Genomic DNA, 193,184 nt, shown 5'->3' with positions numbered 1-193,184 from the left:
GATTTTGATTGCAAACCTTTTATCAGCTTGTGCATTAGCACCAAAGCTCAAACAACCCAATGATAGGAACCGTGTGCCTATTAATAAAACAATCCCTGCCGAAATTAAGCGAGGAGACAGATGAAAACAAAACAAGCAAAACCAGTGAAAGCCGAACAACTTAGCAGTTATTACGAAGAAAGTCGTGGTCTAGAACGGGATCTTATAAGCGAATTTATAAGGTCGCGCAGAACGGCGTGGCGTGTAGCAAGTGCTGTTGGTCTTTTTGGCTTATTCGGTATGATATGTGGCGTCATTGGATTTTCCCAACCAGCGCCTACACCTTTAGTGTTACGCGTTGATAACACAACAGGTGCTGTTGATGTTATTTCAATTATGCGCGAGCACGAAGAAAGCTATGGTGAAGTTGTAGATAGATATTGGCTCAACCAATATGTACTTAACCGCGAAACTTATGACTATGATACTATTCAACTGAATTATGATACAACAGCACTTTTAAGTGCAGCTGCTGTTCAGCAAGAATATTATAAAATCTATGATGGGGAAAATGCACGAGATAAAGTGCTTTCCAACAAAGCACGTATCACTGTTAAAATACGATCAATCCAGCCTAATGGCCTTGGTCAAGCAACTGTACGTTTTACGACTCAACAACTTGACAGCAGCGGTGCTGCTACTGGACCAAAACAGCACCAGATTGCAACAATTGGTTATACCTATGTCGGTGCACCCATGAAATCATCTGATCGATTGCTTAACCCTCTTGGTTTTCAAGTAACAAGTTACCGTTCTGACCCAGAAATACTGTTGAATGATTAAGGAATTGATTGTTATGAAAAAACTTGCATTTGTTGTTCTATTGTCTTCGTTTTCTTCTCTTTATACAGTACCTGTGCAGGCACTCAAAAGTCCATCAAATTCACAATATGATCACCGCATTCGCTATATAACATATAACGAAGCCGATGTGGTTCAAATTGAAACAGTTCTGGGAGTAGCAACACATATTATTCTTGAAGAAGGTGAACAGTATATCACTCATGCCTTTGGCGATTCAGAAGCCTATGCCTTTGCGCATAAAGGGCGGCATATTTTTATTAAACCAAAAGCAGAACTTGCCAATACCAATCTCATCGTTGTAACTGACAAACGGAGTTACAAATTTCGACTGCAATTTCGAAATGACCGTGCGGGATCAACCTATGAATTGGCTTTCCATTATCCCGATTCAACCGATGAAAAGTCAGAAGAAAACAACCGACGCCTTGCGATTGAACGTGGTTTTCACCAAAGCGTGAAGGGCTATAATCTCAGTTACACCATGAGCGGTCATCAAGATATTGCTCCCATCAATGCTTGGGACAATGGGCGTATTACTTACTTTAAGTTTCCTGCTAACATGGATATGCCATCGATTTATGTCGTAGATGCTGAAGGGAATGAAAGCTTAATACCGCGCACCGTCATCGGTAGTTCGAATGATATTATCGCCGTTCATAAGGTCAATCCTAAATGGATCATACGACTTGGTAAACGCGCTCTCGCTGTTTTTAATGAAGCCTATGACCCCCATGGTATACCAAACACAACTGGAACAGTATCTTCGGTGGTTTATCGTATCAATAAAGGAGGAAAATAATGTTTGACAATAAGGAAGGAGATGAAAAAGGTAGGAAACTGGACAATATAGAGCAAAAACATATTGAAGATGCCTATGGGAGCTCTGAACTAGGTTCAGATCGCCGTCCGACAATTCCAGGGACCCGTGCATTGTTAATTGTAGGACTTATTGTCATAGTAGCGGTGCCAATTGCTCTAACTTGGAAGGCTTTAAAAATGGGTAGTACCGTGGAAGTAGAGGAAGAAAAAACACAACAAACGGTACAGCAAATTATACCGAGCTATATCCCCCGGGTTATAGAAGAGCCCAAACCTGTAGAAGAAGAAAAACCAACACAGACTGAAGATTCAAGCCTAGATATTTCACCAGCCTTAGCTAAACTTCTTCAAACAACCGTTCCCCCACATATGCTCCAAGATTCTGAAGAATTAGCGCGTAAACGTATGCTTAGTTCTAGTCTTAACAATGGTGGGAGCGAAGGATCTACAGAAACTAAAACATCGAATGATGACAGTGGTGCATTAAATCTCCAACCTGTACGTTTAGGTCGATCACATGCGGCGCAACTTCGTAACCGTGATCTTTTGATTACACAAGGAACGCAAATAGATTGTACATTGGAAACAAAAATCATCACGTCACAACCTGGAATGACGACATGTCATTTGACACGGGATATTTATTCTACAAGTGGTCGTGTTGTCTTGCTTGACCGTGGTTCTAAAGTCGTTGGTTTTTACCAAAGTGGCTTACAGCAAGGACAAACACGTGTGTTTGTACAATGGTTACGCATTGAAACCCCTTCTGGAGTTATTGTCAATCTTGACTCACCTGGTACAGGTCCTCTTGGTGAATCAGGTATTGGTGGCTGGGTTGATAGACACTTTTGGGAGCGTTTTAGTGGCGCAATTATGGTGAGTATTATCGGTGATTTAGGAGAATGGGTAAGAGGTAAAATCAATAAAAGTAGCAAAGAGGATAAAGAGAACCCACAACCTCAAGGGGCTCATAATGCTGAATCAGTAGTAAGCGATGTTCTTCAAAATTCGATCAATATAGCACCAACTCTTTATAAAAACCAAGGCGAACGAATAAATATTTTCGTTGCTCGTGATCTGGATTTCAGCGATGTCTACAGTCTCGTCACACGTTAACCCGATACAAAAAGATCAAGCAGTTTCTCAGCTTTTGCAACCGCTTGATCGTTTCTTAGAAGATCCTAAGATCACTGAATTATCGATCTGCCGCCCCTGTGAAGTATGGACAAAAAGCTTCAACGGGTGGCAGGTTCATAGCGTGCCAGAGCTAACAACAGCTTTTTTGCAAACGCTTATTACAGCGATTATCGTTTATAACGGCATGGCTCCTAAAAGTATTAATTACGTGCTCTTGCCTGGTGGACAACGTGGTACAATTATCCAAACGCCAGCTGTCATTGATGGCACTCTTTCTTTTGTGATTCGTAAACATTCTCTTATCGTTAAGACGTTAGAAGAACTCAAAGAAGAAGGAGCATTTGATGATTTTTCCGATGTAAGTTTTAACAAGCCTTCAGCAAAAGAAGCCAATAACTTGTTATCAAAGCAGGACTTCACGCGGTTAGAACCATTTGAAGTTCAGCTCTTACAACGTAAACGTGAGGGAAAAATTCTTGAATTTTTGGAAGAATGCGTCCTTCACAAACGCAACATCATCATTGCTGGCAAGACAGGATCGGGGAAAACAACATTTGCCCGCTCGCTCATTGAAAAAGTCCCTGTAGAAGAGCGTATCATCACGATTGAAGATGTTCATGAGCTTTTTCTACCCAATCATCCTAATCACGTAAATATGATTTATGGTAACAATGTGGGTCGTGTTTCAGCTGAAGAATGTCTAGATGCCTGTATGCGTCAATCGCCTGACCGAATTTTTCTTGCTGAATTACGAGGCAATGAAGCATGGGAATATCTTAATTCACTCAACACAGGTCATCCTGGATCGATTACAACGACGCATGCCAACAGTGCTTTGCAGACCTTTGAGCGCTGTGCCACCTTGATTAAAAGATCAGAAGTTGGCCGTCAACTCGAGATAGAAATGATAAAGATTGTTCTTTACACAACAGTTGATGTCATATTGTTCTTTAAAGATAGAAAACTTTCTGAAGTTTTTTACGACCCGATTTTTGCTAAATCAAAAATCGCTTAAATAAGGCTTGCTCTCTCAATGAAAGCACACAGACGAAAAAAGCCGTAACCAATTGTTACGGCTTTTTCATTGAACACCATCTCTTCTCTTAGCCTCTCCAATGTATTTTTTACACGCTTCATGAACAAAAAAAGAAAAAAGTGAATAGAAAAAAAATCGCATATGAGATTCTATCGATCATTCTCTCTATTTATCTTTGGAAAATGTATATTTGATGTAAAAGAGAAAAGAATAAATTTTGATTTGCCTATCAATAAGAGCTTCGTGAAACAGATACCGATCATCACCAATAATTATCGTCATCAAGACAAAAGCTTATTTTCAGTGATCAATAAGTATGTTTTTTACCCAAACAATCTTCAGATACGAAGAACCCAATATAAGTATAGTATCATTCTGATTGAGCATCTATAACTCACATTTCATTCGGGAATAAAAAGTACAGTGACATACCGATATTCCTTGAGAGAAGAAAGATTCTTATTCCATACCAACTTGTCAACAATCAAATTTCTCTAAAGAAAGCTTTACTAACCATATCACGTGGGACACATATCCCCACCTCAAAGGATTAAACTTCTCAACCCAAACTGATCTTTCAACTCTCTGTCTCCTTGCCTAGCAGAGTGAACTTTTAACCACTTTAAGCACACATCGCAAATGACGGTATTTTATAGCACAACCAAATAAATACACAAAGAATAACGGATCATATCATTAATACTTTGTAGAGCTCTCTTTTATATTAAGAAATATATTTTACACTGAAAAATAAAGATTAAACCTATATAAATTTGATATTTCCTCAAAAGCCTTTTTGGGCTCTCTAATAAATTCAAATCGTTTGACGTTATAATAGTTTTAAACTCCTACCCCCTTCATTATATAATCTATCAGAATAATAGAGAGTGATTTTATGCTCTCCGATTTTGAGAACTATAAATTTTGTTTTTTTTAATGTACTTAACAATCGAATGCCTAAAACAAAATATGACCTTTAAATATATGGGATGATGATATCAAAAGCCTTCAATCACTGCATATCAACAATATTTTCGATATTATAATAAACGTATCATAAAATTACGAACTATCGTCACTCATTTGTATTTCATTTGAATGATTTACATACGTTATAATGTTTGTATTATTCTTTGTTTTTTATGCTCTATTGTAAGATAAGCTTTTTATAAAAAACGATTAAGTGAATCATACATTAAAGTGAGAGTTTTGATACAGATTTAATGAAAATAAAAACACATAGCATATTGTTTTTACATAACATGCTGTTTTAAGTATTCATTTTACCCGAAAGACTCATGTCTTTTTAAAGTAATAATAATTATGTTGACCATCTTATGGAAGCCAATGGGCTCTTAGAGATTAAATCTCCAAAGGCCATACTATTTCGAGCCTGAACCTTTACTTTCATGAAGGCGTCATTTTTTAAAGGCGGCGTTCAACCATGAGTTTTTTAATTTCAGCAATCGCTTTTGCTGGATTTAATCCCTTTGGACAAGTTTGCGCACAGTTCATAATCGTATGACAGCGATAAAGGCGAAAAGGATCTTCTAAATTATCCAGACGTTCACCACACATCTCATCACGTGAATCTGCAATCCAGCGATAAGCTTGGAGCAAAACAGCGGGACCCAAATAACGATCACCATTCCACCAATAACTTGGACATGATGTTTGGCAACAGGCGCATAAGATACATTCATAAAGACCATCAATTTTTTGGCGGTCGGAGTGACTTTGTAACCATTCTTTTGCAGGCTCTGGCGAAACAGTTTGCAACCAAGGTTCAATGACTCGATGTTGAGCATAAAAGCGCTTTAAATCAGGAACCAAATCTTTCACAACCGGCATGGAGGGCAAAGGATAGACCTTAATGGGGTGCTTTACATCATCCATACCTTTGGTACAAGCCAATGTATTGGTTCCATCAATATTCATCGCACAGGAACCACAGATGCCTTCACGGCAAGATCGGCGAAGTGTCAAAGTCGGATCAATATGGTTTTTAATAAATAAAAGCCCATCAAGAATCATAGGGCCACAAGCAGAACGATCCACATAATAGGTATCCAGATGGGGATTTTCCTCATCATCAGGCGACCAACGATACACGTGAAATTCTGTCAGTTTTGTCGCACCTTCAGGTTTAGGCCAAACCTTTCCCGGTTTTACTTGAGAATTTTTGGGAAGCTTAATTTGTACCATATTTCATTCTACCCTTAATAAACCCGTTTTTTAGGTGCAATGCGCTTTAAATCGATTCCACCATCAGCTTCAGATGTTAATGGGTCCACATGGACAGGTCGATATGATAACGTCACCTTACCTTCTTTTGACAAATGTGAAAGCGTATGTTTTCGCCAATTTTTATCATCACGCTCTGGATAATCTTCACGGGCGTGAGCACCACGGCTTTCTAAACGTGCTGCTGCAGAATGAACAGTCATGATTGCATTTGCCATGAGATTTTGAAGCTCTAAGGTTTCAACCAAATCAGAATTCCATATCATGGAACGATCTGTGACTTTAAGATCAGACAATTCCTCCCAGATTTTATTCATCCGCTGGCATCCCTGTTGCAAAGAATCTTCTGTACGGAAGACTGCTGCATCTTCTTGCATCGTGCGTTGCATTTTTTCACGCAATAGAGCTGTTGGTATTGCTCCTTGTGCAAAGCGTAAACGATCAAAACGCGCTATAATTTCGTCAATAGCTTCTTCATTCAAAGGCGGAATTTCTGCATTCCGATCAATAACTTCACCTGCACGAATGGCAGCAGCACGCCCAAACACCACAAGATCAATCAATGAATTTGATCCCAAGCGGTTAGCACCATGAACAGAAGCACATCCCGCTTCACCTACCGCCATCAGTCCTGGTTGAATACGATCAGGCGAATCAGCCGTTGGATTGAGAACTTCCCCATAATAGTTGGTAGGAATCCCCCCCATATTATAATGAACCGTTGGCAAGATAGGAATCGGTTCTTTTGTAACATCCACCCCTGCAAAGATTCGGGCGGATTCAGAAATCCCTGGTAAACGCTCATGTAAGATTGCAGGATCAATATGATTGAGAACCAAATGGATATGATCCTTCTTTGGTCCAACGCCACGCCCTTCACGAATTTCAAGAGTGATACAACGTGAAACCAAATCGCGTGAAGCTAAATCCTTAAAGGAAGGCGCATAGCGCTCCATAAAGCGTTCACCTTCAGAATTGATTAAATAGCCCCCTTCCCCACGAGCGCCCTCTGTAATGAGACAGCCAGAACCATAAATGCCTGTAGGATGGAATTGCACAAATTCCATATCTTGGAGGGGTAATCCAGCCCGTGTGATCATTCCACCCCCATCACCCGTACAGGTATGTGCTGATGTTGCAGAAAAATAAGCACGCCCATAACCACCGGTTGCAAGAACAACCATTTTAGCAGAAAAACGGTGTATTGTACCATCATCGAGATTCCACGCCACAACCCCCGTACAAACCCCATCGGTCATGATAAGATCGAGTGCAAAATATTCAATAAAAAATTGCGCATTATGCTTTAAGCTTTGTCCATAAAGCGTATGCAAAATGGCATGGCCTGTACGATCTGCTGCAGCACAAGTCCGTTGAACAGGGGGACCTTCACCAAATTGTGTCGTATGTCCACCAAAGGGACGTTGATAAATTTTTCCTTCTTGCGTTCGAGAAAAAGGAACGCCATAATGCTCTAATTCATATACAGCAGCTGGGGCATTACGCACCAAATATTCCATTGCATCGGTATCGCCCAACCAATCAGAACCTTTCACGGTATCATATAAATGCCACTGCCAATTGTCAGGTCCCATATTTGAAAGTGATGCGGCAATTCCCCCTTGTGCTGCAACCGTGTGCGAGCGCGTTGGAAACACCTTCGTGATACAAGCTGTCTTTAATCCTTGTTCTGCCATACCCAGTGTTGCACGTAATCCTGCCCCCCCTGCCCCAACAACAACAACATCAAATTTATGATCTACAGTGCGATAAGGGGCGTTACCTGCTTTAGCGCCCAAAGATGATCTTGTACCCGCCATATTTGTTTAACCCCCTAATGCAATTTTTAAAAGAGAAAAAATAATGACACCGCCCATGAAAAAACAAAATAAAATATTTAAAGTCAAAAAGAATAACCGGAAACCTTCTCGTGGAATATAATCTTCAATCACCACCTGCATAGCAAGTTTCATATGGTAAAGAACTGAAAGAGTCATCAATCCCATCAAAATAGCCACAATAGGATGTGCAAACCTTGCACGCACAATACTATAGTCCTTGCCCACAAGCGAAAGAACAAGAACAATAAAAAAGATCAAAAGTGGTAGATTGATAAACCCTGTCAAACGTTCTCGCCAAAAATGCTCTGTTCCTTCATGTGCACTCCCACGCCCCCGTACTTTTCCAAGTTCCGTTCGAAAATCTTTTTTCATGTCTCTTTTCACCCCCAGCTAAACAACGGTATATCCAATAATCCAAATTGCAAAAGTAACAATAAGAGAAATAAACACTGTCGCCCAAGCAGTAACTGTTGCCTTTTCTTTTGCTAAAAGGCAAGGCTTCAGATCCCAAACAATGTGGCGAACACCCCCAACCATGTGATGAACCCCTGCCAAAGTATAAAGAAACAAAATACACAATCCAAACCAAGAACTATAAATCTCGTGAACTGTTCTAAATGCCTCCTCGCCACACGCAATAGCAATTAACCAAACAGCAAGAAAGACCACTCCAACATAAAGGGCCATACCCGTAATGCGGTGTGCAATGGACATGGCCATGGTAATTGTCCAACGATAAATACTGATATGAGGGGAACGAGGGCGCTCTTTTATCCTAGTTGTCTCTGTCATAAAATATCCTGACCTGGTTTTTGCAACCGCAATGAACGAGAAGGTTCACATAAAATGACCAAATATACTCTCTCGTTTTTACTTGTTTGGCATCTCAAGATACCGATTACAGGTCGGTTGTCTCAAATAACGGATTAAAGGTCACGCATAAAAAAACCGATTACTCCACGGATATGATCCGCAAAACTTGCCTTAATCTAATACACTTTTATCTTAACGTCAAAAGCCTAACATCTTTTATCAAATATAAACAGACATTTTTTCAAACTATACTTATTCCGTTTGAGTATCCACGACATGTGCAATGATACCCTGCACTTTACCCATTCATGTAAGAATAAAAAAGAGACAAAATTTGGATAGGTTAAACATTTTTGTGTCTCCTCCAAGCCTTTTAAATGACAAAACGAATCACTAAAAACACAAATAAGCGGCATAAAAGCCGCTTTTGCATAAAGTTTAACCGATATAATTTTTACTCAGCAACGTGCATTTCAACATCTGCGCTTACAGGGGATGTTCCTACTTTTTCAGCTTTTTTTCGATAATCTCTCTTTTCAGCAATACGGGCAGCTTTACCTCTCAGACCACGAAGATAATAAAGTTTTGCTCGACGCACTTTACCACGACGCACCAGCTCAACCGCTTCAATCAAAGGAGAATAAACAGGAAAGACACGTTCGACCCCTTCCCCATAAGAAATCTTGCGGACTGTAAAAGTCTCATTCAATCCACCGCCCGAACGCGCAATACACACGCCTTCATAAGCCTGAACACGCGTCCGCGTACCTTCCGTCACACGCACCATGACACGAACTGTATCTCCTGGTTTAAAGGCTGGAAATTGGCGCTTTTCTTCAATTTTTGCACATTGTTCAGCTTCAAGCTGTGCGATAATATTCATTTTTTTATCCTTCACGTTCTTTATCGAACAGTCAGAGCGCTCAACTCTTACCCAAAAAGCCTCGTACTACGAAAAGATGCTCTTTAGGCTATGCCTTACACAGGAGCGAATACACCGTTCCTTCATTTTACTTTAGGAACTATAGAAAACCTTTTATTTAAAATTCTCTCAAAAAGAGAGCCATGCAATACACCACCTTATCCTATGAATCAAGTTTTCTGACGATTTTTATCATAACGCGCATAAAGATCAGGACGACGCTGACGTGTTAACAATTCGGCTTGGCTTTGACGCCAATCCGCAATTGCTTTGTGATGCCCTGAGTTTAACACAGACGGAATCGCTCGTCCTTCGAAAAGAGAAGGGCGCGTGTATTGGGGATGTTCCAGCAAACCATTTTCAAAACTTTCACACTTTGCAGAAGCTTTGTTTCCCATCACGCCAGGGAGAAGACGGATAATAGCATCTAAGATAACCAGTGCGGCAGTTTCACCGCCTGAAAGAATATAATCACCAATAGAAACTTCTTCTAATTCCCGTGCTTCTATGACTCGCTCATCAACACCTTCAAAACGTCCACAAACCAATGTTATACCCGAATTACCAGCCAAACGACGCGCATAAGCTTGATCAAAAGGGCGCCCACGAGGACTCATCAATAATCTTGGCGAATCCTGTGGACAATGATCAATCGCAGCCGCCAAGACATCCGCCCGCATTACCATACCAGCCCCCCCTCCAGCGGGTGTATCATCAACGCTATGGTGTTTATCCAAAGCAAAATCTCTAATCTGCACTGTCTCCAGTGACCAAATTCCGCGCTCTAAAGCTTGCGCTGCTAAAGAATATCCTAAAAAACCAGGAAACATTTCAGGATAAAGAGTTAAAACGCGCGCCTGAAATTTCATTTTTATTTTTTCATCCTCATTTTATTCAACAAACTCTTTTAAAATCAAAATCACACAAACCAAATCGATATAACGCTATAGCGTTATTGGGAATCTTCTTGATCTGCGTTCTATTCAACAGGAACATCTCAAGATAACAAGATAAAATGCTACAATATCTGCTCAAAAGTGCATTCTTAATCTTTGCATACTTTTCACTTTTTATTGACAAAATGCACCGGTTATTTTTTATCTTCACCTTTATTTTTTTTAAATTTCAGCCATCTCCTTATTGATCATTTTCTCCCTCACTGCTCAGGCCAGCAGCCATGGGGTTAACAATAAGGAAACCAGAATCCATACAAATTTGTGGTACCGCCACCTTACTAAAGGGAATAAGCACTCTTTTGCCTGTATTCAAACGTATTTCAAGCAAATCACCAGCCCCAAAATTATAAAAACCACACACTTCCCCTAAGATTTTCCCCCCATATTCTTGAACATGCAAGCCTATTAAATCGACTTGATAAAATTCATCCTCCTCCAAATCATCACTCAATTGATCACGCATCACATAAAGGTGAATCCCTTTTAAAGACTCGGCATCATTACGATTATCGACCCCTTTAAAACGTACAATCGCGTTATTTTTTTGTGTGCGAAGCGTTACAATTTCATAAGAACGCCCCATATCATCATAAAGAGTCCCGTAAGATTTGAAACGCTGTGGCTCAGCACTTAAAATTTTAACAAAAACTTCCCCTCTTATACCGTGAGGCATACCAATAATGGCAAGATAGACTTTATTTTTAAGCTTTTCTTTATTATACTTCATGCAAAAACATTATCTCTTAGAAATGAACCCTCAATCTTAATCATTTTTATTTCAATCTTGTTGCCATATGAGACAATCTTCCCAAAAGACCTTTCTTGGTGACAAAAACAAATTACAAAGGAGAAAGTCTTATGGCAAATATTATGCTATTTTACAAAGATATCACGCCAATCAATAAAGTTTCCCATAAAAATCTAAAATTTGCGCCACCAAGTGATATGTCTTTTGCCAAAGATACGCACTGGGTCCCTTTAGCAAGTACTGAATATTTTCAAGCCGCCCTAGACTATCCTATTTTATTTATGTGCGCTGAAGATGAACAAAAAAAACGGCACTATACATCGGCTGCTCTTGTTGGTCTTTCTAACGACGAAAATGACTATATCGCCTCTGATAAGAGTTGGAAAACCAATACTTATGTTCCGGCTTTTGTTCGTCGTTATCCTTTTGTTTTAGCACAAATTAGCAATGAAAAAGAACTTTCTGTTTGCTTTGATCAACAGTCTGGGATGTTTAATGAAGTCGCAGGAACAGAACTTTTTAATTCTGATGGCTCTATTTCTCCTTTTATGGAAGAACGTATTCGTTTTCTTGAAAGTTTTAAAATCGCGATGGAGAAAACCTCTGAATTTATTGATGCTCTTGTGGAAATGGATCTTCTCAGTCAAAAATCAATCAATGTGAAAAACGATCAAGGTCTCTCAGCACAATTAGAAAATTTTTGGGTTGTTGACGAAGAAAAATTAAATAAATTATCGGCAAGCCAACTTGCCAAGCTTCATAAAAATGGCTTTTTAGGATTAATTTTTGCACATTTGATGTCAACGCATAATCTTTTAAAAATACTCTCTCTCAAAGGTGAAAAGCAACTTATCAATCGTGAAGAACAACCTGAAAAGAAAAATGGTCACGTCAACGATGAAAAATCTACAAAGAAAGAGACCCTCAACTAGATAATGCCTATAAAAAACGACAAGAGAAAAGATGAAAATAGTTCTCTCATTCCAGCCGACCATGCGGTTTTAACCGCAAGGAAAAACTGGTTAGAGCATCTCGTAAAAACACGTCGTATGTCCGCACAAACAGCGCAAGCCTACGAACGTGATACACGGCAATTTTTATCTTTTCTCTGTCAACATTTAAGCCAAGCACCAACTTTCACAGATCTTGCTCATTTACGCGTCAGTGACTTGCGTGCTTATCTTGCTTATCGGCGTACAAACAATATCAGTGCACGCTCTTTAAGCCGTGGGGTAGCAGGCATCCGTTCTTTTTTCAAATACCTATCTCGCGAAGGAATCGTCAATATTCCCGCTGCTCAACTTATCCGAAGCCCCAAACATCCAAAATCTTTGCCAAAACCTTTAGCAATACAATCAGCTCTTCACGTCGTCAAACAAGAAAATCAGCTAGAAAACGAACCTTGGATTATTGCTCGTAATGCTGCTGTCCTTATGCTTCTCTATGGCTGTGGAATGCGAATATCAGAAGCCTTAAGCCTCACACCAGAACAATTTTCTGATCCTGAAAAAATAAGTTTATACATAACAGGAAAAGGAGGCAAAACACGCCTTGTCCCTCTCATCAAAATTGTTTACGAAGCTGTCCAAAATTATCTCAAATGCTGCCCATATCCTTTAAAAGATAACCAACCCATGTTTCGCGGTGCGCGAGGTGGTGCCCTACAGCCTGCTATCATTCAGAAAACTGTACGCAACTTACGCGCAAGTCTCGGGTTACCAGAAACGGCCACCCCCCATACACTACGCCATTCTTTTGCCACCCATCTTTTATCACGGGGAGGAGATTTGCGAATGATTCAAGAACTTCTTGGGCATGCGAGTCTTTCTACCACACAAACCTATACCCATGTTGATACAGACCATTTGTTGGAAATTTATCAAAAGGCCCATCCTCGTTCTTAAAAAAGCTTCATCACAAAAATTAAAATGCTTCAACCTCAAGTGCCAAGGCATGGACACAAGTTGCTAACTCTTCTTGTAAAACTTGATAAATCGCTCGATGGATTTCTACGCGCGTCATCTTAGAAAAAGAAGAAGATAAAATTTTCACGCGAAAATGTGTTTCTCCTTTACCATCAAAAGCATGTTCATTATGGGGATGCCCCTCATGAAGATGACTCTCGTTAATCACTTCAAGTTTCTGCGGATGAAAAGCATCCTGAAGCTTTGTCTTGATTATTGTTTCTATAGACATTTTCCATTCCTTAACAAAATGAAAGGACAAAAATACACCCGTTTCATAATCAAATAAGTGTGAAAACAAATTTTTCAAAAGTCAATTCTTGTAAAATTAATCAATTTTGCATAAAACCAAGAATATGACGATAACATCTAAATTATTCGATTCAATTCGCATAAGCTCAAATAAAAAACAAAAAGCTGAGCCAGAAGCGCAACAGTGTCAGTGGGAAGGCTGTGAAAAGACAGGGACCCATAAAGCACCAGCAGGTCGAAATCACGAAGGGCAATATCTACATTTTTGTATTGAGCACGTGCGTGCCTATAACAAAAATTTTAATTACTTCTCAGGTCTTAGCAATCAAGATATTGCAAAATTCCAAAAGGATGCTCTCACAGGGCATCGTCCAACATGGCCGACAGATCTTAGCAATGGTACATCGAAAAAAACAGCGGCCAATTATGCAAAGATTCGCTCTGGGACAGCAGCCTATCAAAATCGTATGCGCGATCCCTTCACGCTTTTTACTGAGCGGCGTTCAAGCAATAATTTCTCACGAAAATTAAAGCCCTTAGAAGCAAAAGCTTTTGATACACTGGGGCTACAAGCAAACGCTTCAGCAGAAGATATCAAAATGAAATATAAAGAGTTGGTAAAAAAGCACCATCCTGATTCCAATGGTGGTAATCGTGCTTCAGAAGAGCGCTTTCGCGATGTTTTGCATGCTTATAATTTGCTCAAAAAGTCTGGTTTGTGCTAAAAAATACACACTTATATGACCCCATTCTCATTGAGACCATCACTCTTTACATAAAACATTCTTATCTTCACAAAACATTATAGAATACGTGAAAACGATCTTCCTTCATCTCTAAGGCTCTCGTTATAGAGCATTGCATAAATGCTCTAACTCTTGTATCGTTTTCTCATGAAATAAATAGCGTCCTTTCCCTGCCAGAAACATCATGACAAATCTTAACCTTGAAAATACACCCGATATTACAGTTTGTGCTCGTGATCTATTTCATATTAAAACAGATATGAAAATCCCTGCTTTTAGCACAAAAAGCCCCCATGTTCCGGATATCGATCCCGATTATCTTTTTGACCCGCAAACAACTTTAGCGATTCTCGCAGGTTTTACTTTTAACCGTCGTGTCATGGTTTCGGGCTATCACGGAACAGGGAAATCAACGCATATTGAACAAGTTGCTGCCCGTCTCAACTGGCCTTGTCTTCGCATTAATCTCGACAGCCATGTAAGTCGTATCGATCTTGTAGGAAAAGACGCTATTGTTTTAAAAGATGGCTTACAAGTCACTGAATTTAAAGAGGGCATTTTGCCATGGGCTTATCAAAATAATATTGCTCTTGTTTTCGACGAATATGATGCAGGGCGCCCTGATGTTATGTTTGTCATCCAACGTGTTCTTGAAACCTCTGGCAAACTCAGCTTACTTGATCAAAGCCGCGTTATCTCTCCTCACCCAGCATTTCGCCTTTTTGCAACAGCCAATACCATTGGTCTTGGCGATACAACGGGGCTTTATCATGGTACCCAACAAATCAATCAAGCCCAAATGGACCGCTGGTCTATTGTAACGATACTTAATTATTTACCCCATGATAAAGAGGTTGATATTGTTTGTTCAAAGGTCAGACCTTTTCAAACGGCTGAGGGAAAAAAGACAATTTCACAAATGGTTCACGTTGCTGATATGGTCCGCCAAGCTTTTATTAATGGGGATCTTTCAACAGTCATGAGCCCACGCACCGTCATTACTTGGGCAGAAAATACCACAATTTTTCAAGATATCGGTCTTGCCTTCCGCTTAACCTTTCTCAATAAATGTGATGAACTTGAACGTGCCACTGTCGCAGAGTTTTATCAACGCGCTTTTGGACAAGAGCTTCCCGAATCACTCATGCAGGGTGTCTTGTCTTAAAGGAATATGTCAATTATGGCGATCGCCCCTGACGACAACAGCAAAAATCAAACAAACAATCCTCCCCTAAATACGCTTGATAATGGAGCATTTAAGAAAGCTCTTTCCAATTGTATGCGTGCCATTGCCGGTACATCCCACCTCGAAGTTTCCTTTAGTCATAACCGTCCATCTTTGAGCGAAAATTGTGCACGTTTACCAGAATTACCACAACATGCTACGGATAAAGATATCACAATTACCCGCGGATTAGGTGATTCCATGGCTCTGCGCAAAGCATGGCATGATAACCGCATTCACATGCAATTTTCTCCACTAGAATCAGAGGCACAGACTATCTTTGATGCCCTTGAACAAACACGTGTTGAAGCAATTGGTACTTTAGCCATGGAGGGGCTTGCAAAAAACCTTGATGCCATGCTCGCCGATAAATACAAAAGAGCCCATTATGAAAAGATTAGTAACCAAAGTGAAGCCCCTATCCAAGAAGCATTAGCCCTTTTATTGCGCGAAAAAATAACAAAGCGCGCAGCCCCAAAAGAAGCAGGCCCCGTCTTAGAATTATGGCGCCAAGAACTTGAACAAAAAGTTGCAGCAGAACTCAATGAGCTCACGCATCATATTTACAATCAACAAGCTTTTGCACAGATCGTTCGCCAAATGCTTGCTACACTCAAAATGACAATGCAACAAGCTGAAGCTTCTGACAGCCAAAACGATAAAAAATTAAAAAACGAATGTGAACCTCAAAACAAAACAGAAGAAGAAAATAACAACAAAAAGCACACTCAAAGTGAAGAACAAACCAGCACTGAACAAGAAAGTGATGGACAAAACGAAGGAAAAACACAAGCAACACAAACAAACGACAATGATCAAGCTGACGGCGAGAAAAAAAATGGCCCTTGGCAAGAAAAGTCGAGCAAACCCAAACGTCTTTTTTCCGATTCAAAACAAATGGAAAAACTTGGCAATTATAAAATCTTCACCCGTCAATTTGATGAAATTTTGGAAGCAACCGATTTTTGTTCTGAAAATGAGTTAGATCACTTACGCCGTTGTCTTGATAAGCAAATCGATCACCTTCAAAACATTGTTGGACGTTTAGCCAATCGTCTCCAACGCCGCCTTATGGCACAACAAAATCGCAACTGGAACTTTAACCTTGAAGAAGGCTATCTCGATACAGCACGGCTTCCACGCCTGATTATTGATCCCATGCAGCCCCTTTCTTTTAAAATGGAAAGTAACACCCAATTTCGGGATACGGTTGTTTCACTCCTCATTGATAATTCTGGTTCAATGCGCGGACGCCCCATTAGCGTTGCCGCAAGTTGTGCTGATATTTTGGCACAAACGCTTGAACGTTGTGATGTCAAAGTGGAAATTTTAGGGTTTACCACCAAAACTTGGAAAGGGGGAAAATCACGTGAAAAATGGCTAAAGCAACATAAACCTCATCATCCTGGACGCCTGAATGATTTGTGTCACATCATCTATAAAAGTGCTGACACTCCGTGGCGTCGCGCACGCCGCAATCTAGGTTTGATGATGCAAGAAGGATTACTCAAAGAAAATATTGACGGAGAAGCTTTAATTTGGGCGCATCAACGCCTTTTATCACGGCGTGAACAACGTCGCATTCTTATGGTCATTTCTGATGGTGCCCCTGTTGACGACTCAACACTATCGGTCAACGCCAGCAATTATCTGGAAAAACATTTACGCGCAGTGATTCAAGAAATTCAAACCCATTCCCCCATCGAGCTCATTGCCATTGGAATTGGTCATGACGTCACCCGTTATTATCAACGTGCTGTAACAATTATGAATGCCGAAGAGCTTGCAGGTGCCATAACAACACAACTAGAGGCACTTTTTAGTGATAAAACACCTCAACTTTATAAGAAATAAACCTGCCTTAAATCAGCAACAGGTACATTTTAAAAAACCAGTTCTATCATTAAACCACCGGAATTTGATGGCTAACAACCTGAGAAGATAATCCCACAAATTGAATATCAAACTTTAAGGACGCTTCTACTTTACTAGATGCATTATGTATTCTAAAAGAAATACTCCATCCATCTTCAAAAATTATAATAAGTTTGTTTTTACTTTCTGGTTTTATTGAAACTGATAAAATTTTGCTTGGAATTCTCCATTTACGACCATATCCTAGAGTACCATTCAAATTAAAAGACTGAATAATCACCCGTTTTTGTTTAGATCTTGTATCTATCATAATCTTATAAAAATCATAAGAACCTATAACATACTGAAACAATAGCTTAACAAATTTATCTTGATAATCTAAACAAAGCCTTTGAAGTTCTTTAGAGAAAGATTCTAAAATTGGTAGATAAATTCTACTTTCTTTATCACCTATGTCTCTAAAAAACATTTTCTTATCTCTAAGCTCTATTAAATAATCAAAAATAGGCCTAATTTCATTAAAGTAAATGCTGCTACAAGGATAACCTGTCCATTCTTTACCAAAATCTATTTTACTGGAAAGGCGAGGATGTTTGATAGCGCTATGATTATGTTTTGCAGAAATACCAATAGGATTTTCAGGAACTTTTAAAATAATATCACGGACATCTCCTTTGATCCCAACAGAATCTTCTTGAAGAACAATAGTTTTCGTATTTCTAATATTTTTATCATGTAACTGTAAGAAAACAGCTGCTTCAATAGAAGCAAGATTTAAAAGTCTTTTGTCAGTGTCATTAAATAAATTATAAAAAGATTCCGCTACTTGAAAGGATGAATTAAATTCTATAGGAGCCTTTGTTGCTTTTTTAAACCCCATGGCCAAAGCATATTCAAAGGCTTTTCCATTTTCTACCTGATTCATGCGATTTCCTAAAGATCTTTACTCAAAATTACAAGTTCATTTGATTTTTTATTGTTTCCCATACCGTAAGTCCATTCAGGATTAAGTATTTTATGTCCTTTATAAAGTTCTCTAACTTCTACACAATCATTATAAGATAAAACCCATCCCTGACGCTTTCTTAAAAGTTCAGCAAGAGCTTGATGATCAAAAGAATTATGTTTATCGCCTTTTTGACCGTAAAGCTTTTGATTAATAAGATATGGAGGATCGCAATAAAGAAAATCATTAAAGTGTTTAGGAATACTTTCTGTAAAATCTCTGTGTTCCACTGTAAAATTCTCAATCTTAAAATCTTTAAGCCGTTCAATAGAACGATAATTGAATCGAGGATGTCCTGGAGACATACCGCCAGAAAGTGTTGTTCCAGAAAAAGAAGAACGATTAAGAGCAAAAAAAACCGCAGCAATTTCTAATTGATTTTTAATACTCCCAAAAGTTTTTTGGAGATTATAAAACATTGCAGGAGTCATATCTTCATATTCTCTCACTTTCTCTGCAAGAGCTGAAGCATCTTTCAAAAGCATCTGCCAAAAAATAACAAGCGGCTTAAAAGCATCATAAGCATAAACCTTTGTTCCTATTTTTGCTAAGGTTAATTCAATTGAACCGCCTCCTACAAAAGGAGAACATAAAGTTTTTTGTTTTCTTATGTAGTTATTAATAATCATAGGAACAGCACGACTCTTCCCTCCAGGATAACGAAGAGGTGATTTTACAATAGGTAGCTCAATAGGCTTTTTTTGTTTTTTCAAAGAAGTTAATATAAAATTGTCAAATAAAGCCTCTCTATGATCTCTTTGATTTATCATTTTGTTCATACTATCAGCTCCAAGTATCACATTTTCTAACTCACAATATATCTGAAATAAACACTCGAAGCATTTGCCAAATTTTACAGAGAGCGCATTACAACGACTTGTAAATCACTAGCATATCTGCGCAAACATTTGCTACTAAAAATAATGATAAATACCAGTATAGCCACACTTTAAAACTGCCAAAATTTGATCCATTGGTATTTAATTTTCTATTTATATACTACTCAAGTATGTATCAAACTGCTTTTATCCTTATAAGAATTAAGCTTCTTATAGCTCAAATAACCATCTGTAAGAAAATAAAACTCCTAACAAGATATTTCTTAGCTTTTATAAGAGCTTTACTATCGTTTTTAATACTGATGAGATACTCTTATCTGACATTGGATCAGTCAAAGCCATTTCCTTACACATCATAAGCAGAAATTATGTATAAATGAATATCATTTGACAAAAGAAGCAAAATACCTCTTATAAATCTTAAAAGGCAACCATTACAGAATATAATGTATAATCGTCTTTCCTTTAGGAAAACAAAAAACAAAGGTTATTATTTGTTACAAGCAAAAGAGGAATCGTCCTTTGCATGACTTTGGTAAAGAGGAAGTTTTACAATGTTAAGAATTGTCCCATAAGGTATCAACATCAACAGACTCATAACAATTTTTACGGAAAAATCGCCAAAAGCAAGCGAGAGCCAAACTGGCATGCCGATCCCTCCCAAAACAGTATTCTCCACCAATGAACTGTCAGCATACCCTGTTATCTTATCAAGAACGGCAAAAGAACTCGAAAAAGCAAGAGAAAAAAACAACACCGTATCCAACGCCGACCCAACCAACGCTGCTGCTAAAGGCGCTTTCCACCATGTTTTCCGTCGCAAAGGCGTAAAAACAACAATATCAAGGAGTTGCCCAAATAAAAATGCCAAACTAGAGGCAAGAGCAAGCCGCGGTGTTGCCAATATCCAAGAAACAAAAAAACCGGCAAAAAAACCAGCATAAACCACACACCGCGCAGCAGATGGACCATAAAAACGATTGGTCAAATCATTGATGAGAAAAGCAAATGGATAGGTAAAAGCCCCATAAGTCAAAAGCTCATTTAAATCAAACCAATAGACGGGATATTGAACCAAAATATTAGAAGCAGTGACCGCAAGACACATTGCTAAAATAGAAAAAACAACATATCTTCTCTTTTGCTGTTCTAATAAAAGATCGCTTGAAAACATTTTTTTTAACCTGGGGTATGGAACCAATAAAATAATAGAGCGATCAAAGAGAGAAAAGCCCAAAATGCGCACTTTTAGAACAAAGATCCGCGATTAGAGCATCAATCCACCAAAGATAATGATACGAACAATCACGCTGCTTGCTCAGCTTTTTGCTCGCTTTCTTGCTCAGCTTTTTTCTTAATGATTTGGCGTTTTAACAAACGCGCACGTTGCGACAATTCTTTATCGTCTGCCTTGACCAAAAAGCTATCAAGACCACCGCGATGCTCAACAGAACGCAACGCACTCGCTGAAATACGCAAACGATAACTTTGCTGCAACACTTCTGAAATCAATGTCACATTGCAAAGATTTGGCAAAAAACGACGCCGAGTCTTATTATTCGCATGGCTGACATTATTACCATACAGAACCGTTTTCCCTGTCAATTCACATGCACGAGACATAAACTTCACCCTTAAACTCTTAAGAAACTTTCAAATCCCTATACCCAAAGAACACAATAGCACGCACAACGCAGCCTTGAACGGGCATCATTGGGAAGTCTCTCTCTAATAGGGGCTCGACAACAAAAGGTCAAGTCTTTTATCAAACCTTTTTCATCTCTTGCTGGCTCAATCTTCATCTTTTTCCAAAATCAAGGCGTGCAAATTCCACCCAAAAGCGTACAAAATACTTTTTTTAAAGGCATACCGTGTTAGAATAAAAATCTATTGTTCTGAAAGGAAGCATAAATCATGAACAAAAAAGAGCCCCCCATGACAAAGCTTCAGGGAAATTCTTGCCGTTTTTCTTCTCTTTTGTTTGGAACTTTATGTATTTGTTTTTTTCTTCTCTTCAGTGCATTAGGCATATGGCAGGTGCAACGGTTAAACTGGAAAACAAATCTTATCACCAGTGCCAATCAGCGCGTTCACTTAGCCCCCATAAATGCCCCTAAAAAAGATCAATGGGCTGATGTTACTTTTGAAAAAAGTGAATATCAACCTGTTGTTATCACAGGAAAATTTTTAAAAAATAAAAATATTTTGGTCACTGCTGCTGCTCAAAACACTACGGGTTACTGGGTTTTGACTCCTTTACAAACCGCTGACAACACACTGACTTTTATCAACCGTGGCTTTATTCCCATGGACGAACGAAATAATTTTCAACACTCAGAGCAATCCCATACAAATGCCTCATCTCAGCAAGATTCTACCATAAACACAGAACAAACAACAATTATCGGTTTATTACGCATGAGTGAAAAAAATGGTTTTTTCCCACGCAAAAATAATCCTGACAAAAATGTGTGGTATACGCGTGATCTTCCCACTATGGCAGAAAAACTTGGGTTATCCACTGTTGCCCCTTATTTTATTGATGCCAGAAAAACATCTCCACAAGCAAATCTTCCCATCGCTGGTCTTACGATTATCCATTTTCGAAATAATCATCTTGTTTACGCAATCACGTGGTTTATTTTAGCTGCTGGAGTATTAGGCGCTTTTCTTTTTCTGCTACGGCAAAAAAACTAAAAAATAACAATTAAAATATCCATCCCCAATATAGTCATTAAACAGTTTGGCCTTTTCATAATAAAAAAGATCTTAATGCTGTCATATTGAGCCTTTACACAGCACAAAATTTTTAAGAAGCAATGTGTTTGATTTATAACAATAATTCTATCTTTTATAACTTAAGATTAAGAGCTCAAATATCCGTAAGACTCTCTTTTGCTTCAAATCTTCTGACCAAAGCCAGCAAAATCATTCTCGTGCTCCCTCCACAAGCAAAGAGAACCGTATAGATAAAATTATTGAAAATAAGAAGATCAATACTTCCTTCTTCTCAAATGCCAAGTATTGTTAAAGTAAGCATTATTAAAGTATAAAGAGAATGGGTGCCTCAACCTCGCACTTTGTAATTACAGATCATGGGTCTAATGGATTTGCTATACTATTCACGAAGGATTTACACGACATTCTTCACAAGACAACCATAAAATGAAAGTTGATTCATTGAAAAATGCTTACTTTAAAATAAACGCGCGTGAATGCACACTGTAATAGCATTTTATTTTGCATAAAAAGCGTAATCTCATTAAAAAGGCAATGCCCAAAAATGTAGGGTAATACGTCATTTCCACTCTTAAAAAAACATTATCATAAATGCTTTTACAAAAACATATGGAAACGTTTTGTATTTCAAACCGGCTATGAAGATAAAAATTGAATTAAAAGAGACTGTTATCCCTATCACCACACCTCCAATGACGGTATTTTACAGTATAAGAAAAAAGGAGAGTCATCGTATATTTTAAAAAGACAGTTTATCCTTTCAGTGTATTTTGCTAAAGGCTTGTGCTACAAGCGTATAAGCTTGTTTTGCTGAAATTTTAACTCTTTCATTTTTAAGGCTTCTGTTATGGGTGTTGTTGCCAAAAATTTTCCCATACCTGATCTTCATCGGGTGCGTCGTGTTCTTTTTTCTGTGTCTGATAAAACGGGTGTGGTTGCCTTTGCAAAAGCCCTTCATACGACTTACAATGTTGAATTGATTTCAACAGGAGGAACAGCCAAAACCCTCATAGCTGCTGGTTTACCTGTAAAAGATGTTGCTAAAGTTACAGGATTTCCTGAAATAATGGATGGGCGTGTAAAAACACTTCATCCTTTGATTCATGGTGCTTTGTTAGGGGTAAGAGAAGATCCTAGCCATAGGGAAGCTATGGAAAAGAACGGCATTCATGGAATTGATCTCTTGGTGGTAAATCTTTATCCTTTTGAAGAGACAATCCAATCAGGAGCCGATGGACAAACGATTCTTGAAAATATTGATATCGGTGGACCGGCGATGATTCGCGCTGCAGCAAAAAATTATGCTTATACCGGTGTCGTAACAGCGATAAATGACTATGATTCGATTCTCGCCGAATTAAAACAGCATAATGGATGTTTAAGCTTATCCATGCGTCATCAGTTAGCAATGCGTGCGTACGCGCACACTGCTGCTTATGACACGGCAATAGCAGCATGGTTTGCACGAGATTTAAAAATTAAAACACCATCATGGCAGAGTTTTTCTGGTCATCTTGAAAGTGTTATGCGCTATGGAGAAAATCCCCATCAACAGGCAGCATTTTATCGTAATAATGAAAAACGTTTTGGCGTTGCAACAGCAAAACTTTTACAAGGCAAAGCACTCTCTTATAACAATCTGAATGATACAGATGCAGCCTTTGAGCTCGTAGCAGAATTTGATCCGCAAAAAACCGCTGCTGTTGCTCTTATTAAACATGCCAATCCTTGTGGTGTTGCAGAAGGGAAAAATTTGAAAGAAGCTTATTTGAAAGCTCTTATGTGTGATAATGTATCAGCATTTGGTGGAATTGTTGCTTTAAATCAAACTCTTGATGAGGAATGTGCGGAAGAGATCGTTAAAATTTTCACAGAAGTGATTATTGCGCCTGACGCGACAATGGCGGCACGTGAAATTATTGCTAGTAAAAAAAATCTTCGTTTGCTCATTACAGGTGGCGTTCCTGATCCTCGTTGTGGAGGACTTCTTGCAAAAACACTTGCGGGAGGCATTTTAGTGCAATCACGTGATAATGTGGTAGTTGATGATCTTAAATTGCAAGTGGTAACCAAGCGAGCACCAACTCAAGATGAAATGCGTGATCTTCAATTTGCTTTTCGTGTAGCAAAACACGTTAAATCAAATGCTATTGTATACGCGAAAAATAGTGCAACAGTTGGTATTGGGGCTGGACAAATGAGCCGCATTGATTCAGCAAAAATTGCTGCAAGTAAAGCAGCAGAAAGTGCAAGGAGAGCAGGCTTAACAGAAACTCTCACAAAAGGATCAGTGGTTGCATCCGATGCATTTTTTCCTTTTGCAGATGGTTTATTAGCAGCAGCTGAAGCCGGTGCGACTGCCGTCATTCAACCAGGAGGCTCCCTGCGTGATGAAGAAGTTATCACGGCTGCGGATGCACAAGGTTTAGCGATGGTTTTTACAGGAATACGACACTTCCGCCATTAACAGCACTTTTGCTATCAATATTAGCAACATGAATAGTGTCGGTGATTTTCTCTTCTATATAAGACAGACGTTTGAAAGAGTTTTTCATAGATCGTATGTCGATTGATAACCATTGAAGTAGGAGAAGTTATTCAATCGAAAGAATCTAGGCATAATAAAGAAGTTATCACCACAGAAAATGCGCATAATTTAGCCATTGTTTTAGGAATAAGATATCATCGTTATGAGTGCCTTTAAAAGTTGCCTTTTTACGTGGGATACGTGTTAAAGGGCGTTTGTTGTGTGTAGATGCATACCTGTTATGACATTATAGCACAACTATTTTTAGTAATATGCTCTATTCTTAAACTAAAGAGTGTAACAAAGTTTGAGTACAGGATATGAATATTCTACGTTCTTATAGTAATTGGCGCCGTTATCGCCGAACCGTTAATGCGTTGAGTCGTCTTTCAACATATGAACTCAATGACCTTGGCATTTGTCGAGGCGATATTGATTCAGTTGCGCGGCGCTATTCGCGTAAATCTTTCTAAGATTTGAAGAATATTTGAGAGCATACTTTGCTATAAAGAAACGGACATTTTGAGGCTTTGTATTATGGCTTCGTTTTTAGTATAATAATACTTTGATAATAACACAAAGCAGAAGGGATTTTCCCTGAGTACCTTGCTGTAATGTCGTTTCTTAAATTCTCAATGTTTCTATGAGGAACGGCTTTTGATTCATGAAGGATGTTCATTATTTTGCGTGTTTGATGAAAGACTCTACTGGGAGAGTGTCTTATTCTAAGTCTATCTATATTGGATCAACTATAATCCTGTCTCTTGCACGTTATCAAGCGAGTAGCGCGCGGTGTATGGAATAAAACTGTACAAAAAGGAATTAAAAAGAACCGTCTCAAACGCCAAGAGAGTGTCGCAACATTAAAAAGCAACCTTAGGTGTGTGATGATGCCAGCGTATTACTCTATAAGCAGCCATAATGTGATCAAAACAAAAAATATTGATCACGATAATACACTCAAAAATTTTTGAAAGATAAGTAACCGTTTAATTTTCCTCTTAACACCTTTAAAGAATGAAGATTCTTAAAACCAGTACCGATCTGTCAATAATGGTCCGTCAACAATCTCACTTGCGCTAAAGCCCCCCTCTTAGCATTACCTCATAAGATTCTATAAGCAAACTTTGCTTAAAAATATCTATCCCATACACTTACAAAAAATACTTTCGTGTAAAAATTTACACAGTCCTTCAATAGGATATATCCCCAATAAACGATGATATTTTAGGACATAAAAATAAAACGCGATAGACCATAAGAACAATGTTTTGATTTTTTATCAAACGGCTTTACGAATAAAACGCCAGCGAACCTTTTCCTGAAATGCAGGGCGAAAATATAAAACGATCTGCTGTGTCCGTTGTGGACCTACTAATTCCGCAAAATCCACCGAATCTTCAAGACAAATATCGGCATCAGGCGAAATAAAATACCATACTTGCTCGCCCGCTACGTGCCCATTCTTTACCGCTAAACACACACGCTCACCATCATAGTTAACGTCAACTTGTGGATGAAGATGAAACCGAACAGCAACATGATCTTGTTCACTTTGCGCTCTCCTATGTCTCTTTCCCTCTTTATTGGGCATAAAAAAGCGATCAAAGCCTTCGATCATATCCCCACTCGTCGCCAAAATAAGACCACGCTCATGAATAAGATTAAAAGGGCGCACATAACCATTATGGCTCGCAATAAAACCTGTTTTATCGGAATCCTCTATACGGTGCACTTGAACATCGGTCGGTCCATTAAACAAAAGGGAAGCGCCATTTTTCTTTTTTTTGTAAAAAACGCCTACCGAACAATCATTAAGCGTCGCTGTTGAATGGGCTGCAGTAACACGCCCTAAATGTCGATAGTCTTCCCGCCCATCAGGGTTAACACCGGTATTGATAATAAAACGGTGTCCTTGTGAAGACATTTCAAAAGACAGACATCCCGAACAAGCCTGCTGTGCTACAAAGCGTGGTGGGAATTTTCCTGTATCGGCAAGAATTGTTGTTTGATTGGCTTTTAAGCGCTGAAATCCTGAATAACGGGCATAACTAAAAGGATGGCCTCCTGTTTCATCAAGCTCCAAAAGTGTCGATAACCGTTCCGACACGAGGGGACCAACCCCATTAAAATGCGCCAATGTTTGATCCTCATGGATAAAGAATCGCAAAGCGGGCAACATGCGCTCAACAGAATCAATCAAAATACGGGGTGCTGTTTCATTGCTCCGCATAAAAAGGTAACGTAAAGATAATAAATCTGATAATAAATTAAGCAAAATGATAGGACTACGGGAAATATGCCCACCATCAACCAAGATCTGAAGCGAAAGCTCTTCTATAAGCGTGGTTTGTACCTTTTTTTTCACGGCTGCAGAAACAGGCAAAGCAAGAGATGCAAACGTCAAAGCTGTTGCTGCTTGCAAACGTTGATCATTGTGTTCCATACTGCAAATTATTACGCGCAAATAACGAAATTGCAAACCAAGTGCCCGTAAAAAGCGTTTTTCAAACCGCTCGCTTGCCCCTTCTAACAACATTTTTGAGTGACAAATCCACGAGATCAAACGCCGCGCGACAACAGGACCACTCCAAGCAAGCCCTTTTACCTTTTTGCCAGCATGGTCCAGCCAATCTTCTAAAAGAGAGCGCGCATGCGCTGCAGCTAAATCACTTTCTGCTGCTTCCATATGGCGCAACCAATGAAAATCATGCAGAGCCGCTTCCCATTCGGGCGTTGGTGAAACCAATGAAAAGGGTGAAACAGCACCAGAATGAACAATATGACCAGCAAAAGCAAAACGACCGTGATAAAATTCATGCGCCATTATCGGATCAGCCACATGCAAATCAATGGGATACGCTAAAATTTTATGAGGACGAAACCCTGAAAACCGCCAACGAAACAATGGCCCAACCCATAAACGCCGCATAACATGCTGTAGCGTATCGATACAGGCTGCTATTTTTACCTGAGGAGCTTTTACCGCAACCGCCAAATTTCATCTCCATCTATGCTGAATCAGATACAATTTCGACCATTTTTGTAAATGAAGCGTTAATTAAGCAATTTTTCGTAAGCGCGCAGCAAAAAAACCATCCATTCCTAAAAATGCGTTTTTTTCATCATCAAAATTTTTATGACAAAAATCTGCCGGCGTCGTGCGCAACATCCCCTCACAAAGCAAATGAGTGAGCTCCCCCATTTCTTCTGGATCGATAGGGTCTAAAACAATATCATTGCGTATTGATAAAATTTTCTCAATAAGATCTTCACCTTCTTCTCTTGCCAATGAACAATTGGAAAAAACAATCCGCCCTCCCACCTTTACCAAGGCAATGGCAGCGATAAGCAAATCATATTGTAACGTCGCTAACTTGACGACATCATCCCTCGATTTCGTCCATAAAATATCGGGATGACGACGGATCGTTCCTGTAGAGGAACAAGGAGCATCAAGAAGAACCGCATCAAAAAGCTGTGTGGGATGGAAATTTCTCACATCTCCCTGCCAAATGTGAACGGAAAAATGGAGCCGTTCCATATTTTCTTTTAAACGCTTGACGCGGTTAGCAGAAAGCTCAATGGCTGTCACCTCTGCCCCCTGCAAAGCCAATTGTGCTGTTTTCCCCCCAGGGCTCGCACAAAGGTCAGCAATACTTTTCCCCCGAAGCTCTCCTAATAAACAAGCAGGCAACGCTGCGGCAAAATCTTGAACCCACCACGCCCCCTCACGATAGCCTGGTAAATCAGAAACAGAACATGCCAAACGATTCAATCGAACAGAACCATTGGGCAATACCACACCGCCAAGCCTCTCTGCCCATCCAACACAATCAGACTTTACTGTCAAATCAAGCGGAGGCTCCACACTTTGAATTTCTATAATTTGACGCGCCCTTTCTCTTCCATAAGCTGATACTAAAAGCTCTCCAAACCACGCTGGAACATCTTTAATGGTAGGAATCAGTTGGCGTAAAGACGCCGCCTCACGCGCAACATTGCGCAAAAGAGCATTTACCACTCCTGAAAAACGGCGCATACGAGGATCAAATTTTGCCACACGCACAGCTAAATCAATAGCCGCATGATCAGGAATATCAAGATAAAGAATTTGCGCCACACTGATATGCAAAAGATGCTGAAGTGAAAATGCTTGTGAAGGCAAAGGACGCGCTAAAAAGCGTGAGAGAGCCGCCGCAATTGACCCTCGATAACGCAATGACGTTGTCAAAATAGCCCGACACAATAAACGATCTCGTTGTGAAAGTTTTAAATATTGTGGGTGTCCGTGTTCATTATCTGTCAAACCAGAAAGAGGCGTATCCTTATCAACGACCGCCCCTAAAAGACGCACACACACCTGCCGAACAGCCAATCCTGGAACATCTTTTTCAGACACATGCACATGCCCCGCTTTTTTGTGCTTCAAAATAACACCTTTATACTACTGCTTCCTCAAGTATACTACTGCTTCCTCAAGAGGTCTCCCAGAAATCTCCTCAAAAATTTTATGAACGAGAATTTTTTGAATTTTCATAACGAAGCCAAGAAGGACGTTTTGTGACTCGCTGAAAAGTGCTATCTTCTTTCTTACCTGATGCATGAGTCTGACTGCTAAAATCTTCATAATTTCTCTCGTTGCTTTTTTTATCTATAGCGTCTTCTCTATTCCACCCACCACTTTCAGCAAGAATCCCTTTCATCTCTTCTGCTTGCCGATAAAGAGCAGCAATACGATTTGCCGTTGCTGGATGTGTTGAAAAAAGACTATCCGCTCCCTCACCGCTCAAAGGATTGATAATAAATAGATGCGCGGTTGCTGGATTATGCTCTGCTTCTTCATTGTAAACCCCATGCCCCCCATCAGCAATTTTACGCAATGCTGAAGCCAACCATAAAGGATTACCACATATTTCAGCTCCCCTTCGATCCGCAGCATATTCACGCGTACGGCTAATGGCCATTTGTACGAGCATTGCAGCAAAAGGTGCCACGAGCAGTGCAATAAATCCTCCAATTGCCCCCGCACCATGAGAATCTTCCGAAGAGCTACGCTGTCCTCCCATAAAAAAAGCAAAATTACCAAGCATTGAAATTGCCCCTGCAATCGTTGCTGTTAGAGTCATGGTTAAGGTATCACGATGCTCAATATGAGCAAGCTCATGCGCCATAACGCCAGCAATTTCTTCTGCACTTAACCGCTCTAACAAGCCGCGGCTGGCAGCCACAGCGGCATTTTGAGGATTACGTCCTGTTGCAAAAGCATTCGGCTGCGCGCTATCGAGCACATAAACTTTTGGTTGAGGAAGAGAAGCTTTTTTCGCTAAATCGCTTACGATTTTATAATAAACGGGTGCGGAATGATGATCAACCTCACGCGCCCCGTACATACGTAAAACGATTTTATCTGAATTCCAATAAGAAAAAAAATTTAAACCACTCGCCATTAAAAGAGCAATGATCATGCCACTGCCCCCTCCAACAAGATAACCAACCCCCATAAAGAGAGCCGTTAAAAAAGCCAAAAGCATGGCTGTACGCATTATGTTCATTACTCAAAAACTCCATGATAAAAGTCTACCAATACTATATGATGGTGTTTTCTTTCTGCTTCTTCAATGGAATAGGTGTAAAATGAATAAAAAAGATGAAAAAACAAGCCAAAAAAATTCAACTGCCGTTCAACAGCAATCTCTTCCTCCCGCAGCGCAACGCGCCCTTAAAGAAGCTGAAGAAAGGCGAAAAGACAAAACAACAAAAGAACAACCGTTGGAAAACGGTGGACGCGGCGGCAAAGACCCTTCCCGCTATGGAGACTGGGAAATTAAAGGCCGCGCCATCGACTTTTAAAGCCATAGATTTTCAAAATTGAACTTAAAAAAACCAACACCGTTTTAAATAAACACCCTTTTAAAGAAGATCCGTTTTTGATTAGCAAAAACGGATAATATTTATTCTTCTAGAATTTTTTTAAAGCGTTGATTAAGCAATCATGCTTCTTATTCTGAAGCAGATTCTGCTTCAGCCGCAGCGGCTGCTTCCTCTGCTGCTTGCTTTGCTGCTGCTATACGTTCTTGTGCTTTTTTACCCGGTTCACCTTTATGTGGATTATTGCGGGTTGGACGTTTTTTTAAGCCAGCCGCATCTAAAAACCGTAAAACGCGATCTGTTGGTTGAGCTCCTTGCCCAAGCCAATATTGGATACGCTCTTCATTAAGTTTCACCCTCGATCCATCTTTAGGCAACATTGGATCCCATGCACCAACACGTTCAAGAAATCGCCCATCGCGCGGACTACGAACATCCGCAACAACGATATGATAATAAGGACGTTTCTTTGAACCTCCACGGGACAAACGAATTTTCAATGCCATATTTTTCTCCTATTGTCAGCTCTGGCTTTCGTTTAAATTGACTTTTTTTATTTTTTGCTCTTCAGCAATAATTTCATGGTGACGCACAACTTCTTTAATAATAAATTTTAAAAATCTTTCAGCAAAATCAGGATCAAGATGACTTTCCATAGCCAATTGTCGCAAACGCGCGATCTGATGTTGCTCACGCAGAGGATCTACTTTAGGCAAATCATAACGGGCTTTTAAGCGCCCAACAGCCTTCGTACAACGAAAACGCTCTGCTAAAATATGAATCAACGTTGCATCAAAGTTGTCAATAGATGCTCGTAAATGTGCTAATTCGTTTAATACTGTTTCCTGCATCATATTCCTTTCCCTCTTTACATCTTATTTTTTCTTAAGATGCTGAGGAAGTTTTCCCCTATCGGCAATGCCATTGGAAAGACCAGGAAATGTAGAATCACGTCCGGGAAGTCCGGGCAAGACCCTTCCTCCATGCCCATTTTCAATCTGCTTTTGAAGCGTTGAGAGTTGCTTCAGATCCAATCCCGATAAATCAGGCACAGCTGAAGAATCTGCGCCTCCCATCCCACCAAAACCCATTTTGGACCCAAGTCCTCCTAACATTTTTCCCATAAAGCCACTTTTTCCTTTACCACCCATAGCTTTCATCATATCAGCCATTTGGCGATACATCTTCAAAAGTTTATTAATATCAGCCGCTGTTGTTCCAGACCCCTTAGCAATTCGTTGTTTTCGACTATGTTTTAAAAGCTCAGGATTCGCACGCTCTTGCGGTGTCATGGATGAAATAATAGCCAATTGACGATTAAACAAACGATCATCAAGACCCGCCGCCGCAATCTGTTCTTTGACCTTCCCCAATCCTGGCAACATACCCATAATACCGCCCATTCCACCCAGTTTTTTCATTTTCTGCAACTGTTCTGCAAGATCATTTAGATCAAATTTTCCGGCTTGCATTTTTTTTGCAAAAGCGGCAGCTTTTTCATGATCCATTGTTTCCGCAGCTTTTTCAACCAAAGAAACAATATCTCCCATTCCGAGAATACGATCAGCAATACGACTGGGATGAAACTCTTCCAAAGCCTCTATTTTTTCACCGGTTCCAATTGCTTTAATTGGCTTGCCCGTCACAGCACGCATAGAAAGAGCAGCCCCCCCACGCCCATCACTATCCATCCGTGTTAAAACAATCCCTGTAATCCCTACACGCTCATCAAAAGAACGCGCAAGATGAACAGCATCTTGTCCCGTCAAACTATCCGCCACCAACATAATCTCATGAGGAAAAGAACATGCTTTAATTTCAGCCAATTCCAGCATCAAAGCTTCATCAATATGATTACGTCCTGCCGTATCAAGAAGAAGCACATCATAACCGCCCAATTTAGCAGCTTGCACAGCACGTGATGCAATATCAACAGGCAATTGTCCGGCAATAATAGGCAAACTTGCAAGTTTTGCTTGTTCTCCCAACTGACGCAATTGCTCTTGCGCAGCGGGACGACGTGTATCTAACGACGCCATAAGAACTTTTTTATTGTGCTTATCAGTGAAACGTTTTGCAAGCTTCGCTGTTGTGGTGGTTTTTCCCGAACCTTGCAAACCAATCATCATGATAACAACTGGCGCTGGTGCATTCAAATCACTCAGAACGCTTTCATTTCCAAGAATATGAACCAATTCATCATGAACAATTTTAACCACCATTTGGCCTGGTTTAATTGATTTAACAATTTCAGCCCCAACCGCTTTTTCCCGAACCCTATCAGTAAAAGAACGAACAACATCAAGAGCAACATCAGCTTCCAATAAAGCGCGACGAATTTCACGCAGCGCCTCTGCAACATCCTGATCTGACAAAGCGCCACGCCCGGTCAAATGAGACAGGATAGAACCAAGTCGCTCTTGCAAGGATTCAAACATTATTTACCTCATCATCGCCTAACAAAGTTGCAGAACAAACAAACCAAAAGAGCACCCGAGAACGCATCGCGCCGTCGAATGTTGACCTCTGAGATCTCTTCATACCCTTGCATTGGGGTCTCAGTCGGTGGCTCCTAGTTAATTTTGTCACTGAAAGCTTGCTCCTTCAAACAATAAAACCCCAGCTTTGTCAAGTTTTATCATAAAATGTCTTTTTATACGAAGAAATAAAAACGGCAAATACTACACTTCAAAACTTTCAACTTCAACACACATAAAACACCCTGTTTCCTGTTCTATATTCCATAATTTCCCGCTAGAGATATCAAACCAAACCCCATGCAATGTTAAAATACCTTGATCTTTGCGAAACTTTATCCACGGAAACGTCTCTAAGTTTCTCAACGAATGGCGAATAGAAAGCTGCTCTAAAGCTGTTTGTTTTTCCGGCCAAGACAGTGACTTATTATTCAAAACGATTTCTGCGGCTGGCGCTAAAAGACTAATCCATTGGCCAATAAAATCATTTGACGATAAAGATTTACACGTCTCCTTAAGAGCTGTAAGAACGCCTCCACAATGGGCATGACCAAAAACAACAATATGTTTCACCTCAAGCAATTGCACGGCATATTCAAGAGCCGCTGATGTTGCATGATATTGATTATCAGGAGAAAAAGGAGGAACCACGTTTGCCACGTTGCGCAGGGTGAAAATTTCCCCTGGTTTAGCATCAAAAATCATTTCTGGGATAGCACGCGAATCACAACAAGCAATAACCAAAACTTCAGGTTTTTGCCCCTCAATTGCCAATTGCTGATAATGTGCAGTTTTATATGAAAAATGATTATTTATAAAGTTTTGATAACCACTTAAAAGTCTTTCTGGTAAACGAGTCATTCTCTCTTTACTTCTAATTCTCTCTTTACTTTCATTTCGTATATTTAGAAAAACAAACTATTACCATACAAAAATACTAAAAAGGCCTTTTCGTTGATGCAAAACATTTCTTTAAAGTGCAAATTATTACTAAAAACGAGCAAAAAAGAAGTCATTCTTTTCAAATAAAGAGCTATTTTCTTTAAGAAGAAAGTGTTACAGTATAAAAAATATAATGGCCTTCTCTTAATATGAAGAGAAGAAAAGACCTCTAAGAGCAAAAAAGGGAGAGTAAATGTGTTACAACAAAAAACAATAGAAACAAAAAACACACCAGACAAAATAGAAAAAATCCTTTTTGCTCAAACTGATAAAGAAGATATCGCTTATTACGAAAATAAAGAACTTCAAAAAGCCGCCGCCATTGCAGTAAAAGCTTTTAATCTCCATCAAGCAGGAAAAAATACTATCTGCTTTGAACAGAATTTAACCCGCAATAACAGACCTATAACTGTTATTACCCTTGTCAATGATAACAAACCCTTTCTTCTTGATTCTATCTTAAATCTCGTCAATCAACACAAAAACCATATTTATTTGATTGCACACCCCATTCTTGATTGTCCTTCCGGAAAACGCATCAGTCTGATGCAAATTCACATCGAGTCATTAAACAAACAGCAGACACAAAAACTTGAAAATGAACTCACCTTAGTTCTTGAACAGGTTAATGCTGCTGTACGAGACTGGAAACCTATGCTTGAAGAAGTTGAAAAGCATATTCATGCCTATCAAACAAGCCTTCCCTCACATTATAAACAAGAAGGCGAAAAGGCTATTGAATTTCTTCACTGGCTCACAGATGATAATTTCATCTTCCTTGGCATGCGCACTTACAACTTCATCAAAGATCAGAGACCTCTAAAATCTTTCACAGCGAGTAACGTTGAACTTGGTATACTCGCGGATGCTTCCATTCATATTGTTGACGATGAAAGTATGAAAGAACCACCCCAAGAAGTCTTATCCTTTATGGAAAGTGATAACCTGTTTATTGTGACAAAAGCAAACAGCCGCTCCAAAATTCACCGTTCTGTTTGGCTCGATTATATTGGTCTTAAAATCTTTGATAAAGAAAACCAGCTCTGTGGAGAATTACGCATTGTAGGGCTTTTTACCTCTTCAGCTTATACGCGCTCTATTTTGCAAATTCCTTTCTTAAAAGAAAAAGCCCAAACTATTATTCAACGCCTTGGATACAATCGTGCTGACTATTCAGGAAAAGCCCTTATCAGTGTTTTAGAAACCTATCCAAGAGATGAAATGTTTCGTGTTGATGTTGACACACTAACGGAAAATGCCAAACTTATCCTGCAATTAGACGAACGTCCACGTTTGCGCGTGCTTGTCCACACTGATTCTTTTGGACGCTTTGTTTCTGTCCTTGTCTATGTACCACGTGACCATTACAGCAGCAGCCTGCGTGAAAAAGTTGGCGAACATTTTGTTGAACTTTACAAAGGCGACTTTTTTGAATCCTATCCGCTATTTCTGGAAAGCACTCTTATCCGTGTCTATTATATTATCCATCGCAAAGTGAGCGAAACTGTTCCACTTCACGAGCGCACCACACTTGAACAACATGTCCGTTCAATCGCACGAAGTTGGGAAGATAGCGTTCAAGCCATCTCTCTTACCCACAAAACAACAGAACCACAAACCCGCCTAGCCAGTGAATTTCCCAACAGCTATCGTGATTTATTCTCAACAGAAGATGCCATTAAAGACGCCGGACATATTCTCAGTCTTCATGATGATAACCCCCTTTTCGTGACCTTTTATCACGCGCAAAACAAAGAAAAACAGAACATTTCTCTTCGTCTCTTTCACCGCCATGAAGCACTTGCTCTTTCCAAACGTGTTCCACTGCTTGAAAATATGGGGTTTCGTGTTATTGCTGAACAAACCCTTGAATTACCAGATGGCAATGGGCAATCTGTATATCTTCACGATATGCAACTAGAGAGTACTTTCCAGCTCAGTCTCGATTTTGAAAAAGACGGTCAAAAACTTGCCGAAACTTTTGAAGCCATTTGGGCACAAAATGCTGATAATGATGCCTTTAATGCCCTCACCCAAACAGCTGAGCTTGATTGGCATGAAATTGCTATTCTGCGCCATTACGGGCGCTATCTCCAACAAGCTGGAATTCCTTACTCGCAAGACCGCGTCGCCCAAACTTTAAATGCTTATCCTGACATTACCAAAGAGCTTTATGCTTTATTTCATTTAAAATTTCATCAAAGCCATACAGAAAAAGAACGAGAGAAAAACCAACAGATTATTCAAAAACGCATTGAAGAAAAATTACAGAAAGTCTCTGGTTTAGATGATGATCTTATCTTACGCCGGTATAGTAACCTTATCGATGCGAGTTTACGAACAAATGCCTTTACACCTCTTAGCGATGGAAATCCACGGCGTATTTTAGCCATCAAATTAAATCCGCGCCAAATTGAAGGTTTGCCTGAACCACGTCCTTATCGGGAAATTTTTGTTTATGGACCAGAAGTTGAAGGAGTCCATTTGCGTTTTGGATCTATTGCTCGTGGCGGAATTCGGTGGTCTGACCGCGCACTCGATTATCGCACCGAAGTGCTTAGCTTAGTCAAAGCCCAACAAGTTAAAAATGCAGTTATCGTTCCTGCAGGAGCAAAAGGTGGATTCTATCCCCATCGCCTTCCTCAAACAAGTGATCGTGCTGTCATCATAGAAGCAGCACGACAAGCTTATACGGACTTTATAACAGCTTTGCTCTCCATCACAGACAATCTCATTCACGGCAAAATAACTGCGCCCCACAATGTCATCTGTCATGATGACCCTGACCCCTATTTTGTTGTCGCAGCCGACAAAGGAACAGCAACCTTTTCTGACACAGCCAATGCCATCAGCCAAGCAAACCATTTTTGGCTCGATGATGCTTTTGCCTCTGGTGGCTCAGCAGGGTATGACCACAAAGAAATTGGAATTACAGCGAAAGGTGCATGGGAAGCCGTCAAAAGACATTTCCGAGAATCCTTTAATCAGGATATTCAAACAATGCCCTTCACCTGTGTCGGTGTTGGCGATATGTCTGGTGATGTCTTTGGCAATGGCATGCTCCTTTCAAAACAAACAAAATTGATTGCCGCTTTTGATCACCGCGATATCTTTATTGATCCAGATCCAAACATAGAGGAAAGCTATGCAGAGCGTGCGCGTCTCTTCAAACTACCTCGCTCAAGCTGGCAGGATTACGACCAAAGCAAATTATCAAAGGGCGGAGGTATTTTCTCACGAAAAGAAAAAACCATTACGCTCTCCCCTGAAGCAGCAGGAGCCATCGGTTTCGAAAAACAAACAGGAACCCCCTTTGAAATTATCTCTGCTCTTCTCAAAGCCCCTGTTGATCTTTTATGGTTTGGTGGCATTGGGACTTACATCCGCGCCACAACAGAAAGTGATGCCCAAGTAGGTGATCGTGCAAATGATGCCATACGCATTACCGGAGAACAAGTGCGTGCAAAAATTATTGGTGAAGGGGCTAATCTTGGCGTTACACAACGTGGACGGATTGAATATGTTTCAAATGGTGGTCGTTGCAATACGGATGCCATTGACAATTCTGCCGGTGTGAATTGTTCTGACATTGAAGTCAATCTCAAAATTGTTCTTGCATCAGCACTTCGTGCTAAAACACTCACCCGCGAAGAACGCAATAAACTCTTGAAAAAAATGACTCCTCAAGTCGAACAACTCGTCTTGCGCAACAATTATCTACAACCTCTTGCTCTTTCTTTAGCAGAAAGCCAAAGCACAGCTGATTTACCCTATCAAATACGTTTTATGCATGATTTGGAACAAAAAAAGCTTCTAGATCGTAGAGTTGAAGTGCTCCCTGATGAGCAAGTTTTACGGCAAAGAATAACCCAAGGAAAAGGTCTTATCCGTCCAGAACTCGCCGTTATTTTTGCCTATGCTAAATTAACACTCAAAGAAGAAATTGCTCATAGCCCCATTGTTGATGATCATTATTTCAACACAGCCTTGCTGAATTATTTTCCAACCCAAATTCAAGAAAATTTTGAGAAGGAAGTCATTAACCATCAACTGCGTCGTAATATTATTGCAACGCTGATTGCCAACGATATTGTCAATCGTGGAGGTCCTACTTTTGTTAAACAACTCCACGATGCAACAGAACAAAAGGCTGAAAATATTATTCGCGTTTTCATTGCCATCCGTGATGGTTTTGAAATTCCCCAATTGTCTGATCAAATTGATAAGCTTGATAATAAAATCCCCGGTCTTGTCCAAAACAAACTCTACGCAGTAATGACCCCAATGCTCTTTGAAACAACCAATTGGGGTTTACACAACATGGATCTCTCACGTCCATTAGAAGAAATTGTAAAAACAATAAAACAAGCCCGTAATGTTATTGAAAAAGAGCTTATGCATTCTCACGATAACGATATTAAGCAAAAGATTGAAGAAAAAGCACAACACTACAGTGAAGAAGGAGCACCAAAAACATTAGCAAAACAACTAGCTCTTTTGGAAGCTGCTCCAACAATTTGTGATATTTCTTTAATTGCAAAACAAAGCAACAGCGATCTTATTAAAACTGCAGGGATCTATTTCTCACTTGCGCAAATCATTCGCATAAACCGAATTAACGAAGCGAGTCGCACAATTCCTATCCTAGATTACTATGATAGTATGGCTTTAAGCCAAGCCAAAGAAAGTATTTTCGAAAGTTTGCGGCAAATCGTTATAAAAATCCTCAAAAGTTATGGAAAAAAAGAAGATCCTTTTACCACTTGGAAAAAAACAGAAGAAGATGATATTCACAATATTACAAACCGTATTAGTGCCCTTATTGAAAATGATCTCAATATTTCTCGTTTTACTTTTGCAGCAGGGTTGATTTCTCAACTGCAAAATACTGGCTTTCAAACTTAAAATGAATATAAAACGATCTAGTTAAAAACTGCCGTTCTATCCTACCACAACGAACCAACAAAGGTAGAGCGGGAATTTTTGTTTTGGAGATGCAGCATCCAAAATAAAAGCCTCGCTCCTTATCACAACAGAATTGCTTGTAACCATTTCAAAACGACAACAGGACAGGAATGGATTTTAACAATTGATTTCTCAACGTAAAAACATCAACTTTCAGATTTAAAAGCAGTACGTTTGAGACAAATATTAAGAAGATTCAGTACTTTACGAGATGCCTCATCTTTTATATACTAAATTGGAGCGGAAAAATTGTGTGTCTCGGTTTATGTAATCTCTAAAACAATAGACAATCTCATTTAGGGAAAACATGAAGTTTTAAAGGTATAAACCTGTTCCCATTCTCACCATCATTTTTTAATTCAGTTTTACGGATTTCAAAGGCATTTAGAGCAATGTCTTTTAAAATAATGGAGAATTTTGATTGCCTCACGCTTTTGTGTATCACGTTCTTTAAGAGAGTTACGACTTTCATATAAAACAAAGCGCCCCAAATAAAATACACTGCATTGCATATTCATCGGCATGTTTTAAAGCGACATCTCTCAAAGCGCACCCAAGCACATTTCACGGCGCCTACCATGAATAGTATAATGATAAAGCCCCCAAGAATAATATAAAATTTATAGAGCACCACCATTTTTATACTTGTGAAGAAGTAAGCCGGCACCATCACACACTTTTCCAGCCCCTAATATGGCGATACCTTTGAACCGTTGAGACGGTTTATAAGAAGCATTTTTAGCCTCTTCTTAATAAATGATCCACACGGCTTTCCCATTCACAACATACAAGGAGGAAGGTTTTTGTTTGATGCAATATAAACAAGATTGAAATGAAAAGAGAATCTTACGATCTTCAAGACTCTCATTCAACATGTAAAACAGTGAACACTTTTTATAAAGCAATACCTAGCCATACAGACGCTCTTACTAATTTCTTCTCAAACCTAAAGTGGAGCAAGACGACCAAGTTCTAAAAATCCTAGTTTTACCCAGCCATGTCTAATAGTCAAAGAAAGAACGGGGGCGCCATCTGCATTTTTAGGCAGTGTACTCAAAATAAAAAGTGACGCTTGAAAATCATCCGTTTCTTCAGGAAAAAAATGTTGCAAAGCTTCAAGGAACTTCACGTGCTGTATACAAACAAGTTCAAATGTTGCTGACAAATATCCTTCATCATCAAAAGAAAAAGGTCCACTAATATGCACCCCGCCGCCTATATGAAAAGCCAATTCACCATGCTTTAAAATGCCACTTTTCCCGTACAGATTTTGTTTCCAATTTTTTCCTTCATTATCAGACAGAAGAGAGGCATCATTTAAAATCCATTCCAAATTGCCATCAATTTTCGGAATTTCAACAGAAGAAGATATAAAAATTGGAGAAACATCCAAACCATCAAAAGTCATATTTCCTGAGAAATGATTCTTTTCACGTTTAAGATCAAGACGCAAAAATTCTGTCGTTATTTTTTGAGAGACATCTTTTGGCTCTAATGGCTGTGAAACCCCATCAGGAGTATCTTGCAACAATGCCGGATTTTCAACATTTTGTTGTGTTGTTTTTTTGTCTGTCGCTTTTGATCCCAATGCTTCTTGAAGCTTTTGATTCTCAAGAGAAGAGGAAAGAGGGGAAAGTTCAAGCCCTTCAGCGATAACCTTCAATGTCTGACTTGTTTTCCAATAAGGCTCTGTTTCAATCACCAACTTACGCCAATGAGATACGGTGGAAGTTTTCCCAGAGAAAACAATTGATGCAGGAGAATCAACATTAAACTCGACCAAATGAGGGGCATAAATTGGTGCACCAGCTGTCAAACGCCCCGTCGATAAAGAAACCCCGTATAAAGGCCAAGAAAATTGAAATTTGTCACAAACAACACCAATCCGTAAAGGATAACCATTCTTGCGCACATTCTCACACACCGCCGCCATATTACCGGAAGATGCTTTTGCAGATATATCAGAAACATAGTTTTCTATTTTACGTGAAAAAAAAACCAGAAAGCGCTATAAATGAGGATCAGAGCAAGACAAAACAGCCCACACAATAAATAGCGCAAAGAAAAACTTTTTTGTGATGATGGTATTTGAGAGGATGTAGACAACTTTAAAACTTTCTTTATCTTTTGATTTTAACCCCACCCTAAAAAGGATAAAGTTTCTTAAACATTCACCAAGTTTACAAACAATCCAGCTTCTTAATCTCGCTGGCTTTATCTGCTGATCATATCATGGAGGTCATAATTCACCGCCCTAAAGTACAGCATCTCACACGCCCAAGAAGCAAGAATTCCTTAAGAAAACCCTTTACACCTTTTAACAAAAAATACCTTATATGTAAAGTTTTACATGCGCTGTTTATCTTTAGCCTTAAACGACATTATTTTACAATACAATAAGAATAACAATGGCAAGGTATTGATTTACAATGATAACTTACTGTTTTGCATATTGAATTGAGAGACCCGAATATCGTAAGATTCTCTCATTTAAAACCTGTTCTAGATTGAATTAATCAAAACCATTTCCTTACACGTCAAAAGCGAAGCTGACGTAGAGGTAAAAACTGTACAAGAAAGGACAAAATGCCTTTTCATGAATCATCGAGAAATGCCAAAGGCTGTCGCAATATTAAGAGCGGACAGAGTGTGTGATGATGCCGGCTTACTCTTTCACAAGTATAAAGATTGCAGTGCTCTATAGATTTTATATTATGGGAGCTTTATCATTATACTATTCATGGTTGGCACCGTAAAATATGTTTAAATACGCTTTGAGAAATGTCTCTTTAAAACAAGCCTTTAACGATGCAACCAAATGACGCTCTGTTTTACATGAAGGTCGTGAGCTCACTAAAAATAAGCATACCCTCACATAAGTGCTGGCGGTGTACAAAAGATCTGCCGTAATGCACCTTCAAACCATTGGCTTAAAGCTCGATCATAGATTAAACGCCCTTTCAAATGTGCACAAGCAGGTTGAGCACCTTTTTCAGTCAATTTATGTGCCGAACGTACAACCAAACGCCGCATCATAGCGCGCGTAAATTCAGCATGAAACTGCAAACCCCATGCATTGTTCCCATAACGGAAAGCTTGTGTAGGATATGTATGCCCTGTTGCCAAAAGCATTGCCTCTTTTGGTAAATCATAAATACCTTCATCATGAAAATGATAGACCATTTCTGGCCAATTCATCAATTCCTTTCCTTGTGGGGTCACTTCGAGTGGATACCAACCCACTTCAACAGTCCCATCACTTCTTGTACCAACGCGCGCCCCTAAATTTCGTGCTAACATTTGTGCTCCAAGACAAATACCCAAAAAAGGCTTATTTTCCTTTAATGATAACGAAATCCAATCAATTTCCTCACCAATATAAGCTTCGCTGTCATTCACACTCATTGGTCCCCCTAAAATAACAACACCGGCATAATGCTCTAATGTATCAGGGAGTTTTTGTCCAAAAATAGGACGATAAACATCAAGAACAAAACCATTTTGTTGTAAAAATTTTCCCAAACGCCCCGTATAGGGAGACCGCCGATGAATAACGACAGCAATCCTTGGTTTGCTATTTTTTTGCTTTTTATCAAGACATCTCTGATTTAAAAACATTTTTTAATCAATCACTTCTGCAACCGAGCAGAACTTCATTTTTAAAGCATAAGAGAATAATTTTATTGGACAAGATTAACGATATTGTTTCTTCTACATTCATTGTTTCTTCTGAGAAAACCCTCAAATTACCCTGTTGACACAATTTAAAATAAACGAAATTTTTTTCTCGATAAAGACGTGTCCTCTTCTTCTGTTTTAACTCCTGGATCATCAACGTTTAAATGAATTTGGCTGAATGTTTTTGCATCTTGTTCTTTTATATATTGTCTTTCCACCTGCATATTATGCAAAAAAGAATCGTCTATAGGCGTTAATTTTTCAAGCTTCTTATCTTCAACACCCTCATTTTCTTCTACAACGTCCTCTTTATCTTGCTTTTTTGGCGCAATATTGACTGCCTCTAATGTAAGAGAAGGGACACAGGGAGGCGCTTTCCATTCAAAACAGCCTAAACGTCCACTGATTGGAGAAACAGCTGACCAAGAAGAAAAAATAGACCCCTCACACATCCATACTGGATCACGTTCAGCACGAAGGGCTAAGGAAAGCCATTGCCGCACAGCACCTTGATTGTTTCCCTTAGCCTCTTCAATATCTGCCAATAATAAATAAACACTTTCCCGTGGATGATACTGCAATGCTTTTTGTGCCTGCTCTCTTGCTAATGTCGTTTCACCAGCATCCAAAGCAGCTTTGGCAATAAGAAAAACCGACTCAAATGTATCTTCATTATAAGAAGCAAGTGTCTTAGCCCTTTTTAACCGCTCAACAGCTCCTTCTTCTTTTTCAAGATAAAGCATCCCCAAATCAGGATGAGGTTCCTTCTGCCAAGCAGCTATAATCATTTTATCCGCTTTACGCGTTTCATTTAATTTATAGAGAATATCAGCCGCTATAATTGTTATTGGAACAAAATCAGGCGCCAATTTATGGGCTTTCAAAATAGCTTCACGTGCTTGTACAGGATGTGTATCAAACAGATGAAGAGCCTGCCCACTTAACAGTAAAACCTCGATATGCTGCCGCTCTGGAGTTGCGCGAACAGAACGCGGGAGAGCTTTTTGCGCTCTTTCAAAAACAGTAAGTGCCTTATCCCATTTACCCTCAGCACCCAACCGATCAAGCACCGCCTGATGCGCCCACAAAAGTGCTGGTGATAAAGACAGCGCCTCTTCTGCATATTGTTGTGCTGCCTCATAAGCTTTACTCTTCATCGCTTCACGAAACAAACCATAAAGTCCAACCAGTTTTGTTGGATCTTCCTTTCTCATCTCCTCAAAAAGACCGATAGCGCGAACAGAGTTATTTTGTAAAGACAAAGTTTGTGCTTGTAAAAGCTTTACCAATGGCTCTTGTTTTCCTGCAAGATATTTATCAACCTGTGCTTCCATTTTTTGCGCAACCATACCATCACCAGCAAAAGTTGCAAGAATTCCCTTTGAGAGAGCTTCATAACCGCGCTTTCGATGGCGTTTATAAAAATAATTGGAAAGAGCACTCGGTATAGAAAAAAAGAAAGACAATAACCACCATAAAAGCACTAGCGCTACAAACAGCAAAGTCAGCACACTTAACACTGTAAGCAATGAAGTAGAAAATCTAAAGTGCAAAAATGTAAGGACAAAAACACCATTGTGATTAGCAACCCACCCAAAAGCTAATCCAAGAACACAAACAACAAAAATATAAATAAAAACACGTATCATCTGGAGCCTATTTACATCTTTGTTGCCTTAAAAGACCCTTGTTGCACAGACAACAGCAATTGCTGCAGCAACTGTTGAACAGCAATATGTCTTTCAAGCTGCTGAACAAAATCTCTTGAAATATCTTTTGCATTTTGGGGTAATGATTGCCATTCACTCAAAGCCTTTTCATAATCACCCGCTTGAAGAGCAACTTCCATGCGCGCTGTAATAGCCCCAAGCGTCATCCCTTCAACATTTCCAATCGGTCGCGAAACAACAAGCCCTTTTATCCACGCTAAAATTCGATCAAAAAAACCAGCATCTGACGTAACAATATTTTGTGTACCAACAATTGCATCGGCAACATGAGCAAAATCAACTGAAAGTTGTGCTGAACTTGGAAGACCTACAGTAGCTGTCTTTTGCAACACATCAAGTCCATCAATCGAGGGCGATAACTGCTGTAATAGCTTTAATTCATTGTTATAAGATCCTCCCCGCTCTACAGCATTTTTTAACGAACTGATCGCTGTAAAAAGTGCCGTATTTATTTCTTTTTTCTCACTATTTTTAACAGTAATTTCTTGCTGTAGTGATTCTAACTGTTTTTTTAACGAAGCAAGATCATTCGCATTGCTCTGCCCGACAGACAAAGCTGTTTCTATCCCTTTTGACTCTCCAACAAAAGTTTGTACAACCTCTTCAAGCGTTTTTACTTTTTCCCCTAAATTCGCAAAAGCTTCTCTACTTTCTTTTTGCAAGAGTTCATCGTTTTTCATTTTTTGAAACTGTTGTGATGAAAAAGAAGAAAACGCTGTTTTTAACGCATCGATCTCTTGAAGCAGCCGCTCCAATTGTTCTCTTGTTTCTTCACCTTGGCCTTTTGCAGCTTCAGCGATCTGTAAAACTTTTTTCCCTTCAGCAGAATTGCTCACAAAAGGAGAAGAAAACAACCCCACCCATTGAAGCCCCACAAAAATTCCCAAAGAAATAAGTCCCCCTAAACCCCCTGAAAGGGGCAACAAAAACCAAGCTGTACGAGAAGTACTTTGATCCTGATTTTGCATATTCTGTTTTTCTTGGACATGAGATTCTACAGAATTGTGTATTTTTTCCTCTGAATCATGGGAAACAGCTTCATGTTCAATGACTGGTTTCTTACGACGCGTACCAGCATAATGTGATTTAACTTTTGGTTTTGAAGAATCGACCATTTTTGTCACTTTTCGTGCACACTTTTTTTAATGATAAAACAATAAAATGAAAAAAGTTTTAAAAATGAAGCTTTTCTCAAATATTTTCGTTTGCTTTACACTCTTTTTATAAAGCGTATAACTTTATAGAAATTTTCTAAATCGCATTTTTATCAAGAATATTTACAATGATAAACTTTAATAGACAAGTTTTTAAAAACACATCTGAATTTTATACTCAAAAATACATCTTCATTTTTTAATCCACAATGTCGTGAAATTCAAAAAAATGCCAAACAAAATCATTCTTTCATAGAAAAATCAATTTTTAAGAGAAATACTTTGCATCTTTTTCTGTTCATGATACGCACGTAGGCAAGAAGCTTAAAAATAAGGTTTTGCTTAAAATGCGTCTGTTGGGAATAGAAACAAGTTGTGATGAAACGGCAGCGGCTGTCATTGAATACAACAATGAATCAAACAGCCGAATTCTTTCCAATATTGTTTGGAGTCAAATTGACCATCATGCACCCTACGGCGGTGTTGTTCCCGAAATTGCTGCCCGTGCTCATGTTGAAATCCTTGATCATTTAATTCTGCAAGCCCTCACAGAAGCAAACACAAAATTAAAAGATATTGATGGTATTGCAGCCACCAGTGGACCAGGCTTGATAGGAGGGCTATTGGTAGGTGTTATGAGCGCAAAAGCACTCTCTCTTGCCACTGGAAAACCATTTATTGCCGTAAATCACTTAGAGGGACATGCTTTAACAGCTGTGTTAACGCACAATGTCAAGTTTCCTTATTTATTACTTTTAGTTTCAGGGGGTCATACACAAACAATCCTTGTTCATGGAGTAGGCAACTATCAACGTTTAGGAACCACCATTGATGATGCATTAGGAGAAGCCTTTGATAAAACAGCAAAACTTTTAGGTCTTCCTTATCCTGGTGGACCAGCACTTGAAAAAGCAGCTTTATTGGGCGATAAAAATCGCATCCCTCTTCCACGACCTTTAAAAGGTGAAAAACGGTTAGATTTTTCTTTTTCAGGTCTCAAAACAGCTGTTCGACAAGCTGCAACAGCCATAGCTCCTCTTACAGAAAATGATATTGCTGACATTGCAGCAAGTTTTCAAGCCGCCGTGACCGATACGGTGTGTGATCGCGTTTGCCTAGCTCTACAACACTTTACCAACCAATACCCTCTCTCTCGTAATCAAAAAAAGCATTCTCCTGCTCTAGTTGTTGCAGGCGGCGTTGCAGCAAACCAAGCACTTCGCTTGACATTACAAGAACTTGCACATCAACATGGTTTCGAATTTATCGCACCTCCTCTTTCCTTGTGTACGGATAATGCAGCCATGATTGCTTTTGCCGGTGCACAAAAACTCACACGTGGAGAAACAAGTTCGCTTGATATCGCCCCTCGCTCACGCTGGCCCTTAGATGAAAAAGCCTCCCCCTTAATCGGGACGGGACGCCGCGGAACAAAAGCATAAAAAAATTGCTTTCCCTCACCTTTCAAAGAACAAAGATTTTCACTCAATCCGGTCTGTAATCTAGATAGTTATTGAATCAATTTCCCACCTGTAAACGATTCCATCTGCTTCTCATTTCACACGATTCACTTAACTCAAAGCTTGATACGCAAACTTAAATATTCACCACATATTCTAAAAACACTTCATATTTCAAGGAAACTGCCTTATATCACCATATTTCAAATAACTGAGAAACTTTAAGTCTATTTTTCGATACATTGATATATTTTGCTGCTAAAAGATAAAAAAAGAGCAAAATACTTTGAAATATCAATGGAGAGCGTTCCTCCACGATACATTATTTCGAAACAAAAAACAGATAATGCTCGTTCTTTACACCATTTTAAAAATCATCATTGATGATGTTACCAATATACTTATAAAAATGTATATGAATATATAACAGTCTATGAAAAGGTAAATGCATGGCTTATTGGCTTTTTAAATCTGAACCCCATAAATGGTCATGGGAGATGCAAAAGAAAAAAGGAGTTGATGGCGAACAATGGGATGGTGTGCGCAATTATCAAGCCCGTAATAATATGCGCACCATGAAATATGGCGAGAAAGGTTTTTTTTATCACTCAAATAAAGGTTTAGAAATTGTAGGCATTGTAGAAATATGTGCTGAAGCACACTCTGATTCTACAACCTCAGATCCACGCTGGGAATGTGTGGATATCCGCGCACTTTGTGACATGCCAACACCTGTTTCATTAAAACAAATTAAAGCCAATCCCAAACTAGCCAATATGGTGCTGGTTAATGCCAGCCGCTTATCAGTACAACCCGTGACGGAAGATGAATGGAAAGAAGTGTGTTTAATGGGTAACCTTAAAAAGGAAATTCTTTGATTCTAAAATAATAATTTTTTATTCATTAATTCATATGGAAAAGTGCTTTATAACGTAGAAGAATAAGCACAACGCATTCCTTACGCGTTTTCATTCTAATATACTCTCCCTTGTTATTTTTTATTCTGCACCCTTTCTCGATACAGCCCTCCCCAAATTGCACAAACACTCTCTTCACGACGTATCTTTTCAGCATAGCTCAAGGGAAGGCTTACTCAACAATTATAATGGACAACGCCACGAATACTACACCGACCTCTTCGCATACAAATGCGCCGAAAAAACTAAACCAAACGTAGATAAAAACATGCCTCTTATGAAGAATCTAAAATAGCAACGGTATAGCAACATTGGAAGTAGGCTCAAATATATGATGATACCAGCTTGTTGCTCTATGAGAGTAAAGATTGTGGTCTCCCCTAGCAAAAACACACCCCAAAATATAAAAAACTTCTAATCAATGTATAAATATTCTGCACATGAAAGATACATCTTCTTTTCGTCAAGCAACCATAGAAATTATAAAGGTTAATTTGTTTAAGACTTTCTTTTTTAACTTTCCTCTTTTCATTTTTCTTGCATGAAAGCTCATTTTTCATAAAACTGCTCTTTACCAATCAGTGCATCAACATGTCTATAAGGAAAAATATGAACAACTATACTCTTTTAATCGTTGAAGATGATGATCTACGCCCCATTTTGGTAGAGCAATTGCAAATGCATCAAGAGTTTGAAATTTTCCAAGCAAAAACAGTTGAAGGGGGAATGAAAGTAATCCAAGACGCAAATATTGATCTTGCTATTTTGGGACTTGAACTTCCTGATCTGGATAGTCGCAAAGCCGTTAAACAATTACGCACCCAAGGATTTCGTGCCCCCATTATCATGATAACGAATGATGATACAGACTGCGAGACTATCTTAGATCTTGAAACAGGTGCCAATGATTATGTGACTAAACCCTTTCGCTTTGCAGTGTTATTAGCGCGAATTCGAGCACAGTTGCACCAATATGAACAAAATGAAGACACAACCTTCCATATTGGCCCCTATACTTTTAAACTAAGACAAAAGCTCCTTCTTGATCAGAACAACAATAAAATCTATCTCACAGAAAAAGAAGCAGCAATTCTTAAATGCCTCTATTACGCCAATGATAAAATTGTCAGCCGTGAAACATTGTTAGAACAAGTTTGGGGTTATAATGAAAATGTTATCACCCATACTTTAGAAACCCATATCTATCGTTTACGACAAAAAATCGAAAATAATCCCTCTAATGTACAAATTCTCATAACCGATCAAAATGGGTATCGTTTAAACCTCTAATTTGATATAAAAAAATACCGCTCTGCTCACTGCTTTAACTTACATTTATGAGCCTAAATTGAGAGATATTTTTTTTCCATCTCTTAATTTATCTCCTCTTAAGAGACAGGATAATTCATTATAAGAATGCTAAATGTTTATCCTAACGATAAAGAGAGCCATTAAACACCACCATCTTTACACTTAATAAAAGACGTAAGCGAGCACCAATCACACATTTGAGCCTGCTCTAAAATGTTGTGACAGCCCGACTTACAACCTTTAAGGTGGTCCATAAAACTCATAAGAAGCATGTTCTTTCTTATATAATTTTAACCTACATGACCCACCCATTTATAACGTACAAGAAAATAATTTTGTTTGATTCAATATGTAGAAAATTTGCAATAAGTAAAAGCCTCATCCATTTGCTGTTCTTATACCAATAGCAAAATGATTAATGATCTTTATAAATTAAAATATTTCTTGTCTGTGGGGATAAAGCAGGAATAAAAACACGTCGCGATTGACGACGTTGTACGAGCAACCCCTGATAAACACGTTTTTGCGCCTGACACATTAAGAGCCCACCAAAATAGGGAAAAAGATGGCGTGTAAAGGGCTCATAAAAAAATGAGAACAATCGCGAAACATAACCTGTAGAGGGCATATAATGGACAACTTCCTGTATTGGTCCAGAAACAAAATTTGTTTTTTCAAACAAACGAATAATCTGTTGCCGAGTATAAGGTTCGCCATAACCAAAGGGAGTGGTCGTATTGCGCGCCCAAAAACCAGAGCGATTAGGAACAATAACAATCAAGTGACCATTGGGAGCTAAAACACGCCATATTTCATTCAACGTTTCAAATGAATTTTCTGTATATTCTAAGGCATGGACCAATAAAATACAATCAACCGATGCATCAGAAAGCGGCAAGTCTTCTTCAAAAACAAGGGCTGTAGCAACTTGCTCAGCACAAGGCCAAGGCGAAGCACCTTGCCTAGCTGGCATAAAAGCAAAACATTGTTGAGTACGTTCATGCAATGCAGAAAGATAAGGAAGTGCATAGCCCAACCCCATCACCCGTTTATCGCCAAGATCGGGCCACAATAAATTCAATTGGTCACACAGCGTTTTTTGCACACGCAGCCCAAGTGCAGAAGCATAAAAATTTTTCAGTGTAACGATATCCAACTCAATATACCATGTAGAAATAAATTTCAAATATTACAGGTTTTCATATATTCAACCTATATGGATTTCTGCGTTTTCTCCGCAATAGTGAACATTTTAATATTTCACATTTTAAACTTAAATGACCCCAAAAAACCGTACAACAGGATAATGATTGCACCACAAGAACTTTAATCATTTTCTTTTGAGATGAACTCGATAGAAGTTTCTCATACGTTGTTTCTGACATCAATTAAGAAAAAAGCCAACAATTTGTTAATTAAAATGCAGCAACCTTTCAAGATAGTTTTTTTCTACTTCTGGAAGATGTTCCTTGCCCAAACGTTTGCGAATTTCATCCAAGATTTGCCGCGTACGCATTTGATCACTTTCTTTTGGGAGTGCCTCACCTTCTTGTCCTTTATCTGTTTTTGAAGAAAGTGGACGCCCTAACGGATCTTTCGGACCAGAATCAGTGTTTTGATCATTTCCTGTTTCTTTGAGTGTTTCACGCATTTTTTTCAAAACACTTTGGGCACCTTGCCGCAAAGATTCTAAAGCATCAGACTGATTTTGTATAGATGCCTGATGATTTCCATGATCAAGAGCATCTTCTGCAAAATTCATTTTTTCTTCCGCTTTTTTCAATGCACCACCTGTTTCAAATCCCTGTTCTGATAATTCTTTTTCTAATGTTGATAATTCAGACTGCAATTCAACTTGGCGTTTTTTTAAAGATTTTTTTTGTGTCTCCGGTACACTTTCCCCCCGTTTTTGTTCCATCTCTAACTGATGTGTTTCATTGAGAATTTCCTGCTGACGACGCATTAAATCACCAAGTTTATCCATCTTTTCTTTCATTTGTGCAGATTGGCTTTTGTCTCCCTCATTTTGATTGCCTTTTTGCACATGCAAATGGTCAAGCGTCTGTTCAATTTCCGCCAAGAGCTGTTCCGCTGCTAAAGAAGAGCCCGTTTTAGCCATTTCTTCAATGAGATTCAGCTTTTCTTGTAATGTATCTTCAGAAAGGTTAGGACTTTTCAAGCTTTTAGAATTTTTAGAAACTTGACCATCTGGTGCTTTTTCAGCCAAAGCCTGAATATACGCATCCATAGCTTGACGTAAATCTGCCATAAGCCGTTCGATTTCTGCCGCTGGAGCACCATATCGCAGCGCATCCCGTAAAGCAGCTTGTGCTTGTTTTAAATTTTTCTGCACGGATTCAAGCTGATACCCTTCAATACCTAAAGCAATCTGCCATAAATAATCCACCACACCACGCAAATCCTCTTCTGTTTGTGCCAAAGAAAGCCTTGTCCACGCACTTTGTAGAACGAGAAAATGCGCTGCATTTTGAAGCCCCTTTTCTGGACGCACAAACAAAGCAGAAAGCATATCCAATACGTGCTCTCTCGCAGAAGCATCAAGAGCAAGTAAACGACGCAATTCACTGACAGCACGCGCAACAGGATTTGAAAAAACACGCTGCGGTAATGTCATAACAAAAGTTTTGCTACGCCCTTTCTGCCCCGCACCATCTTCTGCCACCAAAGTAATTTTGACTTGCGAACCCGCCCATGGATGCGCTGAGACATCCTGTACTGTCCGCATTTTACCCTTTCCACCCCGTGGAAGAAGAAGTTTCATTTCCGGTGCTTTGTAAAGAGAAGAAGCATTTTTATTCTGAAAGAGAGGCTCTATTTTAACAAAAGCCTTTGTCACACCATAATCATCATCCAACACATACCGCAACTCTAGCGACCCCGTTAAAATCCGCCCTGGTTTTTCCAGCCAATCAATTGTTGGAAACGCATCCTTAATCATCTGCAAATGCCATTGTTGTTTTTTATGACGTGATGAGATAAACAAATCCATTGAATGCTCTAAATGGGTTTCAAAATGAACAATTGGATCATTGAAAGCTGTTTGTTCCGTTTTCTCTGAAAACGAAACTTTTTGCCCATCTTCTACAGTTTTTGCTTTGACTGTAACACCAGCCCCATTGACAACACGCACAACCACATCACTCCCTTCAGGAATTGCCAGTTGTGCTTTTTCATCTTTTGTCAAATAAATCGGTGCCACACCGGTATAAGCAGGTGGTGTTACCCAAGCATCAATCCGCATGAACTTTTCATCAACAACAGGACGAAAATCAAAAGCATCAGCCAAACGTCCCCCACGTGAACCAAAAGAAAAACTAAAGGCACACACAAAAAGAAGAACACACAAAGCCCTCAAAGCCAAAGGATCATAAGCCGCACTATTAAGAGAGATAAATCCAGTTTTTAAATGATATAATTGCTCCGCCATTCGGCGTTGATGCTCACGCCAAATAACAGCACTAAAATCCTCTTCATTTTCAGAACATACATGATCTGTCTGAATATTCAAAGGCTGGTGTTTAAGATCATTAACGCGTTCAAGACGATGATCCACTTCCCGCATTGTGGGAAACCGAAAACCAATAAGCAAAAATAAACTGACCCCAGCACAAACAAGCAACACCCCAAGTAAGAGCCAATGGGACCAATAGCCTAGAACGCCAAAAACCCCCAACCAACTAAGCGAACAAAAGAGACTAAGAACAAGGAAAAATGGCAACAACCGTATCCATACCCGTTCAAATGAAAGGATCCCCCACATAAAAATGCGTACACACAAAAGCTTTATTTCAAAGCTCTTGATGTTTTTATTTTTCATAAACAAGCATTTTTCCCCTTTTACCGTGATGTATTAAGATCATAAAACCCATACAAGACAATTTCCAGAAAATAAATTATTTCATCAAAGTTTAGTAAAAATAAGACCAAAAAACATTTAAGAATGCTCGACCCAATCAGGAATATGATCACATTCCATCAATTGCGCATAATCAAGACGCGGACGAATAACCGCATAACGCGTATCTTGGACAAGAACTTCAGGGATCAAAAGTCGACTATTATAAGTACTCGCCATCACAGCACCATAAGCCCCAGCTTGCGTAATTGCCAAAAGATCACCGGGTGCCAAAATCGGCAAGCAGCGATCTAATGCTAAATAATCACCAGTTTCACAAACGGAACCCACAATATCTGCATGAATAAGGGGGGCACCTTTTACTGCTTTTTTCACAAGGACAACGTCCTGCCAAGCATCATAAAGCGTTGGGCGCATCAGATCATTCATCGCCGCATCCACAATAACAAAATTCCGCCCTTGTCCCTTTTTTAAATAAAGAACAGAGGTTACCAACACACCAGCTTGGCCCACAATGCTACGTCCCGGCTCCACCACAATATTAATCCCTAAAGGAGCAATATGCTTCTTTACCAGCGCGGCATAATCAAAAGGAGAGGGTACAGTGTGTTGTTCACAACCATAGGCAATACCAAGCCCACCACCAATATCGATATGCGTTATTGCATAACCATCGCTCCACAATTGACGCACACAATCTGCAATAAGAAGGAAAGCCTCTTCAAACGGCTTTAAATCACAAATTTGACTGCCAATATGCATATCGATACCGCAAACCTGCAATCCAGGTAAAGAAGCAGCTTTTTTATAAGCCTCTCTTGCCAACACCAATGGAATACCAAACTTATTTTCAGATTTTCCTGTTGTAATTTTCTTATGAGTTTTTGCGTCAACATCTGGATTAATGCGTAATGAAACACGGGCTATCTTTGAAAGCGCAACAGCACGTTGCGACAACTGTTCAAGCTCCGGTTCTGATTCAACATTAAAACAATAAATATTCTGAGAAAGAGCAAAATCTATTTCTCTCATGGTTTTACCAACACCAGAATAAACAATACGATGTACCGGAATACCAACAGCAAGGGCGCGCCGTAATTCACCTTCTGAGACCACATCAGCACCCGCCCCATTTGCCGCTAAAAGCCGTAAAATTGCTTGATTAGAATTAGCTTTAACCGCATAAGCAATCAGACTGGGCATCCCTTGAAATGCCTTTTGATAATCCTTAAAACGTGTGACCAATGCATTAGCCGAATAACAATAAAAAGGCGTCTCCACCTCTTGGGCAAGAGCAGCAAGTGAACACCCTTCAGCATGAAGCATACCTTGATGGTAGGGAAAAAAATTCATATTTTCCTCCTACTTTATCAAACGATCAAGAATAAAAGGTTGATCATCTTCACTTTTAGCAGCAGATGGCCCCTTCACAGACTTTTCCACACTTACAGGAGGCATCTCTAATGACCCTTTACGCCCACACCCAGCGACAACGACACCCAAGCCCCCCAAAAGGACAATCACCAACCCCTTTACTATAATTTTCATCTGCCCTCTTTCTTCATCTCGATCTCTTTTCACCTTTAAAGCACAATCATTCAAGTGTTCACAAGACGCTTTTTTCAATATGCAATTTGCCAAAGAACTTTTGAAGATGCCGCCCCCAAAAGCTTTTACGATTTTCAACAGACTTTTCAATGGTCACAACATCAAAAAGCGTCGCATTAATATCAGAACAAATTGCTTGAAATTCATCTAATGATAAATCCTGAAGGCGATACTGTTTTTTCTGCCAATGCTACAGCACACTCTGCCATATGATGTGCCTTATGAAAAGGAATCCCTAATTCCCAAACAAAACAATCAGCAAAATCTGTAGCTGTCACATACCTTAAATCCGCTGCTTGTTTCATGGCTTTTTTATTCACTTTCAAATCAGCAATCATTCCTGTCATCGCTGTTAATAGATAAATCCAAACTCAAAGTTCTATCAAACACATATTCTTTATTTTCTTGTACATCCTTTGAATAAGCAAGCGGTAATCCTTTTATCACCGTTAACAATCCCATAAGCGCGTCATTTTATCGACCTACTTTTGCCCTTACCAGCTTTGCTGCATCAGGTTTTCTCTTTTTTGGCATAATCGATGAACGCAGTGAAAAAATATCTGACAAACGAATAAAACAAAACTGTTCACTTAACCAAAGAATGATTTCTTCTGCTAAACGCGAAAGATGTATTGCACAACGAACACCAGCACTTAAAAATTTCAATGCAAAGTTACGGTCAAAAACACAATCAATTGCATTGCCTATAGATTTTCGGGAACCCAGCTCTTTTGCTATCATAAAGCAATCCATAGGAAAATTTGTTCCTGCCAAAACCGCAGGTCCCAAAGACGATTCATTCATTCGCTCAATGGCATCCATGCATCCGCGATAAATCGCGACCAAACATTTCAACATAAGCCATTCTATAATGATAATGACCCAATGTTACGGGTTGAACCAATTGTAAATGCGTAAAGCTTAGCAAAAAGGTCTTAACATGTTTTTCTACAAGAGCAAGCAATTGCTTTATAAACTCCTTTAAGGCTTGTGCTACTTTCTGCACTGCTTCACGAATACATAACCTAAAATCAACAGCCACTTGATCATTGCGTGAATGCGCCATATGTAAATGCCTCACAACAGAACCAACCAACGTGCTTAGCCACATTTCAATATTCATATGAATATCTTCAAGCTTTTGTGAAAAAACAAATGTATCTTCTTCAATTTTTTTTGCGAATAATTTTCAAATCATGAGAAATTTTTTCATAATCAGACTGTAAAATAATCTCTGTTTGCGTTAACATAACAGCATGAGAGAGCAAACCTTCGATATTTTTGCCGATAGAGCTTTTAATCAACATCAATTGAGGCGTTCATTTCTTCCATAACGGCAGCGGATCCTGCGATAAACCGCCACACACATTTGGTTCTTTACCTTCTCATCGATCATATTTTTAAAACATCCATAAAAAGGATAAAATCATGATTTCTCAAAGTTTTAATAGCTCAAAGAAGAAAAACAAAAAGAAGATAATCTTTATCGCATCCTTTTTTGTTGCCATTATTTTGGTTGGTGTCAGTTTATACGCAATAAAAAATCATCATGACAAGACGGTCTCTTCTTTTGCCATCGCTCTTTCAAAAGAAAAAACAGAAAAAAAACAAGACAAAAAAATGATGACAATCCAAAAAGCCGCAACAGGCTTTTTTGCTCATATGCGATTTATGGATAAACCCTTAGATATGAATACCTTCTCTTTTAAGGATATTCATGGAAAAGACCACACACTCGCTGAATTTAACGGAAAACCGTTACTCATCAATTTATGGGCTATCTGGTGCGTTCCCTGCCGCACAGAAATGCCGGAACTGGCGCAATTAAAACGCGAATTAGGTGGAGAAAATTTCGACGTCATAGCAATTAACATCGATAAAACGGCTTCTGTGAAAAAAATTCAGAAATTTTTACAAGATATTCATGCGGATAATTTAGTCTACTATCGCGATGAAACCATGAATATCTTCAACGACATGAGAAAACAAGGGCTTGCTTTAGGACTCCCCATCACATTTCTCATTGATAAAAAGGGATATCTCATTGCTTCCTATAATGGGGCAGCGCCATGGGCCAATGATGAAGCCAAAGCACTTATCAAAGCTGTCATGAAAGAAGCACAATAATCTAATAACCACGTCTTTTTAAACGTTGGATTGTCAAATCCAATGCTGACAAAAAAGCAGAACGATCTTTACCACAAAAAGGACGTGGTCCTCCTGTGACATGCCCCTGCTCTCGCAAATCCTCCATTAAATTGCGCATGGCTAAGGCTTGACCAATTGAATTTGCATCAAAAATACGCCCCGTTGGCGAAAGACAAAGTCCTCCAGACCGTACAACACGTTCTGCTAAAAGGATATCACTAGTAATAACAATACTCGCCTCATGCACATGGTCGACAATCCAATCATCAGCCCTATCAAGCCCATCAGAAACAACGATTCTTTTAATGAGTTCTTCTTGGGGAAGAGAAAGAAAACGGTTTGCGACAATAAATGTTTTAAGCTGATAACGATTCATAACACGATAAATTTCAGCTTTTACAGGACAGGCATCTGCATCAACCAATAAATTAATAGCTGGTCTTATTCCTTGCCCCCATCTTTTGTCTTTCATAGGATCTACAGGTTTTTTCATTCACCGAGACGATTGCCAATAATTGCGATAAAACATTATTGCAGCGTTTATTTCACCCCCCAAAATAAAAATTGCACTTAATATATAAAGAAAGATAATGGCAACCATAATAGATGCTAACCCCGCATAGGTTGAAATATAATCAAACATCGTTAAATATTGTGCAAAAGCAAGAGAAGCCATAAACCATACAAACATTGTCACCACGATTCCTGGCAAAATATCTATAAATTTCCGCTGCCCTGCTGGAAGCCATTTATGAACAATCAAAAGACTCATAAACAAAATAACGACAGCAATTGTATAACGCCATAAACGAATAATACCAATATATTCAGTCATAAGAAAAGAATGATTTTGCATAGTTTTGATCAACAAAGGCGCTAAAATCAATAAAAAGCTCATCACAACAAGACCAAAAGCGCCAAGGATCACAAAAAACAAACTTTGAAAACGACAAAACAACAAACTCCGTTGATCCGTCACACGGTAAGCTTTATTCAAAGCCGTACGCAAAGCTTCTATTCCATTGGAAGCAAAATAAGCCGCTCCAATAACAGAAAGCGTCAACACACCCCCTTGATGGAGGGTTAAAACATTGACAATTTCCTGCGATAAAGGTTCAGCAATGACATCAGGCAATAACTGTATGAGCGCTTTAATTTTTTGCGGTGTATAGGTAAAAGCCCCGAGAAAACGAGCAAAAGATGTTCCAAAAATAAAAAAAGGGAAAAATGCTAAAAGACCTGACAGCGCAACATGGCTTGCGAAAGCACTCCCACTATCACGCCAATAATGACTTATTGCGTCACCAAAAATACGATAGCCATACCAAAAGATATTTCTTAACAAACCTCAATACTTTCTGGTAATATCTTTTTTTCAGTTATCTCATGCTTTATAAAAACCATCAAGACTTTAAAAACAAACATTTTTTAGTATAAAGGGCAATAATCCATGTGGTCAAGCCTCCTCCTATTCAAAAACTGAAAAGCCAATAAATTTTACCAATCAAATATCTTCTGTCTAGAGCGTTTTATTTTACACGAGAGCCACCCTCCATTACAGGCAGTACCATATATCGTCGCACAAAATATCGTTGGACAAACGACTGAGAACAGTGCCGTATCTTCATCACAACGAACAATTTAAAAGAACAGATATCCTAAGATGCATGATAAGAATAAGCAAAATAACAGCACAAAATTCAAAGATGTCTTAATTTTACATTTCCTCTTTAGAAACGCTATGACGACCAAAATCAGGGGCATCAATTTCCTGACCCGCCGCAATGATATTACGGCGCACAGCACGCGTACAGGTAAAAAAATTAAACAGTGTTTCACCATCACCTATACGAATTGCCTGTTCTAAAAAAGCAAGTCCTTCACTAAAACGGCTCAACATTTCTAAAATAGCCTCTTTATTGTGCAAACAAATATCCCTCCACATAACGGGATCAGAAGATGCCAAACGCGTAAAATCACGAAAACCGGAAGCAGAATAAGCAATAACTTCTGAATTGGTTACCTTTTCTAAATCACTCGCTGTCCCAACAGTATTATACGCAATCAAATGTGGCAAATGCGAAACAATCGCTAAAACAAGATCATGATGCTTCGGCTCCATCTTTTCGACACGCGCCCCACAAGCTTCCCAAAACGCTGTCAATCGTGCAACAGCTGTCGCATCACTATCTGCAAAAGGTGTTAAAATACACCAGCGATTTATAAACAAATCAGCAAAACCAGCATCTGGGCCCGAATATTCCGTTCCAGCAATAGGATGTCCCGGAATAAAATGAACCGTTTTTGGCAATAAAGGCGCCATTTCTGTAATAACCAATTCTTTTGTAGAACCAACATCACTCACAATCGCCCCTGGCTTTAAATGATTATGAATGTTTTTTGCCACCTCTGCACTCGCTCCAACAGGAACAGAAATAATAACGAGATCAGCACCTTCAACAGCCTTTGCATTATCCGTTGTGTAAAAATCTCCAAGTTCCAATTCGCGGGCTCTTTCCAGTGTTTCTTGACGACGTGTTGCAATAGAAACCTGAGCTGAAAGATTTTTCTTTTTAATCACTCTTGCTAAAGAAGATCCAATCAGACCAATCCCAACAAGCGCTATTTTTTCAAATTGAATAGGGGGCATCTTTCACCTTTAAAAATTCTTTGCAAACAGCAACAAAGACAGTTGTAACAATCATAATTTTTCTGTTTGTTCGTCTAAGAGTTATGCGCAAAATATTAAAAAACTACAACGAGAGAATAATACAGTTTACCCTGCGTAAATAAACAACAGATCATTTTTATCTATAAAACATACGAAAAATGGAACACTAAACTTTAAAATTCTCAATTCATTGCTTACAAGCATACAACGCATTGATTCATAAAGATAATGACATTATTTATTATATTGAAAAAGATCCCTTAAAATACCGCAGAATTATTTTATTTTAAATCTTCTTATGTTGAGTTTAATCAAAATCATGTCTTTTGCACCTTACAATAAGAACTTCTTCTCCACATGCCTTTTTACGACTGTCTAAAACAGCAGTCTGAATTCTTTCCATTGCGTAAGAAATCTGTTCTAAGTTCCAATATTTTAAAGCTTGTTCAACAATTTTTTCCGTTGAAAAAATGAATGAACGCGCTTGAGAAACCACTGTAAAAGCTGATTTCCCTTCAACCTCTACCTAGTAACGTAAGAGCTGTAATTGCTGAAAATACCTCTATGCTATACTCAAAATAAAAAATCATCATATTTTAAACATATTTTAAATATGTTAAGCTGCCATTTGCCGTCGTGCGATAATTGTGAGCCCTAACAAAGCTTGACGAATAATGGCTTCACCCAAAAGTGGATTTTTACGGCTTTCTAAAACAGCCCTCTGAATTCTTTCCATTGCGTAAGAAATTTGTTCTAAGTTCCAATACTTTAAAGCTTGTTCAACAATTTTTTTCCGTTGAAAAAAAATGGGGGGACGCGCTTGAGAAACCACCGTAAAAGATGATTTTCCTTCAACCTCTACCTGATAACGCAAGAGCTGTAATTGCTGAAAATGCCTTTGTGCTGTATTTAAAATAAAAAAAAGCGCCCCCTGCAATGCTGCATGTCGATTAAAATGCGCTTCAAAGCTTGATATATCACCCAATAAAAGAGCATCAATGACTTCATCTTGAGAAAAAGCACTGACATCACTTACAACAGCTTTCACATCTTCAAGAGTAATATGAACATTTGAAGCATAAAGACAAAGCTTCTCTAATTCACCTCGTGATACAAGACGATCGGCCCCTAAATTTTCATGCAACCATCTCCGTGCATCCAAAGAAAGAGTCTTCTTAAACTGCCCTAAAACCTCATCAATCAAACTGTCAAGAGAACGCATATCATCAGCAAAACAGGGCAAAGCCATTGCATTTGCTGCCGTTTCAATAACATTACGCAACCCTATTCCTTTTTTTAAATCCCCTGCCTCAATGAGAATAAAACTTTTTTCTGGTGGTTTATCAATCAAAAGCTTCAAGGCTGCAAGAAAACCTTTTTGGTTAGCAGCATTAGAAATCCATATTAAACGGTCTCCCCCAAAAAGCGATAAAGTCCGCGCTTCATTTTCCAAACGTGCAGGATCTTTATCAATTTCAGCAGCATCCAAACGAATTGTCGAAAATGGATCTTCTATTGCTATCTTTGTAAGCTTGGCAAAACGTTGAGCACGTTCGCAAATAAGACCACGATCTGGACCATAAATGAGAACAATAGGAAAAGCACGTGAGAAACGCGTTAGAAATTGATCAACCTCATGTGCTTTTTTTTGAGCCACACTCTTAATCCATTAACAGTTCATCATTATCAAGAACTTCCCCGCGAACTTTCTGAAACATGTGAATTAAATCACTAACATCCAAGCCCTTACGCTCTTCATGACAGACATCCAAAATCACTTTTCCACCATGCAACATCAATGTGCGATCGCCATAATCAAGAGCCTGACGCATAGAATGGGTGACCATAATAGTCGTTAATTTTTTCTCTTCAACGATTTTTTCCGTCAACCGCATCACAAAATCAGCCATTCCAGGATCAAGTGCTGAGGTATGTTCATCCAGCAATAAAACATCTGCATGTGCTAACGTTGCCATCACAAGACAAACGGCTTGGCGTTGTCCACCAGATAAACTATCCATAGGATTTTGAATATAGGCTTCAAGACCAATGCCTAATTGAGCAATTTTCTCTCGAAAAAATTGTCTTTTTTCATGGTTTAAAGCTGAACGCAAACTACGGCGATTTCCTCGAAGAGCAGCAAGAGCCAAATTTTCTTCAATTGTTAAAGAACCACAACTTCCCTTTAACGAATCTTGAAAAACACATGCCACCTTTCCAGCACGTTCGCTGACTGATTGCCTAGAAACATTTTGTCCATTGATAACCACTTTTCCTGTCGAGGGAAGCATTTCCCCCGCCAAAACACTGAGCAATGTTGATTTACCGGCACCATTCGAACCGATAACCGTAACAAAGCTACCCTGATCAATTTTGAGGTTAATATCAATTAACGCCTGTTTTTCCAAAGGTGTTTGCGGTTTAAATGTTACCCCAACATGAAACAACTCAATCACGTTTATGCCTCCTCCAATAGCGTGGCACAATAAGAGTTAACACAACCAACAGTGAAGTAATCAACTGAAGATCTGTCGACGTATCAATACCAATTCCATTGGCTTCAAATGCAAATTGCACCGCCACACGATACAACACAGACCCCACAATACAACTGACTATAATCCAAAAAATATTGCGCGTACGAAAGAGAGTTTCGCCAATAATCACAGCAGCCAATCCAAAAACAATTGTACCAATTCCACCGGTAATATCCGTTGCAATTGCAGTTTGAATATAAAGAGAGCCACCAAGTGCAACACAGGCATTTGAAAGCCCCATACCAAAATAAATCAATGCAGATGTATGAACCCCTTGCGCCGTCGCCATGCGTGGATTAGCGCCCATTGCACGCATAGCAAGACCTATTTCACTTTCCAAAAAGCGCCAAATAAAAAATGCCACAACCAGCAATACAGTACCAACAAAAAGAGGGCGCACAAAGATATCGGACAACCCAAACAGATTATAAAAAGGTGTTAAGGCTGTATCAGCAAGCGCTAAATTAACATTAGACCCTCCCATAATTCCCATAATACGAAGGTTAACCGTATAGAGCGCCGACATCGTTAAAATAGAAGCCAAAAGATTCAAAATGCCAAAACGCAAATTTAACATGGCTGTTAATAAGCCAGCAGCCATACCTGCACAAAAAGCGCATGCCATAGCTGTCCATGCATTAAAACCTAAAAGAATCAAGACGCCACAAACGCAGGACCCAAGAAGAAATGAGCCATCAACTGTCAAATCCGGAAAGTCCAAAACGCGAAATGAGAGATAAACCCCTATAGCCACAAACGCATAAATAAGACCTAATTCCACAGCGCCAGAAAAGGCAAATATATTCATGTAAAGACAATCCCCATGAAAACTTAACGTACTTTTATTGTATCAATACTCTCTCAACAAAAGTTATTGAATCACTTTTGTTGCGCGGACAATAACAGTCTGCGGGATAACGATTCCTGCCTTTTTTGCTGCTTTCAGATCAATTCGAATGTCATTATTAGCTGCCTGCACAACATCAATATCACCAGGCTTTTCACCCTTTAGAATACGCACAACCAACTTCCCAGCATCAACCCCAACATCGTAGAAATTCACACCTTGCGTCATAAAAGGGCCACGTCCTATCGTATTCGCATCAACAGTAAACACAGGCATATTGGCTTCCTGTGTGACCTTTATTGCGCCCTCTAAAACAGACAGAATCGTGTTATCAGCAGGAACAAAAATAACATCGACCTTCCCGATTAAAGCGCGTGTTGCTGCCTGAACATCTGAAGGTTTTGGTGCCGATGAAGGAATGATTTCAATTCCAGCTTTTTTTGCGACATCCTTTAAGGTCTTAAGGGTTGAAACAGAATTTGCCTCAGAAGCATTATAAAGATAACCAATTTTTTTCAAATCTGGTTTTACTTCTTGCAAAAGTTTAACACTTTCAGCAACATCGATACGATCAGAACTCCCCGTCATATTGCCGCCAGGCTTGGTCAGCGAAGAAACGATTCTAGCTCCGATAGGATCAGAAATCGCTGCAAAGACGATAGGTATTGTTTTTGTTGCCGCAAGCATTGTTTGTGCTGAAGGCGTGGTAATCGCTACAATAACATCGGGATTATCACCAACAAATTTACGTGCAATTTGCGTTGCTGTTGAAATATTGCCCTGTGCTGATAAAAAAGTCAGTTGAAAATTCTCACCTTGCTTATAACCATTTTCTGCAAGAACATCTTCCACCCCTTTACGCACAGCATCCGCTGCAGGATGGATCATAATTTGTGTTAAAGCAACTTTAACGTGTTTAACTTGGTCATCGGCTTTTGCAACGCTGTTCATCATAAAAACAGCTGCGATGACAATCCCTAATATATTTATTCTCTTCAACATTATACTCCACCCCTCTCCATGCAAAAATTAAAAAAGGAACAATTCATTACTGAAAAATTTTCTAAAATCAATCTTTATTTCATTTTATCGAAACATAGACAAAATAAATCAAACTGAGATGATATTTTTTTGTTGCAATTCATAGAAGCCTACGCCATACAGGCAAAGTATATATCGAATCGGTGAGCGGGTGTAGCTCAGGGGTAGAGCACAACCTTGCCAAGGTTGGGGTCGTGGGTTCGAATCCCATCGCCCGCTCCATTTGAAGTTTGATTTATTGTAGCTTGTTGCCCAACAGTATTTTGCCCAACAGTATTTTGCATTGTCTCCTTGCCATCGCGAGGGTAATTTTTTTCTAATATTGGCGGCAGATCTTTTGCGACCCTTCATGTTATAAAAACTTATGTAAAAGAATTTGGGATCACCTTTGAATTAACGAATTTTTACGGCCCTCAGTATTAAAAGATCAATGAGAAATGGTAAGGAAAACAAATGTTAAACAAAACAAAAATTAACTTATCATTAGAAAATAATTTTTGTTCAAAGGTCCGTTTTTTACCAAAATTATGTCCCCAAATGCAGGTTATTGATCTTTCAAATGGTGTATCTTCGATTCATTCAACATTTTCTTCAAACACATTCAACATTATCTCTGCTAAAAATTTACAAGAAACGATACCTGCAAACCAAGCAAAATCCATAATTGATTCCTTTAATGCACAAAAACTCCCTTTGGCTTGGTGGGTTGGACCTCATTCGTCTCATTACAACGTTGATGAAATTCTTTTATCGATTGGCTTAGAGCATGTTGAAACAGAGGTAGGAATGGCGGCTTTAGCGCAAGATATAGATTCACATCTGACTTCTACGCCAGATAACTTCAAAATAAAAGAAGTTGAATCACTTCAAAATTTTAGAGATTATGGAAATGTTATGGCATCAGTCTTCGAGCCTTTTGATAAAGAGGCGGTCATATTTTATGAAACGATAGGAGGCTTTTATAAAAAAGATCCTAATGTAGATCTGTTCGTTGGTTATATAAATAACAATCCTGTAGCGATATGTTTTTGTATAAAAGCGGATGGCATTGGTGGAGTGTATGATATTGTAACCAATCCAGATTTTCAGAAAAGAGGTATTGGGACATTCATAACAAAAATTGCTATTAAGCATTTAAAAAGAAAGAAATGTCATGTTATTGGTCTGCAAGCATCTCACGAGGGAATTAGAATTTATAAAAAATTGGGTTTTATAAATTTTGGTGAATTTAAAGTTTATTCCAATAAACACATGGTCATTTAGCGAAAAACTCTTTTTTTCCTCTTCATTTAAGAAAATTTATTATTTTCAGCAGAACGCAAATATAACCAACCAATCGATCAACAGCGAATATGATGGGATGAACGAGCTTTAATATCGCTTTGTAAAAAGTCTTTCCCTCTATCCTTTTTACCATCAAATTTTGACTTATAAGAGTCTCTTGGCTTTCTATTTTTTCACTTAAAATTGCTTCTGAATAGAATATATTAATTATAAAAATATATATAAAAGCAATAAATTATAACTTTTTTCTCTCTCATTTTTTTAAATACAAAACAACTGTTAAGCGACAATGTGCTAACATTTATCCGTGATAAGTCCCAAATGGCATATAATGACGAAAAAAATTCATAGAGTGAAAATTTTTTACAATAAATTGTTGTCTCAATCTTTCCACAATGCATAAAAATGGTGAAGTGGACCTCGTCCTTTCCCTACTTTTAAAGCATTTGAAGCCGTTAAAGCGCCATGTAAATAGTTCTTTGCTTGTTTCACAGCGCAGTCTAAAGGTTGTGTAGGCAATAAAGCTGCAATGGCAGCAGAAATGGTACACCCTGTCCCGTGATCATGCGTGGTTGAAAGACGAGAAGCTTCAAGCATAACCAGATTTTCATGATCACAATAAAGATCTGGACTAGAGCAATCGTAATTTTCTGTACTACTTCTGGTAAGCGTATTCAAATGTCCGCCTTTTAACAAAACCGCATGACACCCTAATGCCAACAATCGTGGAGCATATTGATACATAGTTTCTAAAGACCATTGTACTTCACATCCCAATAACAGTGCAGCTTCAGGCAAATTTGGCGTGATCAAAGTTGACATCGGTACAAGAACATCACGCATAATTTCAATGGCATCAGACTTTAAAAGAACATCACCGCTTTTTGCAACCATAACTGGGTCAAAAACAATGAAACGCACTTTATGATAAGCAAGACGTTCTGCAATAACCTGTGCAATTTGAGCATTTGCAACCATACCAATTTTAACGGCATCAACGTGGATATCCTCAAAAACAGAATCAATCTGATCTGCAACAAAAGAAGCATCTAATGCCTGAAAAGAACGCACACCCTGAGTATTTTGTGCAACAACAGCTGTAACCACACTCATACCATAAGTTTTCATAGCTGAAAAAACCTTCAAATCCGCCTGCATTCCAGCGCCACCAGAAGGATCTGTTCCCGCAATAGATAAAATCCGTGGAATAAAAAATTCATCTTTTTCTAATTCCATCAACCTCTTTCCTTCTGTTTTTAAATATCAGAAAATGAATTAGCTAAAAAATAGATGCTTGAAAAAACATAAAGAAGATGTTTTCTCATGTGAATTATATTATATGAAGTTTTCTTATAGATATAAAATGGAAAATATAGTGCTTATCCTTCGTTCTATTCTTTTTACATTCGCTTTTTATACCACAACTTTCATACAAATGATTCTTTACGCTCCCATTTATTTTCTCATGCCCCGAAAAAAAGCGTGGATTGTTCCTAAAACATGGGCGCGCGTTACACTCTTTTTGCAAAAATACATCGCAGGCACACGTTATGAAATTGAAGGATTAGAAAATCTCCCACAAGGGGCCTATATCATTGCTCCAAAACATCAATCTGCATGGGAAACTTTTAGCCTTGTTCCCTATTTTGATGATCCCACTCTCATTTTAAAACGTGAATTGATGTGGATTCCCTTGTTTGGCTGGTATATGGCAAAAACACAAATTATCCCCATTAACCGCACAACGCCCATCAAAGCCTTAAAAATAATTATACAAAAAGCAAAAGAGAAAGTAAAACAAGGACGCCAAATCCTTATTTTTCCCGAAGGAACACGCCGACAACCTGGTCAAGAACCAGATTATAAGTCAGGAATTGTCGCACTCTATAATGAATTAGGACTTCAAGTTGTCCCTATTGCACACAATGCGGGTTTATATTGGCCACGAGGTAATTTCCGTCGCTATCCCGGAACAATTCGTGTTCGTATTCTCCCCCCGATAGAAGCAGGTTTAAGCAAACGTGATTTTCTAAATCAACTGATCCAAAAAACTGAAGAAGCCTGTGATGAACTACTTCTTTTAGCCGCTCAAGATTCTACTCCTCCTCCTATGCCACCATCTGCTGTTCAGAAACTTCAAAAACTGAAGCATCATGAAACACTATTTTGATTGATAAAAGGCATCATTATGAAAAACAGTGAATAATCATTACAAACCAATATTTATATAATAAAATAACAGGCAAAATGTATGGTTATACGAGCTTGTTCCTTCCTAAAAAACATCAATCTCTTCAAGAACCTGAAATTTTTTAAAATCTTCATTATTTAAAAAGTATTTCTTGAGAGACTTCAATCATCAAACAAAATTCAAGGGGAAAATAAAATGAGTGTTGGTTTTTATCCACGTTAATATAGCAATTAACCATCTTTCCTCTCTATCCTAGACTTAAAAGCTTTGTGTGCTACATTAAAACAATTCTAAATAACGAATGAGAAGGAACTGGATTTAAATTCATGCAACGTCTCTTCTACAATTTATTTTTTTATTTCATTTTGAGTTTGTCGAGCACTTTTGCTTTAGCACAGCCTTTTATTTCTGTTGATGTTACAACGGGACATATCTTAAAACATAATCAAGCTTTTGAGCGGTGGTATCCAGCTTCCTTAACAAAATTAATGACTGCTTATGTTATTTTTCGCGCCATGAGCCGAGGGGAAGTTTCCCCCAACAAACCTATCACCATCAGCGAATACGCAGCAAAAGCTCCCGCGTATCGTTCAGGTTATAAAGCTGGTTCTGTTCTCACACTTGATACGGCCTTAAGTATCACCATGGTTAAATCAACCAATGATTTGGCCATTGCCATGAGTGAAGCCGTTGCTGGTTCACAGAAAGCTTTTGTACATAAAATGAATAGTGAAGCTAAACGTTTAGGCATGTTTGGCACCCATTTTGCAAACGCAAGTGGTTTACCAGATCCTCAAAACTATTCCACCGCACGTGATATTGCTCTTTTAGCTGTCCAAATACGTCGGGAGTTTCCACAATATGCTCATTATTTTTCTATTCCAGCCATTGATTTTGGTAATAACCGAAAAATCCAGCATAACTCAAACAACCTCATTGGTCGTTTTTATGGAATAGACGGTATGAAAACAGGCTTTATTTGCGCCTCTGGTTTTAATCTTGTTGCCTCAGCCACCCGCAATAAACGTACAATTATTGCTGTCATTCTAGGGGCAAACAACATCAGTGAAAGGGAAGAAAAAGCAGCACAACTTCTTGAAATAGGTTTTTTGCATCAAGGAAGCCCCCAATTAACACTCGCAACATTAAAACCTTATGGGAGCAACATAACGCAATCCAACAATATGAGACAACAAACATGCACGCCTGAAGCCATAAAAATGCATGCCAATTCATATGATGATCAAGGAAATATTATTCTCACCTCACCTTTTATCACTGCTCCACCTTCTTTTTCTCATCCTTTAGTAGTACATCTCATTCGTAGTCCACAGACGCCTAAAATAACAGTAAAACCACTAAAAAAACCCCATAGTCCATATAAAAGACGTGCAAACTATTCTATAAAAAAGCCGTAAGCCACAATTCACAATTTATGATTAATTATTTTGCCCCATTTTTCCAAAACTACAAATATCGTAAAATTCTCTCATTTCAAATCCATCGCTATTGAATCAATTAAAATCAGTCTCTTTCAGTTCACAAGGTGGATGAGCATAATAGATAAAATAATCAAAGTAAGGAATTAAAACTCTTCCTATAAGACCTTTCAAGTGCAAAGAATTATCATAAACATGAGCACTAAAAAGTAACATGATTGCACCCGCATTCACCTTTATAAACTTAAAAGTAGTGATAAAATGAATTTCGTAGGCAACTATCCATCACATACCCCTCACGCCCCATTATAAATGGAGTTGACGTCATAAGGTATGTTTCTTTAAAATAAAACCATGGTTGATGATTAAAATGAAAATAAAGCGCATTCCTCTCACGCTTATTACTGGTTTTTTAGGCTCTGGCAAAACAACTTTGCTCAACCGTATGCTACAAGACCCTCTCTTAACGGAATGTGCTGTTATCATCAATGAATTCGGTGAAATCGGTATAGACCACCTTCTGGTTGAAAAGACAACAGAAGGAATTATTGAGCTTGCCAATGGTTGCTTATGCTGCAATTTACGCAGTGATCTCATTGATACATTAATAGATTTAATCAATCGCATCCAGACAGGACAGATCAAACAACTCAATCACATTATTATTGAAACAACAGGGATGGCTGATCCCGCCCCTATTTTACAAATACTTTTAAGCCACCCACTGTTTATTCAAACACTGTCCGTAAATGCTGTTCTTGCAACATTTGATACATTAAGCACACTTTCCATATGCGAGCGCTATCCTGAAATATATAAACAATTAATTCTTGCTGATAAAATTATTCTCACCAAAACAGATCTTACGGGTCCACAATCCCTTTCAAATACGCTCCTTAACACACTCAAAAGAATGAATCCTACAGCACAAATCAGTGATGTCCACTCTGAAGATTTCTGTTCAAATCTATTAATAAATCGCACATTATGGAATGAAACAGGAGAAAATACACACCTTAAGCAAAATCTTACGACGGCTCTCCATGATCACCCCCCCCATAAAACCATTCGTACCTTTTCACTAGACTGTGAAGATCTTGTTGATTATGCCACAATTGAAACTTTTTTAGATCTCCTACAAGACCGTTATGGTGCAAAATTACTCCGTATTAAAGCAATTATCGCATTGCGTGATGATCCTTATCGCCCCCTTGTACTACATGGCGTACAAACATTTTTCCACCCCCCCATAAGATTGCCAGAATGGCCAAAAGGAATAAAACAAACACGTTTTGTCATCATTGCCGATGGTGTTGAAAAAGAAGCGATACAAAAACTTCTCAATGCTTTTTTTAATAAACCAGCCATAGATACTGCAGACAAAACAGCTCTCTTAGAAAATCCTCTAATCATTCCAGGAATAAAATTTTAATTCTCCCTTATAACGTTAAATGCATTGAGCCATAACCTCTTTACGCTTTTAAAGAAGCAAAACAGCTTCTCCATAGATTTTGCCAGCCCCCCAAATGTTTGGTAGCTCTCGGCACGTGAGACGATTCATTAGAGGCATTTTTATTGTACAATTTTATCCATATGCAGCGCTTTCCGCTTGTAACGTGCACGCGAATGATTTTGATTGATTCAAGATAAATAGATTTTCAGATAAAAGATCTTATGACATTCAGGCTCCTATTCAAACTGAATAATTATAAAATCAAAGTGTTATGATGAAATTTTTTAATGTCCATCAATCTGTAATCAGGTTATTTTCTCTCAAAATACACTTCTTTTGCGAACCACTTCATGTGATTCATTTCAAAATCCCATGAGATAAATTGTTGGTTTTAAATATTCTGCTTAACTCTATATTTCCCTAGCTTATTGAAACAAAACCTCTTAAGTTTAGACAAAAAACTAAAATCAACAGAGGTGATAACGTATTCTTAGATGTATATATGTATCTTATAGACCAGCACGATAAGACAATATTCTACAGCATAAAAGAATAAAAAGAGAGATGCATTTTATGTTTATTGGCTCTCCACTAAAAAACCAAGATTACTCCTCATATTGGTCTGCGAACAACTTAACTTTTCTGAACCAATTCTTCTTGCTCCTCCCATTTCAGCTGATTTATTTACATAAAGCTCTATGAAAAAACTCGGCGCTTTAACATATTGATTACTCACTCAAAACACTTCATGCGTAAAGTTTTTGTATATCCTGTATCGCCATCATCATACGCAATGTGTTTCACGATGTAGTAGGATAAAATAACACTCACTGCATAAGGGAAACTGAGGTTTTATCAATATCGCGATTAAAAATATAACGTTTTCCATACACTTCAACGGTTGGAGGTTGGCGATTTTCTTCAAAAAAATCATAACCTTTCTTAAGCATAACCCAAAATGGGTAATGAGGATCATTGCTATGACGTAACATATTATCCTTGGTCATACGGAAAGGAAAAGCCTGCAACTGGAATGCTCTTTGTCCTCCTTTAAAAGCATCCCGTGCAAACGCATAAATTTGAGCCATATTCTTATCACTCATAGAATAACAACCAGCAGAAAAGCAAGAACCATGTACCATAAGATTGCTTCCTGTCCGACCATTTTCCTGATCATAAAGGTTAGGAAATCCTATATTAAAAGAAAGATAATATTTTGAGTAAGGATTCATTTGGTTTGCTGTAATCGTATAAAAACCTTCAGGTGTCTGAAGATCCCCTTCTTTATATTTAGGTCCAAGCTTACCAGACCATTTACAAATACCATAGCGAGCAACCAAGATAAAAGGACCGGAACGAGATTGCTTCCAAACTTCGGCAACATTTTCTTCCTTGAAAAAGCGCATTACAATTGGTGCATAAGGATCAATATCATACAAAGCCATTCTATTCTGGATTTCTTGCGGAAGAGGCTGCTCAACTTTAGCACGAATAGAAGCTGGCAATCTTCCCTCACAGGCCGTCAATATTCCCATTATAAACAACACACACACAGTAAGGAATCTGTTAAATGTCATCGAAAAAAACTCCAATCCAACACCCCTCATAAAAAACAACTTATGTTAATGACCGACCAATTTGAAGATACTTTTCCCTTCGCTCTTGTTTGAGAACTTCACCATCTTTTCCAGCCATAGCTTTTAAAGCCTCTGAAATAATCTCACCCGTTTCATCAATGGCAATCTCTTTATCACGATGCGCTCCTCCTAAAGGCTCTGAAATAATGCCATCAATAATCTTTAAGCGAAGCAAATCTTGAGCGGTAATACGCATATTCATTGCAGCATCTTTTGCACGCGCTGGATCACGCCATAAAATAGAAGCTGCTCCTTCTGGAGAAATAACCGAGTAAATCGCATGTTCCAACATATACACTTTATTGGCAGCGGCAATTGCTATCGCCCCCCCAGAACCACCTTCTCCAATCACAACGGATACAACAGGAACCTTTAGACGCAAAGTTGCAGCTGTTGATTGAGCAATTGCTTCTGCTTGTCCACGTTCTTCAGCGCTCACACCAGGATAAGCACCTGCCGTATCGACAAAAGTAAGAAGTGGCAAACCAAAGCGGTCAGCCATTTCCATAATACGGACAGCTTTACGATATCCTTCTGGACGTGCAGAACCAAAATTATAACGCAAACGTGTTTGCGTATCGTGACCTTTCTCTTGACCGATGTAAGCAACTGCTTCTCCCTTAAAGCGTGCGAATCCAGCTTGAATAGCCTCATCTTCAGCAAACTTTCGATCTCCAGCCAAAGGTGTCACATCACTCAATAGGCGCTTAGAATAGTCCATAAAATGCGGACGATCAGGATGACGAGCAACTTGTGTTTTTTGCCACGGTGACAATTTTTTATAAAGATCGCGCAATGCCGTTTTTGAACGTGCTTCAAGACGCGCAATCTCGTCACTCATATCAAGACCGCCTTTTTCCTGAGAAATTTTTTTTAATTCAAGAATTTTCCCATCGAGATCAGCAACTGGTTTTTCAAAATCAAGATAATTATACATTTGTACCAACTCATTCAGTGTCACTTATACACTTATAATTTGTTTTATAAAGTCTTTTTCAAAAACATCACCTCATTCTTTAACGAGCCTTTTACGCATCGGCAAGTGGATGATGCTCATTAACGAGACGATAAAGTCCCTCTTCCAACACATGGGTATAAATCTGAGTGGTAGAAATATCAGAATGACCTAACAAATGTTGAACGGCACGCAAATCAGCACCATTTTGCAAAAGATGGCTAGCAAAAGCATGGCGCAACACATGGGGAGAAAAGCTTTCACTTTTTATCCCAGCCCTTTTAGCAAGATTTTTCAATTCCCTCGCAACAACTTGACGCGCAATATAGCCTGTTTCTGAACGCGCCGGAAAAAGATAAAGGCTTTTCGCATCTTTCCCTTGATCACGCAAATCCAACCACTGCAAAAGAATTTGATGGGCTTTTTTTGATAACAGCACCATTCGTTCTTTTTTTCCCTTACCGCGAACCAAAATACTGTATGCTTTCCCTCGCACAGCCTGCACAGGCAGACTCACCAACTCACTAATGCGTAAACCTGTTGCATAAAGCATTTCGCTCAACAGCTGAAGACGCAATGCGCGCAGATAATCCTTAGATCCATAATCTGCTTGATTAACCTCCAACTGCGCCAAATCAAGAAATTTTGTCACCGAATCTTCACTGATAATTTTGGGCAAAGGACGCCCTTGGCGAGGAGCATCAATATCATTGGAAGGATCATCTGCTCTTAATCCTTCTGCATAAAGAAACTGATAGAATTGACGCAATGTTGATAAACGGCGCGCTTGTGACGTTGCAGCAAAACCAAATGTATGCATGAGCGACAAAAGACCAATGAGATCCTCCTTTTGTGCTGAAAGGAGTGAAACAGAATGCGAAGACAATTCCTCTTGTGCCCACTGTAAATCATGCTGATAAGCCACAAGCGTATGGGCAGAAGCGCCTCGTTCAGCACTCATCATTTCAAGAAAACGCTCTATCACAATGTTACTTTTCATTGATTCATTCTCAAAGAAAGAACTAGCGAATCCAAAGGGACATCAACAGACATATCCACAGTTATAGGTTCAACAAAAACGACAAGAATGATCATTATACTAAAAAGAATAGCAAGCAAAATGAAAAGAATCATCAAAAGTCTGGTTAGTGTTGGCATAAAATAATAAACTTTCCAAAATACTCTATCTCTTATTCTATCTTATAAAGATTAACAGGAATTGACTTTAAAGCAGATAAATGCCGAAATAAGCTATGAAAAGTAATCGACCCCAACATCCGCCTCTGTCACAAATAAAAAGACAAATCTTATCATCTCTCGATAATCAAGTGCTTGTGTTTATTGGTCTTATGGGTGCAGGAAAATCAGTTATCGGAAAACGTGTGGCCACCATGCTTGATTTACCCTTTTATGATTCTGATCAAGAAATTGAAAAAGCAGCGCAAATATCTATCACTGAAATCTTTAAAATCTATGGTGAAGCGGAATTTCGTTCCCTTGAGCAGCGTGTTATTCTCAACCTGATAAAAAAACGTCCCCTTGTCTTAGCAACCGGTGGCGGTGCTTATATCAATCAAGATACACGAAAAGCTATTCAGCAAAATGGAATATCTATCTGGCTCAAAGCAGATCTTGATATCCTGATGCAACGTGTTTCAAAGCGTCCAACACGACCACTTCTTCAAACAGTAAATCCTAAAGAAACGATGCAAAAACTCATGGAACAGCGTTATCCTCTCTATGCAAAAGCAAACGTAACAATTAACAGTCATAAAGAAAGCCCCTATAGTGTAGCAAAAAATGTCATACGATCTCTACAACATTACCTCTATACAAAAAAATAACGATAGAAAGAATAAGCATGCAAGCCAAAACCGTCACCATAAAATTAGACAAGCACTGTTACGATATCATCATTGGTCCAGATCTTATTACGCAAGCTGCTTTACAAATTAAGCATTCTCTTCAGAAAAAAAATTTTCATCAAACGCGTTTAGCAATTGTTACCGATACAAATGTAGCACCTCTCCATTTAGATCCATTACAAGCAGAGTTAACAAAAAATAAAATCCACACTGTCCCTATCATTGTAGAAGCAGGAGAACAATCAAAATCATTTTCAACCTTGCAAACTATCATAGACCAAATTCTTGCCGCACGCTTAGAAAGAGGTGACTGTGTGATTGCTTTTGGTGGCGGTGTCATCGGAGATCTAGCAGGATTTGCAGCAAGTATGATCCGCCGCGGAATGAACTTCATTCAGATGCCCACAACGCTTCTTGCACAAATTGATTCCTCTGTTGGTGGAAAAACAGGCATCAACAGCCGTTATGGTAAAAATCTTATTGGTGCTTTTTATCAACCGCAATGCGTTATTGCTGATACATCTGTTCTTGATACGCTCCCACCACGTGAATTTCGTGCAGGTTATGCGGAAATGGTTAAATATGGACTCATTAACCAGCCTGATTTCTTTGAATGGCTTGAAAAAAACGGGCAAGAAATTTTTTCTAATGGCGCGATAAGAATAGAAGCCATTGTTCGCTCATGCCAATTTAAAGCTGCCATAGTCGCCCGTGACGAATACGAAACAAGAGAGCGTGCACTCTTAAATCTTGGTCATACCTTTGGACACATGCTTGAAACAGCAACCGCTTATGATTCCAAGCGTTTAATTCACGGTGAAGCTGTAGCAATTGGGATGATTCTCGCCCATCAATTCTCTGCACAACTGAATCTATGTGACCCCACACTCCTACATCGCATCGAAACACACCTTAAAGCTGTAGGTTTACCTACGCAATTAAAGGATATTCCAGGACGTCTACCAGATGCTGAAACATTAATGACTCTCCTTGCTCAAGATAAAAAAGTGTCACAAAATAATTTGACTTTTATTTTGACACGCGGACTTGGCCAATCATTTATTGCAAAAAATGTTTCACCAGATGCAGTTTTATCCTTTTTGGAACAAAAATTAACAGAAATTCGTTAATTCATATTGAATATAATTGATTCGTTTTTATACTTCTATTAAAGGAATAGCTATGATGATGTCTGCGTAGCTCAGTAGGATAGAGCACAGGATTCCTAAAGAAATTGGGCGCTTTTAGGAGAAATCCTTAAAGTGGATCTGCTCAAATTCGGGGAAAGCTTCATGGGCAAAACGATATGCCAATCCCGAGCCAAGCCTCTCTTCACATGAGAGGAAGGTGTAGAGACTGAACGGGCAGCACCTAAAAGGCGCAAGCTTCAAGGTGAAGAGACAGTCCAGACCACAAACAGCCGATATAAGGTTGGCGGTGAAAACCGAAGTGGTATGAATCCTGGGGTCGCAGGTTCGAATCCTGCCGTAGACACCATCTTATTAAGACAAATTACTTTTCATATAGGGAAGCATTATGAAAAAAACTCTACAAATTTTAGGATTTTTTTCCTTTTCATTATTTTTCAATGTCAGCAGTAGCTTAGCTGCTGCTTTAGTCATTGAAGTGTCAGGTAATCCAGAAACGCAAACCATAACCTATCAATGTGATATGGGAACAAATAAAGAACGCATTGAAGCAACTTATCACAACGCTGACGATATTTCATTGGTTGATTTCAAATGGAAAGACGATCGTATTATTGCTGCAAATGTTATTGCCGCTTCTGGAGCAAAATATGTGGGGGAGCATTATATCTGGTGGGAGAAAAATAAAGAAGTAACACTTTATGATATTCTTAAAGACCCAGAAGAAAAAAACCCCATCCTCTGTAAGGATGAATCACTGTTATTATTTTAAATAACTGAGGAAATATTCATGAAAAAAATTGCTTTTATTGTAGGATTTTTCGCTGCTTTAAGCCTACCGCTATTCGGTTCACTCAATGCTTTTGCCGGCTCTTTAGTTATTGAAGTCCCAGATGATCCAGAGCCAACAACAGAATCCGCTACCTATCAATGCGATACAGGAACAAGTAAAGAGCGTGTTGAAGTAACCTATCTCAATGCTGGAAACATTTCGCTTGCTGATTTCAAATGGCAAGGAAAGCGCATCATCGCTTCCCGTAGTATCAATGCTTCTGGAGCAAAATATATGGGAGGACCCTATATATGGTGGACAAAAGGAAACGAAGCCATACTTTCTGATCTCATTAATGATCCAGAAGAAAAAAATCTTATTCAATGTGTAGAAGAACAAAAAACAGAATAAAAAACCTTATTGTATCTTAAAAATCGCTCTGGCTCGTATCACCTGATATTTCTTCTGAAGCGGATGTTTGTTTTTCCATCTGACGTGATAAAAGGGCCAGCGGTTTTTTTAATTTATTTTCTGAATAGTGTCGATAAGCCGCTGCCTGTGATACCAACATAGAAGCAACCGGTATTGTTACAAATAAAAAAGTCATTAACAAAAATTCATGAAAAACAAAATGATGATCTACAAAAGTTGAATAAAGAAACGACGCAATAAGAATACTACCAGCACCCCAGCTTGTACTCAACGAAAGCATATGTAAACGCTTATAAAACGTGGGGAGACGCACGAGCCCTATCGTTCCAATCAGTGTGAGACCAGATCCTAAGATTAAAAAAACCGTAACAGCAAGTGCAACAACAAGCGATACATCATCCTTCATTCAATAATCTCCCCCCGCATGAGAAATTTTGCCAATGCAATACTTGATACAGGACCCAATAGGCCAATAATAAGAGCTGCCACAAAATAAATGGTTGTTCCTGAACGAATATCAAAGGTCAGAAACAAAAGAATAGTAATTATATAAAGGGCATCCAATCCGACAATCCGATCTTGTGCTCGTGGACCACGAATCAATCGAAACAGTGCGAAAATCATTGCTAAACTTAAAAAAAACTGCGAGAGATAAAGCCCCCAATAAAGGATCACCATACTCATTAAAAAATCTCCAAAAGTAATTGCTCATAGCGTTTTTTGATCAATTTTTGGTAATCATATCCATTTTTAAAATTTAAGACATGAAGCAAAAGTTCACTATTCTTTCTATTATAGGCAATCCAAACAGTCCCTGGAGTTGCTGAAAGAATACATGCCAAAACAGCTAAAGCTGTGCGACTTTCAAGCGAAATAGGTACCACAATAAAACCAGACTGCTGTTTTCGAGATCTTTTGGTTAAAACGAAGCAAGCCACAGCAATATTTGAAATGATAGAATCAATAAACACACGAAAAGACAGCTGAAAAACGGCACGCCAACTTTTAATAGTTATTTTTTCCGGCTCAAGAAGCCGCATCATCCAGCCCCCAAACAAAGCAATGATAACGCCTAAAAGCAACTGACCAAAATTAAAACCATTTAAGATCAGCCACATAAAAATAATTGCCACGCTAGAAAAAGGGAAAAAATAATAATATTTCACTGATGCATCCCCCTGTTTTCAAGAGAAGAATCATCTAAAACGCTACCAATATAATTTTGAGGTTCATACAAGCCTTTCGCTGTTTCAAACATATAACGACTAACAGGACCAGCGACAATTGTAATCAGAAAACACAAAGCAAGAAGAACAGCAACAGGTGCAAATTCAATCACCTGCACCCGTGGAATTCTCCCTTCAAGAGAAACCCAAAAAGTTCGAATGCCCGTTCGTGTCATCGCAATCAAAGCGGCAAACCCAGATAACGTGACAAAAATCATAAAAAGCCAATCGTGATAAACGGGTAGAGAGGGAGAAATATTTTCTTTACTATGGTTTAAGAGTGCCACAAACATCATAAATTTAGCAACAAAACCAGAAAAAGGAGGCATACCAACAATCAAAAGTGCACAAAGACCAAAACAAGCCCCAAGAATTGCTAAAGTTACCGGTAAATAAGTCCCTACTTCATCTTCTTCCTCCTCTTCATCATCCCCATAGACTTCCATTGTAACCGTCAAAACATTGGCTGCCACATCTTGACAGCGTTCAACCAATTCCACCAAAAGAAAAAAAGCACCCAGTGCCAAAGTTGAGGAAACAATATAAAAGAGTGCCGCTGCAATCAGTGCTGTATTGCCGATCCCAATTGCTGTCAACAATGTCCCAGAAGAAACCAAAACACTATAAGCTGCCAAACGTACCAAGACTTGACTTGCCAACACCCCAACAAAACCAAAAGCCATAGTGGCAAGCCCACCATAAAACAAAACCGTTTGACCAAAATGGTTAAAATGTGCACTTTCAGGTCCAAACCACAACAATGTTAAACGTAAAATAATATAAATACCAACTTTGCTTAAAAGTGCAAAAGAAGCTCCCACAGGCGCTACTGCTGCACTATAAGTTGGTATTAACCAAAAATTCAATGGCCACGCCCCTGCTTTAATTAAGAAAGCAATTCCCAAAAACGCCGCGCCTATTTCGAATAAAACAATATCCGTTGAGGCTATCTGTTTTATTTTTACAGCTAAATCTGCCATATTGAGCGTACCCACGATTCCATAAATGAGCGCCGCCCCAACGAGAAAAAACAAGGAAGCAACCAGATTAACCACGACATAATGCAACCCTGCACGCACACGCAATGGACCAGAACCATGCAAAGCAAGGCCATAAGAAGCTGTTAACATCACTTCGAAAAATACAAATAAATTAAATAAATCACCTGTTAAAAAAGCACCGTTTATTCCAACCATGAAAAATTGCATCAATGATTGAAAATGAGAACCCGCTTTATACCAATGCGCGCGCGCAAAAACCAATGCCGCAGTAGTTAACAAGCTAGAAAGAAAAAGCATCATAGCACTCAAGCGATCCAGCACCAAAACAATACCAAAAGGAGAAGGCCAATTACCAAGCCGATAAACATCCACAGTTGGTGCAACTTCAAGAGCACGCCTCACCAATAAAACAGCAACAACAACGAGCAATCCAGCAGAAAAAATACTGATGAGTGATTTCAATTTTGCACGGCGTTCATCAAAAAAAAGAAGAAGTGCTCCAATACTTAACGGCAAAAGAATAGGCAATATAAGAAGATGATGAACAAAAACTTCCATTATTGTACCTCACGTCCATCAACGTGATCTGAACCTGTTAAACCGCGCGAAACCAACAAGATAACCAAAAAGAGAGCTGTCGTTGCAAAACCGATCACAATCGAAGTTAAAACCAAAGCCTGTGGAAGAGGATCAACATAATTTGCCGGATTGATAATCATTGTAGGATCAACAATTGGCGCTGCATTACTCCGTGGTCTACTCATTGCAAATATGAAAAGATTGACACCATAGGATATTAAAGAAAAACCGAGAATGACTTGAAAAGTTCGGGGACGCAAAATGAGCCAAATTCCAGATCCGACAAGAACACCAATAGCCAAAGAAAGAATAATTTCCATTAATTTTCCTTCTCTTTTAAAGCAGGGTTTTTACCAATTCGGTAACTCCGTATTGATTGATGTGCCAGTGCAATTAAAATGAGAATCGTCGCTCCCAACACAAGAGAAAACACACCAAAATCAAACAAAAAGGCAGATGCTATAGGAACCTTTCCAATCAATGGCACATGAATATATTGGAAAAATGATGTTAAAAAAGGATACCCAAAAAACAAAGCCCCTGTTCCCGTTACAACCGATAGCAATAAGCCAAAGCCCATCCAGCGTAAAGGCAAAACTTTTAAATGATTTTCCACCCAACGAATATCCCGTGCAAGATACTGCAAAATAAAGCCTATCGCTAAAGTCACCCCACCAACAAATCCCCCTCCTGGAAGATCATGCCCTCGCACGAATAAATAAAAAGAAAAAGCGATAATAACAGAAAAGAGCCACCCCATAATAACAGAAGGAATATCCAGATAATTCAACACTGTATCCCCCACATTTCGATCCGGCTGTACTTTATCAAAAGCTTCCTGAACACGTTGTTGAAACGGTGCATCAATACTTTCAGGAGCAGGGCGGAATCGACGCAAAAGAGCAAAAACAGTCAAAGAAACAACCCCCAAAACAACAACTTCTCCCATCGTATCAAAACCGCGGAAATCAACCAACAATACATTCACAACATTGCGACCACCGGCACCAGAATAAGCATTTTTCAGAAAAAAATTAGAAACTGTTTTTCCTTGAGGACGTGTCATCATCGCAAAAGAGAGCCATGCAACACCAGCGCCTCCCATAATTGCTATGATGAAATCACGGGTACGACGTAAACGCACCCCAAAATGAACAGACGTTGGAGCAGGATTATGCACACGCTTAGGCAACCAACGCAAACCGAGCAATAATAAGACAGCAGTTACCACTTCAACAACCAATTGCGTTATAGCCAAATCGGGCGCAGAAAGCCATAAAAAGGTTGCACACGTCATCAAACCTGCTCCCCCCAAAAGCATGAGTGATGCAAGACGATGAAACTTTGCTTGCCAAGCGACTAAAAGCGCGCACAATCCACCAACCAACCACAACGCGAGAAAAGGAATATCAAGTGGAAAAAGCGGTAACCTTCCTAGTGTAATGAAACCATCACGCCAAAGCAAAAGACCAACAAAAATAAAACACACAGCAAAAATCCAGTGCAACTGGATTTGCAAGCGGCGCGTTGATAAAACAGATTCCACCGCACGCGCCCATTTCCAAGAAATAATCACAAGAATACGTTCAAAAATACGCAGTCCTTTCAAATGACGAAAAAAAGGAGCACCATCATCACAAGATAAAAAATAACGCCGCCCAGCAATATAGAGCAAGCTCCCCCCGAATAAAGCTACCAAACTCATCATTAATGGCGTATTAACCCCATGCCAAACAGCCAAGCTATAAGAAATCGTCATAGGTCCTAAAACAGACACAACAGCATTATCTAAAATAGGCCCAATTGTTAAATTAGGAAAAATACCAACAGCCAAACAGATAAACACCAAAAGTTCCATAGGTAAACGCATAAAATGGGGGGGTTCATGCGGAGTTTTAGGTAATGTATGAGGTTTTGGTCCCCAAAAGACACCATGAATAAAGCGTATAGAATAGGTCACACTAAACAAGCTAGCAAGCGTTGCCACATAAGGAGCAATCCAATCAAGCCATGATTCCATATGTGTTTCAACGGCTTCAGCAAAAAACATTTCTTTCGATAAAAAACCATTGAGCAAAGGAACACCAGCCATCGCCGCACTTGCGACTAAAGCAAGAGTCGCTGTAATCGGCATAGAGCGATAAAGACCTGTCAGCTTACGCATATCACGAGTTCCCGTTTCGTGATCAATAATGCCAGCGGCCATAAATAAAGAAGCTTTAAAAGTAGCATGATTGGCCATATGAAAAATCGCTGCAACACATGCAAGAGGACTCCCAAGGCTTAAAAGTGTCGTAATCAATCCAAGATGACTAATTGTTGAATAAGCAAGCAACCCCTTTAAATCTTGCTGAAACATAGAACAATAAGCCCCAAGAAGAAGTGTTGAGAGTCCTGAAAAGCCAACCAGCCAAAACCAAGACTCTGTCCCAGAAAGCACAGGCCATAAACGAACCAGCAAAAACAACCCAGCTTTTACCATGGTTGCTGAATGCAAATAAGCCGATACAGGCGTTGGAGCTGCCATTGCATTGGGCAACCAAAAATGAAAAGGAAATTGTGCACTTTTTGTTAATCCACCCAATAAAATACAAATAAGGGCGGGGATATAAAGCGAACTTGATCGGATCACATCTCCAGATTGCAAAATTTTATCCAGATCAAAACTACCAACGATATACCCAATCAATAAAACTCCAATAAAAAGGGCAAAACCACCAAAACCTGTAATCGTTAAAGCCATACGCGCCCCTTCACGCGCACTCGCATTATGATACCAGTAACCAATCAACAAAAAAGAAAAAATACTGGTGAGTTCCCAGAAAACAACCAAAAACACGAGATTACCTGATAAAACAATCCCTGTCATTGAACCCATAAAGGCTAGAAAAAAAGAAAAAAATCGTGGTACAGAATCTGCAGGATCCATATAATAACGGGCATAAACAACGACAAGCACCCCAATTCCTGTAATGAGTAAGCAAAAAAGCCACGACAGACCATCCATCCGGAGGATCAAATCACCTCCCCATTCTGGGAGCCAGGAAATATTTAAACGGATAATATGATTGCCACGAATTGCCGGATAAAGCATGATTGTAAAAAGAAGACTAAAGAGAGCAATGCCCCCAGCAAACCACGCTTCATTATTTTTTGCTGTCGAACGAAAAAAGCTAATAACAGCACTTCCACAAAAGGGAAGCAAAATGAGCAATATCAACATTGCTTCCCGTGTTGTCATTCTTGCCGCTCCATCCTGCCTTTAATATTTTGTCATTGACAAAACAAAAATTTATATTCTCACCCCCCATTCCACACTTAATGATAATAAGATTTAATAAAACTTAAAAGCATTTAAATTTTTCAAAAAATAATGCTTGCACAGAAATGCTGTACACCACAAAAGCTTTCTTTTTATTGTAAGAACAATAACGCCCACGACAAGAAGCAATTAAAATTTTATTTAAGCATTTCTATCTTCTAAAAAAGCGTGATAAACACTGTTTACGAGGACCATGAAAAGGCTGAAAACTATTATTATTTTGATTATAAGAGCGATAACGGGCACGACAAGATTCAATATGTTGTTTAAGCATCCATGGCTCTTTTTTTTCTGGATTTTCTAAAGAAGACGTTAAAAACACTCTGTTAGCATCTGATACAACTTTTAATGATGCGCCTTTTGTGCTTAAGTGTGATGATGTAACAAAAGCCGCTTCAGGATACCACCAATTATCTTTATACTTAACATAACCACGCCGATAATGATGATAACCCTTAAAACCATTAAGTTCTCTACGTCCCGTAAAAATCAAAGGCACCGAACTCTCTTGGACAGCGGTTTGAGAGACCAGTTTGGCTTTAGCATCACCTCTATTTTGCCCCAAATGAACAAGAGCAGTTGTTATAATGAAAAGACTGCTCATAAATACAAAAGCTAAAGCATAATATAATTTTTTTTTCATACGCATAACGCAAAACTCAAACCAATAAACAACAGCCGTTACAGAAAGCTTTTCTATTGCTAGACAGAAACAGATTCTTTTCTTAAGACTCTTTTTTCTTGAGACATTCTGTTACTCTTTGTACTAAACGCTGATCTCAAGAATAAGATCCTTCAAAAAAAGAATGAATAAATGATGATAAAAACCCCCTACTACCTTATAGACAAATCGAAACTCATCAAAAATATGCAAATAATTTCTCAGTTGCGAGAAATGTCAGGAGCAAAAGTTTTGCTTGCTTTGAAATGTTTTGCCACGTGGAGTGTTTTTGATTTAATGTCTGAGTTCATGGATGGAACCACCTCATCATCCCTTTATGAACTGCGTTTAGGAAGAGAAAAATTTGGCAAAGAAACCCATGCCTATTCAGTTGCTTGGGCTGATCACGAGATTGATGAAGCCTGTGGTTATGCAGATAAAATTATCTTTAACTCAATCCAGCAACTTCAACGCTTTTCTGATGCAACAAAAGCCATTCAACGAGGTCTAAGATTAAATCCAGGAATAAGTGCATCCAATTTTGATCTTGCCAATCCATCGCGCCCTTTTAGTCGCTTAGGAGAAACGAGCCAAAGTGCTATTAAAGAAGTTCTACCTCTCATCAACGGCTTGATGATCCATAACAATTGCGAAAATGCTGACTTTAATCTTTTTAATCAAATGCTCGGGTGCATGGAAGAAAAGTTTTCAGAACTTTTTTCTGCCGTAGATTGGATAAGCCTTGGTGGTGGAATTCATTTTACAGCTGAAAATTATCCTCTAGAAGCTTTCGCAGAGCGCCTAAAGCAATTTTCCAAAGCCCATGGTGTCACTCTTTTTCTAGAACCAGGAGAAGCCGCCATCACCAAAAGCACCACTTTAGAAGTCAGTGTTCTTGACACATTATATAATGAAAAGAATCTTGCCATCGTCGATAGCTCAATCGAAGCACATATGCTTGATCTTCTCATTTACCGTGAAAATGCCAAATTAGACCTCAATCAAGGAGAACACGAAATTATGATCTGCGGAAAATCCTGTCTTGCTGGCGATATTTTTGGAACATTTCAGTTTCAAAAACCTCTTAAAATAGGCGACAGACTGTCTTTTCAAGATGCAGCAGGTTATACAATGGTCAAGAAAAATTGGTTTAATGGTGTAACAATGCCTGCTATTGTTCTCAAAGAGTGCGATGGTACATTAACGCTGCAACGCCAATTTAGCTACAATGACTATCGGACAAGCCTTTCATAAAGATAACCATAAAAAACGTCATACAACAGTATTAAAAAGGAGATGAACCTACAATGAAAAAAAACGTTCTCATTATTGGTGCTGGAGGTGTTGCACAAGTTGTTGCACACAAATGTGCTCAAAACAACGATATTCTTGGTGAAATTCATATCGCTTCACGAACACTGAAAAAATGTGAAGCCATCATTGCTTCCATTAAAGAAAAAAACGCAATGAAAGAACAAGGTGTTCTCAAAAGCCATATGCTTAATGCCATGAATGTAGAAGAAACTGTAAAGCTCATCCAAAAGACCAAATGTGAAATTGTCATTAATGTTGGTTCTGCCTTTCTTAATATGTCTGTTCTTTCAGCCTGTATTGAAACCAAATGCGCTTATATCGATACTGCCATACACGAAGATCCTCTTAAAATTTGTGAAACTCCTCCTTGGTATGGCAATTATGAATGGCCACGACGTCAAGAATGTGAACAAGCCGGTATCACCGCTATTTTGGGTGCCGGCTTTGATCCAGGTGTCGTTAATGCTTATGCTGCATTGGCTCATAAATGTTATTTTGATAAAATCACAGATATCGATATTATTGATATTAATGCTGGAAATCATGGGCGTTGGTTTGCTACAAATTTTGATCCAGAAATTAACTTCCGAGAATTTACAGGACAAGTATGGTCATGGCAAAATAAAAAATGGACTTCCAATAAAATGTTTGAAGTCAGCCATGAATGGGATCTTCCCGTTGTCGGAAAACAAAAAGCCTATATGACAGGACATGATGAAATTCATTCACTTTCCAAAAATCTTGATGTCCAAAATGTCCGCTTCTGGATGGGATTTAGTGATCGTTATATCACTGTTTTTACCGTTTTGAAAAATCTTGGTCTCTTATCCGAACAGCCCATTAAAACCGCAGAAGGACAAGAAGTCGTCCCTTTAAAAGTTGTAAAAGCTGTCTTACCTGACCCCTCCTCTCTTGCTCCAGACTACACAGGAAAAACCTGTATCGGAGATCTGATCAAAGGCGAAAAAGATGGAAAACCAAAAGAAATTTTTATCTATAACGTAGCCGATCACAAACAAGCTTTTCATGAAACAGGAGCACAAGGTATTTCCTATACAGCTGGTGTACCAGCAGCCGCAACTGCCCTTCTTATTGCCACAGGCGAATGGGATGTTAAAACGATGGTCAATGTAGAAGAATTACCCCCCCATCCTTTCCTAAAATATCTTGATCATATGGGGCTTTCCACCTTTATAAGAGAACAACAAGAGGATAAAAAATTACAGTTTTAAATTTATCCCTATAGAAAACATAGGTCTGGTTTTTAAAATTATTGCAAAACTGCCCAATGAAAATAAACTGAATATTCTTATGAAATTATGTTTTTTCAAAAATTTTAGCTATTGGTTATATTTTGGCAACATTGGAATTTCTTAAAAACTTGAAAGAAGATCCAGACCATCTTTTTAAGACAGAGCAAGCAACGATTAAAAAGAACTAAGAGGCAAAAACTAACTTAATCATACTGTATGATCTGCTATTGTCCTTAGAGAGTGCCTCAACAAAAGATATAAAAATACCACCTTAAAAGGTGGTATTTTTCAAAATATTTAGCACCCGTTTCATCTTAAAAAAATAAAGACCCTTAACCCGCACCAATCATTAAACAATCTGCTTTCTTTGAAAAAAGACCGCTTGGCTTTCCACTTCATACAGCTCTATAAGAAAACTTTGCTCTAAATATAAATTGTAAGTATAATTTATTGTTGTGCACATTGAATAAGAGCTTCATACTTATAGAATTTTCTCATGACAAATCTATTTATATTGAATTAATCAAAACCATTTTTTCCACATGTCACAAGCGGAAGAGGTCCGTGTAAATAAAAGAGCAAGAAAAGAAAAAATACCTCTTATAAACGCTTTCAAATAACCAAAAATTGTATAATTGAAGGCTCGTAAATATAATTTATGGCACCGACTTATATCTTTTATTAATCATAAAGATAGTGGTGTATAATGGATTTTATATACTTCACGAAGAGCCTTACAGTTATACCCTTCACGAGCACACTATCGCGAAATAGATTTGAGAGCTTTGAGAGATGTTTCCTTAAAAAACAGCACGCAAATAGGCTGAGAATCCTATCCCAAAATTTTATAACAGGGATACCCCCCATAAAAACTAGAGATAGACTAAATACCACCGCTTTAAACGCGTGTGCACAACAAGATAATCAATTAAAACAGCACAACTGAAATTTGAAACTGTAATTATTGAGAAGCACACAACAAATTAAGTGGAACACCTCATACGATTGTTTTTCTCTCTCAAATGTTGTTGCATGCTTCACAAATATTTACTGTCCTCTTTGACCTTTTAAAATGTACTTTTGAAAAGCTTTTTAAATATGAAGCGGTTTAGCAAATGTTGCTAAAGCTGCTTCACGGACTGCTTCTGATAAGGTAGGATGCGCATGACAACAGCGGCCTAGATCTTCTGATGAACCACCAAATTCCATTAAAACTGCAATTTCGTGGATCATTTCACCAGCACCAAATCCAAGAATATGCCCCCCCAAAACCCGATCTGTTTTTTTATCAGCAAGGATTTTAACAAACCCATCACTCTTCTGCATCGCGCGTGCACGACCATTAGCCATAAAAGGAAATTTTCCAACATTATATTCAATACCGGCTGCTTTCAGTTCTTCTTCTGTCTTTCCTACACTCGCAATTTCCGGCTGTGTATAAACGACACTAGGAATAACATCAAAGTTAACATGCCCTTTTTGACCTGCCAAAATTTCTGCCACCGCGACGCCTTCTTCCTCTGCTTTATGCGCTAGCATTGGCCCTTTTACGACATCACCAATCGCATAAATTCCTGGAATATTCGTCTGCCAATGGGCATCAATTCCAATAAATCCGCGTTCATCTAACTGAACACCAACCTCTCTCAAGCCAAGCCCCTCCGTATACGGAGAACGCCCAGTCGCAATAAGCACAACATCAGCCTCTAAGGTTTCAGATTCACCACCTTTAACAGATTCAAAACTCACCTGAGCCGTTGAGCCAGATTGTGTAATGGCTGTTACCTTTGCACCCGTTTTATATTCAATCCCCTGTTTTTCCATTAACTTTTGAAATTGACGTGAGACTTCACCATCCATTGAGCCCAAAACTTTATTAAGATACTCAATAATGGTCACTTTAGCCCCTAAACGGCTCCAAACTGACCCAAGTTCTGAACCAATGACACCAGCACCAACCACAATCATACGCGCTGGTACTTTTTCAAGTGAAAGAGCTCCCGTCGAAGAAACAATCGTCTTTTCATCAATTTCAACATTCACCCCTGGAATGCTTGAACTCTCTGAACCCGTAGCAATAATAATATTTTTTGTTTCAATCGTTTGTTTATGACCATCTCTAGCAACAACTTCCACATGACCCGCACCCAAAATTTTAGCTGTTCCAAAAAAAGTATCAACTTTATTTTTTTTCATCAAAAAAGAAACACCGCTTGTATTAGCTGTCACCACGGCTTTCTTATGAACCATCATCTGTTCAAGGTTAAGTTTAGATTTACCAATAGAAATCCCAAGCGTTTCAAAACCATGCTGGGTTTCAGCAAACACTTCTGAAGCGTGCAATAACGCTTTAGAAGGTATACAACCAACATTGAGACATGTTCCCCCTAATGTTGTACGTTTTTCAATAATAGCTACTTTAAGCCCTAGTTGTGCCGCCTTTATTGCTGCTACATAACCACCTGGACCCGCTCCGATCACAGCCACATCATAAGACATCCGTTTCTCCTTTCATCCTGAAAACTGTATTTTACAAATCAAGAACAAGGCGTTCCGGATCTTCTAAGCTTTCCTTAACACGCACAAGGAAAGTTACAGCTTCTTGCCCATCCACAATACGGTGATCATAAGAAAGCGCTAAATACATCATGGGGCGGATGACAACTTGGCCTTCGACAACCATTGCACGTTCTTTAATCGCATGCATTCCCAAAATACCAGATTGTGGTGCATTCAAAATCGGTGTTGACATCAACGATCCATACACACCACCATTAGTAATGGTAAAAGTTCCACCTTGCATATCAGAAACGGCTAATTTCCCATCACGCGCAAGACGTCCCAAACGGCCAATCTCCTTTTCAATTTCTGCCAATGACATTTGATCTGCATCACGCACCACTGGAACGACAAGCCCTTTATCCGTTCCAACAGCAATTCCAACATTGACATAGTTTTTGTAAACAATATCTGTTCCATCAATTTCGGCATTAACAGCAGGAAGTTCTTTTAATGCATGACAAACAGCTTTGGTAAAAAATCCCATAAAACCAAGTTTAACGCCATGTTTCTTTTCAAAAAGATCTTTATAACGCTTGCGCAAATCCATCACCGCCGACATATCAACCTCATTAAATGTGGTTAACATTGCTGCTACATTTTGCGCATCTTTAAGACGACGAGCAATTGTTTGACGCAATTTCGTCATACGAACCCGCTCTTCACGTGTCTCTGGAACAGGAATCACTGAAGAACCTGTTGCAGAAGAAGAAGGTGTAGGCGTTTTTGTTCTTTGTTCTAATCCACCAAGAACATCTTCTTTAAGAATTTGTCCACGTTTTCCAGAACCTACAATATCACTTTTTGCTATATTATTTTCAACCATCAATTTTGTTGCTGAAGGTGAAGGAGGCATAGTACTGCTTGAAGCCAGTTTTTCCGATTCAGATGAAGCTACTGGAACAGATGTCGCAGAAGGTGAAAATGATTGGGTAACACCAGCTTCGCCAGCTTCCACCGCTCCTAAAAGAGCATTCACTTCAACCGTATCGCCTTCCTTGGCGATGATTTCAGATAATTTCCCAGCAACAGGAGAAGGAACTTCAACGGTTACCTTATCAGTTTCTAATTCAACCAAAGGCTCATCCATAGCGACAGCTTCGCCAAGTTTTTTAAACCATTTGCCAACCGTTGCTTCAGTAACCGATTCGCCCAAAGTAGGAACACGGATTTCAGTAGTCATAATATTTTTCCATACATCAGAGTAGTAACAAATTAAGAACCTAACGCGTCTTTAAGAAACGCAGCCAGTTGTTCAAGGTGTTTCACCATTAACCCAGAGGCCGGTGACGCACTCGCCGGACGTCCTGCATAACGAGCACGTGAATATTGCGCATTAATATGCGTCAAAACCCATTCCAAATAAGGCTCAATAAATGACCAAGCCCCCATGTTTTTTGGCTCTTCTTGGCACCAAAAAACTTCTGCCTGCAAAAAGCGCGATAACACATTCACCAAAACTTTTGCAGGGAAAGGATACAACTGTTCAACACGAAGAAGATAAACATCATCGATACCCTTTTTTTCACGTTCTTCATAAAGGTCGTAATAAACCTTTCCTGTACAAAGAACGACACGGCGAATTTTATTATCTTTCTGCAACTTCACGACAGAATCCTTGAGACATTCTGCATCATCAAGCAATACACGACAGAAACTCGTTTCTGGTCCCATTTCATTGAGAAGAGAAACAGCCCGCTTATGACGCAAAAGCGATTTAGGTGTCATTAGAATTAATGGCTTACGAAAATCACGCTTAATTTGTCGACGCAAAATATGAAAATAATTTGCAGGGGTTGTACAATTAGCAACCTGCATATTATCTTCCGCACAAAGCTGAAGAAACCGCTCTAAACGTGCAGAAGAATGCTCTGGTCCTTGTCCTTCAAAACCATGAGGCAATAAGCACACAAGACCAGACATACGAAGCCATTTACGCTCTGCAGATGAAATAAATTGATCAAAAATAACCTGTGCACCATTAGAGAAGTCACCAAATTGTGCTTCCCAAAGTATTAATCTTCGTGGTTCAGCAAGAGAATATCCATATTCAAAACCAAGAACAGCTTCTTCAGAAAGCATAGAATTAACAACTTCATAAAGCGCTTGCCCCTTTTGTAAATGATTCAAAGGAATATAACGCGCTTCATTTTCTTGGTCATAAAGAACTGAATGACGTTGTGAAAAAGTCCCCCTTTCAACATCTTCACCGGAAAGACGAACCGGCGCTCCTTCTAAACAAAGTGAACCAAAAGCGAGAGCCTCAGCGGTTGCCCAGTCAACGCTCTCACCAGTTTCAAAAATTTTAGCACGATTGTTTAAAAAACGCTGTATCGTTTTATGAACATGAAAATTTTCTGGAACTTCGACAAGTTTCTGACCAATTTCCTTTAAAGTCTTTAATTCAACACCCGTTGTTCTAGAATTTTGCTCATCAGCATTACTAAAAGCTTTGAGTCCCGTCCAGCTTCCATCAAGCCAATCAGCCTTATTAGGTTTATAAGAAGCACTTGCTTCAAACTCACCCTCAAGTTTATCGCGCCATAATTTTTTTTGTTGCTCAATCTCTTCTGAAGAAATTACTCCTTCTGCGATCAATTGATCACTATAAAGCTGAAGAGTTGTTTTATGATTACGAATTGCCTTATACATAAGTGGCTGCGTAAAGGAAGGTTCATCGCCCTCATTATGTCCATAACGGCGATAACAAAACATGTCGATGACCACCGGTTTATGGAAAATTTGACGAAACTCCATTGCTATTTTAGCAACAAAAACAACCGCTTCAGGATCATCACCATTCACATGGAAAATGGGAGCATCAATCATTTTTGCAACATCAGATGGATAAGGGGAAGAACGTGAAAAACGTGGCGCCGTTGTAAAACCAATCTGATTATTGATAATCACATGTAGTGAGCCTGCAACACGATAACCTTTAAGACCAGAAAGACCAAAAGTTTCTTGGATAACGCCTTGTCCTGCAAAAGCAGCATCACCATGAATAAGCAATGGCAATACTTTTGAACGCTCACTTAATGGGAGTGAATCAGTGTGCGTAGGCCCCACAAGTTGATCTTGTTTAGCACGTGCTTTTCCCATAACAACCGGATCAACAATCTCAAGATGAGAAGGATTAGCCACAAGCGATAAATGCACTTTATTTCCATCAAAGTCCAAATCAGCTGTCGTTCCTAAATGATATTTAACATCACCTGATCCCTCTACATCATCTGGCTTATAAGATCCCCCTTTGAATTCATGAAAGATGGCTCTATGCGGCTTAGCGAGAACTTGTGAAAGAACATTTAAACGACCACGATGAGCCATTCCTAAAATAACTTCCTGAACGCCTAAAGCACTACCGCATTTAATGATCTGTTCAAGGGCAGGAATCAGCGCCTCACCACCATCAAGTCCAAAACGTTTTGTCCCTTTATATTTCGTGTCTAAAAACTGTTCGAATCCTTCCGCTTCAATAAGCTTATTCAGGATAGCTTTCTTGTTTTGCTGTGTGAAAACAATTTTTTTATCTCGCCCTTCAATACGCTCTTGAAGCCATGCTTTCTGGACGGGATCAGAAACATGCATATACTCCACACCGATTGTTGAACAATAGGTACGATTGAGAATTTCAAGCATTTGCGGAATAGTTGCATATTCCAACCCTAAAACATTATCAATAAAAATTGGACGTTCATAATCAGCAGGAGTAAAACCATAAGCTTCCGGAGAAAGTTCTTTATAATCTTCTAGCTTTTCTGCCAATTGAAGAGGATCAAGCTTTGCCCGAAGATGCCCCCGAGCTCGAAACGCACGAATCATCATAATGGCATGAACAGAATCACGTGTTGCGCGAATAATATCTTGTTCACTGGAAGTTTTTCCCTTTTGAGCACCCCCTGTTGCTGCTTTTTCTTTTAATTTATCACCAAGATATTTTTCAAGAGAAGACCAATCACCATCAAGAGCAGAAACCAACTCACCATCTGGCTTTAATGGCCAATTATCACGCTGCCACGTTGCTCCTTCAGCATTTTTGAGAACATCTTCTTTGTTATCATGAAGGCCTTCAAAAAAAGCACGCCACTGTGAATCAACACTGGTGGGATCTTTTTCATACTGAGCATAAAGTTGATCTATATAATCCGCATTCCCACCATAAAGAAATGACGTCTGTGCAAAAAGACTATTTATCTCGTCCTGCCTTGCCATATACCTCTCCGGAACATCTATTCCGTCTCCTTATATCTCTTTTCGACCCTTAAACGCTCACAAAGCAGATGAGGAATCGAACATTCAAAAAAGTTTTACCTTTTTATACTCAAGTTTCTTTCACCTGAATTAAGAAAATTTTCTTAATTCAGGTGAAATTTTCTTTTAGCCTTTCAAAACTGACATCAAAGTCTTACCTATCTGTGATGGCGAAGGGGATACACGAATTCCTGCTGATTCCATTGCTGCAATTTTATCTTCTGCTCCACCTTTACCACCAGAAATAACAGCACCAGCATGCCCCATTGTACGTCCTGGAGGAGCCGTACGACCAGCAATAAAGCCAACAACTGGCTTTTTACGACCTTTTCTTGCTTCATCTTGCAAAAACTGTGCTGCTTCCTCTTCAGCAGATCCCCCAATCTCACCAATCATAACAATAGATTGGGTTTCATCATCCGCTAAAAACATTTCCAACACATCAATAAATTCAGTCCCCTTAACAGGATCACCCCCAATTCCTATAGCGGTTGTTTGTCCAAGACCTTCCTGACTCGTTTGAAAAACAGCTTCATAAGTTAAAGTTCCCGACCGTGAAACAACCCCCACAGAGCCTTTTCTGAAAATAGAACCAGGCATAATACCAATTTTACATTCGTTTGGCGTGAGAATACCAGGACAATTAGGACCAATAAGACGAGATTTTGAATTTTCTAATCGTGCCTTTACCTTAACCATATCCATAACGGGAATACCTTCCGTAATACAGATAATTAAACGAACTTCAGCTTCAATCGCTTCTATAATAGCTGCCGCTGCTCCTGCAGGAGGAACATAAATAACGGAAGCATCCGCGCCTGTTTTTTCTTTTGCTTCTGCAACACTAGAAAAGATAGGAAGAGTTTCACCTTTTGAACCTTCCCATGTTTCTCCACCCTTTTTAGGATTAACACCACCAACCATCTGCGTGCCATGATAAGCAAGCGCCTGTTCTGTATGAAATGTTCCTGTTTTTCCCGTAAGCCCTTGAACAAGAACTTTCGTCTCTTTATTCACAAGAATCGACATAACTTAAGCTCCCTTCACGGCTGCAACAATTTTTTGAGCAGCATCATCTAAATCATCAGCGGGAATAACATTCAAACCACTGTCCTTGATAATTGCTTTACCCTGCTCAACATTCGTACCTTCAAGACGAACAACCAAGGGAACCTTTAAACCAACTTCACGCACAGCAGCAACCACACCTTCAGCAATAACATCACAACGCATAATACCACCAAAAATGTTAACCAAAATGCCCTTAACATTTGGATCAGCTGTAATAATCTTAAAAGCAGCAGTCACCTTTTCTTTTGATGCGCCACCACCAACATCCAAAAAATTTGCCGGTTCAGCTCCATAAAGCTTAATGATATCCATGGTTGCCATAGCAAGACCCGCACCATTGACCATACAACCAATTGTACCCTCAAGAGCAACATAAGCAAGATCATGCTTTGAAGCTTCGATTTCTTTTGAATCTTCTTCTGAAAGATCGCGCAACTCTAAAATATCTTGATGACGAAACAAAGCATTATTATCAAAAGAAACTTTCGCATCAAGGACGCGCAAGTGACCATCTTTCATCACAATAAGCGGATTGATTTCTAAAAGACTCATATCTTTTTCACAAAATGCCTTATAGAGAATTGGAAAAAGCTTTTCACCATCTTCCCGTGCACTATCGCGCAATCCTAACGCATCACAAAGTCTTGCACAATCAGCAGAGGTAACACCTTGCGTAGCATCAATGGGCAGTGTGAAGATTTTTTCTGGTGTCTCTTCAGCAACCGTTTCAATATCCATGCCACCTTCTGTTGAAACAACAAAAGCAATCCGACCAACACTACGATCAACCAAAAGTGAAAGATAAAGTTCGCGCTCAATATCAGCACCATCTTCAATATAAAGACGATTGACCTGTTTACCCTCTGGACCAGTTTGTTTGGTTACCAAAGTTTTTCCAAGCATTTCTTGAACATTTGCAACAACTTCTTCAACAGATTGTGCAAGCCGAACACCACCCTTTGCATCAGGACCAAGTTCTTTAAACTTACCCTTACCACGACCACCAGCGTGTATCTGACTTTTAACCACATAAAGAGGTCCGGGCAATTTTTTTGCCCATTTTTCAGCTTGCTCTACAGAATAAACAGCAACACCATTTGCAATGGGAGCTCCATATTCATGAAGCAGACGTTTGGCCTGATACTCGTGGATATTCATGCATTAGTCCCTTTCTTTTATGGATTATTATTAATACTAAAGTTCTAATATTCTAAAATACTTTATTTTAATGAACGAAAGCTTGTTTTATTTACTTGAGACTAGGCACAAGAGCAATACAAGCTTCACAAAGCTTTTTAACCGCATTGACGGAATAATCAAAAGCATCTCTTTCCTCTTTATCAAGATCAATTTCAATGACCCTTTCAACACCACCCGCACCAAGTACAACGGGAACACCAACGTAGGTATCATTAACCCCATATTCCCCTGAAAGATAGGCTGCAACAGGCACAACACGCTTAGTATCTTTTAAATAGGCTTCAGCCATAGAAACAGCAGAAGCAGCTGGTGCATAATAAGCAGAACCTGTTTTTAACAAACTAACAATTTCTGCACCACCATCACGAGTACGTTGAATAATTTGATCAATTCTTTCCTCTGTTGTCCAACCCATTTTAACAAGATCAGGCAAAGAAATACCACCAACTGTTGAATAACGCACCAAGGGCACCATTGAATCACCATGCCCACCTAAAACAAATGCTGTCACATCTTTAACAGAGACTTTAAATTCTTCAGATAAAAAATAACGAAAACGCGCTGAATCCAGAATACCAGCCATACCCACCACTTTATGCACCGGAAGACCTGAAAATTTCTGTAATGCCCATACCATTGCATCAAGAGGATTTGTGATACAAATAATAAAAGCTGAAGGTGCATACTTTTTAATCCCAGCACCAACTTGTTCCATGACTTTTAAATTAATACCCAAAAGATCGTCACGGCTCATGCCAGGTTTCCGTGCCACCCCTGCTGTTACAATAACAACATCAGACCCTTCAATTGCTTCATAAGCATTTGCACCTTTTAAATTGACATCAAAACCATCAACGGGAGAAGATGCAGCAATATCAAGAGCTTTACCCTGTGGCATACCTTCCGAAATATCAAATAAGACCACATCACCAAGCTCTTTCAACCCAATAATATGTGCTAAGGTACCACCAATCATACCTGAACCAACGAGAGCTATTTTTTTTCGTGCCATTTTATTTTTTCCTAACTTTCAGATAATTCAGCGCACACTCATCAGCGCCCATAAACTGAATATTTTTGACTTCAATCATTTTTAAATAATATCATAAAAAGGAGTAAATAAATGAAATTTACAAATTTCTCTCCTTACAAAAACAACAACCCTCCGCAGAAACAATTATTAGAAAATTATCATGATGTATCGATAAAGTGAATTTAAAAAAAATACAACAGAATTATTACATTTCTTTAATTTCAAAGAGTTATTGTTTTTACAGTTTACGTAAAGGTAAAAGTATAATCAACGCTTCTTCTTCAAAAGAAAATGTTCTTCCCAAAACTTCAAATAATCGTAGCTTTGCATTTCAAAAAGACGTGACTGTGTTCTTTGGAATTCAAATGTTTCCGTGGTCTGAGCATGCCCCTTATACAAATCCTCCACCCCTGCTGCTGCCGACATAAATAACCGGATGTGGCGCTCATAAAGAATATCTATAAGCAAAATAAACCGTTTTGTTTCATTGCGACATGTATCATCCATGATCGGTACATTATCAATAAAAATCGTATGATAACGCTCCCCTAATACCAAATACTCAGCTGCGGCCAAAGGTTTTGCACACAAGTCTCGATAATCAAAGCGCACACAACCCGCAGCAAAACGCGGAATAGGAATAAGGCGCCCTCTTATAGAAAGCTCATCAGACCTTTCTTTATGTCCTTGCAACACATGTGCCCATGCTTGATCCATACATTCATCTGCTTTTTTCCCTAATGGTGTTACATACACAGACTTTAGAGTTGATTTTTCAAGACGATAATCTGTTTTTGCATCAAGATTAACAACACGAACATATGCTTTCAAAACTTCAATAAAAGGCAAAAAGAGTTCACGATTTAAACCGTTATAGTAAAGGTTATTCGGCGCCACATTTGAAGTCGCAATAAAGAAAACTTCTTTATCAAACAAAGCAGAAATAAGCCGCCCCAACACCATAGCATCAGCAATATCTGTTACACTAAATTCATCAAAACAAAGCACCTTTGCTTCTCGTGCAAGATCTTCAGCAACAGCTAAAATAGGATTATCTTGTTTAGATTTTGCACGCCCAGATGCTTGACGATAAACATTAATACGCTCATGCACATCAGCCATAAAATCATTAAAATGAGCGCGTTTTTTATGGCTCTTCGGCAAACAAGAAAAGAACAAATCCATCAGCATGGTTTTGCCTCGTCCTACTTCACCATAAATATATAATCCCTGAAAAGAACTATTTTCATTCCCTTGTTTTACAACACGAGCAAAATTTTGTTTTTTCCTTTTAAATATTTTTTTAAAAAAAGACCAAAATATCCAAGACCAAGGACGAGAAGCATTTTGTTCCGAAATTTTTTTTAATAAATGATCAAAATGCTCTGTTACAGCCAACTGAGCTGGATCAAAACGGACTTCCCCTTTAGAAACCAGCTCCTTATAGCGCGTTGAAACGAGAACCATCTAAACAACCTTTTTCCAACCGTTTTCAATAAAAAATACAAATTCTTTTCACGAATCTGCTCATATAACTTATTTTTCTTATAAACGGTCAAAAATGATCTAACGGCTTAAAACAACGGGATGATCATCAAGTGTACGTCCCTCAAAACGATCAACATTTGAAGAATAAAGAGCAATAATAACACGTCCAGAACTATTATAAAAATATAATCTTTTTCCTTTAACAGCCCACGATCTTACTTGGGAAACAATTCCTGGACAGTGTAAAGGACCAGCTCGGTACCCTTGTCCAAACTTTGTTTGTGGCGTTGCAATCCGACAAATTTTACCCCCCATAGAAAGACTCCATACCCCAGCAATACTTGCAGGAAACAAATCAGTAGCATTGCTTGGTAATTCGAGACTCGCCATTCGTCCATCGCTCTGAGAATCTCCTTTCTCATACATCAAAGCGTTTGCAGCTTCAGATACCGACGCAGAAGCAGATGATAAATCAGATACTTCTAGGGTTGTCATTTGTTGAGATGGATAAAAAACTTCTAATGCGTTACTATTATCATTACTGTCAAACCGCGTTGTTGAACATCCCCCTAAAAAAAGCATTACAGTTGACATTGCAACGAAAAACGAAATTTTTGAAAACGACATATCTGTACTCTCTCCCATGACAATAAATAAACTCACAAAAAATTAAGTGAATATTTTTTATAATTACAAAGATAAATTAACAAATTAAAAAAACAGGATTAAAATACCTTATTTTAAACAAAATAATTTACGTACCCAATTTTATATTTATTAAACACTAGAAATTTATAAGATTTTTAGTCATATATCCTTTGATAAGTAATCTTTAGAATAGAGAAATTTCATGAAAACGCCATTTAGCAAAATGGACGGTCTTGGAAATCAAATTATTGTTGCTGATATGCGCGAAAGCACACAGGCTCTTACACCACAAGCAATTCTTGCTTTATCAGCAGATCCTGAAATGCATTTTGATCAAATCATGGCTATCCACACACCAACCCAAAACGAAGCCGACTTCCGCATCGAAATATGGAATGCTGATGGTTCAAAGGCTAAAGCTTGTGGCAATGGTACCCGCTGTGTCATTGCATGGCTTAAAGACCACAATTTTGGTGAAATTTTTCGTTTAGAAACCCCCGCTGGAGTGATCGAAGGAAAATACCAAACCGACAATCTCATTTCTGTTGATATGGGCTGCCCAAATTTCAATGCAAAAGAGATGCCTGTTTCACGTGAAATAGTTGATACCAATCATGTAGAGATTACAGCTGGTCCCCTAAAAGATGCTTGTCTTGTCTCTATTGGCAATCTCCACGCTATCTTTTTTGTTGAAAATGATCTTCAACATATTCCATTAGAAAAATACGGTCCAATACTTGAACATGATTCCCTTTTTCCAGAACGGTGCAATATTTCCATTGCTTGCATAACGTCAAAGAAAAGTCTAAATTTACGTACATGGGAGCGGGGAGCAGGATTAACACAAGCATGTGGGAGTGCTGCATGTGCCAGTGCAGTGGCCGCTTATCGACGTAATCTGATACAGCGCCATATTGATGTAAACTTACCGGGGGGAATACTTAATATTTTTTACCGAGAAGATAATCACATTATTATGACAGGACCCATAAAATATCAATTTAGTGGTTTTTTAAACCCTTTAACAGGGTACTACAAAAAGGATCACTCTTGATGGCAGTAGAAATTGTAACTTTCGGTTGTCGACTCAATAGCTACGAATCGGAAATCATTCGCAAAGAAAGCACTTCTTCAGGACTAGACCAACTCAAAGATGGTGCTATTATTTTTAATACCTGCGCTGTCACTGCCGAAGCCGTACGACAAGCAAAACAAGCTATCCGCAAAGCGCGACGTGAAAATCCTCTTGCGCGCATTATTGTAACAGGATGTGCAGCCCAAACAGAAGCACAAAATTTTGCCTCAATGACAGAAGTCGATCTCGTTTTAGGGAACGAAGATAAACTTCACGCCCATTCTTATCGTCAACTTCCTGATTTTGGTATTAACCATTCCGAAAAGGTGCGTATTAATAATATCATGGAAGTGCAAAAAATTGCTCCCCATATGGTCAGTGCAATGCAAGAGCGCACCCGCGCTTTTGTACAGGTACAAAATGGATGCGATCATCGCTGTACATTTTGCATTATTCCTTATGGACGTGGACCATCTCGTTCAGTTCCCATGGGTGCTGTTATAGAGCAAATTAAAAAACTGACAGACGAGGGGATTCAAGAAGTTGTCCTTACAGGTGTTGACCTTACAAGTTATGGTCACGATCTGCCTGGAAAAGCGACTCTAGGAAAATTAACTTCAGCCATTTTGCATCATGTCCCAGATTTGGCCCGATTACGCCTCTCATCTATTGATTCTATTGAAGCAGACGAAGAACTCATAAATCTTTTAGCCTATGAGAAAAGGATCATGCCCCATTTGCATTTATCTTTGCAAGCAGGCGATAATATGATTTTAAAACGGATGAAACGTCGGCATTTGCGTGAACATGCTATTCAATTTTGCCAAGAATTGCGTGCCAAGCGCCCTACAATGGTTTATGGTGCCGACTTAATAGCTGGTTTTCCTACGGAAACAGAAGAGATGTTTCAAAACAGTCTTTCTTTAATCAAAGAGTGTAATTTAACCCACCTTCATGTTTTCCCCTTTAGTCCAAGAGAAGGAACACCTGCCGCACGAATGCCACAAGTCAACCGTAAAATAATTAAGATGCGTGCTGAAAGCTTGCGTAAAGCAGGTGAAGAGGCTTACCAAAAACATCTTGCTCATTTACAAAACAGTCAACAAACAATTCTCGTTGAAAAAGATGAAATTGGACGAACAGAAGATTATACTCTTGTGCAAATTAAAGGTGCAAAAGCAGGAACAATTGTTCAAGCTCTTATCATTGACCATGATGGCGATAAATTAATTGCTGTCCTTCCAAAATTAAACGCTGCTTGAGCAGGAAAACTCTTATGACGAAATCTTTTATAAAAAAAATATTCTCTTATTCCAAATCCAAAGAGCAGGAAATAGAAAAAATTTCTGCTTCTGATAAAAGCGATATAATAGAAAAAAATGAAAGGATAAAAAATAGCCAAACCTCTATAGAGGAAGAAAAAGAGGAAAAATCAAAAAATCAAAAATCAACACCTACAAAACACGATGACCACCCCTCATCTTTAGAACTCCATTCTGATAAAGCCCCCAATTCTGGTAATGTTTCTCCTTATGGCAAAATTATTGTCACAAACACCATTCGTGAAAAAAAGAGTGAAGAAACTTTACCCGAACCCTCTGTGGAACAAAAAAAGACAGCGTGGTTTGGACGCCTTAAAAAAGGTTTAGCCCTTTCTTCACAACGCCTAAGCGGATCAATTAGCGACCTCTTTGTTAAGAGAAAACTTGATGAAGAGACATTGCAAGAGCTCGAAGATATTCTTATTCAAGCTGATCTTGGTGTAGAAACGGCAACACGCATCACGAATACTTTAGCTTCCAGTCGTTATGAAAAAGATCTCTCCCCAGATGATATTCATACGATTGTCGCTGATGAAATCAAAAAAGTTTTAGAGCCTGTAGCAATACCATTAGAGCTTGATCTCAGTCATAAGCCTCATGTTATTTTGCTGGTCGGTGTAAATGGTACTGGAAAAACGACAACTATTGGAAAACTTGCAGCCAAATTAACGGAGGGAGGACTAAAAGTTATGCTTGCTGCTGGTGATACCTTCCGAGCCGCAGCGATTGAACAATTACATATTTGGGGTAAACGTACCGATTCTCCTGTTATTTCAACCAAATTGGGTGCAGATGCCGCAAGTTTAGCCTTTGAGGCCTTTGAAAAAGCAAAAACAGCAAACAGTGATGTATTAATTATTGATACAGCAGGGCGTTTACAAAATAAATCTGAATTGATGGATGAGTTGGCAAAAATTATTCGTGTTTTAAGAAAACACTCCCCCCAAGCACCCCATACAATCCTTCAAACGCTTGATGCAACGACCGGACAAAATGCACTCAGCCAAGTGGAGATTTTCCGTGATATTGCCGGTGTTAATGGTTTAGTCATGACAAAACTAGATGGGACTGCACGCGGAGGAATTCTTGTCGCAATCGCAGCAAAATATAAATTACCCATTTATTTTATCGGTGTAGGAGAGAATATTGAAGACCTTCAACCCTTTTCTGCTTCTGACTTTGCCGAAACTATCGTAGGAAAACATGTATGAAACAACCTTTAACGAACCCTAATTCACACAATAATTCTGAGAAAAATATGAACAACAATAAAAAAACGCCTCTCTCACCAACATTTAAGTTTCTCTTAGAAATGGGACCATTGGTCGCCTTCTTTTTTGCCAATTATAAGGGAGAATGGTTGATAAAAAACATTGAATTTTTTCAAAATTTTAGTAAGCCTATTTTCCCTGCAACAGCTATTTTTATGGTAGCGATTATTATTTCTCTAAGCTTATCATGGATCCTTGCAAGACAAATTCCTATTATGCCTCTTATTTCGGGAATATTTGTTCTTGTTTTTGGCTTTCTAACGCTCTGGCTTCATAATGAAACTTTCATAAAGATGAAACCAACAATCATTAATAGCTTATTTGCTTTTATACTTTTTGGTGGGATGTTTTTTAAAAAACCACTTTTGCGTTATGCTCTTGACTCTACCTTAAAACTTGATGATTTAGGCTGGCAAAAACTCACCTATCGTTGGGCATTTTTTTTCGCTTTCCTTGCTCTTTTGAATGAAATCATTTGGCGTAATTTTAGCGATAATTTTTGGACAAGTTTCAAAGTTTTTGGCGTGATGCCTATAACAATTCTCTTCATGCTTACCCAAATGCCTCTTATACTAAAACACTCACAAGGGCTTTTTACAGAAGAGGATAAATCTAATTCTTAGATATAACATAATTTATATTACACGTTATTATATAAATTTTATCACTGTGCACTGTTCAGGAGAAAAGATATGTTGATTGAACAGTTCATTTGCCGAGAAGATAATTTTGGTGTGCTCATTCATGATGAAAAAAGTGGTATGACAGCAGCAATTGATGCCCCTGAAAGCAAAGCTATTCAGTATGCCTTAAAACGTCGTAATTGGATACTTAACATTATTTTTGTGACACACCATCATTATGATCACGTAGAAGCCGTTGCAGAATTAAAAAAAGTGTACAACGCTATGGTTATTGGACCAGAAGCAGAAAGAGATAAAATCCATCACCTTGATCAAACACTTCAACCTGATGAAAGACTTTTTTTTGGCTCCTATACACTTTTAGCTCTCTCAACACCTGGCCATACTTTAGGAGCATTATCCTATTATTTTCCTGAAAAAAATTTACTCTTTGCTGGAGATACACTGTTCTCTCTCGGTTGTGGACGTCTATTTGAAGGAACAGCAGCACAAATGCTGAACTCTTTAAAAAAGCTTCGTCAACTTCCTGATGAAACACTTCTCTATTGTGGACATGAATATACAAAAAACAATGCTCTTTTCGCATTAACACTTGATCCACATAATCAAAAACTTCAACAAAGAGCAGAAGAAGTTTTTTCATTAAGCTCACAAAATGCCATGACTTTACCTGTCACTTTAGGGCAAGAAAAAGCAACAAACCCCTTTCTTCGTTGGGATGATCAAGCAATCAGAAAAAATCTCTCAATGAAAGATTCTACAGATGAAGAGGTTTTTTCTGAAATTCGAAAAAGAAAGGATGTTTTTTAATTATGTTCAAAGTTGCATTGTGCTTTTTTTTCTTTTCCCTTTTCTATCATATGCTCAAGAAAAAAAGCAAGAAACGGTTAATCCTTCTCTTACATTACCTTTCATTGCCAATTATCCCCTAACAGAAGATCTTCTTTTAAAGCTGGAAAAAACCGAAAAAGAATGTAAAAATTTACCTCCAGAGCCAGAAAAAGAAAATACAAAAAGTGATTTCACCGCTGATAATGATAATATTGAAGGATATGTCGCTTATATTTCTAGTAAACAAGGATTGGTAAATATTTTAAGAGAAAATAATTTTACACCAAAAGATTTTGTTGTTGCTTTCCTAACATTTCAAACAACATTGAATGGGCTTACTGAAGAAGAAAATTCTACTTAGAAACAAAACTTTATCCCTTCAAGTAATATAGAATTTTCTAAACAACATATGTATAGAATAATCGAAATTTTAAAAGGAAATTGTTAAAAAAGTCTTTTAAAATAATTGATTAATTTTGCAAACGACGACAAATATCATCCAACTGTTCTAGTGAAGAATAATGTATTTTTAAATCACCACCTTTTTTACCATGCCGAATGATAACCTTCATTCCAATGACATCTGCAAGTAATTTTTCTAAAGATTTTGTTTCTGCATCTTTTTCCATAGCAGTACGTTTTTTAGTCTTAGGATTAGCTTGCTCATAGGCAAGTATTTCCGTTTGACGCACAGAAAGTCCTTCACGGATAATTTTTTCAGCTAATTCTTGTGGATTATCAACGGTTATAAGACACCGTGCATGCCCAGCAGAAAGTTGTCCATCGGTTAAAAATTGTTGTACTTTTTCTGGAAGTTTTAACAAACGAAGCGTATTTGCAACATGACTGCGACTTTTTCCAATGACGTGTGCTAAATCGACTTGTGTATAATCATGTTCATTCAGGAGCATCTCATATCCCTTTGCTTCTTCAATAGGATTAAGATCAGCCCTCTGAACATTTTCAATAATAGCCAATTCCAAAGCAGTTTTATCATCCACATCACGAACAATAACAGGTAATTGACTTAAATTTGCACGTTGTGCAGCACGCCAACGCCGTTCACCCGCGATCAATTCAAACCGATGAGGATGATCTCTTAAAGGTCTTACAATAACAGGCTGAACCACACCATGTTGACGAATTGATTGTGCCAAATTATCAAGCTCTGTTTCAGTAAAATGACGCCGCGGATTATGAGGATTACATGAAATAGATTCAAGAGGAACAAACCTTTCGGAAATGCTATTGGATTCAGTCAATTTATCAAAACTTGATGAACGTGCAAGATTGTTGTTTAAATTGATATCGCCAATCAATGCTGCTAATCCACGTCCTAGTCTTTTTTTTGAGAGATCATCATTCATAATTTTTCTCTTTGAACTTTTATATATTTTTTATATTTCTAAGCAGCAGCGCGTGCTTGTTTTTCACGTTGGATCATTTCTGATGCTAGACGCAAATAAGCTTGGCTCCCAGCACATTTGAGATCATAAAGCAATACAGGTTTACCAAAAGAGGGTGCTTCTGATACTCTTACATTTCGTGGAATAACAGTACGATAAACTTTATCTCCCATAAAAGAACGTACATCTTCAACAACTTGATTTGAAAGATTATTTCGTCCATCATACATTGTTAAAACAATACCTTGTATTTCTAAAGATGGATTAAGAACGGATCGCACTTGTTTTACTGTTTCAAGCAATTGACTTAAACCTTCAAGTGCTAAAAATTCACATTGCATAGGTACCAAAACGGAATCTGCAGCCCCCATAGCATTCAGTGTAAGAAGATTAAGTGATGGTGGACAATCAATTAAAATATAATTGAATTTTTTTTCCATTTCTGGATCATCATAGAGCGCTTTACGCAAACGTCGTATACGGTCTTGTGATGAAGAAATTTCCATTTCTACACCTAAAAGATCAAGTGTAGAAGGAACGATGTAAAGATTGGGTACAGCTGTTTTTAAAGCCGCTTGTGTAATTGAAACTCCAGAAACCAGAACATCATAAGACGACAAAGGACGGCTATTACGATCAATTCCTAATCCTGTACTTGCATTACCTTGTGGATCAACATCCATAATAAGGACATTTTCACCAATGGCTGCTAAAGCTGTTGCAAGATTAATTGCTGTGGTTGTTTTTCCGACTCCACCCTTTTGGTTTGCAATAGCGATAATTCTTGTTTCGCTCATTTTGCTTTACCCTCTAATATGATCGAATATGAGAAATTTCTAAAATAACAGAATTTTCATCAACTTTACTTTTATGTTTTAACAGATCAAAGTGCCAATTGGCAGAGGCATTTTTTATTTCTGTAGCGTAATCCCGACCTTTTTGCAAAAGAGCGATTGTTTTTTCTGTTAATAAAGGAAAAATAAGCTGTAAAAGAGCATTGAGCGGCGCTAAACCCCGTGCCGTTATAATATCGGATATGGGAATTTTTTGATAGATATCTTCAATTCTAGCATGATAAACCGTTGCAGGAAGATTGAGTTGAGCAATAACTGTTCGCAAAAAAGCAACTTTTTTTCCATTACTTTCAACAAGATTAATATGTCCTGTTCTTTTTTCTTTCAAAAAGATAGCGATCACAATTGCGGGAAAACCTCCTCCTGATCCTAAATCACACCACTGTAAAGAATGAGGATATAAAGGAAAAATTTGTGCTGAATCTAAAATATGCCGTATCCATAGATCTGGTATTGTTGCAGCAGATATTAAATTAATATGCGCATTCCATTGAAGTATTAAAGACTCAAACTGAATTAAATTTTCCATCGTTTCACGTGAAACAGAAGGAACAATATTTAAGAGTTGCTGATATTTTTGTTCGGTAGAAAAATCCATTAAGCTGTTTTAGCCTTTTCACGTCTTTTACGTTGAATATATGTAATAATAAGGGATAACGCAGCAGGTGTCATACCATCAATTTTTTGTGCATCAGCAATTGAACGCGGCGACATTTCTTGAATTTTTGATTTTAGTTCATTTGAAAGACCTGAAATTGCCTGAATATCAAGAGATGAAGGAATTTCTAAACGCTCATCTCTCTGAAGAGAGGCTATATCTTGTGCTTGTTTATCTAAATAAACCGCATATTGTGCTTCAATTTCTAAAGATTCTACAGTTTTAGAATCAATTGTTTGTAGTTGTGGCCAAAAATGTGAAAGACGCTCTAAAGTCATATGAGGATAAGCAAGAAAATCATAAGCCGAACGCCGAATTCCATCATGATTCACATTTAATCCATGAGCAGAAGCTTCATTAGGTGTTAAAAAGAGATTTTGGCATATTGATCGTGCTTGATCGAGCCGTTGTTGATTTTTCTGATAACAGTCCCACCTTATTTTACTGACAATCCCCCATTCTTGTGCCAAAGGTGTTAAACGCGCATCAGCATTATCAGATCGTAAAGATAAACGAAATTCAGCACGTGATGTAAACATTCTATAAGGTTCATAAACACCACGTGAAACTAAATCATCAACCATAACACCAATATAAGCTGTAGAACGACTTATAAATATTTCATCTAATTTACCCACTTTACGTGCCGCATTTAATCCAGCTAAAAGTCCCTGTGCTGCAGCTTCCTCATATCCTGTTGTCCCATTAATTTGTCCTGCTAAAAATAGACCTGGTAAAGAACGTAATTCTAAACTTCTTGTTAATTGTTGTGGATTAACAAAATCATACTCAATAGCATAACCAGGTTGCAAAACTGTAGCATTTTCCAATCCTTCAATGGTTTTTAATAGGGAAATTTGTACATCTTCAGGAAGAGAAGTAGAAAGGCCATTTGGATAAACTGTATCATCATTTAATCCTTCTGGTTCCAGAAAAATCTGATGTCCATCACGTTCCCCAAATTTAACAATTTTATCTTCAACTGAAGGACAATAACGGGGTCCTAACCCTTCAATATTTCCAGAATATAAAGCAGAACGGTGAATATTATCACGGATAATTTGATGTGTTTGCGCATTTGTGCGTGTTATTGCACATTCAATTTGTGGCTGTTTAATTTTCTCTGTTAAAAGAGAAAAAGGAACAGGATTTTCATCGGCTTGTTGTTTTGGGAGACGATCCCAATCTATTGTTTTCTTACTCAGACGAGCAGGAGTTCCTGTTTTTAATCGTCCAAATTTTATAGCATAATTTTTTAAATGCTCAGCAAGTTGCACACTTGAGAGATCTCCCATACGACCAGCAGCCCACGTTTTATCACCAATATGAATAAAGCCATTTAAAAATGTCCCCGTTGTTAAAACAACAGCACCGGAAAAAATTGTTCCTTGTTTTTTTAAAATAACGCCTGATACGGAATGATCTTTTAAAACCAAATCAATAACTTCATCTTCAATGAGTGTCAGATTTTCTTGTTCTTTTAAAAGTTTTTGAATGGCTTTTTTATAAAGTTGTCGATCTGCTTGTGTCCGTGGACCTCTTACTGCTGGTCCTTTGCGTCGATTAAGGAGCCTAAACTGAATTCCCGCAGCATCTGCTGCGCGTCCCATGAGACCATCTAAAGCATCTATTTCACGTACTAAATGCCCTTTCCCAAGACCCCCAATAGCAGGATTACACGACATTGTTCCCAAAGCTGATATTTTATGTGTCACAAGTGCTGTACGTGCACCTACACGCGCCGAAGCTGAAGCTGCTTCACAGCCAGCATGACCACCACCAACAATGACAACATCATATGATTGCATTTAATTTATTCCATAAAGAATATTCTAAAGTTTCACGTGAAACAGAACATAAGTTACATAATCTTTATAATCTGTCTATGAAATAATCAATGTTTCACGTGAATCATTATTTACCAACACAAAACTCTGAAAAAATAATATCAAGTAAATCTTCAACATCAATATCTCCCGTAATTTTTCCAAGAAAATCACCTGCACGACGGAGATGTTCTGCACGTAAACTAAGATCAAGAGAATGATAATTGAGAGAATTTTCAATCTCCTTAACAGCTTCCTTTAATAATTGAAGCTGTCTTTTACGCGCCGGAACAAGATTCCCAATTTCAGAAGCACGTTGATGACAAAATGTTTCAAGTTTTTTTATAAAAGAATCAAATTTTAAACCCGTTAATGCGGAAAATTGTATAGACCAATCCTGATCATTTTTTTCATAAAGATCAAGCTTATTACCAACACGCCATATTTCAGCCGATGTTTCTGGTAAATCGACTTGCTTAGGATTTCCTATATCATAAACCAAAATAACCAAATCAGCTTCTCTAACATGCTGTTTAGCAACTTCTATTCCTAATTGTTCTACCCTATTTTCTGTTTTTCTAAAACCAGCAGTATCCGTTAAAAAAATGGGTAAACCACCAAGAATAAGCCTCATTTCTAAAGCATCACGCGTTGTCCCTGCTTCCTCCGTTACAATAGAAACAGATCTTCCTGCAAGACGATTCATAATGCTTGATTTTCCAGAATTTGGAGCTCCCACAATAACAATTTTTAATCCATCACGTAAAATACTTGCACGCTCTCCTTCAGCAATATGTTCTCGAAGAGAAGTATAAAGATTTTCCACATCTTTCCAAATTTTATCAGATATTGCATTGGGAATATCTGCTTCATCGGAAAAATCAAGTTCTGCTTCAATAAAAGCACGCGCTTTCATAAGTTTATGGCGCCAATTACGATAAAGCGTCGTTAAATGTCCACTTGTCCCCATAACGGCTAAACGCCGTTGGCTTTCCGTTTCTGCCTCTATTAAATCAGCCAAACCTTCTGCTTGAACGAGATCTAATTTTCCTTCCATAAATGCACGACGTGAAAACTCACCTGCCTCAGCCATACGGCATCCAGAAAATGTCGATAATTCATCAAGAAAACGATTAACAACTGCTTTTCCGCCATGCAAATGGAATTCTGCACAGTCTTCTCCCGTAAAACTATGCGGAGCAGGAAAAAAAACAGTTAAAGCAGAATCTAAAAAACTACCATCACGAGAAGTAAGATTTCCATAATGCATAAAGCGTGCTTTAGGTAAACAACCACAAAGCGTTTTAACTATATCCACAACACGAGGACCAGAAAGACGAATGACTGCAACCCCTGAAGGTAACAATCCACTCGAAACAGCAAAGATTGTATCCACAGGTTCTATCCTAATAAAAACCCTAATGATTCTATGTATTCATTGAATCAAAAAATTCACTATTGTTTTTTGTTTGCTTTAATTTATCAATCAAAAACTCAATTGCATCTGTTACATTCATAGGCGCTAAAATACGACGAAGAACAAAAATTTTGTGCAAATCTTGTCGTGCAACCAAAAGCTCTTCTTTGCGCGTCCCTGACTTCAAAATATCCATAGCAGGGAAAATACGCTTATCAGCAACCTTTCGATCAAGAACGATTTCCGAATTACCAGTTCCTTTAAATTCTTCAAAAATAACCTCATCCATACGGCTACCTGTATCAATCAAAGCCGTTGCAATAATGGTTAAAGATCCACCTTCCTCAATATTACGTGCAGCACCAAAAAAACGTTTTGGACGCTGCAAAGCATTTGCATCCACACCACCTGTCAAAACCTTACCTGAAGAAGGAACAACCGTATTATATGCACGCCCCAAACGTGTAATCGAATCTAGAAGAATAACAACATCACGCCCATACTCCACAAGGCGTTTGGCTTTTTCAATAACCATTTCTGCCACTTGTACGTGACGTATTGCAGGCTCATCAAAAGTAGAAGAAACGACCTCTCCTTTTACTGAACGCTGCATATCTGTAACCTCTTCTGGTCGTTCATCAATCAAAAGAACAATAAGATAACATTCGGGATGATTAGTGGTAATAGAATGAGCAATATTTTGAAGGAGAACTGTTTTTCCCGTCCGAGGTGGTGCAACAATTAATCCTCTTTGTCCTTTTCCCAATGGAGATATCAAATCAATCACACGCGATGACATATCCTTCTCTGTAGGATCTTGTATTTCCATTTGAAATCGTTCATTTGAATAAAGAGGTGTAAGATTATCAAAATGAATTTTATAACGAATTTTTTCAGGTTTTTCAAAATTAATTGTATTAATTTTAAGAAGAGCAAAATAACGTTCCCCTTCTTTTGGGCTTCGTATAGGACCTTCGATGGTATCGCCTGTTTTTAAAGAAAATGACTGAATTTGTGAAGGTGAAAGATAAATATCATCAGGTCCAGGAAGATAATTAGCATCAGCAGATCGCAAAAATCCAAATCCATCTTGTAAAACTTCAACAACACCTTCTCCTATAATTTCTACATCTTGTAGAGCAAGTTTTTTCAAGATCGCAAACATTAATTCTTGTTTGCGCATAAGGGAGGCATTTTCAACTTCTAATGTCTCAGCAAAAGAAACAAGCTCAACGGGATTTTTGCTTTTAAGTTCTTGTAGTTTCATTTTTTGCATGAAATATGCTCTTTGTAATTAAGGAAAAGATTATCTTAAATAATTTATGGAAATTTTACGAATGGAATATTCTTCAAGAAAAAGCTATTCTACACTCAATTTTTTTAATCTGCAAGTACCACTTATATGAAATTTATTTGTGTAATTATATGAAAAGTTTTAAAAATATAAAACTCAAATAGTAGCTAATGTTTTTGTTACAAAATAATTAACTAAACATATAGCATTAATAAAATGCTATTCAAAATTATTTTTCACAGAATTTTTTATTAATAATTTTATATTAGAAGAGAGGTTCTTTTTATTTATAACTGTGTTTAGTGTGAATTATTTTTTATACCTTATTTATCCTCAATTTCATCCACAAAAGAGAAGAAAAAAAGGATAAAGATAACACTATCTTAAAGATATTATCCCCTCTTTTTTCTTCTAAGAGGTTTTATATTATCACAAGGGGGTTATCTGTGCATAATAATGGAAGATTTTTCCTAAATTTTAGTTTTATAAAAAAGCTTAGAGATATATACACATATCTTAACAAGGAGTTAAAATTTTTGTGACAAAAGAAAAAAAATCCTTTCATTTACACATGCTTTCTGATGCAACGGGGGAAACTTTAATCTCTGTTGGAAGAGCTGTAGCATCCCAGTATACAATGAGTCAGGCAACAGAACATATCTATCCTATGATTCGTAACAAAATACAGTTACAAAAAGCTCTTGATGAAATACAACAAGAGCCAGGTATTGTTCTTTACACAATAATTGATGAAGAACTTAAACTTCTTCTTCAGAAAAGATGCGAAAAAATAAAAGTTCCCTATATTGATATATTACATCCTGTTTTAAATGCTTTTCAGTCTTATCTCGGAATGCCAACCCATTTACGTGCGAGCGCACAACATGATCTTAATGCTGATTATTTTCGCCGTATTGAGGCATTGGATTTTACGATAGAGCATGATGACGGGCAATCTTCCAGTAGTTTATCTGAAGCGGATGTAATTCTTGTAGGAATTTCAAGGACCTCTAAAACGCCAACAAGTATCTATTTAGCAAATCGCGGAATCAAAACAGCCAATGTTCCTCTTATTCCTAATATTGATTTACCAGAATCCCTTTTAGAGGCAAAAAATTCTTTAATTATTGGTTTAATTGCTTCAGCTGAAAGGATCTCACATATTCGCCAAAATCGTGATTTGGGAGAAGGTTTTGCTCTTGATAGTTACACAAATCGTATTAACATAGGTGAAGAATTAATCTATGCGAAACGCATTTGCGAACGTTTTGGTTGGCCTATTATTGATGTCACAAGACGCTCTATTGAAGAAACTGCAGCGGCAATATTCGAACTTTTATCACGATTTCGTGAAGGAAAATGAGAGAAAATTCTCATGAACACAGAGACATTAATATTAGCATCTCTTAGTTTTTATCGTGCACAATTATTAAAAAAAGCAGGTTTAAATTTTTTGATTGAAGGAGCTTCTTTTGATGAAAGAGAAGTAGAAAAAAAAGCAAAAGAAAAAACACCTAAAGAACTCAGCTGTTTTCTAGCAGGTGCAAAAGCAAAAAATGTTTCAGATCGTTTTCCTGATTCTTTTGTTATAGGTTGTGATCAAGTACTTGATTTTGAAGGTAAAGTTTTTCATAAAGCAACAAGTATTAAGGAAGCACATCAACGTTTATGCGAGTTATCAGGAAAAACACATTCTCTTCACAGTGCGGTAGCTTTATTTAAAAATGGTCAAAAAATTTGGGTTGAAGCTTTTAGTGCACATATGTCCGTACGTTTACTTTCATCAAAATTTATTGAGCGTTATTTAGCACGCGTAGGAAAAGATGTTTTAAACAGTGTGGGAATCTATCAAATTGAAGGAGAGGGTATCCATCTCTTTGAAAAAATTGATGGAGATTTTTTTACTATTGTTGGTTTACCTTTGCTCCCTCTACTCGTAAAATTACGTTATTTAGGGATTATCGATGGTTGACTTAACAATAAAAAAAACAAATTATCCCCGCGCTTTTGTTGTTGGTTTTCCTATTCATCATTCAAAATCGCCAAAAATTCATAATTTTTGGCTTAAACAATATGGTTTACAAGGGGAATATCTTGCACAGGAAGTGTCTTCTGAAGAGTTCAACCATTTTATGAGTTCTTTAAAAACAATGGGCTTTTGTGGAGGAAATGTTACTCTACCTCATAAACAAGAAGCCTTTCGTTTAGCAGATTATAAAGATGAGAGAGCAACAATGATTGGTGCTGCTAATACACTTTGGTATGAAGGAGATAAACTTTGTGCCACAAATAGTGATGCCTATGGTTTTAGCGCTAATCTTGATGATTTTGCATCTGATTGGGGAGGGGAAACAGCTCTTGTCTTTGGGGCAGGTGGTGCTGCGCGCGCTATCCTATATGCTTTAAAAGAACGTGGATTTGAGCAGATTTATTTAGTTAACCGTACAAGACAACGTGCTGATAATTTAGCTCAGCATTTTGGAAAAAACATTAAAGTCTACGATTGGCATAAGGTCCATGAAATACTTTATCAAGCTGATTTGATTGTTAATACAACGTCCATAGGCATAAAAAATCCAGAAGAAGAAAATAATCCTTTTTTTTGTGATTTTCATAAGGCAAAAAAAACGGCATTAGTAACAGATATTGTTTATACACCATTGATAACCCCTTTTTTACAACAGGCAGAAGCTTGTGGTCTAAAAACTGTTGATGGGTTTGGGATGCTTCTCCATCAGGCTGTTATAGGTTTTGAACGGTGGTTTGGAATAAGACCACAGGTAACAAAAGCGTTACGGACAGCTATTTTAGAGGATATGAGTGAAGAGAGAGAATGAAGATCATAGGATTGACGGGATCAATTGCTATGGGAAAATCAACAGTTGCTGATTTTTTTAAGCAAGCGGGTATTTCGGTTTTTAGTGCTGATGAAGCAGTACAACAGCTTTATAAAAGCGAGCCAGCTTTATCACACATAGAGCGTATTTTTCCTGGTGTTGTTGAAAACGGTGAAGTTAATCGTTTGAAACTTTCTGAAATTTTGATTGATGATAAGGAAAAATTACAAACATTAGAAAAAATAATTCACCCTTTGGTGCAAGAAAAAGAAAAAAAATTTATTGATACAGCGCGCCACCAGGGGGAAAAATTAGTTATTCTTGATATTCCACTTCTGTTTGAAAAAAATGGTGAAAGTCGTGTAGATAGCGTTATTGTTGTTTCTGCTCCACCAGAAATACAAAAAGAACGTGTGATGATTCGCCAAGGGATGAATGAGAAAAAATTTGCCTTTATCAATGCGAAGCAAATGCCGGATGAAAAAAAACGAGAACGTGCTGATTTTATTATTGATACAGGGAAAGATTTAGAAAATACACGTCAACAGGTTTTTGATCTGATAAAGAAATTGCTAAAGAATTGAAGTTATGCGGGAAATTATTTTTGATACAGAAACAACAGGTTTAGATAAAGAGAAAGATCGCATAATCGAAATTGGTTGTGTAGAAATGGTTGATCGTTATCTTACGGGACGCCAGTTTCATGTTTATTTAAATCCTGAAGGCGTTATTATTCCTGATGAAGTTGTAGCAATTCACGGATTAACCAATGAACGCTTAAAAAACGAGAAAAGTTTTAGTGATATTGTTGATGAATTTTTGGAATTTATCAATGGTGCAACCATGATTGCACATAATGCGAGTTTTGATATAGGTTTTATTAATGCAGAATTAAAACGCGTCAATAAGCCGCTTATCAGTGTTGATAATATTCTTGATACATTGGCTATGGCACGACGTAAATTTCCTATGGGTCCTAATTCTCTTGATATTTTATGTAAACGTTTTGGAATTGATAATAGCCATCGTGTTCTTCATGGCGCTTTGCTTGATGCAGAGATTTTAGCCGATGTTTATATTGAATTAATTGGTGGAAAGCAGGGCGTATTGGGTTTTGAGAACAGAAGGAATGTTAATGAACATATCCAAAATGATAAAGATATAGCTTATGCAATTAAATTTCGTCCACAGGCTTTACCTTCAAGATTGAGTGCACAGGAAAAAAGGTTGCACGCTGATTTTATCAGAAAAATGGGTGAAAAAGCTCTGTGGAATAACTTCAAAATTCATGAATAACATCTCCACCGTATCTCTAAAAAAGTCACTTAAGATTAAGAATGAGAAATAAGGATATCAAAAAAAACGGTCGTTGTGGGGAGGGGAACACCACAACGACCCTGTCGCTACATTGTACCTCAGCTATCATAGGAGGAGCAAAATGAAAGCTATTAATCCTGTAACAGCAAAGAAAAGCTCTAGGTACGTAATATAAAGTGTAACGACTTCATGTCTTATGAAAAGAAAAAATGGCTTTTTAGAGGCAAAATGAAAAAAATTAAAATAAAAGTGAAAAAAATATATAAGGGGAATGTGTTTTTTTAGCTGAAATGGAGAAATAAAATTGTCATGAAAGCAACAGATCATCTTTTGTTGGTTGACGGATCAGGCTATGTTTTTCGTGCTTATTACGCTTTACCGCCTTTAAAACGTAAAAAGGATGGACTTCCTGTAGGAGCAGTAGCTGGTTTTTGTAATATGTTATGGAAATTACTTTGCGATGCTCGTAACACAGTGACAGGTATTGTTCCAACACACTTTGCTGTTATTTTTGATTATTCATCTGATACTTTTCGGAAACAAATTTACCCTCAGTATAAAGCGAATCGCTCTGAACCTCCCGAAGATTTAATTCCTCAATTCGCGTTAATACGCCAAGCAACAAAGGCTTTTAATTTGCCTTGTATTGAAAAGGAAGGCTTTGAAGCAGATGATTTGATAGCGACCTACGCACAATTGGCAACAAAGGCTGGTGCAAAAACAACAATTATCTCCTCTGATAAGGATCTTATGCAACTCGTCAATAAGCATGTATCTTTGTATGATGGAATGAAAGATAAGCATGTAGGTGTCTCAGAAGTTATAGAAAAATGGGGTGTTCCCCCTGAAAAGATGATCGATTTACAAGCATTAATTGGAGATTCGACGGATAATGTACCAGGTATTCCAGGCATTGGACCAAAAACTGCTGCTCAGTTGTTAAATCAGTTTGGTTCTCTTGATCTTTTGTTGCAACGTGTAACTGAAATTAAACAAACAAAACGACGTGAAAACATACAAGCTTATAGTGAACAGGTTAAAATTTCTCGTGAACTTGTTAAGCTTAAAACAGATGTTCCTATAGACAGTGATTTAGATGATTTTATTTTAGAGCCACAAGATGGGCCACGCTTAATTGCTTTTTTGAAAGCAATGGAATTTTCAACATTAACGCGTCGCGTAGCAGAGGCGACGGCATGCGATGCAGCTGTTATTGATGCACTTGATGTAGATATTGAATGGGAAAAGCCTAAGAACCAACATGATTCTAACATCAAGAACATAGAGCAAAAATCTCTTCATAAATTTTCTGAAAATTCTCCACAAGCTTTTGCACAAAAACGTAAAGATCAAGCACTGACTCAAAAAATTACAAGAGAGACTTATACAACAATTCTTGATGAGGAAATTTTAAAAGAGTGGTTATTACAAGCACAAGAGCAGGGTTTTTTTGCTTTTGATACTGAAACAACCTCTCTTGATCCGATGCAAGCAAAGCTTGTTGGTTTTTCACTTGCATTACAGCCAGAAAAAGCAGCTTATATACCTCTTGAACATTTTGATGAAGGAGAGGAAGACCTTTTGGGGGGTGGGCGCATTGCCTCCCAGATTGAGACCCGAAAAGCTTTAGCACTTTTAAAACCGATATTAGAAGATTCAGCGGTGTTAAAAATTGGTCAGAATATAAAATATGATTGGTTGGTGATGAAGCAATATGACATTGTGATACGTTCTTTTGATGACACCATGCTTTTGTCCTATGCCTTGGATGCTGGAACTTTAACCCATAATATGGATGATTTATCAGAACGTTGGCTTGGACATAAACCAATTGCCTATAAGGATTTAACACATAACGGAAAAAAAATTACTTCTTTTGCACAAGTAGATTTAAGACAAGCAACCCTTTATGCAGCGGAAGATGCGGATATAACGCTACGTCTTTGGCAAGTTTTGAAACCGCAACTTATCTCTCGGGGTATGACAAAAATTTATGAACGCCTTGATCGACCTCTTGTAGAAGTTCTTGCAAGAATGGAAGAACGCGGGATTCTTATTGATAGGCAGATTTTATTGCGCCTTTCAGGAGAATTGGCGCAAGCTGCTTTAATTTTAGAAGAAGAAATTTATAAAGAAGCGGATGAAAAGTTTAATCTTGCTTCGCCAAAGCAATTAGCGGATATCCTTTTTGGAAAAATGGGATTGCTTGGAGGCGCTAAGACAAAGGGTGGACAATGGTCAACTTCTGCACAAACCTTAGAAGAGTTGTCTGCTGAAGGTCATATTTTACCGCGTAAAATTATTGAGTGGCGTCAACTTGCAAAGTTAAAATCGACCTATGCTGATGCTTTACCTTCTTATATTTTATCAAAAACAGGGCGTATTCATACGAATTATTCTTTGGCAATAACGTCCACAGGGCGGTTATCATCATCAGAGCCAAATTTGCAAAATATTCCAGTACGAACTGCTGAAGGACGTAAAATTCGAACAGCTTTTATTGCTTCCAAAGGACATCTTTTGCTTTCTGCTGATTATAGTCAAATTGAATTACGCATTCTTGCACATATTGCGGATATAAAAGCATTAAAAGAAGCTTTTGCTAAAGGACATGATATTCACGCTATAACGGCGTCAGAAATGTTTGGCGTTGCGATAGAGGGAATGCCTTCAGATACACGACGGCGTGCAAAAGCAATTAATTTTGGTATTATTTATGGTATTTCAGCTTTTGGATTAGCCAATCAATTAGGGATTTCACGTCAAGAAGCAAGTCGTTATATTCAACTTTATTTTGAAAGATTTCCAGAAATTAAAGATTATATGGAAAAGACTAAAAGCTTTGCGCGTGAGAATGGTTATGTAGAAACAATTTTTGGACGTCGTATTCATTATCCAGAAATAAAAGCAAAGAATTTAAAAATTCGTTCTCTTAATGAGAGAGCGGCTATCAATGCTCCCATTCAAGGTTCTGCGGCCGATATTATTCGCCGTGCTATGATACAGATGGAAGATGCTTTAAAAGAAGAAAATTTATCAGCAAAAATGTTACTTCAAGTGCATGATGAACTGATTTTTGAAGTACCAGAAGAAGAAAGTAAAAAAACCATGGCTGTTGTTAAAAATGTCATGGAAAATTCTACAATGCCAATTTTATCTTTGTCTGTACCCCTTGAAGTGAAAGTCATGACGGCTCAAAATTGGGATGAGGCTCATTAACTTTTTTTATTTATTTTTCAGGATGTTTATTGCATTAGCAAGATTAAGATAAGCTTTGATTGGCAAATGATCTGAGGCAATGCGTGCAAGTGGTGAATAGTGGTTTTCAAGATTTGTTACCAATTGGTGAGGAAAGGCAAAAACGCGATCAAGGGCTAAAAAGGGAAAGCGAGAGGGAAAGCTTGGTACAACTTCAAGTGTGCTATTAAAATAGGGATAAAAATGGTTTAAAGATGAGCCTTTTCCCATTCGCCATTCGTTAAAATCTCCAATGAGGAGTGTAGGCATAAGGGAGCGTTTTTGCAAAATTGCAAGGAGCATTTTTGTTTGTTGTTTACGAGAATAACGTAATAAGCCAAAATGAGCCGCAATAATACGAATAGGGCCTGCTGTCATTTCTAACTCTACAATGATAGCTCCACGTGGTTCAATACCAGGAAGAGAGATTTGTAAAGTGTCACGTACATATCCCTTTCGCAAAAAGAGAGCGTTTCCATGCCAACCGTGACCATGAGGTGACATAGTATTGAGAGGTACAGGGATCAAACCGGTTTCAGCTTTTAACAGCTGAAGATTAATCAAACCAATACGTTCTCCAAAACGTTTATCTGCTTCTTGAAGAGCAAGGATATCAACTTGTAATTCAGTGATAACACGGACAATCCGTGTAGGATTAAAAATTTTATCAACACCTACACATTTATGCACATTATAGGAAGCAACGGTCAGATCATAATGATTATTTTGGTTGAGGATATTTGATGGATGATGAGAACGGCTATGGATTGCCTTTAAAAGGGTGTTATGGAGCTTTTGTTGAATAAAACCACTAAACCAAGGGAGTTTTTGCTTGTAAGGCATTTTTGTCATTGTACGAAAAGAATAATTCCTAAAAGGTAAAGGATAAAAACTTACACTAAAAACAAAAGAACCTTGTCTCTTTTAGAAACAAGGTTCTTTCATTAAGCGATGATTTTTGCAATCAATCACGGTTTGAACCGAGAAATTGTAGCAAAAAGACAAACATATTGATGAAATCAAGATAAAGACTCAATGCGCCCATAATGACTTTACGACCTCTGGTATCACCTTGATCCCCTTCATAATACATCAACTTAATGTTTTGAGTATCGTAAGCTGTTAAACCAGCAAAGATAAAAACACCAATAATGGAGATAGCAAATTGCAAAGCACTTGATCCAAGAAAAATATTCACAACCATAGAAAGCAACAAGCCAATCAATCCGATGAATAAGAACGAACCAATTGCTGTAAGATCACGCTTTGTTGTATATCCATAAAGTGAAAGAGCTCCAAAAGTTGCAGCGGAAATAACAAAAGTTTGTACAATACTCTCTGTCGTATAACGTAAAACGATTGAAGACAGTGAAAGCCCAATTAAAGCAGCATAACCAAAAAAGAGACTACGAGCAGCACTGGTACTTAATGTATTAATTTTAAAACTGAGGAATAAAACTGCAACAAGTGGTGCAAACATCACAATATAAGAGAACGGCGATGTATAAAATGTTACTCCAAATGATGTCAAATAAACACTGCTATTGATCTGAGCTGCTGCTTGGCTCATATCTGTTGTCGTTGCTAATGATACAATTGCATAGGCAGCAGCAGCTGTAATAAGCAAACCAATGGCCATTGTATTGTAAACACCCAACATATAGTCGCGCAATCCCTGATCAATCGATGCATCAGCATGAGAAGCAGGCGTTGAACGTAAATTTTTAAAATTAGCCATAATATAAAATCCTTTAGCATATGTTCCGTCAGGCATTGGGTTTTTAAGTGTCTCTCTCATTTCAGAGACAAACTTTGTACAAGCCTTAATTTGGCGAATACAAAAAACCTTCAGAATCACTGGCGGAATTCCAGCATATTTTCCTCTTTATTATGGAGATTTATTTAAAAATTACAAGAGATTTATCGAAGCAAGGAACCTTACAAATTGGTAAGGAAATGGTTCATTTTCATGAAAAACATTTCCATTTTTCGCCATATTTTTGTAAGATAAAAAGACGATACTAAAACTTTTTTTATTATTCACAAGAACCCTATAATTCCCACTGACAAAATATCTATCTTTAAGGTGATAAGGAAAGTGTTGCGTAGCATCACGCTATTTACAACCTTCAAGATAGCATATGCTTTGCCCTGCCAGAACTCCTAATTGAATTGAGTTTTTATATAACACGTTGATATATAAAGATACATTAATTTTTCACTCTAAATATCCCTCCAAAAAATATTGTAAGATTTCCTGATGACAAATCTGTTTATATTCAATCCATCAAGAACATTTTCTTGCACGACACACAAGCAGGGTTGGCATGCCAATAAAAGCTGCAAAGTATTTTCTCTTAGAGTGTGACATATGGATAAAAAGATATTGATTTCTATTTGAAGTCAGTTTTTTTGTATTGAGCAAAGATGAAAACGTAAGGTTGAAGAGAAAAAAATCTCATAAAGAAAATACGTGGCCACAAGAATTAACCAAGAAAATTTGTAATTAGACTTATGGTGGTTAAAAATCTCTGTTTTTTAAGGCGATGAGAACATCAATGAGAAGATGTATGGTTGGAATGATGTCTTGCTTTCATCCAAGTACGCAGTTCTTCAATAAGGATGGCAATAACACCCAGAGTGATAAAACTATCTGCAAGATTAAAAATAGCAAAATGAAAAATATCATCAATGTGAAAAAGTATATAATCAGTGACATGATGAAAGCGAATACGATCAATAAGGTTGCCGATTGCACCCCCAATAATAAGGACAAGACCGAAGCGCATTAAAAATTTGTTGTCTTCAGTATTCTTCCATAACCATAAAAGAAAGATAATCACAATGATCGTGATGGCAATGATTCCCCAGTGAGAAAAGGAAGAAAAAAACGAAAATGCAATGCCAGAATTACGTACATGATAAAGGGAAAGGAAAGGAATAAGCGGAATTTCTGTTCCTAGAGGCATATTGTACATAACCCAATACTTAACAGCTTGATCAAGTCCTACTGTAAGGGCCAAGCCAAGAAGAAAAAAAGGGAGTGATTTGCGGATCATATTTTTTCCTCGCATGGTTCCAGTGTTAAATAAGGGCGACGGATTTCATAAAGCATCACAGCTGTTGCTACTGCCAAGTTAAGCGAGTCAGCGCGTCCACTTTGTGGAATACGTGCAAGTTTATCACACCGACTTGTCAGAATATCTGATAACCCCTGTTTTTCATTTCCCATTAAAAGGATTATCGGACCATTTTTAAAATCAAGCGTGCGATAATCGATAGATCCTTTGAGATGGGTGCCAACAATCATGCCTTTAAAGTGAGCTGACCAGTTTAAAAAGGCGCTTTCATCAAAACGATAAAGAGGTATAGAGAAAATAGATCCCATGGTTGCACGAACTGTTTCAGGTGAGAAAGGGTCTGTTGTTTCACCAATTAAAAGAACACCTTTAGCACCTACAGCATCAGCCGTGCGAATAATGGTCCCAAGATTTCCAGGATCACGCACACGATCAAGCGCGATGTAAACATCTTTAGCCTGCCCTTTTATCATTTCAAGAGGTTGCCATTTTTGTTTGAAAATACCAATAACTGTTTGTGGATTATCGCGTCGGGTAAGTGATTCCATAACCTTTTGTGAGGCTTTGATAACAAAACCACCATTGGCTACAGCGCGTGCAGCAGTATTTTCGATAGTGGCATTACCAATTTCGCTTTTAGAAAAAATAAGTGTCTGTATTGTCCAACCGAGATTGAGAGCATCAATAACCAATTTCAATCCCTCTGCCATGAAAAGACCTTCACGATTACGGTTTTTCTTTTGGTTAAGTGCTTTAAGATCTTTTATGATAGGGTTACTAAGAGAGGTAATTTCTTTCACTCTACCGGTTTTGGGTCCACACATATTCAAGCAATCCAACGGCTAAAAAGAGAAGTAGAAAGGGCGCGTCCTGCAACTTCTTCACGCAAAATGAGCTCTCCTGATTCGACTGTACCCCCAAGATTTACAAATGCATCGCGCATTAAAGCATGAAGTGCAAAGAAGGAAGCACGAATGGAATAAGCTGTAAGGACAACAGAGAGCGGTTTATCAGAGAGAAGTTTACGACAGTTTGTGATCATTGATGGTAAATGATCAAACAGTTGCCAAACTTCGCCATGGGGTCCACGCCCATAAGCAGGGGGGTCAAGAAGAATCATATCATAGCTTTTTTTGCGACGGAGTTCTCGCTCAACAAATTTTACAGCATCATCGCAAATCCAGCGAATAGAATGATCTGATAATCCTGCTCTTTCCTGGTTAGCTTTTGCCCACGCAATGGCTTTTTTAGAAGCATCAACATGGGTAACATTTGCACCTGCTCGTGCTCCAATTAAAGAGGCAATACCGGTATAGCCAAAAAGATTCAATAGTTTTATAGGACGTGCGGCTTTAACAATTTGTTCTTCCATAGAGCGCCAATGGGCATCTTGTTCAGGAAAAACGCCCACATGACGAAAGGAAGTAAAGCGACCTAGAAAAGACAGTCCATTCCAAGAAAGAGGCCATGTTTCACCAAGTGGTTTTTTAGGAAAATGCCAACGACCAACACCTTCTTCATCACGGTTTCCTGTGAAAATAGCATCAACATCACCCCATTTTTTTTGTGATAAAGCAGGCTTCCATAATGCTTGACCTTCTGGTCGAATAATTCGATAATCTCCATAACGCTCTAATTTTTGTCCATTGCCAGAATCAATGAGAGCATAATTTTCACTCATAGCTGTTTCTAAAATAAGAGGCAACTTTTCCTGCGGATATCTATTCTTGTGGGAGGGTTGAAAGCATTGTGCAGGCATGTTTTGTACTACGGTATATGAGGTATAAAAAGTTACATTATAAAGTTCTTAAATGTTTCGTAAAAGTGCAAAAGAGCTAAAATCAATTAAAGCACATATAAAAACAAACTCTGTATTGAATATAAAATACTAAAGAGAAAAAGACTTCATTAAAATACCATTATACCAGATTTGTGATAGATGTTTTCAACTTCTCGATCTCGGCTTGACTTTTTTTAAGAGCTTTTTTGCATTTATGATAGGAAAACCAACGGATCAGATTTCCTAATAAAATACCAAAACCAAAGAAAATAAAGAGCCATATAAAGAGGGGAGCATGATAAGTAAAATTTTCAGAATTTTCTCGAAAAGGATCAAGAGTTAACGGAACAATTTGACGATTAGCTACGATAAAAACAATCAAAAATGCTGTGATAATCACACCGATACTTGTTAGAAGAATACGTTTAATGATCATAAGTTTCTCACTGATTAAGACGGTCGCGTAAATCCTTGCCTGTTTTAAAAAAAGGAATCCATTTTTCTTCAACGGCAACAGCTTCTCCTGTTCTTGGATTACGTCCATTACGGGCTGAACGGCTTTTTACAGAAAAAGCTCCAAATCCCCGAAGTTCAACACGATCGCCATTGGCAAGTGCTGTTGAAATTTCTTCAAAAATAGCGTTTACGATATTTTCCACATCCCGTTGAACAAGATGCGGGTTATGACGAGCAATAATTTGCACAAGCTCTGATTTAACCACAATAGCCTCACTTTCACACAAAAAACCTTTTTATAATTGTGCACTTCATGCATATTACAACATATAAACGGATAAAAGCAAAATAAAACCAAGAAAAAACAAATTTCAAGAAACAAAATTTGAAAATACTTCTTATAAAGGTTATACAGATTAAAAATGCGGAATATTTAAGAGATTAGGAGAGTATGTCCGTACACAATCATTATGAAGTTTTTTCAACGCAATCATCTGTTGGAGATGTTTTTAAAAAAGCATCCCGCCATTCGCGTCGCATTAGCCACTTAAAAATTTTTTTACCCCTCTTAGCGTTAGTTTCAGGGGTGGTTTTTTGCTGGTTTACGTTTTTCTTGGTTCCCGTTACGTCTGATCCTATGCCTTTGAATAATGAAGAGAATGGAGTGACGAACTTGACAATGCTCAATCCAAAATTAGAAGGGTATACGCGTGCTCATGAACCTTATTGGCTTAAAGCAGAAAAGGCATTTCAAGATCATACGCGCTCTGGAATAATTGGATTGCAAAACATTACAGCGAAAGCATCTATGGGTCAACAAAGACAGGTTTTTCTCGCAGCACAAGGGGGTATTTACGATAATATTCACGGTTTTTTACAATTGGATAAGCCATTCACCATTACAACGAATGATGGAATGATGGCACAATTTATGTCAGCTAATATTAATTTATCTGAAAGACAGTTAAAAACAGATCAACGTGTTAATATTCAGCGAGCCGGTTTTCATCTTGCTGCCAATGCCTTACAAATTCGAGAAAAAGGAAAAAGCATGTATTTCCATGGTGGTGTGCATTTAGTACTTGAAAAGCAATGACTCAATCAGGATGAATCTTTAAGGAATATTTAAAAGAGAATTCATGTGTATATACAAACAGAAGAATTGAAAGAATGAAATCATACAAAAGATGGATAGGTATGACGTTGGCTTTTAGCATGGGAATGTTAGGAGGAGGAACGGTTTTAGGATATGCTGAAGGGACCCATTTTGGAATAAGTCTATCAAACGACAAAGAACCGGTAGAACTTCATGCAGATTCTTTAGAAATACGTGATAAAGAAGGGATAGCGCTTTTTAAGGGTGATGTTTCAGTGGCGCAAGGTGAACGTCTTTTACGGACGGAAAAATTAATTGTTTATTACGATAAAACTCATAAAGGAGCGGATAGAAACAAAGAAAATACGAAGGCATCATCTGTTTCTTTGTTTGGTTCGTCGGGCATACAAAAAATGGAAGCCTTAGGAAAAGTCTATATAAAAATAGCGACGCAAATTGCTACGGGGGATAAAGGCATTTTTGATGGAAAATCAAAGATGATGAGCTTGACAGGGAATCATGTTGTGTTAACAGATGGTGACAACGTGGCAACGGGATGCAAACTAACGGCAAATATGGAAAGCGGAAAAGCTTTTTTAGAAGGTTGTGAGACAACTAAGAAAAAAGGTCGCGTTTCTATTATTTTTAAACAAAATCAACAAAATGGCCATTAAGATTTCATGTTTGGAATCAAAAGAAAAAAACAGACTGATCAGTATGATTTTGCAAGTGAAGCTTCAAAAAAGCGCTTAAAAGGGACTTTGATTGCCAGCCATTTGATTAAAGTTTATCGAGGAAGACCAACGGTTAATGGTGTTTCTTTTGGCATTCGTACGGGAGAAGCCGTTGGCATTTTAGGGCCCAATGGGGCAGGTAAAACAACTTGTTTTTATATGGTTACGGGGCTCATAAAATCTGATGGAGGATCCATTAAAATTGATGGATTTGATATCACGCATCTTCCGATGTATCGACGGGCGCGTTTAGGTATCGGGTATCTTCCGCAGGAAGCTTCTATTTTTCGTGGTCTTTCCGTAGAAAATAACATCAAAGCTGTTTTAGAAGTCGTTGAAAAAGATCGTCTTAAACAACGTGAAGAGCTCGATAGTCTTTTACATGAATTTAAAATTGATCATTTACGTAAAATGCCTGCACTTTCGTTATCTGGGGGTGAGCGTCGACGACTTGAAATTGCGCGTGCTTTAGCTTCTCGACCTCATTTTATGTTACTTGATGAACCGTTTGCAGGTATTGATCCTATCGCTATTTTTGATATTCAGCAGCTTATTCGTCATTTAACGAAGCGTGGCATTGGTGTTTTAATAACAGATCATAATGTACGCGAAACATTAGGGCTTGTCGACCGCGCTTATATTATTCATACCGGCAAAGTGTTAGTTCATGGTCGTCCTCATGATATTATCAACAATGTTGATGTCCGCAGAATTTATTTGGGAAATCAGTTTTCTCTATGATTTCACAGCTTTTATGCGTTTCCATTGAAGTTTAACAGAAACAACATGATCGTCACAAGTAATCAAACCCATTTCAAATGAGGTAGATAAGGTTTCATTGTGATTATTAATAAAGTATATCATCGATATATTTCTATTACAGAAATAAAGGCAAATTTTTCTTTATTGTAGAAACGATGGTAATGTTGTTAAAGGCTGTAAATCAATAAAATAATGTGACTTTAGGGTAAAATTTTTTAATTGGGGTGTGCAAGAAGTTTTTCTCTGGTATTATTGAAAATCACCTTATTTATGCCAAACTTCTTTTATGAGTATCATCTAATAGATTTTCACTGAGTGGTGGAAGAGGCTTCGTCACTTAAGATGGGTTTGTTGTTTTATTGGTTGAGCTTACTCATAATTGTATCATAGAACAGGTATCACTAAATTAACTTAATAATGAGTGATAAATGGGGTTGAAAATAAATGCGTGTGTTGTTGAAAGGTGAGAGATATTTATTATATTTTCTCTGTCGAATCAAAGAACATATCGATGATGCTGTTTTGGGTATTTTGATTGGAGCATCCATCCATTAAATATTGCGTTTATTTAATAGGATTGTCGTATTTTATTGGCTTGTATGACGTATTTAAAATAGGAGAAAAGCTTTAGGTTCTTGTTATAAGGCTTTGTTTAAGCTATACAGTAATTTTCAGACTAAAGGTTTATTTTGCTCAATATGCTTCTCATTCTATTAAGAGCTCATTTTTAAAGAAAGAAAAAATTTAATGGGGAGTTATACGTTAACTCTTGTGACAAGTTTAGTAAATTTATGAATAATGCTCTTTTCTAGTATCTTAAGGAAATTAATTTTATGAACGACTTCATTTCTTTTTTTCTTTTCTCATGCTGTTAATGAGGAGCTAAAAACTATTTATTGTTCTGTTAAAAGTGATATGAGACGTATTAAGCCTTCACCCGTTATAAATTAAAAAATAAAAACACGTGCGATGTTGCGAAAAGTGAAAGAACTTCAAATATCGATACCGTTTATAGGTTTATTGATGAGCATTTGAGCGTGTAAGAGGAAAATTAAAGGATGAATTTGAGTGAGTTAATAGCACCGGAAGCAATTATTCCGGCTCTTAAGGCTAATTCGAAAAAACAAGTTCTGCAAATTTTAGCCGAAAAAGCGTCTCAGCTGACAGGTCTTAGTGAGCATGTAATTTTTGATATTGTTTTGCAGCGTGAGAAACTTGGTTCGACGGGGCTTGGTGGTGGTATTGCGATTCCGCATGGAAAATTACCTGATATTAATCGGATTATTGGTATATTTGCACGTCTTGAAAGTCCTGTTGATTTTGAAGCTCTCGATGATGAGCCTATAGACCTTGTTTTTCTTCTTTTGGCACCTGAAAATGCTGGTGCAGATCACTTAAAAGCTTTATCACAGATTGCACGGGTTTTGCGTCATGCTGATGTCGTGCAAAAATTGCGCAATACGCATAATGCTAATGCCCTTTATGCTTTATTGATTCAAACGTCAGAATCAAATGCGGCTTGAAAAAGATTATAAGTGTATAAATTGTATCTTAAAGGGCTGATAGTAAAAAATAACGTTATGCGATTCGCTATTGAGACAGAATCTAAGGTTTCTATGTTTCATGATTTAATATATTGATAATATTAAGATTATGACAAGACGATATCAGTGTGATATTGAATACGACGTATGAATACACTATAATAATTGAAAGGTGGAGTATCTTAAAGACATACATGTATTGAATGTGTAAAGTTGAGAAGTGATATTCACAAGACTATGAGGTTCTATGAAGTTTTTTGGGGAATACAGGGTGTATTTTCAAAGTTTTGCAGCAGATTGCTTGTGACGTAAAGAGTGTGGTTTATTTCTTAGCAGAGGGGTGATATATTTTCATCTTGTTTTGAAATCATATTGCTTAAAGGAATCGTTTTTTCATAAAAAACGAAAGGGGTTGTGTGAAATTAAAAATATTGTTTTTTAATGTGATTATTGAATAAAAAGTTCATATTTTGGTAACGACTAAAAGGTCACAATGGAACGTGAAATCTGTTTTGATTGCTGTGGAAATATTTCGCTTATTGAAGGAATTAGGATAATTACACATGAGTATCGAGGAGTTTTTGTTTGAACTTTTCCAATGAAGAGAATCTTGTTAGAGATTAAAGAAGTGAGCTAAATGAAGATGTTTGAAAAGACTGTTATTGCTGCATCTGTAATGGTTCTTGTTACAGCTGGGGTGGCGTGTGCACAAACGCCAAGCCGTTTAAATCAATTTGAAGCATGGGGAGCCTATTCTTATAAATCGTCCCAAAATACGATTTGCTATGTGTTATCTGTTCCTTTGAAGGCTCTTCCAACAACGGTTAATCATGGGGATAATTTTTTCTTAGTTACCAAGCGTTCTCAATCGCCTGTTTCGTTTGAACCGCAGTTTATGGCTGGTTATACGCTTCAAGAAGGGTCGAGAGTGACAGTGACCATTGGAGATAAGGACTTTGATTTCTTTACGAAGGATTCTTCAGCTTGGTTGGCGTCATCAGAGCTAGAAAAGCAGCTTGTTTCTGCTATGCGTGCTGGAAACAATATGACCGTGAAAGCAATATCAAAACGGGGAACGCATACCACCTATACTTATTCCTTAAAAGGGGTCACTGCTGCATTAAATGCGGCTCAAAAGTGCCATTAAGGTTTTGATAACTTCTAAAATAGTAATGTAAATTGGAAAGCAATGGCTATTTCCTATGACCTTAGACCTGTTGGTTCATGTTTAGCACAAAAAACAGATAATGTGGTGGTGAAGGAGAGTTCTAAGCTCTCTTTAATTGGATTATCGCAAGATGAAATAGTGCAAGCTTTAAAGACACTTGGTGTACCAGAGCGTCAAACGCGTATGCGTGCACGTCAACTTTGGCATTGGCTTTATGTCCGTGGCGTTTCAAGTTTTGATGAAATGCTGAATATTTCTAAAGCAATGCAGGAAACTCTTAAACGTCATTTTTCCATTGCACGTCCCGAAATTATTGGAGAACAAATATCAAAGGATGGTACACGTAAATGGCTCTTACGTTTTCCAGCACGTGGGGCTGGAAGGCCTGTTGAAATTGAAACGGTTTATATCCCTGAAGAAGGACGTGGGACCTTATGTCTTTCATCGCAAGTGGGATGTACATTAACCTGCTCTTTTTGTCATACGGGAACGCAGATGCTTGTTCGCAATCTGACGGCGGAAGAAATTTTGGCACAATTGTTGGTTGCACGTGATTGTTTGGGTGATTTTCCTGATAAGGATACTCCTGATGGGGCAATTGTTCCTGTTGAAGGGCGCAAAATTACCAATATTGTTATGATGGGAATGGGAGAACCTCTTTATAATTTTGAAGCTGTAAAAAAAGCTTTATTGATTGCTTCTGATGGCGATGGACTTTCTTTATCAAAACGTCGGATTACGCTTTCAACTAGTGGGGTTGTTCCTGGAATTATCCGAACCGGAGAAGAAATTGGTGTTATGTTAGCAATTTCACTCCACGCTGTACACGATACACTAAGGGATATGCTTGTTCCTATCAATAAAAAGTATCCGCTTTCTTTACTCATGGATGCTTGTCGTAATTATCCTGGTCTGTCTAATGCAAAACGAATCACATTTGAATATGTTATGCTGAAAGATATCAATGATAGTTTAGATGATGCTAAGCGATTAATACAGTTACTGAAAGGGATTCCTGCTAAGATCAACTTAATCCCTTTTAATCCGTGGCCAGGGAGTAATTATCAATGTTCTGATTGGGAGCAAATTGAGCGTTTTGCTGATGTTGTTAATCAAGCAGGCTATGCTTCTCCTATTCGGATTCCGCGTGGACGCGATATTTTAGCTGCATGTGGACAGCTTAAATCGGCTTCAGAGCGCTTACGAAAATCTGAACGTTTGAAACTTGAAAATGCCATTGGTCGTTAGTTAAAGCAATTTTCAGTCTATAAAGCCTGTATTTTTTCCGTAAATCTACGCGTATAAACCTTATAAACCTCATGGAGTGGCATGTGTAAGACAGAGATTAAAATGGATCAGTGCGAGATGAGCAGTTCTTACTTTTATAGGTTTAATAGGAGGAAAGAGATTACATAAAGTCTGTTTGCGTAATCTCTGAAATGAGGCGGTAACCTCATTTAGAGGAAAGTTTCAAGGGACATACATTTCATCTCACACTCTTTATTTAGGCTCTATGACTTTTAAAAGCATCTCTATGATAATAACTTTTAAAGAGTGGAGATATACATTGCTTGATGCTTTTGTTTATTGCATTCTTTAACAAGATTACACTTTACATATAAACGGCGTATCTAAAATATAAATACCATTGTTATATCCATTAACATGTTTTGAAAAAAACATTTCTTAATGCACTTCCCACCTCACGACAATGCCTGTGAAGAGCATAACACACAAAAGCCTCTATGAAATATATGATACCATTCATACTTTTAGGTTTCAATATTGTAGAAACGTAAAGCGCTTCACAATATCTAGAGTTCCAATTTAAATTAAAAACGATAAATTACACCTTATAAATCAATTTTTTGTAACGATAAGAAGATGGAGAGCAAAGCTGGTAAAAGTACCGGCAATAAGCCAGTCGAGAAAGCGAATATAAAGAGGGTTTTGTTTAAGGGTTTTGGTAAGTTTATGCGCTGTAAAAACAACAGAAATTGTAATAGGGAAAGAAATAGGAATGTAAGAGAGTCCTAAAAAAAGTAACTTTTGTGTTGCCATAGGATCATTCTCATTGATAAATTGTGGTAAGAATGTTGCGTTAAAGAGTATGACTTTAGGATTGAGAAGATTAATTCCAATACCAGCAAGATAGTTACGTTTAGAGCTTTGAGATTTAGAAGATGTTTGTTCAAAAGAAAATGTCGGTTTTCTCCGTAAAGCTTGGAAGGAAAACCATAAAAGATAAAAAGCACCAACAATTTTCAGAAGAACAAAAGTGTGTGGCGCAGCAAAAATAAGTGCTGATAAGCCAAGAGCTACAGCGGTAACCTGAATGGCAAACCCTGTTGCGCTTCCCAAGGCGCACATAATTCCAGCTTTTTTGCTTTGTGTAATGGTCCGCCCTACAGAAAGCATCATATCAGGTCCTGGAATAAGTGCCAAAATCAACGATGCTAAAGCAAATTGCACAATAACAGACCACTCCGGTAGAAATGACACGTAAATCTCCTCTTATTTTTAAGCCGTGTTCACTATTTACAATCTGATTCGCCTTTATTTACGCTTTTTGAGTCTTTTTAATGTTGTTTAAAGAGAATTTATTTTCACATTTCTTGCGCTGTTTTGATTTTTGGAAAAAAAAGAACAACACGTGTAAAACTTTTTTTAAGTGGGGGCAAATTTATGGCATTCTTCATCAGGAGGAAAGATTTTAGAAAATCCAGCATTTCTCATGCTCCTGAATATGTCCATTTGTGTATTTTTTCGCTGGCAGATGCTCCCGATCGAGCAACCAGAATCACTCTTGGTTTAAAAAAAGTGATACTATTTCAATCAACGAAAACAATTTATCTCCTGCAACTTTACTTGCAGAGTTAAATCATTATGAGCACAATAAATGGTATTGATCAGTTAGATTTGGTAGAAAATCGCTTTGTGGGGGTGAAATCGTGGGGTATTTATGAAGCGATTAGGGGGGGACCATCCTTTTAACGGTCACAGAGCGATAGAATCTTTAACACTAAATTGTAGGGTAGCGCATTTGAAAGATGAATTGATGCTCCGTTATGCAAAAACTCATTTATTATAGCTTTTAGTTTTCATCCGAATGTAAGATGTTGCAGGCGGCGATTGATTTATCTCAAGAACATATTGATAAGTGAAATTACATTAAAGCTCTATAAAGGAAATCTGGTTGTTAAAGGGCGTCAAAGTAAAAAAACACTTTATTCAAGTGCGTTGGTAACTTTCGAGGATGATCAAGATGCTTATGATCAAAGAGATGCAAACAGGTTTTATTAAATTCAATGCTCTGCGTTTGCATATGTTAAGCCATATGTCATCAAGGTGATAAAGAAAAGAAATAAAAAATATCTTTGACAAGTATCATGTGGGGCATTGTTTTTATATGAAACACATCATTTAAATATTTTTGTTTCTTGGTTTTTAAAGTTTTTTCGTTCACAGTTAGAGGTTTTACTTTTGTGCTGATAAATATGAGAAACAAGCCTTATGATAAGAGCAATGAAGACTTTGATAAGTCAAAACAAGATAATTTTGCTTTATCATGTTCAATGTTTTTTATTTTTCTCAGACAAAATATGTTTACAGCGAGGGTGGTTTTTTATTGTGCGTTAAGAATATAAAGAAATTTACATCTTTTTGCTTGCTATTATTGACGAATAAATTCAAGAACCATACACCCTCTTTTGAAAGAATATAATTTTTAGGATAAATAATGATGTATAATCAGTGTGATGCCCTTAGCCTTACGCCTGAATTAAAGGATGCGGCTGTTCAATCAAGAACTTGGCCATTTGAAGAAGCACGTAAGATTATCAAACGGTACGAAAAGACGGGTTATCCAGACAGTGTAATATTTGAAACAGGTTATGGACCTTCTGGTTTACCACATATTGGAACTTTTGGTGAAGTTGCACGTACAACCATGGTTCGTCATGCCTTTCATATTCTGACAGAGAATAAAGTAAAAACAAAGCTGCTTTGTTTTTCTGATGATATGGATGGTTTGCGCAAGGTTCCTGAGAATGTTCCTGATCGCGAGAAGATGGAACATTATCTTGGTCAACCGTTGAGCTGCGTTCCTGATCCTTTTGGAGATGATTATCCTTCTTTTGGAGAGGCGAATAATGCACGTTTACGGGCTTTTCTTGATCGTTTTGGTTTTGATTATGAATTTGCAAGTGCTACGGATTATTACAGTTCCGGTCGTTTTGATGAAACACTTTTAAAAATCCTCGCCTTTTATGACAAGGTGATGGCAATTATTTTACCAACATTGGGTGAAGAACGGCAGGCAACCTATTCTCTCTTTTTACCGATTTCTCCTTTTTCTGGAAAAGTATTACAGGTCCCGATGATTGCGCGGAATATTGAAAAAGGAACAGTCACTTATATTGAACCCGAAACAGGAGAAACCATAGAAACAGAGGTTACAGGCGGCAAGGTCAAGTGTCAGTGGAAGGTCGATTGGGCTATGCGTTGGACAGCGCTTGGCATTGATTATGAAATGGCAGGAAAAGACCTTATCGATTCCACAAATCTTTCTTCTAAAATTTGTAAAGTATTGGGTGGGAAGCCTCCAGAAGGATTTAACTATGAGCTCTTTTTGGATGAAAAAGGTCAGAAAATTTCCAAATCAAAAGGAAATGGCTTAACCATTGATGAATGGCTTACTTACGCCCCAACGGAGAGTTTAGGGCTTTATATGTTTTCAAAGCCCAAGACAGCCAAAAGGCTTTATTTTGATGTTATTCCCAAAGCTGTGGATGAATATTATGCGCATCTTTCCGCCTATGGTCGTCAAAGCTGGCAAGAACGGCTTAATAATCCTGTATGGCATATCCATAATGGTTGTCCGCCGCAGATTGATTTGCCGGTATCCTTTGCCATGCTTTTAAATTTGGTAAGCGCTTCAAATGCAGAGAATGCAGGGGTTCTTTGGGGGTTTATTTCTCGCTATGCTCAAGGAGCCAATGCACAAACTTATCCAGAACTTGATCAGTTAGTGCAATTTGCTCTTAAATATTTTGATTTTTTTGTAAAACCTAACAAAAAATTTCGTACACCAGATAAGAGTGAACGTGCAACATTAGCACAAATTGATGAAAAATTAGCCAATTTGCCTGAAACAGTTGATGGCAACACGCTACAAAATATGCTTCTTGATGTTGCACGGCTAACGGAACGTTATCAAGATCATAGCAAAAAAAGCCCTGAAGGTGGTCCTGGTGTTTCCAATGTCTTTTTTCAAATGTTGTATGAGGTCCTTCTAGGACAAGAGCGAGGTCCACGATGGGGATCATTTATAGCGCTTTATGGGATTAATGAAATGCGTGCACTGATTGCTGAAGCACTTGCACGACCTATGGAGGAATAATGGAACGAAGAGTGCAAGAAGTAAAGCGACGCCGTACATTTGCAATTATTGCTCACCCAGATGCTGGAAAAACGACATTGACAGAAAAGCTTTTATTGTTTGGTGGTGCTATTCAACTTGCAGGAGAAGTAAAAGCTAAAAAGGATCGTATTCAAACCCGTTCTGATTGGATGAATATTGAGCGTGATCGTGGTATTTCCGTTGTGACTTCGGTGATGACGTTTGAATATGAAAATCATATTTTTAATCTCTTAGATACGCCAGGCCATGAAGATTTTGCAGACGATACTTATCGCACGCTGACAGCTGTTGATAGTGCTATCATGGTGCTAGATGGTGCCCGCGGGATTGAGCCTAGAACACTGAAATTATTTGAAGTGTGTCGGATGCGGGATATTCCTATTGTTACTTTTATCAATAAAATGGATCGTGAGGCACGTGATCCTCTAGAGCTTTTAGATGAAATTGAAGAAAAGTTAGCGCTTGATACCGCACCCATAACATGGCCCATTGGGACGGGTAAAGATTTTGTTGGTACCTTTGATCTTCATCATAATCGTTTTCGCCAAAAAGATGATGAGATAACACAGCAGGTCGTTTCTGGCTCCCATGAAGTTGCAAATCTGCTTCCAGAGTATCAACGTTCAACTTTTATTGAAGGGGTGGAACTTGCTCGAAATGCTTGCAAAAACTTTGATCTTCAAGCTTTCCATGAAGGGCATATGACGCCGGTTTATTTTGGTTCGGCTTTACGAAATTTTGGTGTTCGTGATTTGATCAATGCACTCATTGATTTTGGTCAAAGTCCTCGTGATCAAAGTGCAGATCAGCGCAATATCATAGCAACTGAACCTAAAATGACGGGATTTGTTTTTAAAATTCAAGCGAACATGGACCCTAATCATCGTGATCGTATTGCTTTCTTTCGGGTTTGTTCTGGAACACTTGAACGCGGTATGAAGACAAAGTTGGTGCGAACAGGCAAACCGATGACACTTTCGGCTCCACAATTTTTCTTTGCGCGTTCACGCCAAATTGCTGATCAAGCCTATGCTGGTGATATCGTGGGGATCCCTAATCATGGAACGTTACGGATTGGCGATACTTTGACTGAAGGAGAAGATATCCTCTTTAAGGGAGTTCCCAATTTTGCACCAGAAATTCTGCGTCGTGTTTGTTTGGGCGATCCAATGAAAGCAAAAAAGCTTAAAGAAGCTTTGCAACAAATGGCAGAAGAAGGGGTTGTACAATTATTTATTCCTGATGATGGGTCACCTTCTCTCATTGGTGTTATCGGTGCTTTGCAAATTGATGTTTTAAAAGAACGATTGAAAATAGAATATTCTTTACCGGTAAATTTCGAACCAGCACGCTTTAATGTATGTCGTTGGATTTCAACGCAAAGCAAAGATGATTTGCAAAAGTTTCTCAGCAATCACCGTTCTGCTATTGCATATGATTTAGAAGGTGATCCAGTTTTTTTAGCAGAGAACCATTTTTCATTAAATTATGAGGCAGAAAGAGCCCCTAAAATAAAATTTTCTGCTGTTAAAGATTATCAAATACGCGCTTAATGTAAAGAAGAATCTATTATACAACAATTTTGTTGGTAATCATTTGTCACGTTGAGTTGGAGTATTTTTTTCTGAAAGTGATAGAGTATGTAAAGAACATTTTCAGATTGTATTATATAAAAAGAGCAATAAATTTATTTTTAATATTCAATAAGTTACGATATATTTATACTTTTACACCTTTTAAAAATTTAATATTTTTTTAGAGTGTTTATGTGAGTTAGAAAAAAGCTGTCGGCAATTCTTCGTTGAAACATATCAAAAATTTTTTGATATGTTTTTTCACGATAGCTTAAGACATGGAATGTCTTTCAATCTTTTTAAAATCTAAATTAAGAATCTCCTGTATAAATATAGTTTTTAATTGTATACAGTCAAAATAATACAAATAATCAATAAGATGGAATTTGTTATCCCAAATACAATATCATATGACCTATAAACCACGTGTCTTTTCTATTTCTTCTGGAACAGCTTTTTTACCTCACTTTGTTGATGCGCTGCTCTCTGGTACCCTTATTGATAATTTTTCTTCTGATGGAGATATTCAAACGGCTCTTGCCGATAGCCTTATTTATGTTCCAACACGTCGTGCGGCTCGCGCTTTGCGTTTAGCTTTTGTTGAAAGAAGTGATACACAATCAACCTTCTTACCAACCATTCGTGCTCTAGGGGATATCGATGAAGACAGTTTCTTTTTTGTTGAAAATCATACCAACACTCTCGATCCGCCTATTGGCGAAAGCGAACGTCTGCTGCTTTTAGCACGTCTTATTCGTCCATGGCGTGAAAACTTGCCTGCGCATCTGCGTGCCATGTTTGGTACAGAAGATGTGCTTATTCCGGCTCATAGTGCCGATGCACTTTGGCTTGCTCAAGATTTAGCACATTTGATGGATGAAATTGAAACAGAAGGAGCAGACTGGTCAAAACTTAAAGATATTTCCCCTGATATGGTTGCTGAATGGTGGCAAATAACGCTCGATTTTCTAACGATTGTTACACAAAATTGGCCACAAATCTTAACAGAAAAGCAACGAAATAATCCCGCTGAATGGCGTAATCAAGCACTTACAATGCACGCAGAGACTTTACGACGCACACAATCTGATAAACCGATCATTGCGGCTGGTGTGTCAGGTTCTATTCCCGCAGTTTCTCATCTTCTAAAGGTTATAGCCTGTCTACCAAAAGGGGCAGTTGTTCTTCCTGGCCTTGATTTTTATATGGATGAAGAACAATGGAATGCACTTGGCACAAGCAATAAAGAAAAAACAGCTTGTGCTTCTTTTGATCATGCAGAAAATATTTTTAGCCATCCTCAATATCATTTAAAAAAACTTCTTTCTCTCATGGAGTGTCAACGCGACCATGTTTGTGAAATTGGCCAACAGAGCACAACAAAGAAAAGGCGAATGGCGCTTTTATCAGAAGCATTCCGACCAGCTTCTACAACCGATAAATGGGTAAAAATTGTCCGTGATGATTATGAGGAACTTTGTGCAGATTGGTCATTTATTGAAGCTATAAATGAACGTGAGGAAGCTCTGGCTATCGCTGTTTCTTTACGAAGAGCTATTGAAGAACCCCAAAAAACTGCAGCCCTTATTACAAATGACCGTAATTTAGCCCGCCGTGTTGCTGCGGAATTACAGCGATTTGGTATTGAAGCAAATGATTCAGGGGGAATGCCACTTGCACAAACATTGCCTGTAATGCTTTTGCGACTGATCTTAGAAAATGTTTTGCAACCTGATGATCCCATTGCTTTTCTTTCTCTTCTTAAACATCCACTGACAACACTCCACCAAAACCGTTATCGCTTACGCGAACTGGTAGAAAATTTTGAAGTTTTTGTACTTCGAGGGAATACAGGGCGCATCAATCTTTTTGAATGTGATCAATTTCTTGAAAAATGGATTGAAACATATTCCCATGATCGTTTTGAAATGAATGCTCTTGATCAGCAGAAGTTTGAAGAAGCACGTTTTCTGTGTCATCTTTTGAAGAAAGCTGTTGAACCTTTAACCTCTCTCATGAAACAAGAGAAAGAATGCACCGTCAATGAAGCTGCGATAGCAACTGTTGAAGTTTTTGAAAATTTTGGTCGCAATGAGGATAATTCTCTTGCTCATCTTTATCAACACGAAGCAGGACAAGCCTTATCAAATTTTTTGCGTGAATTGGTCAGTGATCGATCAGGATTAACATTTCATCTTAGCGAATGGCCTGCGATGTTTTCTGCATTGATCGCAACACGTTCTGTCACACCTTCACCTGGAGGACATCCACGTTTATTCATCTGGGGTACTTTGGAATCACGTTTGCAAACGGTTGATACAGTAGTTATAGGTGGTCTTAATGAAGGATCATGGCCGATATCAACCCGAAATGATGCTTTTTTATCGCGACCGATGAAAATGATGTTAACTCTGGAACCACCAGAGCAGCGTATAGGTCTTTCTGCGCATGATTTTCAATGGGCTATGGGAATGGATAAAGTGGTGATGAGTCGCGCATTACGGGTTAATCATACCCCTTCTATTCCTTCACGTTGGCTACAACGTATAGAAACAGTTGTAGGAAAACAGGTTTGGAAACAAATCCGTGCACGAGGTGAAATATTACGCCATTGGACCAAGATGCTTGATCATACAAGCATGGTTAAAGATGTGGAACGTCCTTGTCCTGTACCACCTCTTGATATGCGTCCGCGTCATTTTTCAGTGACTGAAATAGAAACATTGCGGTATGATCCTTATGCTATTTATGCCAAAAAAATCTTACGACTCAAACCTCTTAAAGCACTGATTCATGATCCTAGCGTACTTGAGCGCGGAATACTTTATCACGCTATTCTTGCCGCTTTTTGCACACAAATAAAAAATCCAAATTCTGCAAATGCATTAGATGTCCTGCTTTCTATTGGACGTAAAGAATTTGATAAATTCAATTTTCCACCCGATATTGAAACAGTTTGGTGGAATAGTTTTGAAAATCTTGCTCCATTTCTGATTCAATGGGAACAAAGTTTAGGACCGCGAGAGCGATACTCTGAAGTGGTCTCACAAAAAATTCCTATAGGCAAAACAGGGGTAACTCTTTCAGGACGAGCTGATCGTCTTGATGTCTTGCCAGACAAAACGGTTGAAATTCTAGATTTCAAAACTGGAACCCCTCCTTCATCAAAACAAGTTCGTGAATTATTATTTCCGCAATTGGCTTTAGAAACAGCTTTGCTGATGGAAGGGGCATTTCCAGATTTTCAAGATCTTGTCCCCTCAAATTTATTTTACATTCCCCTGAACGGAAAAGGTGAAATTAAATCCCAATCTATTCTTTTAACGAAAAAAGAAGAAAAAACTTACCTCAGTGCAGTTAATCTTGGTGAAATCGCATGGAAAAATCTTATTGCCCTTATAACGTATTATCAAAATCCACAACAAGGCTATCTCTCACATGCTGTTCCCTTAGAAAAACGATATGAAGGTGACTACGACCATTTGGCACGATTGTGGGAATGGTCAATTGGTTTTCATAAAGAAGAATAATCATGAGTTTTTTTTCTATTCCTCAAGCTGCTCTTGATGCACAAGCAACGGCAACACATCCCCAAAAAAACGTATGGGTTTCTGCAAATGCTGGATCTGGAAAAACCCACGTTTTAAGTGAACGTGTTATTCGTTTGCTTTTAAATGGTACGCCTCCAGCACGTATTTTGTGCCTTACTTATACAAGAGCTGCTGCTGCTGTTATGCAATCACGAATTTTTCGTACACTTTCAAGTTGGAATGAATTCGATGATGCACAGTTGCAAGAAACCTTAACACGCTTTGAAAATAAACCCGTCAGTGCACAAAAATTAATTTATGCACGACAACTCTTTGCGCGTGCTCTCGAAACACCTGGTGGTTTGAAAATTCAAACGATTCATGCTTTTTGTGAATCTCTCTTGCATCAATTTATGTTAGAAGCCAATATCGCAGGGCATTTTGAACTTCCCGATGATATCAGTCGCAAAAAATTACGACAAGAATCTCGTCGCCAACTTTTAGCACGTCGTGATGTACAACCTGCTTTGCAACAGTTACTCCAAGTTATTAGCGAACATACTTTTAACAAACTTCTCTATGAAGCTATTGAAAAACAACATAAACTCTCTGATTTTTTATCGTCTCTTTTGTCTGAAAATGGAGAAGAAAAATTGCGTGCGCTTTTTAACTTAGCGCCCGATGAAACAAACCAATGTTTACTGGAACAAATTCAACAAACCGCACGTCTTCCTCTTTATGCTCTTAAGCATTGTGAAGCCAATGGCAGTCAAACTCTGAAAGATATGGTGGCAAAGTTTTCCCAATTAGAAGAGGTGCGTGATGAGACTAATATTCTCAAGATTATTTCTGACATTTATTTTAAAACAAAAGGTGAGCCGCGTAATTTTTCCCATTTATCTCGTAAAAAATCAGACGAAATTTGGCCTTTTATTCAACAAATGCTTGAAGATAAACAGAGCAAGCTTTCTATTCTTTTAGAGAAATATCAATGCGCAAAGGTTGCCACTCTCAATATGGCTGCTTTTCAGATCTGTTCCGTTTATCTCGAAATTTATACGAATCTAAAAAAGGCCAATGGCTTCTTAGATTTTGACGATCTTATTGAGCGTACACTTCATTTGTTACAGCGCAAAGGTGCAAGCCAATGGGTGCACTATAAACTTGATCAGGGGCTTGATCATATTCTACTTGATGAAGCACAAGATACCAACCCTGAGCAATGGCAAATTATTCAACTGTTGGCACAAGAATTTTTCTCAGGGTATAGCCAACGAACAAATATACGGACTCTTTTTGCTGTTGGAGATGAAAAGCAATCTATTTATTCTTTTCAAGGCGCGGCCCCAGAAAATTTTGCTGCAAATGGACGAATTATTCAAAAAAAAGTGCAGCAAACAAATCAGCAATTTGAAAAAATACAACTGCATTACTCTTTTCGCTCTACAGCGGATGTTCTTAAAAGCGTTGATCTTGTTTTTGAACCACCAGAAAATTATAGAGGACTTTCGGCAGAAAATACAAAGACGGTGCATGAAGCTATTCGTGTTCATAGTCCTGGTGAGGTTGTTATATGGGATGCCATTTCCAAAGAAACAAGCGAATTTCCGCATGATTGGCATTTAAGCGTTGATCATTTAGATACCCCTGAAGTCCGTTTAGCAGAAAAAATTGCTGAAACGATTGCTGGCTGGTTACAAAAAGGTGAAATGCTTCCAGCAAAAGGACGCTTAATATGGGCAAGTGATATTATGATCTTGGTCCGTAAACGTGATAAATTTGTCTCAGCTCTTTCTCGGGCTCTTAAACACCGTAATATTCCCGTAGCAGGGGCTGATCGTTTACAGCTCACCAAACATATTAGTATCCGTGATTTAATGGCACTTGGGCGTTTTGTTTTGCAGCCACAAGATGATCTTTCTCTTGCTTGTGTATTAAAAAGCCCCCTTTTTGCTTTTAGTGAAGAGGAACTCTATCAGCTTGCCGCATACCGCACCGGTTCTCTTTGGCAAAGCTTATGTATGCACACATCATCGAAAGCGCCTTTTAAAGATGCTTTTGAAAAATTGAACCATTATCGCGCTTTAGTGGATCAAATACCGGTTTTCGAGTTTTATAGCCATATTTTGAATAATGATAAGGGAAGACAAAAAATTCTGTCTCGTTTAGGATCTGAAGCCAATGATGTGCTCGATGCTTTTATGGATTATACGCTTAACATTCAAAAAACAGGATTACCAGGATTACAAGCTTTTTTAGAAACATTAAGTGCAAGCGAACCAGAAATTAAACGTGAATTTGAACAAAACAATGAAGAAATTCGCATCATGACTGTTCATGCCGCAAAAGGACTAGAGGCTGCTGTTGTATTTTTGGTTGATCCTGGTAGTGCGATTTGGCATCCTCAGCATGCGCCTCACTTGCTTAAAGTTCCTTTAGATGATGCACAAGGGTACGGACAACACGCTTTTATTTGGCGCCCCAATGAAAAGTTTAATACAAAGCTCTCTAAAAAAGCAATTTTACATTTAAAAGAGCGTGCCGAAGAAGAATATAGGCGCCTTCTTTACGTGGGAATGACACGCGCTGAAGATCGTTTATTTGTTTGTGGATATAACGGTAAAAAAACGCTCTCTGATACATGGCTACAACTAGTAAAAAAAGCCCTTGTACCCCATGCGGTTACTATAAAAGGTCCTGCAGAAGATATTGCAGCTTGGCGTTATTGCATTACATCTTCCTCTTCTGCCTCTATAATAAATCAAGAAGTTCCTTGTGCTGAGAGTCAAGCCTTACCACCTTTGCCTTCCTTTTTCTCTCATAAAGTACCAGTCGAACCAGTGCTCCCAAAACCTTTAAAACCCTCTGTCGCGAGCCTTTCCATTGAAGCTGATACAGAGCTTTCTTCAAGTCCAAAACAACTTTTCACTTCACCTGTTTTAGGAGAAACAAACACCAACAGAGTTTTTTTCATTGAATATGGTCATATCATTCACCGATTGTTACAACATCTACCAGATTGCCCCCCACAAAAACGTCCAGATTATGCTCGAAACTATCTCAATCTCAAAGCTTCTCATTGGGAGGAAAGCCAAAGAGAGGATGCTCTTCGCCACGTTTGGAAAATTTTAGATCATGTTTACCTCAAACCTCTCTTTTCTGAGCATTCACGTGCTGAGGTTCCTTTAATGGGTATTGTAAAAATTCGAGGAAAAGAACAAGCAGTTTCTGGTCAAATTGATCGTCTCTACATCACGAAAAACAGCATTATCTTTGCTGATTTTAAAACAGGGATTCCACCTGAAAATGAAGCTGCTATTGCTCCTCATCATTGGTTGCAAATGGCGCTTTATCGAAAATTGTTGCAAGCGATACATCCCAATAAAGATGTCCAAGCTCTGCTTATCTACAGTAAAGAAGCCAAAATTTTTAAACTTCCTCCAGAAAAACTCGAGGCATTTCTTGATGAAATTGCCTTATAAGCTATTTCTTCCTTTCAAAGTATCTTTATGCTTTTTATTTTCATAAAATTATTCAAATAAATGCGCTCCACAATTTTTGGTGAAGAAAATCCCTTTAATAATTTATCTTTGCAATAACTTGATATGAATTGTTATCATACCAATCTATAAAAGTGAGTATAAAGGATAAATCAATGACGTGTATAAAAGTTGATAAGAACAATTTCGAAAGTGAAGTTCTAACCTCTTCCACCCCTGTTGTGGTTGATTTTTGGGCAGAATGGTGCGGTCCCTGCAAAATGATTGCGCCAATTTTAGATGAAATTTCAACGGAAATGCAAAATCAAGTTAAAATTGCTAAAGTAAATATTGATGAAAATCCGGAATTGGCTACCCAATATGGCGTGCGCTCTATCCCTACATTATTAATGTTTAAAAATGGAAATGTTTCATCAAATATGGTTGGTGCTACCTCTAAAGGACGTCTTTCTGAATGGATAAAAGATGGGCTTAGTTAATGCTTATACATAGGCAACGATAAAGGAGAGAAATTTTATCTCTCCTTTTGGCTTTTTTAAACATTCTTTTCTAAAATATATTGGTAATAGCAAGTCAATTAAATCAAAAAGTTAGATGCATTTATTTTAATGCTTTTAAGAATCCACACTGTTATGCATGATCATGTCGATGTTTTTTATGTGCGAATTGCAAAAGATTGTTGCAAACGTTCAATGGAATGTTGTGTTGATCTCAATGTCACATGACGTCCCTGTGCTTTATAGTGTAAGATGAGTGCAAAAGTGGCAATCTCTAAAAGGTCTGCACTTCTTTCTGGCCATTCAACGAGTAAAATGTTTTTCTCACGTGCTTCATGAAGCCCTAATTCGTCAATTTCTTCTGCCATAGAAAGGCGATAAAGATCAGCATGAATAATTTCAAACTGTGGAAGTTGGTAGCTTTGCATAAGAGTAAAAGTAGGGCTTGGAACATCTATAGTATTATCGTTTGCAAGCGTTTGGATGATTGTCCGTGCAATGGTTGATTTTCCAGTTCCAAGATCTCCTTGCAGCGTCACAAGATCCCCTGGCTTTAAAGAAAGGGCTAAATTTTTTGCAAAAAGCTTTGTTGCCTCTTCATTTTCAAGAAAAAAATTAAAATTCATTAAGGCTTTCATTAAAAAATCTTATCCCCTTTTAGGAGGGGGAAAAAACACTTAACTGTTGTTCCTTTTCCAGAACCGGTAAGAATTTCAACATGTCCACCGTGTAGTTCAACAAAACTTTTCACAAGCGAAAGACCAAGTCCTGCTCCTGCACGTCCACCATGGTGTGAATGGGAAGAAAAACGTTTAAAAATACGATCAAGAATGTCTTCAGGGATGTCAGAGCCCTCATTGTGAACGCTAAAGACAATGTTATCATCTTGTTCATCGACACAAAATTCAATTGTGCTCGCTTCCGTTGCAAAATTAAGTGCATTACTCAGGACATTCACAAAAATTTGATGTAAGCGTTTTTCGTCAGCAGAAATAGTGTTTAAGGAAGGAGAAATTTGTTGTAAAAGCGTAATATGACGTCCATTAAGGCGATCTTCTACACGTGCTACTGCTTGTATCATTGCATCGGCAATATTAACTGGTTTTATGTCTAACTCCATAATGCCTGCATCAAGGGTGGCAAGATCAAGAATATCATTAACAATATTTAAAAGAGTTCCTGATTCTGAATGAATGTGCCCAAGATATTCTTGTTGGCGCTCATTGATAGAACCGAAAATTTGATCCCGTAAAATATCGGAAAATCCAATAATGTTAGTAAGAGGTGTACGCAATTCATAGGAAACATGTTGAACAAATTCATTACGCAAACGATCTGCACTTTCTAAGGCTTCATTTCTTTCTTGAAGAGCACGTGCAACATGGACAGTGTCTGTAACATTCACAAAAGTAAGCATTGTTTGTCCATCGGGAAGAGGGACTAAAGTATAGTCAATAATCATATCATTTTTAAGATCTATACGACCCGAATATGTTTCACGTTTTTCAGCAAAACCGGTAATGAATTTAGTAAATTGATCCCATTCTTGTCGCACGGTTAAGGCTGAACAATGGTTTTTTAACTGTGTAATATGGGTTCCTTCTACCAGTAAATTATAAGGAAGCGACCACAATTTCGACAGGGAAGGATTCGATAAACGAAGGCGTCCATCAGCACCAAAAACGACCACACCTTCAGAAAGTTTATCAAGTGTTTCACCTTGTATTTTAATAAGTGTATTATAACGGCGCTCAAGATCAATTTTTTCTGTGAGGTTTTCATAAAGCCACGTGACTCCTCCTTGTGGATGAGGGTTCGAGACAACACGCACCGTACGACCATCTGGGAGATTCCAAATTTGTTGGTTTGATTCCATTTGCCGATAGGCTTTAAAAAGTTCTTCTTTCCACGCGCGCCAATCAGGATGTTCAGCAATGAGCCCTTTTTCACGTAAACGTTCAAGAAATAATGTATGGCTTGGTTCACTTTCTAAAAAGGAACTTTCTAATGGCCATAAAACTTTAAAAGCATGATTGCAGAATTTTAATTTTTGGTTTGTATCAAAAATGGCAACAGCTGTTGAGATTTGGTCAAGGGTTTCACAATGGCTTTGAAGAACATATCTTAATTCATGAGCAAGATTTTCATAGGCGCTGTCATCACGTGCAAAAGCAGCCATTCCTTCTGCTGTTGTGAGACGTGTGAGGTGAAAACGGCGCCGCTCTCCATCAATGACGGTATGAACATGTTCTTGAAAAATTGTTTCTGTTTCATTTGTTTTGCGTTGTGTATTTTCATTAAAAAGATCCTCCACTTCATCTCTGTCTTCACGAAAGTTTGTCATTTCTCTAAAGGCGCGATTGATAAAACAAATTTTTCCTTCGCAATCTTTTATCCATACAGGCTCTTGAATAAGATCAAGAAGATTACGCTGCATTCTCAGTTCAGTAAGAAGGCGGGCAATATCTTTCTGTAAACGAGCATTTTCGCTTTGCTGTTTTGAGATATCCTGAAAACGAGCAATGGCGACTGTCCCTGCGATAACCCCTGTAACTTGTAGCAGCACATGATTTGTGGTGGTGATAGAAAGTTCAAAAGGGTGACATTTACAACGCAGTTGAGTCAACGCATAATCAAGTTCTCGCAGAGAATTTTCTTCAACCCAGAGTTCAAAGCGCTGAAAATCTCGCTGATCAATGCCTATTTTTTGCAATGTGGAAAGGTTACCCACGACACGAGGTAAGGTTGTTGGATTTTCCCAAATAAGAAGGAATTGTTCGGTTTCTTCCAGAAGCCATTCATAATATTTAAGTTTTTCAGAAAAATCTGTCTGAATTATCTTCAAAGGCTTCTGAGCTGCTTTTTTTGCATGCATAATCACAGCCATGCACGTGAAAAATGAAGCACAAGAAATTCCTCCACATAGCGCTAAAAGCAACCATGGACCATTTGGCAAAGTGAAGGAAAATGGTAAATAACCTTCCAACGACTGAGCAACAGTGTGTGTCGGAGAAAAAAAGAAAAAAAGGCAAAATATATGCGTGCAGATTCGAATCATTTTTTGAGCTTTTTCTTTGGGGGTATGGTCACCAAAGTTGAGCACGACATCTTTCCCTTTTTTTAAACCCAAGGAAGCATTTTAGTAACGGTAATGGTTTGGTTTATAAGGTCCTTGCGGTGTAACTCCAATATAAGCAGCTTGTTCTTCTGATAAAACAGTTAATTTTATTCCTAACCGATCAAGATGAAGACGTGCAACTTTTTCGTCAAGATGTTTAGGCAGAACAGTGACTTCATTTTTATAGTGTTCTGCACGGGTAAAGAGTTCAATTTGCGCTAAAACTTGATTGGTAAACGAGGCCGACATGACAAAAGAAGGATGCCCTGTTGCATTACCAAGATTTAACAACCGCCCTTCAGAAAGCAAAATAATACGTTTTCCATCGGGAAAGGTGATCATATCAACTTGAGGTTTAATATTTGTCCACGGAAAATTTCTAAGGGCAGAAACTTGGATTTCATTATCAAAATGACCAATATTGCCAAGAATACACATATCTTTTACTTGTCGCATATGGTCTAAACGGACAACATCTTTATTGCCTGTTGTTGTGATGATAATATCAGCGCTGGAGGCAGCATCATCCAAATTAATAACTTCATAGCCATCCATAGCTGCTTGAAGTGCGCAAATAGGATCAATTTCTGTTATTTTAACACGAGCTCCAGCACCTGAAAGAGATGCTGCTGAACCTTTTCCTACATCACCATAACCACAGACAATGGCAGTTTTCCCCGCGATCATCACGTCTGTTCCACGGCGAATACCATCAACTAATGATTCTTTACATCCGTATTTATTATCAAACTTTGATTTCGTGACGCTATCATTGACATTAATAGCAGGAAAAGGCAGGAGTCCTTCTTTTTGTAATTGATAAAGACGGTTTACACCTGTTGTGGTTTCTTCGCTTACACCTTTAATTGCTGTGCGTTGTCGTGTAAAAAATCCTGGCGTTATATCCATACGCTTTTGGATTTGTTTGAAAAAAATTTCTTCTTCTTCTGTTTTGGGATGCGAGAGGATATCTTTATTTTGTTCTGCACGACTTCCCATGAGAATATAGTTTGTAGCATCTGCTCCATCATCTAAAATCATATTGGAAGGATTACCATCAGGCCATTGGAAAATTGCATCTATATAAGTCCAATATTCTTCCAATGTTTCACCCTTAACGGCAAATACAGGGATACCCGTTGCGGCGATAGCTGCTGCTGCATGATCTTGCGTAGAAAAAATATTGCTAGAGCTCCACCGTATATCGGCACCAATCACTTTTAATGTTTCAATTAAAACAGCTGTTTGAATTGTCATATGTAATGAACCAGAAATGCGCGCACCACGCAAAGGTTGACTAGAGGAAAATTCCTTGCGACAAGCCATCAAGCCAGGCATTTCAGTTTCAGCAATATCAAGTTCTTTACGACCATAATCGGCAAGGGCAATATCTTTGACAACAAAATCTTGAGCTGTCATTCTTCATTCCTTTAAAATCACTTTTTTAAAGACGGTAGGAGAAATTAAAAAAAAATGCAAGACAAGAAGAAGACTTCTTTACGTGAAAAAGCTCTTTTAAAATCTTTACCAACTTGTGTAATAAATACGCATTTATGGCTCTGAGTAATGATTTACGAAGAGGACAAGAAATCTCAGGATAAGTCTTATTATAAAAACAAAATTTTATTCTTTTTACGGAACGTTAAAGCTTTTAAAAATCTTCAGAGGGATACCTTTTAAAGAATAAAAATGATGTATTGCTTCACAGTTTTCATATCGACTTTTTTACGGGATAATCAAAAATAGTATACTCTTATCTTCCTCATTCATGCAGTTGTTTAGAAAAGGTATCATTACCTCGTTTCATTTCATGATTAAGCTTTTGAGCAAAATAATATAATGCAAAGCCATATATTGTTGTCTTTATATTTATGGATAGACAATCTCAGCGTAGGTTTTTCTGAATTCCTATGGTGCATCATGCTCCTGCATGAGGATAGTTTGTAAGAGATGTTTTTTTCCTGTTTTCAATAATTTTTTTCAAAAGACTGTAAATATGCGAGAAAACACTTTTTATGATATCATTTATGATATCAATGGAGTATTTAAAATGCAAAAACATCAATCTATTGAGCACATTGATTTTAAAATAGCGAACAACAAGCCATGAATTATAAATCAAATAATTAATTCAGTTTTGGAAGAATTTATTTTAGACGAGTAAGTTTTGGGAAAATTGACCATGTGGACGAAATCTCCAGAGATAACTTGGCAAGGACGCAGCGATTGCTTTAGGAGTAATTCCCACACCTTCTAAAGTATATCCATTTTCAAGAGCTTCTTGAGAAACAATGTTATCCATTTGCAAAAAACGTATCTGATTGGCTGTTACGAGTGTCGGTATAAAGGGCAATTTACCGATTGTTCCCAAAATTTTTCCAATTAATAGACCAGCAGAGAGGGGCATGGATAGAATTGTTTTTTTACGATGAATAATTTTGAGTATATTTTCAAGAGTATTTTGGAAGGTAATAATCTGGGGACCACCAAGATCATAATTTTTTCCCCAAGAAACCTGTCCATCTAAAGCGCGCGCAATAAACTCAGCAACGTCACCAACATACACGGGTTGCAATTTACTTTGTCCTCCTCCAAAAAGAGGTATAATGGGTAAAAAACGCGACAAATCTGCCAACGTGTTAAAGAAGCAATCCTCTGGCCCAAAGATAACAGATGGACGGATAATAATTGCTTGAGAATGCTTGTTATGAATGATTTGCTCACCCATAAATTTAACACGCGCATAAAGACATGAAGCATCCTCTTTGGCTACAAGTGTTGACATATAGATGAGTGGAATACCAGCTTCTGCTGTTAGTTCAGCAACATTGTAAGTACCATCAATTTGTGTACTTTTAAAATTAGATTGATTGGCTTGTTTTAAACTACCAGGCAAAAACACTGCGGCATCAGCTCCAAGTAATGCGCGTGCAACAGAGGCACGATGCTTGATATCCGTTTTAAGCATTTGGGTTTGTCCTACTTCTCCTATTTGGAGCATGTAATAAGCTTTTTGTGGACAACGAACAGCGATACGAACGCGATATCCTCGTTTCGTCAAAGTTTCAATGACATGACGTCCTACAAAACCAGACCCGCCAAAAACAGTAATAAGTTTAGGATGTTGATAAAGTGCACAATCAAGTTGCATGATTAAAAAGTCTATCTTTCAAAGCTTTAAAAATAGCCAATTTCTAACACGGTGGTGTTTTATTGTCACGCAAAATATCGCCAGCAAGATAAAGGGAACCTCCAATAAGGACAATAACCTCTTGATATTCTTCCTTAATTTTATGCAAAGCATCTTGTAGGTGCGCTTGGGCGGACGCAAAGATTCCTGCTTTTTGGGCTGATTCAGCTAAATTTATTGGACAGATACTGGCGTTATTATTAACAAGCGGTATCGTATATATTTTATCGACAAGGCCCGCTAAAGGACGAAAATAACCGACAGCATCTTTTGTATTGATCATGCCAGCAATCATAATAATGGGGCGATTTGTTTTTTTTCTCCATTGTGTAAGTTCAGCCGCAATAACTTTTCCAGCAGCAGGATTGTGACCACCGTCTAACCATAAATCAAATTTAGGAGATAATTGATCAACCAAATATCCGTGGGTAAGATGTTGCATCCGCGCGGGCCAATAGATATTTTTCAAAGCATCAATTATGACTTGTTCTGAAAGGTGAAAACCTGCTTGATAGACTGCTTCAAGAGAAGCGCCAGCATTGGCAATTTGGTAGTCTCCAATAAGATTAGGAAGGGGAAGATCCATAAGACCTTGATTGTTTTGAAAAACCATACGTCCATGTTCTTTATAGCTTTGATAATCTTGATCAAATAGAGAATAAGGTGCTTTATTTTTATCGGCAAGGGATATTAAAGTAGCAAGAGTTTCTTCATAATTTTGCTTCCCGATGACCACAGGAACCTTTGGTTTGATAATCCCCCCTTTTTGAAAGGCGATTTGAGAAATTGTGTTTCCAAGAAAGCTCTCATGATCATAATCAATGGGCATAATAAGCGATACAGCTGGTTTGTTAATGACATTGGTAGCATCAAAACGTCCTCCCAGCCCAACTTCTAAAATGACAACATCAGCTGGATGGATACGAAACAGCATAAAGGCAGCGGCTGTAAAAATTTCAAAAATAGTAATCGGCTCTTGATGATTGACTTTTATGATTTCATGGATTGTTTCAGCCAATAGGGTCTCTGTAACGAATTGACCACCTCCTTTTTGGCCTAACCGGCAGCGTTCATTCCAGTTGACGAGATGAGGTGAGCTGTACATATGAACGTTGTAGCCTGCACTTTCTAAAAGAGCACGGCAAATTGCTGAAGCAGATCCTTTGCCATTTGTTCCAGCAATGTGAATAACAGGGCCAAGTTTTAAATGTGGATTGCCAAGACGTTCTAAAAGTCGGACAATACGCTCTAAAGAAAGATCAAATTTTTTCGGATAATTCTTGAGTAAATCATCCACCACCCTTTGTACTTGATTTTGTTGCATAAATTTAAGCTGCTTTTGTTTTAGAAAGCGACATTTCAGGATCTGTTGGAGATGGGGTGGAAGGGTTAACAACAACAGGATGTTTCATCATTAAGCGTAAAAGACGTGCAATGGTTGTTTTCATTTCTAAACGCGATACAACCATATCAACCATACCATGTTCGAGAAGATATTCACTACTTTGAAAACCTTCTGGTAGGGTTTCGCGTATCGTTTGTTGAATCACACGTGGACCAGCAAAACCAATCATAGCGCCAGGTTCGGCAATGTGAATATCACCAAGCATGGCGTAAGAAGCAGTAACACCACCGGTGGTTGGATTGGTCAGAACAACAATATACGGAAGTTTTGCTTCTTTCAGCATTTCAATCGCTACGGTTGTACGGGGCATTTGCATCAATGAGAGTGTTCCTTCTTGCATGCGTGCACCACCAGAAGCAGCAAAAAGAACCAAAGGACACCTTTCAGCAATGGCAGTATCAAAAGCTTTGATAATAGCTTCTCCTGAAGCCATACCGAGGGATCCACCCATAAAAGCGAAATCTTGAACGGTTGCAATAATGGGTAAGCCTTCAATCGTACCACGTGCACTTAAAATATTGTCATCAACGCCAAGTTTAGAACGATAATCTTTTAACCGGTCAATATAGCGTTTTTCATCGCGAAACTTTAAAGGATCTGTTACAACTTTTGGATTTTCAAGAGCTGTATAGACACCATCATCAAAAAAATGCATGAGACGATTTTTGGCACTGATACGCATATGATAGCCAGAATTGGGAGCCACAAATTGATTGGCTTCCAAATCTTTATGGAAAATCATTTCACCACTGGTAGGATCTTTAATCCATAGATTTTCTGGAATTTCACGGCGTCCTAATATAGAGTTAATTTTAGGACGAACATAATTTGTAATCCAGTTCATCTTTATAGCCTTCCTTTAAATATTATACATCTTTTACATGAATTGAAAGAATATAGAACTTAAGCAGTTACATCTGCTTTTCCGGTGAAACAAACGAGTCTATTTAATACTTTTATCACTGTACGTATAGTTTGTTTTTTAATTTTTCCAATATCATAACAATCATATACATGAAGAGTATTCCCTATAACAAATTTCTCATAAGTTTTAATAACTTACATGTTTTTATTCTTTGACTTTTGGATTAAAATTCACTCCTTGCGCGATGGTTAACAAATGCCTTATTTTTTAATAAAAATGAACATCCAATTAATCATTCATATCAACAGTCTTGAAGAAAAGAAACCTTATAATATAAGAAGTTAACAGGGTTAGAATAATCCATTGAAAATAGTGGACATGACAACGTCATGTTAGCGAAACGCTAACACCAGAGCAAGATTTTTTTCAAATGGTTTTCTTAAAGAGCAGGCATTTCACATAAAATAAAGCACCCCCAAAAATATCATTTTTATTGTGTATTCACGCGTTGGTAGGTTTAAAAGTCTCACATATTCCAAAAATTCATCTCATGATGGTGCCCATGAAGAGTATACCATTCCCTCCATGAAAGGCATAAAATTCATGATGCTCCCCTATTTTTACTGAAATAGAAGGTACAAACCAATATCTTCATAAGCTTGGCAGTTTCCAATGTCACAATAATTCTTGCTTTGAGAGGGGGGATGGAGAGGTCTTTTATGCCTTTTGAAAAGTGCTTTTATCCACGCATTGCCTCCGTTTATAACATTTCAACAAACGATTATAATTGATTCAATATGAATAGGATTAAAATAAGAAAGCTTTATAATATTTAAGTTTTTTACGTATGTCATAAAAAGACTATCATTATAAATCAATATGTTGACTTTAAAAAGGTTAGCATAAAATTTTATAGTATGTTTCCTTTGGCTGGTAAGTTTTGTGAAGTTTAAAGAATATTATTTTTGAGTGATGCGTGCCATGGTTTTTTGGGAAAGCATTTTGTGTAAATGTGTCATAAAAGCAGCTGCAAAAAGTGGTGTAGCTAAATTAAGAATGGGAATCGAAACAAAAACCGCGATCAATAATCCAGCACCAAAAACCGTTGTATAATGAGTATGTAAAAAAGCACGCGCATCTTGCTCTGTTCGAAAACGATAAGCAGCAAACAAGAAATATTCGTGCCCAAGCAAATAACCATTAATAATATAAAAAGCAATGAAATTAACACCTGGTATGAAGAATAAAATAAAAGCAATTCCATTACCAAGAAGGCTTAAAATAACAAATTTAAAGGAGAGGATAAGAGAACGCCCAAATGGCATCGCTTGTCCAATAGGTTCATTTGGATAATCTTCCTTTTCAATGATTTCAGCAGCAGCGTCAATGAAAAAACTACCAATCATGGCTGTTATAGGGGCAATCAAAAAAGCCAACAAAAGAGCCAAACCAAGATTAAAGATGATAAGCATGCTAAATCCCAACCATCCTGCCCAACTCGGGAGTCCAGGAAGAAACTGAGAAACCCAAGGCCAAAAGTAAGACACAAAAAGTTGGTGCACACATAACCATAAAATGGCGAGAACAAAAAAAGTAATCCCCAATGCTTTTAGGATCATAATGCTATATTGCGAAGTCAGCAAACGTTGTAAAGCACGATAGGCAGCAGTAAAAATCATAGATTAATAAATTAAGGAAAGAAGCAAAAAAACAAGAAACACATTTAAAGAATATATTGTATTTCTTGAATTACAAGATCTATTTTCAATAACACTAAAGAAATACATCGATGTTTTTTTTGCAAAAAAGAGAGTTTTTCGTTTTTATATCAACGTATTTAAAAAGTTATTATTTGAAATGAGGTGCTTTTTTCTCATGAGGTGTAGGCATTTGGAGGGCAAAAAATGATACGATCATGTTTGCTAATTTTTGCGCTACGTTTTGTTTACGCATAGGGGGCCATTGTTCAACATTTTCTTTACTCACAAGATAAACTTGATTTGTATCAGCACCCATAACACTTGTACCATCTTGTTGAAGAGAAATATCATTAGCAAGAATGAAATCAGCGCCTTTTTCGATGCATTTTTTTTGCGCATTGGTAATGATATCACAAGTTTCAGCAGCAAAACCAATAACCAAGGAAGGGCGGTTTGGAGCATGTCCAATTGTTGCTAAAATATCGGGATTTTCAACCATATGGAGGGGTGGTGGTGTTTTATGAGCATTCTTTTTAATTTTGTGTAAATATTGCGTTTGACTGCGCCAGTCACAAACTGCGGCAACAAAGATAGCACCATCCGCAGGCAATGATTCTTGAACAGCTTGTAACATTTGTTGTGCTGTTTCAACGTGAATAGTTTTTACTTTTTGCGGATCTGCAAGATTAACGGGTCCACAAATAAGTGTTACTTTTGCTCCCAAATGCGCAAGAGCGGTTGCAATGGCATGACCTTGTTTACCCGAAGACCGATTAGCAAGATAACGCACTGGATCAATGGATTCATGGGTAGGACCAGAGGTAACGATGAAATGGCGACCAGAGAGAGGTTTTTCATGTACATCTAAAAGAGCCTCTATGGCAGAGACAATGGTTAAAGGTTCGCTCATGCGTCCATAGCCTGTTTCGTCACGTTCAGCCATATTTCCGATTTCTGGTCCGATAATATGAACGCCATCTGCGCGCAATTGTGCAACATTGCGAATAGTTGCTGGATGCGCCCACATGGCTGGATTCATAGCGGGGGCAATTAAGAGTGGACAGCGTGCTGCTAAAAGGACGCAATCGGCGAGATCATCTCCTATACCATGGGCTATTTTTGCAATGCGATTGGCTGTAGCAGGGGCTAAAATGATAAGGTCAGCATCACGAGCTAGTCGGATATGTCCGATATCATGTTCTTCTTCGCGTGAAAATAAATCAGTATATACCCTACCACCCCTTAAAACTTCAGCGGCTAAAGGCGTAATAAATTTTTGCGCTGCTTTTGTCATTATGACATTTAAGTGTGCTCCACGTTCTTTTAAACGACGAATAAGATCAAGCGCTTTATAGGCCGCAATACTTCCACCAATAATAAGAAGGAGTGATTTCGATTGCAATGATTGCACCTCAATGGCACTTGCATGAGAGAGGGGCGTGGTAAGAGCGGTAGGATTACTTAGAAGACGGCGTGCTTCTTCTTCCATAGAAATGCCATTTTGCGCGGCGCGTATGCGCAAAGCTTCTTTAATTTCAGGAGAGAGGTTACGAATAGTAATGCTGGCCATAAAATACCTCCAAGAAACAAAATGATTTCAATGATTTCATTGTTGATATTTTTAGCACATTAAGGAGATTAGAAAAGATGAAAAAAGTAAAAAGTGAAAAAAACGCAACAAAGTGCAATGATAAATAAGCTATAACGACCATAACGATTTCTACGACTTTGTTCGATAGAAAGTTGTTTCAGAGTAGTAGGAGAAAGATTAAAACCTGTTTTTCTCATTTGATTGAAATCTTCTTCTATACGCTGGAAATTTTGTATCAATTGTGGTGTTTTGCGTGCCAGCGAAAGAAGAGCTTGCACTCCTTCACTAAAGTCTTTTGCAACACCTACGGGCCCTAAATTTTTACTAATCCATTCTCTGACAACGGGTTCAGAAGCTTTCCACATGTTAAAACTGGGGTCTAATGTGCGAGCAACACCCTCCACGACAACCATTGTTTTTTGCAGTAAGAGAAGTTCGGGTCGCGTTTGCATGTCAAACAATTCAGTGACTTCAAACAACAATGTGAGCAACTTAGCCATGGAAATGCTTTGTGCTGATTGTCCGTGAATTGGTTCACCAATCGCGCGATTGGCTTGCGCAAAGCTTTCAATATTATGGTGTGAAGGGACATAGCCTGCTTCAAAGTGAGCGCGGGCTACCCGATGGTAATCGCGTGTAATAAAGCCATAAAGAATTTCAGCAAGGAAATGTTTTTCTTTTTTCCCAAGCCTTCCTGTAATTCCCAGATCAACAGCAACAATACATCCATCTGAGTCTACAAATAAATTACCAGGATGCATATCGGCATGAAAAAAACCATCACGTAATGTGTGGCGTAGAAAAGATTGAATAAGCGTAATGGCAAGCGCCTGTAGATCAAAACCTGCTTCTTTAAGCTTGGAAATTTCGGATATTCTTATACCATCAATCCATTCCATGGTGAGAACATTACGCCCTGTCCGTTCCCAATCAATTTTTGGCACTCGGAAACCGGTATCCTGTTGAATATTTTCAGCCATTTCAGATATGGCGGCTGCTTCTAAGCGTAGATCCATTTCAAGGCGTGTTGTTTGTGCTAAAGTATCCACCACACGAACAGGGCGCAGCCTTCGGGAGGCAGGGATATAATGCTCTTGTAAATGCGCAATGAGATAAAAACCTCTAAGATCTTTAGAAAAACGCGCTCGAATATTAGGACGGATAACTTTTACGGCACATTTTTTCTTATGACCGGTTTCATCATTATATTCAGCAGGATGAACCTGAGCGATAGAAGCAGCGGCAATGGGGGGATAAAAATTGATGAATAAATCATCAATAGAGCGACCAAGCGAACTTTCAATTTGAGCAATAGCGGCGGTACAAGAAAATGTTTCAACACGATCTTGGAGTTGTGACAAATCGTCTGCAATATTCCGTCCGACAATATCAGGTCTTGTGGCAAGAAATTGACCAAGTTTTATGTAAGAGGGTCCAAGCTTATTGATAGCATATGAAATATTTTCAGATCGCTGTTTCTTTTTTGTTTTGCGTCGTGCTAATGCACGCGCTATACGATGACATAACGCTGGAAATCCTTGAAGATCATCATGAGGAAGAGCACTTAAAACACCTTCACGTGCTAAAACCCATCCTGCACGCATCAATTGAAAGTAAGGAGAAATTTGCACCATTTTTAAAGTTTCCAACCTGAATGCAGTGCTGCAATCGCACCGGTGAGATTGCGGTACGATACGCGTGAAAATCCCGCTTGCTTGATCATATGGGCAAAATCATCTTGTTTAGGAAATTTGCGAATAGACTCAACCAAATAACGATAAGCATCGCCATCATTTGCAATAAATTGACCCAGCTTAGGGATAGCATAGAAAGACCAAAGATCATAAATTTTATCGAGCCAAGGCATCTCGACATTTGAAAATTCTAGACATAAGAAACGTCCACCGGGCTTTAAAACACGAAAAGCTTCTCTAAGAGCTTGATCAATATGAGGAACATTGCGAATTCCAAAAGCAATTGTGTAAGCGTCAAAGCTTTGATCTTCAAAAGGGAGATGTTCTGCATTGGCTTCAACAAAATCAATCAGAGGAGTAAGACCATTTTTTTGTGCGCGTTGTTTGCCAATGTTGAGCATAGAGCCATTAATATCAAGAACCGTAGCATGGGCTTTTTGGCGTGAAGCATTAAGGATGCGAAAAGCAATATCACCTGTACCACCAGCGACATCAAGAACTTTCCAGTGAGAAAGTGCTGGTGGAGAAAGCCATGCAACCATAGAATTTTTCCACACACGGTGTAGCCCTAAGGATAAGATATCATTCATCTTGTCATAATTTTCAGCAACAGAATGAAACACGCCATCCACCATGGATTGTTTTTGTGTTTCATCAACTCTTGTGAAACCAAAGGAGTGTTCCATACCCCCTTTGACGCCTACACGTTCTGTTTCAGTTGCCATATCTATGACCTTTCTTATTTTTCTTTTATCGTAAATGAAAGAGAGAGGTAATGTTCAAATACGAAAAAACAACGTGTAAAACTACGACGTTTATACAGCCAAAAACAGAAGAGTACCTTTAGATGTCAAGATTAGCAACGCTTAAGGCATTGTCTTGAATAAAAATACGTCTAGGTTCAACTTCATCACCCATGAGACGAGAAAAGAGTGAATCTGCATCGGTTGCATCATTAATTTTTACTTGTAAAAGAGAACGCGCATTGGGATCAAGGGTTGTTTCCCAAAGCTGTTCAGCATTCATTTCTCCAAGACCTTTATAGCGTTGAAGAGTAATACCCTTTTTACCGTTTATAAAAATGCTCTCTAAAAGGCTCATAGGTCCAAAAATACGCTCTGTTTTATCTTTGCGTCGTAAAAGAAGAGGAGGATGATATAGGTCGCTAAAATTTTGGGAAATGCGATCAATTTGACGTGCATCTGTTGAGTTTATAAGTCCCATATCAAGCGTGATAACATCTTTAACACCACGCAAAACACGCTCAAAACATAAACTCCTATTTTCTGTATATTGCCCACTCCATCCCTGTTCCATATCATCAGCAATCAGATTAAGACGCTGCGCGACGGCATCTGCTATTTTTTGTGCTTTTTCTTGTGTTGCAAAGGCTTCAGGGTTAAAAGCTCCAACAATGGCTGCTTGCTCAACAACATTGCGGTCATAACGGGTATGAAGGCCATTTAAAAGTTGACGGAATATACGGGCATCTTTAGCGATTTGATATAAATCAGCCCCTGCACGAACTTCTCCGGTTGAAAGCTCGAGAGTTGTTTCTTCTAGTCCCGTGTCGATCAAGAATTCTTCAAAGGCTGCTTCATTTTTAATATATTGAGAAGATTTTCCACGCGATACTTTATAAAGAGGTGGTTGCGCAATATAAAGATGTCCCCGTTCAATCAACTCGGGCATTTGTCTAAAAAAGAAAGTGAGCAGCAGAGTACGGATATGGGCTCCATCAACATCCGCATCTGTCATGATAATAATCTTATGATACCGTAATTTATCGGGTGAAAATTCATCTTTACCAATAGATGTTCCAAGAGCTGTAATAAGGGTTCCGATCATATCAGATGAGAGCATACGGTCGAAGCGGGCTCGTTCAACATTGAGGATTTTACCGCGGAGAGGTAAAATTGCCTGATTTTGACGTGAACGCCCACTTTTTGCTGATCCACCTGCTGAATCTCCTTCGACAATAAAGATTTCTGATTTTGCAGGATCACGCTCTTGGCAATCAGCAAGTTTTCCCGGCAGAGAAGTGATATCAAGCGCTCCTTTTCGCCTTGTGAGTTCACGTGCTTTACGTGCTGCTTCACGTGCTGTTGCAGCTTCCACCACTTTACTAATGAGAAGCTTTGCTTCATTAGGATGTTCTTCCAGCCATATTGAAAGACCTTCGTTGACCAAATTTTCAACAATAGGGCGCACTTCAGAAGAAACCAATTTATCCTTTGTTTGTGAAGAAAATTTAGGATCAGGAACTTTGACGGAAAGAATAGCTGTTAGTCCTTCACGGCAATCATCACCGGTTAAATTCACTTTTTCTTTTTTGGCAATCCCTGAAGATTCAGCATAACCATTAATTTGGCGTGTAAGAGCACTTCTAAAACCGATTAAATGCGTTCCACCATCCCGTTGAGGAATATTATTGGTAAAACACAAGACCTTTTCATGATAGGAATCATTCCACCATAGGGCAACATCAACGCTCATACCATCCTTTTCACTTGCAATGTAAATAGGATTATCAAGCAGGGCTTTTTTTGATTGGTCAATATATTTGACAAATTCTGTTAAGCCACCTTCATAATGCAATTCAACGGATTGAATATCAGCATGACGCTCGTCAACAAGAAGAATATAGACTCCAGAATTTAGAAAGGCCAATTCCCGTAAACGACGCTCCAATGTTTCAAAATCAAACTCAACCATAGTAAAGGTTTCAGAGCTTGGTAAAAATCTGATCTCTGTTCCAGTTTCTGTATTGCAATCACCAACAATTTTGAGTGGAGAATCAGCAACTCCATGTGTAAACGACATTTCATGAATTTTGCCGTTACGCTTGATTTTCATCCGCAACCAAACGGACAGAGCATTCACAACAGAAACACCAACACCGTGCAATCCACCTGAAACTTTATAAGAGTTTTGATCAAATTTTCCACCGGCATGAAGCTGTGTCATAATAACTTCAGCGGCAGAAATACCTTCTGTTGGATGGATATCCGTTGGAATTCCACGTCCATTATCACGAACGGAACAAGAACCATCCGCATGGAGAGTAACATTTACAAGAGTTGCATGACCAGCTAACGCTTCATCGATAGCGTTGTCTACAACTTCATAGACCATATGATGTAACCCTGATCCATCATCAGTATCACCGATATACATACCAGGACGTTTGCGTACAGCATCAAGACCTTTGAGAACTTTGATAGAGGCGGCGCCATATTCATCGCCTTGTGTCGGTGAGGTTATTTCATCACTCATAAGTTAATCCATTCCTGTGTTCAATTTACAATATTTTATCTGCTTTTTTAAAGCTTAATGTTCTGATCAGTTATTTATGGAATAACCACATTAAACATTTACCGTATATCAGCTCTAGATTCAATATCTGTCGATATATAATGGAGAGAATGATGAAACGATATTACACTATTATACAGTAAAACAACGTTATTTAGGCCAGTCATATAAGATAACTAAGCGCTTCTTTGATATATTTAAGTATTTTTACAGTGCGTGGTGAATATTTAACGCAGGGTTTATCTGTCTAGCCTTTCGTTAAGTGAGTAGTATGAATGGAAAGACAAAAGAACTTAAAAACGTAATTTATCGAGAGAAGCTGAGTTTGAAGAGTACAAAGTCAAATACCTTGATAATTCTATAAGGTTAATTTCTTTTTATATACTTGTTTGAGAATATTTGAGATCAAAAGTTTAAGCATTTTCAACGGATTTCAAAAAATATACGAAAACGGTTAAAGTTTTTCACAGTTAAAAAAAGAGCAAGAATTTTATTGATGAAACGGAAGATATTTTGGTGAAGTGCGTTAGATAATAATGAAGCGGCGTTGCATATTATCTTTGAAAAATGGGGAAGAGAGTTTGAAAATAAGAAAGCCTATACATGTAAAACAGCTTCAATGGCGTTTACGGTATTTTTTACGCCATAATTTATACATTCTTTTTATTCGTATTTTATTTGTAGCAGGGGGATTTTTATTTTTCTCTTACGCAGAAGCTGAAATAGCTGGAAGATTGCCTTCTTTTTTTGATTCGCATGAACATTTTGTACAACCTGATACCAAGGATATCATGCGTTTGCGTTTTGTAACAACTTTTGATTTTCCTCCTTTTAATTTTCTTGATAAAACAGGGCATCTTGCAGGTTATAATATCGATTTGTTGCGTGCTCTTTGCTCAAAATTAAAATTAGAGAAACTTTGTGAAGTAGAAGTGGTTCCTTGGAAAGAGCTTGTCGAGCATGTCAAAAATGGTGGTGCAGAAGTCATTATTGCAGGTTTAAAAGAAACAAGTCAAACCCAACAAGATCTTGTTTTTACAAAGTCATATTTGCGCTTTCCAGCACGATTTGTTGCTTCTCGACAGTTAAATCTTGAGGAAACAATAAGCGATCAATTGGTCCATTTAACCAGTGGTGTTTTGTCTAAAAGTATTCACGAAAAGCTTTTTCATGATTATTTTCCTAAAGCAAAATGGCAAGGATTTAAAGAGAGGGAAGAGCTCTATAAAGCCTTACAAGAACATAAAATTGACCTTATTTTTGATGATGGATTTTCTTTATCGTTATGGTTCAAAAATCAAAAATCTATTGATTGCTACCATTTTGTTGGGGGAGCATATATGGCTCCACAGTTATTGGGTCAAGGAATGCAGCTTGCTGTTGCAAAAAAGAACGAAAAATTGATTGAGATCCTCAATTATGCTCTAAAATCTTTAGAAGAGGATGGTAAACTGACAGAGCTTTATTTACGTTATTTTCCAATAAGTTTTTACTGATGAACAGTTTTTTAGTTAAGAGCTGTTAATCTTTCCGTACCGAGTCGATAGGAGATAGCTTCTGCGAGATGATGGCGCGAAAGATTATCGGATTCATCAAGATCAGCAATCGTACGCGCAACTTTGAGAATGCGATGATAAGCACGGGCAGAAAGATGCATTTTTTCACTCACCTCTCGTAAGAGTGTGGCGGCATTTTTATCAGGAATGGCAATTTGTTCTATGATTTTGGCAGGGCAATCGCCATTGGTTCGGATATGATCCAACCCTAGTATTGAAAAACGTTTGGCTTGAATGGTACGACACCGTGCGACGCGTTTTGCAACATCGCAGCTTTTTTCTGATTGCTCTGGTTGCATAAGGTCCATCGCTGTCAAAGCAGGAACATCAATCCGTAAATCAATTCGATCGAGAAGCGGACCAGAAATACGGGATTGATAATCGATTTGACAGCGTATTCCTTTAGCACAAACATGGCCTTTTTCACCTGCCATACCACATCGGCAAGGATTCATTGCGGCAATGAGTTGGAAGCGAGCAGGATAGCTGATATGATGATTGGCCCTAGCGATAACCGCTTCTCCACTTTCTAAAGGTTGACGAAGGGAATCAAGAACTTGCGGAGAAAATTCAGGTAATTCATCAAGAAATAACACACCGTTATGAGCAAGAGAGATTTCTCCCGGTCGTCCTTTAAGCCCTCCACCAATCATTGCGGCCATGGAAGCAGAATGATGTGGGGAACGAAAGGGGCAATGAAGTGAAATGGTATTATGAATCGTTTCTCCTGTAATAGATGCAATCAGACAGACATCTAAAAGCTCACGACTATCAAGAGGGGGTAAAATAGAAGGTAAGCGTTGCGCTAACATAGATTTTCCAGCACCAGGAGGACCGACAAACAAAAGGTTATGGCGTCCAGCAGCACAAACTTCTAAGGCACGTTTTGCTGTTTTCTGTCCTTTGATTTCGCAAAGATCTGGAAGTTCAGTTTCGATTGTATATTGGCGCGGTTGTGGACGTTTTTGAATTTGGGTTCCTTTAAAATGATTGACTATCGTGAGAAGAGTTTCTGGGGCAAGAATATTTATTTCTGCATTTGCCCATGCTGCTTCAGGTCCACATTGAAAGGGACAAATCAGTCCTTTATCGAGAGATACAGCTGTCATGGCAGCTGGTAAAACCCCGTTGACGGAAGTCAGTGAACCATCCAGTGACAATTCACCTAAAATGACATAATCTTGCGCTACTTCGGGAGGGAGGATTCCCATAGCAAGCATTAAGCCTACGGCAATTGGCAAATCATAATGTGAGCCCTCTTTAGGCAAATCAGCTGGTGCAAGATTAATCGTAATTCGTTTGGTTGGCATAGAAAGCCCACAAGCATGGAGGGCTGCTTGCACACGTTCACGGCTTTCTGCAACGGCCTTATCGGCTAACCCAACAATAGCCATTCCTATTTTACCGGATGAAATCATAACCTGTACATCAACAGGAACTGCTTCTAGACCGCGAAAAGCAACAGTTGTAATACGTGCGATCATTTATCTTCCCCCTTCAGACTTGGGAGAGACAATCATATCTACGCATAAAAATCAAGCAGCATCTCTATGGTTTTTTGAATGGAGAGATCTATATACGTACGCAGGTTTTCGTGGCGTTCTCATGGTAAGTTATTTGTACAAATTTAACCATGATAATATGGAGCGCAATAAAACACTTATAATAAGCTAAATGAATATGTTAAGAAAAAGGAATAAGGCTGTTTGTGTGATACAACAGAGCAGAATGTTGTTAAGATATGAGGGGAGGATGACGTTATGTATCGCAGAGTGTTATTTGATGTGATAAAACGTATAAAGCATGCAAAGTAGTCATATTTACCTTTCTTATTTTATATTATTTAAAGTGTAGTAAATGCAAGTGTATTAAAGGTATCTGATTTATGGTATCCAAAACAAGAATTTTGTTAAAATCAGGAACTGTACGCTGTGTATTTATAGGCTTGTGTTTCGTTTTTGCTTTTCCACAGCCGCTTGCTGCATTTGATTTTTTCGGCATCCCTCTTTTTGGTCAAAAGAAAAAAAATTCTTCTTCACAGTATGTCAAAAGTACAGAGAGATTTTATAAAGTTGATATTGTTACACCACCAGGGGCGCCACTGGAAGGTATAAAAATAGTTAAATCTGTCTCTTCTCTTTTTGCAGATAAAGAGAAAGCATCTGCGAGTTCTTCTGGTTTGTTAGCCAAAGCGCGTTCAGATTATCGGGCTATTCTTTCTGCTCTTTATGCTGATGGGCGCTACGGGGGTATTATTAGTATTAAAATTAATGGTTTAGAAGCCGCTGATTTAAGTCCGTTAACGCAACTTCCAGCACAATCCAATATCGTTATTACGATTAATGCTGGACCACAATATGTTTTTAGTATTGCAGATATTGATAAAGTAGCGCCTCCTGAAAAGCGTAAAGCGCATAAAATGCCCACAATTGAAGAATTGGGCTATAAAGTTGGCGCTATTGCCAAATCTGACATCATTTTGAAAGCAGAAAAATGGGCAGTAGAAGGATGGCGTCAACAAGGTTATGCGAAAGCTAAAATTATAAAAAGTGAGATCGTGGCTGATCATGCTGCGTTGCATATTGAAGGAAGGATTGTTGTTGATCCTGGACAAAAGGCTCATTATGGTCCTTTAAGTGTCCGTAATATAAGTAAGAAACCACGTGTCGATTCAGCTTATATCGCATGGATGACCGGATTGAAACCCGGTCAGAAATACGATTCCGATGCGTTAGCTAAGGCAAATGAACGTCTTGCACGCCTTGGTGTTTTTCGTGCGATCAATATCTGTGAGGCTGATACCATTAACCCAGATGGCAGTTTACCGCTTATGCTTATTGTACAAGAACGTAAACCGCGTCGTTTTGGTGTAGGGGGTAGTTATTCAACATTAGATGGTGCTGGTTTTGAAGCTTATTGGATGCATAACAATCTTTTTGGTCATGCAGAAGTCCTTAAAATTGAAACAAAAATAAGTGGTGTTGGCAGCAACAAAAAACGATCATATAATTTTAAAAATTTTGATTATCTTTTCGGTGGTACGTTTATAAAGCCGGGTGTCCTCACACCTGATACAGATCTCAGGTCAGAATTAAAAATACAGCAAGATGTTCTGGAAAATTATACAACGAAAGCTATCAAAGGGAAATTAGGTATTACGCATATTTTCAATAGTAATCTATCGGGACAGGCTGCTATAGAAGTTTCAAATGGTTACTCACGTGATATTTATTTTGGAAACCGTAATTTTACAACAATTAGTTTTCCTACTGGTTTGATTTATGATAGTCGTAATAATAAGTTTAATGCAACAAAAGGTCTATATGGTGAAGTTCTCATTGAGCCCTTTTATGAGATGCGTTTTAGCAATTTTGTTGCAAAAGTAACGGCAGAAGGCCGTTCTTATTGGGCATTGGATGAAGGGGATCGTTTTGTTTTTGCTGCGCGGGCAAAGCTTGGTACAATTCTTGGAAATAATACAGCACAAGTTCCTGCAGATACGCTCTTTTTTGCTGGTGGTGGGGGCTCTGTTCGTGGTTATGCTTATCGTAATATTGGTATCAAAACAGAAAATGATGCGATTGTTGGCGGACGGGCGCTTATTGAGGGATCGGCAGAATTGCGTGTTTCTTTAAATGATAAAATAGGATTTGTCAGTTTTCTTGATGGAGGTCTCGTAGGGGAAAAGGCGAATTTTGATTTTTCTAAAAAAATTAAATGGGGAGCCGGTATAGGAGGTCGTTATATGACAGGTCTTGGTCCTTTACGCGTTGATTTAGCCTTTCCTTTAAAAAGAGAGCAGGGTGACCCTCGCATTGGTTTTTATGTGGGTATAGGACAAGCATTTTAATGAAAAAAAGTGTATGTTTATTAGCTTTCTTCTTTGGATTTGTATTTTTTTTGGTTGGTGGTTTTGTTTTTGCGCAAAGAGAAGACCGTCTTGCTTCTAACGAAGAGATAGCAGACAATCGTTCATGGTTTATTTCTTTAATTGAAAGCAAGCTTTCAGCACCTAATCGTCAAGTTCGCTTACACAATATGCAAGGAGCGCTGTCTTCTCAAACATCAATTGATGCTATTACTGTCAGTGATAAAAAGGGGATTTGGCTTAAAATTACCAATGCCAAAATGGATTGGAATCGTCTAGCTTTGCTAAAAGGTCGGATGGATATTAATCAGCTTTCGGCAGAACAGGTTACGTTTTTGCGCAAACCACAAGGCAATTCTTCTCTTATTTCTTCTCTTGAGACGGGTAGGTTTTCTTTACCAAAATTGCCGCTTGCTCTTTCGATCAATAGGCTCACAGTTCAACATGTGACGTTTGAACAGAATCTTTTTGGTTTTTTTGCTGATATGTCCTTAGAAGGCAACGTCACTTTGGCGAGTGGTCATTTTGATGTTGATATGGTGGCGCATCGTTTAGATGCACCAGGGTCTTTTTCCGTTCTTACCAAGATATCAGAGAACAATCGTACAGCTCAAATTGATATCTCTGCTGATGAACCGCAAAATGGCATTTTGGCGAATGTTTTTAACATGGAAAAACGCCCAGCATTGAATCTCGCGATTAAAGGTGATGGTACTTTTGATGATTTGGTTATCAAACTTTCTTTAGAATCCGATCATCATTCTATTTTAGATGGTCATGTTATTCTTGCAAGTGTCTCAGAAGGACACAGTTTTTCTACGAAGCTAGAGGGTAGATTGGATCCTTTAATACCTTCTCAATATCGTCATCTCTTCGCATCTGATATAATATTAAAAGCAGAGGCAAGAAGGACAAGAGAGGGGGTGACCCACCTTGATCAGATGGTTTTTCAGGGCAAAGCAATGAATGTTATCGCCAATGCTGAAATAACAGCCGATGGATTTTTGCGGCAGCTTTTTATTGATGGTAAAATGGCTTTTGATAACGAAAAGGAGTCTGTTCATTTGCCTATATCAGAGGCGCCAAAACCTGCGAATACTCTTGCTTTGAACATTGACTATGGTCGCGAAGGACAACAATCTTGGAATGGGCGGTTGGTTGTCCATCATTTTAGCAATAAAAATATTTATATTCGCGATGCGGTTTTTGATATGGGGGGAGTAAGCGAAAATCTTGATAATGCGGCTTCTCGTCATGTTGGTGTTCAGGTTAATGGAACGCTTCAAGGGGTTAAAAAGATTAAGGGAGGGGTCGTAGAAGATTTAAGCCAAGCGGTTCATATGTATTTAGATACGGATATTGTTTCGAATAAACCAATTTTGATTCATGATCTTAGTGTTACGGCTCAGGGTTTTTCTTCTTGGTTAAAAGGGACAATGGAGAATTTTATTTTTAAAGGCGATCTTGGGTTAAAAGCCCAAACACTAGCTCCTTTGGAAGTATTCAGTAAACAACCCCTCTCTGGTAGTGCAGATATTAAAGCCAAAGGAACAATTGGTTTATTGAGTGGCATTTTTGATCTGAAATTATCAGGAATGGCTGATAATATGAAAATAGGCGTGCAGCCTTTTAATCGTTTATTCAAAGGAAATATCACTCTTTCAGGTGGTATTGCTCACAATACGATGGGCTTCATTTTACGTCATTTGAATTTGAAAAATCAATATACAAACATAAAAGCGAATGGTTATTTTTCGGATGAAAGCGCTAAAATGGATTTATCTGCTCAAATATCTGATCTCGCCAAATTAGATTCAAAGATAAGTGGTGCTCTTACGATTCAAGGAACAGCAAGAGGGCGCAATAGCCATATAAAGCTCAATACAAGTGCTCATATTGCTGAAGCGTTCGTTATGGGGAAGAAACTTCAAAACACAACACTTAACATAAAGGCACTTGTAGATAATACAGCACCCGTTACTTCTTTAACGGGGGGGGTAAAGGGTGAAGGAGTTTTTGCTCATAAACCTCTACATTTATCTGCTTCTTTTAAAGATTCTCATAAAATTCGAAAACTTGAAAATATTGATATTAAAGGAGGAAGTGCAAAAATAACGGGTGATCTTTCTCAACAACTTGGAGGTTTTTTGAAAGGAGCGCTGCATATTGATGCCGATGATATTTCAGTGCTTTCAGCGTTATTTTTACAGGATGGTAGTGGAAAAGTAAAAGGAGATTTTATTTTTGATGAACAAAATGGTAGGCAAAAAGCCCATGTAAAGGCACTTGTTAATCATTTGAATTTTGCCAAGAATAAAATAAAAAAACTGGCAATAGATGCCGACATATTCGATCCTTTTGGTACGACACAGTTTGAAGGCGTTATCAATGCAGAGCATATCCAAACTCCTTTGATAATGATCAATCGTTTAAATGCTCACGCCAATAGAAATAATGAACAGACGGTTTTTACTGTTCAAGCGATGGTGCATGATGCTCTTAATGCTCAGCTTTCTGGTCGTGTAATGAGTTTAGAACTTCCAAAAGGCATGAAACGAGAAGTGCAAATTGAAACCGTAGACTTAAAACAACACCATTTTCATGCAACATTGCCAAAACCATCGATAATTGTTTTTGATAAAGATGGAATGACAATCAATGAATTAGGAATTGCAATAAATGGCGGTAAAATTACCCTTGCGGGGAATATTCAAGATACCCTGAATTTGCAACTTACCGTGGATTCTCTCCCTGCTACTTTAGCCAATCTGTGGAAATCCGATCTTGGAGCAGCAGGGAGTGTAACAGGAAAGGTTATGATTCGTGGTCATTTTAAAAAACCTGATATAACCTACGATATAAAAGGTGAGGAACTGACAACCATTGCTCTTCAAGATAAAAAAATTATGCCTTTTTCGCTTTCTACTACGGGGAAAATCTTAGATCAAAACCTTACTTTGAATGCAAGTTTAACAGGAGAAGGAGTACAAGCACAAGCTCAAGGGCTGGTATCTTTAGAGAAAGACCAACTTGATCTCCATATTAATTTGCAAAATTTATCTGCACGTTTGGCAAATAGCTTTATTGCAGGACAAGCGCTTGATGGGACGGTGATAGGCAAAATTGATATTGGTGGGACAATGAAGGACCCATCGGCTCATTTTGAGCTTTCTAGTCAAAGCCTAACTACTATGACGCATAAAGGACCGATGTCAATCAATATAAATACTCGTGGTTCTTATAAAAAATCGACATTGCATATTGAAAATATGATAGCAACTGGAGATAAAGGATTAGATCTTTCCATTCATGGGCCTGTTTCTCTTAATGGTTCAGAGGCAAAATTAAATGTTAAAGGGATAATGCCTCTTGATTTTGTTAATCTCTTATTAGCTAAGCGTGGTGCGTATATAACGGGTACAGCAAGAGTTGATACAGTTCTTAATGGTGCGCTATCAAAGCCGCAATTTATTGGAAATATTTCTATAGCCGATGGTAATTTTTTGGATTCAAAAACCCATGTAGGATTGAATAATATAACGCTTGAAGGCAAATTAAATGGCGATCATATTCTTATAGAAAAAGCTTCAGCTTCTTCGTCTGAGGGAGGGGGAATTTCTGCTTCAGGCCGTATTTCTAATGATCTAGAGACAGATTTGATCTTTCATCTTGATAATGCCAATTATAATGATGGTTCTATGATTCTTGCAACATTGTCAGGTGAGATGACAATGACGGGTCATTTTCTAAATGATCTTGTTATTGGTGGAGATATCATTGTTGAAAAGGCTGAAATTTTGGTTCCTGATCATTTTCAAAATGCTAAGTTTCTTGATGTCAAAAATAAGAATTTAACAAAGCCAATTCAAACAACACTTGAACGTGCTGATGTTAAGAGCACGAATAAAAGTCCTAGTGCCACAGAAGAATCATCATCTGTTGTGTTATCAAATATGCGTGTTACAGCACGCAATCAATTTTTTGTACGGGGAAAAGGGTTAGATGCCGAACTGGGAGGGCGCATTAATTTAGCAGGTCCATTAAATGATGTGCATCCAGTGGGTGAATTTAGAATGATTCGTGGACGTTTTGATATTCTTTCACAACGTCTTAATTTTGATCAAGGACAAGCGAGTTTTAGCGGTAATCTTAATCCTACGGTTTATTTTGTAACCAACAATACCAGTGGTGACATTCGCGTCACTGTAACCGTAAGTGGAACGATTGATAATCTTAATATTAATTTTTCTTCACAACCGAATTTGCCACAGGATGAGATTTTGGCGCGTTTGATTTTTAATCGCTCTCTTAATGAACTATCACCATTTCAGATTGCTCAACTTGCGGCAGCCGCCGCTGATCTTGCGGGTGGTTCTAATACATCTTTGTTGAACACTTTACGAACTAAAATTGGGCTTGATGATCTTGATGTTATTGTTAATGAAAAAGGTAATACAGGTTTACGCATTGGACGCTACATACACAATAACATTTATTTAGGCTTTGAAGCAGGATCTGATGGAACGACGAAAGGGACAATTAATTTGGACATATCGCGTCACCTCAAAGCTAAAGGTTCTGTAGGAAATGAACAAAATTCGAGTATTGGCCTCTTTTATGAAAGAGACTACTAAAGATTGAAGTTTAAAAAACAAGTTCTTTATTTTTTTTTCTCATTTCTCGGGCTGGGAAGGAAGCTTAGGCTAGAAATATACTCAAAGGAGAAGTATTTTATTGCGATGTTAAGGGAACGATCTAAAATAGTTTATTTTTTGTTTATGACAGTCTCTAAAGAGACAAAATATTCATGAAAGAGAACATATTATTTTGCTGATTTATATTTATTTTAAAAGAATATTTAAACCTTATTCTCAAGCCCATTTCATGCTGTTGACTAAAGAGTGTATTGTATGCAATATATTGATTTATAAAGTTAATTTATCTTTATTCACCTTGAATTAGAACGTTGAATGCTGTAAGCTACTCTCATTGCAAATCTTTCTCATATTAAAGCAATCTACAATAGTCAAAGGTCTTAGAATAAATCTTTTCTTTTACACTGAGTGTATCTGTAATTTACAGCACACTTTTTGTAATTGGCAGCTTATCTTGTTGTGCTATAGAAAACTGTCATTTAAGGTGGAGTGATAGTAAGGCGTATAGCGCCTTTGACCAAATGCTTTGAAAGTATGTAATCAATATTTAGGAATGGTCTTATTCGTTGAGCCTTGTATACGTGAATCACATTAGTCATTATCGGGTGGAATAAATTCAATAAGAATCTGGATTGTCTATAAATTAGATTGAGTAGGAATTTTTGTTCTTTAGACCATAAATTCTTTGCCAATTCTTAATGGAAATAATATTTTTCTTTAGTAATTCTGTTTTTGCAAATAGGGCGTTAGCTTCTATCCATTTTTTACTCTAAGCCTTAATTTAAATACCTAGAAATTAGGACGTGTGTTTTTTGAACTGGATATTATGAAGTTTTTTATAAAACCCATGTTCTTTTGCGAGTAATTCTTTCTGAGTTCCTTGTTCAATCAGTTGCCCATTTTGTATGACCACAATTTTATGAGCACGAGCAATTGTTGAAAGGCGATGAGCAATAATGATCGTTGTGCGCCCTTTGGTGAGGTGGTGAATGGCTTCATTAATTTGTGCTTCGGTATGTGAATCGAGCGCGCTTGTTGCTTCATCAAGAATGAGAATTTCACTATCATGAATCATTGCTCTAGCAATAGCGAGTCGCTGTTTTTGCCCCCCTGAAAGATTACAGCCATTATCGCCTATCTGTGTATCATAACCATTTGGCAAATTCATAATAAAGTCATGAGCATTTGCTGCTTTTGCTGCTGCAATAATTTCGTCATCACAAGCGCCATCTTTTCCAAGCCCAATATTATATTTAACGGTTCCTTGAAAGAGAAAAGTATCTTGCCCTACATAGGACATCAGGTTTCTCAGAGAACGAAATGTTGTGTAGCGGATGTCTTGATCATTAATCAATATGCGTCCTTTTGTGGGGTCATAAAGGCGCATAATAAGATTGATAAGGGTTGATTTTCCTGAGCCGGATGGTCCTACCAACGCTGTCATTTTTCCAGCTTCTATTTCTAGATTAATGTCTTTCAATACCATTTTGTTATCAGTGTATGCAAAAGAAACATTCTCGAAACAAATAGCTCCTTGCGTTTTATTCAGATCTTTAGCTTCTTTATGTTCTATAACTGTAAGGGGACGGTCGAGTATTTCAAACATCGTACGGATATTGACCAAGCCAGATTCAATTTTGACACGGACATTTGCTAGTCTTTTTGCGGGTTCATAAGCTAAAAGTAAAGCAACAATAAAGGACATAAATTCACCTTGAACACCTGCGCGTTGGGTTGCAAGGTATCCAGAAAAACAGATAATACCGGCAATGGCGACACCTGTAAGTGTTTCCATAATAGGATTGGTAATCGCTTCAAGTGTTGCAATATTGTTTGTTTGCTTTTCAACATCACAAATGGCTTTGTCCATCCTTTTTTTCATAACTTCTTCTAGTGAAAAAGCCTTGATGACTCGAATACCAACAGCCGTTTCCTGTACGATTTTGATAATTTCACCAAGTGAAAGAAGTTCTTTTTCCATAAGGCGGCGAACACGTTTTAAAGCCATTCGAACACCTAAAAAAGCCAGTGGTCCTACGATTAAAGTAATGGAGATTAACATAAAGTTTTGAATGAACATGACAAGCAACAAACCACTAACGGAGAGCAAATCACGCACAAAAGTTGTGATAATCGTATCAATGATATTACGCACAGCTGTTGCATTATGGGTTACGCGAACAAGCAGATCAGATGACGTGTTATTGTGATAAAAAGAGACACCTTGTTCCATAAGGCGCGCATAAATTTTGCGCTGTTGTTCAGCAATGATACTGTTGCCTGCTTTGCTTAAAAAGTAAGTTTGGGCAAAAGTTGCAATCCCTTTAAGAATAAAGATAAAAGCAATGAAGCTAGAAATCAAAACGATCATAGCAAAATTTTGCGCATCAACAATATAATTAACAACATCACGCATAATCCACGCACTGGTTGCAGTTGTACAGGAAATGATGATCATTGAAATAATCGCTGCACTGTACCAACGCGCATGTTTATGAAAATTTTCTCGTAAAAGGCGGATAATGAGATGTTTATCAAAAGAGGAAAGTTGTTTTTTGGCCATGAAGTGCTTCTATATTTTCTTGTTGTTTTATGCAAGATTGAAGCGCTCTTAATTAAAAAGCCCCTTAATCTTTTTTACAAAAAGAGCCTTCTTCTTTCAATGTGCGTCACTCTATTGGCATTCGCATATTGCAACAGTCTCCTCTAGACGCTTGAAAAGTTTCATAAGAGGATAATGATCTTTTTCTATGCACATCATATTCCCTATGATGCACAAGCGAGCATTTTTGTTTGATTCCAATATTAAAAAATTTGAAATGAGAGAATCCTACAATATTTATTTCTCTTATTCGAGGAGAGGAAATATAAATTATCCATTGTTAATTAATGTGTTATTCCATTCCACTCTATGTAAAATATTGCGCAAGGAATTTTTCGTGCTTTGAGCATTTTAAAATACATTATTGACATTCTATAACATTGCGTATCTGCTTTATCCTACGACATTCAGAAGATTAGATTAAAATCAAAGAAATAAAAAATTTTTAAAGGCTTTGGTGATGAACCAACAAAAAGCGATCTATCTTTAAAAGGGATAGTGGCTAAAGTTTCTGAGAATACTGACAATAGAGTTGATAATAAGGGGAAAGTTGTAATGAGCAGATGATCTCTTATTTTGAAAAGTAAGTACGGGTTTATTCTCTGGCTTATTGAATACTGTTTGGTAAAGTGTTGCTATTAAGCCTCCCATCTTTTAAGCTATGAAGGGAAAAGCGGGTGTCGTCTCATACTTTGTCAGCTCGTGGGTGTGTTTCTAGAGTGATTCATAAGAGGTATTTTTACGACCTTTCTCATACAATTTTTATCCACACGATTCTTTTTGTTTGTTATGTGCAAGAAAGTGATTTTGATTGATTCAACATGAAACAGATCCGAAATGAAAGAATCTCACGATATTCGGGACTCTCATTCAACATGCAAAATAGTGAACACTCTTTATAAACCAATAAGTTGCCATTGCAAGTAACAGATGATGGTGGTAGTGCTAAAGGGCGCCATTATCTTTATAATTATGAAAGTTCAAGCCAACACCTATCATTTCTTTACCAGTTTCTATATTGTTACAGATTTTGGCATTTGAAATGGTTCACAAAAGATATTTCTACTTTTTTATATTTTATACATTATCTCTGTTTGTGATGTACAAGAAAATGATTTTTTGCTAAATTCTATGAATAAGAGAGCTGAAAATGAAGAAGATCTTACGGTGCTGACACTTTCTCATTTAATATGCAAAATAACAAATTCTTCTTATAAATCGAGAAAGCACTATTAAACTCTTAAAAGGATCTATACACATTTATAAAACCTTAAAAGCACCATACAATCCTACGACATGGTGCTTCTAAACGATATACTTATATGCTCATATTGATGAGTTGCACACAGACACTATTCGAATGAAAAGCTATTTAGGTGCTATCACCATCATTATTTGCCGTCCTTCAAATTTTGGTTCCAATTCAATCTTGGCAATTTCACTTGTATCTTCTTTTACACGCTGAAGAAGCTTTAATCCAAGATCTTGGTGAGCCATCTCACGACCACGAAAACGCAAAGTAATCTTTACTTTATCACCATTATCAATAAAGCGATGAACAGCCCTCAGTTTGACTCCATAATCATGGACATCAACATTCGGACGCATCTTAATCTCTTTGATTTCGATGACTTTTTGTTTTTTACGTGTCTCTGCGGCTTTTTTTTGAGTTTGATACTTTAATTTGCCCAAATCGATAATTTTACATACGGGCGGTTCCGCATTTGGGACAATTTCAACCAGATCAAGCCCAGCTTCTGCGGCTATAGCAAGAGCCTCTTGTATCGCAACAACTCCCTGATGTTGTCCCTCATCATTGATAAGTTGCACATGAGGCACCCGAATATCCTGATTTGAACGTGGTCCGTCTTTTTGGGTAGATGTCATTTTAAACGGTTTACGAATGGTTTATGCTCCTTAATTTTGATTCAACTACAGTTAATTTAATATACAATTATGCACATAAAAACAACTATAATTCGTGTCTGTTTCATTATTTGATTTGTTACTTTTTTAAGTAATTTAGATTATAAAAGTTTTTCCCTTAATTTAAAGAAATTGTTTTATGGAGGAGAAGAATCATGAATCAAAATATTCCTTGCCAGTTTTTTTCGTTTGAGGACACTGCTCTTGCAGTACGCCGTCGCAAAGGACGCCACTCTCCAGGTTTAGTTTGGCTTCATGGCTATCAATCCGATATGTTGGGAAGTAAGGCGATGTTGATTGATCAGTTTGCTCAAAAGCATGATTTGTCTTGTTTACGTTTTGATTACTCTGGCCATGGAGAATCTGAAGGAGATTTTTTTCAAGGAACGATTTCACGGTGGGTGAGCGAAAGTTTAGCAGCTTTTGAAACCTATTGCGAGGGGCCGCAAATTTTGGTTGGTTCCTCTATGGGGGGGTGGATTGCTTTAAGGCTTGCTATGATGCTAGCGCAGAAAAATAAGAAGCTCGCTGGTATGATATTAATTGCTCCAGCGCCTGATTTTACACAAACATTGGTGGAACCAGAATTAGGCCCTGAAGAATGGAAAATTTTGGAAGAAAAAGGCTATATTGAACGACCTGCTGTTGGTGATGAGGAGCCGATGCCTTTTACAAAAAAATTGATTGAAGATGGACGCGAAAATTGTGTCATGAGAGGATGTATTGATGTTGGCTGTCCAATTCATATTCTCCAAGGAATGGAAGATGATAAGATACCCTATCAGCATACATTGACTTTACTTGATCATTTACCTCTTCATGACGTAACATTGACACTTGTGCGTGATGCAGATCACCGTTTTTCTCGTCCACAGGATTTAGATTGTCTAGAAACAGCCTTGAGATCTTTAATTAATCAGATTAATGCAAAATAAGGGGGCTATTTATTGATGATGAAGATAAATATATGAGCATTTCTGAAAAGCATTTTATTTTTTCTGATCGCGCTATCCCTATACGCCTGCGGGAAAATAAGCACGCGCGCCGTCTTACTTTACGTATTGATGCCAGCAGTCGGGAGATTTGTGTAACAACACCACCAGCGATAAATCTCTGTACGGTTGAAAGTTTTATTGAAAAACATCGGTCTTGGATTGAGACGCGCCTTAAGCGTATACAAATTTCTCATGAAAATACCTATCTCAAAGAGGGCGCAACAATTCCTTTTCTAGGTGTTTCCCATACCATAAAGCATGAGCAAGGACGTGGAGTAACAGAAATTGTTACAGCAGATGCAGAGCAAGGGCCTCAAATTATTGTTTATGGTCAATTAGAATATCTCCCAAGACGCATTGCTGACGTTTTAAAAAAACAAGCAGCGCTTATTATAACACCTTTGGTGGCACATTATGCTCATCAGGTAGATCGTAAAGTCAAATCCATTTGTTATAAAGATACGAGAAGTCGTTGGGGATCTTGTTCAATTGATAAGCGTCTTTCTTTTTCTTGGCGTCTTATTATGGCTCCAAAAGCAGTTGTTGAATATGTTGTCGCCCATGAAGTTGCTCATCTTGTTGAAATGAATCACGGACCAAGATTTTGGGCTCTTTGTGAGAAACTTTGCCCTGATAGTAAAACGCATCGTGCTTGGTTGAAAGAAAATGCTCATAGACTGCACGGCATTAATTTTGATTCATATAACAAATGAGAAGCGTATAAATGAGAGGCGTAAAAAATTTGCAAATGAGAGCAATATTTAACGGAACTTTTTGTTGAGTGTTTCGTTGTGTGTGTGCTTCGTCATGCATGATGAGGAAGCCATTGAAGCTCTCAGCACGATTGTCCTCCCCTGCTTGGTTTGCTGAGTGTCTTCAATGTTTTTACTTTATCTTTTTTGCCATTCAGCGTAATAACCTTAAGTTCCGATAATTTATAATAAATGGGAAGGGGTTTTTATGTCTGTTCTTACAGATCCACTTCAGCTATTACAGGCTCTGATTCGTTGTCCTTCTGTTACACCGCATGAAGCGGGGGCTTTATCAGCGTTGGAACAATTTTTGGAAAAAATGGGATTTCATGTTGAGCGCCCTATTTTTACGGATAAAAATACAGCTAATGTTGAAAATCTTTATGCAAAAATGGGAAGGGCAGGACCCCATCTGATGTTTGCAGGTCATACGGATGTTGTACCGCCAGGTGCATTAGAAGATTGGACTTATCCACCTTTTGGAGCTGTTATAGATCAGGGGAAATTATATGGGCGGGGTGCTGTTGATATGAAAGGCGGTATCGCTTGTTTTATTGCGGCTCTCGCGCGCGTTCTTGAGAAACAATCTATTAAAGGAACGATAAGCCTTTTGATTACTGGTGATGAAGAGGGGCCTGCTGTTAATGGTACGGTAAAACTTCTCCAATGGGCAGAAGAAAAAGGCGAAAAATGGACTGCTGCTCTTGTAGGAGAACCAACAAGCGTAAAGGCTGTTGGTGATGTTATCAAAATTGGTCGTCGCGGATCGATTTCTGGGATTATTACTGTGAAAGGTCGCCAAGGTCATGTTGCTTTTCCAGAGCGGGCTGCTAATCCTTTGCCTTTGGCAAGTAAGCTTATTCAAGCATTGACACAAACGGCTTTAGATCAAGGGACAGAGAATTTTCAACCCAGTAATTTAGAACTAACAACCATCGATACCGGTAATTTGGCAGTCAATGTTATTCCAGCGCAGACAACGATTCGTTTTAATATACGCTACAATGATCTTTGGACAAAAGAAACCTTGATGGAGGAAATTGAAAAGTGTCTTGCTTTGGTGCACTCAAAAAATAATAGTGGTCAATATCCCTCTTATCAGCTTGAATGGATTCCGAGTTTAGGAGATGTTTTTTTGACCAAAAATGATAAACTTATTCAAATTTTATCCAATGCTATTAAAAGTGTAACAGGGAGTGCACCAGAATGCTCGACGTCTGGGGGAACTTCAGATGCACGATTTATTAAGGATTATTGCCCCGTGGTTGAATTTGGCTTACCAGGACAAACGATGCATATGGTAGATGAATGTGTCGCCCTTGATGCAGTGGAAACACTTACGGCTATTTATGAGCGTTTTATTGTTGATTTTTTTGCATAAAGAAATAATTGTTTGGTCCAATAATATCTTTATCTTATTTTGCCATAGAACCCTTTTGTTCCCATAAAATATTGTCATTTGAGGTGTTAATATATTAAGTGGTTTTAGAGTACGTGGTGCGCATTTTAAAGCTGGAATTTTTGTTCGTAAAGCCTTTAGTTTTGTGAATCATCACTTTTATCGCTTCTAAAAAAGAAAATCAGACCATCTCTAGCTCAAAATATGACGATAGCTTTTAGCATTTGAAAGTGTTCATAAAAGTCATTTTTATCCAAAAATTCCCTTACCTTTAAGGGGTAAGTGAATGGTTGTCATTAATGTATTGTAAATAGTTTTGAAATGAAAAAATCTTACGACACTTTAGTTTTATTTTTGCTATGACAAATAATTATGATCAATAAAATCAATGTTATAAAAACTTTAATTTGCAAGTTGGCTGATGACGTAATCAAGAACAATACGTCCTTTGGTTGTTGCTTTTAAGCGTTTGTTATTCACCATTTCGACCAATTCTTGGTTTTGTAAATCGATAAGTTTTTCTATTGGGATACGTTTGGGACTTAAGGTTTCATAGCGTGTAAGTTCCAAGCCTTCACAAAGGCGTAATCCCATAAGAAGCATTTCATTTGCCTGTTGCTGAAGAGTTAATCGTTCTGTTTCAATACAGCCATGCCCTTTTTTTTCGACTAATTCAAGCCACTGTTCGGGATTCTTTTCATTGATAGTGACATAACGTTCATGGTTTTCAAGGTGTGATAAAGATGTTTTTGAAAAGGTGGAAGAATGATTTGGTATGTTCTCAATAAAACGACCATGTGCTCCTGGACCAAAGCCTGCATATTGGTGATATCGCCAATAAAGAAGGTTGTGTGCTGATTCAGCACCAGGCATGGCATGGTTTGAGATTTCATAGGCAGGAAGTCCATACAGAGCTGTTATTTCTTGGGTAAGATGATACAGATCTGCTGCGAGCTCTGATGAGGGAAGGATAAGCCTTCCTGCATCATGAAGTCGTTTAAAGGCGGTTCCTTCTTCGATTGTCAATTGATAAAGAGAAAGATGGTCTGCTGCCAAATCAATAGCTTGTACAAGTTCAGATTTCCATTGTTCAAAGGTTTGTTCGGGGCGAGCATAAATGAGATCAAAGGATAAGCGTGGAAAAATTTTCCTTGCTAAATCAATGGCATAAAGAGCTTGTTCTACATTATGGAGGCGACCAAGTTTGCGCAATGCTTTATCATTAAGCGCTTGTATCCCTAGAGATAAGCGATTAATACCTGCAGCACGGTATCCGCGAAAACGCTCTGCTTCCACACTGGATGGATTAGCTTCCAATGTAATTTCAACTTTATCATCAAGTATCCACTTTTTTGCAAGTGCTTGCAAGAGGGCATCAACAGTTTTCGGCTCCATAAGAGAGGGGGTTCCCCCACCAATAAAAATACTCGTAATATGGCGTGGACCTATTTTGTGGTATTGTGTTTCTATTTCGCGCTCAAAGGCGGTGACAAAACGTAGCTGATCAACACCGTGGATACGAACATGCGAATTAAAGTCACAATAGGGACATTTAGCAGCACAAAAGGGCCAATGAATATAAATGCCAAAAGGTTCATTCATGAGAATGCCAAAAGGTTTTCTGCTAAAAGTTTAAAAGCACGTGCGCGATGTGAAAGAGGGGGAATATCATTGTGTTGCCAGCCGTGTTTTTGCTCTGTTGACATTTCTCCAAAGGTATTTTCATATCCATCTGGTAAAAAAATAGGATCAAAGCCAAACCCCTTATCTCCCCGTGGAGGCCAAATGAATGTTCCTTCAACGTATCCGCGGAAATAATCTGTATGAGTATCAGTCCACGCAATACAAATGACGGATACAAAACGGCATTTTCGTTGGCTTTTTTCTCGTGCTCCGACTTTTTGAAGTTCATTTTCTATTTTTTGCATCGCTTTTGGAAAATCACGTGTACCATCGGCTTGAATTGCCCAATCAGCTGTATAAACGCCCGGTGCACCATCCAATGCATCTACTTCTAAGCCTGAATCATCAGAGAGAGCAGGAAGTCCTGTCTTTTTTGCTGCTGCAAAAGCTTTAATATAAGCATTTTCTTCAAATGTTGTTCCTGTTTCTTTTGGTTCTGGCAAGCCAAGCTCTTTGGCTGATTGTATTATTAAACCGAAAGGTGCAACCAAAGTAGTAATTTCATGTAATTTGCTGGCGTTATGCGTCGCAATGACAAGTTTTTTATCTGCTATGCTTCTCATATAGATTTCTCCAAAAATGAAAGGGGGAACTATTTTTGCGCTAAAAACCAGCTTAAATGCTTATACACACACATTCTGCTTGCTTTTACATGATAGGGTTATTTTACACGTTTTATGATATTTTATTCAAATAAAATTTTTCGTATTTTGTGAAGACAATGACAATGATTGAAAAGATATGAGAAACGATTTTTAACGATTTTTTATGAAAGCCTTTTTATGGTAAAAATCCAATTTTCTATTTCCCGTGGTTTATAAACAATCGAGCTTTTCTTGGTAAGCCCTTAAAGAGACCAATTCCTGTCTTAAATACCCTAATCACACACTCTAATAAAAAACATATCATGCATAATTATATGCCTTATATCATCACTCTAAAAGATGGTGTTTTATGGCTCAATAGGATAATATATTTTGATACTACTTTAGATTATTTGACCAAACCTTGGCAAAACTTATATAAGATGAAGAGAGTTTTTTAAGTAGTGAAACAATTGTGATGAAACACAAACCTATTGATAATGAACTAAAATATCTTGATGAACGTTCGCGTGATATTTTCCGCCATATTGTTGAAGCTTATCTTAATGATGGTGAACCTGTAGGATCACGCAATCTTTCGCGACTTTTGCAACAGACCTTATCACCTGCGACGATTCGCAATGTGATGAGTGATCTTGAACATCTCGGTTTGATTTATGCACCGCATGTTTCGGCAGGGCGAATGCCAACTCAATCGGGTTTACGTTTTTTTGTTGATGCATTTATGGAAGCGGGTGATTTGCCAAACGAAGAGCGAGAAAATATTGAAATGCAAGTCAAAGAGGCAGGTCATGCACAATCGGTTGAACATTTTCTTGTTCAAGCAAGCCGAGTTCTTTCAGATCTCTCCCGTGGAGCAGGGCTTGTTCTCGCAACAAAACAAGAAGGAACATTGAAACATATTGAATTTGTGCGCCTTGATAGAGAACATGCTCTTGCTGTTTTAGTGACTCAACAAGGTGAGGTTGAAAATCGTATTGTTCATTTGCCAGAAGGGGTTACTCATGCACAATTGACAGAAGCAACGAATTTTCTCAATGCCCATATTCAAGGGCGCACATTGAGTGAAGCTAAAGGGGAAATTGCTTGCCTATGCACAGAAACACGGGCTGCACTTGATGATTTATCACATCATCTTGTTGAAACGGGATTAGCTCTTTGGGGGGGAGAAGGTGCTGATCATAAAATACATCTTATTGTTCGTGGACGCAGTAATTTGCTTGAAGATGTGAAAGCAGAAGAAGATTTAGAACGGTTACGTCATTTATTTGATGATCTTGAAACCCGTGAAAGTATGGCACAGCTTCTCGATTTAACGGATGAAGGGTCAGGGGTTCGAATTTTTATTGGTTCAGAAAATAAGTTATTTTCACTTTCTGGTTCTTCTTTAGTCGTAGCACCTTATCGAGATTCACAACAAAGAGTCATTGGTGCTTTAGGCGTTATTGGGCCTACACGGCTTAATTATGCAAGGATTGTGCCTATGGTTGATTATACAGCTCAACTTGTGTCACAGTTATTGCGTTAAAATGATGTAGGTAAGTATTTGTACTATAAAAGCTCATTGTATTAATATACATCTGTACCCCTTGATTTTTGTCTGTAAAATTTCGATATCGAGAATAACAAATCTTATGAAGGAATAGAATTTTTATGTCTGATGAAAAAAACAAATTTACTGACGCTTCATTTGAAAATTGCGATTTAAAAAATCCAGCTGATCGTAATACACTTAAACAAGCCGCGGATGAATTTTTAAAAACACATAAAACAGAAGCACATGGAGAGGTTGAAGAAGAAAGTAAAGAGGTTGATCCTTTAGTGTCTTTACAGGATGAAAACAAAGAGTTGAAAGATCAGCTTTTACGTCTTGCTGCAGATATGGAAAATCTTCGACGCCGTACTGCGCGTGATGTAGCGGATGCGAAGGCTTATTCCATTGCTAATTTTGCGCGGGATATGTTATCTGTTTCTGACAATCTCAATCGCGCTTTGGAAGCGATTCCAGAAGGTGCACGGGAAAGTGATGCTGGTTTGAAATCATTGGCAGAAGGTGTTGAAATGACTGAACGTGCTATGATGGCAGCATTAGAGCGTCATGGGGTGCAGAAAATTCATCCAGAGGGGCAAAAATTTGATCCTCACTTTCATCAAGCGATGTTTGAAATTCCTAATGCCGACGTTCCCGATAACACTGTTCAACAAGTGGTTCAGGCCGGTTATATTATCGGGGAAAGGGTACTACGTCCAGCGATAGTGGGTGTGGCTAAAGGAGGAACAAAAGAAGCTTCTGTTGAAATTGATTCGGCTTCACATCAATAAAAGCTTCTAACGTAAATGCAGCATTCCCTACAATTTTGCATGTATTGGGGACTTTTCTCAAAGAGTTTTTAAAGGGTGTTACAAACACCCTTTTATTTTTGAAGTGACCAATTTCCTTTGACAAGATACACGGCATCGCTTGAGGGAAATGGCGATGAAAATAAAACAAAGTGATCGACCTCAAAAGGAGAAAATGAAAGATTTCTTCGAAAGAGCAGATAAGGAACAAGATCTTCAGGTTTAGTATCGCGCAGTCGCGCAATAGTAATGTGCGGCGTAAATTCTCTTTTATCAGGCGTTAGACCTAAATGGCTACGAATAGATTGCATTTTTTTGTGTAAAAGATTGAGAGCTTCACAAGGTTTAATGCGAATAACAAGAGAGGGAGAAGTATTTTCTGAACCAAAAATATCAAAACCATCTATTTGTAGCATAAAAGGAGAGAGCTTTATTGTATCAAAGGCATGTCTAAGTGCATCTGCTGTAGCATTTTCAACTTCACCGAAAAAAGACAAAGTGATGTGAAAATTTTGCGGATTAATCCACTGCGCATTTGGTAAGCCCTTTTGCAACGATACAAGTTGTTGTGTTGTTTGTTGAGGAATCTGAAGAGCACTAAATAGACGACCCATAATATTATCTCCTTATAATGAAAAGATATCATATAAAGTGCAGTGAAAGATAAATTAAAAGGGAAGAATGCTAGAAAAGATAAGGCAATAGTATAGAAAAAGCATGTCTAAAAAATGCTTAGCATAATTATAAATGTACAAAGCTTATTTGTTGTAAGAAAATGGTTATGATATCGATAAAAATTGCGTTTTCATGATCCACATCACAATGATTTGAAGTCTGGGATTGCTTGTGTGTTATAAAAATCTGCAAATTGAGTAGAAAATAACGAAAGTTGATTGATTTCTGATTTCTGATTTGTGAAATTATCTTGATCTTTTTCTTTTGCCTAAAAGCCAACATATTCAGTCCAAGTCAAAATTCTTTTTTCTATAAAGATGTAAATCATACGATTAAGATATCTAACAGCCATGATACGCAACAACTATTTAAATTGGCGAAATAATGTTAGAAAAAAAGTGAAAAAAATTGGCATAAAAACGGAAAAAGCAATCAAAATTCATAATGATGGAAATTTTTTATTCTCTAAGAATCATCATCCTTGTTTATTGTGAGAAAGTGCTAATTTTCCTCTCCAAAGTTGTTATTGATGAGCTTTTCAAGAGCATTAATGGCGTCTGTTGCTTCTGGTCCCCAAACACGAATGGTAAGGTTACAACCGGCTGAAGCTGCTAGCATCATGAGTCCCATAATTGATGATCCACCAACGATTTTTCCATCCTTTTCAACTTCAACAGTGGCATTAAAATTATCAACAGTTTGTACAAATTTTGCAGAAGCCCTTGCATGCAACCCACGTTTATTACAGATATTGAAATGACGGCTTATTTGAGAGGGGAGGGCATCTTTGGAAAGCATCAGTATTGTATCATCCGCTATAAAACCATACTTGGTACATTAATATATTTACGCCCTGCTTCTTGTGCTATTCTTAACGCATCTGATAATGAAATATCAGGGCATTTTCGAATAGAAATCAATTTAATAAGCATGGGCAAATTAACCCCTGCAATCATTTCAACGCGTCCTTTTTCAATAGCAGGAATAGCTATATTTGATGGTGTTCCTCCGAACACATCTGTTAATATGATGACGCCATGATCTGTATTTGTATCGGTTACTGCGGCTATAATATCACCTCGGCGCTGATCTATATCGTCATCGGGATGAACGCATATTGTTGCGAACTTTTCTTGTGTTCCAACAACGTGTTCCACGGCATGTAAAAATTCAACAGCCAGCTCACCGTGCGTTACAAGCACGAGTCCAATCATTTACGCAAACTCCTGTTAACTAATAAGATCCGACCATATTGGTGGAAAAGATATTTTACAAGGCTTTGTCTTGCTGCCAAGAAAAATTTGCAAAAAAAAGGCAAAAAGTGTGATTTTTTTATCTTTAGAAAAAAATTAAACAGGTTTGCGCCATAATTTTCTAAACAAAAATGCTTCAATAGCTTGACAAATGGCGGTACAATCGGCTTCACGAAGAGAAGGAAGTTTTAAAAGAGGAATGTGCAAATCTTCAAATTGAAAAGTTTTATTTGTGGAAAAACGTTCATATTCGGGGCCGAGAAAAATAACACAGTCGATAGGTGTGTGCTTTTGAAATTCTATCATATAAAGACCAGCACCACGAATCTCAATACCGCCCTGTAAGTTGTCAGGCGTGTATCCGTGAAGTTTTCCATTTTCCACACGCAGCATTGTATAATCATCACTGATCAGTTTTGCTTCACGTTTTGACCATTCAGCGCGGTCAAGCAAAGCAAGGGTGAGGGTCGATTTTCCTGATCCCGAGGGACCTGTAATTAACAGTCCCTTTCCACCCAATTGAAGGCAATTTGCGTGGAGTATTTCACATTTTGTTTTCATGTCCTTTACTTTGGGTAAAAGATTATTTAACGAGGGGAAGCATAATAATAAAACGTGCACCAGTTTTACATTTTCCAAGTGACGGATCAATAATATTTTCAGCTGTAATTGTTCCATTGTGGGCTTCGATGATTTGCCGACTAATAGAAAGGCCAAGTCCAGAGTTTTGTCCAAAAGCATCTTCGTTGGGGCGATCAGTATAGAAACGTTCAAAAATACGTTCAATATTCTCTGAACGAATACCAGGGCCATTGTCTTCAATGGTTAAAATAAGAGTTGAAGCATGGCTTTTCATCGTAATGCAAATTTTGCCACGATTACGAGGAATAAAGGAACGTGCGTTTTCGAGAAGATTGGAAATCACTTGTCCTAAACGGAGCTCATGTCCCAACACAAGATAAGCTTTTCCATAAGGACGTGGGATAATATTAAGGCTTACATCGATGGTTTGTGCATTGCGATATACTTCCTGAACGGCATGAACAAGACTTTCCAAAAGCGGTGTCATATCAACGATCTCTGCGGTTTCTCGTGCAAGCTCTGCATCGAGCCGCGATGCATCAGAAATATCTGTAATCAACCGATCAAGACGGCGCACATCATGTTGAATAATTTCAAGCAATTTTTCTTGTGCTTCTTCATTTTTAGCCAGAGGGAGGGTTTCAACAGCACTGCGGAGAGACGTAAGGGGATTTTTTAATTCGTGACTTACATCAGCCGCAAAGCGTTCAATGGCTTCAATACGCATATAAAGGGCATTGGTCATGTCACGAATAGAGGTTGAGAGATGGCCAATTTCATCTTCACGCATTGAAAAATCAGGAATTTCTACACGCTGATTATTGCCATTCCGCACTCGGTTAGCAGAGGCAGATAATTTGCTTAAGGGATGGGCAATCGTATGGGCTAAAAAGAGCGAAAGAACCAAAAGTACACTGCCCACAACGGCAAAAACTTTAAATATAACCAGTCTTTCGGCTTTTACAATGTTATCAATATCCGATCCAGTGGTTGAAAGAAGAAGAGCACCAACCACTGCGCGATAGCGTTGAACAGGCACGGCAACAGAAACGATGAGTTGACCTTGTCTATTGCGTCTTTTGGCGGTAGAAAGAGATCCGTTTAATGCTCGGTATACTTCTGGATAAGCAATTCCACGGTTTTTAGTTTGTTCTCTATCAAGAGCAATACCTTTGCCATAAAATGTGTTTGAATACCATGAAGTAAGACGATCCCACATGTTTTGTTCTGTTTTAAGGGGGGGTAAATCATAGCTAAAAACTTCTCCACTCGAATAAAGAACCCGCGAATCAAGAAGGAGAGTAGCATCACGATCATAGATACGTGCTCGTGTCGTTTTAGGTGTGATGAGACGTCGTAAAAGAGGGGCAACTTGTTCAGGGTTAATGGGAAAATCCCAAGAGTCGGTTGATTGAGGGGCGGGTGTAACGCTTTCACCAGCCTGTAACTCTAAGAGTTTTTGGGGGTCAATAAGGATAGAGTTTGTATCTACTGTTGCAGAAGCAGCAATGGCTCCAGCAATAATTTTTCCTTGGGTACATAAACTTTTAATTTTTGCTTCAATCAAACCATCGCGAAATTGGTTAAGGTATAAAATGCCTGTAACTAGAACGGCAAGGGCAGCAATGTTTAAGATAACAATGCGGCGTGTGAGACTGGAAAAAAGCAATTGTCTAAAGAGACGTTGTATTCGAAGGTGTAAACGAGCAAACATAAGAAATGGCGTTGAGGGTATACTGTTAGGAGCTGTTTTTTTTAGAGTTTCCAGTTGAGAATTGTCTGTCATCGATTTGATTGCCGTTCAAATTTTTTCGACAAAGCAGTCTTACACCTCGTGAAAACGATAACCTACACCATAAAGAGTTTCAATCATTGCAAAATCATCATCCACTTGTTTAAATTTTTTACGCAGACGTTTAATATGACTATCAATGGTACGATCATCTACATAGACCTGATCACTATAGGCAGCATCCATTAAGGCATCACGACTTTTTACAACGCCTGGTCTTTGTGCGAGAGTTTGCAGAATCAAAAATTCCGTAACAGTTAAAATAACAGGTTTATCTTTCCATGTACAGGTATGACGTTCTTGATCCATGACAAGATCTCCACGTTTAAGAGAAGAGGTGGAAGAAGTTCCCGTAGAAAGTGGTTGGTTACGTGCATTGGAACGGCGCAAAATAGCCTTTACACGCTCAATGAGAAGGCGTTGGGAGAAAGGTTTCGTAATAAAATCATCAGCGCCCATTTTGAGACCAAATAATTCATCAATTTCGTCATCTTTAGAGGTAAGAAAAATAACGGGAAGATCAGATTTTTGACGTAAACGACGCAAGAGCTCCATCCCATCCATTCGGGGCATTTTAATATCAAAAATAGCTAAATGTGGGGGATGAAGTGTGAGACCTTTGAGTGCAGATGCTCCATCTGTATAGCTTTCAACCCGATATCCTTCTGTCTCAAGCGCAAAAGATAGAGATGTCAAAATATTGCGATCATCATCAACAAGTACAATCGTTTGTGTGATTGTTGGTGTATCTTTCATGGTTTCTTAGACCTTTCTATTGCTGCGGTAGCAAATTACCCACACTTATTTATATGGGAGTTCACATTTTTTTTGCAAAACAAATATGATACAAATTGTAGCAAAGTAAAAAACCTTTTATCATTCCTGTAAAATCTTGTTTTGCTTTCATAATTTATAATGTTTCTTCGTCTATTAAGATCCCTTCGTTTGAGAGAAAATTTGTATAAAGGCTTTTTTTATTAAAATTTATTGCAAAGTTTATTCTTGTATTTGTCCCAAAATTGAACAGATTTAGTTTTGATTGTTGAAGTTTAGAAAATCCGCCTATGTGTTTTAAGAGCAAAGACAAGAATGTGGCAATATATGCACAAAAATTTGTTTCTGCTACACGAAAGGAGGTCATAATGGGATTTTTTAATTTCGTTAAAACTGTAGGGGAAAAGTTAGGTATAGGGGACCATGAGCCAAAAGAAAAAGACTTTAAGTCCGCGTTTGATCATTTTCAACTCGATACAGAAAAAGTCAATATTCAAGTTGAAGATGGTAAAGCTATTTTAAGCGGTGAGGTTCCAGATAGGGAAACACTTGAAAAAGCTCTTCTGGTTGTTGGCAATTCACAAGGTATTTCTTCTGTGGATGTTGAGCAATTAAAGGTTATCGATACGACGCCTAAAAAAACGTCTCGTTTTTATGAGGTTAAGTCTGGTGATAATCTTTGGAAAATTGCTGAAGAGGTTTATGGAAAAGGGCAAGGGAATAAAAACACATTTATTTTTGAAGCCAATAAACCAATGCTAAAATCTCCTGATAAAATTTATCCTGGACAAGTTTTGCGTATTCCTGAAGTTGACCATATTTAACGCATAAAAGAGGATAGTTTTTTGCTTATGTTATGGCATTAAATAAAATGAAGAAGCGTGAAAAATTTCACGCTTCTTCATTTTGTAAAATGTGTGTTTATAATAATTAGTGAGCAGGAGTGGATTTAGAAGGAGAGGTTGTTTTCATAGCATTTACAGAGAAATCAACATCAATGGTTCCTGCATTTTCAAATGTCAATTTTGCACTAATTTTATCACCTAGCTTGAAGGGTTGTGAAAGCCCCATAAACATAACATGGTCACCGCCTGGCTTAAGGGTTATTTCACCATTTCCCGGAATTTCAATGCCATTATGCAATTTTTCCATTTTCATAATATCATTAACGACGGCCATAGTGTGCATTTCCGTTGTTTTTACGCCGTTTGTGGAAATAGACACTAAACGGTCTGGTGTATTACTGTGATTAATAATATAGAAATAACCGCTACTAACTTTTACACCTTTAGGTGTTTCGCGTGCCCAAGGATTGAGAATTTCTATGTCACCAAGTTTATATTGCTGGGCACTTGCTGGTAGGGTTATACCCGCAAAGAGAAGAGCACATATGATATTTGCGATAACCTTTTTGTATGAATATTTTGCATGTATTGTATTCTTAAAGATGGGATTTGTTATTTTCTTGATAATAGATGTCAACATTGATTTACCCTCCTTCACAAGACTCACAATTTAAATTGTTTTTTTATTTTAGCAGATTTTTTATTTAAAATAAAAGCAAAGAATTACTAAAATAAAATTGATATAATATGAGAACAAAAATCATAGAACTCTTGCATTTTAAATAAAGAGAGTCATGTTTACAAAGACAAAACACCTCTCAACATTTCTGTGTTCATCTCACAAAAGTATTTGTAAATGATAAAAATTTACGATCCACCATTATTTTACTGAATAAAGATACAATAAACAAAGATCATACACTTGCTCAACTCTTAATATTACGACAGCTCTTGGTCCTTTAAAGCGTTTATACAGAGACATTATTATATTACTGTCGAATTTTAGAAGGATACATTCAAGAAAAAGCTTTTTCGGTGCATTTAAAGCACAGCTTTCAAATAGCAATGAACGATGAGGCTATTAGAAGAAGAATTTTTGAAAGGAGATCGATCAATGATACCGTCATCAATATGAGCATTTGGAAAAGCACCGTTTAATACTTGAAGGGTGCTCATAAAAAAATAGGTTCATAAGATATGACGGCTATTTTATATAGTCTTAAGGAAGGTTTATACTATTTTATGATATAAGTTATTCGCTTTTAAGTGATATTTTTTAAAAGCTTTTGTGTCAGTATTTTTTAATTCATAATGAGAGATCAAGAGCGCGTGTTCAATGATTCTTTTTATTTTTATAGACAGATATGTTTGTTGAGAATTGCGGGGAAAATGTATTATGATTTCGAGTCTTTCATAAATATGGTATTTATGAGTTATTAGAGTGCCTATTTTAAAAGAAATTTTTTATTTTGGAGATGTTTCTCTCATTATTCTCTTGTAGCAATAAAATCCTGTTCTTATATACGAGACAGCGAGGCTTGTTGTGACTTGCGGTTTGTTATTATTTATGTTGCTTGAAGCAGAATACGGGCTTTGAGTGTTATGAGGAGCTATCTTAAAAAGATGCTTTATGAAGGTTGAGGTAGCTTGCTGAATGGAGATTATAATATGGCAAAAGTAATTGGTATTGATTTGGGGACGACGAACTCTTGTGTGGCTGTTATGGATGGCAAAAACGCAAAAGTTATCGAAAACTCAGAAGGAGCGCGGACAACACCTTCCGTTGTTGCCTTTACGGATGGGGGAGAGCGGCTTGTTGGACAGCCTGCTAAACGTCAGGCGGTAACAAATCCTGAAGGGACAGTTTTTGCAGTGAAGCGTTTGATAGGGCGCCGTTTTGATGACCCTATGGTTGAAAAGGATAAAGCACTTGTGCCTTATAAAATCGTTAAAGGTGACAATGGCGATGCATGGGTTGAAGAAGCAGGTAAGAAATATTCTCCATCGCAAATTTCAGCGATGATTTTGCAAAAGATGAAGGAAACAGCTGAATCTTATCTTGGTGAAAAAGTTGAGCAAGCAGTTATTACTGTTCCTGCTTATTTTAATGATGCACAACGTCAAGCAACTAAAGATGCGGGTAAAATTGCTGGACTTGAAGTTTTACGGATTATTAATGAGCCGACTGCTGCTGCTTTAGCTTATGGTTTGGACAAAAAGGACGGCAAAACAATTGCTGTTTACGATCTTGGTGGTGGTACATTTGATATTTCAGTCCTTGAAATTGGAGATGGCGTTTTTGAAGTTAAATCAACCAATGGAGATACATTCTTAGGGGGTGAAGACTTTGACATGCGCTTGGTTGGCTATTTTGCCGATGAATTCAAAAAAGAGCAAGGAATTGATCTAAAGAATGATAAACTTGCTTTACAGCGCTTAAAAGAAGCGGCAGAAAAAGCAAAGATTGAGCTTTCTTCATCACAGCAAACAGAAATCAATTTGCCATTTATCACGGCAGATCAATCAGGTCCCAAGCACTTAACAATGAAGCTAACTCGGGCAAAATTTGAATCTCTCGTTGACGATTTAGTGCAGCGTACCATCGAGCCTTGTAAAGCTGCGTTGAAAGATGCTGGATTAAAGGCTGGTGAGATTGACGAAGTTGTTTTAGTGGGCGGTATGACACGTATGCCTAAGATTCAGCAAGTTGTGCAGAACTTCTTTGGCAAGGATCCACACAAAGGTGTTAATCCTGATGAAGTGGTTGCGATGGGTGCTGCCATCCAAGGGGGCGTTTTACAAGGCGATGTTAAGGACGTGTTGCTGCTAGATGTAACCCCTTTATCCTTGGGGATTGAAACATTGGGGGGTGTTTTCACACGTCTCATTGAGCGCAATACCACGATCCCGACGAAAAAATCGCAAGTTTTTTCAACAGCTGATGATAACCAGAGTGCTGTAACAATTCGTGTTTTCCAAGGTGAACGGGAAATGGCCAGTGATAATAAGTTATTGGCTCAATTTGATCTTGTTGGTATTCCCCCAGCACCGCGTGGTATACCTCAAATTGAAGTTACTTTTGATATTGACGCGAATGGTATTGTTAATGTTTCGGCCAAAGATAAAGGAACTGGTAAAGAGCATCAAATTCGTATTCAGGCATCGGGTGGTTTAAGTGATGCTGATATTGAAAAAATGGTGCAGGATGCGGAAGAGCACGCAGCTGAGGATAAAAAACGCCGTGAAGGTGTTGAAGCCAGAAATCAAGCGGAAGCTCTTATTCATTCAACGGAAAAGTCACTCAATGAATATGGCGATAAAGTATCAGCTGAAGAAAAGGGACAGATTGAAACAGCAATATCTGATTTGAAATCTGCGCTTGAAGGCAGTGATACGGAAGAAGTAACAACAAAGATGCAAAAATTAGCAGAAGTCAGTATGAAGCTTGGGCAGGCGATGTATGAAGCGTCACAAACAGCGAGCACTGACACTGAAACAGAGACAAAGAATGATGATGTTGTCGATGCTGATTTTGAAGAAGTTAATGATAAGAAGAAATAGTGTCAGCATATGTGTTGATTAATTTATAAACCCGGCCTTTGAAATATAAGGCTGGGCTTTATTATTTGAGATAAGTTGCAAGTTTGTTGCTAAAAATATAAATTAAAAGCGATATTATCCATAAAGATGGATGATAGAAAAACTATCAGGAATACATGATGAAGGTTGACTATTATGAAATTCTTGGCGTAACTCGTGAATGTGATGATAAAAAATTGAAATCTGCTTTTCGTAAGTTGGCAATGCAATATCATCCTGATCGCAACGCCGGGGATAAAGAGGCAGAGCGAAAATTCAAAGAAATTGGCGAAGCCTATGAAGTTCTTAAAGATCCCCAAAAGCGTGCTGCTTATGACCGATTTGGTCATGCGGCTTTTGAAAATAGCGGTGGTCAAGGGGGAGGCAATCCTTTTAGCGGTTTTGCTGCCGGTAGTGGATTTGCTGATATTTTTGAGGATTTTTTTGGTGAGATGATGGGAAGTGCACACCGTAAGCGTGGTGATGGTCGCGAGCGTGGTGCAGATCTGAGTTATAATATGGAAGTGACTTTAGAAGAGGCATTTTCAGGAAAAACTGCAGAAATTAATATTCCTAGTTCCGTTACGTGCGATGTTTGTGAAGGTTCAGGAGCGAGAAAGGGCTCTAGTCCGCAAGTTTGTGGGACATGTCATGGATCTGGTCGAGTGCGTGCTGCACAAGGCTTCTTTTCTATTGAGCGAACATGTCCTTCATGTCATGGACGTGGTGAAACGATTACGGA

152 protein-coding genes, 1 tRNA gene and 5 pseudogenes (1 of these 158 cut by a window edge) are annotated in these 193,184 nt (G+C 38.1%); 65 read left to right on the top strand and 93 right to left on the bottom strand.

Annotated elements, in window-relative coordinates:
* The first annotated feature begins 1 nt into the window (after position 1).
* From PVV70_RS01200 to virB11, 5 genes are read left to right on the top strand one after another with little or no spacing between them, the layout of a single operon-like run.
* Positions 2-124: a TrwH protein gene (locus PVV70_RS01200; protein WP_273757608.1), complete on the top strand. Its 123-nt coding sequence runs from the start codon at positions 2-4 to the stop codon at positions 122-124.
* Positions 121-822, top strand: a complete 702-nt coding sequence (locus PVV70_RS01195) for a virB8 family protein (protein ID WP_273757594.1) — start codon at positions 121-123, stop codon at positions 820-822. The genes PVV70_RS01200 and PVV70_RS01195 overlap by 4 nt, the downstream gene beginning before the upstream one ends.
* A 13-nt stretch (positions 823-835) precedes the next feature.
* Entirely contained in the window at positions 836-1,642 is an 807-nt protein-coding gene (virB9, locus tag PVV70_RS01190; protein WP_273757593.1) for a P-type conjugative transfer protein VirB9, read from the top strand.
* Positions 1,642-2,778: a type IV secretion system protein VirB10 gene (virB10, locus tag PVV70_RS01185; protein WP_273757592.1), complete on the top strand. Its 1,137-nt coding sequence runs from the start codon at positions 1,642-1,644 to the stop codon at positions 2,776-2,778. The genes virB9 and virB10 overlap by 1 nt, the downstream gene beginning before the upstream one ends.
* Positions 2,753-3,814, top strand: coding sequence for a P-type DNA transfer ATPase VirB11 (virB11, locus tag PVV70_RS01180; protein ID WP_273757591.1), 1,062 nt, complete (start codon positions 2,753-2,755; stop codon positions 3,812-3,814). The genes virB10 and virB11 overlap by 26 nt, the downstream gene beginning before the upstream one ends.
* 1,446 nt (positions 3,815-5,260) lie before the next feature.
* Here the strand turns inward: virB11 and PVV70_RS01175 are convergent.
* From PVV70_RS01175 to rimM, 7 genes are all read right to left on the bottom strand, one after another.
* Positions 5,261-6,040 (bottom strand): succinate dehydrogenase iron-sulfur subunit, encoded by a 780-nt coding sequence (locus PVV70_RS01175; RefSeq protein WP_005774220.1) that lies wholly within the window; start codon positions 6,038-6,040, stop codon positions 5,261-5,263.
* A 14-nt stretch (positions 6,041-6,054) separates the two neighbouring features.
* A complete protein-coding gene (gene sdhA, locus PVV70_RS01170) occupies positions 6,055-7,899 on the bottom strand; it encodes a succinate dehydrogenase flavoprotein subunit (protein WP_273757589.1) in 1,845 nt (614 codons plus the stop codon).
* Positions 7,900-7,905: 6 nt separating this feature from the next.
* Positions 7,906-8,292: a succinate dehydrogenase, hydrophobic membrane anchor protein gene (sdhD, locus tag PVV70_RS01165; RefSeq protein WP_273757588.1), complete on the bottom strand. Its 387-nt coding sequence runs from the start codon at positions 8,290-8,292 to the stop codon at positions 7,906-7,908.
* A gap of 18 nt (positions 8,293-8,310) precedes the next feature.
* Complete coding sequence (sdhC, locus tag PVV70_RS01160) at positions 8,311-8,712, bottom strand: succinate dehydrogenase, cytochrome b556 subunit (protein ID WP_273757587.1); 402 nt, start codon at positions 8,710-8,712, stop codon at positions 8,311-8,313.
* 475 nt (positions 8,713-9,187) lie between these two features.
* Positions 9,188-9,616: a 50S ribosomal protein L19 gene (gene rplS / locus PVV70_RS01155; protein ID WP_273757585.1), complete on the bottom strand. Its 429-nt coding sequence runs from the start codon at positions 9,614-9,616 to the stop codon at positions 9,188-9,190.
* A gap of 209 nt (positions 9,617-9,825) precedes the next feature.
* Positions 9,826-10,524 (bottom strand): tRNA (guanosine(37)-N1)-methyltransferase TrmD, encoded by a 699-nt coding sequence (gene trmD / locus PVV70_RS01150; RefSeq protein ID WP_273757584.1) that lies wholly within the window; start codon positions 10,522-10,524, stop codon positions 9,826-9,828.
* 268 nt (positions 10,525-10,792) lie between these two features.
* Positions 10,793-11,338: a ribosome maturation factor RimM gene (rimM, locus tag PVV70_RS01145; RefSeq protein ID WP_273757583.1), complete on the bottom strand. Its 546-nt coding sequence runs from the start codon at positions 11,336-11,338 to the stop codon at positions 10,793-10,795.
* A 131-nt stretch (positions 11,339-11,469) separates the two neighbouring features.
* Here rimM and PVV70_RS01140 point away from each other — a divergent pair, with 131 nt between their 5' ends.
* Positions 11,470-12,291, top strand: a complete 822-nt coding sequence (locus tag PVV70_RS01140; protein WP_273757582.1) for a SapC family protein — start codon at positions 11,470-11,472, stop codon at positions 12,289-12,291.
* Positions 12,292-12,294: 3 nt separating this feature from the next.
* On the top strand, positions 12,295-13,263 hold the full coding sequence (locus tag PVV70_RS01135) for a tyrosine recombinase XerC (protein WP_273757581.1): 969 nt from the start codon (positions 12,295-12,297) through the stop codon (positions 13,261-13,263).
* Positions 13,264-13,282: 19 nt separating this feature from the next.
* Here PVV70_RS01135 and PVV70_RS01130 read toward each other — a convergent pair whose 3' ends face one another.
* Positions 13,283-13,555, bottom strand: coding sequence for a BolA family transcriptional regulator (locus PVV70_RS01130; protein WP_273757580.1), 273 nt, complete (start codon positions 13,553-13,555; stop codon positions 13,283-13,285).
* 124 nt (positions 13,556-13,679) lie between these two features.
* Between PVV70_RS01130 and PVV70_RS01125 the strand changes: the two genes are divergently transcribed.
* The 3 genes from PVV70_RS01125 to cobT all read left to right on the top strand — a co-directional run bounded on the left by PVV70_RS01125 (position 13,680) and on the right by cobT (position 17,400).
* The gene (locus tag PVV70_RS01125; RefSeq protein ID WP_012232550.1) at positions 13,680-14,300 is read left to right on the top strand and encodes a J domain-containing protein; all 621 of its coding nucleotides are present in this window, start codon (positions 13,680-13,682) and stop codon (positions 14,298-14,300) included.
* Between the two features lie 205 nt (positions 14,301-14,505).
* Complete coding sequence (cobS, locus tag PVV70_RS01120) at positions 14,506-15,486, top strand: cobaltochelatase subunit CobS (RefSeq protein ID WP_273757579.1); 981 nt, start codon at positions 14,506-14,508, stop codon at positions 15,484-15,486.
* 15 nt (positions 15,487-15,501) lie between these two features.
* Positions 15,502-17,400 carry a cobaltochelatase subunit CobT gene (cobT, locus tag PVV70_RS01115; RefSeq protein WP_273757577.1) on the top strand — a complete coding sequence of 633 codons (1,899 nt, stop codon included), beginning with the start codon at positions 15,502-15,504 and terminating at the stop codon, positions 17,398-17,400.
* A gap of 49 nt (positions 17,401-17,449) precedes the next feature.
* On the opposite strand, the gene PVV70_RS01110 is transcribed toward cobT, so the two are convergent.
* From PVV70_RS01110 to rpmB, 4 genes are all read right to left on the bottom strand, one after another.
* Entirely contained in the window at positions 17,450-18,346 is an 897-nt protein-coding gene (locus PVV70_RS01110; RefSeq protein ID WP_273757576.1) for a HaeIII family restriction endonuclease, read from the bottom strand.
* Between the two features lie 8 nt (positions 18,347-18,354).
* Positions 18,355-19,206, bottom strand: coding sequence for a DNA adenine methylase (locus PVV70_RS01105; protein ID WP_273757575.1), 852 nt, complete (start codon positions 19,204-19,206; stop codon positions 18,355-18,357).
* Positions 19,207-19,756: 550 nt separating this feature from the next.
* Positions 19,757-20,440: a VUT family protein gene (locus PVV70_RS01100; protein ID WP_273757574.1), complete on the bottom strand. Its 684-nt coding sequence runs from the start codon at positions 20,438-20,440 to the stop codon at positions 19,757-19,759.
* A gap of 131 nt (positions 20,441-20,571) precedes the next feature.
* On the bottom strand, positions 20,572-20,889 hold the full coding sequence (gene rpmB / locus PVV70_RS01095) for a 50S ribosomal protein L28 (protein ID WP_273757573.1): 318 nt from the start codon (positions 20,887-20,889) through the stop codon (positions 20,572-20,574).
* 291 nt (positions 20,890-21,180) lie between these two features.
* On the opposite strand from rpmB, the gene PVV70_RS01090 reads away from it, so the two are divergent.
* The 3 genes from PVV70_RS01090 (at position 21,181) to PVV70_RS01080 (ending at position 25,005) form a co-directional block, all read left to right on the top strand.
* Positions 21,181-21,963, top strand: a complete 783-nt coding sequence (locus tag PVV70_RS01090) for an SURF1 family protein (protein WP_273757572.1) — start codon at positions 21,181-21,183, stop codon at positions 21,961-21,963.
* A gap of 889 nt (positions 21,964-22,852) precedes the next feature.
* Positions 22,853-24,472, top strand: coding sequence for a bifunctional phosphoribosylaminoimidazolecarboxamide formyltransferase/IMP cyclohydrolase (gene purH / locus PVV70_RS01085; protein ID WP_273757571.1), 1,620 nt, complete (start codon positions 22,853-22,855; stop codon positions 24,470-24,472).
* 380 nt (positions 24,473-24,852) lie between these two features.
* Positions 24,853-25,005, top strand: coding sequence for a DUF1127 domain-containing protein (locus tag PVV70_RS01080; protein WP_120100035.1), 153 nt, complete (start codon positions 24,853-24,855; stop codon positions 25,003-25,005).
* An 809-nt stretch (positions 25,006-25,814) separates the two neighbouring features.
* Here the strand turns inward: PVV70_RS01080 and PVV70_RS01075 are convergent.
* The 3 genes from PVV70_RS01075 to htpX form a co-directional block, all read right to left on the bottom strand.
* Positions 25,815-27,530: a heparinase II/III family protein gene (locus PVV70_RS01075; RefSeq protein ID WP_273757570.1), complete on the bottom strand. Its 1,716-nt coding sequence runs from the start codon at positions 27,528-27,530 to the stop codon at positions 25,815-25,817.
* 63 nt (positions 27,531-27,593) lie between these two features.
* Positions 27,594-28,964, bottom strand: a complete 1,371-nt coding sequence (locus tag PVV70_RS01070; protein ID WP_273757569.1) for an RsmB/NOP family class I SAM-dependent RNA methyltransferase — start codon at positions 28,962-28,964, stop codon at positions 27,594-27,596.
* A 79-nt stretch (positions 28,965-29,043) separates the two neighbouring features.
* On the bottom strand, positions 29,044-30,087 hold the full coding sequence (htpX, locus tag PVV70_RS01065) for a zinc metalloprotease HtpX (protein ID WP_273757568.1): 1,044 nt from the start codon (positions 30,085-30,087) through the stop codon (positions 29,044-29,046).
* An 82-nt stretch (positions 30,088-30,169) separates the two neighbouring features.
* Between htpX and PVV70_RS01060 the strand changes: the two genes are divergently transcribed.
* Positions 30,170-30,385, top strand: a complete 216-nt coding sequence (locus PVV70_RS01060) for a DUF1674 domain-containing protein (RefSeq protein ID WP_273757607.1) — start codon at positions 30,170-30,172, stop codon at positions 30,383-30,385.
* A 149-nt stretch (positions 30,386-30,534) separates the two neighbouring features.
* On the opposite strand, the gene rpsP is transcribed toward PVV70_RS01060, so the two are convergent.
* The 4 genes from rpsP to PVV70_RS01040 all read right to left on the bottom strand — a co-directional run bounded on the left by rpsP (position 30,535) and on the right by PVV70_RS01040 (position 33,741).
* Entirely contained in the window at positions 30,535-30,909 is a 375-nt protein-coding gene (gene rpsP, locus PVV70_RS01055; RefSeq protein ID WP_273757567.1) for a 30S ribosomal protein S16, read from the bottom strand.
* A gap of 15 nt (positions 30,910-30,924) precedes the next feature.
* Positions 30,925-31,254 (bottom strand): chorismate mutase, encoded by a 330-nt coding sequence (locus tag PVV70_RS01050; protein ID WP_273757606.1) that lies wholly within the window; start codon positions 31,252-31,254, stop codon positions 30,925-30,927.
* 24 nt (positions 31,255-31,278) lie between these two features.
* The gene (gene ffh, locus PVV70_RS01045) at positions 31,279-32,841 is read right to left on the bottom strand and encodes a signal recognition particle protein (RefSeq protein WP_273757566.1); all 1,563 of its coding nucleotides are present in this window, start codon (positions 32,839-32,841) and stop codon (positions 31,279-31,281) included.
* Positions 32,842-33,084: 243 nt separating this feature from the next.
* Complete coding sequence (locus PVV70_RS01040) at positions 33,085-33,741, bottom strand: carbonic anhydrase (protein ID WP_273757565.1); 657 nt, start codon at positions 33,739-33,741, stop codon at positions 33,085-33,087.
* Between the two features lie 276 nt (positions 33,742-34,017).
* On the opposite strand from PVV70_RS01040, the gene PVV70_RS01035 reads away from it, so the two are divergent.
* Positions 34,018-38,727 (top strand): NAD-glutamate dehydrogenase, encoded by a 4,710-nt coding sequence (locus PVV70_RS01035; protein WP_273757564.1) that lies wholly within the window; start codon positions 34,018-34,020, stop codon positions 38,725-38,727.
* Between the two features lie 224 nt (positions 38,728-38,951).
* On the opposite strand, the pseudogene PVV70_RS09775 reads toward PVV70_RS01035, so the two are convergent.
* The 5 genes and pseudogenes from PVV70_RS09775 to PVV70_RS01015 all read right to left on the bottom strand — a co-directional run.
* Positions 38,952-39,523, bottom strand: a pseudogene (locus tag PVV70_RS09775) (integrase); the annotation flags it as partial.
* A 210-nt stretch (positions 39,524-39,733) separates the two neighbouring features.
* A complete protein-coding gene (locus PVV70_RS01030; protein WP_273757563.1) occupies positions 39,734-40,720 on the bottom strand; it encodes a DUF2125 domain-containing protein in 987 nt (328 codons plus the stop codon).
* A 938-nt stretch (positions 40,721-41,658) separates the two neighbouring features.
* Complete coding sequence (locus tag PVV70_RS01025; protein WP_273757562.1) at positions 41,659-42,405, bottom strand: glutamine amidotransferase; 747 nt, start codon at positions 42,403-42,405, stop codon at positions 41,659-41,661.
* Between the two features lie 146 nt (positions 42,406-42,551).
* Complete coding sequence (locus PVV70_RS01020) at positions 42,552-44,114, bottom strand: heme biosynthesis protein HemY (protein WP_273757561.1); 1,563 nt, start codon at positions 44,112-44,114, stop codon at positions 42,552-42,554.
* A gap of 11 nt (positions 44,115-44,125) precedes the next feature.
* Positions 44,126-45,310: a COG4223 family protein gene (locus tag PVV70_RS01015; protein WP_273757560.1), complete on the bottom strand. Its 1,185-nt coding sequence runs from the start codon at positions 45,308-45,310 to the stop codon at positions 44,126-44,128.
* 386 nt (positions 45,311-45,696) lie between these two features.
* Between PVV70_RS01015 and tsaD the strand changes: the two genes are divergently transcribed.
* From tsaD to PVV70_RS01000, 3 genes are all read left to right on the top strand, one after another.
* The gene (tsaD, locus tag PVV70_RS01010; protein WP_273757605.1) at positions 45,697-46,791 is read left to right on the top strand and encodes a tRNA (adenosine(37)-N6)-threonylcarbamoyltransferase complex transferase subunit TsaD; all 1,095 of its coding nucleotides are present in this window, start codon (positions 45,697-45,699) and stop codon (positions 46,789-46,791) included.
* Between the two features lie 467 nt (positions 46,792-47,258).
* On the top strand, positions 47,259-47,687 hold the full coding sequence (locus PVV70_RS01005) for an EVE domain-containing protein (protein ID WP_273757558.1): 429 nt from the start codon (positions 47,259-47,261) through the stop codon (positions 47,685-47,687).
* Between the two features lie 648 nt (positions 47,688-48,335).
* Positions 48,336-49,016, top strand: coding sequence for a response regulator transcription factor (locus PVV70_RS01000; RefSeq protein WP_273757557.1), 681 nt, complete (start codon positions 48,336-48,338; stop codon positions 49,014-49,016).
* A 436-nt stretch (positions 49,017-49,452) separates the two neighbouring features.
* Here the strand turns inward: PVV70_RS01000 and PVV70_RS00995 are convergent, their stop codons facing one another.
* The 5 genes and pseudogenes from PVV70_RS00995 to argH form a co-directional block, all read right to left on the bottom strand.
* Entirely contained in the window at positions 49,453-50,223 is a 771-nt protein-coding gene (locus PVV70_RS00995) for a class I SAM-dependent methyltransferase (RefSeq protein WP_273757556.1), read from the bottom strand.
* Positions 50,224-50,448: 225 nt separating this feature from the next.
* The gene (locus PVV70_RS00990) at positions 50,449-52,875 is read right to left on the bottom strand and encodes a TIGR02302 family protein (protein ID WP_273757555.1); all 2,427 of its coding nucleotides are present in this window, start codon (positions 52,873-52,875) and stop codon (positions 50,449-50,451) included.
* 117 nt (positions 52,876-52,992) lie between these two features.
* On the bottom strand, positions 52,993-54,267 hold the full coding sequence (lysA, locus tag PVV70_RS00985) for a diaminopimelate decarboxylase (protein ID WP_273757554.1): 1,275 nt from the start codon (positions 54,265-54,267) through the stop codon (positions 52,993-52,995).
* A gap of 9 nt (positions 54,268-54,276) precedes the next feature.
* On the bottom strand, positions 54,277-54,462 hold the full coding sequence (locus PVV70_RS00980; RefSeq protein WP_273757553.1) for an LPS translocon maturation chaperone LptM: 186 nt from the start codon (positions 54,460-54,462) through the stop codon (positions 54,277-54,279).
* Positions 54,463-54,536: 74 nt separating this feature from the next.
* A pseudogene (argH, locus tag PVV70_RS00975) lies at positions 54,537-55,918 on the bottom strand (argininosuccinate lyase).
* Positions 55,919-55,950: 32 nt separating this feature from the next.
* On the opposite strand from argH, the gene PVV70_RS00970 reads away from it, so the two are divergent.
* Positions 55,951-56,649 carry a TlpA disulfide reductase family protein gene (locus PVV70_RS00970; RefSeq protein ID WP_273757552.1) on the top strand — a complete coding sequence of 233 codons (699 nt, stop codon included), beginning with the start codon at positions 55,951-55,953 and terminating at the stop codon, positions 56,647-56,649.
* Between the two features lies 1 nt (position 56,650).
* Here the strand turns inward: PVV70_RS00970 and PVV70_RS00965 are convergent, their stop codons facing one another.
* The 8 genes and pseudogenes from PVV70_RS00965 to PVV70_RS00930 form a co-directional block, all read right to left on the bottom strand.
* Entirely contained in the window at positions 56,651-57,142 is a 492-nt protein-coding gene (locus PVV70_RS00965) for a YaiI/YqxD family protein (protein ID WP_273757551.1), read from the bottom strand.
* Between the two features lie 21 nt (positions 57,143-57,163).
* Complete coding sequence (locus PVV70_RS00960; protein ID WP_273757550.1) at positions 57,164-58,015, bottom strand: YihY/virulence factor BrkB family protein; 852 nt, start codon at positions 58,013-58,015, stop codon at positions 57,164-57,166.
* A gap of 372 nt (positions 58,016-58,387) precedes the next feature.
* Positions 58,388-59,320: a prephenate/arogenate dehydrogenase family protein gene (locus PVV70_RS00955; RefSeq protein WP_273757549.1), complete on the bottom strand. Its 933-nt coding sequence runs from the start codon at positions 59,318-59,320 to the stop codon at positions 58,388-58,390.
* Positions 59,321-59,648: 328 nt separating this feature from the next.
* Positions 59,649-59,927 (bottom strand): annotated as a pseudogene (gene holA, locus PVV70_RS00950) (DNA polymerase III subunit delta); the annotation flags it as partial.
* Positions 59,928-59,957: 30 nt separating this feature from the next.
* A complete protein-coding gene (holA, locus tag PVV70_RS00945) occupies positions 59,958-60,998 on the bottom strand; it encodes a DNA polymerase III subunit delta (protein WP_273757548.1) in 1,041 nt (346 codons plus the stop codon).
* Positions 60,999-61,002: 4 nt separating this feature from the next.
* Positions 61,003-61,797, bottom strand: coding sequence for an ABC transporter ATP-binding protein (locus PVV70_RS00940; RefSeq protein ID WP_273757547.1), 795 nt, complete (start codon positions 61,795-61,797; stop codon positions 61,003-61,005).
* Entirely contained in the window at positions 61,790-62,686 is an 897-nt protein-coding gene (locus tag PVV70_RS00935; RefSeq protein ID WP_273757546.1) for an ABC transporter permease, read from the bottom strand. The genes PVV70_RS00940 and PVV70_RS00935 overlap by 8 nt, the downstream gene beginning before the upstream one ends.
* 63 nt (positions 62,687-62,749) lie before the next feature.
* Positions 62,750-63,727 carry an ABC transporter substrate-binding protein gene (locus PVV70_RS00930; protein ID WP_273757545.1) on the bottom strand — a complete coding sequence of 326 codons (978 nt, stop codon included), beginning with the start codon at positions 63,725-63,727 and terminating at the stop codon, positions 62,750-62,752.
* A 186-nt stretch (positions 63,728-63,913) separates the two neighbouring features.
* Between PVV70_RS00930 and PVV70_RS00925 the strand changes: the two genes are divergently transcribed.
* A tRNA-Gly gene (locus tag PVV70_RS00925) sits at positions 63,914-63,988 on the top strand.
* A gap of 231 nt (positions 63,989-64,219) precedes the next feature.
* Positions 64,220-65,029, top strand: a complete 810-nt coding sequence (locus PVV70_RS00920; RefSeq protein WP_273757544.1) for a GNAT family N-acetyltransferase — start codon at positions 64,220-64,222, stop codon at positions 65,027-65,029.
* A gap of 402 nt (positions 65,030-65,431) precedes the next feature.
* Here PVV70_RS00920 and thiD read toward each other — a convergent pair whose 3' ends face one another.
* The gene (gene thiD / locus PVV70_RS00915; protein WP_273757542.1) at positions 65,432-66,286 is read right to left on the bottom strand and encodes a bifunctional hydroxymethylpyrimidine kinase/phosphomethylpyrimidine kinase; all 855 of its coding nucleotides are present in this window, start codon (positions 66,284-66,286) and stop codon (positions 65,432-65,434) included.
* A gap of 127 nt (positions 66,287-66,413) precedes the next feature.
* On the opposite strand from thiD, the gene PVV70_RS00910 reads away from it, so the two are divergent.
* The 3 genes from PVV70_RS00910 (at position 66,414) to PVV70_RS00900 (ending at position 70,112) form a co-directional block, all read left to right on the top strand.
* Complete coding sequence (locus tag PVV70_RS00910; protein ID WP_273757541.1) at positions 66,414-67,220, top strand: 1-acyl-sn-glycerol-3-phosphate acyltransferase; 807 nt, start codon at positions 66,414-66,416, stop codon at positions 67,218-67,220.
* 347 nt (positions 67,221-67,567) lie between these two features.
* The gene (locus tag PVV70_RS00905) at positions 67,568-68,659 is read left to right on the top strand and encodes a D-alanyl-D-alanine carboxypeptidase family protein (RefSeq protein ID WP_273757540.1); all 1,092 of its coding nucleotides are present in this window, start codon (positions 67,568-67,570) and stop codon (positions 68,657-68,659) included.
* Positions 68,660-69,050: 391 nt separating this feature from the next.
* Positions 69,051-70,112 carry a GTP-binding protein gene (locus PVV70_RS00900; protein ID WP_273757539.1) on the top strand — a complete coding sequence of 354 codons (1,062 nt, stop codon included), beginning with the start codon at positions 69,051-69,053 and terminating at the stop codon, positions 70,110-70,112.
* Between the two features lie 848 nt (positions 70,113-70,960).
* On the opposite strand, the gene PVV70_RS00895 is transcribed toward PVV70_RS00900, so the two are convergent.
* From PVV70_RS00895 to PVV70_RS00885, 3 genes are all read right to left on the bottom strand, one after another.
* On the bottom strand, positions 70,961-71,710 hold the full coding sequence (locus PVV70_RS00895; RefSeq protein WP_273757538.1) for a murein L,D-transpeptidase family protein: 750 nt from the start codon (positions 71,708-71,710) through the stop codon (positions 70,961-70,963).
* 40 nt (positions 71,711-71,750) lie between these two features.
* Positions 71,751-72,707, bottom strand: coding sequence for an acetyl-CoA carboxylase carboxyltransferase subunit alpha (locus PVV70_RS00890; protein WP_273757604.1), 957 nt, complete (start codon positions 72,705-72,707; stop codon positions 71,751-71,753).
* 91 nt (positions 72,708-72,798) lie between these two features.
* The gene (locus PVV70_RS00885) at positions 72,799-73,725 is read right to left on the bottom strand and encodes a site-specific tyrosine recombinase XerD (protein WP_273757536.1); all 927 of its coding nucleotides are present in this window, start codon (positions 73,723-73,725) and stop codon (positions 72,799-72,801) included.
* A gap of 253 nt (positions 73,726-73,978) precedes the next feature.
* Between PVV70_RS00885 and PVV70_RS00880 the strand changes: the two are divergent.
* From PVV70_RS00880 to PVV70_RS00865, 4 genes and pseudogenes are all read left to right on the top strand, one after another.
* A pseudogene (locus PVV70_RS00880) lies at positions 73,979-74,606 on the top strand (shikimate kinase); the annotation flags it as partial.
* Positions 74,587-75,720, top strand: a complete 1,134-nt coding sequence (aroB, locus tag PVV70_RS00875) for a 3-dehydroquinate synthase (RefSeq protein ID WP_273757534.1) — start codon at positions 74,587-74,589, stop codon at positions 75,718-75,720. The pseudogene PVV70_RS00880 and the gene aroB, both read left to right, overlap by 20 nt.
* 406 nt (positions 75,721-76,126) lie before the next feature.
* Positions 76,127-76,510: an MliC family protein gene (locus tag PVV70_RS00870; RefSeq protein ID WP_273757533.1), complete on the top strand. Its 384-nt coding sequence runs from the start codon at positions 76,127-76,129 to the stop codon at positions 76,508-76,510.
* A gap of 18 nt (positions 76,511-76,528) precedes the next feature.
* Positions 76,529-76,921, top strand: coding sequence for an MliC family protein (locus PVV70_RS00865; RefSeq protein WP_273757532.1), 393 nt, complete (start codon positions 76,529-76,531; stop codon positions 76,919-76,921).
* A 16-nt stretch (positions 76,922-76,937) separates the two neighbouring features.
* On the opposite strand, the gene mnhG is transcribed toward PVV70_RS00865, so the two are convergent.
* From mnhG to PVV70_RS00830, 7 genes are all read right to left on the bottom strand, one after another.
* Complete coding sequence (mnhG, locus tag PVV70_RS00860) at positions 76,938-77,348, bottom strand: monovalent cation/H(+) antiporter subunit G (protein WP_273757531.1); 411 nt, start codon at positions 77,346-77,348, stop codon at positions 76,938-76,940.
* A complete protein-coding gene (locus PVV70_RS00855; protein WP_273757530.1) occupies positions 77,345-77,626 on the bottom strand; it encodes a K+/H+ antiporter subunit F in 282 nt (93 codons plus the stop codon). Before PVV70_RS00855 ends, mnhG begins: the two co-directional genes overlap by 4 nt.
* Positions 77,626-78,108, bottom strand: coding sequence for a Na+/H+ antiporter subunit E (locus PVV70_RS00850; protein ID WP_273757529.1), 483 nt, complete (start codon positions 78,106-78,108; stop codon positions 77,626-77,628). The genes PVV70_RS00855 and PVV70_RS00850 overlap by 1 nt, the downstream gene beginning before the upstream one ends.
* On the bottom strand, positions 78,105-79,727 hold the full coding sequence (locus PVV70_RS00845) for a monovalent cation/H+ antiporter subunit D (RefSeq protein WP_273757528.1): 1,623 nt from the start codon (positions 79,725-79,727) through the stop codon (positions 78,105-78,107). Before PVV70_RS00845 ends, PVV70_RS00850 begins: the two co-directional genes overlap by 4 nt.
* The gene (locus tag PVV70_RS00840) at positions 79,727-80,068 is read right to left on the bottom strand and encodes a Na+/H+ antiporter subunit C (RefSeq protein ID WP_273757527.1); all 342 of its coding nucleotides are present in this window, start codon (positions 80,066-80,068) and stop codon (positions 79,727-79,729) included. The genes PVV70_RS00845 and PVV70_RS00840 overlap by 1 nt, the downstream gene beginning before the upstream one ends.
* Positions 80,068-82,989: a monovalent cation/H+ antiporter subunit A gene (locus PVV70_RS00835; RefSeq protein ID WP_273757526.1), complete on the bottom strand. Its 2,922-nt coding sequence runs from the start codon at positions 82,987-82,989 to the stop codon at positions 80,068-80,070. The genes PVV70_RS00840 and PVV70_RS00835 overlap by 1 nt, the downstream gene beginning before the upstream one ends.
* 232 nt (positions 82,990-83,221) lie before the next feature.
* Positions 83,222-83,719: a BA14K family protein gene (locus PVV70_RS00830; protein ID WP_273757525.1), complete on the bottom strand. Its 498-nt coding sequence runs from the start codon at positions 83,717-83,719 to the stop codon at positions 83,222-83,224.
* A gap of 168 nt (positions 83,720-83,887) precedes the next feature.
* On the opposite strand from PVV70_RS00830, the gene PVV70_RS00825 reads away from it, so the two are divergent.
* Positions 83,888-84,985 carry a carboxynorspermidine decarboxylase gene (locus PVV70_RS00825; protein ID WP_273757603.1) on the top strand — a complete coding sequence of 366 codons (1,098 nt, stop codon included), beginning with the start codon at positions 83,888-83,890 and terminating at the stop codon, positions 84,983-84,985.
* Between the two features lie 53 nt (positions 84,986-85,038).
* Positions 85,039-86,277 carry a saccharopine dehydrogenase family protein gene (locus PVV70_RS00820; RefSeq protein WP_273757524.1) on the top strand — a complete coding sequence of 413 codons (1,239 nt, stop codon included), beginning with the start codon at positions 85,039-85,041 and terminating at the stop codon, positions 86,275-86,277.
* Positions 86,278-87,390: 1,113 nt separating this feature from the next.
* Here PVV70_RS00820 and lpdA read toward each other — a convergent pair.
* The 8 genes from lpdA to PVV70_RS00780 all read right to left on the bottom strand — a co-directional run bounded on the left by lpdA (position 87,391) and on the right by PVV70_RS00780 (position 98,530).
* Positions 87,391-88,797: a dihydrolipoyl dehydrogenase gene (lpdA, locus tag PVV70_RS00815; protein WP_273757523.1), complete on the bottom strand. Its 1,407-nt coding sequence runs from the start codon at positions 88,795-88,797 to the stop codon at positions 87,391-87,393.
* 31 nt (positions 88,798-88,828) lie between these two features.
* Entirely contained in the window at positions 88,829-90,040 is a 1,212-nt protein-coding gene (gene odhB / locus PVV70_RS00810; RefSeq protein ID WP_273757522.1) for a 2-oxoglutarate dehydrogenase complex dihydrolipoyllysine-residue succinyltransferase, read from the bottom strand.
* A 32-nt stretch (positions 90,041-90,072) separates the two neighbouring features.
* Positions 90,073-93,072, bottom strand: a complete 3,000-nt coding sequence (locus tag PVV70_RS00805) for a 2-oxoglutarate dehydrogenase E1 component (RefSeq protein ID WP_273757521.1) — start codon at positions 93,070-93,072, stop codon at positions 90,073-90,075.
* 165 nt (positions 93,073-93,237) lie between these two features.
* The gene (sucD, locus tag PVV70_RS00800) at positions 93,238-94,140 is read right to left on the bottom strand and encodes a succinate--CoA ligase subunit alpha (protein WP_273757520.1); all 903 of its coding nucleotides are present in this window, start codon (positions 94,138-94,140) and stop codon (positions 93,238-93,240) included.
* A 3-nt stretch (positions 94,141-94,143) separates the two neighbouring features.
* On the bottom strand, positions 94,144-95,340 hold the full coding sequence (sucC, locus tag PVV70_RS00795; protein WP_273757519.1) for an ADP-forming succinate--CoA ligase subunit beta: 1,197 nt from the start codon (positions 95,338-95,340) through the stop codon (positions 94,144-94,146).
* A gap of 91 nt (positions 95,341-95,431) precedes the next feature.
* The gene (mdh, locus tag PVV70_RS00790) at positions 95,432-96,394 is read right to left on the bottom strand and encodes a malate dehydrogenase (RefSeq protein ID WP_273717401.1); all 963 of its coding nucleotides are present in this window, start codon (positions 96,392-96,394) and stop codon (positions 95,432-95,434) included.
* Positions 96,395-96,682: 288 nt separating this feature from the next.
* Entirely contained in the window at positions 96,683-97,882 is a 1,200-nt protein-coding gene (zapE, locus tag PVV70_RS00785; protein WP_273757517.1) for a cell division protein ZapE, read from the bottom strand.
* Positions 97,883-97,981: 99 nt separating this feature from the next.
* Positions 97,982-98,530, bottom strand: coding sequence for an AprI/Inh family metalloprotease inhibitor (locus PVV70_RS00780; protein ID WP_273757516.1), 549 nt, complete (start codon positions 98,528-98,530; stop codon positions 97,982-97,984).
* A 223-nt stretch (positions 98,531-98,753) separates the two neighbouring features.
* Between PVV70_RS00780 and dapF the strand changes: the two genes are divergently transcribed.
* The 6 genes from dapF to PVV70_RS00750 all read left to right on the top strand — a co-directional run bounded on the left by dapF (position 98,754) and on the right by PVV70_RS00750 (position 104,055).
* The gene (gene dapF / locus PVV70_RS00775; RefSeq protein WP_273757515.1) at positions 98,754-99,605 is read left to right on the top strand and encodes a diaminopimelate epimerase; all 852 of its coding nucleotides are present in this window, start codon (positions 98,754-98,756) and stop codon (positions 99,603-99,605) included.
* On the top strand, positions 99,605-100,888 hold the full coding sequence (gene mtaB, locus PVV70_RS00770) for a tRNA (N(6)-L-threonylcarbamoyladenosine(37)-C(2))-methylthiotransferase MtaB (protein WP_273757514.1): 1,284 nt from the start codon (positions 99,605-99,607) through the stop codon (positions 100,886-100,888). The genes dapF and mtaB overlap by 1 nt, the downstream gene beginning before the upstream one ends.
* 14 nt (positions 100,889-100,902) lie before the next feature.
* Complete coding sequence (ftsY, locus tag PVV70_RS00765; RefSeq protein ID WP_273757513.1) at positions 100,903-102,159, top strand: signal recognition particle-docking protein FtsY; 1,257 nt, start codon at positions 100,903-100,905, stop codon at positions 102,157-102,159.
* A complete protein-coding gene (locus PVV70_RS00760; RefSeq protein WP_273757512.1) occupies positions 102,156-102,842 on the top strand; it encodes a septation protein A in 687 nt (228 codons plus the stop codon). The genes ftsY and PVV70_RS00760 overlap by 4 nt, the downstream gene beginning before the upstream one ends.
* 69 nt (positions 102,843-102,911) lie before the next feature.
* Entirely contained in the window at positions 102,912-103,673 is a 762-nt protein-coding gene (gene gloB / locus PVV70_RS00755; protein ID WP_273757511.1) for a hydroxyacylglutathione hydrolase, read from the top strand.
* Positions 103,663-104,055 carry a hypothetical protein gene (locus PVV70_RS00750; protein ID WP_273757510.1) on the top strand — a complete coding sequence of 131 codons (393 nt, stop codon included), beginning with the start codon at positions 103,663-103,665 and terminating at the stop codon, positions 104,053-104,055. Before gloB ends, PVV70_RS00750 begins: the two co-directional genes overlap by 11 nt.
* 109 nt (positions 104,056-104,164) lie before the next feature.
* Here the strand turns inward: PVV70_RS00750 and PVV70_RS00745 are convergent, their stop codons facing one another.
* From PVV70_RS00745 to rho, 6 genes are all read right to left on the bottom strand, one after another.
* Positions 104,165-105,061 carry a ParB/RepB/Spo0J family partition protein gene (locus tag PVV70_RS00745; RefSeq protein WP_273757509.1) on the bottom strand — a complete coding sequence of 299 codons (897 nt, stop codon included), beginning with the start codon at positions 105,059-105,061 and terminating at the stop codon, positions 104,165-104,167.
* 38 nt (positions 105,062-105,099) lie between these two features.
* On the bottom strand, positions 105,100-105,897 hold the full coding sequence (locus PVV70_RS00740) for a ParA family protein (protein ID WP_005774319.1): 798 nt from the start codon (positions 105,895-105,897) through the stop codon (positions 105,100-105,102).
* Between the two features lie 13 nt (positions 105,898-105,910).
* Positions 105,911-106,552, bottom strand: a complete 642-nt coding sequence (rsmG, locus tag PVV70_RS00735; RefSeq protein ID WP_273757508.1) for a 16S rRNA (guanine(527)-N(7))-methyltransferase RsmG — start codon at positions 106,550-106,552, stop codon at positions 105,911-105,913.
* On the bottom strand, positions 106,552-108,420 hold the full coding sequence (gene mnmG / locus PVV70_RS00730; RefSeq protein ID WP_273757507.1) for a tRNA uridine-5-carboxymethylaminomethyl(34) synthesis enzyme MnmG: 1,869 nt from the start codon (positions 108,418-108,420) through the stop codon (positions 106,552-106,554). Before mnmG ends, rsmG begins: the two co-directional genes overlap by 1 nt.
* Positions 108,421-108,526: 106 nt before the next feature.
* The gene (gene mnmE / locus PVV70_RS00725; RefSeq protein WP_273757506.1) at positions 108,527-109,834 is read right to left on the bottom strand and encodes a tRNA uridine-5-carboxymethylaminomethyl(34) synthesis GTPase MnmE; all 1,308 of its coding nucleotides are present in this window, start codon (positions 109,832-109,834) and stop codon (positions 108,527-108,529) included.
* 31 nt (positions 109,835-109,865) lie between these two features.
* Positions 109,866-111,131, bottom strand: coding sequence for a transcription termination factor Rho (gene rho / locus PVV70_RS00720; RefSeq protein ID WP_005774324.1), 1,266 nt, complete (start codon positions 111,129-111,131; stop codon positions 109,866-109,868).
* A 556-nt stretch (positions 111,132-111,687) separates the two neighbouring features.
* Between rho and PVV70_RS00715 the strand changes: the two genes are divergently transcribed.
* The 6 genes from PVV70_RS00715 (at position 111,688) to polA (ending at position 118,522) form a co-directional block, all read left to right on the top strand.
* The gene (locus PVV70_RS00715) at positions 111,688-112,512 is read left to right on the top strand and encodes a pyruvate, water dikinase regulatory protein (RefSeq protein WP_273757505.1); all 825 of its coding nucleotides are present in this window, start codon (positions 111,688-111,690) and stop codon (positions 112,510-112,512) included.
* Positions 112,513-112,524: 12 nt separating this feature from the next.
* Positions 112,525-113,121, top strand: a complete 597-nt coding sequence (locus PVV70_RS00710; protein ID WP_273757504.1) for a Maf family nucleotide pyrophosphatase — start codon at positions 112,525-112,527, stop codon at positions 113,119-113,121.
* Positions 113,114-113,986: a shikimate dehydrogenase gene (locus tag PVV70_RS00705; RefSeq protein ID WP_273757503.1), complete on the top strand. Its 873-nt coding sequence runs from the start codon at positions 113,114-113,116 to the stop codon at positions 113,984-113,986. Before PVV70_RS00710 ends, PVV70_RS00705 begins: the two co-directional genes overlap by 8 nt.
* The gene (gene coaE / locus PVV70_RS00700; RefSeq protein WP_273757502.1) at positions 113,983-114,570 is read left to right on the top strand and encodes a dephospho-CoA kinase; all 588 of its coding nucleotides are present in this window, start codon (positions 113,983-113,985) and stop codon (positions 114,568-114,570) included. Before PVV70_RS00705 ends, coaE begins: the two co-directional genes overlap by 4 nt.
* Before the next feature lie 4 nt (positions 114,571-114,574).
* On the top strand, positions 114,575-115,282 hold the full coding sequence (gene dnaQ / locus PVV70_RS00695) for a DNA polymerase III subunit epsilon (protein WP_273757501.1): 708 nt from the start codon (positions 114,575-114,577) through the stop codon (positions 115,280-115,282).
* Between the two features lie 330 nt (positions 115,283-115,612).
* The gene (polA, locus tag PVV70_RS00690; protein ID WP_273757500.1) at positions 115,613-118,522 is read left to right on the top strand and encodes a DNA polymerase I; all 2,910 of its coding nucleotides are present in this window, start codon (positions 115,613-115,615) and stop codon (positions 118,520-118,522) included.
* A 6-nt stretch (positions 118,523-118,528) separates the two neighbouring features.
* Here polA and PVV70_RS00685 read toward each other — a convergent pair whose 3' ends face one another.
* The 7 genes from PVV70_RS00685 to ihfB all read right to left on the bottom strand — a co-directional run bounded on the left by PVV70_RS00685 (position 118,529) and on the right by ihfB (position 124,122).
* Positions 118,529-119,392 carry an endonuclease/exonuclease/phosphatase family protein gene (locus PVV70_RS00685; protein WP_273757499.1) on the bottom strand — a complete coding sequence of 288 codons (864 nt, stop codon included), beginning with the start codon at positions 119,390-119,392 and terminating at the stop codon, positions 118,529-118,531.
* Between the two features lie 112 nt (positions 119,393-119,504).
* Entirely contained in the window at positions 119,505-120,278 is a 774-nt protein-coding gene (locus PVV70_RS00680; protein ID WP_273757602.1) for a Bax inhibitor-1/YccA family protein, read from the bottom strand.
* Between the two features lie 817 nt (positions 120,279-121,095).
* Positions 121,096-121,599, bottom strand: a complete 504-nt coding sequence (gene lspA / locus PVV70_RS00675; protein ID WP_273757498.1) for a signal peptidase II — start codon at positions 121,597-121,599, stop codon at positions 121,096-121,098.
* Positions 121,596-122,444: an RNA methyltransferase gene (locus PVV70_RS00670; RefSeq protein WP_273757497.1), complete on the bottom strand. Its 849-nt coding sequence runs from the start codon at positions 122,442-122,444 to the stop codon at positions 121,596-121,598. Before PVV70_RS00670 ends, lspA begins: the two co-directional genes overlap by 4 nt.
* 2 nt (positions 122,445-122,446) lie before the next feature.
* Positions 122,447-123,379, bottom strand: a complete 933-nt coding sequence (locus tag PVV70_RS00665; protein WP_273757496.1) for a class I SAM-dependent methyltransferase — start codon at positions 123,377-123,379, stop codon at positions 122,447-122,449.
* A gap of 160 nt (positions 123,380-123,539) precedes the next feature.
* On the bottom strand, positions 123,540-123,836 hold the full coding sequence (locus PVV70_RS00660) for a LapA family protein (protein ID WP_273757495.1): 297 nt from the start codon (positions 123,834-123,836) through the stop codon (positions 123,540-123,542).
* 7 nt (positions 123,837-123,843) lie between these two features.
* Positions 123,844-124,122: an integration host factor subunit beta gene (ihfB, locus tag PVV70_RS00655; RefSeq protein WP_273757601.1), complete on the bottom strand. Its 279-nt coding sequence runs from the start codon at positions 124,120-124,122 to the stop codon at positions 123,844-123,846.
* Positions 124,123-124,307: 185 nt separating this feature from the next.
* On the opposite strand from ihfB, the gene lptC reads away from it, so the two are divergent.
* The 6 genes from lptC (at position 124,308) to rlmN (ending at position 130,408) form a co-directional block, all read left to right on the top strand.
* Entirely contained in the window at positions 124,308-124,952 is a 645-nt protein-coding gene (lptC, locus tag PVV70_RS00650; RefSeq protein ID WP_273757494.1) for an LPS export ABC transporter periplasmic protein LptC, read from the top strand.
* Positions 124,953-125,026: 74 nt separating this feature from the next.
* Complete coding sequence (locus tag PVV70_RS00645; RefSeq protein WP_273757493.1) at positions 125,027-125,626, top strand: LptA/OstA family protein; 600 nt, start codon at positions 125,027-125,029, stop codon at positions 125,624-125,626.
* 6 nt (positions 125,627-125,632) lie between these two features.
* On the top strand, positions 125,633-126,427 hold the full coding sequence (gene lptB, locus PVV70_RS00640) for an LPS export ABC transporter ATP-binding protein (protein WP_273757492.1): 795 nt from the start codon (positions 125,633-125,635) through the stop codon (positions 126,425-126,427).
* Positions 126,428-127,506: 1,079 nt separating this feature from the next.
* Positions 127,507-127,971 carry a PTS IIA-like nitrogen regulatory protein PtsN gene (gene ptsN, locus PVV70_RS00635; protein ID WP_039759419.1) on the top strand — a complete coding sequence of 155 codons (465 nt, stop codon included), beginning with the start codon at positions 127,507-127,509 and terminating at the stop codon, positions 127,969-127,971.
* Positions 127,972-128,635: 664 nt separating this feature from the next.
* On the top strand, positions 128,636-129,139 hold the full coding sequence (locus tag PVV70_RS00630; protein ID WP_273757600.1) for an invasion associated locus B family protein: 504 nt from the start codon (positions 128,636-128,638) through the stop codon (positions 129,137-129,139).
* 42 nt (positions 129,140-129,181) lie between these two features.
* Positions 129,182-130,408 carry a 23S rRNA (adenine(2503)-C(2))-methyltransferase RlmN gene (gene rlmN / locus PVV70_RS00625; RefSeq protein ID WP_273757491.1) on the top strand — a complete coding sequence of 409 codons (1,227 nt, stop codon included), beginning with the start codon at positions 129,182-129,184 and terminating at the stop codon, positions 130,406-130,408.
* A 612-nt stretch (positions 130,409-131,020) separates the two neighbouring features.
* On the opposite strand, the gene PVV70_RS00620 is transcribed toward rlmN, so the two are convergent.
* Positions 131,021-131,662, bottom strand: coding sequence for a LysE family translocator (locus tag PVV70_RS00620; RefSeq protein ID WP_273757490.1), 642 nt, complete (start codon positions 131,660-131,662; stop codon positions 131,021-131,023).
* Between the two features lie 169 nt (positions 131,663-131,831).
* Here PVV70_RS00620 and PVV70_RS00615 point away from each other — a divergent pair.
* The 6 genes and pseudogenes from PVV70_RS00615 to trxA form a co-directional block, all read left to right on the top strand.
* Positions 131,832-132,512: pseudogene (locus PVV70_RS00615) on the top strand (argininosuccinate synthase); the annotation flags it as partial.
* A 387-nt stretch (positions 132,513-132,899) separates the two neighbouring features.
* A complete protein-coding gene (locus PVV70_RS00610; protein WP_273757488.1) occupies positions 132,900-134,561 on the top strand; it encodes a lysine--tRNA ligase in 1,662 nt (553 codons plus the stop codon).
* Positions 134,561-136,135: a peptide chain release factor 3 gene (locus PVV70_RS00605; RefSeq protein ID WP_273757487.1), complete on the top strand. Its 1,575-nt coding sequence runs from the start codon at positions 134,561-134,563 to the stop codon at positions 136,133-136,135. The genes PVV70_RS00610 and PVV70_RS00605 overlap by 1 nt, the downstream gene beginning before the upstream one ends.
* Positions 136,136-136,566: 431 nt before the next feature.
* Positions 136,567-139,686, top strand: coding sequence for a double-strand break repair protein AddB (gene addB / locus PVV70_RS00600; RefSeq protein WP_273757486.1), 3,120 nt, complete (start codon positions 136,567-136,569; stop codon positions 139,684-139,686).
* Between the two features lie 2 nt (positions 139,687-139,688).
* Positions 139,689-143,168, top strand: a complete 3,480-nt coding sequence (gene addA / locus PVV70_RS00595; protein ID WP_273757485.1) for a double-strand break repair helicase AddA — start codon at positions 139,689-139,691, stop codon at positions 143,166-143,168.
* 173 nt (positions 143,169-143,341) lie between these two features.
* Positions 143,342-143,665, top strand: coding sequence for a thioredoxin (gene trxA / locus PVV70_RS00590; RefSeq protein ID WP_005774353.1), 324 nt, complete (start codon positions 143,342-143,344; stop codon positions 143,663-143,665).
* A 176-nt stretch (positions 143,666-143,841) separates the two neighbouring features.
* On the opposite strand, the gene tsaE is transcribed toward trxA, so the two are convergent.
* The 11 genes from tsaE to gyrB form a co-directional block, all read right to left on the bottom strand.
* Positions 143,842-144,309, bottom strand: coding sequence for a tRNA (adenosine(37)-N6)-threonylcarbamoyltransferase complex ATPase subunit type 1 TsaE (gene tsaE / locus PVV70_RS00585; protein WP_273757484.1), 468 nt, complete (start codon positions 144,307-144,309; stop codon positions 143,842-143,844).
* An 11-nt stretch (positions 144,310-144,320) separates the two neighbouring features.
* Positions 144,321-146,786 carry a PAS-domain containing protein gene (locus PVV70_RS00580; protein WP_273757599.1) on the bottom strand — a complete coding sequence of 822 codons (2,466 nt, stop codon included), beginning with the start codon at positions 146,784-146,786 and terminating at the stop codon, positions 144,321-144,323.
* A 36-nt stretch (positions 146,787-146,822) separates the two neighbouring features.
* Positions 146,823-148,220 (bottom strand): adenosylhomocysteinase, encoded by a 1,398-nt coding sequence (gene ahcY / locus PVV70_RS00575; RefSeq protein WP_273757482.1) that lies wholly within the window; start codon positions 148,218-148,220, stop codon positions 146,823-146,825.
* A 733-nt stretch (positions 148,221-148,953) separates the two neighbouring features.
* Positions 148,954-149,952: a complex I NDUFA9 subunit family protein gene (locus tag PVV70_RS00570; RefSeq protein WP_273757481.1), complete on the bottom strand. Its 999-nt coding sequence runs from the start codon at positions 149,950-149,952 to the stop codon at positions 148,954-148,956.
* A 43-nt stretch (positions 149,953-149,995) separates the two neighbouring features.
* Positions 149,996-151,315 (bottom strand): folylpolyglutamate synthase/dihydrofolate synthase family protein, encoded by a 1,320-nt coding sequence (locus PVV70_RS00565; RefSeq protein WP_273757480.1) that lies wholly within the window; start codon positions 151,313-151,315, stop codon positions 149,996-149,998.
* 4 nt (positions 151,316-151,319) lie between these two features.
* Positions 151,320-152,240: an acetyl-CoA carboxylase, carboxyltransferase subunit beta gene (accD, locus tag PVV70_RS00560; protein WP_273757479.1), complete on the bottom strand. Its 921-nt coding sequence runs from the start codon at positions 152,238-152,240 to the stop codon at positions 151,320-151,322.
* 980 nt (positions 152,241-153,220) lie between these two features.
* The gene (locus PVV70_RS00555) at positions 153,221-153,940 is read right to left on the bottom strand and encodes a sulfate transporter family protein (protein WP_273757478.1); all 720 of its coding nucleotides are present in this window, start codon (positions 153,938-153,940) and stop codon (positions 153,221-153,223) included.
* Between the two features lie 169 nt (positions 153,941-154,109).
* Complete coding sequence (coaBC, locus tag PVV70_RS00550; protein WP_273757477.1) at positions 154,110-155,531, bottom strand: bifunctional phosphopantothenoylcysteine decarboxylase/phosphopantothenate--cysteine ligase CoaBC; 1,422 nt, start codon at positions 155,529-155,531, stop codon at positions 154,110-154,112.
* A gap of 68 nt (positions 155,532-155,599) precedes the next feature.
* Positions 155,600-157,186, bottom strand: a complete 1,587-nt coding sequence (gene ubiB / locus PVV70_RS00545; protein WP_273757476.1) for a 2-polyprenylphenol 6-hydroxylase — start codon at positions 157,184-157,186, stop codon at positions 155,600-155,602.
* 2 nt (positions 157,187-157,188) lie between these two features.
* On the bottom strand, positions 157,189-157,971 hold the full coding sequence (ubiE, locus tag PVV70_RS00540; protein WP_273757474.1) for a bifunctional demethylmenaquinone methyltransferase/2-methoxy-6-polyprenyl-1,4-benzoquinol methylase UbiE: 783 nt from the start codon (positions 157,969-157,971) through the stop codon (positions 157,189-157,191).
* A 118-nt stretch (positions 157,972-158,089) separates the two neighbouring features.
* On the bottom strand, positions 158,090-160,522 hold the full coding sequence (gene gyrB, locus PVV70_RS00535) for a DNA topoisomerase (ATP-hydrolyzing) subunit B (RefSeq protein WP_273757473.1): 2,433 nt from the start codon (positions 160,520-160,522) through the stop codon (positions 158,090-158,092).
* A gap of 575 nt (positions 160,523-161,097) precedes the next feature.
* Here gyrB and PVV70_RS00530 point away from each other — a divergent pair.
* A complete protein-coding gene (locus tag PVV70_RS00530) occupies positions 161,098-162,057 on the top strand; it encodes a transporter substrate-binding domain-containing protein (protein ID WP_273757472.1) in 960 nt (319 codons plus the stop codon).
* Between the two features lie 11 nt (positions 162,058-162,068).
* On the opposite strand, the gene PVV70_RS00525 is transcribed toward PVV70_RS00530, so the two are convergent.
* Complete coding sequence (locus PVV70_RS00525) at positions 162,069-163,601, bottom strand: YifB family Mg chelatase-like AAA ATPase (protein ID WP_273757471.1); 1,533 nt, start codon at positions 163,599-163,601, stop codon at positions 162,069-162,071.
* Between the two features lie 401 nt (positions 163,602-164,002).
* Here PVV70_RS00525 and PVV70_RS00520 point away from each other — a divergent pair, with 401 nt between their 5' ends.
* Both PVV70_RS00520 and PVV70_RS00515 read left to right on the top strand, forming a co-directional pair.
* Positions 164,003-165,967: an autotransporter assembly complex family protein gene (locus PVV70_RS00520; RefSeq protein WP_273757470.1), complete on the top strand. Its 1,965-nt coding sequence runs from the start codon at positions 164,003-164,005 to the stop codon at positions 165,965-165,967.
* Positions 165,967-170,619: a translocation/assembly module TamB domain-containing protein gene (locus tag PVV70_RS00515; protein ID WP_273757469.1), complete on the top strand. Its 4,653-nt coding sequence runs from the start codon at positions 165,967-165,969 to the stop codon at positions 170,617-170,619. The genes PVV70_RS00520 and PVV70_RS00515 overlap by 1 nt, the downstream gene beginning before the upstream one ends.
* A gap of 817 nt (positions 170,620-171,436) precedes the next feature.
* On the opposite strand, the gene PVV70_RS00510 is transcribed toward PVV70_RS00515, so the two are convergent.
* A complete protein-coding gene (locus PVV70_RS00510) occupies positions 171,437-173,203 on the bottom strand; it encodes an ABC transporter ATP-binding protein (protein ID WP_273757468.1) in 1,767 nt (588 codons plus the stop codon).
* A gap of 1,407 nt (positions 173,204-174,610) precedes the next feature.
* Positions 174,611-175,129 (bottom strand): translation initiation factor IF-3, encoded by a 519-nt coding sequence (gene infC / locus PVV70_RS00505; protein WP_273757467.1) that lies wholly within the window; start codon positions 175,127-175,129, stop codon positions 174,611-174,613.
* 194 nt (positions 175,130-175,323) lie between these two features.
* On the opposite strand from infC, the gene PVV70_RS00500 reads away from it, so the two are divergent.
* From PVV70_RS00500 to dapE, 3 genes are all read left to right on the top strand, one after another.
* The gene (locus PVV70_RS00500) at positions 175,324-176,103 is read left to right on the top strand and encodes a carboxylesterase (protein WP_273757466.1); all 780 of its coding nucleotides are present in this window, start codon (positions 175,324-175,326) and stop codon (positions 176,101-176,103) included.
* Positions 176,104-176,135: 32 nt separating this feature from the next.
* Positions 176,136-176,876, top strand: coding sequence for a M48 family metallopeptidase (locus PVV70_RS00495; RefSeq protein WP_273757465.1), 741 nt, complete (start codon positions 176,136-176,138; stop codon positions 176,874-176,876).
* 247 nt (positions 176,877-177,123) lie between these two features.
* Entirely contained in the window at positions 177,124-178,296 is a 1,173-nt protein-coding gene (dapE, locus tag PVV70_RS00490; RefSeq protein WP_273757464.1) for a succinyl-diaminopimelate desuccinylase, read from the top strand.
* Positions 178,297-178,716: 420 nt separating this feature from the next.
* Here dapE and hemW read toward each other — a convergent pair whose 3' ends face one another.
* Positions 178,717-179,916 carry a radical SAM family heme chaperone HemW gene (gene hemW, locus PVV70_RS00485; protein ID WP_273757463.1) on the bottom strand — a complete coding sequence of 400 codons (1,200 nt, stop codon included), beginning with the start codon at positions 179,914-179,916 and terminating at the stop codon, positions 178,717-178,719.
* On the bottom strand, positions 179,913-180,560 hold the full coding sequence (gene rdgB / locus PVV70_RS00480; protein ID WP_273757462.1) for an RdgB/HAM1 family non-canonical purine NTP pyrophosphatase: 648 nt from the start codon (positions 180,558-180,560) through the stop codon (positions 179,913-179,915). Before rdgB ends, hemW begins: the two co-directional genes overlap by 4 nt.
* 499 nt (positions 180,561-181,059) lie before the next feature.
* Here rdgB and hrcA point away from each other — a divergent pair, with 499 nt between their 5' ends.
* A complete protein-coding gene (gene hrcA / locus PVV70_RS00475) occupies positions 181,060-182,130 on the top strand; it encodes a heat-inducible transcriptional repressor HrcA (protein ID WP_273757461.1) in 1,071 nt (356 codons plus the stop codon).
* Between the two features lie 125 nt (positions 182,131-182,255).
* Positions 182,256-182,924: a nucleotide exchange factor GrpE gene (gene grpE / locus PVV70_RS00470; RefSeq protein WP_273757460.1), complete on the top strand. Its 669-nt coding sequence runs from the start codon at positions 182,256-182,258 to the stop codon at positions 182,922-182,924.
* A 92-nt stretch (positions 182,925-183,016) separates the two neighbouring features.
* On the opposite strand, the gene thpR is transcribed toward grpE, so the two are convergent.
* The 6 genes from thpR to PVV70_RS00440 form a co-directional block, all read right to left on the bottom strand.
* A complete protein-coding gene (gene thpR / locus PVV70_RS00465; protein WP_273757459.1) occupies positions 183,017-183,556 on the bottom strand; it encodes an RNA 2',3'-cyclic phosphodiesterase in 540 nt (179 codons plus the stop codon).
* 562 nt (positions 183,557-184,118) lie between these two features.
* Positions 184,119-184,415: an HPr family phosphocarrier protein gene (locus PVV70_RS00460; protein WP_273757457.1), complete on the bottom strand. Its 297-nt coding sequence runs from the start codon at positions 184,413-184,415 to the stop codon at positions 184,119-184,121.
* Between the two features lie 17 nt (positions 184,416-184,432).
* Entirely contained in the window at positions 184,433-184,831 is a 399-nt protein-coding gene (locus PVV70_RS00455) for a PTS sugar transporter subunit IIA (protein WP_273757455.1), read from the bottom strand.
* A gap of 135 nt (positions 184,832-184,966) precedes the next feature.
* Entirely contained in the window at positions 184,967-185,431 is a 465-nt protein-coding gene (locus tag PVV70_RS00450) for an HPr kinase/phosphatase C-terminal domain-containing protein (RefSeq protein WP_273757454.1), read from the bottom strand.
* 22 nt (positions 185,432-185,453) lie between these two features.
* Positions 185,454-187,238 (bottom strand): sensor histidine kinase, encoded by a 1,785-nt coding sequence (locus PVV70_RS00445; RefSeq protein WP_273757453.1) that lies wholly within the window; start codon positions 187,236-187,238, stop codon positions 185,454-185,456.
* Positions 187,239-187,277: 39 nt separating this feature from the next.
* Positions 187,278-188,000, bottom strand: a complete 723-nt coding sequence (locus PVV70_RS00440; protein WP_005774392.1) for a response regulator transcription factor — start codon at positions 187,998-188,000, stop codon at positions 187,278-187,280.
* 386 nt (positions 188,001-188,386) lie between these two features.
* On the opposite strand from PVV70_RS00440, the gene lysM reads away from it, so the two are divergent.
* Complete coding sequence (lysM, locus tag PVV70_RS00435; RefSeq protein WP_273757452.1) at positions 188,387-188,842, top strand: peptidoglycan-binding protein LysM; 456 nt, start codon at positions 188,387-188,389, stop codon at positions 188,840-188,842.
* 106 nt (positions 188,843-188,948) lie between these two features.
* Here lysM and PVV70_RS00430 read toward each other — a convergent pair whose 3' ends face one another.
* The gene (locus PVV70_RS00430) at positions 188,949-189,503 is read right to left on the bottom strand and encodes a copper chaperone PCu(A)C (protein WP_273757451.1); all 555 of its coding nucleotides are present in this window, start codon (positions 189,501-189,503) and stop codon (positions 188,949-188,951) included.
* Positions 189,504-190,531: 1,028 nt separating this feature from the next.
* Here PVV70_RS00430 and dnaK point away from each other — a divergent pair.
* Both dnaK and dnaJ read left to right on the top strand, forming a co-directional pair.
* Positions 190,532-192,424 carry a molecular chaperone DnaK gene (gene dnaK / locus PVV70_RS00425; RefSeq protein ID WP_273757450.1) on the top strand — a complete coding sequence of 631 codons (1,893 nt, stop codon included), beginning with the start codon at positions 190,532-190,534 and terminating at the stop codon, positions 192,422-192,424.
* Between the two features lie 158 nt (positions 192,425-192,582).
* On the top strand, positions 192,583-193,184 hold the 5' portion of the coding sequence (dnaJ, locus tag PVV70_RS00420) for a molecular chaperone DnaJ (RefSeq protein WP_273757598.1). 541 nt of this gene lie beyond the right edge of the window; the window shows 602 of its 1,143 coding nt (coding positions 1-602); it begins with the start codon at positions 192,583-192,585; the stop codon falls past the right edge of the window.

This window comes from Bartonella sp. AU55XJBT, assembly GCF_028618525.1.
Note: the sequence above shows the minus strand (reverse complement) of the source record. Positions and strands in the feature narration are given on the sequence as shown.

Excerpts from the sequence above, each read along its gene's own strand:
- PVV70_RS01020 (WP_273757561.1), bottom strand. The coding sequence starts at position 44,114 with ATGATACGTGTTTTTATTTATATTTTTGTTGTTTGTGTTCTTGGATTA.
- rimM (WP_273757583.1), bottom strand. The coding sequence starts at position 11,338 with ATGAAGTATAATAAAGAAAAGCTTAAAAATAAAGTCTATCTTGCCATT.
- PVV70_RS01000 (WP_273757557.1), top strand. The coding sequence starts at position 48,336 with ATGAACAACTATACTCTTTTAATCGTTGAAGATGATGATCTACGCCCC.
- PVV70_RS01080 (WP_120100035.1), top strand. The coding sequence starts at position 24,853 with ATGAATATTCTACGTTCTTATAGTAATTGGCGCCGTTATCGCCGAACC.
- PVV70_RS00685 (WP_273757499.1), bottom strand. The coding sequence starts at position 119,392 with ATGACAAAAATGCCTTACAAGCAAAAACTCCCTTGGTTTAGTGGTTTT.
- coaE (WP_273757502.1), top strand. The coding sequence starts at position 113,983 with ATGAAGATCATAGGATTGACGGGATCAATTGCTATGGGAAAATCAACA.
- PVV70_RS00845 (WP_273757528.1), bottom strand. The coding sequence starts at position 79,727 with ATGGAAGTTTTTGTTCATCATCTTCTTATATTGCCTATTCTTTTGCCG.
- sdhA (WP_273757589.1), bottom strand. The coding sequence starts at position 7,899 with ATGGCGGGTACAAGATCATCTTTGGGCGCTAAAGCAGGTAACGCCCCT.
- PVV70_RS00555 (WP_273757478.1), bottom strand. The coding sequence starts at position 153,940 with ATGATTTTTACTGCTGCCTATCGTGCTTTACAACGTTTGCTGACTTCG.
- PVV70_RS01110 (WP_273757576.1), bottom strand. The coding sequence starts at position 18,346 with ATGAATCAGGTAGAAAATGGAAAAGCCTTTGAATATGCTTTGGCCATG.
- dapF (WP_273757515.1), top strand. The coding sequence starts at position 98,754 with ATGAAAACGCCATTTAGCAAAATGGACGGTCTTGGAAATCAAATTATT.
- grpE (WP_273757460.1), top strand. The coding sequence starts at position 182,256 with ATGTCTGATGAAAAAAACAAATTTACTGACGCTTCATTTGAAAATTGC.
- sucC (WP_273757519.1), bottom strand. The coding sequence starts at position 95,340 with ATGAATATCCACGAGTATCAGGCCAAACGTCTGCTTCATGAATATGGA.
- PVV70_RS00495 (WP_273757465.1), top strand. The coding sequence starts at position 176,136 with ATGAGCATTTCTGAAAAGCATTTTATTTTTTCTGATCGCGCTATCCCT.
- PVV70_RS00910 (WP_273757541.1), top strand. The coding sequence starts at position 66,414 with ATGGAAAATATAGTGCTTATCCTTCGTTCTATTCTTTTTACATTCGCT.
- ubiE (WP_273757474.1), bottom strand. The coding sequence starts at position 157,971 with ATGGCAACTGAAACAGAACGTGTAGGCGTCAAAGGGGGTATGGAACAC.
- tsaD (WP_273757605.1), top strand. The coding sequence starts at position 45,697 with ATGCGTCTGTTGGGAATAGAAACAAGTTGTGATGAAACGGCAGCGGCT.
- PVV70_RS00825 (WP_273757603.1), top strand. The coding sequence starts at position 83,888 with ATGATAAAAACCCCCTACTACCTTATAGACAAATCGAAACTCATCAAA.
- thpR (WP_273757459.1), bottom strand. The coding sequence starts at position 183,556 with ATGGGTCGTCTATTTAGTGCTCTTCAGATTCCTCAACAAACAACACAA.
- virB11 (WP_273757591.1), top strand. The coding sequence starts at position 2,753 with ATGTCTACAGTCTCGTCACACGTTAACCCGATACAAAAAGATCAAGCA.
- PVV70_RS01040 (WP_273757565.1), bottom strand. The coding sequence starts at position 33,741 with ATGACTCGTTTACCAGAAAGACTTTTAAGTGGTTATCAAAACTTTATA.
- PVV70_RS01025 (WP_273757562.1), bottom strand. The coding sequence starts at position 42,405 with ATGTTTTTAAATCAGAGATGTCTTGATAAAAAGCAAAAAAATAGCAAA.
- PVV70_RS00430 (WP_273757451.1), bottom strand. The coding sequence starts at position 189,503 with ATGTTGACATCTATTATCAAGAAAATAACAAATCCCATCTTTAAGAAT.
- ubiB (WP_273757476.1), bottom strand. The coding sequence starts at position 157,186 with ATGGTGCAAATTTCTCCTTACTTTCAATTGATGCGTGCAGGATGGGTT.
- PVV70_RS00530 (WP_273757472.1), top strand. The coding sequence starts at position 161,098 with ATGAAGCGGCGTTGCATATTATCTTTGAAAAATGGGGAAGAGAGTTTG.
- mnmG (WP_273757507.1), bottom strand. The coding sequence starts at position 108,420 with ATGCAATCATATGATGTTGTCATTGTTGGTGGTGGTCATGCTGGCTGT.
- polA (WP_273757500.1), top strand. The coding sequence starts at position 115,613 with ATGAAAGCAACAGATCATCTTTTGTTGGTTGACGGATCAGGCTATGTT.
- virB10 (WP_273757592.1), top strand. The coding sequence starts at position 1,642 with ATGTTTGACAATAAGGAAGGAGATGAAAAAGGTAGGAAACTGGACAAT.
- PVV70_RS01175 (WP_005774220.1), bottom strand. The coding sequence starts at position 6,040 with ATGGTACAAATTAAGCTTCCCAAAAATTCTCAAGTAAAACCGGGAAAG.
- hemW (WP_273757463.1), bottom strand. The coding sequence starts at position 179,916 with ATGAATGAACCTTTTGGCATTTATATTCATTGGCCCTTTTGTGCTGCT.
- dnaQ (WP_273757501.1), top strand. The coding sequence starts at position 114,575 with ATGCGGGAAATTATTTTTGATACAGAAACAACAGGTTTAGATAAAGAG.
- PVV70_RS00510 (WP_273757468.1), bottom strand. The coding sequence starts at position 173,203 with ATGGCCAAAAAACAACTTTCCTCTTTTGATAAACATCTCATTATCCGC.
- PVV70_RS00705 (WP_273757503.1), top strand. The coding sequence starts at position 113,114 with ATGGTTGACTTAACAATAAAAAAAACAAATTATCCCCGCGCTTTTGTT.
- addB (WP_273757486.1), top strand. The coding sequence starts at position 136,567 with ATGACCTATAAACCACGTGTCTTTTCTATTTCTTCTGGAACAGCTTTT.
- PVV70_RS00565 (WP_273757480.1), bottom strand. The coding sequence starts at position 151,315 with ATGCAACAAAATCAAGTACAAAGGGTGGTGGATGATTTACTCAAGAAT.
- lysA (WP_273757554.1), bottom strand. The coding sequence starts at position 54,267 with ATGAATTTTTTTCCCTACCATCAAGGTATGCTTCATGCTGAAGGGTGT.
- lptC (WP_273757494.1), top strand. The coding sequence starts at position 124,308 with ATGTCCGTACACAATCATTATGAAGTTTTTTCAACGCAATCATCTGTT.
- thiD (WP_273757542.1), bottom strand. The coding sequence starts at position 66,286 with ATGGAATTAGAAAAAGATGAATTTTTTATTCCACGGATTTTATCTATT.
- trxA (WP_005774353.1), top strand. The coding sequence starts at position 143,342 with ATGACGTGTATAAAAGTTGATAAGAACAATTTCGAAAGTGAAGTTCTA.
- PVV70_RS01030 (WP_273757563.1), bottom strand. The coding sequence starts at position 40,720 with ATGGCGGCGGTGTGTGAGAATGTGCGCAAGAATGGTTATCCTTTACGG.
- infC (WP_273757467.1), bottom strand. The coding sequence starts at position 175,129 with ATGACATCTACCCAAAAAGACGGACCACGTTCAAATCAGGATATTCGG.
- PVV70_RS00680 (WP_273757602.1), bottom strand. The coding sequence starts at position 120,278 with ATGGCTAATTTTAAAAATTTACGTTCAACGCCTGCTTCTCATGCTGAT.
- PVV70_RS00450 (WP_273757454.1), bottom strand. The coding sequence starts at position 185,431 with ATGAAAACAAAATGTGAAATACTCCACGCAAATTGCCTTCAATTGGGT.
- PVV70_RS00980 (WP_273757553.1), bottom strand. The coding sequence starts at position 54,462 with ATGAAAATTATAGTAAAGGGGTTGGTGATTGTCCTTTTGGGGGGCTTG.
- ptsN (WP_039759419.1), top strand. The coding sequence starts at position 127,507 with ATGAATTTGAGTGAGTTAATAGCACCGGAAGCAATTATTCCGGCTCTT.
- PVV70_RS00935 (WP_273757546.1), bottom strand. The coding sequence starts at position 62,686 with ATGAATATATTTGCCTTTTCTGGCGCTGTGGAATTAGGTCTTATTTAT.
- mdh (WP_273717401.1), bottom strand. The coding sequence starts at position 96,394 with ATGGCACGAAAAAAAATAGCTCTCGTTGGTTCAGGTATGATTGGTGGT.
- PVV70_RS00500 (WP_273757466.1), top strand. The coding sequence starts at position 175,324 with ATGAATCAAAATATTCCTTGCCAGTTTTTTTCGTTTGAGGACACTGCT.
- PVV70_RS00970 (WP_273757552.1), top strand. The coding sequence starts at position 55,951 with ATGATTTCTCAAAGTTTTAATAGCTCAAAGAAGAAAAACAAAAAGAAG.
- PVV70_RS00710 (WP_273757504.1), top strand. The coding sequence starts at position 112,525 with ATGAACACAGAGACATTAATATTAGCATCTCTTAGTTTTTATCGTGCA.
- PVV70_RS01015 (WP_273757560.1), bottom strand. The coding sequence starts at position 45,310 with ATGGTCGATTCTTCAAAACCAAAAGTTAAATCACATTATGCTGGTACG.
- PVV70_RS00740 (WP_005774319.1), bottom strand. The coding sequence starts at position 105,897 with ATGAGCGAAACAAGAATTATCGCTATTGCAAACCAAAAGGGTGGAGTC.
- PVV70_RS01125 (WP_012232550.1), top strand. The coding sequence starts at position 13,680 with ATGACGATAACATCTAAATTATTCGATTCAATTCGCATAAGCTCAAAT.
- PVV70_RS00840 (WP_273757527.1), bottom strand. The coding sequence starts at position 80,068 with ATGGAAATTATTCTTTCTTTGGCTATTGGTGTTCTTGTCGGATCTGGA.
- mnhG (WP_273757531.1), bottom strand. The coding sequence starts at position 77,348 with ATGAAGGATGATGTATCGCTTGTTGTTGCACTTGCTGTTACGGTTTTT.
- PVV70_RS00955 (WP_273757549.1), bottom strand. The coding sequence starts at position 59,320 with ATGCCCCCTATTCAATTTGAAAAAATAGCGCTTGTTGGGATTGGTCTG.
- lysM (WP_273757452.1), top strand. The coding sequence starts at position 188,387 with ATGGGATTTTTTAATTTCGTTAAAACTGTAGGGGAAAAGTTAGGTATA.
- virB9 (WP_273757593.1), top strand. The coding sequence starts at position 836 with ATGAAAAAACTTGCATTTGTTGTTCTATTGTCTTCGTTTTCTTCTCTT.
- PVV70_RS01050 (WP_273757606.1), bottom strand. The coding sequence starts at position 31,254 with ATGCAGGAAACAGTATTAAACGAATTAGCACATTTACGAGCATCTATT.
- PVV70_RS00830 (WP_273757525.1), bottom strand. The coding sequence starts at position 83,719 with ATGCGTATGAAAAAAAAATTATATTATGCTTTAGCTTTTGTATTTATG.
- PVV70_RS00835 (WP_273757526.1), bottom strand. The coding sequence starts at position 82,989 with ATGACAACACGGGAAGCAATGTTGATATTGCTCATTTTGCTTCCCTTT.
- PVV70_RS00885 (WP_273757536.1), bottom strand. The coding sequence starts at position 73,725 with ATGAAAAGTAACATTGTGATAGAGCGTTTTCTTGAAATGATGAGTGCT.
- gyrB (WP_273757473.1), bottom strand. The coding sequence starts at position 160,522 with ATGAGTGATGAAATAACCTCACCGACACAAGGCGATGAATATGGCGCC.
- addA (WP_273757485.1), top strand. The coding sequence starts at position 139,689 with ATGAGTTTTTTTTCTATTCCTCAAGCTGCTCTTGATGCACAAGCAACG.
- rho (WP_005774324.1), bottom strand. The coding sequence starts at position 111,131 with ATGCAAAAAATGAAACTACAAGAACTTAAAAGCAAAAATCCCGTTGAG.
- rsmG (WP_273757508.1), bottom strand. The coding sequence starts at position 106,552 with ATGGATTTTTCTACCGAACAAAAATATCAGCAACTCTTAAATATTGTT.
- PVV70_RS01105 (WP_273757575.1), bottom strand. The coding sequence starts at position 19,206 with ATGAACAAAATGATAAATCAAAGAGATCATAGAGAGGCTTTATTTGAC.
- cobT (WP_273757577.1), top strand. The coding sequence starts at position 15,502 with ATGGCGATCGCCCCTGACGACAACAGCAAAAATCAAACAAACAATCCT.
- PVV70_RS01005 (WP_273757558.1), top strand. The coding sequence starts at position 47,259 with ATGGCTTATTGGCTTTTTAAATCTGAACCCCATAAATGGTCATGGGAG.
- ahcY (WP_273757482.1), bottom strand. The coding sequence starts at position 148,220 with ATGACAGCTCAAGATTTTGTTGTCAAAGATATTGCCCTTGCCGATTAT.
- PVV70_RS01060 (WP_273757607.1), top strand. The coding sequence starts at position 30,170 with ATGAATAAAAAAGATGAAAAAACAAGCCAAAAAAATTCAACTGCCGTT.
- zapE (WP_273757517.1), bottom strand. The coding sequence starts at position 97,882 with ATGGTTCTCGTTTCAACGCGCTATAAGGAGCTGGTTTCTAAAGGGGAA.
- PVV70_RS01130 (WP_273757580.1), bottom strand. The coding sequence starts at position 13,555 with ATGTCTATAGAAACAATAATCAAGACAAAGCTTCAGGATGCTTTTCAT.
- ftsY (WP_273757513.1), top strand. The coding sequence starts at position 100,903 with ATGACGAAATCTTTTATAAAAAAAATATTCTCTTATTCCAAATCCAAA.
- PVV70_RS00930 (WP_273757545.1), bottom strand. The coding sequence starts at position 63,727 with ATGTTGAAGAGAATAAATATATTAGGGATTGTCATCGCAGCTGTTTTT.
- PVV70_RS00750 (WP_273757510.1), top strand. The coding sequence starts at position 103,663 with ATGTTTTTTAATTATGTTCAAAGTTGCATTGTGCTTTTTTTTCTTTTC.
- PVV70_RS00965 (WP_273757551.1), bottom strand. The coding sequence starts at position 57,142 with ATGAAAGACAAAAGATGGGGGCAAGGAATAAGACCAGCTATTAATTTA.
- PVV70_RS00610 (WP_273757488.1), top strand. The coding sequence starts at position 132,900 with ATGATGTATAATCAGTGTGATGCCCTTAGCCTTACGCCTGAATTAAAG.
- PVV70_RS00805 (WP_273757521.1), bottom strand. The coding sequence starts at position 93,072 with ATGGCAAGGCAGGACGAGATAAATAGTCTTTTTGCACAGACGTCATTT.
- PVV70_RS00660 (WP_273757495.1), bottom strand. The coding sequence starts at position 123,836 with ATGATCATTAAACGTATTCTTCTAACAAGTATCGGTGTGATTATCACA.
- sdhC (WP_273757587.1), bottom strand. The coding sequence starts at position 8,712 with ATGACAGAGACAACTAGGATAAAAGAGCGCCCTCGTTCCCCTCATATC.
- PVV70_RS00895 (WP_273757538.1), bottom strand. The coding sequence starts at position 71,710 with ATGACATTTAACAGATTCCTTACTGTGTGTGTGTTGTTTATAATGGGA.
- dapE (WP_273757464.1), top strand. The coding sequence starts at position 177,124 with ATGTCTGTTCTTACAGATCCACTTCAGCTATTACAGGCTCTGATTCGT.
- PVV70_RS01195 (WP_273757594.1), top strand. The coding sequence starts at position 121 with ATGAAAACAAAACAAGCAAAACCAGTGAAAGCCGAACAACTTAGCAGT.
- PVV70_RS00665 (WP_273757496.1), bottom strand. The coding sequence starts at position 123,379 with ATGCCTGCACAATGCTTTCAACCCTCCCACAAGAATAGATATCCGCAG.
- PVV70_RS00520 (WP_273757470.1), top strand. The coding sequence starts at position 164,003 with ATGGTATCCAAAACAAGAATTTTGTTAAAATCAGGAACTGTACGCTGT.
- PVV70_RS01090 (WP_273757572.1), top strand. The coding sequence starts at position 21,181 with ATGAACAAAAAAGAGCCCCCCATGACAAAGCTTCAGGGAAATTCTTGC.
- ffh (WP_273757566.1), bottom strand. The coding sequence starts at position 32,841 with ATGTTTGAATCCTTGCAAGAGCGACTTGGTTCTATCCTGTCTCATTTG.
- rlmN (WP_273757491.1), top strand. The coding sequence starts at position 129,182 with ATGGCTATTTCCTATGACCTTAGACCTGTTGGTTCATGTTTAGCACAA.
- PVV70_RS00760 (WP_273757512.1), top strand. The coding sequence starts at position 102,156 with ATGAAACAACCTTTAACGAACCCTAATTCACACAATAATTCTGAGAAA.
- PVV70_RS00645 (WP_273757493.1), top strand. The coding sequence starts at position 125,027 with ATGAAATCATACAAAAGATGGATAGGTATGACGTTGGCTTTTAGCATG.
- PVV70_RS01140 (WP_273757582.1), top strand. The coding sequence starts at position 11,470 with ATGGCAAATATTATGCTATTTTACAAAGATATCACGCCAATCAATAAA.
- trmD (WP_273757584.1), bottom strand. The coding sequence starts at position 10,524 with ATGAAATTTCAGGCGCGCGTTTTAACTCTTTATCCTGAAATGTTTCCT.
- PVV70_RS00670 (WP_273757497.1), bottom strand. The coding sequence starts at position 122,444 with ATGTGTGGACCCAAAACCGGTAGAGTGAAAGAAATTACCTCTCTTAGT.
- PVV70_RS00870 (WP_273757533.1), top strand. The coding sequence starts at position 76,127 with ATGAAAAAAACTCTACAAATTTTAGGATTTTTTTCCTTTTCATTATTT.
- PVV70_RS00865 (WP_273757532.1), top strand. The coding sequence starts at position 76,529 with ATGAAAAAAATTGCTTTTATTGTAGGATTTTTCGCTGCTTTAAGCCTA.
- lptB (WP_273757492.1), top strand. The coding sequence starts at position 125,633 with ATGTTTGGAATCAAAAGAAAAAAACAGACTGATCAGTATGATTTTGCA.
- sucD (WP_273757520.1), bottom strand. The coding sequence starts at position 94,140 with ATGTCGATTCTTGTGAATAAAGAGACGAAAGTTCTTGTTCAAGGGCTT.
- PVV70_RS00820 (WP_273757524.1), top strand. The coding sequence starts at position 85,039 with ATGAAAAAAAACGTTCTCATTATTGGTGCTGGAGGTGTTGCACAAGTT.
- purH (WP_273757571.1), top strand. The coding sequence starts at position 22,853 with ATGGGTGTTGTTGCCAAAAATTTTCCCATACCTGATCTTCATCGGGTG.
- PVV70_RS00905 (WP_273757540.1), top strand. The coding sequence starts at position 67,568 with ATGCAACGTCTCTTCTACAATTTATTTTTTTATTTCATTTTGAGTTTG.
- PVV70_RS00745 (WP_273757509.1), bottom strand. The coding sequence starts at position 105,061 with ATGAATGATGATCTCTCAAAAAAAAGACTAGGACGTGGATTAGCAGCA.
- accD (WP_273757479.1), bottom strand. The coding sequence starts at position 152,240 with ATGAACTGGATTACAAATTATGTTCGTCCTAAAATTAACTCTATATTA.
- dnaK (WP_273757450.1), top strand. The coding sequence starts at position 190,532 with ATGGCAAAAGTAATTGGTATTGATTTGGGGACGACGAACTCTTGTGTG.
- odhB (WP_273757522.1), bottom strand. The coding sequence starts at position 90,040 with ATGACTACTGAAATCCGTGTTCCTACTTTGGGCGAATCGGTTACTGAA.
- PVV70_RS00780 (WP_273757516.1), bottom strand. The coding sequence starts at position 98,530 with ATGTCGTTTTCAAAAATTTCGTTTTTCGTTGCAATGTCAACTGTAATG.
- PVV70_RS00460 (WP_273757457.1), bottom strand. The coding sequence starts at position 184,415 with ATGCTTTCCAAAGATGCCCTCCCCTCTCAAATAAGCCGTCATTTCAAT.
- tsaE (WP_273757484.1), bottom strand. The coding sequence starts at position 144,309 with ATGAATTTTAATTTTTTTCTTGAAAATGAAGAGGCAACAAAGCTTTTT.
- PVV70_RS00900 (WP_273757539.1), top strand. The coding sequence starts at position 69,051 with ATGAAAATAAAGCGCATTCCTCTCACGCTTATTACTGGTTTTTTAGGC.
- PVV70_RS00630 (WP_273757600.1), top strand. The coding sequence starts at position 128,636 with ATGTTTGAAAAGACTGTTATTGCTGCATCTGTAATGGTTCTTGTTACA.
- PVV70_RS00605 (WP_273757487.1), top strand. The coding sequence starts at position 134,561 with ATGGAACGAAGAGTGCAAGAAGTAAAGCGACGCCGTACATTTGCAATT.
- htpX (WP_273757568.1), bottom strand. The coding sequence starts at position 30,087 with ATGAACATAATGCGTACAGCCATGCTTTTGGCTTTTTTAACGGCTCTC.
- cobS (WP_273757579.1), top strand. The coding sequence starts at position 14,506 with ATGACAAATCTTAACCTTGAAAATACACCCGATATTACAGTTTGTGCT.
- sdhD (WP_273757588.1), bottom strand. The coding sequence starts at position 8,292 with ATGAAAAAAGATTTTCGAACGGAACTTGGAAAAGTACGGGGGCGTGGG.
- PVV70_RS00855 (WP_273757530.1), bottom strand. The coding sequence starts at position 77,626 with ATGAGTATGGTGATCCTTTATTGGGGGCTTTATCTCTCGCAGTTTTTT.
- PVV70_RS00440 (WP_005774392.1), bottom strand. The coding sequence starts at position 188,000 with ATGAAAGATACACCAACAATCACACAAACGATTGTACTTGTTGATGAT.
- PVV70_RS00920 (WP_273757544.1), top strand. The coding sequence starts at position 64,220 with ATGTTAAACAAAACAAAAATTAACTTATCATTAGAAAATAATTTTTGT.
- PVV70_RS00890 (WP_273757604.1), bottom strand. The coding sequence starts at position 72,707 with ATGTATAATTATCTTGATTTTGAAAAACCAGTTGCTGATCTCGATGGG.
- hrcA (WP_273757461.1), top strand. The coding sequence starts at position 181,060 with ATGAAACACAAACCTATTGATAATGAACTAAAATATCTTGATGAACGT.
- rdgB (WP_273757462.1), bottom strand. The coding sequence starts at position 180,560 with ATGAGAAGCATAGCAGATAAAAAACTTGTCATTGCGACGCATAACGCC.
- mtaB (WP_273757514.1), top strand. The coding sequence starts at position 99,605 with ATGGCAGTAGAAATTGTAACTTTCGGTTGTCGACTCAATAGCTACGAA.
- rpsP (WP_273757567.1), bottom strand. The coding sequence starts at position 30,909 with ATGGCATTGAAAATTCGTTTGTCCCGTGGAGGTTCAAAGAAACGTCCT.
- PVV70_RS00570 (WP_273757481.1), bottom strand. The coding sequence starts at position 149,952 with ATGCAACTTGATTGTGCACTTTATCAACATCCTAAACTTATTACTGTT.
- coaBC (WP_273757477.1), bottom strand. The coding sequence starts at position 155,531 with ATGGCCAGCATTACTATTCGTAACCTCTCTCCTGAAATTAAAGAAGCT.
- PVV70_RS00515 (WP_273757469.1), top strand. The coding sequence starts at position 165,967 with ATGAAAAAAAGTGTATGTTTATTAGCTTTCTTCTTTGGATTTGTATTT.
- rpmB (WP_273757573.1), bottom strand. The coding sequence starts at position 20,889 with ATGTCTCGTGCATGTGAATTGACAGGGAAAACGGTTCTGTATGGTAAT.
- PVV70_RS01100 (WP_273757574.1), bottom strand. The coding sequence starts at position 20,440 with ATGTTTTCAAGCGATCTTTTATTAGAACAGCAAAAGAGAAGATATGTT.
- PVV70_RS01135 (WP_273757581.1), top strand. The coding sequence starts at position 12,295 with ATGCCTATAAAAAACGACAAGAGAAAAGATGAAAATAGTTCTCTCATT.
- PVV70_RS00990 (WP_273757555.1), bottom strand. The coding sequence starts at position 52,875 with ATGAAAAATAAAAACATCAAGAGCTTTGAAATAAAGCTTTTGTGTGTA.
- PVV70_RS00525 (WP_273757471.1), bottom strand. The coding sequence starts at position 163,601 with ATGATCGCACGTATTACAACTGTTGCTTTTCGCGGTCTAGAAGCAGTT.
- lspA (WP_273757498.1), bottom strand. The coding sequence starts at position 121,599 with ATGATCCGCAAATCACTCCCTTTTTTTCTTCTTGGCTTGGCCCTTACA.
- lpdA (WP_273757523.1), bottom strand. The coding sequence starts at position 88,797 with ATGTCTTATGATGTGGCTGTGATCGGAGCGGGTCCAGGTGGTTATGTA.
- rplS (WP_273757585.1), bottom strand. The coding sequence starts at position 9,616 with ATGAATATTATCGCACAGCTTGAAGCTGAACAATGTGCAAAAATTGAA.
- PVV70_RS00455 (WP_273757455.1), bottom strand. The coding sequence starts at position 184,831 with ATGATTGGACTCGTGCTTGTAACGCACGGTGAGCTGGCTGTTGAATTT.
- PVV70_RS00445 (WP_273757453.1), bottom strand. The coding sequence starts at position 187,238 with ATGACAGACAATTCTCAACTGGAAACTCTAAAAAAAACAGCTCCTAAC.
- gloB (WP_273757511.1), top strand. The coding sequence starts at position 102,912 with ATGTTGATTGAACAGTTCATTTGCCGAGAAGATAATTTTGGTGTGCTC.
- aroB (WP_273757534.1), top strand. The coding sequence starts at position 74,587 with ATGCAAGCCAAAACCGTCACCATAAAATTAGACAAGCACTGTTACGAT.